Genomic DNA, 224,582 nt, shown 5'->3' on the forward strand with positions numbered 1-224,582 from the left:
GCGGGCGGCGAAGGCGAGGAACCGCGACAGGCGGTCGCGCAGGCCGGCGCGGGCCCGCGGGGCGGGAGCGGCGGGCGGGGCGGGGACGTCGGGCGGGACGGGAGCGGCGGGCGGGGCGGGGACGTCGGGCGGGACGGGGACGTCGGGGGCCGCCGTCATCGTCGTACGGTCGGTGGTCATGGGTCACAGCCCCCAGTAGTCCCGGTCGTTCACCGGCCACCACGGCAGCGTGCGGTAGGCGGTGGTCTGCGTCTGCTTCTCCCTCGTCCAGGACGGGGGGCGCACCAGGTTGGTGCGGCTTGCGAACTGGACGGCGACGACCCGCTCGCCATGCGCGGTGCGGCCCAGGCGCTGGAGCGCGATGCGCTTGAGGTACTCCACCGCGAGGTCGCCCCGGAAGCCGTCCGTGTTCCTCTCCTGCTGGTCGTGGGAGTTCAGGTAGGCGTCGAAGGCGCGGCGCAGCATGTTCTGGTCGGCGTGGCTGGGCAGCGGGTTGTGGCGGATCGCGGCGATGTCCTGGGCCGTCAGGTCGGTCCAGTCCCCGGTGCGGAGGGTGCCGCCGGGGCCCGCGGTCTGGAGCCTGGCGCCGACCGCGACGTTCTGCTGCAGCGGGTTGGGCGCGAAGAGCTTCCAGTCCTGCCCGAACTCCGGGTAGATGTAGGCGTTGATCTGCCGCTGGTACGCGTTGGTCGCCGCGTTGGCCGGGCCGATGCTCAGGAACACCAGCACCAGGTGGGCGAGCACCGCGCCGAGCAGGAGGACGGCCACGCCTGTCAGGACGACGAGGCTCGCCCCCGACCATGCGGGCGGGGCGTCCGCGGCTGCCGGCTGTGCGGACGGGCCGTCGGCGCCCTCGTCCGGTCGGGATGCGCCGTCGCCCGGGCGGGGGGAGGGCGTCTGCGGCGGACCCGCCTCCGGACCGGCTCCGCCCTTGCGCGGGGACTGCGCCCCGACCACGGGGGCGCCCGGCGCCCCGCCGGTGGGGCGGGGGCCGGCCTCCGCTTCGGCGGGACCGGGCAGACCACCGCCCGTCGCGTGCTTCATCAGGTTCCTTCCATTCTGCGGCTCGCACGGCCGAACTCTCGGGGCTGGCCGTGCGAGCCGCATCCCGGCGCGGTCGTTCGTCAAGGCGCCGGATCTACCGTGTTCCTGCGTACGGCGGGGCTCTCTCCTCCGGTGCGGGCGTCTCCGATGCGTCTACCGGAGCCGGAAGGCCCGCACGGGACGGGGCTCAGTTGTTGCCGTTCCCGTTCCCGTTCCCGTTGCCGTTCCCGTTGTTGCCGTTCATGCCGTTGTTGCCGTTGTTCCCGTTGTTTCCATTGTTGCCGTTGTTTCCGTTGTTTCCGTTGTTTCCATTGTTGCCGTTGTTTCCGTTGTTGCCGTTGCCGTTGGTGCCGATCAGACCCGTCGTGGCGCCGATCGGGAGGATCGAGATCGGGGACTGGATCAGGCTCGGACTGAACGACGCGTTCTGGTTGCAGAACCCCGTCGTCCTGCCGATGCAGTTGTGGTCGAGACGGAACGCCTCGTACTGGTTCTTGCGGAAGACGTTCACGTCGTTGCGGAAGTAGCGGCCGCGGAAGCCGCCACCCTCGTGGCCGTACCCCTCGCCCCGGCCTCGGCCGCCACGGTCGCGGCCCTCACCGCGGCCCCAGCCGCCGCGGTCACGGTCGCGGCCCTCACCGCGGCCGAACTCGCCGCGCCCGCGGTCTCCGTCCCGGCCGAAGTCACCTCGGTCGTTGTCGCCGCGGCCGAAGTCACCCCGGCCGTTGTCGCCCCGGCCGAAGTCGCCCTCACCGCGACCCCGCTCCTCACCGCCAGCCGGGCCGGCGTCGCCGGGACCGCCGACCTGGGGCAGAAGGCCGCCGACCATCCCCGAGACCCCGGGGAGCACCTGGTTGAGGGGGTTGGCGACCGCCACACCGCCCAGGACCATCGCACTCGCGAGGGAGACACCAACCGTCACCGCGCGGGAAACCCGCATACCCAACACCTCCGTTGACGAACGAGAAGGGCAGGAACTTGCCCTTCTTCGCTCGAAAACGACCGATCTCCGGCAAGGTTTCGTCGCGCGTCACCCGAATGGACAAACGGATGCACAGATCACTCGACCAGACCAACAGGACCCGATGCGGGCGGTCATTGGCATGCATCGCACGAGAGTTCCCCGAAGGGCCGTCCCGCAACCGGTCTCCGGCGGCGATAGGCAGGTCCCGCCCATCGGCGGCGGACCTGACCACGCGGTTCGGAGAAGGTCGGGCGCAGCAGCGTCCTTCGCAGCCGCGGTCGGCACACGCGCGGGGGTCGGCGTCGCCAGCGCCGGGACGCCGGGGCCGGGCCGCCGGGGTGCCGGTCCGCCGTCCCGGCCCCGGCGGGGAGGAGACTGGTACGGCGGTCCGCACCGGCAGCCGTGCGGGCGCCGGGGAGGACGGGCCGGGAGGCGGAGCGATGAGCGGTTTCACCTACCCCGAGGTCGGCGCGACGCGTGCGGGCGCGCTGCCGTCCGGCTACCACCACCTGCGGTACCGGACGCTGCTCGGGCACGGCCGGGACGTCCTGGAGGCCGCCGGGGAGGCGGTGCTGACGTGGCGGATGCACCGGGCGGCGGGGGTGCGGGTGCACGCCTCGGGGCGGGCGGCACCCGGCGTGGACGTCGAGGTGGTGCTCGGCGCCGGCCCGCTGCGGCTGCGGGCGCCCTGCCGGGTCGTGTGGGCGGCCGTCGAACCGGACCGCGCGGGTTTCGCGTACGGGACGCTGAGGGGCCACCCCGAGCGCGGCGAGGAGTCCTTCGTGGTGGAGAGGGGCGACGACGGGGCGGTGCGGCTCTCGGTGACCGCCTTCAGCCTCCCCGGCCGGTGGTTCACGCGGGCCGCCGGGCCCGTCGTCCCGTACGCCCAGCACCTGTACGCCAGGCGCTGCGGACAGGTGCTCCGGCGTCTCGCCGCAGCCGCCCCGCACTCTCCCGGAAGGCCATGAAGCACCCTTTACCGACAGGTCATCGGCAGTTCGTGATCGCGAAACACCGCCGCGGGACTCTGATGGCATGGAGCACCTGTCGAGAGACCACCACCGGAACCGGACCCACGCGCGGAGCCGCCGCTGGCGCCGGGAGGCCGTGGAGCTGTCCGCGCTCTTCCTCGCCGTGGCGACCGCCGACCTCGTCGCCGACGTGGTCGTCCACGGCCACGACGGGCCCGTGCTGCTCGCCGTCTCCGCGGCGGCGCTGCTGGGCGCGGCGCTCTTCCACGGCTGGTGGACGCACCGTCACACGCACGCCCCGCCCGGGCCCGATCCCACGCCCGGCGAGGCCGGGGAGGCACCGGTGAGCGGGGCCGCGGACGCCGCCGGGGGCGCCGGACCCGCCGCCGACAGCTTCTCGCTGTGGCGGATCCGCACCACCGTGGCCGACTCCCCCGGCAGCCTGGCGTCGCTGTGCGGGGCGCTGGCCCGACTGGGCGTCAACATCATCTCGCTGCAGACGCACCCGCTGGCGGCCGGCACGGTGGACGAGTTCCTGGTGCGCGCCCCCGTCGGGCTGCCGCGCGCCCGGCTGGCCGGGGCGCTGGCCGCCGCGGGCGGCCGGGACACCTGGGTCGACCGGGCCGACGCCCACGACCTGGTGGACGTGCCCACCCGCATCCTGGGCCTGGCCGCCCGCACCGCCCTGGACGCCGCCGAACTGCCCGTGGCGCTGCGGCAGCTCTTCGGGAGCTGCACCCTCCGCTCACTGCCCGCCGGCCCGGCACGGACGGAGGGGCCGCCGCCCCCGCACGCGCTGGACGGCGGGGTGATGCGGCTGCGGGAGCCCTCCGGCGGCGTCATCGAGGTGTCCCGGCCGCACCTGCCCTTCACCCCGACCGAGTTCGCGCGGGCCCGCGCCCTGGTGGAGCTGGACGCGGTGCTCGGCCCGCGCGTGCCCGCCGGACGGGAGTCCGTCATCCTGCCGGCCGGCGGCGAGGTCGCGGTGCGCCGCGCCGGCCCCGACGACCGGCGGGCGGCCGTGGAGCTGCACGGGCGCTGCTCGACGGCGACGCTGCGCCGCCGCTACCACGGCCCGGTCGGGGACGCCGACCGCTACCTGGCGCACCTGCTGGAGCCGCGGCACGGGCAGACCCTCGCCGCGGAGCTGCCGGACGGCAGGATCGTCGCCCTGGCGCACCTGATGTGGGACGGCGACGGGGCGGAGGTCGCGGTGCTGGTGGAGGACGCCTGGCAGCGGCGCGGCCTCGGCACGGGCCTGCTGCGGCGCCTCGCGGCGCTGGCCGGGGAGGCGGGCGTCACGAGCGTCCACGCAGTGACGCAGTCGTCCAACACGGCGATGGTCGCGGCGATGCGGCGGCTGGAGGTGCCGCTGGACTACGAGGCCGAGGACGGCACGCTGGTGGTCACCGCCCACCTGGAGCGCACGGCGGAGCCGGTCCCGGCCCCGTGGGGTCCGCCGCAGGCGGGGTGACGCACCGTCGTGCGGCCTGGAGCCGGAGGGGCCGGCGCCGGGTGCGGCGCCGGCCCCTCCGGACCGGGGGCGGCGGGACGGCGGGCGGGGCGGCCGGGCCCTCCGGGGCGTCCCGCGGGGGCGCCTACTCGACGGTGACGCTCTTCGCCAGGTTGCGGGGCCGGTCGACGTCCCGGCCGAGGGCGACGGCCGCGTGGTACGCGAGCAGCTGGAGCGGGATGCCCAGCAGCAGCGGGTCCAGCTCGGGCTCGCTCCTCGGCACCACGAGGGAGTCGTCGGCGAGGCGGGCGTCCGGCGCGCGGTGCCCGACGGTGAGGACCCGGCCGCCGCGGGCGCGGATCTCGCCGAGGGTGGTGAGGTTCTTGTCCAGCAGCTCGTCGTCGGGGACGACGGCGACGGTGGGCAGGCCGGGGCCGATCAGCGCCAGCGGTCCGTGCTTGAGCTCGCTCGCCGGGTAGGCCTCGGCGTGGACGTAGGAGACCTCCTTGAGCTTCTGGGCGCCTTCGCGGGCGACCGGCCAGCCGCGGACCCGCCCGACGAACATCATGCCGTCGTGCTTCGCGTACGCGGCGGCCAGCTGCGCGATCCGCTCCTCCTGGGCGAGGATCTCGCGGATCCGGTCCGGCAGCGCCTTCAGGCCCGCGCAGATCCGGCGGCCGTCGGCGGGCGACAGGTCGCGGATGCGGCCGAGGTGCAGGGCCAGCAGGGCGAACGCGACGGCGGTGCAGGTGAACGCCTTGGTGGAGGCGACGGAGACCTCCGGTCCGGCGTGCAGGTAGATCCCGCCGTCGCAGGCGCGGGCGATGGCGCTGCCGACGGTGTTGACGACGCCGAGGACCCGGCCGCCCTTGCGCCTGACCTCCTGGACGGCCGCCAGGGTGTCGTAGGTCTCGCCGGACTGGCTGACCGCGACGTAGAGGGTGTCGGCCTCGATCACCGGGTTGCGGTAGCGGAACTCCGAGGCGGGCTCGGCGTGGGCGGGGACGCGGGCCAGCTCCTCGATGAGCTGGGCGCCGGCCTCCCCCGCGTAGTGGGCGGAGCCGCAGCCGAGGATCTTGACCCGGCGGATCGCGCGCAGCTCGCGGGCGTCGAGGTTGAGGCCGCCGAGGTGGGCGGTGTGGAAGCGGTCGTCGAGGCGGCCGCGCAGGGTGCGCTCGACCGCGTCGGGCTGCTCGTGGATCTCCTTGGCGAGGAAGTGCTCGTGGCCGCCGGTGTCGTAGGATCCCACCTCCCAGTCGACGGTGGAGGGCTCCTTGGCGGTGGCGCGGGCGTCCTCGGTGAAGGTGCGGAAGCCGTCGGCGCGCACCACGGCGAGCTCGCCGTCGTCCAGGTGGACGACCTGGCGGGTGTAGCGGACCAGGGCGGCGACGTCGGAGGCGGCGAACATCTCCTTCTCGCCGATGCCGAGCACGATGGGGCTGCCGTTGCGGGCCACCACGACGCGGTCGGGCTGCGCGGAGTCCAGGACGGCGACGCCGTAGGTGCCGACCACGTGGGCGAGGGCCTGCCGGACGGCGTCCTCGAGCGCGACGCCCTCGCCCGCGTGCGCGGCGACGAGGTGGGCCAGCACCTCGCTGTCGGTCTCGGAGGCGAAGGCCGTGCCGTCGGCGGTGAGGCGGGCCCGCAGCTCGTCGGCGTTCTCGATGATGCCGTTGTGGACGACGGCGATGCGCTGCGCGGCGTCCAGGTGGGGGTGGGCGTTGGCGTCGCTGGGCACGCCGTGGGTGGCCCAGCGGGTGTGGCCGATGCCGGCGGTGCCCTTGAAGCGGGCGGGGACCGCCTCGGCGAGGTCGGCGACGCGGCCCTTGACCTTGCGGAGCCTGAGGCCGCCGGTGCGGCCGCAGACGGCGACCCCGGCGGAGTCGTAGCCGCGGTACTCCAGGCGCTGCAGGCCCTCCAGCAGGAGGGGCGCGGCGTCCTTGGGGCCGATGTAGGCGACGATGCCGCACATGGCGGGGTCCTTTCTGCAGGGGACACGGGGTCGGGGCGGGCGAGGTGAGGGGCGGTGCGGGCCGGCGGTCCGGCGGTGCAGTGGGGTCCGGCGGTGCAGTGGGGTCCGGCGGTGCAGTGGGGTCCGGCGGTGCAGTGGGGTCCGGCGGGGCGGTGCGGGCCGGCGGGGCGGTGCGGGCCGGCGGTCCGGCGGTGCAGTGGGGTCCGGCGGTGCAGTGGGGTCCGGCGGTGCGGTGCGGGCCGGCGGTGCGGGCCGGCGGGGCGGGCGGCTCAGCCGTAGACGATGCGGCGGAGCTGCCGGGCGGAGAGGGCCGGCGCGGCCACCCGGCGCGCGGGCAGCTCGGCGGTGACGCGGTCGAAGATCCGCTCGTTGGTCAGGCCGCGCGCCTGCAGCTCGCCGTGGCGGCGGCGCACGTACTCCTCGGTGGTCTCGGAGAAGTACGCGAGCACGTCGGCGACCACGCGCGCCGCCTCGCCGGGGGTCAGCGGGCTGGTGCGGACGAGGTGCACGAGGAGGTCCTCGTGGGGGTGGTGTGGGGTGGGCACGGGCCAGGAGCCTAGGCGCCGACGGACCCGGTCACCAAGATTCCTGCCCGAATTCGGGCAGGAATCCCGCTCTTCCGGCCCTGCGGGAGCCGAGGGGCGGCTCCGGGGAGCCCGGGACGGCCGGCGCCCGTCCCGGGGCCCCGGCGGTCCGGCGGGCTCCCCCGGTGCGGGCGCCGGCCGCGCGGGCCGTGCCCGTACGATCGACAGCGTCCGCAGCGCCGACGACGCCGCCCCGGGACGCACCGCCCCTCCCACCGCTGGAGCCGACGTTGAGCGAGACCCCCCGCGAGGACTTCCGCGCCGCCGCGCACACCGCCGCCGACCTGGTCGCCGACTACCTCGGCGCGGTGGCCGACCGGCCCGTGTGGCAGCCCGTCGACGAGGCCGCGCGGGAGCGGCTGCTCGGCGCGCCGCTGCCCGCCGCCGGACGCCCCCTGGAGGAGCTGCTGGCGGCGGTCGGCGAGCAGGTGATGCCCTACCCGATGGGCAACGGGCACCCCCGCTTCTTCGGGTGGGTGAACTCGGCCCCCGCACCCGCGGGCGTCCTCGCCACGCTCGCGGCGTCCGCCATGAACCCCAGCTCGGCCGGCGGCGACCACGCCGACGTGCACCTGGAGCGGGCCGTCGTGCGGTGGATCGCCGAGCTGGTGGGCTTCCCCCACGGGCCGGGCGCGGGCATCCTCACCTCGGGCACCTCGATGGCGACCGTCCTGTGCCTGGCGGCCGCCCGCGGCCGGGCCGCCCGCCGGGCCGGGTGGGACGTCCGCGAGGACGGCCTCGCCGCGATGCCCCCGCTGGTCGCGTACGCCACCGGCGAGACCCACTCCTGCGTGCGCAAGGCCGTCGAGCTGCTGGGGCTCGGCAGCCGGAACCTGCGCACGGTTCCGGCCGGCCCGGACGGCCGGATGGACGTCGCCGCGCTGCGCCGGGCGGTGGCCGCGGACCGGGCCGCCGGGCTGGTGCCGTTCCTGGTGGCCGCCTCCGCGGGCACGGTCAACACCGGCGCGGTCGACCCCCTCGACGCGGTCGCCGACCTCTGCGCCGAGGAGGAGCTGTGGCTGCACGTCGACGGCGCGTACGGCGCCTTCGGCGTGCTCGACCCGGAGATCGCCCACCGGTACGCGGGGATGGAGCGCGCCGACTCCCTCGCGCTGGACCCGCACAAGTGGCTGGGCGTGCCGGTGGACTGCGGCTGCGCCCTGGTCCGCGACGCGTCGGAGCTGCGCGGCACCTTCAGCCTGGTGCCGCCCTACCTGCGCGACGAGGAGGCGGGCGGCCTCGGCTGGTTCTCCGAGTACGGCATGGAGCAGACCCGCCCGTTCCGCTCGCTCAAGGTGTGGGCGACGATCGCCCACCGGGGGCGGGACGGGATCGCCGCGGACGTCGCCCGCTGCACGGCCCTGGCCCGGCGCCTGGGCGGGCTGGTGGAGAAGGACCCGGAGCTGGAGCTCGCCGCTCCGGTGGAGACCTCCATCGTGGCCTTCCGCCACCGTGTCCCCGGACTGCCGGAGGAGGACGCGGACGCCGTGAACCGGGCGCTGCCGCTCGCCGTGCAGCGGCGCGGCCGGGCGTTCGTCACCGGGACGGTGCTGGGCGGCCGGGAGGCCCTGCGGGCCTGCCTGCTGAACGCGGCCACGACGGAGGAGGACCTGGAGGTCCTGCTGGACGAGGTGCGCGCCGCGACGGCGGAGCTGGCGGCGGGGCTGCGGCGCGGCTGACCCGCGCCCGGTCCGGGCCGGTCCGGCGCGGCCCGCGGCCCGCGGCACCGGCGTCCGGCCGCCGCTTCCCCGGCCGCCTCGGGCCGCCGCCGGGCCGTCCCCGGGCCGCCGGGGCGTCACCCGGCGGGGACGACGGCCTCCCAGGTGTCCACGGCGTGGTCCAGGACCATCCTCCAGCCCTCGTAGAGGCGCAGGGCGCCGGTGGTGTTCTCCGTGTCGACGCCCAGTTCGACGGTGTCCCGGCCGCGCTCGGCGAAGGCGGCGAAGGCCAGCTCCAGCAGGTGGCCCCCGAGGCCCCGGCCCCGGGCCTCCTCCACCACGCCGAGGCGGCTGACCCAGCCCGCCGCCCCGCGGTCGTCGCGGCACTGCAGGACGGCGGCGTCGCCGAGGCCGTCGGCCGCGGCGGTCCAGCAGAGCGACCAGTCCTGCCGGTGGGTGTCGGCGGCCTCCCGCCACTCCTCGTAGCTGCGGGGGCGGTGGCCGTAGTGGGCGGCGAAGGTGCGCTCCAGCAGGGCGTGGGCGGCCCGGCGGCCGTCCTCGTCCTCGCAGGTCCGCAGGGTGACGCCCGGCGGCGGGGCCGGGACCGGGTCCGTGTCGCGGGAGACGGGCCGGGTGAGCACGTGGTGGCGGCGCACGCGCCGCCAGCCGCCGGCGGCGAGCCGGGCGGTGTCGGTGGTCGGCTCGGCGGCCAGGAGCAGGTGGAGCACGGCCCGGTCGGCGCCTGCGGCGGCGGCGCGCGCGGTCATCAGCCCCAGGACGTGGAAGCCGAGGTCCTGGTGGTCGGGGAGGGTGTAGTGGTCGAGATCGAGGCGCCCGCCGCCGGCGTCGCGCAGCAGGCCGTAGCAGACGGCCCGGCCGCCGCGGAGGCCGAGCCAGGAGCCGGTGGGCAGGTCGGTGCCGGGATCGGCCAGGTCGGCCTCGACCTCGTGCAGGTCGGTGCGGGCGGTGCCGGTCTCCAGGACGTCGATCGCGTTGAGGAGGGCCTGGACGGCCTCGGCGCCGTCCGGGGTCACCGGGCGGACGGAGGTGCCGGCGGGAGGGACGGGGGCAGCGGGCGCGGTGGCGCCCGCGGGCGTCGGGGATTCGGGCATGGGCCCCACTGTCGCGGGCGCCGGCCCGGCCGGGCAACGCATGTGCCGGGGACCCGCACGCGCCTCCCCGGCGGACATGGCGGACGTGATCGGGATCCGCCGGTGGCCCCGGCCGGGATGCGCTAGGTTGCTGCGGCCCCCCGACCCGCCGCGACAAAGGATTTCGAGACACCGATGAACGACATAGTCCACGGACTGGGCTCCGCCGCCGTCTTCGGCGCCCTGGGCGTCGTCCTGCTCCTGCTGGGGATCCTCCTGGTCGACCTGCTGACGCCGGGGAGGCTCGGCCACCAGATCTGGGTGGAGCGCAACCGGAACGCGGCGGTGCTGCTCAGCTCGGCCCTGCTGGGCATCGGCGGGATCGTCTTCACCTCGATCTGGACCACCTACGACGACTTCGGCAAGGGCCTCGCCTCGACGGCCTGCTTCGGGCTGCTGGGCCTGGTGCTGATGGCGGTCGCCTTCTGGGCGGTGGACCTGCTGACCCCGGGCCGGCTGGGCGAGATCCTCGTCGACCCGGAGCCGCACCCCGCGGTGTGGGTGACCGCGGCGTGCAACGTGTCGGTCGCGGCCGTCGTGGCCGCCTCCATCGCCTGAGCCCGACGTGCCGGTGCCCCCGGCGGCTCCAGGCGGAGCCGCCGGGGGCACCGGCATGTCGGACGGCGGTCCCCTCAGTCGCGCGCGGGGGCGGCCACCGGCTCGGCGTCGGCGTCGGCGTCCGCGGCGTCGTCCTGCGCCCGCCCGCTCCGCTCGTGCTCGGCGTGGGCGCGGGCCGCCCTGCGGCGCACCAGCAGGAACGACCCGGCACCGAGGCAGACGGCGAGGGCGAGCCCCAGCCAGGAGAACCGCTTGAGCCAGTCCTCCGCCACCACGCCCAGGTAGTACACGGCGGCCGTGGTGCCGCCCGCCCAGACGACGCCGCCGAGCACGTTGGCGGTGAGGAACTTCCAGTACGGCATGCGCAGGGCGCCCGCCAGCGGGCCGGCGAAGATCCGCAGCAGGGCGACGAACCGGCCGAAGAAGACCGCCCACATGCCCCAGCGCTGGAAGGACCGCTCGGCGGTCGCCAGGTGGGCGGGGCCGAAGTGCTTCGGGAAGCGGCGGCCGAGCCGGTCGAAGAGCGGTTTGCCGCCCTTGCGGCCGATGGCGTACCCGGCGGAGTCGCCCAGGACGGCGCCGAGGGTGGCGCAGACGCCCACCAGCAGCGGGTCGACCGTGCCGCGCGAGGCCAGGAGGGCTGAGGTGACCAGGGCGATCTCGCCGGGCAGCGGAATGCCCAGGCTCTCCAGTCCGATGATCAGTCCGACCAGTGCGTAGACCGCCCCCGGCGGAACGCTCTCGATCCACGCGTCGATGTGCAACGCCGCTACCTCCGTGGGCGGTGAAGTGCTGCAGGCGGTGAAGTGCTGCTGCCTGCCCGGGAAGCCTAACCCGGCGGGGCGGCCCCGGGCGGCCCCGCACGTGCACCGCACCGCGCGCACGCCCCCGGGTGCGGGCGGGCGCCGACGCCCCGGGGGAGGCGGCGGGCCGGGGGCTGCGGGTGGGGGCGACGGGAGGGCAGCCCCCCGCACGGCCCCGCGGGGACGGCCGGCGGCCAAATCCGCGGGGCCGGAGGAGGACCGTCCGGGCGCAGCCGGTGCGCCCCGGGGTCCGGGGTCCGGACACCGGGGCGCCGCCGCCCCGGACGGACGTGCTCCGGGTCGGTGTGCTGCGGGTCGGTGTGCTCCGGGTCAGCGTGCTCCGGGTCCGGGGTGGGTGGCCAGGTGCTCCACGACGCAGTCCGGGCCGGGGAAGATCAGCCGCTCGTGACCGTCGTCGAAGCGCACCAGGTACGGCGGGGAGCCGCCGGGCCCGCGGACCTCGACGACCCGGCCGATCCGGTCGTGGGCGCCCACCGTGCGGCCGTGGATGTGGACCATGTCCCCGATGGCGGCGTGCATGGCGATCCCTCCTTTCCCTGCGATGGCTCTTCCTTCGTTGGTATCAGGACCGGGCGGCCCTGTCACCCGCAGGAGCACCCGCTCCGCACGGCCCGGACCGTCCGGCGGCCCGGCCGCCGGCCGCCGCGTCCGCACCGGGGTCCCGCGGACCCGTACGGAGACGCGTTCGAGGCCGCCCCTATGCTGGGGCGCGTCCACAGGGGGCCGCCGGGACGGGCGGGGAAGCGGGGGGAACATGTTCGGCATCATCCGGCCGTGCCGGCACCGGCTCTCGGAGCGGCTGCGGGCGTCGTGGACGGCGCACCTGTGCGGCCTGTGCCTGGCGCTGCGCGACGACCACGGCCAGCTCGCCCGGACCGCCACGAACTACGACGGGCTGATCGTCTCGGTCCTCGTGGAGGCCCAGTCGGAGCGCGCCCCCTCCGCGGGGCGCCGCACCGCCGGTCCGTGCCCGCTGCGCGGCATGCGCACCGCCGAGGTGGCGCGCGGCGAGGGGGCCCGGCTGGCCGCGGCGGTCTCGCTGGCGCTGGCGGCGGTCAAGGTCCGCGACCACGTGGAGGACCGGGACGGCGCGTTCGCCCGCCGCCCGGTCGCGGCCGGGGCACGGGCCGTCGCCGACCGGTGGGGCCGGCAGAGCGCCGACGGCGCGGCCGTGGTCGGCTTCGACACGGGCGTGCTGCTGGACGCCGCCGCGCGGCAGGGGGAGCTGGAGCGGGCGGCGGGGCCGGGCACGCCGGTCCTGCGGGTCACCGAGCCGACGGAGACCGCGACCGCCGCGGCGTTCGCGCACACCGCCGTGCTGGCCGGGCGGCCGGGCAACGCGGCGCCGCTGGCCGAGGCGGGTCGCCTCTTCGGCCGGCTGGCCCACCTGCTGGACGCGGCGGAGGACCTCCGGGAGGACGCCGAGCGCGGGGCGTGGAACCCGCTCGCCGCGACCGGCACCGCGCCGGAGGAGGCGGAGCGGCTGTGCCGGGACGCCGTGCACGGCATCCGGCTGGCCCTGCGGGACGCGGAGTTCACCGACGGGGCGCTGGTGCACCGGCTGCTGGCGCACGAGACCGGACGCGCGGTGGACCGCGTCCTCGGCGGCTCCGCACACGCCTGCGCGAGCGCCTCCCACGGTTCGCCGCAGGCGCCGGGGGCCGCGCACCTGCCGGCGCCGCCCCCGCCGCGGCGGCGCGGGCTGCTCGCGGGCTGCGCCATGGCCGCGTACCTGGCCTGCACCTGCCGGCTGTGCTGCAGCGAGGAGTACGAGGGCCCGTGGAGCCGGCAGAAGCGGCAGGGGTGCTGCCACCAGGCCGACTGCTGCGACTGCAGCAGCTGCGACTGCGAATCCGGCGGCTGCTGCGGGAGCGGCGACGGCTGCTGCGGCTGTGACGGCTGCGGGTGCGACAGCTGCGGGTGCGACGGCTGCTGCGACTGCGACTGCTGCGGCTGCGACTGCTGACCGGCCGCGACCGGCAGGACCCGCGGGCACCGGTCCCGCGGCCACCCGACCTCCGGCGGACCGGCTCAGGACGCCGCCGCCACCCGAGAGAGAGCCCCTCCATGCCCTCCGCCATACCCGTGCCCGGTGCTGCTCCCGTGGCCAGGACGCCCGTGCCCGCGCCCGGGCCGTCCCGCACCGCGCCCGCCGCCCGCCGCCCCGGCCGGGCCCGCGCCCTGGCCGCGGGCGCCGCCCTGCTCGCGGCGGCGCTGCTGGGCGGCTGCGCCTCGTACGTGACCACCGCGCCGCGCGACGCCCGGGAGCAGGCCGCGGACCGGCCGCCGTCCGCCGGGAAGGGCGGCTCCGGGGACGCGGCCGGGCTCCCGCCGGGCGCCGTGGACTGCCGGAAGGCCAAGTGCATCGCGCTGACCTTCGACGCCGGGCCCGGCGAGGACACCCCCCGGCTGCTGGACGTCCTGAAGCGCGAGCACGTCCACGCCACGTTCTTCCTGCTGGGCGCGAACCACGTCATGAAGCACCCCGGCACGGTGCGCCGGATCGCGGCCGAGGGCCACGAGCTGGGCAACCACACCTGGTCGCACCGGATCCTCACCGGCACCGGGGAGGCGCAGGTGCGCGACGAGCTCGCCCGCACGCAGGACGCCGTCGAGCGGATCACCGGCCGCAGGCCGGCCGTGATGCGGCCGCCGCAGGGACGCACGGACGGGAAGGTCGCCCGGGTCAGCCGCGAGCTCGGACTCGCGCAGGTCCTGTGGAGCGTGAGCGCCAAGGACTACGCGACGGACGACCCGGCGGTGATCGAGAAGCGGGTGCTGGACCAGGCCGGACGTGACGGGATCATCCTGCTCCACGACATCTACCCGGGGACGGTGCCCGCCGTGCCGGGGATCCTCGCCGGGCTGAAGCAGCGCGGCTACACCGTCGTCACCTTCTCCCAGCTGCTGGCCCCCGCGGTGCCGGATCCGGGCCGGGTCTACAAGCCCTGAGCCGCCGCGGACGCCGGGAGGGCCCGTGCGGAGCCGCACCGCGCCGGGGTGGTGCGGCACACCAGGTGTGACGGAACACCAGGTGCGACGGCTCGCCAGGTGCGGCGGCTCACCGGCTCCCGCCGGCCAGGCGGCGCAGCTCGGCGAGGATCTGCTCCTGCCCGCGGACCAGGGCGGCGAGGTGGCGGCTGTGGTCGGCCTGGCCGGCGGCCAGGCAGCCGACCGCCTGGACCAGGTTGTCCAGGCCGGGATCGGGCGCGGCGGGGTGGGGCGGCTCGGCGGCCCGCGTCTCGGCGGCCCGCGTCCCGGCGGCCCGCGTCCCGGCCGGGTACGCCCACGGGTCCGGCCCGGCCGTCCGCAGGGCGGTGCGGAGCGGGCCGTGGGCCCGGAGATCGGCGCGGAGGTCGGCGGTGTCCCGGTCCGCCATGGCGGCGAGGGCGCGGGCGCAGGCCACCTCCTCGCGCAGGCGCTCGACCTCGGCCTCCAGGACGGCCAGGCGCCGCCCCAGGCCCTCCGTCACTCCCTCGCCGGTTCCGTCCACGGCCACCACGCCCTCCTCCGGTCCGATCGGGGACCCGGGCGGAGCGGGACGCCGACCTTCCGGCGGCGGCCCGCCGTCCGTTCCCCGCTGAGGATTCGCCCCGGGGCCGCCGTCCGGATGCAGGGAGCGGCGAAGTCGGCGCCCTGCCGGCGCACCGGGGCGCCCGGGGCCGGGGCGTCGGGCTCCGCGGCCGCCGCCCTGGCGTGCCCGCCAGACGGGGCGCGAGGATCACGCGACGTCACCGGACCGGTGGGGGCAGGCATGCCGGGGGTCGAACTGCGCCGGGTCTTCCACGTGGGCGCGTCGCCCGAGCGGGTGTTCGCGCACCTGGCGGAGCCGGAGAACCACGCGGGCCTCTCGCCCCTGGTCGTCGCCGTGCGCGACGTCCGCCGCGAGGGCGGGACCGTGCACTGCACGGCGAAGGCCATCCCGGCGATGGTGCCGGCGTTGTGCATGTGCTCCCGGGCCCCGGCGCCGCAGGTCCGGCCGTGGACGGCCCGCTCCAGGTTGCCGAGGACCAGCCGGATCGCGTGCAGGGCGAGGCCGTCGGTGAAGTCGCTCGCGCACACCGGGACGTAGGCCTCGGTGGCGCGGGTGAGGGCGTCGAAGCCGCTGTCGGCGGCGAGCGCGGGCGGCAGGTCGGCGGTGAACAGGGGGTCGGCGATGGCGACGCTCGGGGTGAGGGCGTAGTCGGCCAGCGGGTGCTTCGTGCCGGTCGCGCTGTCGGTGATCACCGCGAACGGGGTGGCCTCGGCGCCCGTCCCCGAGGTGGCGGGGATGCAGACCAGCCGGGCGCGCCCGGCGGGGGCGGGGACGCGGAACGCCCGCTTGCGGATGTCGGAGACCTTCTGCCGCATGCCGGAGGAGTCCACGTCGGGGTGCGCGTACAGCAGCCACATCACCTCGGCCGCGTCCAGGGGCGAGCCGCCGCCGAGCGCGATGACGGTGGCGGGGCGGGACTCCCGCATCAGGGCGGCGCCGTGCCGCACCGCGTCGATGCCCGGCTCCGGCTCCACGGAGTCGATCACCTGGACGACGACCGGCTCGCGGCGCCGGTCGAGGACCCGGCGCACCCGGTCGACGAGGCCGAGCCGGGCCATGGTGGCGTCGGTGGCCGCGGTGACGCGGTGGACGTCCGGCACGGAGGCCAGGTAGCGGACCGACTGCGGCTCGAAGCAGACCTCCGGCGGCGCCTTGAACCGCTGCAGGTTGTCCTGCCGGTTCGAGACGTGCTTGATGTCGAGCAGGTCGGCCGCCGAGACGTTGTCGGACACGGACGTCGACCCCCACGATCCGCAGCCGAGCGTCAGCGACGGCAGCAGGCTGTTGCAGACGCCGCCGATCGCGCCCTGCGACGACGGCGCGTTGACCAGGATCCGCACCGTCCTGATCCGCCGGCCGTACTCCTCGGCGAGCCCCGGGTCGTCCGCGTGGAGGACCGCGCTGCGGCCCTGGCCGTGGAAGTCCACCATGGCGGCGGCGAGGGCGACGCCCTCCTCGGTGGAGCCGGCCCGCAGGACGGCGAGGAGCGGGCAGAGCTTCTCGCGGGTCAGGGGCTCGCCGGGGCCGGCCCCGGCGACCTCGGCGAGGATGACGGAGGTGTCCGCGGGCACGGCGGAGCCGGCCTGCTCCGCGATCCACGCCGGGCTGCGGCCGACCGCCGCCGGGTTGACGCGGGGCTCGCCGCCCGCGGTGCGGCCGCCGCCCGTCGCGGTCCGGTGCCGAAGGTCCCGCCCCGGGGGACCTGCCGACCCGGCGCCGGCGGCTGTCCGTCCCGGCGCCGGTCGGCCCGACGGTCCCTCAGTACGCCTCGAGTCCGCGAGCGGTGAAGCGGTCGCGGACCCGGGCGACCAGCTCCGGGGCGGGCGCGGGGGTGTGCGCCAGCGGGAAGCGCAGCCCGAGCGCCCGGTACTTGGCCTCGCCCAGGCGGTGGAAGGGCAGCACGTCCACGCGGCGGACGCACTCCAGCCCGGCGGCGAAGTCCGCCAGGCCGTCGACGGCGTCGAGGTCGTCGGTCCAGCCCGGCACCAGGACGTAGCGGATCCAGGTGGGCGTGCCGAGCCGGTCCAGCCGCCGCGCGAAGCGCAGGGTCGGGGCGAGCTCCCCGCCGGTCAGGCGCCGGTGCACCGCCGCGTCGAAGGACTTGACGTCCAGCAGCACCAGGTCGGTGCCGGCGAGGAGCGCGTCCCCGGCCCGCTCCCCCAGGAACCCGGAGGTGTCCAGGGCGGTGTGCAGGCCGAGGCCCTTGCAGCGGCGCAGCACCTCGGCGGTGAACGCGGGCTGCAGCAGCGGTCCGCCGCCGCTGACGGTGACGCCGCCGCCGGCCGCCCGCAGGAAGGCGGCGCACGTCCCGACCTGCGCCAGCACCTCGTCGGCGGTGGCGGTGCGGCTGTCGCGCATGTGCCAGGTGTCGGGGTTGTGGCAGTACAGGCAGCGCAGCGGGCAGCCGCCGGTGAAGAGGACGAACCGGGTCCCGGGACCGTCCGCACCGGTGGAGAGGTCCCAGGAGTGCACCCGGCCCGTGACGGCGGCGCCGCGCCCGGGACCGCCGGCCGCCGGGCGCCCGTCCGCAGGACCGCCGGCCACGGGGCGCACGGTCACAGGGCGCCGTGGAAGGTGCGGCTGACCACGTCGCGCTGCTGCTCCCTGGTGAGCCGCACGAAGTGGACGGCGTACCCGGAGACGGGGACGGTGAGGTCCGGGTACCTCTCCGGGTGCTCCATCGCGTCCTCCAGGGTCGCCCGGTCGAGGACGTTGACGTTGAGGTGGTAGCCGCCGGAGGCGGTGTAGGCGTCCAGCAGGCCCACGAGGTTCACGACCCGCTCCTCGGGGGCGCGGCCCAGGCCCTCCGGCGTGACGGTGGAGGTCAGCGAGATGCCGTCGCGCGCCTCGTCGTACGGGATCTTCGCGACGGAGAGGGCGGAGGCGGCCATGCCGTGGCGGTCGCGGCCGTTCATCGGGTTGGCGGCGGGCGCGAAGGGGGCGCCCGCCGGCCGCCCGTCGGGGGTGGCGCCGGTGTGGCGGCCGTAGACGACGTTGGAGGTGATCGTGAGCACCGACAGGGTGTGCTCCGCGCCCCGGTATGCCGGCCGGCGGCGGATCTTCGCCATGAAGGAGCGCACCAGGTCCACCGCGATCGCGTCGGCCCGGTCGTCGTTGTTGCCGTACGCCGGGTAGTCGCCCCCGACCTCGTAGTCCACCGCGAGGCCGGAGGCGTCGCGGACCACCCGCACCCGGGCGTGCCGCACGGCGGAGAGGCTGTCGGCGGCCACCGACAGTCCGGCGACGCCGCAGGCCAGGGTGCGCCGGACGGGGTGGTCGTGGAGGGCCATCTCCAGCCGCTCGTAGGCGTACCTGTCGTGCATGGCGTGGATGACGTTGAGCGCGTCGACGTAGGTCTCCGCGAGCCAGTCGAGCATCCGGTCGTACGCGGCGGCGAGCTCGTCGTAGGAGAGGTACGCGCCGGTCAGCGGTGGCAGCTCCGGGCCGACCTGCTCGCCGGTCATCTCGTCGCGGCCGCCGTTGACGGCGTACAGCAGGGCCTTGGCGAGGTTGACGCGGGCGCCGAAGAACTGCATCTGGCGGCCCGTCTCCGTCGCGGAGACGCAGCAGGCGATGGAGGTGTCGTCGCCGGTGACCGGGCGGAGCAGCTCGTCCGACTCGTACTGGATGGAGCTGGTGTCGACCGAGACCTGTGCGCAGAACCGCTTGAACGGCTCGGGGAGCCGCGGCGACCACAGCACGGTGAGGTTGGGCTCGGGGGCGGGGCCCAGGTTGTGGAGGGTCTGCAGGAAGCGGAAGGAGGTGCGGGTGACCAGCGGCCGCCCGTCGGTGCCGACGCCGCCGATCGCCTCGGTGACCCAGGTGGGGTCGCCGGAGAACAGCTCGTCGTACTCGGGGGTGCGCAGGAAGCGGACGATCCGCAGCTTGACCACGAAGTCGTCGACCAGCTCCTGGGCGCGCACCTCGTCGATGCGGCCCTCGGCGAGGTCGCGTTCGAGGTAGACGTCGAGGAAGGTGGAGGTGCGGCCGAGCGACATCGCGGCGCCGTTCTGCTCCTTCACCGCCGCCAGGTAGCCGAAGTACAGCCACTGGAAGGCCTGCTGGGCGGTGGCGGCCGGCCCGGAGACGTCGAAGCCGTAGGAGGACGCCATCTCCTTGAGCTCGCCGAGGGCGCGCACCTGCTCGGACAGCTCCTCGCGGTCGCGGATCACGGCCTCGGTGGACGGCTCGCCGTCGAGGGCGGCCTTCTCGGCGCGCTTGGCCTCGACGAGGCGGTCGACGCCGTAGAGGGCGACCCGGCGGTAGTCGCCGATGATGCGGCCGCGGCCGTAGGCGTCCGGAAGGCCGGTGATGACCCCGGCGCGGCGGGCGCGGAGCATGGCGGGCGTGTAGGCGTCGAAGACCGCGGCGTTGTGGGTCTTCCGGTACCTGGTGAAGACCTCCACGACCCTCGGGTCGGGCTCGTGGCCGTAGGCGCGCAGGCCGTTCTCGACCATCCGCAGGCCGCCGTTGGGCATGATGGCGCGCTTCAGCGGCGCGTCGGTCTGCAGCCCGACGACCAGCTCGCGGTCGCGGTCGATCCAGCCGGGGCGGTGCGAGGTGGTGGTGGAGGGGGTGGCGGCGTCCACGTCGAGCACGCCGCGGCGGCGCTCCTCGGGGAAGAGGGCGCTGACCTTCCCCCACACCGTGCGGGTGCGGTCGGTGGGGCCCTGGAGGAAGCCGGGACCGCCCGGGTAGGGGGTGTAGTTGGCCTGGACGAAGTCCCGCACGTCGACGCGGCCGCGCCAGCCGGAGCCGGTGAAGCCCCGCCAGGCGGTCCCCTCCGCCGTCGCCTGAGGTGCCGTCACTGTCATCACTGCCTCCGCACGGTGGCCGGGAACGCCTGCACCGCCATCCTCGGCCCGCGGTCCGCGGCGGGACACGGCCCGCCGGGGCCGGAGTGCGGGGCCGTCCGGGCCGGCCGCCCGGGACGTTCGGGCCCCGGCGGCACGGCGGTGCGGCAGGGCGGCGGTGGACGGCGGGCGGTGCGGCGGCGGGCGGTGCGGCGGAGAGCCGGTACGGCGGAGGGCCCGGGCCCGGGAGGCGCTCAGCCGCGCTGCCGGCCCCGCGCCTCGATCCGCTGCACCAGTTCGGCGGCCATCCCCTTGATGGTCTCCAGGCCCTCGCGTCCCCACGGGTGCGGGTCCTGGTCGACCACGCAGACCGTGCCGAGGACGACGCCGGTGCTGTCGATCAGCGGGGCCCCCAGGTAGGAGAGGACGTTGATGGCGTCGATGACCGGGTTCCCGGCGAAGCGCGGGAAGTCGCGGACGTCCTCCAGCACCAGGGCGCGGCGGCGCCGGACCACGTGCGGGCAGATGCCCATGTCGATGTTGCGCGGCATGATGCGGCCCGGCACCGGGTCGTCGAGCAGCGGCGCCCCCGTGTGCACGGTGGTGTCCTGCGCCTTGCTGTACAGGCCGGCGAAGTACTGGCGGTCCGCGTCCAGGAAGAGGTTGACACCGGAATAGCAGCCGCCGGTGCGGATCGCCAGCTCGCGGGCGAAGGCGTCGAGCTCCGGGTCGGGGCGGGCGTCGATGCCCAGCTCCCGCAGCCGCTCGGTGCGGGCGCGCACCTCCGGGTCATCCGGGGGGAGGAGCAGGTGGCGCAGGGCGATCCCGGGCTCAGGCCCGGAGGAGGGGGTGCTCGGCATCGCTGCCATCGGGACTCCTTGTCGTGATCAGGTACTGGACCAGGGAGAGCAGCACGCGGATGCCGGAGCTCTGGACGCGCGCGTCGCACAGCACCACCGGCACCTCCGGCCGGAGGTCGAGCGCGGCGCGCACCTCGTCCGGCCCGTAGCGGTGCGCCCCGTCGAACTCGTTGACGGCCACCACGAAGCGGATGCCGCGGCGCTCGAAGAAGTCCACCGCGGCGAAGGAGTGGTCCAGCCTGCGGGTGTCGGCGAGCACCACGGCCCCGAGCGCCCCCTGCGAGAGCTCCTCCCACATGAACCAGAAGCGCTCCTGGCCGGGCGTGCCGAAGAGGTAGAGCACGTGGGCGGGGCCGAGGGTGAGGCGGCCGAAGTCCATGGCGACCGTGGTGGTGGCCTTGTCCTCCACCCCGTCCAGCCGGTCGGTGGCCGCGCTGACCGCCGTCAGCATCTCCTCGGTGCTCAGCGGCTCGATCTCGCTGACCGCGTTGACGAACGTGGTCTTGCCCACGCCGAACCCGCCGGCGACCAGCACCTTGACGCCCGCCGGCAGGACGTCGCCGGGCGCCCGGCCGGGGCCGTCCGGGTCACAGTCGTCGGAGAAGGCCATCGAGCACCGCTTCCAGGAGGTGGGGGTCGGGGAGGACGTGGCGGCCCGGCGGCGCCGGGTCGAGGTCGCGGGAGACCAGGGCGCCCCCCTCGGCCAGGTCGGAGAGCAGGACCTTGACCACGGCCGCGGGCACCCGCATGCGGGCGGCCACCTCGGCGACGCTCACCGGCTGCTCGCACAGCTCCAGCACCTGCGCGTGCTCGAGGCCGAAGGTGCCCTGCGCCGGCGCGCCGGTGGCCCGCACCATGGTCATCAGCGTGAAGTGGGACGTGGCCCTGGTCCGCCCCTCGCTGACGGTGTAGGGGCGGACGAGCCGGCCCGCCGCCTCGTCCAGCAGCGGACCGTCCGTGACGTCCGGCATCGCCGGCTACCCCACCGGCTGGCGGGGCGGGGTGGCCAGGTGCGGGCGCACGCTCTTGACCAGCATCGCCATCTCGTAGCCCAGCACCGCCGCGTCCGCCTCCCGGCCGGCCAGCACCGCCAGCACCGCGCCGTGGCCGGCCGCGGAGACGAACAGCATCGAGGTGCTGAGCTCGGTCACGACCTGCCGCACGTCGCCGCCGTCGTCGAAGCGGCGGCCGGCGCTGCGCGCCAGCGAGTAGAGGCCGCCGGCCAGCGCGGCCAGGTGGTCCGCGGCGTCCTTGTCGAGCCCCTGCGCGGCCTTGACCAGGCCGTCCGAGGACAGCAGCAGGGCGCTGCGGGTGTGCGGCACCTTCTGCACGAGGCCCGCCAACAGCCAGGAAAGGTCTTCGCTCGCCACGATCGTGTACTCCTCCTCGACAACCGGAAACGGCTCGGTGGACGGGGCGTCCCGGCCCCGCCGGGCTCCTCCGCCCGGGCTCCCCCGCCGCTCAGGACTCCCCCGCGGGCCCGGACGCGCCGGCCTCCTCGGCCAGGCTGAAGCCGCTGCGGAAGGCGGCCATCAGGCCGGGGTCGTGCTCGACGTCCTCCGGGGCGGCGGAGGCGCGGGGCGGCTGCCGCCACGCGGCGTCGTCGTCCTCCCGGCGGCGCCGGCGGGGCAGCGGGGGGCGGCCGTCCGCCGCGGGGGCGGGCCCGGGCCGGGGCTCGGTGGCGGCCCGCTGCCCGGGTGAGGACGCGGGCACGGCGGCGTGCGCGGGTGCGGGGGCGGCGTCCGGGTCCGGGGTCCGGCCGGGCTCGCGGGGGGCGGGTGCCTGCGCCGGGACGGCGGCGGGCGCGGACGCCGCCCGCGCGGCCGGCTCGGGCCGGTGCTCAGGCTCCCCGGCGGACCCGGCCCCGAGCAGGGCGGGCGGCAGGACCACCACGGCCTGCGTGCCGCCGTAGACGTTGCTCTGCAGCCGCACGGCGATGCCGTGCCGCCGGGCCAGGGCCGCGACCACGTACAGGCCGATCCGGCCGTCCTGGAGCAGGTCGCCCAGGGCGACCGTGTCCGGCGAGGACAGCAGGGCGTTCATCCGGCCGCGCTCGGCCGGGGACATGCCCAGGCCCCGGTCCTCGACCTCGATCGCCACACCCGCGGTGACCGGCTCCACCCGCAGCTGCACGACGGTGTGCGGCGGGGAGTACACCGTCGCGTTCTCCACCAGCTCCGCCAGCAGGTGGACGACGTCGACCACGGCGTGGCCGCCGACCGCGCCCTCGATCGGGGGGACGAGCTTGACCCGGGCGTACTGGTCGATCTCGGCCACGGCGGAGCGCAGCACGTCGGTGAGGCCGACCGGACGGGTCCACTGGCGGTGGGAGCCCGCGCCGCCGAGCACGGCCAGGTTCTCGGCGTACCGGCGGATGCGGGTGGAGAGGTGGTCGACCCGGAACAGGCCCTTGAGCAGGTCGGGGTCCTCGACCTCGTTCTCCAGGTCGTCCAGCAGCCCGATCTCGCGGTGCACCAGGGACTCCAGGCGGCGGGCGAGGTTGGCGAACACCTCGAACCGCTCCAGGCGGGCGCCGTGCTCCTCGCCGCCCGCGCGGGCGGCGGCCTCCAGGACGGCCGTCTCCGCCTCGCGCCGGGCCTCGGCGATCTCGTGGCCCAGCCGCGACAGGGCGTCGGGGCCGGGCAGCGGCGACGGCTCGCGGCGGGGGCGCACGGGGTGGCCGCCCTCCTCCAGGCCGCGGCGCAGCTCGGCGAGCCCGGCCCGGCCGTCGGCCACGGCCCGGACGAGGCCCTCCAGCGCGTCCAGGTCCCGGTCCAGCGCCGCCCGGTCCCGGTCCACGGCCTTCCGGTCGCGCTCCAGCACGGCGCGCTCGTGGTCCAGCGCGGTCCGCTCCTGGCCGGCCGACCGGGACAGCTGCGCCCAGCGCACCGAGACCGTGCGGGCCTCCGCGGAGGCCCGCATGCCGGCGACCCCGGCCGCCACGGCGCCCAGGAGGGCCGCGCCGCCGAACACGGCGCCCTGCTCGGCGGAGTCCAGCCGGCCGCCGGCGGCCAGCGCGGTGGTGGCGGCGCCGGCGAGGGCCACCACCCCGGGCGGCAGCACGGACAGGAGCACCAGACGCCGCCTCAGGGTCCTGGCGTCCGCCGCGGGCGGCACGGGGGCCGGGGCGGTCCAGGCCGGACGGCCGGCCGGCGGCATCGAAGGATCAGGCATCGGGGTCCCTGGGGCGTGGCGGTGATCGATCCGTGAAGGTAGAGGCGCACGTTACCCTCCGCCGCCCCGCGCGTCAGCCCCCGCGGACAGGAGAGATCCAACCGTTGCCTCGGCGGTCCGGGGCGGGGTCACCGCGGCCTTCCGCGGCCTTCCGCGGCCTGCGGACGGCGGCCCCGGGGACGCGCCGGGGAGGGGTGAGCAGGGGGCGGGCGACGGGTGGCGGGCGACCGGCGGGGGACGACCGGCGGGGGACGACCGGCGACGGACGACCGGCGGCGGGGATCGCACGGCCGTGCCGCGCCGCGGGTCCGCCCGGCCCTGTGCCCCGGCCGCGCGGCGCGGCCGGGGCAGGGGGCGCGGCCGGGGCACAGGGGGTGCGCGGGCACGGGCGGCGGGGGGCTGGGGCGGCTCCCGGCGGGACTCGCGCCTCCCGGCGGAGGGGCCCGGCGCGGTCCGGAGAGGGACGGAAACCGGCCTGGGAGGTGAGGTCCGTCACGGGGGCCGCGAGTCCTCCGACGGTCCGTAGTACCCGGCCGGAGGGCGGACCCGGCCCGCAGGCACGGAAAGGGCATTCTCGGCAAATGAGACACGAGCGCCGGACGGAGGCCGTCCGCGCAGCTCAGGAGGGGTGACAGCAGCCGGGGCGACGGGGGCACCGGACCCGCACCCGGTTCCGCGCCGTGTCAAGAGGAGGCGCGCGCCTACGACGGCACGTCGTAACGGCGCTCTTTGCCGCTCTGTCCATACCCCCCACACGATGACGGAAACCTCCGGGGCGAAGAAACCTCGCCGCCCTTCGTGCGGCACCCCGCTCCGGAGGACGGGTCGACGCAGACCGCCCCCGCCCCGCCCCCGAAGCACCAGGAGAGGTACATGCCCTCGATGTTCACCCGCGCCGCCGCCGTCTCCGCCCTCTGCCTCGCCGGCGCCGCCATCCCGGTCAGCGCCTACGCCGCCCCCGCCCAGGGGACCGCCGCGACCAAGGCCGCCGCCCGCTCCTCCGCCATCGCCGATACCGCGCTCGCCCGCGTCGGCACCCACGGCGGCCAGTGCAAGCAGTTCGTGAACGACATGGTCCAGCGGGCCGCGGGCGCCGGCCTGGGCGGCGGCTACTACTCCGACTACGTGCGGGCCGGCGGCAAGCACGTGGGCGCCGCGCAGGCGCACAAGGGCGACGTCATCCAGCTGAACGTCCCCGGCAGCCCCGACTCCTTCCGCAGCGGCATGCACACGGCGATCATCGTGGCCAAGGTCGGCAAGCACACCTTCAAGGTCGTCGACTCCAACTTCGTCGGCCCCGAGACCGTCGGCACCCACGTGTGGAACCCGTACAGCCGCGCCGCCGCCAAGGGCCTCGAGGTCAACATCTGGCACTTCTGACCGCCCCGCCCGCACCGGGGCGCGACAGCGCGGGGCGCCGCAGGGCGGACGCCCGGACCAGGGCGGCGGCACGCCCGCGGCTCAGCGGGCGGGAACCCGCGCCGCACCGGCCCCCTCCCCGGCACCGGCCGACGGCCGCCCCCCGCGGGACCCGCGGCGGGACACCGCCACCCCCGCCAGGCAGAGCACGCCGCCGGCCAGCGTCAGCGGCCCCGGCACCTCACCGAGCAGCAGCCACGACATCAGCACCACCAGGGCCGGCACCGCGTAGGTGGTGGCGCCCATCCGGCCCGCAGCGGTGCGGGCCAGGGCGAACGCCCAGGTGGTGAAGGCCAGGGCGGTCGGGAAGACCCCCAGATAGACCATGTTCAGCGTCGCGGACAGCGGCGCGCGGGCCGCCTCCGACACGAGGACGCCCGCGAAGGGCAGACAGGCCGCGGTCCCCACGAGGCAGCCGAGGACGGTCACCTGCAGCGCCCCCGCGTACCGGAGCGCCGGCTTCTGCGCGACGACCCCGCCCGCGTACGCCGCCGCGGCGAGCAGGCAGAGCAGCACGCCCAGCACGGAGGAGCGCCCCCCGCCCGACATCGAGGCGCCCACGACCACCGCACCGGTGAAGGAGACCGCCATCCCGGCCAGCAGCCGGCGCGGCAGCCCCTCGCCGAGGAACCGGGCGCCGAGCAGCGCGATGAGGACCGGCCCGATGTTGACGACCATGGCTGCCGTGCCCGCGTCGACCTCCCGTTCGCCCCAGTTGAGGACGACCATGTAGGCGCCGAACCACAGGACCCCCGAGCAGAGGATCCCGGGCCAGGCGCGGCGGTCGGGCAGCCCCGTGCGGCGCACCAGGGCGAACGCCCCCAGCACCAGGGACCCGGTGAGGAGCCGCCCCAGCGCCAGGGCGCCCGGCGAGTAGGCCGCGCCCGCGCTGCGGATGGAGACGAAGGCCGAGGCCCAGAGGACGACGGTCACGGCGGCCGCCGCCAGGGCGGGCCACGCCCTGCGGCCGCCGGCGCGCGGGGGTTCTGTCATGCGGCAGACGTTAGGTCGAGGACGTTTCGAGGTTCAACGGCATATCGCGCCTCCCGTCCCGGGCCGGGTGTCCGGGGCGCGGGACCCGGCCGCGGCGTACGGGGGGACGCCGGGGTCGGGCCGGGAGCACGTGAACGCGAGGGAGCGTTACATGTACATGATACATCACCCCTCGCATCCGCGCCCTCACCCCGGGCGACCGGGCCGCCGGGCGGGACGGGCCCGCGGCGCCCCGCCGCCGGGCGGCCGGGTCCGGCGGGTCCGGCCGGGCGGGCGGGTCCGCCCCGGGCGCACCCCCGCGGAGCCGCCGGGGCGCGGCCTCCGCACGTCCGCCGCCCCGCGGGGAGCGGACGGCCGCGCACATGCGCCCGCCGCCGCAGGGTAGGTGCGGCGGGCCGGACCGTTCCGGCGACCTGACGAACCGTCACCGGACCGAGGAGAGCGCGATGCCCCTGACCTTCCGCAAGTCCTTCACGATCCTGCCCGGAGTACGGCTCAACGTGAACCGCAAGTCGCTCTCGCTGACCCTGGGCCGCAACGGCGCCCACCGCACCTGGTCGACCACCGGGCGCACGACGACCTCCGCCGACCTGCCCGGCCCCTTCGGCTACCGCCGGACCACCCGCCGCGGCTGACCGGCCCACGCCGCGTCCCGGCCGCGGCGGACCCCGGCCCGGGGTCCGCCGCGGCCGGGGCGCGTCACGGTGCGGCGGGGACGGACACCCTGCCGGGACGCGCCGCGCCCGGCGCGGACCGGGGCGCACGCGGGGGCGGCGGCGCCGGCCGGGTCCGGCGGATGCCGGGCGGGCCGGGGCCTGCAGAGCCTCCGCGCCCCGGGAATGGATCTCCGGCAGGGCGGGTTGGCCGAGGAAGGACAACGACGTCACGAGAGGACACGGCACGTGGGCAACGACACGACCGGCACCGCACGTCCGGCCGCCGCGAGCGGCTCCTTCCGGATCGGTGGCGACCTGCCGGTCACCCGTCTCGGCTACGGCGCCATGCAGCTCACCGGCCAGGGCGTGTGGGGCGAGCCCCGCGACCGCGCCGAGGCCGTCCGGGTGCTGCGCCGCGCCGTGGAGCTCGGCGTGGACTTCATCGACACCGCCGACTCCTACGGCCCGTTCGTCAGCGAGCAGATCATCCGCGAGGCCCTCCACCCGTACGCGGACGGCCTGGTGATCGCCACCAAGGGCGGCTTCACCCGCCCCGGGCCGGGCGTCTGGGAGCCGGTCGGCCGGCCCGAGTACCTGCGCCAGCAGGTCGAGCTGAGCCTGCGCCACCTGGGCCTGGAGCGCATCGACCTCTACCAGCTCCACCGCATCGACCCGCAGGTCCCGCTCGCCGACCAGCTCGGCGCCCTGGCCGAGCTGCGGGAGGCCGGCAAGATCCGCCACATCGGCCTGTCCGAGGTGACGGTGGCCCAGATCGAGGAGGCCCGCACGGTCACGGAGATCGCCTCCGTGCAGAACCTGTACAACCTCGTCGAGCGCAAGTCCGAGGACGTGCTGGAGTACGCCGAGCGGGAGGGCCTGGCCTTCATCCCGTGGTTCCCCATCGCCACCGGCGAGCTGGCCCGGCCCGGCGGCCCGCTCGACGCGGCGGCCCGGGAGCACGGCGCGACCCCGGCCCAGCTCGCCCTGGCGTGGCTGCTGCGCCGCTCCCCCGCGGTGCTGCCGATCCCGGGCACCTCCTCCGTGGCGCACGTGGAGGAGAACATCGCGGCGGCCGGCATCGAGCTGACGGACGCGGAGTACGAGGCCCTCACCGACGCGGTCTGACGGGCCGGTCCGGGGGGTGTCCGCAGGCGGGGTCCGCGCACGGCGCGGGCCCCGCCTGCGGCGTACCGCGTGCCGCGTGCGCGGTCCCGCGGCGTCAGTCCCGGGGGAGCTTGGCGGCGACGTCGAGGTAGAAGGCGTCGATGCTGCGGACCGCGCGGGTGAAGTCGTCGAGGTTGACCGGCTTGGTGACGTAGGCGTTGGCGTGCTCCCGGTAGGCGCCGGAGACGTCGTCGGGCGCGGCGGAGGTGGTGAGCACGACCACCGGGATGGCCCGCAGGCCGTCGTCGTCCTTCAGGACCGACAGGAACTCGCGGCCGTTCATGCGGGGCATGTTGAGGTCCAGCACGATGAGGTCGGGCCGGGGCCTGGCCGGGTCGCGCAGGTACTCCAGCGCCTCGACGCCGTCCTGGACCTGGGCGAGGCTGCGGGCCGCCCCCCGGTCCAGGAGGGCGTCCTCGATGAGCAGCGCGTCGGCGGGGTCGTCCTCGACGAGCAGGACGTCGTAGGGCAGGACGTCGCGGAAGGAGGTGAGGGCGGCCGTCATCGTGGGCTCCGGGAGGTGCGTGGGGCGGGGCGGTGGGGCGGTGCGGCGACGAGGCCGGGCCAGCGGCGCCGGGCCCCCTGCCGGCTGATGCCGCAGGCCTGTCCGAGCTGGGGGTAGCCGGCGCCGGCCTCGGCGGCCTCGCGGGCCGCCCGGTCGACGAGGCGGTCGGCCGCCCGCTGGAGGTGGACCAGCAGGTGGAGGCGGGCCAGGGCCTCGGCCGGTCCGGTGTCGCCGGTGCACACCTGCCCGTCCCCGCCGCCCGGCACACCGACCGGGTGGAAGGCCCGGCGGGCCAGACGCTGGAGCAGGTCGTCGAGTGCGCCCTCCAGGAGGGCGGCGATCTCCTCCTCGGTGAGGCGCAGGGGGAAGGGGGTGCCGGGCATGGGGAAAGAGTAGACAGTCCGCCCCCGGCCCGACAACAGGTGTTGTCGGCTGCCTGTACTGTGTCCCTGCCCCGGCGAGGACGGCGGGGGTGCGTCGTCCGTGCGCAGGCCCCGGCCCGTCGGCGGCGGGACGGCGGCGCGGGAGGTGGCGGGTGGCGGTCGAGACCGCGGGGGCGCGGTCCGGTGCGGAGGAGGCGGCGCCCGGCGGCGGCGCGGGCCGCCTGCCCGCGTGGACCACCCGGCAGTGGCTGCGGGCCGGCGTGGCCGCGGCGCTGGCGGTGCTGGCCCTGCTCGGGACGCTCGGCGCGTGGACGCTGGCGCGCATGACCACGGCCATCGGGCAGCTGGCGGACACCGGGTCCCCCGCGCTGGTCGCCTCGGTGCGCCTGGAGACGGCGCTGGTCGACCAGGAGACCGGCATCCGGGGCTACGGGCTGTCCGGGCGGCGGGAGTTCCTCCGGCCGTACACCCGGGGCCTGGCCGAGGAGGAGGCGGCCGCTGCGCGCCTGCGCTCCCTGGCGGGCGGGGACGCCCGGGCCCGCGCGGACCTGGACGCGGTGCTGTCCCGGGCCGGGCGGTGGCAGGAGGGGTTCGCCCGGCCGGTCGCCGCCGCCCCCGCCGGCGCGCCGGTGGCCCTGGCCTCCGAGCGCGCGGAGGCCGGCAGGGCCGCGTTCGACGCCGTGCGCCGGGCCTCCGCCGACCTGCAGCGGCACCTCCGGGACGAGCAGGCCCGGGCGAGGGCGGACCTGGACCACGCCCTGGTCGTGCGCGACTGGACCTTCTCCGCGATAGCGGCGGTCGTCCTCCTGCTGGCGGTCCTGGCGTTCGAGGGGCTGCGCCGGGGGGTCACCGGCCCGCTGGAGCGGGTGTCGGCGGACGCCCGGCAGGTGGCGGAGGGCCGCTTCGACCGGCCCATCACCCCCACCGGCCCCGCCGACCTGCGGCTGCTCGCGGCGGACGTGGAGGCGATGCGGCGCCGCCTGGCCGACGAGCTCTCCTCCGCCGAGGAGGCGGGGCGCGCCCTGGACGCGCAGGCCGCCGAGCTGCGGAGGTCCAACACCGAACTGGAGCAGTTCGCCTACGTGGCCTCCCACGACCTGCAGGAGCCGCTGCGGAAGGTCGCCAGCTTCTGCCAGCTCCTGCAGCGCCGCTACGGCGGGCGGCTGGACGAGCGCGCGGACCAGTACATCGGCTTCGCCGTCGACGGCGCCAACCGCATGCAGACCCTGATCAGCGAGCTGCTGGCCTTCTCCCGGGTGGGCCGCGTCCACCAGGAGCGCGCCGCCGTCGACCTCGGCGCCGTCCTCGCGGCGGCGCTCGACGACCTGGGCGTGGCCCTGGAGGAGTCGGGCGCCGAGGTCGGGCGGAGGCGCTGCCCGTGGTCACCGGGGACGCGACCCAGCTGGGCGTGCTCTGGCAGAACCTGCTGTCGAACGCCGTCAAGTTCCGCAGCCCGGAGCGGCCGCCGCGCATCCGCGTCGGCGTGGAGCGGGACGGCGGGATGTGGCGCTTCTCGGTCGCCGACAACGGCATCGGGATCGAGCCCGAGTACGCCGAGAAGGTCTTCGTCATCTTCCAGCGCCTGCACACCAGGGACGCGTATCCCGGCACCGGCATCGGGCTCGCCCTGTGCCGGAAGGTCGTCGAGTTCCACGGCGGCACCATCGGCGTCGACACCGCCCACGCCCCGGGCACCCGCGTCGTCTTCACCCTGCCCGCGGACGGCCCGCCGGACCCGGGGTGACCGGCCGCCCGCGGTCCCCGGCGCCCGCCGGGGCGCCGTGCCGCCTCCGGCGTGCCGCGGCACCGGCGCGGGCGTACCGTCCGGGTATGGGCGATGCACGGCGCGCGCGGGTACGGGGCTCCCCCGTGCCCGGGTGCCCACGCGCACGGGCCACGGCGGGCCGGGGGCGGTGGCGGTGACCGGGGCGGCCGGCCCGGACGGCGAGGAGTCCTGGCCGCTGGACGCGGCGCTGCTCGGGGCGCTCCGCGAGACGGGCGCCGCCGCCGCCTGGCTCTACCTGCTCTCGGCCGACCGGCGGGTGCTGGTGCTGGCGGTGCTGTGCGGCCTGCCGCCGGAGTTCATCGCCCCCTGGACCAGGATCGGGACGACCGCGCCGCTGCCCGTGGCCGAGGCGGTCCGCGACCAGCGCCTGGTGTGGGTGGGCGGCCAGGAGGACCTGGTCCGCTGCTATCCGCGCACCGCCCTCGTCCTGCCGTACGCGTTCTCGCTGGCCGCCGCCCCCGTCACCGGCGCGCGGCGGTGGGGGGCGGTGCTCCTCGTGTGGCCCGGCGAGCGTCCGGCGGCGGAGAGCGACCGCGAGCGCTCGGCCGTCGCCCGCACCTGTGCACGGCTGGCGGCGCTGCTGGACGAGCGGGCCGCGGCGGACGCCCCCCTGGAGCCCCCCGCCGAGCCGCGCGTGCTGCCGACGGCGGCCGGACGGGGCGTGCGGCAGCCGCCGGAGACGGCGGCCGCGTTCGCCGAACGCCTGCCCGGGGGCTCCTGCGCCCTGGACCTCGAGGGCCGGATCACCTTCGTCACCCTCGGCGCCGCCCGCCTGCTCGGCCGTCCCGCCGAGGACCTGCTGGGGGAGCTCCCCTGGCGGGCGCTGCCCTGGCTGGACGACCCACTGTACGAGGACCGCTACCGCTCCGCGGTCATCAGCCGCCGGCCCGCCTCCTTCACGGTCTGCCGGCCCCCGGACCGCTGGCTGCGCTTCCGGCTGTACCCCGACGCCGGCGGCATCAGCGTGCGCGTCACCTCCGCCGGTACCGGCCCCCGGCCCGCGGAGCCCGTCCCCGAGCCCGCACCGGGCGGCGGGCACGCCGGGGCGGGGCGGCTGTACCGGCTCATGCACCTGGCGGCCGCACTGACCGAGGCCACCGGGGTCGAGGACGTGGTGGACCTGGTCGCCGACCAGATCATGCCCGCCTTCGGCGCGCAGTCGCTGGCCATGGCCACCGTCGAGGGGGACCGGCTGCGGATCGTGGGGAGGCGCGGCTACCCGGCCGGGACGGCCGACCACCTCGGCGGGCTGTCCCTGCGGGACACCTCCGACCCGGCGGTGCGCTCCCTGCGCAGGGGGGCGCCCGTCTTCTTCGCCTCGCCCGAGGAGCTGGAGCGCGTCCACCCCGCGGTGAGCCGGGTCAGCGACAGGCAGGCGTGGGCGTTCCTGCCGCTGGTCGCCTCCGGCCGCCCGGTCGGCTGCTGCGTCCTCGCCTACGACCGCCCCCGGCCCTTCGGCGCCGACGAGCGCGCCGTGCTCGCCTCCCTCGCCGGCCTCCTCGGACAGGCCCTGGAGCGCGCCCGTCTGTACGACGCCAAGAACCGGCTCGCCTGCGGCCTGCAGCGGGGGCTGCTGCCCCGCGCCCTGCCCTCCCTGCCCGGACTGGAGGTGGCGGCGCGCTACCTGCCCGCCACCCGCGGCATGGACATCGGCGGCGACTTCTACGACCTGATCCGGCTCGACGCCACGACCGCGGCCGCCGTCATCGGCGACGTCCAGGGGCACAACGTGGCGGCCGCCGCCCTCATGGGCCAGGTCCGCACCGCGGTCCACGCGTACGCGATGGCCGGCGCGCCGCCGGACGAGGTCCTCGTCTGCACCAACCGGCTGCTGACCGACCTCGACCAGGACCTGTTCACCAGCTGCCTCTACGCCCGGATCGACCTCGTCCGCCACCGCGCCTGCCTGGCGAGCGCGGGCCATCCGCCGCCGCTGCTGTGCGGGGCGGGCGGGCCGGCCGGCCCGATCGACATCCCGCCCGGGCTGCTGCTGGGCATCGACCCCGGCGCGGACTACCCCCTCGCCGAGGTGCCGATGCCGCCCGGCAGCCTGCTGGCGCTGTACACCGACGGCCTGGTCGAGGAGCCGGGCACCGACCTCGACCGGGCGACGGCGGACCTCGCCCTGCACCTGGACACGGTGTGCGGCCGGGACCTGGAGGCGCTGGCCGACGACCTGCTCGACCACGCCCTCCCGGGCGGGCGGCGCACGGACGACACCGCCCTCCTGCTGCTGCGGGCCGTGGGCCGGGAGTGACCCCGCCCGGCACCGGCACCGGCACCGGGCACGTCGGGGGGCCGGGGCGGGAGGCGGCGGCACCGCGGGTGCGGACGACGCGCCCGACCCGGCGGTCGGCGGGCCCGCCGTGCGCGGGGCGCGGGTCAGGCGGCCGACCCCGGCGGGTCCTGCGGATCGCGGCGGCCGGGGCGGCCGGAGGAGCCGGGGCTCCCGGGGGCGTCGGGAGCGTCGGGGCCGTCGGGGCCGTCGGGCGGCACGGACCGGTCGTGCGGGTGGGGCCGGTCGTGCGGGTGGGGCCGGTCGTGCGGGCCGCCCTCGGGCGGGCGCTGGCGGAAGTCCACCTCGACGTCCTCGAAGCCCTTGTGCGTCTCGGTGGCCGCGTAGGACGCGTACGCCCGCCGGTCCCCCCAGGTCAGGTGGACGCGGTCGGTGAAGGGCGTGAGGAGGTTGCGGGGCCACAGGTGCCGGATGCGCACCACGCCCGCCTCCGCGCACAGCACGAAGACCAGGGCGGCCAAGTACAGCCAGGCGATGAGGCCGAGCACGATGCCGAAGAGGCCGTAGGTGGCGCTCGTGCCCTGCAGGACGTGGCCGACGTAGTAGGTGCCGACGGTCTGCAGGGCCTGCCAGGCGAGTGCGGCGGCCACCGCCTCCCGCTTCAGCCGGCGCAGCGGGACGTACCGGGCCGTGAGGGTTTTGAGGACCAGCAGCACCAGCAGGGTGTTGAGGGCGACGGAGCAGGCGGTCGCGAGCACGCGCAGGCCCGCCCCCGCCGCGGCGCCGTAGGCGTGGGCGCTGGTGGTGAAGGAGGCAAGCAGGGTGGTCAGCACCAGGCCCGCGCCGAGGATGAGCAGCAGCAGGAGGCTGCGCAGCCGGGAGGTGAGCGGGTTGGGCCGGGCGTACCGCGGGACCGCCCAGATCCGGTTGAGGGCGTTCTGCACCGCCTGGGCGACGCCGAGGCTGCCGTAGAGGCTGCCCGTCAGGCCGATGACCAGCGCCGGGACGCTGCCGTGCAGGAAGTGGATGTTGCTGCCGAGCTGGTCCCCGATCACGGGGAACTGGCTGAGCGCGGAGTGCAGCACCCGCTCCTGGAGGGCGGGGTCGTCGCGGAGCACGAAGCCCAGGACGCTCACCAGCAGGAGGAGCAGCGGGAACAGCGAGAGCAGCCCGTAGTAGGCGATGAGGGCGGCGAGGTAGGTGCCCTGGTCGTCGGCGAACTTGTACACCACCGCGAGCGGCACGGCCGCCCAGGCGTGCCGCCGCTGGAAGCGGTCGAGCCGGGCCGCCGCGCGCATCCGTCCTCCTCGCTGTCCGGACAGCGTCCCCGTACGCCCTCTCCTGCCCCCGCCGCCCCCGGTCATGGGGGCGGCGGGGGCAGGTCCGGCGCACGGGCTGCCGGCGGTGTCCGCGGGGACGGCCCGGCGGGCGGCGCGCCGCCGGGCCGCGGTGCGGGCGCCGGGCCGCGGTGCGGGCGCCGGGCCGCGGTGCGGGCGCCGGGCCGCGGGCTCAGCCGAAGGGGACGGTGAGGACGGAGCCGGAGTCCACCCGGAGGGTGGAGGGCCCGCTGCCGATCGCGTTCCAGACCTCCACCCGGACCGTGCCCCCGTCGAGGTTCCCGAGGGTCCCCGAGGCGGAGAGGAGGCCGCTGCGGGAGGCGGTGTACTCCTCCCAGCCGGGGACGGGGTCGGTGGCGAAGTAGCGGTAGGTCTCGACCCGGTCGAAGGTGCCGTCGCCCGTCAGGTCGTACGACACCCTGGCCTGCGGGGCGAGGGCCACGGTCGTGCCCGCGTCGGCCCCGAGGCGGAAGTCGGTCGCGGATCCCGGCCTGAAGGTGCCCCGGACGTTGCGCACCTCGTACACGAGCGGGTGGTACGGGGTGCCGTCGTGGTTGGCCCCGTCGGCGGACGGGACGGTGTCGGCCGACGCGGAGGCGGCCTCGGTGGCGGCCAGCTGCCCGCCGGAGCGCAGGTGGAGGGTGCCGCCGGTGACCGGGACGGGGGTCGGGGAGGTGGCGGTCGGGGTCGGCGAGGAGGTGGCCGTCGGGGAGGAGGTCGGGGTGGGGGACGCGGTCGGGGTCGGCGACGCGGTCGGCGACGCGCTGTCGGTCGGCGTGGGTGCGGGGCCGTCCGCGAGCGGGTCGAGGGTCATGGACGCCGCCTGCGGGTCGCCGTCGTGCACCAGCGACTCGTGGGCGCCCACGTCGTCGAAGGCGAAGGCGTAGGCCCTGCCGTCCGCCATCCGTGCGTGGACCTCGCGGGCGTAGACGTTGGTCACCGGGTCGGCGTAGAAGGCGGCCGCCGAGGTGTCCGGCTGGTCGGGGTCGGTCAGGAGCGTGGTCCGGTTGAAGCCCGCGCAGAGCGTGCGGGCGATGGGCCCGCGCACCAGGTCGTTGGGGGCGTCGAGCCGCTTGTAGCAGCCGAGGACGCTGTCGGAGTCGGGCTTCTGGAACGAGGTGACGACCGCGCCGGAGCCGTCGGTGAAGTCCATGTGGTCGCCGGAGACCCTCCCGCGGTAGACCAGGTCGGGCCGGTCCGCGAAGGGGGTCACCGTCAGCGTGGCGGTGGAGTACCTGCTCCAGACCCGGTCGATGTAGTCGTCCAGCACGGTGGGCGCCAGGGTGCCGGCCTCGATCGCGTGGCCGGGCCCGAGGGCCCGCAGGACCGTCCCGTCGGCGCGGGTCTGGATCGTGCCGCCCCAGCCGGGCTGCGCCCTGAGCGCGTCGAAGAAGCCCTGGTAGCCGCCGGGCACGAGGTGGCCGGTGGTGGCGGTGGTGCCGTCGGCGCGCCGCACCCCGACCGCGTAGGGGGCGGAGAACATGTCGACCTGCGTGCTGTTGATCCAGAGCCCGCCGTCGTTGAGCGTGTACTCGGACCAGTTGAAGAGGATGTCCCGGTTGGGGTCGGTGGGGTTCTGCACTGCGGGCTGCACCAGGCCGCCGGTGGTGAGCCGGAAGTCGAGCCTGCGGCCGTAGGAGAAGTAGATCCGGCCGGAGAACTTCGGGATGCGGATGGTGGTCGACGCGCCGTCGGCCGGGCCGGGGATGGAGGCGTCGGGGGCCGGCGAGGGCGGGATGGTGCCGGCCGGCCACGGGTGGAAGACGCCGTCGGCGTCGGCCCAGCCCTGCCGCCCGGTCGAGAGCTCGGTGCCCAGGTCGTAGAGGTAGACCGGCTGGTCGAGGCCGGAGCGGTTGGTCAGCGTCAGTGGGATCGTGTCGGGCACCGCCGCGCGGGCGGCGGGCGCCGGGGCGGCGAGGGCGAGGCCGCCGGCCAGGAGCGCCGCGGCGGCGGTCGGGGCGAGGGCCCGGCGCAGCGCCTCCCGGAGGGGTCTGCGGGCGGGTGCCCTGGGGGGTGTCCGTCTCACGGTCATGCGTGTCCTCCTCAGCAGGGTGGGGTGCGTCGGGGCGTGCGGTGAGCGGTGAGCGGTGCGACCGGCGTGGACGGCGCCGCGCCTCCGGGCCGGGACGCGTCTCCGGAGGCACGGCGGCCGGTCGGCGGGCGCCGGCGCGGCCGCGGGCGGTGCGGCCGCGCCGGCGCGCGGGGCGGAGGGCGGCTCAGTCCTCCGGCAGGGCGCCCGAGCGGACGACCTCCGCGTACCAGCGGGCGCTGTCCTTGGGGGTGCGGCGCTGGCTGGCGAAGTCGACGTGGACGATGCCGAAGCGCTTGCCGTAGCCGTACGCCCACTCGAAGTTGTCCAGCAGCGACCAGAGGAAGTACCCGCGGACGTCGGCGCCGTCGGCCGCCGCCCGCGCCACCGCGGCCAGGTGGGCGTGGAGGTAGGCGACGCGCTCCGGGTCGTGGACCTCCCCCGAGGGGTCGGTGTAGTCGTCGTAGGCGGCGCCGTTCTCGGTGACGACGAGCGGCGTGCCGGGCAGCTCGTCGCGCAGGCGGGTCAGGATCTCGTACAGGCCGTCGGCGTCGACCGGCCAGTCCATGGCGGTGCGGGTGCCCGGGGCGGGGAGGAAGCGGACGCCCTCGGAGGCGGGCCAGGGGGTGAGCTCGCCGGCGTGGTTGTCCCCGCGCGGCCCGGTCCGCCGGACCGCGTCGCCGTCCTCCGCCGCGGCGACGAGGGTCGGCGTGTAGTAGTTGATGCCGAGCGCGTCGAGCGGGCGGCTGATCTCGGCGAGGTCGCCGTCGCGGACGAGGGCGTCCCAGTCGAGCAGGTGGGCGGTGTCGGCCAGGACGTCCTCGGGGTACCGGCCGTGGAAGACCGGGTCGAGGAAGATCCGGTTGGCGAGGCCGTCGATGCGGCGGGCGGCGTCGAGGTCGGCCGGGGTGGTGCCCGCGGCGCGCACGGCGGCGAGGTTGAGGACGAGGGAGACCTGGGCGGCGGCGGGCAGTTCGGCGCGGAGCGCGGCGGTGCCGAGGCCGTGGGCGAGCATCAGGTGGTGGTGGGCGCGCAGGGCGTCGCCGTGGTCGGTGCGGCCGGGGGCGTGGACGCCGTTGCCGTAGCCGAGGAAGGCCGAGCACCAGGGCTCGTTGAGGGTGGTCCACATGCCGACGCGGTCGCCGAGGCGGCGGGCGGCGGCGGCCGCGTACTCGGCGAAGCGCTCGGCGGTGGCGCACTCGGTCCAGCCCCCCGCGTCCTCCAGCTCCTGGGGGAGGTCCCAGTGGTAGAGGGTGGCGACGGGGGTGATGTCCTTCTCCAGGAGGGCGTCCACCAGGCGGTCGTAGAAGGCGAGGCCCTCCGGGTTGACCGGGCCGCTGCCGCCGGGGACGACGCGCGGCCAGGCGAGGGAGAAGCGGTACGCGGAGAGGCCGAGGTCGGCCATGAGGGCGACGTCGTCGCGGAAGCGGTGGTAGTGGTCGGCGGCGATGTCGCCGGTGTCGCCGTTGCGGACCTTTCCGGGGGTGCGGCTGAAGGTGTCCCAGATGGAGGGGGTGCGGCCGCCCTCGGCGGCGGCGCCCTCGATCTGGTAGGCGGCGGTGGCGGTGCCCCAGAGGAATCCGGGCGGGAAGACGGGTGCCGACGGGGCGGGGGACGGGAGGGTGTCGAGGGTCATGGGACTTCCTGGGAGGTGGGGAGGGGTCGGCCCTGGGCGGCGTCGGGCCCTGGCGGTGTCGGGCGGCCGCGGTGCCGGGCGCCGGCGATGCCGGGCCCTGGCGGTGCCGGGTGCCGGCGGTGTCGGACGTCGGCGGTGTCGGCCCTTGACGGCGTCAGCCCTTGACGGCGCCCTGCATGATGCCGCCGACGATCTGGCGGCCCAGCAGGCCGAAGACCACCAGGACGGGCAGGGTGCCGAGGAGGGTGCCGGCGAGCACGACCGACTGGTCGGGGACGTAGCCCTGGCCGAGCGACTTGAGGGCGACCTGCACGGTGGGGTTCTGCGAGTTGAGGGCGACGATGGGCCAGAAGAAGTCGTTCCAGGTGGCCATGAAGGTGAGCATGCCGAGGACGGCCATGCCGGGCCGGGCCACCGGGAGCACGATGGAGCGGAAGATCCGCGCGTGGGACGCGCCGTCCACGCGGCCGGCCTCGATGAGCTCGTCGGGCAGGGCCTGGGAGAGGAACTGCCGCATGAAGAAGACGCCGAAGGCGGAGACGAGCGTGGGCAGGATGACGGCGGGCAGCTTGCCCTGCATGTCGAGCCTGGCGATGATCATGAAGAGCGGGATCACGCCCAGCTGCGGGGGGATCATCATCGTGCCGACGGTGAGGGCCAGCAGCGCGCCGCGCCCGCGGAACCGCAGCTTGGCGAAGGCGAAGCCCGCCAGGGTGGAGCAGAGCACCGTGCCGGTGGTGACGGTGGTGGAGACGATCAGCGAGTTGAGCAGCGCCTTGCCGATGGCGGCCTGCTGCAGCGCCTCGCCGATGTTGTGGAAGAGGTTGCCGCCGGGGGTGAGGGCGGGCGGGACGGCGCTGAGCTCGGCGTTGCTGCGGCTGGCCGCCACCACCGTCCAGTAGAACGGGAAGACGAACATCAGCGTGGCGACGCCGAGCACGGCGTAGGCGAGGGGGCCGCCGTCCATGCGCCGGCCGGCCGCCCCCCGGCGGCGGGACTTCGGCGGCGCCGTCACGGCGGGGGCGGGCCGGGGGGCGAGGGCGGTGCCGCTCCCCCGGGTCTGCGGCTGTGCGGTGTCGGTACCCATCACCCCTCCGTCCGGCTGCGCCGCCGCGCGATCGCGGCGTTGACGGCGACCAGGACCACGATCAGCAGGAACATCACCCAGGCGATCGCGGCGGCGCGGCCGAGGTGGAAGAAGCCCCAGCCCTGCTCGTACATGTAGAGGCCGAGGGTCTGGTACTGGTGGGAGACGCCGCCGGCGGCGCTTCCCTCGTAGAGCAGCGGCTCGCCGAAGAGCTGGGTGGCGCCGATGGTGGAGACCACCACCGTGAAGAGGATGGTGGGGCGCAGGCCCGGCACGGTGACGTGCAGGAACTGCTGCCAGCGGGAGGCGCCGTCCATGGCGGCGGACTCGTAGAGCTCGCCGGGGATGGACTGCATGCCCGCCAGGTAGATCAGCGCGTTGTAGCCGGTCCAGCGCCAGGTGACGACGGCGGAGACGCCGATCTGGGACGCGACGGTGTTCGCCTGCCAGTCGACCGGGGAGATCCCGACCGTGCCGAGCAGCCAGTTGATCAGGCCGTAGTCGCGGCCGAAGAGCTGGGCGAAGACGAGCGTGGCGGCGGCCACCGAGGTCGCGTACGGCATCAGCATGGCGACGCGGAAGAAGGTGCGGCCGCGCAGGCGGTAGTTGAGCAGGTGGGCGAGGCCGAGGGCCATCAGCAGCTGCGGGACGGTGGAGAGCACGCCGATGGTGAAGGTGTTGCGCAGGGCGTTCCAGAAGAACGGGTCCTCGATCAGCCGCGTGTAGTTGCGCAGGCCGAGCCACTCCATCTGGTCGGAGGTCTGCAGCTCGACGCGGTGCAGCGAGACGTAGGCGGTGTAGAGGAGGGGGAAGAGCCCGAACGCGGCGAAGAAGGCGAAGAAGGGGGCGACGAAGGCGTACGGTGCGGCCTTCTGGTCCCAGCGGAAGAGGCGGGCCCGCAGGCCGGCGGCGGGCCGGGGGCGGGCGGGGGCCGGCGCCGGGGAGGGCGGCGGGGCCGGGTCGGGGCCCCGGTTCGGGGCGGAGGTGGAGAGAGCCATGGGGGTCCTTCGCTCGGGTGGCGCCGCCCGCCCCTGTCAGGAGGGCGGGCGGCGCCGGTCGTCGAGGCGGCGCCGGCCGGACCGGCGACCTGCTGCCTGGTCAGCCGCCGGTGGCGTTGCGGACGTTGTCCATGGCGTGCTTCCACGCGGCGTCCGGGGCGGTCCGGGTGCGCTCGACCTCGCCGAGGGCGTCGGTGAACGCCTTGGTGACCACCTGGTCGTCCGCGCCGAGGACCTGGGCCGGCATCGCGGCGGCGGCCTCACTGAAGATCTGGCCGATCGGCGCGTCGCTGAAGTACGGGTCCTTGACGTCCTTGATGGCGGCCTGGGCGGCCTTGTTGGACGGGAAGGAGCCGAGCTTCTTGAAGAGGGTGACCTGCTGCTCCTCGGCGGTCAGCCACTTGATGAGGTCCGCGGCCTCCTTGGCGTGCTTGGAGGTCCGCGGGATCGCCAGGTAGGAGCCGCCCCAGTTGCCGGTCTTGCCGGGGCCGGGGGCGACGTCCCACTTGCCCTTGCCCGCGTCGCCCGCCTGGCCCTTGATGTAGCCGCCCATCCAGGCCGGGCAGCTGAGGGTGGCGAACTTGCCGGTGGAGAACGCCTTGTTCCACTCGGGGGTCCACTCGGGCAGCTCGGCGCTGAGGCCGTCCTTGACGAGGGAGACGGAGGTGTTCCAGGCGGCCTTCACGGCCGGGCTGGTCTCGTAGACGGGCTTGCCCTGCTCGTCGAAGTACCGGACCCGCTGCTGCCCGACCTCGGCGGCGAAGACGCTCGCGGCGCTGTCGGTCCAGGTGTTCCCGGCCTTGGCCTTGGCGGTGTACTGCTTGCCGAGCGCGAGGTAGCCGTCCCAGGTGGACCACTTCTGCGCGAGCTGGTCGCGGTCGGTGGGCAGGCCGGCCTGCTTGAACAGGTCGGCGCGGAAGCACATCGCCTCGGGGCCGATGTCGGTGCCCAGGCCCAGCAGCTTCCCGTCGGGGGTGGTGGCGGCGGAGCCCTTCCACGGGACCAGCTCGTCGCTCGCGGGGCCGAGACCGAGGCTCTTGAGGTCGGTGAACTGGTCGGCCTGCTTCTGGACGACGCTCGCGATCCGGCCGACCTCGATGCCCTGGACGTCGGCGAGGCCGCCGCCGCCGGCCAGCTTGGTCTGGAGGGCCTGCCAGTACTGGGCCTCGTCCTGGGTGTCGGTCTGCTTGATCTCGATGTTCGGGTGCAGCTTCTGGTACTCGGCGTAGAGGCCGGCCTCCTTGAAGCCGAAGGTGCCGAACAGGTCGACGTTGAGGGTGACCTTGCCGTCCTTGGCGGTGTCGCCGCCTGCGGACTTGGTGGAGGTCGAGGAGCTGCAGCCGGCCGCGAGGGCGAGGGCGAGGACGGCGGATCCGAGCGTGACCGCTCTGGTGCGTGCGGCTCCGGCGGTGGCCATGGAGGCCTCCTTCGTGTTCATGCGGACGAGGGGCGTGAGGGGGGTGGCCCAGAGAGATGAGAGCGCTCTCAAAACCTGACGAGGAGGAGATTGCCCGGCCCTCCCCCGCGCGTCAAGACGTTGCGCGGGATTGCGATCGGTTCGAGAGCGACAACCCCTCAGAAACCATGGATAGGCTGCATTTCGGGCACAGATCCGGCAGCTGGGGCATCATGCGGAGGCGGGTGGGCGCGACAAAACCATGAGAGCGCTCCCAAATTCTGCTCACCGCTGGCTGCGGAGCCGGGCGCGGCACCGGGTCCGGAGCGGCCTGCGGCCCCCCACGGCTGCGCCGGGCGCGTCGAACGCGTCCGGACACCGTGCCGGGCCCCTCCGGATCCGGGAGGGCCCGCAGGGGCCGGCGGAGGCGTCGTCGGGGGGCGTCGTCGGGGGGCGTCGTCAAAGTGCGTCGGCGGGGGCCGCTCAGGCCGAGTCGCGGACCACCAGCTCGGTCTGCATGACGACCGAGGAGAGCGCGCCGGCGATCCGCGGCGCCCCCTGGTCCGAGGGGAGCCGGGGCAGCAGCAGCCGCGCCATCAGGCGCCCCATGCCCTCGACGTCCTGCCGCACGGTGGTCAGCGGCGGGTCCGTCCAGGCCGCGACCGACTCCAGGTCGTCGAACCCGACCACCGCCACGTCCTCCGGCACCCGGCGGCCGGCCGCCCGCAGCACGTGCAGGGCCGCGGCGGCCATCACGTCGGAGGCGGCGAAGACGCCGTCCAGGTCGGGGCACCGCTCCAGGAGCGCCGCCATGGCCCGGCGGCCGCCCTCGGGGGTGAAGTCGCCCTCGGCGACGAGCGCCGGGTCGGCGCCCGGCAGCAGGTCCCGGTAGCCGTCCAGGCGGTCCGTGGAGGACGTCTGGTCGAGGGGGCCCGTGATGGTGGCGATCCGCCGGCAGCCGCGGTCCAGGAGGCGCTGGACGGCCAGCTGGGCGCCGCCGCGGTTGTCGGTGTCGACGTACAGGACCGAGCGGTCGGCCTCCGCGCCCGCCCAGCCGGGCCGGCCGCCGAAGACGGTGGGCAGGCCCGCGCGGCGCGCCATCGCCGGAAGCGGGTCGTCCACGTGCAGCGAGAAGAGGAGGAGGCCGTCCACGTGGCCGCCGGACAGGTAGCGCCCGACCCGGTCGTAGTCGCTGCTGTCGTCGACGAGCAGCAGGACGAGCTGGGAGTCGGCGGCGGCCAGCTCCTTGCTGATCCCCCGCAGGTGCTGGGCGAAGAACGGGTCGGAGAAGACGCGGCTCTCGGGTTCGGCTATCACGACGGCGACGGCGCCGTTGCGGCGCGTCACGAGGGTGCGGGCGGCCTGGTTGGGGACGTAGCCGAGCTCGCGGACGGCCTGCTCGACCTTGTCGCGCAGCGCCGCCCGGACCCCGGCACCGCCGTTGACCACCCGCGAGACGGTCGCCCGGGAGACGCCCGCGAACTCGGCGACCTCCTCCAGGGTCGGTCTGGTCGGCTTGGGCTGCACCTGGCGTACTGGCGCGTCGGTCACCTGCTGCTCCTTGCCGGTCCTCTCCCCGCGGCGCCTGGTGCTCCACGCGTCCGGCCGGGGCTTCGGGATGAGCGTACCCTGCGGCAGGCGGTTTCGAGAGCGCTCTCACACGCTGGTTCGCAGGCGTCCGGAAGGGTCCCGCCAGGCCGTTCCCACGCTCCCCGGACGCGCTCCCCGGCAGTGCTCCCCGGCGGTGCTCCCCGGCGGTGCTCCCCGGCCGGGCGCCGGGCCGGGCGCCGGGCCGGGGAACGGCGCGGGCCGCGGCCCGGCACGGGCGGCTGCGCCGTGCCGGACCGCGGCGTCCGCGGCCTTCCCGCCCCCGCCGTCGCGCGGGGGCCTCAGGTGTGGGGGTCCCGGGTGCGGGGCCTCAGTTGTAGGGGAGGGTGACGACCGAGCGGTCGCCGGTGCCGAGGGTGGTCGACGCGTTGCCCAGGGCGTTCCACACCTCGACCTTGACCGCGCCGTTCGCCAGGTCGCACATCGTGCCGCTGGAGGAGGCGAGGCCGGCGGCCTGGGTGTAGTGCTCCCAGCCCGCGACCGGGTCGGTGGCGAAGTAGCGGTACGTCTCCGTCCGGTCCCAGCTGCCGTCACCGGTGCAGTCGTAGGAGACCTTCGCCTGGACGGCGTTGCCGACCGCCGTCCCGGCGTCCACGGCCAGGTCGAAGGCGGTCGCCCCGCCCTTGTAGGCCATGGTCAGCCCGGTCGAGGTGTACGTCTGCGCGCCGGTCGGCGTGCCGTCGTGGGTGGCGCCCCCGGCGGAGGCGATCGTCGTGCTGCCCGCCGGGCCGGCGAGGCCCTGCACGCTCCCGTCGGTCTGCGGGTACAGCAGCGGCGAGGAGGTGCCGCCGGCCGGGGTCCCGGTCGCCGTGGGCGAGGAGGTCGGTGTGGCCGTCCCCGCGGTGTACGGCAGGTTCACCACGGAGGTGTCGCCGGTGCCCAGGGTCGTGGCGGCGTTGCCCAGCGCGTTCCAGACCTCGACCCGGACCGTGCCGTTGCTCAGGTCGCACATCGTGCCGTTCGCCGAGGCGAGGCCGGCGGCCTGGGTGTAGTGCTCCCAGCCCGCGACCGGGTCCGTGGCGAAGTAGCGGTACGTCTCGCTCCAGTCCCAGCTGCCGTCACCGGTGCAGTCGTAGGAGACCCGCACCTGCGGGGCGTTGCCGACCGCCGTCCCGGCGTCCACCGCCAGGTCGAACGTGGTCTTCCCGCCGTTGTACGGCATGGTCAGCCCGGTCGAGGTGTAGGTCACCGGGTTCGAGGGCGTGCCGTCGTGGGTGGCGCCGCCGGCCGAGGCGACCGTGACGCTGCCCGCCGTGCCCTTGGTGCCCTGCACGCTGCCGTCGGTCTGCAGGTACATCACCGGGGAGCCGGAGCCCGGCGGGGGCGTGGGGATGGTCTCGCTCGGGCTGGGGGACGCCGTGTCCGTCGCCGTGTCGCTCGGGGAGGGGGACGCGGTGTCCGTGGCCGTGTCCGAGGGGCTCGGGGAGGCGGTGTCCGTCGCCGTGTCGCTGGGGGACGGCGAGGGGGACCCGGCGGGGGGGACGCCGCCGGACGCGGTGCCGCCGGTCCAGTTCACGGCGCCGGAGGCCTTGGTCCGTCCGGCGGGCACGTCGAGCACGGTGCCGTCGGAGAAGTGGACCGTCAGGGGCGCGGCGGTGATGTTGGCGGCCACGTAGGTGCGCTTGCCGGCCTTCTCGAAGACCGAGCTCAGCGGGTGGTCGCCGGTGACGGTGGTGTCCACGTGGCCGAGCGCGGCCAGGTTGCGGACCCAGTGGAAGGTGTGGGCGCGGCTCTCGCCCTCCTCGGGGGTGTAGCCGGCGTCGGCGCGCAGGGCGGCGAGCGCCTTGTCGCCGTCGCCGAGGGCGAGGAACTCGTACCAGATGTCCGCCCAGATCGTCGGCTTGGTGTGGCCGCTCTGGGTGAGCATGTCGTTGTAGTCGGCCAGCACGTAGGCCGGGTCGTAGCCGAGGTACAGGTGGCCGCCGGTGACGGGCAGCAGGTTGATGCCCTGGATCTGCTCGGGAGCGCTGGAGAACCAGGTGGAGTAGGCCCCGCCGTCGCCCCAGACCATGCCCACCTCGCGGTGGCCGAAGTTCGCCGGGTAGTTCTGGTCCGCGGAGTCGAACCAGTAGTCCTGGATGGCCGCGGCCTGCGTGGTGTACATGTAGATGCCCGCGTCGCGGACGGCGGTGTTGCCGGTGGCCTCGCCCCACTGGATGAGGGCGTTGTCGAAGTTCATGCCCTCCGACGAGGACTCCTGGTTGTTGCCGGCGGCGAAGGAGCCGTGGCCGGACGCCCAGTCGTGGCCGTCGTAGATGTCGAAGTCGCGCAGGTACGGGAAGCGTGTGTCGGTGCGGTCGTAGTTGTCGGCGTCACGGATGAGCAGGTCGACCATGCCGCCGTACTGGGAGTCCGAGGCCCAGGCGGGGTCGAACTTGGCGAGGGTGGCGGCCGCCGCGACGAAGTAGCCGTAGTGGAAGTGGTGGTCGTTGAGCTCCTGGTCGGACCCGTAGGAGGCCGGGTAGCCGATGAGGGTGCCCCAGTTCTTGTCGTAGGCGAAGAGGTGGGCGGTCTTGCCGGCGGAGGCCGTGAACCAGTCGGTGAGCTTGGACTTGATCACCGCCAGGGCGGCGTCGCGCACCCCGGCGTTGCCGGTCTGGTCGGCGATCTCGGCGAGCCGCGCGGCGCGGCCGAGACCCTTGCCGGTCCAGTAGGTGTCGTCGCTGACCTGCTTGGCCGGGTCGCCCTTCTCGGCGTTCAGGTAGTTCTGGAGCGTCGCGGCGTCGGCGCCGGAGGCGTCCGCGACGGCGGGCACCTCGGGGAGCACGCCGCGGTAGACCATCGACGTGGTGAAGGACGTGACCCCGGTGAGGATCTTGAGGGCGCCGCGGGCGGAGACGTAGGCCTGCGGCAGCGGGGTGCCCGACGCCAGGTACCGCCACTGGTGCGGGAGCAGGGAGACGACCGTGCCGGTGGCGCTGCCCTCGCGGGCGGCGGTGGTGTAGGCGTAGGTGGTCGTCACCTTGCTGGTCGCCTCGTCGTAGCGGTACGAGACCTTGGTGCCCGTGACGTGGTTGTGGGCGTACCTGGCGTAGGACGCCGCCAGGGCGGCGCGGTCGCCCGCGCTGGTGGAGGAGGTGGTGGGCAGGACGGCGACGGAGAAGTAGTCCTTGCCGGCCAGGGACGAGGAGAGGGCGGCGCCGGAGGCCGTCCAGGTGGCGCCGGTCGGGGCGTAGGCGGCGTAGTCGTGGCCGTTGACGGTGTAGCCCACCCAGGAGCCGGTGTTGGACCAGACCGTCAGGCTCGACCCGGAGGCGGCGGTGATCTGCGCGTTGCCGCCCGTGGCGCGGAAGTAGGCGAAGGGCAGGCCCTCACCGATGGTGGCGCGCAGGGTGTGCGTGCCGTCGGTGAGCAGCGGGCTGACGGTCCAGTCGGTCCAGTCGTCGACCTTGACCTCGGGCGCGTTCAGCCCCGCGACGCCGGCGGTGAAGTCCTCGGCGTAGGGGAAGTGGTACTCCCCCACGCCGGTGGAGCTGCCGCTGATGGCGGGGGTGGTGGTGTACGAGAAGCCGAGGCCGGAGACGCCGGCGCGGAAGCCGAGCGGGTGGGCGAAGAGCGGCTCGCCGTAGGCGCAGTTGGTGCGCTTCCACAGGATGGAGGACCACCAGTCGTTGGTGGGCACGGCGCCGGCCGGCGCGTTGGCGGTGGCCCACTGGCGGGGGTTGCCCGTGATCTGGCCGCAGCCGGACGGCAGGGGGCCGGGGGCCGTGGTGGCGTAGCTGCCCGCGCCGACGGTGGCGGCGTGGGCCGGGTGCGTGGTGAGCAGGGACAGCAGGCCCAGGAGCAGGGAGAGCACCGCTCCGGCGGCGGCCGTCCGGCGCCGTGCGCCCCGGCGGGGCGGGGTGGTGCCGGAGCGGACGGGGCGGGCCGCGACGGCGCGGACGGGTCCGGCGGGGTACGTGGCGCGGCGCGCCGGGGGGCGGTCGGGGTGGGGTCTCATCGTGGTCTCCGCGTGAGGGGTCGTCGCCGTGCACGGGTGCGGCGGCACGGCGGGTTCGGAGTACGGAACGGCACTGCACGGGGGCACAGGTCGCCGGTCCGGCCGGCCTGGGACGGGGGCCTGACCCGGAGGGCACCTCGCCCCAGGAGTGCGGAACAAGGGTTGAGAGCGCTCTCAGGAACGAGAGGCTACGATTACCCTGACGTTGCGTCAATGAAATGAGCACGTAACAGATTGGTCGCGACGGACGCCGCTGGTCGGCGCCCCACAGTCGCGCAAACCACCCGGAATCGCGGCCCCTCCGGTCGGCTGCGGGGGCGGGGAGGGGCGTCCCGGCGGCCGCGCCCTCTCTCGACTTCTTGATGCCGGAACGATCCTGAGAGCGTTTTCAGGCAACAGGTATTGACGCCATGCCGGTGCGGCACGACAGTGACCCCACGGATGCCGAGCCGCCACCACCGCACCCCACCCCCACCCCGCCCGCGCCCCGGAGATCCACCGCGCGTACACCTGCCCTGTTCATGACTTCACTGCTCACCGCAGCCGCGGTGCCGACGGGATCCGCCCCCGGCGCCCTCCGGCTCCACGGTGACCTGGAGCGGCGACCTCAGCGGCGCCGCCGGGTCCGCGCCCTCGTCCGCCGACCGGATCGCCGACACGGGCACCTCCTGCCCCGGCGGGGCGGCCAACCGGGGCACCGGCGAGGTCGAGTCCTGCACCGCCGACCCCGCCGACCTGCAGCAGGACGGCAGCGGCAACCTCAGGATCGCCCCGATCCGCTGCAGCCGCGGCCGCTGGACCTCCGGCCGCATCGAGACCCCCCGCACCGACCTCCGGGCCGCCCCGGGCGGCAAGGCGCTCATCCAGGCCCGCATCCGGATGCCCGCCGTGACGGGCTCCGCCGCCGCCGGCTACGGACCGGCCTTCCGGACGCTCGGCGACGCGTACCGGGGCGACCACCAGGACCGGCCGGGCATCGGCGAGTTCGACGTGACGGAGAACGTCAACGGCGTCACCTCGGTCCGGGGCACCCTGCACTGCGGCACCGACCCGGGCGGCCCCTGCAACGAGACCGGCGGACCCGGTGCCGGCACCCCCTGCCCCGCCACCGCCTGCCAGGGCGCCTTCCGCACCCACGGCTTCGCGTGGGACCGCAGCACGACCCAGGAGGCGCTGCGCCGGTACGTCGACGGCACGCTCCACCACAGCGCGACGTCGGACCAGACGGACACGACCACCTGGACGGACGCCACCCACCACGGCCGCTTCCTCCTGCTGAATGTGGCCATGGGCGGCGCCGTCCCCGAAGCCTTCTCCAACCAGCCCGCCCCGACCCGCTCGACCGCCTCCGGGGTGCCGATGCCCGTCGACCACGTGGCCGTCCTCAACTCCTGACACCACCGGTGCCCGGAGCCGGACCGTCCGGCTCCGGGCACCGGCCCCGTCCCGCAGCGCGCCCCGCCCCGGCCGTCCCCCGCCCGCAGCGGGCGGGGGACGGCCGGGGCGGAGGCAGGCGGCGGGGACCGGTCAGACGCCGGGGATGCCGCGGGCCGCGAACGCCCGGCGGACCGCGTCGGCGGCCCCGGCGCCGTACATGCGCAGGGCGGTGTCGACGGTGGTGGCGGCCGCGGCGGCGAAGTCGGTGTCCGGGGCGAAGCCGAACTGCGCGTCCACGATGATCCGGTCGGCGGTGCGGGCGCCCAGGGCGTTGCGGATGTCGTACAGGGCCCGGGACCAGATCTCGCCGTCGGCGTGCACCTCGCCGACCTTGTCGGCGTAGGTCCTGTCCGTGTCGATGCGGCGCAGGCAGTGGGGGGTCGCGGCGGTGTAGGAGGTGGAGTCCCAGTCGGCGACGCAGGCGTCCGGGGTGCGGCGCGGCCAGCCGTACCGGGCGTCGGCGGCCAGGCCGACCTCGACGGCGAGGTAGTCGCCGAAGGCCTCGCCGATGGCGCCGGCCTCCTCGGAGGCGCCGAAGCCCGGCACCTGGGCGGCGTGCACGGCGTGGCCGTACTCGTGCACGACCACCTCGGCGTCCTCGGCGTCGTCGACGCCGCCCTTGCCGTAGCGGATCTCGGCCTTGCGGTCGGTGAAGAAGGAGTTGTCGGCGCCCCACTGGTCGATGCGCACGGGCTGCGCGCGGTCGTTGGCGCCGGGCAGCTCGCCGCCGAAGCCGAGGCCCTGCAGGTACTCCTGGGCCTCGTTGACCCAGAAGTACGCCATGACCTGCTCGAACTGGTCGGCGCTGCGGGTGTAGCGGAAGTCGCCGGTGGCGGAGGACGCCAGGGCTCCGGTGCTGGAGCTGACGGTGGCCCAGCGGCCGGTGAGGGTGCCGCTGCCGTCCAGGTTGCGCAGCGGGACGGTGGCGTAGGCGTCGGCGGGGACGGCCGTGTCGGCGTCCTTGGCGTCGGTGAGCGCCTCGTCGCCGGAGGACTGGACGGGGTTGACCATGAACACCCGGCCGACGGCGGGGGCGGCCGTCCCGGAGGGGGCGGGCCGGGCGGCGGCGGCGGGGGATGCGGGCAGCGCGGCGAGCGAGGCCGCGGCGGCGGTCACGGCGGCGAGTGCGGCCAGGCGGGAGCGGGTCTGCGGGCCGGGGGCGGGGCGGCGCAAGGGGTCCTCCAGGGCGTGCCGGGTCGGCGGACGCGCGGGGCGGCGGTGGTTCGCCGCACCGCGGCGGAGCTTGGTCCGGCAGCATGCCCTGTCGGCGGGCGGATGACCAGCCCCCGCGGCCCGCCCGCCCGCCCGCGCGGGCGGGCGGGCGGGCGGGCGGGCGGGCCTGAGCGGACGGCGGAACGGGCCGGAAGGCCGCCGCCCCGCCCCCGGCGGGAACCGGGGGCGGGGCGGGGCGGGGAGCGGACGGGAGTGCGGACCGGCGTCCGGACTCAGAGGGCGAGGGCGGACTCGACGGCGCGGCGCCGGTGGAAGTCGGGGAGCATCGACTCCAGGACCTCGGCGGGGACCCGCTCGCCGTTGCGGGGGATGCCGACGCGGGCCAGGTGGTCGGAGAGCTCGGCCGCGGTGAGGGTCTCGCCGTACTCGTCCGCGTGGCGTCGCCAGGCCTCGTAGTAGCGGAACTCGGGCAGGTAGCGGCGGAGGTTGCCGGGGCTGACGGGGTTGCCGTGGCGGCCCATGACGTTGTGCTCGGCGAGCCAGGCCGAGAGCTGGTCGCCGCTGGGCTCCTCGCCGTGGCGGGCGATGTAGCGGCGCCAGGCCGCGTAGTACCGGTCGGGCGCCGTGGTCTGCCCGGCGGCGCCGCTGTCCTCGGCGCGGGGGTCGTCCGACGGCGCGTCCGGGGAGCCGTGCGACGGGACGTTCTGCGGCCGGTCCCAGGGCTGCACGGAGGGGTCGTGCACGGAGGGGTCGTACGCCGCCTGGTCATGCGCGGCGGGGGCGGGCAGCCACAGCGGCCGGCCGGCCGCCGCGCCGGGGTCCGTGCCGGGAGCGCCGGCCTGCGGGCGGCGGGAGGGCGCGGACGGCAGCGCCTCGCCGCCGTGGCGCAGGCCGTGGACCGCCGGGGGCAGGACCGCGGGGTCGATGCCGGCCGCCGCCAGGCCGGCGCCGGCGGTCTCGGCGAGGGGGACGCCGTAGCGGGCGAGCCGCAGCGGCAGCAGCGTCTGCACGGGCGCCTTGCGGCGCCAGTCGGGGCCGAACTGCGCGCTGAGGTGGGCCTGGTAGATCAGCTTGGAGCGTTCGTGGCCGATCGCGGTGTCGTAGGAGCGCAGCTCCCAGAGCTTCATGATCCGCCACAGCTTCGCCGTGGAGTACGGCGCGAGGAGCCACCGCACGAAGCGGACCGAGTCCATGTGGCGGTCGGCGGTGAGGTCGGCGATGCGGCCCACCGCGTGCCGCGCCGCCTCGACGATGACGACGAACAGCAGGGGCGCGATGGCGTGCATCCCCACGCCCACCGGGTCGGGCCAGGCGGTGGAGGCGTTGAAGACGACGGTGGCGGCGGTGAGCGCCCAGGCGGACTGGCGCAGCAGCGGGAAGGGGATGCGCAGCCACGTCAGCAGGAGGTCGAGCGCGAGCAGGACGATGATGCCGGCGTCCACGCCGACGGGGATGACGTTGGAGAAGGCCCCGAAGCCCTTGTGGTACGCCAGGTTGCGGACCGCTCCGTAGGAGCCGGCGAAGCCGATGCCCGCGATGAGCACCGCGCCGGCCAGGACGATGCCGGCCAGGACGCGGTGGGCGCGGGTGATGCGCGGGTGAGCCACAGCTGTTCGTTCCCTGCTTCGGGGTCTGCTGACGGCTCAGCTTTGCACACCCAATTGTCCAACAGTGAGAACCTTCTGACGTTTGGTGACGTGAAAGAGTGATGGGATGCGCTTTGTCGACTCCCGGCGCCTGCCGTCGGCCCCCTCCGGCGCGACCCGGTGGCGGTGCGCACGGACGCGGGGGGCGGACGCAGCGGCCGGGCGGAGACAGAGGCCGGGCGGACGCGGACCGGGCAGACGCGGGCCGGGGCACGGGGCCGGGCGCCCCGGAGGCGGGGCCCCCGGAGGCGGGGCCCCCGGACCGCACCGGCCCTTCCGTGGGATATTTACGCTCTCCGTGCATTTCTGTTGCTTCTTGACATCGGGAGTCCGGGCTTCCGATACTCGCTGGACCGCGGACCGGGCCGCCCCCGGCCGCCGCGCGGCCGCGATCCGGCCGACCCGCCCCGGGAGGAGAGCGCGCCCATGAAGGCCCTGCTGGCCGTGGACCTCGGCAAGACCGGCTGCCGCGCCGCGCTGTGGACCGGCCCCGCCGACGCGCCCGCCGCGGTCCACGAGGCCGCGGGCGCGCCGGGGCTCGCCCAGGCGGGCGGGGTGGCCGCCGCCGAGGCCGCGGTGCTCGCGGCCGCCGCCCCGCTGCTCGCCGCAGCCGACGGCGGGGCCGGGAGCGGCGGCGGACCGCTCGCCGCGGTGTGCGTGGGCGCCGCCGGCGCGGCCGCCGCGCCCGACGCGGCCCGGGAGCTGGCGGAACGCCTGCTGGCGGCGCTCCCCGCCGAGGAGGCCGCGGTCGCCAGCGACGCGGTCACCGCCCACGCCGGGGCCCTCGGCGGCGGCCCCGGGGTGGTGCTCGCCGCCGGGACGGGGGTGGTCGCCGTGGCGGTCGGCGCGGACGGGGCGCTCGCCCTGGTGGACGGCTGGGGCCCCTGGCTGGGCGACGAGGGCGGCGGGGCGTGGATCGGGCTCGCCGCTCTGCGCGCGGCCCTGCGGGCGCACGACGGACGGGGGCCGGACACCGCCCTGCGCGAGGCCGCGGCAGACCGGTTCGGGCCGCTCCCGGGCCTGCCCGCGGTCCTCGGCCGGGAGGCCAACCCGGCGCGCACCGCCGCGTCGTTCGCCCCGGCGGTCGCCCGCGCGGCCGCCGACGGGGACCCGGTCGCCGACGGCATCCTGCGGGAGGCGGCCGAGGCCCTGGCCGGGGCGGTGGCGGCCGCCGCGCGGCGGTCAGGCGGAGCGGGCCCCGTGCCCGTCGCGCTCACCGGCGGCCTCCTGCGCCTCGGGGCACCGCTGACGGAGCCGCTCGGCGCGCTGCTCGACCGCTGCGACCCGCCGCTGCGCCTGCGGGAGGCGCTCGGCGACCCGCTGGCGGGGGCCCGGGTGCTCGCGGCGGCCCGGGACACCCCCCACGAGGCGTCCGTCGTCCGGCTGCGGCGCCCCGCCGGGCCCGTACGGCCGGACGCCTGACCCGTACCGACCGGCACCCGCCCGTACCGTCGGACACCGGGCCCGTACCGCGGTGCCCCGCTCCCGCCCCTGCGCCGCCGCCCGGCCGGACCCCTGCCGTCGGGCCCGCCGCCCCTCCCCCGGCCGTCCGGCCCGCTCCCCCCTCCCCCGTCCGCACCCCCAGGCCATGGAGGCCCCCGTGCGCGTGATCGGCCTGATGTCGGGCACCTCCCACGACGCGATCGAGGCGGCCGCCGCCGACCTCCGTCTGGAGGGCGACGCGCTGGTGATGCGCCCGGTCGGCGCGCTCGGCACCCCGTACACGCCGGACCTCCGGGCGCGGATCGCCGCCGCGCTCCCCCCGGCCGCCACCACCGTCGAGGAGGTGTGCCGCCTGGACACCGGCATCGGCCGGGCCTTCGCGGACGCGGCGGTCCGCGCGCTGGAGGAGCTGTGCGGCGGCGCCGCCGACCTGGTGGTCTCGCACGGCCAGACCGTCCACCACTGGGTCGAGGACGGCCGGGTCCGCGGCACCCTGCAGCTCGGCCGGCCCGCGTGGATCGCCGAGGCCACCGGGCTGCCCGTGGTGTCCGACCTGCGCAGCGCCGACGTGGCCGCGGGCGGCCAGGGCGCGCCGCTGGTCGGCGCGGTCGACGCGCTGCTGCTGCGGGGGCGTCCGGGGACGCCCGTCGCGCTCAACCTGGGCGGCATCGCCAACGTCACCGTGGTACCGCAGGGCGCGGACCCCGTCGCCTTCGACACCGGGCCCGCGAACGCCCTGGTGGACGCGGCCGTGCGGCACTTCAGCGGCGGCGCGGCGGAGTACGACGAGGACGGCCGGGGGGCCGCCGCCGGGCGGGTGGACCCGGGTCTGCTGCACCGGCTGCTCCAGGACCCGTACTACCGCAGGCCCGCGCCGAAGAGCACCGGCAAGGAGCACTTCCACCTGCCGTACCTGCTGGACGCGCTGGCCGCCGGACCGGTCGGCCGCCCGGAGGACGTGCTGGCGACGCTCACCCGCCTCACCGCCGTGACGGCGGCGGAGGCATGCCGCGCCCGCGGCGTCACCGAACTGGTGGTCTCCGGCGGCGGCGTCCGCAACCCCGTGATGCTGCGGATGCTCGGCGAGGAGCTGCCGGGGGTGCCGCTGCGGCCGAGCGACGGGCTGGGGGTGCCGGCGGCGGCGAAGGAGGCCCTGGCCTTCGCGGTGCTGGGGTTCCTGACGGTGCACGGGCTGCCCGGCGCGCTGCCGTCGTGCACGGGGGCGCGGCGCGCCGCGGTCCTCGGCAGCATCACCCCGGGGCGCGGGCCCCTGCGCCTGCCGGAGCCTGCCGCCGCGCCGCCGCGGGTGCTGCGGGTCGAAACGGTCCCGTCGGACTGACGGCACGTCACCCGATGCCCGACGAGGCCCGGCCGCGCGGCCCGGACCGGGTGCTGCTCGTCGCGCGGCCGGCGGCACCGCACCGGTGGCGACGGTCGGGCGCGGCGGCGGAGTCCAGTTGGCCGGCGAGCCGGTCGAGGGTCGGGACCAGTTCGGGCATGGACTCCTCGAACAGCCGGCGGGCACGGGCCGCACCCTCGGGTGTCCGGCCCTCCTAGGTCAGCCGGTCCCCCGCGCCCGCCATGGCCGGCCGGACGTGCTCGGCCCACCGCCCGTCGCCGCCGTCCCCGATCTCGAGGGCGCGGAACGTCTTGACGTACTGGTTCATGAGGCAGGATTCAACCCTGTTTCCGGCCCCGCCTCCACGCCCGCGGGCACGGTGGCCACGCGCACCGACCCGTTCCCACGGCGGTCCACGGTGCCGCGGCCGGGAGGGGCCGCCGGGATGTCCGCGCCCCGGGCGGGGTGGTCCACCGGGGCGTGGCCGACGCCCCGGGAGGCGGACACCGCGCGTGCCGAGTCGACGGAGTGCGCGGGGGCCGTCGCCGCCCACGTCGCATGACCGACGGCCCGACGGCCCGGCCGCCCGCCGCGGCGGCCGCGGTCCCGGTACCGGGACCGGGACCGGGACCGGGACCGGGACCGGTCGGGTTGCGGCGCCGGGCCGGCGGGCGCCGGCGGTGCTCCGTCGCAGGCGGACCGGCGGGGGCCCGGTCCGGACGGACGGGTCGTCCGGGATCACGCGGCGGAAGGGCTGGGCAGGCCGATGACCGGGCCGGTAGCTTTCACGCGACCGAGACGCCGCCCGAGGAGGTGGGACCCGTGAACGCTGTATCGATGCGGGTGCTCCCCCTCCCCGTCACGGTCGGGCGGCTGACCTAGGTGCCGCCGGGAGCGCCCCGCTGACAGGGCACTCCCGAAAGGCACCATCCCATGCACTCTCTGCACGTCACCGCCGAGTCCTCGTCGGACGGCATGGTCGAGCGCGACTTCACCGTGGCCGGCGTCCCCGGTGTCCTCTGGTCGCCGGCCTCCGACCCGGCCGCCCGCGCGCCCCTGGTCCTGATGGCCCACGGCGGCGGCACCCACAGGAAGCACCCGGCGATGTCCGGCCGCGCGCGGCTCCTGGTGGCCGGTTGCGGCTTCCACGCCGCCGTCCTCGACGCGCCCGGCCACGGCGACCGGCCGCGCACCGCACACGACGAGGCGGAGGTCGCCGCCCTGTTCGCGGCACGGGCGGCCGGCGAGCCGGAGGGCCCGATCGTCGTGCGCTACAACGACCACCTGGCGGAACTGGCGGTGCCCGAGTACCGGGCGACGCTGGACGCCCTCCAGGAGCTCCCGGAGATCGGCCCCGACGGGCCGGTCGGCTTCTGGGGCATCACCATGGGCACCGCGATCGGCATCCCGTTCGTGGCGGTCGAGCCCCGGATCACCGCTGCGGTCTTCGGTCAGCACTGGCCCGACGCCCTCGCCGAGAAGGCGAAGCAGATCACCGTCCCGGTCGAGTTCGACCTGCAGCGGGACGACGAGCACATCCCGCGCGAGGCGGGCCTCGCGCTGTTCGACGCCTTCGCCTCGAAGGAGAAGTCCCTGCACGTGAACTCGGGCAGGCACAAGGAGCTGCCCCGGTTCGAGGCCGACAGCGCCGCCCGGTTCCTCGCCCGGCACCTCGGCCGGAGGGTCACCGCGCAGGCCTGACGCGGGCGGTCGCGGCGCCCGGCCGACGGGCCGGACGCCGCGACCGCGGCCCCGGGTCGGGACCGCGCATCCGGCCGGACGGGCTGCCCGCTGCGGTGGGGACCGTCCGGCGGCCGGTGCCTCCTTCGGCTCCGGCGCGGGCAGCGCCTCGGCGGCCCCCCGGCTCACCACCACCACGACCGTGTACCAGAACGGCGACTCGGCGGTCGTCTACCTCTACGCCGACGGCGACTACGCGGGATACGTGAACTGGAACGCCGACCCGACGGGCGACGCCCCCGGGGACGCGCTGCGGGCGTACGACGGCGGGGCCGACGGCTGGGGCGTCAAGGGCACCGTCATGGACGCCTGGACCTTCCGCGAGGCCTCGACGCAGGGGCACTCCTCCCCCTACACGACCCAGTGGCAGACCGGCGACCTCACCGAGGGGACCCGGCTGCTGCTCGACGTGTGCCTGGTGAAGGCCACCGAGAAGGTCTGCAGCGGCTACGACACCTACGTCTACGCGTAGTCGCGCCCGGCCACCCGGGCGGGGGCGGGCGGCGGGGGCAGCACCCCCGCCGGCCGGCACCGGTGCCGCTGGTGGACCGTCCTCCCACTCCCGGACCACTCCGGCAGGTCCCGCCACGGGACGCCGGTCCGCTGCCGGAACGCGATCCCGTCGACCAGCCCGCGATGACCACTCCACGGCCCGCCCCGCCGGCCGCCCTCGGGCAGGTGCGGCTCCGGCCGGGCCCGCTCGCCGTTCGCCGGATCACCCCGCCCCACGGCAGGCACGACGAGCGGAACGGGCGAGGGTCGCACGACCGGCCGGACGGTCCTGGGCAGTCTCGTCGAGGTCACCGAGCCCAGCTGCACCAGGGTCCCACGTCACCGGTCGGGGCGGCTCCTGAGCCGCAAGCCGCTGCTGCGCTGCTGGTGGACGCCGCAGGCGAGGACGCTGACGCCCCTCCACGCCGATTCGGCCGCTGAGATCGCGGAAAAGACCGGGCGCGGACCGATGAATTCCTCCATGGTCATCAGTCATGGGTCATGGATGGTGCGCCGCAGCCGAACGTGGGATGCAGCGTCCACCGATCCGACCCGCCGGCAACCGGACACGAGACACCAGGAACCATAGATGCGCACTCTGATCAGCACTGCCTTCATCTCGCTCGACGGCGTCGTGGAGGCCCCGGGCGGCGAGCCCGGGTACCGCAACTCCGGCTGGACCTTCAAGGACATCGAGTTCCTCCCCGAGGCGTTCGACATCAAGGGCCGCGAGCAGAAGGAAGCCACGGCGATGCTGATGGGCCGGACCAGCTACCAGGCGTTCAGCCCGGTGTGGCCGGACATGGCGGACTTCGCCGACTACAGGGCGATGCCGAAATACGTCGTCTCCGCCACCCTCACCGACGGCGACCTGGTGACGAACTGGGGCGAGACCACGATCCTGCGCTCACTCGACGAGGTCGCCGCCCTGAAGGAGACCGAGGGCGGCCCGATCATCGTCCACGGCAGCGCCGCCCTGAACCAGGGCCTCTCGGACGCCGGCCTGATCGACCGCTACCACCTGCTCGTCTTCCCGCTCCTGCTCGGCGCCGGCAAGCGCCTGTTCAGCGCCACGGACAAGGACACCCAGAAGCTGAAGCTGGTCGAGCACGAGGCGTACGCCAACGGCCTGCAGAAGAACGTGTTCGACGTCGTCCGCTGACACGACTCCCGCACCCGCCCGGCCGACCGCGGCACCGGACACGGCACCGCTCGAAAGGTCTCGCTCCGTGGACGTCGGATCACCGTGCGGGCCACAGGAAGACGCCTGCGACGCGGAGTCCGGCCAGGTGGACGGTGGCGGTCTTCTCGTAGCGGGTGGCGATGCCTCGCCACTCTTCGAGGCGGTCGATGCACCGCTCGACGGTGGTGCGCTGCTTGTGCGCCTCGCGGTCAAAAGCGGGCGGCCGGCCTCCGCGTCGGCCGCGCCGCAGCCTGTCGGCCCGGTGGCCGGCCGGCGTGGGGATCACCGTGCGGATGCCGCGTCTGCGCAGGTGGTCACGGATGGCGCGCGAGGAGTGCGCCTTGTCAGCCGGGACCACGTCCGGCCTGGTGCGAGGCCGTCCACGGAGCCGGGGAACGCGCAGGGGGGCCATCACCGCGGTGAAGGCGGGCGCGTCCCCGGCCTGGCCGGCGGTGGGCAGGGATGCCAGGGGGCGGCACCGGCCGTCGGCGGCACGGTGGATGTTCGTGGTCGGTCCGCCGCAGGAGCGTCCGATGGCGTGGTCGCCCGGTTCTTCGGCCGGAGCCCGTTCTTGCGGGCCCCGGCCGCGTGCCGGTGCGCGCGAACGACGGTGGAGTCCACCGAGAGCGCCCGGCCAAGGTCCTCGTCGGCGTCGGCCCGGACCATCAAGGCGGCGGCCACCCGCTCCCACGTGCCGTCGACGGCCCGCATGCGCGGCCGGTTGCAGACGCCCCGCCAGTTGCCGCACTTCTCGGGCAGGTGCACCCACTGCGAACCGGTCCGGACCTTGAACGCGATCGCATCGATCACCTCCCGGTGATCACGCCGCCGGCCACCACGCTTCGGCGTCCGGTCCGGCAGCAACGGCTCAATCCGCGCCCCCTGCGCGTCAGTCGACGGCACAGCCGGACCAACGAACGGAAGATCCCAACGAAACGACCTGGTCCTGCCAGGGGAACAGCGGGGCGCCGACGGTGAGGGGGACCGCGGCTGCCGAAGTGGCAGACGCAGAGGCCGGGCCGGGCATGGCGGGGGGGGGACCATGTCCGGCGGGGCCCGGACGCGCCGCCGGCCGCCGCCCGTGGGAGGGCGGCGGCCGGCGGCGTGGTGCGGGGTGCGTGGTGCGGGCGGGCGGGGCGTCAGCAGGCCGGGCGCAGGGCGCAGCGGTCCGGGTCGGCGCCCGGACCGCGGGTCTTCGCGGGGTGCGGGGCGGGCAGGGTCCGCGGCGGCGCGGCGGCGGACCGCGCCGCGGCGGCCGGGCCGCCGGCGAGGCGGACGGCGACGGCGTCCTGGAGCGGGCGCGGGCTGGAGCCGAGGTAGCCGTCGAAGTCGGCGACGAGGATCAGCCGGCGGCCGTCGGGTGCGGTGACGTACCCGGCCAGGGCGGTGACGCCGGTCATGGAGCCCGTCTTGGCGTGGAGGTTCCCGGCGGCGGCCGTCCCCCGCATGCGGTTGGCGAGGGTGCCGCCCTCGGGCTCGGGCACACCGGCGACCGGCAGCGCGTCGTACCAGGTGGCGAACCAGGGCTCGGAGCGCACCGCCCGCAGGAGCACGGCGGTCTGGCGGGCCGTCACCTGGTCGTAGCGGGTGAGTCCGGAGCCGTCGGCCTGGCGGATCTGGGAGGTGTCCACGCCCTTGCCGCGGACGTAGTCGGAGACGGCCTTCAAGCCGGCCGCCCAGCTGCCCTCGCCGGAGACCTGGAGGCCGGTCTCCTTGACCAGGTGCTCGGCGATGCCGTTGTTGCTCTCCTTGAGGAAGGGCTTCAGCAGCTCGCCGAGGGGGACCGAGTCGTGGTGGGCGAGCACGCAGGCGCCGGCGGGGGCCGCCTGCTCGGCGGTGCCGTGCAGGACGCGCACGCCGTGGCGGGCGAGGGCGGCGCGGAAGACGGCGGCGGTGTAGCCGGTCGGGTCGTCGACGGTGACGAGGTTGGTGTCGGGTCCGTTGTCGGCGGCGAGGGAGCCGGAGAGGACCACCTCGTTGCCGCCCTCGCGGCGCAGGACGGAGGCGGAGTAGCCGCTGCCGGGCGCTCCGGTGGTGACCTGGCCCGTGAGGTGGATCGGCGCCTCGGCGGGGGTGACGGTGACGGTGGCGGGGTCGCCGGCCCGTGCGGCGGGGGTGAGGGTGACGACGGCGGTGTCCATGGCGTCGCCGTCGGTGGGCGAGAGGGTGAGGGCGGATATCTGGGGGGCGTAGTCGTAGGAGAGGTCGTCCCAGGACCAGCCGGAGCCGAGGCGTTCGGCGTCGTACCGGGTGTCGTCGGCGGTGAGGCGGCCGGTGACGGTCCGCACGCCGGAGGCGGCGACCCGCGCGGCGAGGGCGTCGAGGTCGGCGGGCTGCAGGCTGAAGTCGCCGCCGCCGCGCAGCACCAGGTCGCCGTCGAGGACCGCGCCGTGGCGGGCGCCGGCGGCGAGCACGTCGGTGCCGAAGCGGCGGTCGGTGCCGAGGTGGTGGAGGGCGGCGGCGGAGGTGAAGGTCTTGAGGGTGGAGGCGGGGAGCAGGTGCTCGTCGGCCTGGTGCTCGTAGAGGACCTGGCCGGTGTCGGCGTCCTCGACGACCACGCCGGCACGGGCGCCGGCGGCGCGCGGGTCGGCGAGGATGCGGTCGAGGTCGGCGCGGAGCGTCGGGTCGCCGTCCTGGGCGGCGGCCTGGGCGGCGGCCGCCGGCGCCGCGGCGGGCGCGCCCGCGTGGGCGGTGCCGAGGGCGCCGAGGGTGAGCGCCGCCGTCACGGCGGGGACGAGCAGGCGGTACCTGGTCCGGGGCAAGGCTTCTCCTGGGCGTGTGCGGCGGGGAGGGAGCGGGGCCGTGCGGCGGTGCGGGGCGGTGCCGGTGGTGCGTTGGTGCGGCGGTGCGGGCGGTGCCGGCGGTGCGGGCGGTGCGGCGGGGTCCGCCGTCCCGGGGCGCGCGCTCGGGCTCCGGGACGGCGGACCGGTCAGACGGCGGCCTCGACGGCGACGACGTGCCGGGCCTCGGGGTGCAGGCAGGCGTGGCGGTGGTCCCCGGCGTCGTCGGCACCGGCGGCACCGTCCGCGCCGCCCGGGTCGTCCGCGCCGCCCGCGCCGTCCCCGAGCCGGACGAGGGCGGGCCGCTCCGCGGTGCACGCGTCGGTGGCGAAGGGGCAGCGGGGCGCGAAGAGGCAGCCGGGGGTGTCGGTGCGCTCGTCGAGGGAGGCCAGCGGGACCAGCCGGTCCGGGCCGGGCTCCTCGATGCCCCGCAGCACGGGGATCGCGGAGAGCAGGCACTGCGTGTAGGGGTGGACGGGCGCCTGGATGACCCGGTCGGTGGGGCCGCGCTCGATGACCTGGCCGCGGTAGATGACGTGCAGTTCGCCGCCCTCGCCGACGTACCGGGCGGTGGCGACGTCGTGGGTGATGAAGAGCAGCGAGATGCCGAGGCGTTCGCGCAGGTCGCGCAGGAGGGAGAGGATGCCGAGCCGCATGGAGACGTCGATCATCGAGACGGCCTCGTCGGCGATGAGCACCTCGGGGTCGACGGTGAGGGCGCGGGCGATGACGACGCGCTGGCGCTGGCCGCCGGAGAGCTGGTGCGGGTACTTGCCGAGGACCCCGTCGGGCTGGAGGCCGACCAGCTCCAGCAGCTCGGCGGCGCGGTCCTCCTGCTCGCGCCGGGAGGCGCCGGTCTCCTTGGCCCGCATCCGCAGCGGGTCGCCGAGGATCTGGCCGACGGTCCGGGTGGGGTTGAGCGCGGAGTAGGGGTCCTGGTGGACCATCTGGATGCGGCGGAAGTACGGGGCGCGGCGGCGCGGCGTGAGTCCGGACAGCTCGGTGCCGTCGACCACCAGCTCGCCGCCGTCGAAGGTCTCCAGGCCGGTGAGGATCTTGCCGAGGGTGGTCTTGCCGCAGCCGGACTCGCCGATGAAGGAGACCGCGCCGCCCTTGGGCAGGGTGAAGTCGACGCCGCGCAGGGCGTGGACGGTGCGCGGGCCGGTGAAGGCGCCGTGGGTGCGGTAGGTGCGGGTGATGTTCCTGGCCTCGATCACGGCCGGTCTCCTGTCGGGTCGGCGTGGCACGCCCGGTACCGGCCGGGGGTCCACTCCACCAGGGCGGGGTCCTCCTCCTCGCACACGGCGGAGGCGAGCGGGCAGCGGTCGCGGAAGACGCAGCCCGTCGTGGCGAGGGTGGTGAGGTCCGGGGGCCTGCCGGGCAGCGCGCGGGCCCGGGTGGTGTCGCCGACGATGCGCGCGGTGGCGCCGATGAGGGCGCGGGTGTACGGGTGGGAGGGGCGCTGGAGGACCTCCAGGGCGGGGCCGTGCTCGACGATCCGCCCGCCGTACATGACGGCGAGCCGGTCGGCGACCTCGGAGACGACGCCCATGTCGTGGGTGACGATGAGCGTGGCGAGGTTGTTCTCGCGGTGGACGGCGCGGACGATGTCGAGGACCGCGGCCTGGGAGATCATGTCGAGCGCGGTGGTGGGCTCGTCGAGGATGAGCACGCGGGCGTTGAGGACGAGCGCGAGGACGATGCCGACGCGCTGGCGCATGCCGCCGGAGAGCTCGTGCTGGTAGGAGTCGAGGACGCGGTCGGCGTCCAGCCCCATGCGCTCGGCGAGCTCCCGGGCCCGGCGGACCAGGCCCTGGAGGTCCTCGACCTCGTGGGAGCGGCCGAGGTCGAGCAGCTGCTTGCCGACGGTCTTCAGCGGGTTGAGGGAGTTCTGCGAGGCCTGGAAGACGTAGCCGAGGGCGCCGCCGCGGACCCGGCGCAGGCGCTTGCCCTCCAGCTTGGTCACGTCGCCGACGCCGGCGACCTCGACGCTGCCGGAGGCGATGCGGCCGGGCGCGGGCACGGCGTTGAGCAGGGAGAGGGCGAGGGTGGACTTGCCGGAGCCGGACTCCCCCACCAGGCCGGTGATCTCGCCGGCGCGCAGCTCGATGCCGGCGCGCGAGACGGCGGGAAGCTCGCCGCGGTCGGTGCGGTAGACCACGGTGAGGTCGCGGACGCTGACCTCGGCGCTGCGGTCCTCGGTGACCGCGGGGGTCTGCAGGGTCTCCGTCATGACCGCTCCCTCAGTCGCGGGTTGAACAGCTCGTCGATCGCGTCGAGGAAGAGCACGATCCCCAGGGTGATGAGCAGGATGCACACCAGCGGCGCCAGCAGGTAGGTGAGGGCCTCGGGGCTGTTCATGACGCCGCCGGAGAAGACCGCCTGGTTGAGCATCACGCCCCAGTTGCTGCTGGAGAAGGGCACCACGCCGAGGAAGAACAGGGCGACCTCGGCGCCGATGAACTGGATGACCGCCAGCAGCAGGTTCATCGCCACGAAGGGGGCGATGTTGGGCAGCAGCTCGCGGACGATGACGTGCCGGGTGGGCAGGCCCAGGCCGCGGGCGGCCTCCAGGAAGCCGCGTTCGCGCAGCGAGAGGGTCTGCGAGCGCACGGCGCGGGCGACGCCGCCCCAGCCGGTGACGCCGAGGACCAGGCCCATCTGGAGGGGCTGGCCGAAGCTCCACAGGGTGGAGAGGACGATCAGCAGGGGCAGGCCGGGGATGGTGAGCACGAAGTCGGTGGCGCGCATGAGCGCCGAGTCGGCGAGTCCGCGGTGGTAGCCGGCGACCAGGCCGACGGTGGTGCCGATGACGACGGTGGCGAGGGCGGCCACGGCGGCGGTGAGCAGCACGTACCGGGCGCCGACCACCAGCTCCTGGAGGACGTCGGAACCGGCGAAGTCGGTGCCGAGCCAGTGCTGGGCGCTGGGCGGGGCGTAGATGGCCTCGGGGTCGACGGCGAGGTCGCCGGGGTACAGGTAGGGGCCGAAGACCCCCATCAGGGCGAAGAACACCAGGATGGCGAGGCCGACGATGCGGCCCGGCTTGCGGACCAGGACGCGCAGGGCGGCGGCCCAGGGGCCGCGGCGGCCGGTTCGGGGCCGCGCCGGCACGGCGGCGGCGGGTGTCGTGGCGGTCACGGTCATCGCCTCACACGGGGGTCGATCACGGAGTACAGCGTCTCGGCGAGGATGTTGGCAAGGACGATGGCGACGGTGATGAGCAGGAAGGCGCCGCCCATCAGCGGGTAGTCGCGGCTGCCGATGCTCTGCAGCAGCAGGCTCCCCAGCCCCGGGTAGTCGAAGATGTGCTCGATGATGACCGATCCGCCGAACATGAAGCCGAACGACAGGGCCAGCACCGTGAAGAGCGGCAGCACGGCGTTGCGGCCGATGTAGCGCATGCGGGTGGCCGGGGTGATGCCGCGCAGCTCCGCGGCGAGGATGAAGTCGTCGCCGAGGACGGAGACCACGCTCGACTTCATCGACAGCAGCCAGCCGCCGTAGCTGAGCAGCGCGTAGGTGGCCACGGGCAGCACGGCGTGGGTGGCGACGGACCCGACGTACGCGGCGTTGAGGCCCGGGGTGAGGGTGACGTCGCTGGTGTCGCCGAACGGCAGCAGGCCCCAGAGCGTGTGGAAGAGGAACGCCAGCAGCAGGGCGAGCACGAACGACGGGACGCCGGCCATGAGCGACCCGGAGAGCGACAGCAGGCCGCCCCAGCGGGAGCTGCGCCGCACGGCGGCGACGACGCCCGCGGTCACGCCGACCAGGAAGCTGACGAGCAGGCCGGTGAGGACCGGCAGGATCGTCCAGGGGGCGGCGGAGGCGATGACGTGCGAGACGGGGACGCCGCTGTAGGAGATGGAGACGCCCAGGTTGCCCCGGATCAGCTGCCCCATGTAGCTCGTGTACTGCTGGAACAGCGACTCGTGGGAGGTGAACCCGTAGATGACCGCGACCTTGGCGCGGGCCTGCTCGGGGGCCATGCCCTGCATGACGAACTGCTCGTAGGCGGCGTCGCCCGGGTTGCCGGGGAGGGCGTGGATCAGGAAGAAGGTGAAGGTGGCGACGACGGCGGTCATCACGAGGCCGGCGGCGAGCCTCACCGAGAGTCTGCGGAGGAAGCCCTTCATGTGCTCTCCCTGGGGCGGTCCATGCGCTACTCCTCGTCCGGGGTGCGGTGCTGGGCGGGGGGCGGTGGGGGGGGCGGTGCGTGCGGGGCGGGGCGGGGTGCGGGGACCGCCGGGGCGGTCCCCGCACCGTGCGGTGCGGCGGCGGCGCGGGCCGCCCCTGCTACTTGGCGGACTGCACGTATCCCTGCATCATCCAGACGCCGGGCGGGTTCGCCAGCAGCGCGTTGTCGCCCTGCTGCGGGAACTTCGCGAACCGCTTGCCGCTGACGAACTGTACGTTGGTGTAGTCCCAGATCTGGATCACCGGCAGCTGCTGGTTGGTCGCGGCGGCGAGCTGCTGGACGATCGGCTTCTGCGCGTCGGGCTCCAGGGTGCTCAGCTTCGCGGTGAGGGCGCCCGGGTCGACGGTGGCGCCGTCGACGGTGAAGGAGGTGGCGGTGTTCTGCCAGTTCCCCGAGCCCTTGCCGGTGCTGTGGGTGACCTTGGTGCCGACCGCGGTGTAGCCGTCGTCGGCGCCGTACAGGCGCTGGAAGGCGGCGTCGGTCTGCGGGCCGAGCGCGGTGAGCCAGAAGCCGACGGCGTACTTGCCCTCGGCGATCTCCTTCTTGTACGTGCTGAAGTCGGCGGTGAGCGCCGGCTTCGTGGGGATGCCGAAGGAGGACAGCTCGTTGGCGATGACGGTGGCCGCGGAGATCCAGTCACTGAAGCCGTTGACGGTCTGCAGCGTGATGGTCCAGGGCTTGCCGTCGGGCAGGAGCCACTTGCCGTCGCCGCCCTTCCTGAAGCCGGCGCCCTTGAGCAGCTGCTCGGCCTTGGCGGGGTCGTGCGCGTAGGGGTCGAGCTTCCCCTGCTGGTCGGGGGTGAGCCACTTCTCGACCATCGGCTGGATGAGGCCGGTGGTGGTCTTCGACGCGGTGCCGCCGACGGGCTCGGCGACCTTCGTCACGGCCTCGCGGTCGATGACGTGGGCCAGCGCCTGGCGGACGGCGAGCTTGTCGTACGGGGCGACGCTCTGGTTGAAGGCGATGGCGGCGTCGACGTAGCTGACCGAGTCGATCCGCTTGTTGCCCGCCTTGAGGATGCGGTTGAGCACGTTGGTCGGCATCGAGGTGTAGGGCGCGGCGTCGAGCTCGCCGTTGGTGAGGTAGCCCCAGATCTGCTCGTTGCCGGTGTAGTGGCGGATCACGACCTGCTTGGGGGCGATCCGGTCCGCGGCGTAGAAGTGGGGGTTGCGGTCGAGGACCGCGGAGCCGGGGTTGACCCGGGTGATGACGAAGGGGCCGGCCGAGACGTCCTTGGCCGGGGCGAAGGCGGAGACCTTCTGGCCCACGGCGTTGAGCTTGTCGACGGCGGCCTGGGCCGCCTTCGCGGCCCCCTTGTCGGGGTTCTGGCTGGCGTGGACGGTGTCCCACACGTCGGCCGGCAGCAGCGGGCCGTAGACGCTCCTCGGCACGATCTTCTGGGTCAGCACCAGGCGCGGGAAGTGGATGTTGTGGGCCCCGGCGACCTGCTCCAGGCGGACGGTGTGCGGCCCGACGGCCTTGACGTCGGCGACGTCCAGGCCCTGGGTGAGCACGCCGGCGCCGACGGTGGCGCTGCCCTGGGTGAGGGCGATGGCCATCGAGGCCTTCACGTCCTCGGGGGTGACGGGGGTGCCGTCGGACCACTTGGCGCCCGGCTGCAGCTCCACGGTGAGGCCGGTGTCGTCGGCGGTCCAGCTCTTGGCGAGGCCGGGGAAGAAGTCGTTGGGGTCGGCCGGGTTCTTCTTGCTGAAGCCCAGCTGCATCTGGTCGTAGCCGAGGAAGCTGTTGCCGGAGGCGTTGAAGGGGTTCATCGGCGCGCCGGCCGTGATGGGGTTGTTGCCGTCGATCGTCGTGAAGACCTGGCCCGCCGCCGAGCTGCCGCCCGCAGGGGTGGAGCACGCACCGGCGCCGCAGAGGAGGAGCGCGGCGCCGAGGGGGAGCGCCGCACGTCTGACGAGTTTCATGGGAGTGGGACTCCGATCGACCGTGGTGGGGGCTGTGCTGCAGTGTGCCGACCGTAGGAGCACGGGCGACCCCTAGTCAATGAGTTACACGGAAGTCTTTCTTTTCGTAACTTGACGACCTGAACGGCGCTCCTCCGCCCTGGTGGGCCGGAGGTTGGAAAGCCACCTGCCGATCGGCGGGGATGTTGCAAAATGACTTCCGGCGCAGCACGATGGCAGCGACCGAGAGGACACCCCCTGATGAGTACGAGTCGTTCCGTCCGTGTCACGGCGCCCACCGAGCGGCGCAACCCCCGCACCCTCCGCATCGACCAGGTCACCCCGCTGGAGGCGCTGCGTCTGCTCAACGCCGAGGACGCGACCGTCCCGGGGGCCGTGGCCGCCGTACTCCCCCTCCTCGCCCGGGTCGTCGAGGTCACCGCGGAGCGGCTGCGGGCCGGGGGGCGGCTGCACTACTTCGGCGCCGGCACCTCGGGCCGGACGGCGGTGATGGACGCCGCCGAGCTCATCCCGACCTTCTCGCTGCCCCCGGGCGTCGTCGTCGCCCACCACGCGGGCGGACCGCAGGCCCTCGTCCAGCCGGTCGAGGGCACCGAGGACGACGACGCCCTGGGCGCCGCGGACGCCGCCGGGGTGACCGCGGCCGACGTCGCCGTGGGCATCGCCGCCAGCGGCCGCACCCCGTACGTGGCGGGGGCCCTGACCGCGGCCCGCGCCGCCGGGGCCTTCACCGTGCTGGTCAGCTCCAACCCCGAGGCGCCGCTGGCGCACCTCGCCGACGTCCACCTCGGCGTCGACACCGGGCCCGAGGCCATCGCCGGCTCCACCCGCCTCAAGGCCGCCACCGCGCAGAAGCTGGTCCTCAACGGCCTGTCCACCGCGGTCATGGTCGCGCTCGGCCGCACGTACTCCAACCTGATGGTCGACGTCGCCGCGGGCAACGAGAAGCTGCGCGGGCGGCTGGTCACCATCCTCATGGCGGCGACCGACCAGGAGGAGGGGCCCTGCGCGGCGGCGCTGGCCGCCGCCGACGGCGAGCTGAAGACGGCCCTGGTGTGCCTGCTGGCGGACTGCCCGCCCGAGGAGGGCCGGCAGCGGCTGGCCGCCTCCGGCGGGCGCGTCGGCGTCGCCGTGGCGGGGCAGCCCGCCTGAGCGGTCGGGCGGGGTGGCCGCCCGCCGCCCGCCCGGGCGGCGGGTGCCGGCCCCGCGCGGGCGGGGCGCGGCTCACAGCCCCCGGCTGCGCACCGCCGTGTAGGTGCGCTCCAGCGCCTTGAGGGTGCGGGCGTGGCTGCGCTGGGCGACGCCGACGAAGAGGCAGTCGACGACGGTGAGGGCGGCGATGCGGCTGGCCATCGCCCCGGAGCGGAAGGTGGTCTCCCGCACGGCGGTGGTCAGGACGTGGTCGGCGACCTCGGTGATGCCCGACCGGGGGAAGTTGGTGATGGCCACGGTGGTCGCGCCGTTGCTGCGGGCCTCGGCGAGCGCCTCGATCGTGGCCGTGGTGTCGCCGGTGTGGGAGACGCCCACCGCGACGTCGCCGCCGCGCAGCAGGGCGGCCGAGGTGAGGGCGATGTGCGGGTCGACCCAGGCGTTGACGCGGCGTCCGATGCGGTGCAGCTTCTGCTGGAGGTCGAGGGCGACCAGGCCGCTGGCGCCGACACCGTACAGGTCGATGACGTCGGCGGCGACGAGCGCGTCGACGGCCCGTTTGAGGACGTGCAGGTCCAGCTGGCCGACGGTGTCCTCGACGGCGCGCGCATCGGCGAAGCCGAGCTTGGCGACGACGTCGGCGAGCGAGTCGCGGGGGCCGATGTCGGCGCCGACCGTGCTCCAGCCGGCCGTGCTGTCCTCGACGCTGGCGGCGGAGGCCAGGCCGATCCGCAGGTCCGGGTAGCCCTTGAGGCCGATGGCCCGGCAGAAGCGGACGACGGTCGTCTCGGAGGTGCGGCACTCGGCGGCGAGCTCGCTGATGGTCTTGGCCGCCACGCTCGCGGGGTCGGCGACCGCGGCCTCGCCGACCCGGCGCTCGGCGGGCGGGAGGGAGGGCAGCAGGGCCCGGATGTGGACGAGCACCGTCTGCGGCGGGCCGGTCGGGCCCTCCGGGGCGGCGGACGGCGCACGCGTCCCGGCGCTCCTGCGCGGCGCCGGCCTGCGCTTCGGCCGGGGCCCATCGACTGCAGTCATGTGGAAATCCTACGGAGAGGGGGGATGGATGGTATGCCGAACGCCGCGGCGGCGCCACAGGCCGTCCGGGCGGTCGGGGCGGCCGGCGGCGGACCGGTCCTGACGCACGCCCACGGAGGGTTCCGCGGGCCCGAGCGGGGCCGCGGAACGGGCGGGGTCCGCGGCCCGGGGCGGCCCGCGGACAGGGTGCCCGCAGGCCGGGTGCCCGCAGGCCCGGTGCTCACGGACCGGCTGCTCACGGGCGGGCCCTGCCGGACGGGCCCGGGGCGGAAATGCCCTCGGCAGCGGTGTCCTCGGCCGGGGCGTCCTCGCCGAGGACGGCTCCGGCCAGGGCGTCGGAGACCGCGCGGCGCAGCGCGACGACGGTGGACGCCTCCCTGCCGAGGTGCACGGCGTTGGTGAGCAGGACCGCCCACAGGCCGCTCACCGGGTCGAGGGCGAGGGCGGTCCCGGTGAAGCCGGTGTGCCCGGCGCCGGTGGCGGGCCAGTGCGCCGCCATGTGGTCCCAGCGGTCGCCGCGCAGCGTCCACCCGAGCCCGCGGCGGCCGTCGAGGCCGGCGGTCTGGCAGCGCAGCGCCTCGGCCCGCACCGCCCGCGACAGCACCGGGCCGTCGGGGTCCAGCCAGCAGCGCCGCAGGTAGCGGGCCAGGTCGGGGGCGGTGCCGAAGAGGCCCGCGTGGCCGCAAACGCCGCCGAGCGACTCGGCGTTCTCGTCGTGGACGACGCCCGCCTTCGGCACGCCGTCGGCACAGGGCTCGGTGGCGGCGGTCCGCGGGAGCCACGGCGCGGGGGGCAGGTAGCGGGTGGAGTCCATCCCGAGGGGGTCGAGGACGAGTTCGGCGACGGCGCGGTCCAGCGGGGCGCCCGCAGCGGTGCGGACGACCTCCCCGAGGGCGAGGAAGCCGAGGTCGGAGTAGGCGACCGCGGTGCCGGGCGCGGTGGCGAGCGGTTCGGCCAGCGCGGCGGCGAGGCGGTCGGCGGGCGCGCCGGGGAGTTGGTGCAGGGGGCGGTGCGGGGGCAGCCCGGAGGAGTGGGCGAGGAGGTGGCGGACGGTGACGCGGTCCTTGCCGGGTCCGGTGAAGCCGGGCAGGTGGCGCCGCACCGGGTCGTCGAGGCCGACGGCGCCCTCGTCGACCAGGCGCAGCACGGCGGGGAGGGTGGCGGTGACCTTGGTGAGGGAGGCGAGGTCGTAGACCGTGTCGGGGGTGACGGGGGCGGACGGACCGTGGACGGCGGTGCGGCCGAAGGCGCGGACGACCGGTTCGCCGTCGGCTCCGGAGCCGACGGCGAGGACGGCGCCGGGCAGGCGGCCGGAGGAGACGGCGGCCTCCACCAGGGCGGCCGCGGCGGCGGCACCGCGGGCGAGGCGGCCGTCGGCGGGTGCACCGGGGGCGCCGGGAGCGACGGGAGCGACGGGGCCGGGCGCGCCGCCCGCGGGAGGCCCGTCGGCAGGACGCCCCAGGGCGGGCCGGTCGGAGGCGGGCCGGTCGGAGGCGGGGCGGTCGGAGGCGGGGCGGTCGGAGGCGGGGCGGTCGGAGGCGGGGCGGTCGTGGGCGAGGTGGTCGGCTGGGGGCACGTCGCACCCTTCGGGGGGACGGGTCCCGGCCTGCCGGAATCGTCCGCCGGCGGGCCGGGACCCGGACGGCCGGACTCTGGCAGGCCCGGACGATCGTTGGTAAGTTTCCACCGCTCGAAAGTTTTCCCATGTTAGCAAGCAACGAATGGGGCCGACAGCATGCCGGACGACGGACAGCCCTCCCTGCGCACCGCCCGCCGCGGCGACCTCCCCCTGCTGCACGGGATCGCGGCCGAGGCGCTCCGGTACGACGCCGACGCCGCCGACGTCCTGGACCTGCTCTGGCAGGGGACCGCCGACCGGCCCGACCTGCGGATCGTCGCCGAGGTCGACGGCCGGGTCGCCGGCTTCGCCCTGGGCTCGCTCGGCCCCGGGCCCGCCCCCGCCCCGGACGGCACCGCCCCGCCCCGGGTGGGCCACACCAACCTGCTGGCCGTGGCGGCGGACCACCGCGGCCGCGGGCACGGCCGGGCCCTGCTCGCCGGGATCGAGGAGCGGCTGGCCGCCGCCGGCGCCGGGAAGCTGGTGATCCGCGGCAGCGCCCCCCACTACGCCTGGCCGGGCATCGACATCCGCTACACCCCGGCGGTCTGCCTGGCCGAGTCCGCCGGGTACGAGCGCACCGCCGACGCCTTCAACATGTCCACCGACCTGGGCGCCGCCGACCTGGAGACCGGGGCCGACGAGCGCCGGCTGGCCGCGGCCGGGGTCCGGGTGCGCCGACTGGAGGCCGGGGACGAGCCGCGGTTCAGCGCCTGGATGCGCTCCTGGGGCGGCACCTGGCAGGCGGAGGCGGCCACCGCGCTCACCTACGACCCGCCGCGCTGCCACGTCGCGGTGCAGGGCGAGGGCCCGGAGGAGGAGTTCGTCGGCTTCGCCTGCCACGGCGTCAACCGGCGCACCTGGTTCGGGCCGATGGGGACGGCGGAGTCCCAGCGCGGCCGCGGTGTGGGCGCGGTGCTGCTGCGGCGCTGCCTGCGCGACCAGCGCGACGCGGGGCTCACCGGGGCCGAGATCGGCTGGACCGGCCCGGTCGGCTTCTACGCCCGCACCGTCGGCTCCCGCCTGGACCGCGTCTTCCGCACCTACGCCAAGGAGCCCGCGTGACCGGGCCGGGCGCACCCGCGCCCCGGCCGCGCGTCACGACGGGCCTGGAGGTCCTGGCGGAGGACGGCTTCCGGCTGCTGGAGGGACGCCGGGTGGGCCTGCTCACCCACCCGGCGGCGGTCCTGCCGGACCTGCGCCACGGCCTGGACGCGCTGCTGGGGGCGGGCGTGGAGGTCGCCGCCGTGTTCGGCACCGAGCACGGCTTCCGCGGCACCGCCCAGGCCAGCGCCTCCGAGGACGACCGGACGGACCCGGCGACGGGACTGCGGGTGTACGACACCTACGAGCGCGGCGTGCCGGAGCTGGCCGCGATGCTCGCCGAGTCCGGGGCGGAGGTCCTGGTCGTCGACCTCCAGCACACCGGCGCCCGCTTCTACACCTACGAGTCGGCCCTCCACGACGCCCTCGCGGCCGCGGCGCCCGCCGGGGTGGCCGTGGTGGTGCCGGACCGGCCGAACCCGGTCGGCGGCCTGGCGGTGGCCGGGCCGGTCCTGGACCCCGCGCACGCGTCCTTCGTGGGGCGCGCGGCGGTGCCGGTGCGGCACGGCATGACGATGGGCGAACTGGCGGGGCTCTTCTGCGCCCTGCTGGACGTCCCGCCCGCCGAGGTCGTCCCGATGCGCGGCTGGCGGCGGGCCGACCTCTTCCCCGCCACCGGCCTGCCGTGGGTGCCGCCCTCCCCCAACATGCCGACGCCCGCCACCGCCCTGGCCTACCCGGGCACCTGCCTGCTGGAGGGCACGGAGCTCTCCCTGGGGCGCGGCACCACGACCCCGTTCGAACTGTGCGGCGCGCCCTGGATCGACGGCCGCCTGGCGCGGCGGATGAACGGGCGGGGGCTGCCGGGCGTCCGGTTCCGGGAGGCGTACTTCACCCCCGCCTCCGACACCCTGGCCGGCGAGCGGCTGTGCGGCGTCCAGCTGCACGTCACCGACCCGGCGGTCTTCGAGCCGGTCCGCACCGGGCTGGAGCTGCTCACCGCCGTCCGCGACCTGTGGCCGGACCGGCTCGTCCTGCGGCCGCGCATGCTGGACCTGCTGTCCGGGAGCAGCCGGCTGCGCCTCGCCCTGGAGGCCGGGGCCTCCGCGGAGGAGACCGCCGCCTCCTGGCAGCCGGAGCTGGAGGCCTTCGCCGCCGTCCGCGCCCGGCACCTGCTCTACCCCGCGGAGTGACCCGCACCCCGCATCCTGGACCCGTACCGGCACACCCCGCAGGACAGGCACACCCCGCACCGCGCCCCCGCCCCGCCACCGCACAGACCAGGAGCAGCATGGACGGCACCTCCCGGCGCACCCCCGGCCACCCGGACGCCCCCGGCCGCCCGCAGGCCGCGGACCGCCCGCACGCCCCCGGCACTCCGGCGGGCCCCGGCCGCGCGGCGCGGCGCGACCTGGCGGTCCGCGCCGCCGTCCGGGCCGGGCTGCTGGACCCGGACGACTCGCCGCTGGCCGCCTTCCTCGACCTCGACGGGATCGCGGCGAGCGCCGCGGCGCTGCACGCCGCGTGGCCGGCGTCCGTGTCCGTGCGGCACGCCTTCGCGGCCAAGGCCAACAGCCTCGTCCCCGTCCTGCGCCTGATGCGCCGTCACGGCCTGGGCTGCGAGGTCGCCAGTCCGGGCGAACTGGCCCAGGCGCTGGCCGCCGGGTTCACGCCCGAGGAGCTGGTGCTGGACTCGCCCGCCAAGACCCGGCCGGAGCTGACGGCCGCGCTGGCGGCGGGCATCGCCGTCAACATCGACAACTTCCAGGAGCTGGAGCGGGTCGACGCGGTGATGTCCGGTCCCGGCAGCCGCTCCCGGATCGGGCTGCGGATCAACCCGCAGGTCGGCCTGGGCTCGATCGCGGCGATGTCGACGGCGGGAAGCGAGTCGAAGTTCGGCTTCGCGCTGGACGACCCGGGCAACCGCGAGCGGATCGTCCGGGCGTTCCTGGAGCGGCCCTGGCTGCGCTGGCTGCACGTCCACGTCGGCTCGCAGGGCTGCCCGCCGGAGCTGGCCGCCGCCGGGGTGGCCGCCGTCGTCGGCCTGGCCGAGGAGGTCGACCGGCGGTGCGGGGCCGACCGGGTCGAGGGCATCGACATCGGCGGCGGCCTGCCGGTGGACTTCACGGGCGACCGCGACGACCCGACCTTCGCCGACCAGGTGGCGGCGCTGCGCGCCGGCGCCCCCGGGCTCTTCGGCGGCCGGTACCGGGTGGTCACCGAGCCGGGCCGCTCGCTGCTGGCCAAGAACGGCTTCATGGCCTCCCGCGTGGAGTACACGAAGAGCGCGGGCGGCCGGGCCGTCGCCCTCACCCACGCGGGCGTGCAGGTCGCCGCCCGCACCGTCTTCCTGCCCGACTCCTGGCCGCTGCGGGTGCTGGCGTACGACGCCGACGGCGTCCCGCTGAAGGGCGGCGGTGGCGGCGGCGGCGGCCGGGAGACGGTGGCACAGGACGTCGCCGGCCCGTGCTGCTTCGCGGGCGACCTGGTGGCCCGCGCCCGCGACCTGCCGCTGCTGGAACCCGGGGACCTGGTGGTGCTGCCCGACACCGGCGCCTACTACTTCTCCACCCCGTTCCACTACAACAGCCTGCCCTCCCCCGCCGTCCACGGCTTCGAGGTGGACGACGGCGGCGAGGTCCGCTTCACCCTGCTGCACCGTCAGGAGACGGTCGCCGACGTGGTCGCCCGCACCCTCGGCGAGGACGGGCCCCGCACGGGTCCCTCCTGACGGTCCGCCAGCCCCAGCCCGGCCACCCGACCACGCAAGGACCGCCCATGCCCGACCGCGCCTCCGACCCCGGCCTGCTCCGGCTGGCCGACGCCGTCCTCCAGCCCGGCTTCACCGGCACCACCGCCCCGGACTGGGTGCGCCGCCGGATCGCCGGCGGCCTCGGCTCCGTCCTGCTCTTCGCCCGCAACACCACCGGCCCGGCGCAGACCGCCGCCCTCACCGCCCAGCTGCGGGCCGAGAACCCCGACGTGATCGTCGCGGTGGACGAGGAGGGCGGCGACGTCACCCGGCTGGAGGCGGCCACCGGCTCCTCCTACCCCGGCAACCTGGCGCTGGGCACGGTCGACGACGAGGAGCTGACCCGGGCCGTCGCCCGCGCGGTCGGCCGCGACCTGGCCGCCGCCGGGATCACCCTCGACTACGCCCCCGACGCCGACGTCAACAGCAACCCCCGCAACCCGGTCATCGGGGTGCGCTCCTTCGGCGGCGACACCGCCCTGGTCGCCCGGCACACCGCCGCCTGGGTGCGGGGGCTGCACGAGGGCGGCGCGGCGGCCTGCGCCAAGCACTTCCCCGGCCACGGCGACACCTCCGTCGACTCGCACCACGGCCTGCCCGTCGTCGACGCGGGGTGGGAGGAGCTGGCCGAGGTCGCGCTGCCGCCGTTCCGGGCCGCGGTCGACGCCGGGGCGCGGGCGGTGATGACCGCGCACCTGCTGCTGCCCGCCCTCGACCCGGACCACCCGGCCACGGCCAGCCGGCGCGTCCTCACCGGGCTGCTCCGCGAGGAGCTGGGCTTCGACGGGCTGGTGGTGACCGACGCCGTGGAGATGGCCGCGGTCGCCGACCGGTACGGGGTGTCCGGCGCCGCGGTCCGCGCCCTGGCCGCCGGGGCGGACCTCGTCTGCGTGGGCAACCGGGGCGGGGACCGGGTGGTGGAGGAGCTGCGGTCGGCGGTCGCCGCCGCCGTGGCGGAGGGCGTCCTCGCCGAGGAGCGGCTGGCCGAGGCCGCCGACCGGGTCGCCCGCTTCGCCGCCTGGTCCCGCAAGCTCCAGGCCGACGCGCTCGCGACCGCGGGTCCGGCGGACGGTACGGCGCCGGCGGACACGGCGGGCGGCACGGGCAGGGCGGGGCGGGCGGACCGGGCGGGGCGGGCGGACCGGGCGGTCGGCCTGGAGGCCGCCCGGCGGGCGCTGCGGGTGCGGACCGGCGGCGCCGCCGTGCCCGCGCCGCCCGCCGGGGCTCCGCACGTCGCCGAGTTCAGCCCGGCGGCCACCGTGGCCGTCGACGCCTTCACCCGCTGGGGCGTCGCCGGGCGGCTCGCCGAGGTCCTGCCGGGCACCACCTCCCAGGTGCTCACGGCCGCGGACGCGGACCCCGGACCGGGCCTCGGCACCGGCACAGACACCGGCAGCGGCACCGGCGACCGGGTCGCGGCGGCCGCGGCCGGGCGGCCGCTGGTCCTCGTGGTCCGCGACGCCCACCGCCACGCCTGGATGCGGGACGCCCTGCTCGACCTGGTCGGACGCCGCCCCGACGCCGTGGTGGTGGAGATGGGCCTCCCCGGGCTCCCGCCGTGCGGAGCGGTCCACGTGGCCACCCACGGCGCCGCCCGGGTCTGCGGCGAGGCGGCCGTCGAGGCCGTGCTCGCGCACCTGCGGGGACGCCCCTGACCGACGGCCCGACCGCACAGGCCGCCCGGCTCCCCCGGGATCCGCGGGCCCCCTCCCCCGGCGAGGGCGTCGCCGGGGGAGGATCGCCGGTGGACCACCCACCGGCGGACCACCCGCCGGCGGGCTCCCGTCCCGGCGGCGAGCCCGGCCGCGCGCGGCACCGCCAGGTGGCGCCCGGCCGGGCCGGGCGGGAGCCCGGACCGGGCGGGCGGGAGCCCGGACCGGGCGGGCGGCCCGGCCCGGCCGGGCCGGGCCGGCGTGCGGTGCGCCCGGCGCCGTCACCGGCGCGGGCGCCCCGGCGGGGGGGCGGCAGGCCGGAACGGACCGGGAACCGGGCCTGCGGGCCCGGCCGCAGCGGCGCCGCCCCCCGCCCCAGCCCCCCGGAAAAAGGGTGTACCCGTACCATCGACTCCGGCAGACTGCGGTGCATGCTCCCACCGCTCCTGCGCCACCGGGACTTCCGCCGTTTCCTCACCGCGCAGTCGGTGTCCCTGGCCGGCACCTCGATGGCGCCGGTCGCGCTGGCGTTCGCGGTCCTCGACGCCTCGGGGCGGCCGCGCGACCTCGGCGTGGTCCTCACCGCCCACATGGTGCCGCTGCTCCTGTTCCTCCTGGTGGGCGGGGCGACGGCGGACCGCCTCCCGCGCCGGGCCGTGCTGGTGGCCGCGAACCTGGGCTCCGGGCTCACCCAGGGCGCCACCGCCGCACTGCTGCTCACCGGCCGGTACGCCCTGGCGCCCGTGGCCGCCCTGGGCTTCCTCAACGGCGTCCTCGCCGCGTTCACCACCCCGGCGCTGCGCGGCATCGTGCCCGAACTCGTCCCCGGCGACCGGATCCGCCAGGCGAACGCGCTGCTGGAGTCGGTGCGCAACACCGCGAAGGTCCTGGGCCCGAGCCTGTCGGGCGTGCTGGCCGAGGCCGCCGGGGGCGGTCCGGCCCTCGCCTTCGACGCGCTGACCTACCTCGTCGCGGCGGGCTGCCTCACCCGCCTGTCCCCCCTCGCGGCCGTGCCCGCCCGCCCCCGCGCCTCCGGCCTGCTCGCCGACATCCGCGACGGCTGGGCCGAGTACCGGCGCATCCGCTGGGTGTGGACGGTGTCGCTGGGCTTCTGCGCGGTCAACCTGGTGCAGGTCGGCACCTGGCAGGTCCTGGGTCCCGTGCTGACCCGGCAGGGCGGCGGCGAGGCTGCGTGGGGGTTCGTGCTCAGCGCCCGCGGCGCGGGCCTGCTGGCGGCGAGCGCGCTGGCGTACCGGCTGGTGGTCCGGCGGCTGCTGCGGCTGGGCCAGGCGGCGAGCATTCTGGGCGCGCTGCCGCTCCTGGCGCTCGGCGCGCGGCTGGACGCCCCGTGGCTGGTCGCCGCCGCCCTCGCCGCCGGGCTGGGGTCGGGCGTCGCGGCGGTCGGCTGGGACACCTCGCTGCAGGAGCACGTCCCGCCGCACGCGCTGTCCCGGGTGTCGTCCATCGACGACCTGCTGTCCTTCGCGGCGATCCCCGTCGGGCAGCTGGCGGTGGGGCCGCTCGCGGACCGGTTCGGCGGGCCCGCCGTGGCGGCGGCGGCCGGGGCCGTGTACGCCGCCGCGGCGGCCGCGCCGCTGGCGTCGCGGGCGGTGCGGCACCTGCCGCACGGGCGGCCGGCTCCCGCCGCGGAGGCCCCGGCCGCGGAGTCCCCGGCGCCGGGCACCCCGGCGGGGACGGCGTCCGCGGGGGTGTCCGGGACGGGACCGGGGTGAGACGGGCCCCGCGCCGTGCGTGCGTCAGGACGTGGCGAGGGCGTGGAGCGCGGTGACCGTGCGCCGGTTCCTCGTGGTGGCGGCGACGCCGAGGCGGCGTTCGACGAAGGCGTTGTTCAGCTTCGTGCGGCCGTACCCGTCCGGGCAGTGGAGGTGGACCTCCCGCCCCTGGAGCGAGAACCGGGCGGTCTCGCCGGGCGGCACCTCCAGGCGGGCCGCCCGGTCGGGGGCGGGCTCCTCGGCGAGGAACGTGACGTGCAGCGCGGCGGGGTCCGGCTCCTCGCCGGCGAAGGGGTGGGAGGCGAGGATCCGGGCGAGGTCGCCGCCGGTGCGCAGCAGGACGGCGGTGTCCACCCCGAGCTCCGCGGCGATCCGCTCCTCGGCCTCCGCCGCGAGGGTCCGGGCGTCCCGGTCGGCGGCGGCGGTGAAGACCACGTTGCCGCTCTGCAGGTACGTCCGCACGTCCCCGTGCCCGAGGCCGGTGAACAGCTCGCGCAGGTCGGCCATGCCGACCCTGGTGCGGCCCCCGACGTTGACGCCGCGCAGCAGCGCGATGTGCACCGGCATGCCCGGCCACCTCCTCGGTCGTGTGTCCGCGGCCGTCTCCTCCCGTGCACCGTACCGCGGCCGGGCGGGGGCGGACGGGCCGGCGGCCGGCCCGGTCGCGGGACCGGGCCGGCGGACGGGATGCCGGGTTCAGCTGTAGTGGTAGTAGCCGATCAGGCCGGAGTGGTTGGCGACCGGCTCGGACTTCACGAAGCTGCCCGTGGCGGGGGCGTCGATCATCGTGGGGACCCCGGAGGAGGTGCCCGTGTAGATGCCGACGTGCGCCGGGCTGGTGCGGCTGGTGCCGAAGAAGACGAGGTCGCCGGGGACGGCGGCGGCCTGCGTGACCGCGTGGAAGCGGGGGTTGGCGATCTGGTCGTCGGTGACCTGTCCGATGTCGCCGACGCCGGCCTGCCAGTACGCCCAGCGGGTCAGCCCGGAGCAGTCCAGGCCGACGGTGTGGTCGGCGGGGCACGGCTGGATGACGCCGGTGTAGTCCTGGCAGGTGCCGATCGAGGGGCCGGTGGCCGCGTCGTCGTGGCCGCCGCCCCAGACGTACGGCAGGTAGGCGTTCAGGGCGGCCTGGGCGTACCCGACGACGGCGGCGTAGCGGCCGGTGCCCTGGTCGACGGGGGCGGGCGGCACCGGCTGCCCGTACAGGGCGGCCTTGGTGGCGGCGTCGACGTCGCCGGTGGCGGGCAGCCCGGCGGAGGACTGGTACGCCTTGACCGCGGCGAGGGTGGCGGGTCCGAAGTCGGCGTCGACGGTGAGGGACGCGCCGTGCTGGTTCAGCAGCCGCTGGAGCTCGGTGGTGCAGCCGTCGTGCTCGCCCTGCCGGACGACGACGGCGCAGTGCGGCGAGGTGAGCCGGACGGCGGTGACCGGCGAGGCGTAGAGGGCGCTCTTGGTGGCCGGTCCGACCTGGCCGTCGACGGTGAGGCCGACGGCGGACTGGAAGCTCTTGACGGCGGTGAGGGTCGTGGGGCCGAAGTCGCCGTCCACGGCGATGCTGGAGCCGTGCGTGTCCAGCAGGTTCTGGAGCTCGGTGACGCAGCCGTCGTTCTCGCCCTGGACCATGACGGAGGGGCAGGAGGACGAGGTGAGGGGGACGGGGGCCGGTGCGGCCTCGGCGGTGGCGACGGTACCGGCGAGCAGGCAGCAGGCCGCCGCGGCGACGGCGAGGAGGCGGCCGGGACGCAGGCGTCCGCGGGCGGGGGTGCGGGTGGTGCGGGGAGTGGTGCCGGGGGCGGTGGTGCGGCGGAGCGGGCGCATCGACGGCATCGGCGACCTCCGGTGGGCGTGGGGGCGCCGGGCGTGCGGCCGGCGCCGCCGGCGGCGAGGACGCGGCCGACGGGGCACGAGTGTCGCGATCCGGAGTGTCCCCGGCAAGGCTTCCGTCACAAACTTTCTTCCTTCGCACCCGAAGGGAAAACGGGCGCCGTCGTGCCGCGACGGCCGCTCCCCGGCCGCGCCGGCGGGTCAAAGCCGGGAGCGACGACCTTTCCCACCAGTGCGGACGGCGAACTGACGGACCGTCCGGAGAGGATGACCCGGTGATCGCGCGCCACAGTCCCGCACCAGGGATCCGACGAAACTTTTCGACCGAGCCCTTGCCCTCACGGTCAATTTCCGCACTACTGTTCTCCAGCCCCTCCGGAGGCCATCCCCCTCCGGCACCGCGGCCTTCCCAGGAGGACACCCGATGCCGCACCCCCTGCCGCCGTCGCCGCGCCTGCGGTTCGCGGCCGTGCTCGCCGCCGCCGTCCTGCCGCTCGGCGCCACCGCACTGGGCTGCCCCGCCGCAGCGCTGGGCAGGCCGGCGCCCGCTCCGGTCAGCCACCCGGACGCGGACCACCTCGGCTCGACGCTCCGCGGCCGTGCCCACGACCGCGCCGCCGCCCCCACCGCCCCCTCCGGCACGCCGGCCGCGACGGCCACGCCGGGCCTCGCCGCGGCGGCGCCCCCGGCGGGCGCGCGGCCGCTGGGCGTGGACGTGGCGAGCTACGAGGGCAGCGTGGACTGGGCCGCGGCAGCCGCCAAGGGCGCCTCGTTCGCGTACGTGAAGGCGACCGAGGGCGTCACGTACCAGAGCCCCACCTTCTCCCAGCAGTACAACGGCTCGGCCTCGGCCGGGCTGATCCGCGGCGCCTACCACTTCGCCCTGCCGGACCGCTCCGGCGGCAAGGCGCAGGCGGACTTCTTCGTCGACCACGGCGGCACCTGGACCGCCGACGGGAGGACCCTCCCGCCGCTGCTCGACATCGAGTACAACCCCTACGGGCCGACCTGCTTCGGCCTCAGCCAGGCCGCGATGACCGCCTGGATCGCCGACTTCGGCAACGAGGTGAAGGCCCGGACCGGCCGCACGCCGAGCCTGTACACCACCACCGACTGGTGGACCACCTGCACCGGCAACTCCCCCTCGGCCGCCGCCGACCCGCTCTTCGTCGCCAACTACAACGGCTCCCCCGCGCCGCTGCCGGCCGGCTGGACGGGCCAGCAGATCTGGCAGTACGCGGACTCCGGCGTCCTCCCCGGCGACCAGGACGTCTTCAACGGCACCGCCGCCGACCTCGCCGCCTTCGCCGCCGGGACCGGGGGGACCCCCGCCGCGCCGCCGGCCCTGTCCTGGCCCACCGTGCAGCAGGGGCAGACGGGCTACCGGGTGAGCATGGTGCAGCACCTGCTCAACGCGCACGGCGCGTCGCTGACCGTGGACGGCGACTTCGGGCCGGGCACCCGCTCCGCCGTCGTCTCCTTCCAGAGCGCGCAGGGCCTGTCCGCCGACGGCATGGTGGGCCCGCGCACCTGGCAGGCCCTGGTGTCGACGGTCGGCGAGGGTGCGTCGGGCAGCACCGTGAAGGCCGCCCAGACCGGGCTGGACGCCCACGGCGCGTCGCTGACCGTGGACGGCGGCTTCGGACCGGCGACCCGGGACGCGGTGGTCTCCTACCAGGTCGCGCAGGGGCTGCCCGCCGACGCCACCGTGCAGAAGCCGACGTGGCTGGCGCTGGTCGCCTGACGGCGCCGGCCGCGGCGGGCGTGCGGGTCCGGGAGGACCGGCACGCCCGCCGCGGCGTGCCCGCGGACGGCCGGGCCCGCGGGTGCGGCGGCCGGACCCGCCCCCGCGGGCCCGGCCGCCGGGGCGGGTCAGCCGGCCGCGGCGCCCCCGGCCGCCGCGGGCTCCCGGGGGCCCTCCGCGGCGTGGCCCATGGCGTGCGCGTACAGCTCCAGTTCGGCCTCCAGGGAGGCGGCGACGCTGGACGCCCGCCGGAAGCCGTGCCCCTCGCCCTCGAAGACGAGGTACCGGTGCCACAGCCCGCGCGCGGCCACCGCCGCCACGATCCGCTCGGCCTGGTCGGGGCGGCAGATGAAGTCGTCCGCGCCCTGGAGCATGACCAGCGGCCGGGTGATGCGGCCGGCGTTGCCCAGCGGGGAGACGCGGTCGTACCGCTCCCGGTCGCGCGGCAGCTCGCCGACCAGGCCCTCGACGTAGCGGGACTCGAAGTCGTGGGTCTCGCCGCCGGACCACCGCGCCGGGTCGCTGATCGGGTAGTAGACGGCGCCGCAGCAGAAGGCGTCGGTGGAGGACAGGCAGGCGAGCGCCGTCCAGCCGCCCGCCGAACCGCCGCGGACCGCCGTGCGCGCCGGGTCGGCGAGGCCGAGGCGGGCCAGGTCGGCGGCGGCGGTGACGCTGTCCTGCACGTCCACCGTGCCCCAGGAGTGCCGCAGCCGCTCGCGGTAGGCGCGCCCGTAGCCGGTGGAGCCGCCGTAGTCGACGCTCGCCACGGCGAAGCCGCGGGAGGTGAAGAAGGCCGTCTCGGTGTCGGGGGTGACCGAGGTGGAGCTCGTGGGCCCGCCGTGCACGTGGACCAGCAGCGGCGGCGCCTGGCCCTCCCCGGCGTCCGTGCCGCGCGGGTCGGGGCCGGTGGGCGCCCAGTACACGTAGTGCACCCGCTGCCCGTCGGCGGCCGTCGCCGTGCGCCGCTCGCCGACGGGGCGCACGGCCGCGTAGGGGTCGGGCTCGGCCGGGACGCAGCGCAGCGGCGGCTCGACGGGCCCGCCGGGCGGCGGCAGCGGGACGCGCAGCAGGGCGGTGGAGCGGTCGGCGGCGCCGGCCAGGACCAGGGCGTGCCCGTCGCGGGCCCACAGGTCGGAGCCGAACTCGGTCCAGCCGTCGGCCAGGGCGGTGAGGGTGCCGCTCCCCGGCTCCCACAGGGCGAGCTGCTCGTCGCCGTGGCGGTGGCGCAGCACCACGCCGCGCGGCGTGACGGCGAAGAAGGTGGCGCCGACGCGCCAGAGGGCGTCCGCGCACTCCCGCTCCATCGGCAGGACGCAGGCGGCGGTCGCCGTGCCGTCCGGGTGCAGGTCGACGCGGTGCAGGTTCCACCAGCCGTCGGGGTCGGCCATCGCGTAGAGGGAGCCGGCGTCGCGCCACTCGGCCTGCGGCACGGACACGCCGGGGCCGCCGAGGACCTCCGCCTGCTCCACGGCGGTGCCGTCCTCCAGGCGGGCGACGACGAGCCGGGTCTCGTCCCAGGGCATGCGGGGGTGGTCCCAGCCGATCCAGGCGAGCCGGGTGCCGTCGGGGCTGATCCGCACACCGGAGAGGAAGTGGTGGGAGCGGGCCACCACCCGCACCCGGGCGGGGTCGTGGGCGGCGGAGCCGTCGAGCGGCACCGCGACGATCGCGCGGGCGGTGCGGGGCGCCGGGTCGGCGTCGTCGGGGCCGGTGGCGGCGCGGGTGGTCTCGCGGACGCACCAGACCTCCCCGCCGCCGGGGGCGGCGACCGGGTCGGCGTAGCAGGTCTCGGTGCCGTCCTCGTCGGGCGGGGTGAGGGGGACCGGCTCGCCCGCCGCCTCCGCCGGCCCGCCGGGGCGCAGGGCCGGGACGCGGGTGCGGTACAGGCGCTGGTCGCCGTGGTGGGTGAAGACCAGGAGGTGGCCGGCGTCCGGATCGGGGGCGACGAGGTAGGGGCGGCCGCCGTAGCCGAGGGAGCGGTTGCGCACGGACCAGGTGCCGCCGAGGACGTCCTGCGCGGCGCCGCCGGGCAGGGCGCGGCGCAGGCGGACGGTGGCGGTGCTCGGGTCGGAGGCGCACCACCACGCCTCCTCGCCCGCGCCGGACGGCCAGCTGCTGCTGCCGGAGCCGGCGGCCACGTGCGCGGCGGTGACCGGTGAGGGCCGGGCGCCGCCCCGCGGGGCGGGGTCCTGCGCGGCCGGACCCTGTGCGGCCGGACCCTGTGCGGCGGAACCCCGTGCGCCGCCGTCGTGCTGCTCGCTGCTCATCGTGCCGCCCTCTCCAGGTCGATCTCCGCGCCGCCCGCGTCGCGCCGCGCCAGGTCCTCGGGGGTCTCCCGGCGGACCATCAGGCGGGCCCGACCGTCGCGGACGGAGACCACGGCGGGGCGGGGCTGGAAGTTGTAGTTGCTGGCCATGACGTGGTGGTACGCGCCGGTGGCGGGCACCGCCATCAGGTCGCCGGCGGCGAGGTCGGCGGGGAGGGCGATGTCGGGCACCACCACGTCGCCGCTCTCGCAGTGGCGGCCGACGACGACGCTGTGCACCGGCGGGCCCTGCAGGCTCCGCCCGGCGCTCCAGGCGGTGTACCGGGCCTGGTACAGCGCGGGGCGCAGGGCGTCGCTCATGCCGCCGTCCACGGAGACGAAGCGGCGCCGGACACCGTCCTTGACGGCGCCGACCCGGTACAGGGTGACCCCGGCGGTGCCGATGAGCGACCGGCCCGGCTCGACGGCCAGGGCCGTCCCGGCCGGGTCGAGGACGTCGGCGATCCCGGACCGGAGCGCGGCGGCGAACTCGGCGGCGGGCAGGCGGCGTTCGCCGGGGAGGTAGGCGATGCCCGCGCCGCCGCCGAGGTCCAGCTCCCGCACGCGGACGCCGTGGCGCTCGGCGAGGGTGCGGGCGAACGCGGCGACACGGCGGGCGGACAGGCGCAGTCCGGCGGCGTCGAGGAGCTGCGAGCCGAGGTGGGCGTGGAGGCCGGCCGGCCGCAGCGACCCGGCGGCGGCGACGGCGAGGACGGCCCGCTCGGCGCGGCCGCCGGTGACGGGGAAGCCGAACTTGACGTCGTCGCCGCCGGTGGCCATGTAGGCGTGGGTGGCGGCGGTGACGCCGGGCGCGATGCGGACGTGGACGTCCTGCATGCGGCCGGCGGCCCGGGCGAGGGCGGCGAGCCGGTCGATCTCCTCCAGGCAGTCGACGACGACCGTGCCGACGCCGGCGGCGACCGCGGCCCGGAGCTCCTCGGGCGCCTTGTTGTTGCCGTGCAGCACGATGCGCGCCGGGTCGAAGCCCGCGTCCAGGGCGAGGCGCAGCTCGCCGCCGCTGCACACGTCCAGGTGCAGGCCCTCGGAGTCGACCCAGCGGACCGCCTCGGCGCAGAGGAAGGCCTTGGAGGCGTAGTGCACGCGGTCGGCGCCGCAGGCGCGCCACTCGCGGGCGCGGGCGCGGAAGTCCGCCTCGTCGACGACGTAGAGGGGGGTGCCGCAGGCGGCGGCGAGGTCGGGCAGGGCGACGCCGCCGACGTGGAGGACGCCGTCCACGGTGCGGGCGGTGAGCGGCCAGACCTCGGGGGCGCGGTCGGGGCCGGCGGCCTCGGCGAGGGCGGCGCCGGCGGCGTCCGGGCCGGCGTGGGGGGCCCCGGGGGCGTGGGGGGCCTCGGGGGCGTGGGGGGCCTCGGGGGCGTCGGGGGCCTCGTGGCCCTCGGAGGCGTGGGGTGCGGCGGGGGCCCCGGCTGGGGCGGGGGGCGGCGGGGCGGTGCCCGTCGGGGTCATGGTTCCTGCTTCCCGGTGAGGACGGCCAGCAGCAGCAGGTCGTCGGTGGCGTCGGTGACGCGGTGCTCGGCCCCCGCGTCGAAGTGGCAGGCGTCGCCGGGTCCGAGGGTCCGCGCGGTGTCGCCGACGTGCAGCCGGCAGCGGCCGGCGACCACGACGACCGCCTCCTCCCCCGCGTGCCGGACGGGCTCGCCGTGGTCGCCGGGGTCGGCGTGGACGAGCCGCAGGGACAGGGCCTCGGAGCCGTGCGCGGTGAGGTCCCAGACCGCCCGGTGGCCGGGGGTGCGGGCCAGGGGCGGGACGGCGGCGAAGCGGGGGGCGAAGCCCGGTCCGGGCCGCTCCTCGGCGCCCGGGGCGAACAGGTCGCCCAGGGAGGCGCCGAGGGCCTCGGCGACCTGGGCGAGGGTGCGGACGGTGGGGTTGGCCGTGCCGGACTCGATCTGCGAGATGTACGCGGTGGACAGGCCGGAGGCGGCCGCGACCGCGCTCAGGGTGAGCCCGGCGCCCCGCCGGATCCGGGCGACCGCGCGCCCCGCCTCGGCGGCGGCGCGGTCGGCGGCCGGCACGGGCAGCTCGGCGGCGGGACCGGCGGGGCCGGGCTCGACGGGATCGGGGCCGGGCCCCGGAGCGGTGCGCTCCGGAAGGAGGGGTGACGGCGCGTCGACCGCGTGGGTGCCGCCGGTCGACGGTCCGTCGGAGGACCGCGGTGCGGAGGGTGACGGCCCGTCGTCCTCGGAAGTGGGCGGGAGCTGGTGATCCCTTGACGAGGTCATATGCCGACAGTAATACTCGCCCAACTTTTAGATCAAGCAATCCGCCGGAGCCGTTAACTGACGGTACACGCCACCCCTGCAGCCCCGTGCCGATCCGACCGAAGGGCACCGCCATGCGGCCCCCACTCGCCCCCACCCCCGTCCTGACCCACCTACGGGACGCCGCCGGCGTCTGCGGCCAGGCCGGCGCGCGCCTGTTCGCCGCCATCGCGGCGGACTACCCCGCGTCGCTGGAGGAGCGCCCCGCCCGGCTGCTGCGCAGCGCGTCGGCGACGGCGGCGGACCTGGAGCGGCTGCTGGCCACGGCGGGGTTCACGGACACCGACGACCTGCGGCTGCGCTCCCGGCAGGAGACCGGCCTCCGGCTGGCCGCCCCGGACCTGCGCTTCACCGAACGGGAGGGCGCGGGGACCGGGCGCACCGGACTGCGCCGCGCCGTGGCCAGGGAGCGGGAGAACCTGGGCGCCGTCCTGGACGCGCTGCAGTCGGGCGGCGCGCTGGAGCTGGCCGCGGAGGCGGTCCTGGCGGGCCGGCGGCGCTGGGTCCTGGGCGACCTGGGGTGCTTCGGCCACGCCGTGCTGTTCGCGGACGCCCTGGCCGCGTCGCTGCGGGACGTGACGCTGGTGCAGCCCGGCGCGGGACCGGCCGCCGACGCCCTGTGCGACGCGCACGTCCGCGACGTGCTGGTGGTCTTCGCGCTGCGTCCGCACGGCGACCTGGCGGTGCGGGCGGCCCGGGAGTTCCACGCACTGGGCGCGACCGTGGTCGCGGTGACCGACGACCCGGACGGCCCGCTGGCCGAGTACGCGGCGCACGTGCTGGCGGTGGCGGGCCCCGACGGGGAGCCGCTGCCCTCGCCGGCCGCGGTCACCGCGGTGGGGCACCTGCTGTCGGTGCTCGCCGCTGCCGGGGCCAAGGGCGCGTCCCGCCGCGAGCGCCGCCGGGCCGAGGCGCACCGGGCGCTGGCGGCCCGTCACGGACCGGACGGCCCGCCGCACGGCGGCCCGGCGCACGGCGGCTCCGCGGCAGGTGACGGCGCTGCCGCTGGCGACCGGGCCGGCGACGGGGCTGCCGGCGACGGCGGCAGGGACACGGAGGAGGAGGGCCGATGAGCACCGGCACCGCACCGCAGGAGACGCCCCGGGAGACGCCCCGGGAGGCCGCCGACCTGCTCGGCGAGGACGCGGCGGAGCTCTGCTCGCGCCTCATCCGGTTCGACACCACCAACTTCGGCGGCGGCGACTCGCGCGGGGAGCGCGCGGCGGCCGAGTGGGTGGCGGAGACCCTGGCGGAGGCCGGCCTCGCCCCCGTCGTCCTGGAGTCGGCGCCGGGCCGGGCCAGCACCGTGGTCCGCATCCCCGGCACCGACCCGGCCGCCCCCGCCCTGCTGGTCCACGGCCACCTGGACGTGGTGCCCGCGCAGGCCGCCGACTGGTCCTTCGACCCGTTCGCGGGCGAGGTGCGCGACGGCGCGGTCTGGGGCCGCGGCGCCCTGGACATGAAGGACATGGACGCGATGATGCTGGCCGTCGCCCGGGGCTTCGCCCGTGACGGGTACCGGCCGCCGCGCGACGTCGTCCTCGCGTTCGTCGCCGACGAGGAGGACACCGGCGCGTACGGGGCGGGCTTCCTCGTGGAGGAGCACCCGGAGCTGTTCGAGGGCGTCGCCACCGCGATCGGCGAGTCCGGCGGCTTCACGGTGCACCTGCCGGACGGCGGCCGGCTGTACCCGGTCGCGGCGGGCGAGCGGGGCAGCGCCTGGATGACGCTGACCGCCCGCGGCACGGCCGGGCACGGCTCGCGCGCCAACCCCGACAACGCGGTGGCCCGGCTGGTCCGGGCGGTCCACCGGCTCTCCTCGCTCGACTGGCCCGTGCACCCGACGCCGGTGGTCACCGCGCTCCTGGAGGGCCTGGGCGAGCGGCTGGGCCTCGCGGCCGACCCCGCCGACCCGGCGTTCCTCGGCGCGCTCGGCGAGGCGGCCTCCCTGGTGGAGGCGACCCTGTCCAACACCCTCAACCCGACGATGCTGCAGGCCGGCTACAAGCACAACGTCGTCCCGGGCGAGGCGACGGCGGGCGTGGACGGGCGCATCCTGCCCGGCGCCGAGGACGCCTTCTTCGCCGCGGTCGACGCGGTGCTGCGCGAGGAGGGCGTGGACCGCTCCTTCGCGAGCTTCACCGCGCCCGTCTCGGCCGACCACCGCTCCCCGGAGTTCGCGGCGATGGCGCGGGCGCTGCGCGCCGCCGACCCCGAGGCGCTGGTCCTGCCGTACTGCATGTCGGGCGGCACCGACGCCAAGGCGTTCGCCCGGCTCGGCATCGCCTGCTACGGCTTCGCGCCGGGCAGCACCCCGCCGGGCTTCCCGGTGTGGGACTACGTCCACGGCGTCGACGAGCACGTGCCGCTCGCGAGCCTCTCCTTCGGCGCGGCGGTCCTCGACCGCTACCTGCGGACCGACCCGCGCGACCCCGCCTGACCCCCTCCCCGCCGGCGGGCCCCTCCGCCTGCGGCCCCCCTTCCGCCCCGAGACCCCTTCCCTGCGACAGCCCCTCCCTGCGACACCCCTGCGAGACCCCTTCCCTGCGGCACCCTTCCCCGAGACACGAGGAGCAGCCTCCGTGACGACCGACGCCGACCGCAGCACCCCCTCCGCCAGACCGGGCACCGCCCGGACCCGCAACCGGGCCTCCCGCGCCGCCGCCGCCCTCGCCGCGCTCGCCCTCGCGGGCTCCGCCGGTGTCGCCGGGGCGCCCGCGGCGGCCGCCGCCGACCAGCCGACGACGCTGCGCGCCGCGATGTCCTTCTCCGGGGTGGACACCCTCAACCCGTTCCTCGCCTACTTCAACGGCGCGCTGGACATCTTCGGCTCGGTCTACCCGACGCTGAACTCGCTGCAGCCCGACGGCACCCCGGGCCCGTACCTGGCGACCTCCTGGAAGCCGTCGGACGACAAGCTCACCTGGACGTACACCCTCCGCAGCGGCCTGAAGTGGAGCGACGGCAAGCCGATCACGGCCGAGGACGCCTCCTGGACGCTCAACCTGATCATGACGGACGAGACGGCGGCCACCGCCAACGGCTCGCTCGTCGCCAACTTCGAGAAGGTCACCGCCCCGGACGCCACCACGCTGGTGATCAGGACCAAGAAGCCGCAGTCGAACGTCCCCTACGTCTCCATACCGGTCAGCGGCATCCCGATCGTGCCCAAGCACGTGTGGGAGCAGCACACCGGCGACCTCAAGTCCTTCAAGAACGACACCTTCCCGCTGGTCGGGTACGGGCCGTGGACGCTCACCGACTTCAGGACCGAGCAGTACGCGAAGTTCACCGCCAACAAGGACTTCGTGCTCGGCGCGCCGAAGTTCGACCGGCTGGTCGAGCAGAGCTTCAAGAGCCCGGACGCGGCGGTCGCCGCCCTGCGCAGCGGCCAGCTCGACTACGTCAACAACATCGAGGCCGCCCAGTACAAGGCCCTGAAGGGCGACAAGGACGTCAAGGCCTTCCAGGAGGTCGGCAACCGCTGGTTCGGCGTCGAGCTCAACGCGGGCGCCCGGACGAAGTCCGGGAAGAAGCTCGGCACCGGCAGCCCGGCGCTGGGCGACACGGCCGTGCGCAGCGCCATCGCCCTGGCGGTCGACCGGGACACCCTGGTCGCCAAGGTCATCGACGGCCTCGGCAAGCCGGGCGCCGGCTACCTGCCGCCCGCCTGGCCGCAGTGGGCGTGGAGCCCGGCCGGGGGCAAGGCCGAGCACGACCCGGCGAAGGCGAACAAGCTGCTGGACGACGCCGGGTACAAGCGCGGCGGGGACGGCGTGCGGACCGACCCGAAGACCGGCAGGCCGCTGGTGCTGCGCCTGGGCATCCACTCCGACCGGCCGCGCGACACCCAGGCGAGCGCCTACCTGGCGGGGTGGCTGAAGGACATCGGCGTCAAGGTCGACATCCAGGCGCTGTCGATGAGCAAGCTCAACGACGACCTGGCCAAGGGCGACTGGGACATGCTCATGGACAGCTGGAGCACCGGCCCCGACCCGACGTACCTGCTGGGCATCCAGACCTGCGACGCGCTCCCCGACGACCAGGGCAACGGCGGCAGCACCGACGCCTTCTTCTGCGACCCGGAGTACGACAAGCTGTTCGAGCAGCAGGTCACGACCTTCGACCAGGGCGAGCGGGCGCAGGTCATCGGGAAGATGCAGGACATCCTCTACAAGGCGAACAGCGACATCATGCTGTTCTACGCGAACGGCCTGGACGCCGTGCGCACCGACACCGTGCAGAACCTGGTGACGGGCAAGGCGGACGCGGCGGGGCTGTACCCGTCGCAGACCACCTTCTGGAACTACATCACCGCCGCCCCGCCCGCGAAGGGCGCGAAGGACGGCTCCGGCAGCAACGCGGCGCTGATCGGCGGCGGCCTGGTGGCCGTGCTCGTGGCGGCCGGCGTGGCCGTCCTCGCGATGCGGCGCCGCTCCGCCTCGGACGACCGGGAGTGACCCCGTGAGCGACCTGCTCGACGCGGTCGCCCTCCCGGAGCGGGAGGAGCCGGCCGGCTCCTCCCGCCCGGGGCGGCCCCCCGCACCGTTCCTGCGCTACCTCGCCTCCAAGGTGGCGGCCGCGCTGGTCAGCTTCGCCGTGACCCTGGTCATCGGCTTCGTGCTGTTCAGCCTGATGCCGGCCAACCCGGTGCAGTCGCTGACCCGGGGCCGCCCCACCAGTGCCGCCCAGATGGAGCACCTGCGCCACCAGTTGGGCCTGGACCAGCCGGTGTGGCACCGGTTCCTCTCCTTCGTCGGCGACACCCTCCAGGGGAGGCTCGGCGACTCCTGGCAGTTCCAGCAGCCGGTGGCCTCCCTGATCGGCGAGCGGCTGTGGCCGACCCTGCTGCTGACCGGCACCGCGACGCTGCTCTCCGTCGTGCTCGGCCTGTGGCTGGGCGTGCACAGCGGCTGGCGGCACGGCAGCCGGTTCGACCGGCTGACCTCGGGGATCTCGCTGACGCTCTGGTCGGTCCCCACGTTCTGGCTGGCCATGATCCTGCTGGTCGTCCTCAGCACCGGCCTGGGGCCGATCCCCAGCCTCTTCCCGGCCGGCGGCATGAGCGACGCCTACAGCCCCGGCGGCTTCGGCCACGTCCTGGACGTGGCGCACCACCTGGTGCTGCCCTGCCTGACGATGGTGCTGGTCGTCTTCGCCCAGTACGTGACCGTCATGCGCTCGTCCGTCATCGACGAGCTGGGCAACCCCTACCTGCTGACCGCCCGCGCCAAGGGGCTGATGGACAGCCAGGTCCGCAACCGCCACGCGGCGCCCAACGCGCTGCTGCCGTCGGTCACCGTGATCTTCCTGCAGCTCGGGACGGTCGTGGGCGGCGCCATCACGGTGGAGACCGTCTACTCCTGGCCCGGCCTCGGCTTCCTCACCTACCAGGCCCTGCAGGTCCCGGACCTGCCGCTGCTGCAGGGCACCTTCATCGTCTTCAGTGCCTCGGTGATCCTCATGAACCTGCTGGCGGACGTGGTGTACCGCTTCCTCGACCCCCGGGTGCGTGCCCAGTGACGGCCCCCGGCACCCGGGCCGACGGCGCCCCGGCGGACGGCCTCCCGGCGGACGGCGCCCCGGCGGACGGCCTCCCGGCGGACGGCCTCCGGGCGGACGGCGCCCCGGGCCCCGCCCCCGTGTACCGGCCGCCGCGCGCCGCCGCGCTGCGCCGCTTCGCCCGCGCCTACCTGGCCCGGCGCGCCGGCGCCGCGGGCCTGGGCATCCTGGTGCTGGCCGCCCTCCTGGCGCTGACCGCGCCCCTGTACATCGGCGACGGCCAACTGGACGTCACCCGCGTCGACGGGCCGCTGCTGGCCCCGCCGAGCGGCGCGTACCCGCTGGGCACCGACCACGCGGGGCGGTCCGTGCTGCTGCTCACCGTCTGGGGCGCCCGGTCCTCGCTGGCCGTCGGCTGCGTGGCGACCGTGCTCACCGTGCTGCTGGGCAGCGCGGTCGGCCTGGTCGCCGGGCACTACGGCGGGCGGCTCGGCCGGGCGCTGATGCACGTCACCGACTGGTTCATCGCGCTGCCGAGCCTGCCGCTGGCGATCTCGCTGGCGGCGGTGATCGGGCAGGGCCCGGTGTCGATCACGATCGCGATCGCGGTCACCTCGTGGAGCGCCACCGCCCGCCTGGTGCGGGCCCAGACCATCGCGGTCGGGGCGCGGCCGTTCGTCGAGCGGGCGCGGGCCCTGGGCGCGGGCGAGGCCCAGGTGATGTTCCGTCACATCCTGCCGAACGTCACGCCGATCATCCTGGTCTCAGCGACGCTCACCGTGGCCTCGGCGATCCTGTCCGAGGCGACCCTGACCTTCCTCGGCCTCGGCGACCCCACCGACGTCACCTGGGGCTCCATGCTCAGCGCGGCCCTCTCCCAGGGCGCGGTCACCTACGGCGCGTGGTGGTACCTGATGGCGCCCGGCACGGCCATCCTGCTCGTGGTGCTGGGCTTCACCCTCACCGGGCGCACCGTGGAACACCTGCTCAACCCCCGGACGGGAGGGGCGTCATGACCCTGCTGGAGGTGCGCGGCCTCGGCGTCTCCTACCGCAGCGGCGGCCGCGAGGTGCCCGCCGTGCGCGGCGTGGACCTCACGCTCGACCGCGGCGAGACGCTCGGCCTGGCCGGCGAGTCCGGCTCGGGCAAGTCGACCCTCGCGCTGAGCCTGCTGCGGCTGCTGCCCGCCGGCACCCGCGTGGAGGGGCAGGTGCGGTGGGAGGGCGAGGACCTGCTCACCGCGAAGTGGAGCCGGGTGCGGGCGGTCCGCTGGGCCGGCGCGTCGGTCGTCTTCCAGGGCGCGCTCAGCGCGCTCAACCCGGTCCGCACCGTCGGCGACCAGATCTGCGAGCCGATCGTGCTGCACGAGGGGGCGACCCGGCGCGAGGCCCGCCGCCGGGCCGGGGAGCTCCTGGAGAGCGTCGGCGTGCCCGTGCGGCGGCTCGACGGCTACCCGCACGAGTTCTCCGGCGGCCAGCGGCAGCGGATCATGATCGCGATGGCGCTGGCCTGCCGCCCCGACCTGATCATCGCGGACGAGCCCACCACGGCCCTGGACGTCATGGTCCAGGCGCAGATCCTGCAGCTCCTCGCCGACCTGGTGAAGGAGGAGCGGATCGCCGTCCTGATGATCAGCCACGACCTGTCGGTGCTGGCGCAGATGTGCGACCGGCTCGCGGTGATGTACGCCGGACAGCTCGTCGAGACCGGGCCGTCGGCGCAGCTGCTCACCGACCCCCGGCACCCCTACACCCGGGCGCTGGCCGGGGCGTTCCCCGTGATCGGGGACCCGGCCTCCCGCCGCGCCCCCTCGGGGCTGCCCGGCGACCCGCCCAACCAGGCGCAGCTGGGCGCGGGCTGCGCCTTCGCGCCGCGGTGCCCGGAGGCGGACGCGGACTGCCGCACCGGCGCGGTGGAGCTGTGGCCCGCCGGACCGGGACGGCACGCGGCCTGCCTGCGGGTGCTGCCGGACGGGGCGCTGCGGCCCGCCGGGCCGGAACGGCCCGCGGACGGCGCGGACGCGGTGGCGGCCGAGCCCGGCGGCGCGGACGCGGCCGGGGAGCGGACCGGAGAGCAGGCCGGAGAGCAGGCCGGGGAGCAGGCCGCGCCGCAGCCGGCCGCCGGGACGTCAGCAGGAGGACAGTCATGAGCGCATCGGCACCCGCATCCGCCGCCGGGCCGACGGCCTCCGCCGGCCCGGCGGAGGCCGCACCGGCGGCCCTGGAGGTCCGCGGCCTGACGGTCGTGCACCCGCCGCGCGGCGGCCGCGGCCCCGCCCGGGCGGTGGACGGCGTCGACCTGCGGCTGGAGCAGGGCGAGATCCTGGCCCTGATCGGCGAGTCGGGCTGCGGCAAGAGCACCCTGGCCCGCGCCCTGGTGGGCCTGACCCGGCCCACCTCCGGCGAGGTGCTGTACCGGGGCACGCCCCTGCGGTACACCGGCTCCGCCCTCAAGGCGTACCGCCGCCACACCCAGCTGGTCCTCCAGGACCCGGGCGGCGCCCTCAACCCCCGGCAGACCGTGTTCGACGCGGTCGCCGAGGGCCCCCGCCTGCACGGGCTGAAGGAGGGGCTGGAGGAGCGGGTGCGCTCGGCGCTCTCCCGGGCCGGGCTGCGCCCCCCGGAGGACTTCCTCGCCCGCTACCCGCACCAGCTCTCCGGCGGCCAGCAGCAGCGCGTGGTGATCGCCGGGGCGCTCGCCCTGGACCCGGCCGTCGTCGTCGCCGACGAGCCGGTGGCCTCCCTCGACGCCTCGGTGCGCGGCGAGATCCTGCAGTTGGTCCTGCGGCTCCGCGACGAGCTGGGGCTCTCCGCGCTGGTCGTCAGCCACGACCTCGGCCTGGCCTGGAACATCGCCGACCGGGTGGCGGTGATGTACCTCGGCCGGATCGTCGAGGTCGGCACCGTCGAGGACGTGCTGCTGCGACCGGTGCACCCCTACACCAGGGCGCTGCTCTCCGTGCTGCCCGGGCCGGACCGCGGCCGGCGGCCCACCGTCCTCACCGGCGAGGCGCCCGACCCGACCGCGGTCCCCGCGGGCTGCCGCTTCCACCCCCGCTGCCCCGCGTGGGCGGCGCTGGACGGACCGGGCCGGGAGGCCGCCGGGTGCACGGTGCGGGAGCTGCCGGTGCTCACGGCGGACCCGGGCGCCGGGCGGCAGGCCGCCTGCCACCTGGTGGACGCGGGGGCGGACACGCCGGCGGGCGGGGCGGCGGCGGCCGGCGCGCCGGGGGGCGCGGCGCAGGCACCCGGGGCGGAGGACGGCCGTGGCTGAGTCCCTGCTGCGGCCCCCGGCGCTGCGCCCCGGCGACCGCGTCGCCGTCGCCGCCGCCAGCGGGCCGCCCGACCAGGCCGCCCTCGACCGGGGGCTGGCCGCCCTGCGCGGCCTCGGCCTGGAGCCCGACGTCCTGCCCTCCGCCCGGGCGGGCGGCGCGTACCTCGCGGGCTCCGACGCGCTGCGGGCCGCCGACCTCACCCGGGCGCTGACCGACCCGTCCTACCGGGCCGTCCTGCTCGCCTGCGGCGGGTACGGCGCCCAGCGCACCCTGGAGCTGGTCGACTGGGACCGCGTCGGCGCCCCGGCCCCGCGCGCGGTCATCGGGTACTCCGACGTCACCGCGCTGCTGGAGGCCGTCGCGGTGAGACTCGGCTGGGCGTCGCTGTTCGCGCCCATGCCCGCCTGCGACGGCTTCCACCCGGACAGCCCGGCCTTCGGGCACCTGGCGCGGCTGCTCACCGACCCGGCCTCGGTGCGGGAGCTGGCCTTCCCCCGCGCCCGGGCCCTGGTGCCCGGCACGGCGGAGGGCGTCACCGCGGGCGGCACCGCCACCCTGCTGGCCTCCTCGCTCGGGTCGGCGACCTCCCGGCCCGCGCGGGGCGCGGTCCTCCTGCTGGAGGACGTGGACGAGGAGGTCTACCGGCTGGACCGCATCCTCACCCAGCTGCGCCGCTCGGGGTACCTCGACGGCGTGGCCGGGATCGTCTGCGGGACCTTCACCCGCTGCGGCGCCCCGGAGGAGGTGGAGGAGCTGCTCCGCGACCGCCTCGGGGACCTCGGGGTGCCCGTCCTGGCCGGGGCCGACGTCGGCCACGGGGTGCCGATGCGGACCTTCCCGATCGGGGTGCGGGCCCGCCTGGACGCGGACCGGGGCACCGTGCGGCTGCTCGACCCGCCGCTCACCTGACCCGGCCCGGCGCCCGCTCCCGGCGCCCGCCCCCGGGCCGGGGCGCACCGGGGACGGGCGCCGGGACCCGCGTGCCGTGGACGGGGCTCCGGGCCGCCGGTAGGGTGCAGTGGGGGCAGATATGTCCGACAACGTCCGCATCAGCCTGTTCGGCGGCTTCCGTGCGGTGGTCGGGGACCGCCCCGTCGCCGCCGGGGAGTGGCGGCTGCGCAAGGCCAGGACCCTGCTGAAGCTGCTGGCCCTGGCCCCGGGCCACCGGCTGCACCGGGACCGGGTCTACGACCTGCTCTGGCCCGACCTGGACCCCGCGGCCGCCGCGAACAACCTGCACCAGGTGCTCCACGCCGCCCGGCGCGCCCTGACCGCGGCCGGGGCCCCCGGGGACGTGGTCGTCCTGCGCGACGACACGGTGGTCCTCGGCCCGGAGGGCGGCGTCCGGGTCGACCTCGACGACCTGGAGGAGGCGGCCCGGCGCGCGTCCGCGGGCGGCGGGTCGGCGGAGTACCGCGCCGCGCTCGACCTGGCCGGGGGCGAGCTGCTCCCCGAGGACGCCTACGAGCCGTGGACGCAGGAGGCGCGCGACGCCGCGGACGTGCGGCGCACCCGGCTGCGGGCCGGCCTCGCCGGGGCGCTGGAGCGGGAGGGCCGCCCCGCCGAGGCGGTCGAGGTCCTGGAGGCCCTGGCCGCCGAGGACGGGTTCGACGAGCCGGTCCGCCGGGCCCTGATGCGGACCCTCGCGGCCGCGGGGCGGCGGCGCGAGGCGCTGGCGGTGTACGAGCGGCTGCGCGACGCGCTCCGCAGCGGCACCTGGTCCGACCCGGACCCGCAGACCCGGCGGCTGTACCGCACCCTGCTGGCGGGCTCGGTCGAGGACGGGAGCGGGGAGGGGGACGGGAACGCGATCGGGGACGGGAACCGAAACGGGGACGGGAGCGAGGACGGGGACGGGGGGCGCGGGCCCGGGCCCGGCCCCGCGCCCCGGCACAACCTGCCCGCGCAGACGACCAGCTTCGTCGGCCGGGAGCGCGAGACCGCCGAGGTGGAGGAGCTGCTGGCCCGGAGCCGGCTGGTGACCCTCACCGGGCCGGGCGGCTGCGGCAAGACCCGGCTGGCCCTGGCCGTCGCGGCCCGCCGCACCGGCGCCGTCCGCGACGGGGTGTGGTTCGTCGACCTCGCCGCGTTCACGGAGCCCGGACTCGTCCCGGACGCGGTCGCCGAGGTGCTCGGCGTCCGCCTGCCGCGGTCCGGCGGGACGGCGGCGGCGCTGGCCGCCCGGCTGGCCGGGCGGGAGCTGCTGCTCGTGCTCGACAACTGCGAGCACCTGGTCGACGCGTGCGCCGCCCTCGTCGCGGAGGTCCTGGCCCGCTGCCCGGGGGTCACCGTGCTCGCGACCGGCCGGGAGCCGCTGCGGGCCTACGGCGAGCGCACCTGGCGGGTGCCCTCGCTCGGACTGCCGGACCCGCGCCGGCTGCCGGCCCCGGCCGCGCTCGGCCGCTTCGCGTCGGTGCGGCTGTTCACGGAGCGGGCGGCGGAGGTGGCCCCCGGCTTCCGGCTCGGCCCCGGCAACGCGGCGGCCGTGGCGCAGATCTGCTTCCGGCTGGACGGGATGCCCCTGGCCCTGGAGCTGGCGGCCGCGCAGGTGCGCGTCCTGGAGCCGCGGCAGGTCGCCGACCGGCTCGACGACGCGCTCACCCTCCTCGGGCAGGGCGGCAGGCGTGCGGTGACGCGGCAGCGGACCCTGCTGGCGACCCTGGAGTGGAGCCACCGGCTGCTCGACCCCGGGGAGCGGCGGCTGCTGCGGCGGCTGGCGGTCTTCGCCGGGAGCTTCTCCCTGGCCGCCGTCGAGGAGGTGTGCGGCGAGGGCGGCGACCCGGACGGCGACCCGGACGGCGTGCTGGGCACCCTCGGCCGCCTTGTCGACAAGTCGCTCGTCCTCGTGGAGCGCCACGGCGGCGAGGCGCGCTACCGGCTGCTGGAGACGATCCGCCAGTACGCGCGGGAGCGGCTGCGCGAGGCCGGGGAGCAGGCGGGGACCGAACGGCGGCACCGCCGCTTCTACCTGGTGCTCGCCGAGGCCCACGAGCCCGAGCCGCAGCCCGGGGCCGGGTCGGAACGCGGGCACGGGCACGGGCAGGGGGCCGGGGTCCCCGGCGGCACGCCGGTGCAGCTGGAGGCCGACCACGACAACCTGCGCGCCGCGCTCGGCTCGGCCCTCGGGAGCGACCCGGAGACGGCGCTGCGGCTGGCGGTCGCCCTGCGGCTGTTCTGGACCGAGCGCGGCTACTTCGCCGAGGGCCGGCACCGGCTGGAGTCGGCGCTCGCCGCCGCCCCGGAGCCGACCCCGCTGCGGGCGCGGGCCCTCGCCGCCCTGGCCGTGCTCGCGATCCGGCTCGGCGACTGCTCCCGGCCGGTGTCGGCCGCCGCGGAGGCGGTGGCGGTCCACCGGGCGGGCCGGGACCGGGCCGCGCTGGCCTACGCCCTCCACCGGCAGTCGGTCCTGCTGTGGATGTGCGGCGCCTGGGACGCGGCGGACCGGGCGCTCGACGAGGCGTGCGCGCTCGCCCGCGGCGCGCCCACCGCCCGCGTGCCCGCCGTCCTGGCGGCCGCCGCGTACCAGCGGGGGATCCGCGCCGCCTCCCTCGGCGACGGCGCGGCCGCCCGGGCCGCGTTCGCCGGGAGCCTGGACCTGCTGGCGGACCTCGGCGGCGCCACCGGGCCGTTCCTCCCCGTCATGACGCCCGGCTACGTCGTGGAGGAGGACGCCGGGGGCCGCGTGTCGGTGTACTTCGAGGAGACCGTGCTGGCCGGGCGGCTGGTGGGCGCGGCGCAGGCCCGCGGGTACGCGCTGGCCAACCTGGCGTGGGCCGCCCGGCTCGACGGCGACACGGACGGGGCCGCCGCGGCGGCGGAGCGGAGCGCCGCGTGCTTCCGGGATCTCGGGGACCCCCGCGGGGAGTCGCTGGCCCTCAACGCCCTCGGCAACATCTGCCGTGCCCGCGGGGACCGCGCCGCCGCGCGGCGGCACCTGGAGGCGAGCCTGGCGGTCAGGCGGCGCCTCGGCGACCGCCGCGAGGTCGGGATCACCCTCGGCTGCCTCGGCCTGCTGGCGCTGTCCGCCGGCGACCTCGACGGCGCGCGGGCGGCGGTCGGCCGGGCGCTCGCCGGGTTCGAGGAGGCCGACGACGTCCCGGGGCGGGCGAACAGCCTGCTCCACCTCGGGCTCGTCGCCCGGGCGGCCGGCGACACCGCCGCTGCGCGGGCCCTGCTCGTCCGCGCCCAGGAGCTGGAGCACGTCGCCGGGTCGCGGTGCGCCGCCGGGTGGGTGGCGGTCGTGCTGGCGCGGCTCGCGGAGGAGGCGGGCGACCGCATCGGTGCCGACGCGGCCGCCGCCCGGGCCCGGGCGCTCTTCACCGGTCCCGGCGACGCGCGCGGCCTCGCCCACCTGCGCCGGACCGGCCCGGCGGCGGCCGCACCGGCGGGCCGAGGGGCGGGGGCGGCGTGAGCACGACCGGCGGGAACGGGCCCGGCGCGAACGGGCCCGGCAGGGGTGCACAGCGGGGGTGCACAGCGGCTGCTAAGCCGGTGCTAAGCGCCCCGCCGTAGCGTCCCAGGTGTCGGAACGAGATTCCACCCAGGGAGGCCGGCATGTGGATCGACACGGAGCGGGGTGTCCTCGGGGACGCCACCATCGGCGAGCTGGAGGCGGCGCTGCGCGGCACGGTGGTGCGGCCCGGCGACGCCTCGTACGACGAGGCCCGGACGGTCTGGAACGGCGCCCACGACCGGCGGCCGGCCCTGGTGGTGCGGTGCGCCGGGACGGCGGACGTGGTGCGGGCGGTCGAGTTCGCGCGCAGCCAGGACCTGCTGGTCGCGGTGCGGGGCGGCGGGCACAGCATCGCCGGGTTCTCGACCTGCGACGGCGGCGTCGTCGTCGACCTGTCCGGGATGAAGGGGATGCGGGTCGACCCGGCGCGGCGCCGGGCGTTCGCCCAGCCGGGGCTGACCTGGGCGGAGTTCGACAACGAGACGCAGGCGTTCGGCCTGGCCGTGACCGGGGGCCTGGTCTCGTCGACCGGCATCGCCGGCTTCACGCTCGGCGGCGGGGTGGGCTGGCTGGTCCGCCGGTACGGCCTGACCTGCGACAACCTGGTCGGGGCCGACGTCGTCACCGCGGACGGCCGCCTGGTGCACGCGGACGCGGAGGAGAACCCCGACCTGTTCTGGGCGCTGCGGGGCGGCGGCGGCAACTTCGGCGTCGTCACGTCGTTCGAGTACGCGCTGCACCCGGTGGGGCCCCAGGTGATGGCGGGCCTGGTCTTCTACCCCCTCGACGAGGCGCGGCAGGTCGTCACGCGGTGGCGGGACCTGACGGCCGGGGCGCCGGACGAGCTGACGACCATGGTCGTGATGACCACGGCGCCGCCGGTGCCGTTCCTGCCCGAGGAGGTGCACGGCACCCGGGTGGTGGCCGTCGGCTGCATGTACGCGGGCGCCCTCGCGGACGCCGAGGAGGCGGTCCGCCCTCTGCGGACGCTGGGCACGCCGATCGCCGACCTCGTCGGCCCCCTGCCCTACACGGCCATGCAGACGCTGCTGGACCCGCTGTGGACGCCCGGGGCGCACAACTACTTCACCTCGACGTTCGTCGAGCCGTCCGACGCCGCGCTGGACGCGGTGCTGCGGCTGCACCGCACCACGCCGACGCCCTCCAGCGAGCTGCACCTGCACCAGCTCGGCGGCGCCTGCGGCCGCGTCCCCGCGGACGCGACCCCCTTCAGCCGGCGCGACGCGCAGGTCCTGTGCAACGTGATCGCCCGCGCCCCCGGGCCGGAGGGCTTCGACGGGCACGTGGCGTGGGCGCGCGCGGCCCGGGAGGAGGTCGCCCGGCACGGCGGGGGCGGCATGTACGTCAACTTCACCGGCGACGCGTCGGAGGACAAGGTGCGCGCGTCCTACCCGGAGGCCGTGTACGACCGGCTGGTGCGGGTCAAGGACGCGTACGACCCCACCAACCTCTTCCGGCTCAACCAGAACATCCGCCCGTCCGCGGCGGCCTGACCCGGCGCCGCCACCGGCCCGCCCGGCCCGCCCGGCCCGTCTCGGGGCCGGGCGGACCGCTGCGACCGCCCGGGCGGGCGGCGCGCCGCACGGGCGCGCGGGCCCCGCGCAGGGCCCCGCACCGGGCGAGGGGCGGCCGGACCGGGGAACCGGATGTTCATCCCGATGATCCGTCACAGTCCCGCGAACAGGGCCCGTCGGCGGGGACGGGGCTCTACTGTCCCCCCATGCGACGTACACGTACCTTTGCCGTGCGGCCGCCGGGCGTCCTGCCCGGCGGCCGTCCTCCGCTGCCCGCCGCGGGACTGCGCGCGCCCGCAGCCCTGCTCGCCGCCCTCGCCGTGGTCGGGGCGGCCGCCGCACCGACCGGGCCGCAGCGCGGCGGCGGGGCGGCCGTGCGGACGGTCGCCGCGGTCGCGGACGGACCGGTGCGGGCCGCCCGCCCCGGCGGCGCCGACGGGGCGGGCGGCCCCGTCCCGGCGGGCCCGCGCGTCCCGGTGCCGCCGGACGACGGGGCCGGGGCGGGGACCCGGACCGCACCGGCGGCGCGCGGACGGGCCGCGGAGGCGGCGGCCGGGGACGCCGGGTCCACGGACGCGCTGGAGGTCTCCTCGTCCACCCGGACGGTCGCCCCCGGGGTGACGCTGACCCGCGAGCGGACCGTCGACCCGGCGGGGTTCCTCGACGGGTACGTGCTCCGCGCCGACCTGGACGGACCCACCCGGCCGCGGCTGCTCGCCCCCACCGTGAGCGGCACCTCCGCACCGACCGCCCTCGCCGACGGCGCGGGCGCGGCCGCCGCCGTGAACGGCGACTTCTTCGCCATCGACACCACGAACGCCCCGATCGGCCCCGAGGTGCGGGACGGCGCGCTGCTGAAGGCGGGCGCCGCACCGGCCCCGGTCGCCGGCGTCGGGCAGGACGGCGTGGGCCGCATCGCCGACCTGCTGCTGGAGGGCGCAGCGGCCGTCGGCGGGGTGCGCCGCGACCTGGCGGGGCTCAACCCCGGCTCGGTGCCGGCCGACGCCCTCGCCCTGTACACCCCGGACTGGGGTCCCGGCGACCGGCGGTTCGCCGTCCCGGCGGGCGCGGACGCCGTCGAGCTGGAGGTCCGGGACGGCAGGGTCGCCGCCGTGCACGAGGGCGCCGGGCGCACGCCGGTGCCGGACGGCGCGCAGGTGCTCCTCGCCACCGGGAGCACCGCGGACGCCCTGGCGCGGACCGCCCCCGGCACCCCGGCGTCGGTGGAGTACCACGCCCGGACCTCGGCGCCCTCGCCGTTCTCGCTGGCCCTGGGGGCCCACCTGGTCCTGGTGCGCGGCGGCGCCGTCGCCCCCGTCGACACCTCCGACGCGGGCAACAGCGCCCTCAAGCCCCGGACCGCGATGGGCTGGACGGCGGACCGGCGGCTCGTGCTGTACGTGGCCGACGGCTCCTCCAGCCGCTCCCGCGGCCTCACCGCCCTCCAGCTCGCCGAGCGCATGAGGGCGCTCGGGGCGGTGGACGCGGTGATGCTCGACGGCGGCGGCTCCTCGCAGCTCGTGGCCCGCCGCCCCGGCGGCACCGGCGCCGAGGTGGTGAACGCCCCCTCGGACGGCGCGCAGCGGGTCGTGCCCAACGCGGTGGGCCTGGTCCCGCCGGCCGGCTCCGGGCGGCTGCACGGCATCGACGTGCGGCTGCGCTCGGACCGGCTCTTCCCCGGCCTGTCGCGGGACGTCGCCGCGTCCGGCTACGACGAGGCGCTGGGCGCCGCACAGCTGGGCGCGGCCCGGTGGCGGACCGTGCCCGGCGGCCTGGCCGGGTCCGACGGGGCGGCCGTGCTGCGCGGCGCCCGGCCGGGCAGCGGGACGCTGGAGGCGCGCAGCGGGGCGGTGTCCGCGCACGTGCCGCTGCGGGTGCTCGGCCCGCTGGACCGGCTGGAGGCCGACGTCCCGGCCCTGTCGCTGGAGCCGGGCGACTTCCGGGACGTCACGGTGACCGGCCGGGACGCCGAGGGCTTCGCCGCCCCCGTCGAACCCCGCGACGTGCACCTGGAGTACGACCCCGCCGTCGCCTCGGTGGCGGCCCGGCCCGACGGCACGCTGCGCGTCACCGGCCTGCCGGGCGGCGACGGCCGGGGCACGGTGGTCACCGCGACGGTGCAGGGCCGCGTGCTGCGCCTGCCGGTGACCGTGGGCCTCGCCGACACGCCGCTCGACCCCCTCGCCGACGCCTCCGCGTGGTCGGCCGCGGGCGCGAAGGCGACGGCGTCGGTGTCCTCCGTGGCGACCGGCGACCGGCCCGGGGCCGCGCCCGGGGAGCGCGGACTGCGCCTGGCCTACGACATGACCGGGCAGCCGAACGGCACCTCGGCCGCGTACGCGGTCGCCCGGCAGCCGCTCGCGGTGCCCGCCGGCGCCCAGCGGCTCGCGCTGTGGGTCCGCGGCGACGGCTCGGGGCACTGGCTGCGGGCGCAGCTGCGCTCGCAGGGCACGACCAACGTCCCCTTCACCTTCTCCCTCGCGGTGGACTGGACCGGCTGGCGCCGCGTCGAGGGGCCGGTCCCCACCGGTTTCACCGCGCCGCTGACGCTGGAGCGGCTCTACCTGGTGCAGACCGACCCCACCCGGCGGACCGCCGGAGCGGTCGACCTCGCCCTGCTCGACGCCCGGGTGGGTGTGCGCCTCGACCTGCCGGACCGGCCGGACCAGCCGGACCCGGCCGTCGTCGAGGACGCCGACGGCCTCCCCGCGCCGGGGCGGCGGGCGTGGCGGTTCGCGGTCCTGTCCGACACGCACGTCAACGCCGACGGCGGCACCGGCTCCTACGCCTACCGGCACACGGCGCGGGCGCTGGACGAGATCGCCGCGGCCCGCCCGGACCTCGTGCTGCTGTCCGGGGACGGCGTCGACCGGGACCGGCCGGCCGACTTCGCCCTGTTCCAGCGGCTCCTGACGGAACACCTGCCGGCCGGCGTCCCCCTGTACTGGGCGGTGGGCAACCACGAGTCGGGCGCGGTGGCGGGCGGCACCCTGGAGCAGTTCACCGCCTCCACCGGGCGGCCGACCCGGCAGTCCTTCGACCACGCGGGCACCCGGTTCGTGCTGCTCGACTCGACCCTGGGGTCGCTGCGCCTGTCGGACTGGCCCCAGCTGGGATGGCTGCGGGAGCGGCTGGCGGACGCCGCCGCCGACCCGGCCGTGGACAGCGTGGTCGTCGCCGTCCACCACCCCGTGCTCGACCCCACCGGGACCGGCGCCAGCCAGCTGTCCGACCCCTCCGAGGGCGCGCTGCTGGAGCAGTGGCTGGCGGACTTCCGGCGGCGCACCGGCAAGCAGGTCGCGCTGGTGACCGGGCACGCGCACACCGCGCACGTGCGGCGGGCCGACGGCCTGCTGGAGTTCAACGCTCCGGTGGTCGGCAAGACCCCGTACGGGGACGCGGGCCACGGCGGCTTCGCCGCCTGGTCGCTGGTGACCCTGGACCCGGAGGCCGCCCGGGTCACCCCCGACCGGCCGGACCCGCGCGGCGCCGGGTGGTTCCGGGCGGAGGTGCGTCCGCTGCTGGACCGCATCGGCCTGACGGTCCCCCCGCAGCTCTCCCCGGGGGACGCCGGGCAGGTCTCCGCCACCGGCGTCGACGACGGCATGGGGGGCCGGACCGTCCCGCTGCGCTACCCGGCGACCGCCGCCTGGTCCGGCGCGCACCTGGCCGTCGTCGCCGACGACCGGGCGCTGGCCGCCGCGCTGCGGCGCCCCGGCGTGGTCGCCGTCCTGGACCGGCGCACCCTGCGCCTCACCGCCGTCCGCCCCGGCGGCACCGACGTGACGGTGCGCTCCGGAAGCCTCACCGCGTCCGCCCGCGTAGAAGTGGGGGCCGGTCCCGCCGCCGCGCGGCGGGCGTCCTCCGGCTGACCGGACCGGCCGGCGCCCCGGCACCGGGGCGCCGGCCGGCGGTCAGCCCGCCGCGGAGGCGAGCAGGAGGCGCAGCAGGCGGTCGAGCTCGGCCGCCTCGTCGGGCGCCAGGGCCGCGGCGAGCACCTGCCGCTGGACGGCGAGGCCGGCGCCGACCGCCTCCTCGACCAGCTCCAGTCCGGCGGGGGTGAGGGTCACGCGCAGGCCGCGCCGGTCGCGCGGGTCGGGGGAGCGGGTGACGTACCCGGCGCGCTCCAGCTTGTCGAGGCGGCCGGTCATGCCGCCGGTGGTGAGCATGAGGGTGGCGGTGAGCTCCCGGGGGGAGAGGACGTGCGGCTCGCCCGCCCTGCGCAGCGCGGCGAGGACGTCGAACTCGCCACGGCCGATGCCGAGGCGCCCGTACACGGCCTGCATGCGGGCGCCCATGGCGTCGGCGATCCGGTGAAGGCGGCCGAACACGGCCATCGCGCCGGTCTCCAGATCGGGGCGGACCTGCGCCCACTGCTCGACGACGAGGTCCACGGGGTCGGGGGAGCCGGGGCGGACGGGGGTGGTGCGGTCCATGCGACGAAGTCTCGCACAGGATCGCTCGAAGGAAACACACTTGCCTTCAAGTAGCTTACCGCTAAGCTGCTTTCGCCAGCCCGCCCCGCCGGCCCCTCCCGGGCCGGCACCGCCGCTCCCCGGAGGCCCCCGTGCGCGTCATCGGCTTCGACCACCTCGTCCTGAACGTCGCGGACGTCGAGCGCTCCCTCGCGTTCTACTGCGGCCCGCTCGGCCTCGCCCCCGTCCGCGTCGAGGAGTGGCGGGCGGGCACGGCCCCCTTCCCCTCCGTCCGGGTGAGCCCGGACACGATCATCGACCTCGTGCGGCGGCCCGAGGGCGCGGAGCACGGCTCCAACGTCGACCACCTCTGCCTGGTGGTCGAGCCCCTCGACTGGGAGGAGGTGGCCCGGTCGGGCGTGTTCACGGTCGTCGACGGCCCCGGCCGCCGGTTCGGCGCCCGCGGCACGGCGGTGTCCCTGTACGTCGAGGACCCGGACGGCAACACGGTGGAGCTGCGCTGGTACCCCCAGGACGCCTGACGGGCCGGCCGGCGGGGGGACGCGGACCGCGACGGACCGCGGCGGTGACCGCGAGGGGGACCGTGACGAGGACCACGGACAGTCCGGGGCATCGGCGCCGCGAGGACGGGCAGGGGGCCGTCCGCATCCGGAGGGCGAGCACGGGACGGGGGCCGATCCGCCCACCGCGGACCCGCGTGCCGCGCCGACGGCGGCCGGCCCCCGCGGCAGCCGTCCCGCGCCCTCCATCCCGGCACCACCCACAGGAGAGACCCCGGACATGGCAACCAGCCCCACGACCGTGACCGCCTACGCCGCCCCGGCGCCGAAGGCGCCCCTGGAGCGCACCACCGTCCCCCGCCGTCCGGTGGGCGAGCGCGACGTCGCGATCGAGATCAAGTACGCCGGCATCTGCCACTCCGACATCCACCAGGTCCGCGACGAGTGGTTCGAGGGCATCTTCCCGATGGTGCCCGGCCACGAGATCGCGGGCGTCGTCACCGAGGTCGGCCCCGGCGTGACCAGGTACACGGTCGGCGACCGCGTCGGCGTCGGCTGCATGGTCGGCTCCTGCTGCCGGTGCGTGAACTGCCGCGCCGGCGAGGAGCAGTTCTGCCTCGAGGGCAGCATCCAGACCTACAACGGCCGGCTCCCCGACGGCTCGCCGACGTACGGCGGCTACAGCACGCACATCGTCGTGGACGAGGACTTCGTGCTGCGCATCCCGGACAGCCTGGAGCTGGACGTCGCCGCGCCGCTGCTCTGCGCGGGCATCACCACCTACTCGCCGCTGGCCCACTGGAAGGCCGGCCCGGGCCGGAAGGTCGCCGTGGTCGGCCTCGGCGGGCTCGGGCACATGGGCGTGAAGATCGCCCACGCGATGGGCGCCGAGGTGACCGTCCTCAGCCAGTCGCTGCGCAAGAAGGACGACGGGCTGCGTCTGGACGCCGACCACTACTACGCGACCAGCGACCCGGAGACCTTCACCCGCCTCGCCGGCACCTTCGACCTCATCCTCAACACGGTCTCCGCCAACCTGGACCTGGACGCCTACCTGTCGCTGCTGCGGCTGGACGGCGCCCTGGTGCACGTGGGTGCGCCGGAGCACCCCAGCAGCTTCAACCAGTTCTCGCTGATCGGCATGCGCCGCAGCATGGCGGGCTCCTCCATCGGCGGCATCCGCGAGACCCAGGAGATGCTCGACTTCTGCGCGGAGCACGGCCTGGGCGCGGAGATCGAGGTCATCAGCGCCGACCGCATCAACGAGGCGTACGAGCGCGTCACGGCCGGCGACGTCCGCTACCGCTTCGTCATCGACATCGCGTCGCTGCACGACTGAGCCGCACGGCCGGGCCGCACCGTCCGGCGGCCCGCACGCCCGCGCCCCCGCCCCGGCACGTCCGGGAGCGGGGGTGCGGCCGTCCGGGCCGCCGTGCGCGCCCCGGCAGCGGCCGCCCGGCCCGCCGGACGCCTTCCGGCGCGCTCCCCGGCCGGGCGCGGGGATCCGGCCGGATCCGCGGGCCATGTCCGGCCCGCGGACGGGTACGCGGCGCGGATGGAGGCAGTCAGGGAACGGTGGCGGAAGGGTCGCGCCCGGGTCGGCGAGGCGGCGGGCGGGCTGGTCGAGGCGGTGCGGCACCCCCGCCGCCGGTGCCGCGCCCGCGGGGAGGGCATCGCGCAGGCGGTGAAGGCCGCCGTGGCGTGCGGCCTGGCGTGGCAGGCGGCGATCGTGCTGCTGGGGCGCGGGGAGTGGCCGGTGGTGGCGCCGCTGACGGCGCTGCTGACGGTGCAGTTCACCGTCTACCGGACGGTGCGTCAGGGGCTCAAGCAGTTCGCGGGGGTGCTGGCCGGGGTGAGCGCCGCGGCGGGGTTCTTCCAGCTGGCGGGAACGACGGCCGTGACGATCGGCGTGGCGGTGGGGGTGTGCCTGGGGCTGGGCCGGCTGCTGCGGCTGGGGTCGCAGGCCGGCGAGGTGCCCACCACGGTGCTGCTGGTGCTCTCCTCGGGCAGCGGGTACGGCGTGTCGCGCGTGTGGGACACCCTGATCGGGGTCGGCTGCGGTGTCGCGGTCACCCTCGCGGCCGCTCCACCGACCCACCTGACCCGCGCCGGGGGCCGGGTCGCCGCGGCGATGGAGGGGATGGCCGGCGCCACCCGGGAGGTGTCCGAGGGCCTGCGCGAGGGCTGGGACCACCGCACCACGCGGGCCTGGCTGACCCGGCTGGACGCCCTCGGCGGCCTGCTCGCCCAGGCCCGGCGCTCGGTCGACGAGGCGGACGAGGGCATGCGCCTGAACCCGTGGCGGCTGCGGCGCGGCAGGAGGGCCCACCCGGAGGGGCTGGAGCGCCTCGGCGAGGCGCTGAGGTGCCTGGAGCACTCCCACAGCCAGCTGCACTCGGTGGTGCGGGGTCTGGACGACCTGGCCCACGGGGCCCGCGGCATGCCCGAGGACGAGGAGCTGCGGACGCGGATGTGCGAGCGGCTGCAGCCGGTGGCCGAACTGCTGGAGTCCCTCGGCAGGGGGTTCGAGGCCCAGGCGGGCATCCAGCGGGGGGGTGCGCGGCGTCGACGCGCACGTCGAGGCCCTGGACGAGGCGCTGCGGTCCGGACAGGAGGCCCACCGGGCGGCGGCGCGGGAGCTGGAGCCGCGCGAGGGCGAACCGCTCGCCCTGTGGGCGCTCCAGGGGTCGGTCCTGGACGAGGCCGAGCAGATCCTGCACGAGCTCGACCCGCGGCACGGGCCGCATCCCGGCGCCGTCCCCCCGAGCCTGCGCCGCGCCGCCTGACGGCCGCCCCGCTCCGGCGGGCGGCAGGCGGCCGGTCCGGCGGGCGGCGGTGTCCGGCATTCCGGTGGCTCTCCGGTGATCCGCACGGACGGGGGCCCGGCGGTCTGGGAAGCTCCGGCCATGGCCTCCTCCCTCCGTGCGGGCGTCCTGCACTGGACCGTCGCCGTCCCGCTGCTGGCGGTCGTCCTGACGGTCCTGACCTGGGGTCGCGGTCTGCCCGCGGCCGTGGTGGTGCTGGCGGGGCTCTTCCTGGCGGGCGCGGTCCTGGCGGCGGTGCACCACGCCGAGGTGGTGGCGCACCGGGTCGGGGAGCCGTTCGGGTCGCTGGTGCTGGCCGTCGCGGTGACGGTCATCGAGGTGGCGCTGATCGTCACGCTGATGGCGGACGGGGGCGGGAAGAGCGCCACGCTGGCGCGGGACACGGTGTTCGCCGCAGTCATGATCACCTGCAACGGGATCGTCGGCCTGTGCCTGCTGGTGGGTGCGCTGCGGCGCGGAGTGGCGGTGTTCAACCCGGAGGGGACCGGCGCGGCCCTCGCCACCGTGGCGACGCTCGCCACGCTCAGCCTGGCGCTGCCGACCTTCACCACCAGCGCTCCGGGCCCCCGGTTCTCCACCGCCCAGCTGGTCTTCGCCTCGGTCGCCTCCCTGGTGCTGTACGGGCTGTTCGTGGCGACGCAGACCGTCCGCCACCGGGACTACTTCCTCCCCGTCACCGCGCAGGGCGAGACCGCCGGCGCGGAGGAGCACGCCGGGCCGCCCTCGCGGCGGGCCGCGCTGACGAGCCTGGGGCTGCTGGTCCCCTCCCTGGTCGCGGTGGTGGGCCTGGCCAAGGTGGAGTCGCCGACGATCGAGTCGGGGGTGGCCGCCGCCGGACTGCCGTCGTCCGTGGTCGGGGTGGTGATCGCGCTGCTGGTCCTGCTGCCGGAGTCCATCGCCGCCGTCCGGGCGGCCCGCCGGGACCGGGTGCAGACGAGCCTCAACCTCGGCCTGGGGTCGGCCATGGCGAGCATCGGGCTGACCGTCCCGGCGGTCGCGGCGGCGTCCGTGTGGCTGAAGGGGCCGCTGGTGCTCGGCCTCGGCCCGTCGCACCTGGTGCTGCTCGCGCTCACCGTCGCCGTCGGCACGCTGACGGTGATCCCCGGCCGTGCGACCCCGCTGCAGGGCGGGGTGCACCTCGCGGTGCTGGCCGCGTACCTGGTGCTCGCCGTCAGTCCCTGAACCGCCGTCAGCGGCACGGCCGGTCCGGGCCGGTCCGGGCCGGGGGCGCCCGCGGTCCGTACGCGGAGGGGCACGCGGCCTGCCGGACGGGGGCCCGACACCCGGCCGGACCGGTGCGCCGCGCCGGTCCGCAGCGAGGGCGGAAAGTTTCACCACGGGGAACTTCTGCGGTACTCGTTGACCATCCCGCCGGACGTGTGGAAGAAAGGCCCGGTCGAGCCCTCCCCCGCGGCGCACGCCCCGGGCGACCGGCTCCGCCCGCCGCCCGCCACCCCACCGGGAGCCGCCGTGACCCGCACCAGGAACGGACGTGGACGCGCCGCCGCGCTCGCCCTGACCCTCGCCGCCGCCTCGTCCCTGCTGCTCGCCCCCGGGGCGTCCGCCGCCGGGCCGGAGGGCGGTCCGCCCGCCGCGCAGGCCGCGGGCACCGGGCCCTGCACGCCCGACCCCGCACTGCCGCGCCGCCAGATGCGCGGCGTGTGGATCGCCTCGGTCGTCAACATCGACTGGCCCGCCTCCCCCGGCCTGGGCGTGCAGGAGCAGAAGGACGGTTTCACCGCCCTGCTGGACCAGGCCGTCGCGGGCGGCTTCAACACCGTCTTCGTGCAGATACGCCCCACGGCCGACGCCTTCTGGCCCTCCCCGTACGAGCCGTGGTCGCAGTGGCTGACGGGCGTCCAGGGCAAGGACCCCGGGTACGACCCGCTGGCCTTCATGGTGGCGGCCGCGCACGAGCGGGGGCTGCGCTTCCACGCCTGGTTCAACCCGTACCGGGTGTCCATGCAGGACGACGTGACGAAGCTGGTGCCCACGCACCCGGCGCGCGTCCACCCCGACTGGACGGTCTCCTACGGCGGCAAGCTGTACTACGACCCGGGCGTGCCCGCGGCCCGCCGGTTCGTCGAGGACGCCATGATGGACGCCGTCACGCGCTACGACATCGACGGCGTGCACTTCGACGACTACTTCTACCCCTACCCGGTGGCGGGGAAGGACTTCCCCGACGACGCCTCCTTCGCCGCGTACGGCGCCGGGTCCGCCGACCGGGCCGCCTGGCGCCGGCACAACGTCGACCTGCTCGTCGACGAGATGCGGCAGCGGATCCACGCCGCCAGGCCCCAGGCGGCCTTCGGCATCAGCCCGTTCGGCATCTGGCGCAACGCCTCCACCGACCCGGCCGGTTCGGCGACCGGGGGCTTCCAGGCGTACGACGGCCTCAACGCCGACACCCGCGGCTGGGTGAAGAAGGGCTGGCTGGACTACGTCCTGCCGCAGGTCTACTGGAACATCGGCCTGCCCGTCGCCGACTACGCCGCGCTCGTGCCCTGGTGGTCGGAGCAGGTGCGCGGCACGGGCACGGCGCTGTGGATCGGGCAGGCCGCCTACAAGGCGGGCGACCCGGCGCAGCCCGCCGCCTGGCAGCAGCCCGGCGAGCTCTCCGCCCACCTGGACCTGGACGCGGCGCACCCGGAGGTCTCGGGGGACGTGTTCTTCAGCATGAAGGACGTGGCCGCGGACCGGCTGGGGAGCATGACCCGGGTGCGGCAGGAGCACTGGCGGCGGCCCGCGCTGGCGCCGTCCCTGCCGAAGCTGGACGGCCCGGTGCCCGGCCGGCCGCGGGTCACCGCCCGTCCGCTGCCGGGCGGGGGCGCGGAGCTGCGGATCACGGCGGGCCCGGGCGTCGCGCCCGAGGGCTACACCGTGGCGCGCCTCGACGGGCGCGGGGCGCCGGGGTGCGCCCTGGCCGACGCCTCCTCGCTCCTCGCGGTCACCGGCGGCGGCGCCTCGCGGACCTTCACGGACCCGGACGGCGGCAGGGGCGCGGTGTACGTGGTGACGGCGGTCAACCGCAACCAGCAGGAGGGGCACCCCGCGGTCGCGGTCGCCGCCGGACCGGAGGAGCCGGAGGGGGACGGCTGACCGGCGCGCCCGTCGGGCCGGCCCGCACGGACGGGCCGGGCCGACGGACAGTCAGGTGGTGGGCAGCCAGGTGGACGGACGGTCAGGCGGACGGCCCGGCGGGGGTCAGGGGCGCCGCTCGCTGCGGCCGCACACCCACGCCAGCGCGTCGTGCACCCCGCGGACGTAGTCCCGGGGCACGCTGCGGTGGGCCGGGTCCTCCAGCTGGGAGGCGGCCGCGTCCAGCTCGGCCGCCAGCGCCTCCGCGCCGGGGGCGCCGTCGCCGCGGGCCCCCGTCACCGGGGCGGGGGCCCCGAGGCCCAGCGCCCACAGGTAGGCCGCCATCGATCCCCGCGACAGCTGCGTCTACCGGTCCGGTCCGGCGGCCGCGGCGTCGAGCGCCGCGTGGGCGTGCTCGATCTCGGCGCGGGGCCGGACGCCCGCCTGCCGGGGGTCGTCGTGCCGGGGTCCGGCGTGCCGGGGGTCGGCGCTGCGGGCCGGGTCCTGGGTCTGCTGAGGGTTCATGCCGGTAGACCTATCCCCCGGGAGCCCGCGGGTGTCCGCCGTGGCCCCGGTCTCACCCTCACGGCCCTTGGGCGGTGGTCCGGCAGCCGGAGTCCCGGGGTGGCGGCTGCAGCCCGGGGAGGGCGACGGGGCCCGCCGCGGTGCGCGCCGTGGGGCGCGTCCGGGGGCCTCCGTGCCCGCCCCGGGACGCGGCGGGCACGCACGGCCGGGCCGGCGCGAGCAGGGGCGGGCAGGGGCGCGGCGCGGGCGCGGCCGGTTCAGCCGATCCGGGCGACCGCCCGGACGGGTGCGCCGTCGGCGCCCGGCAGGTGCAGCGGCAGCAGGGACACCTCGACCGGCTCGCCCGCCGCCTGGGCGTCCAGCACCGGTCCGAGGCCGGTGAGGTTCTCGGCGATGACGGCGTGGGCGCCGCACAGCACGCGGTGCGCCGGGAAGTCCTCACCGGGGGTGGGGTCGACGCTCAGCGCGTCGATGCCCACCGTGCGGATCCCGGCGGCGACCAGGAGTTCCGCGGCCTCCCGGGTGAGGTGGGGGTGGTCCCGGTACGCGGCGGTCCCCCAGTGCGCGGACCAGCCGGTGGCGACCAGCACGATCGGCGGCGTCCCGGCCCGGGCCCCGGTCCGAAGCCCGGCGAGGAGTGCCTCGAACCGCTCCGGCCCGATCGGGGCGTGCGGCGGCAGGCCGCGTGCGTCCACGGCCACGGCGGGGCCGGTGAAGCGCTCCAGCGGCAGGGCGTCGAGGGCGGGCAGGGCGTCGTCGATGTGGAAGGGCGCGTCGACGTGCGTACCGGACTGGGAGCCCAGGTCCAGGTGGAGCACGTTCACGCCGTCCGCGGCGGCGGTGAGGGCCGGGCGGACCGCCACCTGCGGGTCGCCCGGGTAGACGGGCATGCCCGTGGCGATCGGCTGCGAGAGGTCGAGGAGGCGCACGGCCGGGTCACACCCCCGCGGTGGCGTCGGCGGGCTCGCCGGCGGCCGGGGTGATGGCGGGCACGGGCGTGTCCGCGACGGGGACGAGGCGCGGGCCGTCGGGTCCGTAGGCGTCGCGCGGCTCGGGGAAGAGCCGCAGCAGGGCCAGGTGGAGGACGGCGGCGGCCGCGAGGCCGACCGGCAGCGAGACGTCGACGCCGCCGGCGAGCCCGCCGAGCGGCCCGACGAACTGGCCGGGCAGGTTGACGAACTGGAGCGCCAGGAGGGCAGCGGCGAGCCAGGCGCCCATGCCGCGCCAGTTCCAGCCGTGGTGGAACCAGTAGCGGCCGCCGCGCTGGCGCCGGTTGAAGACCTGGAGCGAGTCCGGGTCGTACCAGCCGCGGCGGGTGACGTAGCCGATCATCATGATCACCATCCAGGGGGCGGTGCAGGTGATGATCAGTGTCGCGAAGGTGGAGATGCTCTGCGACAGGTTGGCCGCGAACCGGCCCGCGAAGATGAAGCCGATCGACAGCACGCCGACGAGGAGCGTCGCCTGCACGCGGCTGAACCGGGGGAAGACGCTGGAGAAGTCCAGCCCCGTGCCGTACAGGGAGGTCGCGCCGGTGGACATGCCGCCGATCAGGGCCAGCAGGCACAGCGGCAGGAAGTACCAGGAGGGCGCGACCGCCAGCAGGCCGCCCACGTAGTCGGGCGCGGCGGGGTCCATGTGCGAGGACGCCTTCGCCGCGATGACCGACGCCGTGGCCAGGCCGAAGAGGAACGGCAGCAGGGTCGCGACCTGGGAGAGGAACGCCGCGGCGACCACCCGGCGGCGCGGGGTGGCGGCGGGGATGTACCGGGACCAGTCGCCGAGGAACGCCCCGAAGGAGACCGGGTTGGAGAGCACGATCAGCGCCGAGCCGACGAACGCCGGCCAGAAGCCCGCCGCCGACGCGGAGGGGAAGGAGCCCTGGTAGCCGGGGTCGAAGTCGCCCGCGAAGGCGACCGCGCCGAGGACGAAGAGCAGCGACGCCGCCACGACCGCGATGCGGTTGACGAAGAGCATGAAGCGGAAGCCGTAGACGCAGACCGTGAGGACCAGCAGCGCGAAGACGCCGTAGGCCGCCGCGTGCACGCCGTCGTTCTGCGGCAGGCCCGCCAGCCGGTGGGCGCCGCCGACCAGGGCGTCGCCCGAGGACCACACCGAGATCGAGAAGAACGCGACCGCGGTGAGCAGCGACAGGAACGAGCCGACGACCCGGCCGTGGACGCCGAGGTGGGCGGAGGACGACACGGCGTTGTTGGTGCCGTTGAGCGGGCCGAAGACCGCCAGCGGCGCCAGGATCAGCGCGCCCGCCACCAGGCCGCACACGGTCGCGGCGAGGCCCTGGAGGAAGGAGAGGCCGAAGAGGATCGGGAAGGCGCCGAGCACGCAGGTGGCGAAGGTGTTGGCGCCGCCGAAGGCGACCCGGAAGAGGTCGGCGGGGGACGCGGTGCGGTCCGCGTCGGGGATCCGCTCGACCCCGTACTGCTCGATCTCGGTGAGTGCGGGGGAGTCGCTCATCTCTGCTCCTCGGAGGGCTGCCGGGCGGCCTGCTGCTGCGGGGCGGGCTGGTCCCGGCCGGGCTGTTCCCGGGCGGACTGCTGCGGGTCGGACTGCTGCGGGTGGCCGGACTGCTGCGGGTGGCCGGGCCGCCCACCGCCGGACGGCCCGGAGAGGGCCAGCAGGGATACCAGGTCGTAGGCGACGTGCGAGGCGGCGACCGAGGTGATCTCCGCGTGGTCGTAGGCGGGGGCGACCTCGACGACGTCGGCGCCGACCAGGTTCGCCCCGGCCAGGCCGCGCAGGATCTCCAGCAGCTCACGGCTGGTCAGGCCGCCCGCCTCGGGGGTGCCGGTCCCGGGGGCGTGCGCGGGGTCGAGGACGTCGATGTCGATCGAGACGTACAGCGGGCGGCCGCCGATCCGCTGCCGCAGGACGTCCACCACCTCGTCGACGCCGCGGCGCATCACGTCGGCGGAGGTGAGGATGCCGAAGCCGAGGCGGCGGTCCTCCTCCAGGTCGCGGCGGCCGTAGAGCGGGCCGCGGGTGCCGACGTGGCAGAGCGCCTCGGTGTCGACGACGCCCTCCTCGACGGCGCGGCGGAACGGGGTGCCGTGGGTGTACTCGGCGCCGAAGTAGGTGTCCCAGGTGTCGAGGTGCGCGTCGAAGTGCAGGACGGCGACGGGGCCGTGGCGCTTCGCCAGGGAGCGCAGCAGCGGCAGCGCGACGGTGTGGTCGCCGCCGATGGTGACCAGGCGGGTGCCGTCGGCCTGGAGACGGGTCGCGGCGTCCTCGACGGTCTCGACGGCCTCGTCGATGTCGAAGGGGTTCACGGCGATGTCGCCGGCGTCCGCGACCTGCTGGACGGCGAAGGGCGACAGGTCGAGCCCCGGGTGGTACGGGCGCAGGAGGCGGCTGGCCTCGCGGACCGCCGTCGGCCCGAAGCGGGCGCCGGGCCGGTAGGAGACGCCGGAGTCGAAGGGGACGCCCACCACGGCCACGTCGGCCCGGCCGACCTCGTCGAGGCGGGGCAGCCGGGCGAAGGTGGCGGGGCCCGCGAAGCGCGGGACCCGGGAGGAGTCGACGGGACCCCGGGGCTCGGTCATGGAGGGCTTCCTCTCGGTGGGTGCGGGTCGTCCCGCGCCGGACGGCGGCGCGGGAGGGGCGCTGGTCCGGGCGAGTCTGCGCCGTGGGGCTCCCGGCTGGCAATCGTGCAGGGCACGAAGAGTTAGGCTCCGTTTGTGGCGGAACACAAGGAGGACGGGCGGCGGCGGGAGCGGACCCGGAAGGAGGGCCGGGAGCGGGCCCCGGAGGAGGTCCGGCGGGACGGGGCGCGGCGGGGCGGGCGGCAGTGGGTCACCGTCGGCGACCTGCTCTCGTACCCGGCGCTGCAGCTGCGCCTGCTCGCCGGGTCGGCAGGGCTGGGCCGGTCGGTCTCCTGGGCGCACGTCAGCGAGCTGGAGGACCCGACGCCGTGGCTGCTCGGCGCCGAGATGATCATGACGGTGGGAATGGCCGTGCCCCCGGACGCGGCCGGGCAGCGCGCGTACCTGGAGCGGCTGGACGACGCGGGCGTGTCCGCGCTCGCGGTCAGCACGCAGCTGCGCACCCCTCCCCTGCACGACGCGTTCCTCGCCGCCGCCGAGGAGCGCGGGCTGCCGGTGCTGGAGGTGCCCCTCGCGGTCCCGTTCGTCACCATCGCCCAGGAGGTCGCCGCCGCCGTCCACGAGGACACCCGGCAGCGGCTCGGCGCGCAGCTCCAGGTCTTCGGGGCGCTGCGCTGGCTGGCCGAGGAGGACCTCGACACGGCGGCGCTCTTCCGCCGCCTGGAGCAGCTGAGCGGGTACCAGGTGTTCCTCTGCACCCCGCAGGGCCGTCCGCTGCTGCCGGGCGCGCCCGCGCCCCCGGACCTGTCCGTGCTGCCGACGCAGGCCGACGCGCCGCCGAGCGTGCCCGGCGGCTTCGTGCTGCCCGTGCCCGCGCCGGGCGGGCCCGCCGGATACCTGGTCGCCTTCGAGCGGCAGGGCGCACGGCCCGCCGGACTGGCCGTCGTCCAGCACCTGGCCGCCGTCGCGGCGCTGAAGCTGGCCATGGTCCGGCACGAGCGCGAGACGCTGCGCCGCGAGGGCGCCGAGACGCTGGCCGAACTGCTCCAGGACGCCCTGGACGCGGCCACCGCCCGGCGGCGGCTGGCCCGGCTGGGCCTGCCGGAGGACGGGCCGGTGGCGCTGTCGGTCGTCCGGGGCGTGCCGGACGAGGCGCTCGGCCGCGCGCTGGACGAGCACCCGCACCTGGTCCTGCGGCGCGGGGAGGACCGGTACGTGCTCTCCGCCCCCGGGGCCGCCCCGGCCCTCGCCGCGCTGCCCGGCGCGGTCGCGGGCATGAGCCGCCCGTTCACGCCCGGGGAGCCCGTGCGCATCGCGGAGCGGGAGGCGCTGTGGGCGGCCTCCCGCTCCGCGGAGTCGGGCCGGCCGCTGGTCCACTACGGCGACGACGCCACCGGCCGCTGGCTGCCGGGCGACCCGCAGGCGCTGGGCGCGCTGGCCGACCACGTCCTCGGGGCGGCGCTGCGGTACGACGCGGCGCACGGCACCCGCCTGCTGGTGTCGGCGCGGACCTGGCTGGAGCGCGACCGCCGCACGGAGGAGGCGGCGGCGGTCCTGCACGTGCACCCCAACACGCTCGCCTACCGGCTGCGGCGGTTCGCCGAGCTGACCGGCCGCGACCTGTCCTCCACGGCGGCGCTCACCGAGGTCTGGCTCGCGCTGCGCGCCGCGGACCGGCTGGGGATGGTGGACCCGGCCGACGGCGGGTCGGCGGGGTGAGGCCGCGCCGCGGAGGCGCACCGCCGGGGCGGACCGGAGCCATCGGTCCTCCTATGGCTCGGTGCGGGACTTCCCATTGGTCGTCGATGGGCGGGCGGGCCTACGGTGAGGGAGCGCCGGGGGCCGCGGCCCCCGGCCGGGCCCCGCGGCCCCCGACCGGTCCGCGGAGGCCCGCACCCCTCCCCCGCACGACCCACCGGTCCCCCGCGGACCCAGGAGAACGACATGCCCCGCACCCGCAAGGTCCTGCTCGCCCTCACCAGCCACGACCGCCTCGGCGACACCGGCCGCACCACCGGCTTCTACCTCTCCGAGGCCGCCCACCCGTGGAAGGTCCTCACCGAGGCCGGCCACGAGGTCGACCTGGTGTCCGTCCGCGGCGGCCGCCCGCCGATGGACGGCGTGGACACCTCCGACCCGGTCCAGCAGGCCTTCCTCGACGACCCGCGGATCTCCGCGCAGCTGGCCGCCACCCGTCGGCCGGAGGACGTCGACCCCGCCGACTACGACGCGGTCCTCTACGTCGGCGGCCACGGCACCATGTGGGACTTCCCCGGCAGCACGGCCCTCGCGGGCATCGCCCGGGACGTCTGGGAGGCCGGCGGCGCCGTCGCGGCCGTCTGCCACGGCCCGGCCGGCCTGGTCGGCATCACCCTGTCCGACGGCTCCCCCCTGGTCGCCGGCCGCAGGCTGGCCGCCTTCACCAACGCCGAGGAGGCCGCGGTGGGCCTGACCGACGTCGTCCCCTTCCACCTGCAGACCCGCCTGGAGGAGCTGGGCGCCGAGCACAGCGCCGCCGAGAACTTCGCGGCCCACGTCGTCGTCGACGGCCGCCTGGTCACCGGCCAGAACCCGGCCTCCGCCACCGGCGTCGGCGAGGCGCTGGCCGAGGTCCTCGACCGGTCCGCCGAGGCCTGACCCGGACGGCGCCGGGCACCCGCAGGGCGGGGGCCGGATCCGCTCCGGCCCCCGCCGCCCCGCACCCGCACCACCGACCGCACACACCAGCACCCGCACCCGCACGAGCAGGAGACACCCGATGAGCGACAGCACCTCCCCCTGGCCGCTGGCCGGCGCCCGCCCCGGCGAGGTCGTCGTGATCGCCCGCTGGACCCCCTCCCCCGAGGGCCGCGCGCAGGTGGACGCGGCGCTGCCCGGCCTGGTCGGGGCCTCGCTGGCCGAGCCCGGCTGCCTCGGCTACCGGGCGTACCGGCCGGACGGCGACGCGGACGGCGACATCGTCCTCGTGGAGCGGTACGCCGACCGGGACGCCCTGGAGGCGCACCGGACCAGCGCGCACTTCCGCGAGATCGCCGTGGAGCGCATCGTCCCGCTCCTGGCGGACCGCGAGGTCGTCGTCACCACCGTCGGCTGAGCCGCCGACGCCTGCCGCGGGGTCCGGGCCGGGGCCGGTCCGGGCCGGGGCCGGACCCCGGGGCCGGACCACCCGGCGGGGGCCACGGCGCGGCCTGCCCGTTCCCGTACCGGACCGTCCCCGACCGGACCGTCCCCGACCGGGCCGTCCCCGACCGGGCCGTCCCTGCCAGGACCGCGTGACCGGACGGTGTGGCCGGGCCGCGTGGCCGGGACCGGAGGCCGGGATCAGAGGCGGACGGCGAGGAGGGCGATGTCGTCCGCGCCGCCGCCGCCGACCCCGAGACGGGCCAGGAGGGTGTCCGCGAGCTGCTGCGCCCCCATGCGGCCGCAGGACGCGAGCGCGTCGGTCAGGCGGCGCAGCCCCACGTCGATGTCCTCGTCCCGCCGCTCGATGAGCCCGTCGGTGTAGAGGACGAGCGTGTCGCCGGGGCGGTAGGGCCGGCTGGCCTGGGGGCGGGGGACGTGCTCGGGCCTGGCCCCGAGCGGGGGGTCGGTGGCGACGTCGAGCAGCTCGTGGGAGCCGTCGGGGTGCAGGAGCACGGGCGGCGGGTGGCCGGCGCTGCTGTAGATGACGATGCGGGTCTTGGTGTCGATGACGGCCTGCACGGCGGTGGCGGCGAGCGCACCCTCGACGGACCGCGCGTACAGGCCGAGGACCTCCAGCGCCTGGGCCGGTCCGGGGACGGCCCGGATCGCGGCGCTGAGCGCGCTGCGGAGCATGCCCATGACGCTGGCGGCCTCCAGGCCGTGGCCGACGACGTCACCGACGGCGACCGCGGTGCGGTCGCCGGGCAGGTCGGCGAGGTCGTACCAGTCGCCGCACACGTTCAGCGACCCGACGGCCGGCAGGTAGCGCACCGCCACGTCGGGGTGGCGGCCCAGGTCGGGCGCGTGCAGCATCGAGTTCTGCAGGACGAGGGCGACCTCGCGCTCCCGGGCGTGGGCCTTCCGCAGCTGCTCGTTGAGCCGCTGCAGCTCGCGGGCGCGGACGTAGAGCTCGGCCTCCATGACCTGCTCCCACTCCGTGGGGTCGGCCTGCCCGCCGGCGCCGGGGCCGAGGCGCCGGCCGGGTTCGGGGCCGGGTTCCGGAGCGCCGCCGGGCCCGGGCCGCGGCGGCGGCCCGCTCCTCCGGCGGCGGGAGCTCATGAACGCGGTCACGTCCTCGGCGCGGTGGATGACCCGGGCCACCGAGCCGTCGGGGGCCAGGACCGGCGTGTTCACCATGCTCCACCACCGCTCCTCGAAGACCCCCGGGCGGCCGCACGCGGGGATGTCGTAGCGCTGGACGGCCATGGTGTCGCGGCACCGGGAGGAGAGGACCCGGTCCAGGGAGGCCTTGAGGGCCGCCGCGCCGCCGGTGTACGGCTGCACCGGGTTCTCGGGGAGGGCGTCGAAGACGTACCGGCCCAGCAGGTCGGCGCGGCCGTACCCGGTGGCCTCCTCATACGCGTCGTTGACGTCGGTGATGACCAGGTCGGGCCCCAGCACCAGGTACGGGCTCGGCGTGGCGGCGAACAGCGCCGCGTAGTCGGTCTCCGCTGACGTCACACCCTCACCTGCCCGTCCGCTGCCCAGCGGCGAGGTCCGCTCCCCACAATCTAGGCGACCCACCGGCGCTCCGCCCACCCGTGCCGCCCCCCGCCGCCGGCCCCGGGCGGGCCTCCCCGGGGGGCCGGCGGCGGGCGGCCCGCCCGGGGCCGCGGCGCGGCGTCTCAGCCCGCCGTGAGGAGCCGGTCGGCGGCCCGCAGGCGCAGGTCCTCCAGCAGGCCCGCCTGCTGCTCGGCCCGCTCCTGGAGGGTGTCCAGCCGGGCGGCCGGGACGCGCGGGTCCCGCTCCGCCCGGTGGCGCAGGACGCGCCAGCACTGGAGCTTGCCGAGCACGCCCAGGCGCATGGCCTCCAGCTCGGTGACGGTGCTGAGCGGCGAGCGGCGGACGATGCGGCCGTTCGGCTTGAGGCGGCCGGCCCTCTCCCCCGCCAGGCCCAGCAGGATCCGGTGGCGCCGCACCGGGACGCCGAGGGCCCGCATGAGGTCGGTGAGCGCCCCCTGGTCCTCCTCGATCTCGGCCGCGAGCCGCGCCAGGTCCGGGCCGACGGCCGTCCCGGCGTGCACCCGGGCCATCCGGCGGGCCAGCTCCACCCCGGCGGCGGAGCCGGTGAGGTGGTCGTTGAGGTAGACGGCCAGCAGTCCGGTGCCGGGGTTCGCTGTGGTCGCGGTGGTGGCGGTCTCCGCCATGGGGTCCTCCTCCGGGGCGGGGCCCCGTCGGCCCCTCTCCCGTGGCCGCCTGCCCGCTGCGGGCCGTCCGGCACCCGCCGCACGACCGGGAAGGCCAGGGCTTTTACTCCACTTTTGCCCTTTTTTCCGCGCAGGGCCGCATCAACCCCTGTGACCGGGCAGGCGCCGGTTCCACCGGTGTGCAGCGTCCGGAGCACCCCCGCCGTCCGAGGAGCAGCCATGGTGACCCCCCACCGAACACCCCGCACGTCCCCCCTGGGGACCAGGCTGCCGGGCGCCGTGCTCTGCCTGGCGGTGGCCGCGGTCCACGTGGTGGACCAAGGCGGGATCCCCGGGTCCAAGGACCCCTCCTACATCGGCGTCGGGTACCACGCGCTGGAGATCGCCGCGGTGCTGGCGGCGGTGCTGCTCCTGGCGGGGGCCGTCCGCACGGGGTGGCTGCTCGCCGCCGGCGTCGCCCTGGGGCCGATCCTCGGGTACGTGCTCTCCCGCGGGCCCGGGCTGCCGGACTACCACGACGACGTGGGCAACTGGGGCGAGCCGCTGGGCGTGGCGAGCCTGGTGGTCGAGGGCCTGCTGCTGGTGCTGGCGCTGGCCGCCCCGGGCGGCCTGCTGCGGCGTCCGGCGCGTGCGGCCCCCGGGGTGCGGCAGGGCGAGCAGGCCCGGGACGAGCGGGTGTGACCGGGCGCCCGTCGGCCCGCCGGCCGCCCGGCCCCTCCCCGGCCGCACCGCCCCGGGGGGCGGACGCCGGGGAGGCGCCCCCGGACGCACACTGGGCCGTTGGGAGGAGTTGCCCGGCAGTCGGGGCTGGCCCGCACCGGGCAGGGCAGGCGGACGGCGGAGGTAGGGGCCCGGTGGCGGACGACGACGTGCTGATGGTGGTGGACGGCAGGGGCCTGGTGGCGGAGTGGGGCCACCGGGCCGAGGAGCTGTTCGGCCTGGCTGCGGCCGAGGTGGTCGGGCGTCCCGTGAGCTGCCTCGTCCCGGGGGCCGGGGACCCCGGCGGGGACGGACCGCGGCTCCCGCAGGGGCATCCGGTGGGCGAACTGCGCGTGCGGCCGCTGATCCGGGGAGGCTCGGTGCTCTGGGCGGTCCGGCAGGCCGGCCCCGCAGGCCCGGACGCCCTGGGGGCGGCGGTCCTGAAGGCCCTGTTCACCCGGTCGCCGGTGGGGCTGCACGTCCTCGACGACCGGCTCCGCGTGGTGCGGGTGAACAAGGCCACCCGGGCCATGCGGGGCAGGACGGTCGAGGAGTTCGTGGGCCGGCACCTCACCGAGGCGTACGGGCTGGTGGACCCGGCCGGGGAGGAGGCCGCGGCACGCCGCATGCTGGAGACGGGCGTCCCCTCGGTGGACCGCCTGGTCCGGGCCCGCCCCGGCCCGGACCGGGGCGAGCGCGTGTACTCCGTCTCGACCTTCCGGGTCCAGGAGCACCCGGGGGGCGCGCGGGGGCTGGTGGCGGCGGTCGTCGACGTCACCGACCGGGAGGCCGGGCGGGCGCGGATGCGGGTCCTGTCCTCGGTCCGGGAGGGCGTGGGGCGCACGCTGGACGTGGTCGCCACCTGCCGGGAGTTCGTGGACGTCGTGGCGTCCTCCTTCGCCGACATCGCGGTGGTGGAGGTGGTGGACGAGGTGGTGCGCGGCGAGGAGCCCCCGCTCGTCCCGCTGGACCGGGACGTGCCGCTGCGCCGGGCCGCCTTCCGCGGCTTCGTCTCGGCCTATCCGGTGGGCGACGTGCGCCGCCTCCCGTACGGCACGCCCTTCGCCCGGGTCCTCGCCGACCTGCGGCCGCGCCTGGTCCCCCTGTCCCCGGACAGCCCCTGGCTGGGCGCGGACCCCGCCCGGGCGGACGCCATCCGGCGGTCCCGCGCCCACTCGATGATCGCGGCGCCGCTGGCCCTGCGCGGGGCGGGGCTGGGCGTGGTGAGCCTCTACCGCTGCGCGGAGTCCCCGCCCTTCGACGAGGACGACGTGGCGCTGGCCGTGGAGCTGTGCGCGCACACCGCCCTCTGCGTCGACAACGCCCGCCGGTACACCCGCGAGCGGACCATCGCCGCCACGGTCCAGCGGCGCCTGCTGCCGCAGCGGCCCTCCGTGCGGACCGCCGTGGACATCGCCCCGCTGCACCTGTCCGGCCCGGAGGGCGGCGGCGCCTGGTTCGACGCCATCGCGCTGCCCGGCGCCCGTACCGCCCTGGTGGTCGGCGACGTCGCGGGCGGGGGCATCCAGGCCGCCACCACCATGGGCCAGCTGCGCACCGTCATCCACTCCCTCGCGGCGCTCGACCTGGAGCCCGACGAGCTCATGGCCCGGCTGAGCGACGCCGCAGCCCGCCTGGCGGAGGAGCGCGTCGCCCTGCCGCCCGGCGACCCCCTGCACCAGGAGGCGCTGACCGCCGGCTGCGTCATCGCGGTGTACGACCCCCTCACCCTGCGCTGCACGATCGCCCGGGCCGGGCACCCGCCGCCCGCCGTCGTCCGCCCCGACGGGACGGTCGGGCTCCTGGACGTCCCGGAGGGGCCGCCGCTGGCGGGCGGCGACAACGAGCCGTTCCCGGCCGCCGTCGTCGAGCTGGCCGAGGACAGCACCCTGGTGCTGTGCACCCCGTCCCTCGCCGGCGCGCTCTCCGGCTCCGGCGCCCTGCGGCAGGTGCTGGAGCGGTCGGGCCGCCGGCCCCTGCCGGTCCTGTGCGACGAGATCGCCTACGCCCACACCGGCGCCACCCAGTCCGGCACCGTGCACGCGGACGGCACCGCGCACACCGGCGACGACCTCGTGCTGCTCGCCCGCACCCGGGCCTTCCCCGCGGACCGCATCGCCGACTTCGCCCTCCCCGAGGGGCCCGAGGCGGCGGGCGCGGCACGGGCCGAGACCCGCCGCCGCCTCGCCGCCTGGGGGGTCGACGAGGACACCTCCTACTCCACGCAGGTGATCGTGAGCGAGCTCGTCGGCAACGCCGTGCGGTACGGCACCCCGCCGCTGCGCCTGCGCCTCATCCTGGACCAGGCCCTGACCTGCGAGGTCAGCGACGCCGGGTTCAGCGCCCCGCACCTGAAGCACGCCCGCACCGTCGACGAGGGCGGGCGGGGGCTGTTCATCGTCTCCCAGCTCGCCGACCAGTGGGGGGCCCGCTACTCCGCCAGCAGCAAGACCATCTGGTCCGCCCAGGCGCTGCCCCAGGGCTGACGGGGCCTCGGGACAGGCCCCCGTCTCCGGCCCCCTCAGGAGGACGGGAGCAGCAGGCGGACCGCGAGCACGGTGACGAGGGCGCCGGAGGCCAGGGCGGTGGCGAGCCGGCCGCGGGGGCCGGCCAGAACCCGGCCGAGGAGCGCCCCGCCGCCGGCGAGGAGGAGCTGCCAGCTCGCCGACGCGGCGAAGGCGCCGAGGACGAAGGCCGCCTGCTCCGCGCGGTCCGGGGCGGCGGAGGCGGTCCGGCTGCCCAGCACCAGCGCCGTGAAGTAGACGACGGTGGTGGGGTTCAGCAGCGTGAGGCCGAGGAACCCCGCATAGGCGCGGCCGGGGCCGACGGGCGCCTCGCCGGCCGGGTCCCGGCCGCGGCCCGCGCGGTGGGCGCGGACGGCCGCGACGGTGCCGCGGAGCGCGAGTGCGAGGAGCACCGCCGCCGAGGCCAGGCGCAGCGTGCCTGTTATCGGGGCGAGGAGCCCGGCGAGCGCGGAGCCGCCGGCCGCCGCGAGCAGTGCGTAGAGGCCGTCGGCCGTCGCCACGCCCAGGGCCGCGGCGGCCCCGGTGCGCAGGGAGGTGCGGGCGGACAGCGAGAGCAGGTACGTCGCGACGGCGCCCACCGGGACGGCGATGCCGTACCCGGCGAGGGCCCCCGCGACCAGGGCCGCGGTCACCGCCGCGCGGGGTCGGGCCTCCCCGGGACGGCGGCCTGCTGCTGTCGGCCGGCCACCGGTCGGGCGGCGGCGGTCGGCGGCAGGGGGGCGGTGGTCGCGGTCATGGGCGCATCCTGCGGGCGGCGCGGGTGCCGGGGCAACCGGTTTTCGGCGGGACCGGCCGGCGCGGCCGGGTCAGGGGACGAGGTGCGCCAGGGCGCCGCGCCCGACCGGGTAGGGGCGCTCGGCGGGCAGCAGCCGGGCCGCCTCGTCCGTCCGGCCCGCGCGCACCAGCGCACGGACCTCGTGGGCGAGCGGCGTGACGTCGGTGATGCCGACCGTCCAGGCGTCGGCGTACCGGCGGGCGGCCTCGCCCGTCAGCCCCAGCTGCAGCGAGCGGTGGGGCAGCGGCCGCAGGTGCAGGTCGCGTTCGGGGTCCCACTGGACGCGGGCCGGGGCCTGCGCCAGCGCGCGCCGCCACGCCTCGCGGTCGGGGTGCACGTCCGGGTCGTGGTGGGAGAGGCAGGCGCGCTCCAGGGCCCAGGCGAACCCCTCCCGGGTGATCTCGACGGCGAGGACGGTCTGCTGGCCGTCCTTGGCGCCCCAGCCGGAGCGGTGCATCATCCAGAGGAACGACGGCTTGACCCAGGTCATGCGGTCCCGCTTCCAGGCGGGCGGGAAGCGCCCGTCGCGGGCCGCGGGCAGGCCGATGTCCGGCGCGTACGCCTGGTAGACGGTCACCGTGGACGGGGTGTACTGGGCGCGGATGCGGCGCCTCGGCTCCTCCATGGGGCCATCGTCGCCCGGGGCGGTGCGGCCGTGCCACCGGGTTTCCTTCGGCGGAGGACCTGGTGACAGCCCGTCAGGTGTTGGCCCCGCGCGCGGCGACCCGCCAGCGGTCCACCACCGCGCCGCCGCGGGCGACGAGCAGCTCGTCGGCGAGGTTCACCGGCGTGCAGACGTGGTTGGGGACGACGGCGAGCACCTCGCCGAGCCGCGGGCCGGGCGCGCCCTCCGGCAGGCGGACGACCGCGTGGTGCTCCCAGAGCCCGTCGACCACCGCGCCGGGGAAGCGCGGCAGGTGCCCGTGGCCGGGGGCCCACGGGGAGCGGTCCGAGCCGAGGACCTTGCTCCCGGCGTCCAGGACGAAGCGGTCCGGGGCCGGGACGGCGACCACGGTGGCCGCCGCGGCCAGGGCGACCTCGTCCTCGGCACAGGTGCCGATGGCGAGCTGGGTGGCGTCGTTGAAGACGTACACGCCGGGCCGCAGCTCGCCCACCGGGCCGGGCCGCCAGCGCCCCGCGGTGGGCGTCGAGCCGCCGCTGACCGTGCGGACGTCGAACCCGAGGCCGCGCAGCGCCTCCGCGGCCTCGCCCAGGGCGCGCTCCTCGTCGCGGGCGGCCCGCTCGCGCGCGTCGGCGCCGGGGCCGTACCCGTGGCCGGGGAAGGTGAACACCCCGGCGACGTCCAGGCCCGCGTCCGCCGCCGCCCCGGCGACGGCGCCCGCGTCGGCGGGCCGCACGCCGGTGCGGTGGTTGCCGCTGTCGACCTCGACCAGGACCCGGACGGGGCGGTCCGCGCCGCGGACGGCCGCGCCGAGCCGCCGGGCGCCCTCGGCGGACTCGACGCCGACCCGCAGCGCGACCGTGTCGGCGAGCGCGCGGACCCGGCGGGCCCGGTCCCGGTCGACCCACACCGGGTAGGCGACGAACAGGTCGTCCACGCCCGCCCCGGCGAACACCTCGGCCTCGCCGACCGTCGCCACCGACAGCCCGCCTGCTCCGGACGCCAGTTGGAGGCGGGCGATCTCCGCGCACTTGTGGGTCTTGGCGTGCGGGCGCAGGGCGAAGCCGCCGGACCGCGCGGCCGCGGCCATGCGTGCGACGTTCGCCTCCAGCACGTCGGCGTCGACCACGAGGGCGGGCGTGGCCAGGCCCTCCGGCAGGTGCAGCACCGTCTTCCGCCTCCCGTCCGGGCCCCGTCGGACCGCCTCGGGAGGATCATGGCACGGCCCGCCCGGCCGCCGGGCCCGGCCGTGCCCTGCGGGGGGTGCGCCGGGACGGTGGCCGGCCCGGTGCACCTCTGGGGAGCGGCTGCGTCCGTGGGGGACGGCTGCGTCCGCGCGGGACCGGCAAGGGCCCGTGCGGGACGGAGTGGTCCGGTCACCGGCGCCGGGCCGCCCGCGCGGCGCGCCTCGCGTCCGGCCGCCGGCCCCGGCGGCGGGAGGCGCTCAGCCGCGGGTGCGGGCCCACTTCTCCAGGAGCTCCGACTCCTGTCCGGCGGACAGCCGGCCCGGCAGCTCCGGCGCGAGGTGGACGAGCCCGTGGATCTCCCGCACGGACTGCGCGAGGGGCCGCGGTGCGAAGCCGGCCCGGAGGGCGGCGGCGGGGTCGGCGGTGTTGGCCGCGGTCCCGAACGGGCTGCCCCCGCCCCAGAGCGGCAGCGCGGTGTCGTCCACCCCCTCCGCCTCCAGGAACTCCTCCCCCACCCAGGTCAGCACGGTGCCCGCCGGGGCCACCTCGGCCGCGATCACGCCGAGCATGTCCCCGAAGGTGAACGGGGGCGCGGGGTGGACGGCGTGGAAGGTGCCGCCGGACCGCTCCGCCATGGCGACGGTCCAGGCGGCCAGGTCGCGGGCGTCGACGAGCTGGACCGGGTCCTCGGGCCTGCCCGGCGCCAGCACCTCGCCGCCGCGCGCGATCCGCCGCACCCAGTGCGTGAAGCGGTCGGTGTGGTCGTGCGGCCCGATGACGTACGTCGGCCGGACCACCAGGGTCTCCGGTCCGTACAGCTCACGCGCCGCCTCCTCGCACAGGGCCTTGAGCGGGCCGTAGGTGCCGCTGTCGACCGTCTCCCGGGAGGCACCGGGGGCGAGCGCCCGCAGCGGGGAGTCCTCGGTGAAGCCCGGCGCGGCGGGGGCGTCGTAGACGGCGGTGCTGGAGACGAGCACGTACCGGCCCGCGCGGGCGGCGGGCAGCGCCGCCGCCAGGGCGCGCACCTGGGCCGGGCGGTAGGCGGTGACGTCGACGGTGGCGTCCCAGGAGCGGCCGGCCAGGACCGACAGGTCGCCGTCGCGGTCCGCGAGCAGGTGCTCGGCCTCGGGGAACAGGCCGGGGCCGGTACGGCCGCGGTGCAGCAGGGTCACGTCGTGGCCTGCGGCCAGGGCGGCCTCGGTGAGGGCCCGTCCGACGAAGCGGGTGCCGCCGATGATCAGTGTGCGCATGGCCGCCATCCTGCCGGACCGGCGGCGGTCCGCCGCCGGAGGGGCGTGCGGCGCCCGGGGACCCGGGCCGGGGCGGCGGCGTCCCCCCGGAGCGGCGGGCGCGGTCGCGGACCACGCCCGCGGACCACGCACGCGGACATCGACGGGAGCCCTCACGGATGACGGGAACAGCCGCCCGGCACCTCTGCCCGACCCGGCACGGCGAGGCGGCGCCCGACGGCTCCCTGACCGCCGCGGGCCGCCGCCGGGCCGTGCTGCTCGGGGAACGGCTCCGGCACGCCTCACCGACCGCCGTCCACCACGGGCCGCTCCCCTGCGCCGAGCGGACCGCGCGGCTGGTCGCCGGGCGGCTCGGCGGCGGCGGGTGGGGGCGGGGGCGTCACGGGCGGGGCGGGACGGGTACGGGTCGGGCGGCTCCGGAAGCGCCGTCGGCGGACGCGGCGGACCAGGGGGAGGCGGCGGAGGCGGTGGACCCGGCGGGCGGGGCGGAGGCGGTGGACGCGGCCGGCCCGGCCGGTGCGGGGGTGCGCGGGCTCATCCGCAGGGCGAGGAGCACGGCGGCGAGGGAGACGGCCGCCACGGTCCACCAGGCGTGGACGAAGGCGGCGTGCACCGCCGCGTACCCGCGCGGGCCGCCGACGAGGGCCACCAGGACGCTCACGCCGAGGACGGCCCCCCCTGGCGGCTCATGTTCACGACGGCGCTGCCGGTGGCCGCCCGGTCCGCGGGCAGCGCGGCCGTCGCGGAGGACAGGATGGTCGGCAGGGCGAGGCCGACCCCCGCACCGGTCAGGAGCCAGCCGGGGAGCGCGTCGGCGGCGTAGTGAGGACGGGCCCCGAGGCTGAGGAGGAGGACGACGGTGCCGGCGGCGAAGAGGGCCGATCCGGCCGCGGCGATCCGGCCGGCCGGGATCCGGTGGGCCACGCGCTGGGCGAGTGCGGCGAGCAGGGGCACCATGAGCGGACCGGGGGCGACGGCCAGCCCGGTGCGCAGCGCGGAGTAGTGCCACACCTGCTGCATCCAGAGGATGGTGGCGAGCAGGCCGGCCGCGAACGCGGCGGTGAAGGCGAGCGCGGTGGCATTGGACCAGGCGAAGGCCGGCACCCGCAGCAGGTCGGTCTCGATCACCGGTACCGGATGGCGCAGGCAGCGGCGGCGGAACACCGCCAGACCGGCGGCGGCCGCCGCCCAGCAGGCCAGGACGGCGGGGCTGCCCCAGCCCCAGTCGGGGGCCTTGACCAGTCCGAGGGAGAGCGCGCCCACGGCGGCCAGGAGGAGGCCGGCGCCGGCGAGGTCGGGCAGCGGGGCGACCCGGTCGTGCCGGGTGCCGGGGACGGTGAGGGCCGCGGCGGCGAGGGCGGCGAGGCCGATCGGCACGTTGACGAGGAAGACCCAGCGCCAGGACGCCTCGACCAGCAGGCCGCCGGCGACCGGTCCCGCGGCGGCGGCGAGGCCGCCGGCGGCCGCCCAGATGCGGACCGCGCGGCTGCGGCGCTCGACCGGGACCGCGACGAGCAGCAGGCCCAGGCTGGTCGGGGTGAGCGCCGCGGCGCCCACGGCCTGCACCCCGCGGAAGGCGACCAGGGTCCACAGTCCGCCCGCGGCGGCGCAGGCCGCGCTGCCGAGGGTGAACAGCGCGAGCCCGGCGAGGAACCCGGCCTTCTGGCCGAAGCGGTCGGCGAGGCGGCCGAGGGGCACCAGCAGGGCCGCGTAGAGGATCGCGTAGGCGTTGAGGACCCAGCTGAGGTCGGAGAGGGACCCGCTGCCGAACTCGCGGCCGATGTCGTCGAAGGCCACGTTGACGATGAACAGGTCGAGGCCGGCCATGAAGGCGGCCGTGGAGAGCACCGGGAGGATCCAGCGGGTGAGCCCTGCCTGGCTATGGATTCTCATAGCCAGAAGGCTAGATGCTGGCCATGCCTGCCACAAGCCAGAAAGGGCCGGAGATACCGTGGGGCCATGGAGACCGATGCCATGCGCCTGAAGGGCGCCCTCGCCGACCGGGACGCGTGGACCGCGGACCGCTGCTCCCTCGACCGGGCCGTCCAGGCGGTCGGCAGCCGCTCCGCCCTCCTGCTGATGCGTGAGGCCTTCTACGGCACGCGCCGGTTCGACGACTTCGCCCGGCGCGTCGGCATCACCGAGGCCGTGACCGCGTCCCGCCTGCGGGAGCTGGTCGCCGCGGGCCTCCTCGAACGGCACCCGTACCGGGAGCCGGGGCGGCGCACCCGCCAGGAGTACGTCCTGACCGAGCGGGGCCGGGACCTCCTCCCGGTGGCGCTGGCCTTCATGCGGTGGGGCGACCGCCACCTCTCGGGGCCCGAGGGGCCCCCGGTCCGCCTCACCCATCACGGCTGCGGGGCGCCCGTGCAGGTCCACGTGTGCTGCGACGCGGGGCACGAGGTGGCCGTGGACGAGGTGTCCGCCGCCCCGGGCCGGCGCGACCGCCCCGAGGGCGGGGACGACGGGGACGGCCGGGGCGGCGGTGCGGGCGGGGACGCCGGCACGGGCGGGAAGGGCGGCGCGGGCGGGGACGGCGGCGGGGAGCGGCCGGCCCGGTGACGCGGGGCGGGCCCGGACCGGGGGCGCACCCCGGCGGAGGAGCCGCCAGGCCCACCGGGCGGGGGCAGGCCCACCGGGCGGGGGCCGGCGGGCCGGGCGCCGGAGACCGCCGGACCGCCGCCCCGCGCGGGTGGTCCGCCCGCCGGGGTGCGGCGGGCGGACGGGGGCGGCCTACTGCTCGCGCATGCCCCACGGGGAGCCGTAGGCGGTGAGCAGGTCCAGGAAGGGCCGGGCCGGGAAGGACTCGGGGCCGAGCACGCCGGCGCCGCTCCACGCGCCGGTCGCCAGCAGCTCCAAGGCGACGACGGGGTTGACGGCGGTCTGCCACACCACGGCCTGGCAGCCGTACTCCTTCATCGACCACTGGTTGTCGACCACGTGGTAGAGGTAGACCTCGCGCGGCCGGCCGTCGCGGGTGCCCTTCACCCAGGTCCCGGCGCAGGTCTTCCCGTGCATGCGCTCGCCGAGCGCCGCCGGGTCGGGCAGGCAGGCGGCGACCACGTCGCGCGGGGAGACGCGGACCGGGCCGTCCGGGCCGGGGACGGTGACGGGCTCGGTGCGGTCCAGGCCGAGGCGGTGGAGGACCTTGAGGGTGGCGATGAAGTCCTCGCCGAGCCCGTACTTGAAGGTGACCCGCCGCGCGTCGACCGCGCGGGGCACGAGCAGCACCTCCTCGTGCTCGACGTTGACGCACTCGACCGGGCCGATGCCCTCGGGGAAGTCGAAGACCTCCGGCTCGCTGAAGGGCTCGGTGGTGAAGAAGCCCCGGCCGGCCTCGTAGACCACGGGCGGGTTGAGGCACTCCTCGATGGTGGTCCAGATGCTGAAGGACGGGGCGAAGTCGTGGCCCTCGACGGTGAGGTCCGCCCCGTCGCGGACGCCGACCTCCTCGATCTCGTCGAAGAGCTCGTCCGCGGCGTGGCGGGCGAAGACGTCGGACAGGCCGGGCTCCACGCCCATGCCGACCAGGGCGAGCCGGCCGGCCGCCTCCCACTCGGCGGCCCGCGCGAACTGGTCGTCGCCGAGCTTGACGCCGCACTCCTCGTACGGGCGCTCGGGGTGCGGGTGCGAGAGCGACATCGCCATGTCGAGGTAGTGCGCCCCGGTCCCCAGGGCGGCGTCGAAGAGCGGCATGACGAACCGGGGATCGGCGGCGTTCAGCAGCACGTCGCAGCGGTGCTCCGCGAGGAGGGCGGCGACCGCCGCCCGGTCCGAGGCGTCGACGGCCGCGGCGGTGAACCGCCTCCCCTCGTCGCCGAGGGCGGCGACGGCGGCCTCGGCGCGGGCGGGGTCGCGGTCGGCGACGACCATGTGGCCGAGGAAGGGGCGGCGGGCCGCGATCCGGGTGATCGCGGTCCCGACGCCCCCGGCTCCGACGAGCAGTACACGCATGGGGCATCTCCGTTCCGGGGTCTTCCGACGAGGCGCGGCGGCCTCCGACGGAGAGGGAACGCCACACCGTCCTCGAACGTCAATGGCGTTGGCATAAGGTGGGCGCGGGCCCGCCGCGGGTGCGGGCCGGTCCGGGGACCGGGAGCGGAGGGGGCGACCGTGGCCAAGCAGGTGGTGCCGGAGTCGGACCGGCGGCGGCGCCGCCCGACGAAGCAGGGCGGGGTGCTCTCGCACGCGCTCATCGTGGAGACGGCCCTGCGGATGCTGCGCGAGCACGGCAGCGGCGGCCTGACCGTGCGGCGGCTGGGCACGGCGCTGGGCGCCGACCCGAGCACGCTGTACCGGTACTTCCGCGGCATCGACGAGCTGACCCTGGCGATCGGCGACGAGCTGGTGGGGCGGGCGCTGCGGGGCTGGGAGCCCTCGGGCGCCTGGCGCGCCGACCTGCGGGAGCTGGGGCTGCGCATCCACTCCGCCTACCTGGCCCACCCGCAGGCGGCGGTGCTGACGGCGAGCCGCGTCACCGGCCGGAGCCACGAGGTCGCCGCGGACGAGGCGGTCCTCGGGCTGCTGCGCACGGCGGGCTTCCCGGACGCCTCCGCCGTGCGGATCTACCAGGCGTTCATCGACCAGAGCCTCGCCTTCGCGGCCCTGGACGCGGCGTCGCTGGCACTGCCCGACGCCGCGCGGCGGGCCGACGAGGAGGTGTGGCGGGCGACGTACGCGCGGCTGCCCGCCGAGTCCCACCCGCACATCGCCGCCACCGCCCACCTGCTGGTCGAGCGGATGAACCGCAGCGCCTACCCGGCGGCGCTGGAGATGCTGCTGGACAGCGCCGAGGCGCAGCTCGCGGCGGTCCCCGGGCGCGCCCCCGGGGCGGGTGGCCGCACGCCGGGGCGGTCCGCACCCCGGCGCGGCGGCGGGACCGCGCCGCGGGCCGGCCCGCGCGGCGGCCGGCCGGGCCGGCTCGGCGGGGACGGGTGAGCAGGGGTCCGGCGTCGCGGCCGCGGTGCGGGTCCCCCGGGAGGTGGGGGGAGGCGGAGGGGCCGCCCGGGGGCCGCCGCCCGCCGCGGCGATTGGCTAGGGTCGAGGGCATGGCTACGGACGAGGGGCCCGTGCGGGTCGACAGCTGGATCTGGTCCGTGCGGCTGGTCAAGACGCGCGCGCTGGCCGCCGCGGCGTGCCGGGCCGGGCACGTCCAGGTCAACGGCGACCGGGTGAAGCCGGCCCACGCGGTGCGGCCGGGGGACGTCGTGCGGCTGCGCCAGGAGGGCCGGGAGCGGGTCGTGGTGGTCTCGCGGCTGGTGCGCAAGCGGGTGGGGGCGCCGGTCGCCGCCGAGTGCTACGTCGACAACAGCCCGCCGCCGCCCGCCCGCGAGGAGACCGCGGCGGCCGGCGTCCGCGACCGCGGCGCGGGGCGGCCCACCAAGCGCGAGCGGCGCGACCTGGAGCGCCTGCGGGGCGGCCGCTGAGGCCGCGGCGCAGGGCGCGCCGGACGCGGAGGGCGGAGCCGCAGGGCGGGCCGCACGGGGGGCCGGGGAGAGGGCTGCGGGCCGGGTCGGATCCGGCTGCCAGGGTCCGCGCATGACGAAGGGGAGGCCGCTGACCGGCGGCGAGAAGGAGATCCTGCACCGGGCGCTCGACCGGCACCGCGACGCGGTGCTGTGGACGATCGAGGGCCTGGACGACGAGCGGCTGCGGCGGCCGATGACCCCGTCGGGGACGAACCTGCTGGGCCTGGTCAAGCACCTGGCGGGCGCCGAGCTCGGCTGGTTCTGCGAGGCCTTCGGCCGGGAGACCGGGCCGCTGCCCTTCGACCTGGACGCCGACGAGGAGTCCGACCTGCGCGTGGAGCCGCACGAGTCGACGGCGGACGTCGTGGCGTTCTACGCCCGCGCCCGGGCCGCGGCGGACCGGACGATCGCGGAGCTGGACCTCGACGCCGTCGGCACGGCCTGGTTCGGCGACGCGGTGTCGCTGCGCTTCGTCCTCGTCCACATGGCGACGGAGACCGCGCGGCACGCGGGCCACATGGACGTCCTGCGCGAGCTGGCGGACGGCGCGACCGGCGACCACCCCCGGGGCTGAGGCCGGCGCCGGGGTCCGGCCGCGGCGGCGGGCCCGCGGGCAGGGGACGTCCCGCCCCGGGTTATATTTGCTTGTTCATTCCAGAACGGCTACGGTGAGGCCATGGCACGCACCCGGGAGTTCGACACCGACCAGGCGGTCGAGCGCGCGATGGACCTGTTCTGGCGCCGCGGCTACGCGGCGACCTCGATGCAGGACCTGATCGCGGAGCTGGGCATCGGCAGCGGCAGCCTGTACGCGGCGTTCGGCTCCAAGGAGAAGCTGTACGCGCTGGCGCTGGAGCGCTACTGCTCCCGCAACGCCGGCGCGCTCATCGCCCACCTGGAGTCGGCCGAGGAGGTCCGCCCCGCCCTGCGGGCGGCGCTCACCGCCATGGCCGAGGCCGACCTGTGCGACCCCGAACGCGGCTGCCTGATGGTCAACGCCGCCACCGAACGGGCCTCCGACCCGGCCACCGCCGACCGCGTCGCCGCCACCATGCGCCTGGTGGAGTCCACCCTCGCCGGCGCCCTGGAGCGCGCCCGCGCCCGCGGCGAGCTCGCCCCGGACAAGGACCCCGTCGCCCTCGCCCGCTTCCTCACCACCTTCATCCAGGGCATGCGCGTCATGGGCAAGGCCCGCGCCGACCGCGCCTTCTTCGACGGCGCCGTCGAGGCCGCCCTGACCACCCTGGACTGAGACGGCCCGCGGGTCCGGGACCCAACCGGACCGGCCCGGGACCCGTGCGCCCCGGTGGCCGTTCGGACCGACTGCGCCTATCCTTATTGTGTATCAATCAATCCAGAAAGAAGCGGCCATGGACCTGCACCTCAAGGGCAAGACCGTCGTCGTCACGGGCGCCAGCCGCGGCATCGGCCTCGCCGTCGCCCGCGCCTTCGCCGCCGAGGGCGCCCACGTGGTCGCCGGCGCCCGCAGCCCCGGCCCCGGTCTGGAGGAGCTCGCCGCCTCCCACGGGCTGGTCCCGGTGGCGGGCGACCTGGCCACCGCCGAGGGCGTGGAGCGGCTCGTCGCCACCGCCGTCGAGCGCTTCGGCGGCGTCGACGTCCTCGTCAACAACATGGGCGTCCTCCATCCCCGCCTGGGCGGCTTCCTCTCGGTCACCGACGAGGACTGGCTGACCACCCTCAACGCCAACCTGATGAGCGCGGTGCGCGCCTGCCGCGCCGCGCTGCCCTCCCTGCTGGCCTCGCGCGGCGCGATCGTCACCGTCAGCTCGGTCAACGCCTTCCTGCCCGACCCGGGGATCATCGACTACACCGCGTCCAAGGCCGCCCTGACCAACTTCTCCAAGGCCCTGTCCAAGGAGGTCGGACCGCGGGGCGTCCGCGTCAACACCGTCGCCCCCGGCCCGGTCTCCACCGACATGTGGGTGGGCGAGGGCGGCCTCGCCCAGCAGGTCGCGGCCGCCACGGGCGTGGACCCCGACACCGCGCGGGAGCAGATCATCGAGGGCGCGGGCGGCTTCGCGACCGGCCGCTTCACCCGCCCCGACGAGGTCGCCGACCTCGTCCTCATGCTCGCCAGCGACCGCACCGCCAACATCACCGGCACCGACGTCACCATCGACGGCGGCCTCGTCAAGACCCTCTGAGAGCCTCTCCGCGAGGCGCTCCGACCCCGCCGGACCGCCGGGCGGCCCGGCCGCGCCCGGCGGTCCGGCGCCATTGGACCGCGGTCCGCCCGGCGCCCCGGGCGGGCCGCGGTTCAGCGACGCGTGACGAACAGGCTCTGCACGCTGCGCCCGATCGGTCCCCGCTCGTCGTGGAGCGCGGCCTCGGCCATGCCGAGCCCGGCGTCGTCGACGCCCGTGCGCGCGTCGAGGCAGACCCACTCGCCGACCGGGTGGCGGTGCAGGTGGACCGTCAGGTCGGGGTTGACGAAGACGTGGGAGGCGAAGTCAAGCACGTTGCTGACGCCGTTGCCGGAGTCCGCCGCCACCAGCACCCGCTCCAGCGGGGAGGTCTTCTCCCCCGCGACCAGGGGCACCCTCATCCGCATCCAGCAGGTCGCGGGCCCGCGGCCGAGGAAGGAGCCCGCGGCGAACCGGCACTCCACGGCCGTGTGGTAGCCGGTCTCCCACGGGACCGGGTAGAAGGGCTCCGGCTCGGCCTCCCCGGGCCCGGGGAGGGCGGGGCCGGGCGCCACCGCCGGATGGGCCCCCGGCTCGGTGCGGATGCGCAGGGCCGTCGCCCGCATCACCTCCGCCTCCCCGTCGGGACGCAGGGACGCCTCCACCAGTTCGGTGCCGCGGCCCTGGCGCAGCAGCCGGGTCTCCACCGTGAGGGGGCGGATCGACACCGGGCGCAGGATGTCGAAGGTGACGCGCGCCAGCCGCATGTCCTCCCGGGCGCCGGGGCGGTCCTGGACGGCGCGGCCGAGGAGCGCCGCGGGCGGTCCCGCGTGCTGGGTGTGCGGACTCCAGGGGCCCCGGGTGAGGAGGGTGGGCCGGAAGCGGTCCTCGGCCACCCGCTCGAAGAACGCCTCGGCGTCGCTGTCCGGTTCGCTCACGGTTCGGCTCCTCCACGGGTCCGGCGGGGCGCCCGCCGGCCGTCGGCCGCCGGACGGCACGGGAGACGCTACCCGCCGGTAGCCGTTCTGTCACCGCCCGGCCGGAGCGGGGCCGCGGCAGGCCGCGAACCGATCCGGTCGGAGAGCGACACCGCGAGGTCGATACTCATCGGCAAGAGCCAGAAAATGCGCACTGGAAAGGCTTTTCGTAATCTTTTCCAGGCAGGGCCGCCGTCTTTCACGGATAACGGATAAGAACCTCCGTCCCGCCCTAGAATCTGCGCGCAGGACGTGTGTGCACGGGGCGAGTGGATACGCGATGAGAAGGCAGTCGCACAGATGACCGCAGGAATCCCGGTCCGCTCCGCGGGCGCAGCAGCCCTCGACGGACTGCATCAGCTGCTGCTCCGGGCCGACGGGCCGCATGACGTCCTCGAGGCGCTGCTGGCCGTGTCCGGCCCCCTCGGGCGGGTCGGCTGGTCCCTGATGCTCCTCGACGAACCGGGCGGACGACGGCTCCTGCCGGACGCGGCCGCGGGCCTGCCCCCGGAGTGGTCCCCGGAGCCCGGACCGCTGCCGGAGTCCCGGTGGCCGGCCTTCCGTGCCGCGGCGGAGGGAGCCGCGCTGTTCGGGTCCGGGCTGCGGAGGCCCTTCCCGCTGCCGGCCGCCTCCGGCTCAGCGGCCTGGGCGGCGCTCCCGGCGGGTGGCGGGGTGCTGGTCTGCCTGCGCCCCGGCCCCCACCGCTGGAACGGCCGCGAGCAGCGCTTCCTGGCCCGGGCGGCCGCCCTGGTGGGCACGTGCGGACGGCGGGCCGCCCGCACGCGGCCCCACGGGCCCGGCCGGAGCCGGGGGCCGGTCGCGGCCCCGGGCTCCGCACCGGTCCCCCGGTCCTGGCCGGTGCCCCGGTCGTGGCGGGCGCCCGAGGGGTGGGACCCGCTGCGGCTGCGCGCCGTGGAGTGCGGGGAGTTCACCCTCGACCTCGCCACAGGGACCGTCCGCTGCGACGACGGCTTCGCCCGCCTGCACGGGCTGGACGGGCTGGACCGGCGGTCCCGTGTCCCCCTGGGGCTGCTGCTGCGGCTGCTGCCGCCCGGGGAGGAGCGGCGGATGGCCCTGGCGCTCGACCGGGTACGGGGGAGGCCGGGCAGCTGGGAGCTGGTCTACCGCGTCCGGCGGGAGGGCGGTTTCGGCCAGCTGCGGGCGGAGGCCTCCTGCGTCGCCGGGGCCGACGGCTCCCCCGGGGTGGTGCGCGGCCGCGTCACGGACGTGACCGCCGAGTTCGAGGCGGCCGGGCGGCAGGCGGCCCGGCTGCGGCAGCAGCTGCGGCGTCAGGAGCACATCCTCGCCCTGGCCGCCGAGGCGGCCTCGGCCGCGGGCACGGAGGAGCTGGCCGCGGCGGCGTGCCGGTCGCTCCAACTGCTGGGTGCGGACGCGATCGTCCTGGCCGAGGACGACGGCGGCAGCCTTCAGGTGATCACCTCGGTCGGCCACACCGCCGAGGACATGGCGGCCACCGCGGGCCTGCCGCTGGAGTCGCGCCTCCCGCTGTGCGACGCGCTGCGCCTGCGGCTCCCCGTCTTCGTCCCGTCCCCGCAGGACCTGGCGGAGCGGTACCCGCACCTCACGGCGGTCCTCCCGGGGCTCCGGCGCCGGTCGTGGGCCGCGCTTCCGCTGCCGGTGCCGGCGGCCAGCCGGGCGGCCGCCTGCCTGCTCTCGTTCGAGCGGCCGCACGCCTTCGGCCCGCAGGACGAACCGCTGCTGGTCGCCACGGCCGAGCTGCTGGGGATCGCCCTGGACCGCTGCCGGGCCTACGACACGGCACGGGCGCGCGCGGTGGACCTGCTCGGCCTCTTCCCACCGGACCCCGGCCCGGGCCGCTCCCCCGCCCCGTGAGCGGGGCGCCGGCGGCCCGCACTCCCGGATGCACCGCCCGGCCTCCACGCCCGGCACCGGCATCGGCATCGGGCCCGGATGTCCGGATGGCCGGCGGGTGCGCGGCGGGTGCAGGGCGCATGCACGGCGGGTGCGCGGCGGGTGCGCGGCGGGTGCGCGGCGGGGCCGGAACCGGCTCAGTGGTCGGGCACGTCCCGCAGCGCCCGGCCGAGCTGGCGGAGGAGCCGCGTGTCGGCGTACAGGGAGAGGCAGCGCAGGAGGTCCCTGATGTGCGGGTCGTCGCCCGCGCTCACGGCCGCGACGAGGGCGGCGACGCCGGGGTCGGCCTCTTCGGGCGCCCTCGGGCAAAGTGATTCAGTGTTCAACATGATTTCGGCAGAATAACGTCCGCCCCCGCGCGCGGCCTGTGCCGTGGCGCCCCGAAACCAGGGACCATCGGCCCTGGCTTTCCGGCGGACGTGCTCCGCCGGAAAGCCCCGGCCGGCGCCGCGGCGCGGTGTTGTCGGCACCGGCCGGACGGTTCGGACCGGCTCCCGCCGCACAACGGCGGCGGGGCGGGGCCCGGAGGACGACCTCCGGGCCCCGCACACCGGTCACTCAGGGTCCGGGCCGGTCATCCGTTCAGAGGATGACGACCCCGCGGCCGTACCCGCGGCCGTACCCGTAGTCGTCGCAGTCACGGTGGTGACGGCGGTGGCCCCAGCGGTCGCAGTCGCGGTGGTGGCGGTGGTGGCGGCGGCCCCAGCGGTCGCAGTCGCGGTCCCGGTCCCAGCGGCGGCCCCAGCGGTCGCAGTCGCGGTCCCGGCCCCAGCCGCGGTCGCAGCGGTCGTCGCAGTCGCGGCCCCAGCGGTCGCCGTAGCCGTGGCCGTAGTCGCCACGGCCGTAGCCGTGGTCGCCGCCGCGGCCGTAGTCTCCGCCCCGGCCGTAGTCGCCGCCGTGGCCGTAGCCACCGGCGACGACGGAGGCCGGCGCAGCGGCCGACGCGGTGCCCGCGAGCCCGCCGATGGAGGCGGCAGCCGCCAGTGACGCGACTGCAGCAGCCTTGGCAATACGTGCGTACATCTCTGTTTCACCTCGGGTCGGTGTGTACCTCCCCTCGCCCGGCTCGATCGTACGGTCCGCGGGGCCGCCGGGCGGCCGAGCCGCAGCGCCGCAGTTGTCGCCCCGTGAGCCGAACGGACCATCACGGAACAGCCGCCGCAGGCACGTCGGCGCAGGTGGTGCACTTCCGGCGCCGGGCCGGCCGAAGCACTCGTCCAGGTGAAGGCACCGGGGGTGTCGCACCGCGCCGGTCCCGCCCCGGCGGTCCGGGCGGCACCCGGGGCGGGCGTGCGACGCCCCCCGGGAGGTCTCCGGGAGCGGCTCCGGACGCCCCGCGGCGGGCGTCCGGAGCCTCCTCCGCCCCCTCCGCCGGAGGCGGGCGGCTCTGGTACGTTCGCTGCAGCGCACCGACGGGCCGCCCTCAGCGGCGGCCGCAAGGCCCGGGACCGCGCGGCGCACCTCCGCCGCGACCGCCCCGCACCCCGTCGGGCGGCGCGCCACCGCGGCGCTCTCCTGACCTCTCCCAGGAGGCGTCCTGTCCTCGGCGCGGCCGCGGTCCCCCGGGGCCGTCCTGCCGCCGTTCATTCCCAGGAGAGTCATGCCACGCCTTCGCCGTCCCCACGCCGTGCTCGCGGCTGCCGCCGTGCCGGCCGCCGTCCTGTCGGCGCTGCTCCCGTCGGCGCCCGCCGCCGCGGCGCCGGAGCCGGCCTCCCGTCCCGCCGCCGACGCCCGCCTCGAGGAGCCCATGGCCGACGCGGGCCTCGTGACCGTCGAGGGCCACGAGGTCCCCGCCGGACTGCTGCTGCTCAGGACCCCCGGCGGGGAGGAGCTGCGCGCGTACTGCGTGGACGTGGACCACGACGCACAGCCGGGCACCCGCTACCGGGAGACGGCCTGGGGCGACCCGAGGGCCTCGGCCGTCCGCAACCTTGACCGCGTCGGGTGGGTCCTGCGCCACTCCTACCCATTTCTGACGCTTCGTCAGACAGCTCGTGAGGCGGGAGTCCCCGAGGCGTCGCTGACCGCGGACGACGCGGCCGCCGGCACGCAGGCCGCCCTGTGGCACTTCTCCGACGGGCTCGACGCGCCGCCCGTCGACGCGGACGCCCGCGGCCTGGCCGCCTGGCTCGTCCGCAACGCCGGGCGCGGGGCGGAGCCCGCCGCGGGCCTCTCGCTCCTGCCGCCGCGCGGGGCGGGCCGGGCCGGCGGGACGCTGGGCCCCTTCCGCGTCCGGGGCGCGTCGGACGGACTGGAGACCGGGCTGGACCCGGCCGCACGCCGGGCCGGCGTGGTGCCCGTCGACCGCCGCGGCGCCCCGCTCCCCGCCCGGGTACGGCCCGGAACCGGCCTCTACCTGCGGATCCCCGAGGGTGCGGGGGCGGGCAGCGCCGAGTTCACGGTCTCCGCCCGGCAGTCCCTGCCGGTGGGCCGCATCCTCACCAGCGAGCCCTGGGGCGCACGGGAGCACAGCCAGACCATGGTCCTGGCGGCGTCCGAGCCGACCGTGGTCCGCGCCTCGGCCCGCGCCCGCTGGACCGCAGCCCCCGCCGCCCGCGCCGCCCGGTCGGCGAGGCACCGCGCGGCTCCGGGGCGGGGCCCCGGCCTCGCCGCGACGGGCGGCCCGTCGCTGCCGGTCTCGGCCGGGTACGCGGCGGCCGGCGCCGTCCTGCTGCTCGCCGGCCTCGCGCTGCGGCGGCGCTCGGTGACGCGCCGTCGGTGACACGCCGCCGGTGACGGGGCGCCCGCGCTGACGTGCGCAACCCTGAGGCCCCGCCGGGCGGCGGGCCGCAGCGGCGGCGGTGCGGGCGGCGGGCCGGTGCGGGCGGGGCAACCTCGTCCGCACCGGCCGGAAATGCGCCGCAGGGCCGGTCCCATGGAGGGCCGGGCCACCTCGACGGTGGCCCGGCCCTTCCGTGTGTCCGGCCCTCCCGTGTGTCCGGCCCTCCCGTGTGTCCGGCCCTCCCGTGTGTCCGGGCCGCCCCTCCCGACGGGCCTGCCGGGCGGAACGTCCGCAGCAGGCCCGCAGAGCTCCCGTACCGGACGGCGGCGGGGAGCGGCGGGGAGCGGCGGAGCCGGACGTCACGGCGGCCCGGTCCGGGGCCGTGTCCCGCCACCGCCTCCGGGCGTTCCGCAGGAGGGCGGCGGCAGTCAAGGGAAACCATTTCCCCCGGGAATTCCCCGCCGGCGCCGCAGGCAAGGGGCCGAAGGTCCCTGATATCCGGACCCTGCGGCCCTCGCATCCACCACTCGGCGGAATTTTCTTGCTTCCGTCCGCAAGTTTTCCTGCACGCGTCTGCAAGTCCTACGCTTTCCGGGGGGTTCCGGTTCGGTGATCCGCTTCTGCTCGATCTTCCGGGAAGCAGCAAGTTCTCCCTCACCCGGCCGGCGGAATGATCCCGTTCCGGACGCCATGGACGCCGCGGTTCCCATTGCCCGTTGCCCCGAAGAGGACTTCCGGGCGCCTTCGGTGCGGTTAAGGTCTCTGCTTGCCCGGACTCCGACGGGAGGTCTCATGCAGACACACACAGCCCCTCCTCCGCACCGCCGCCAGGCGGGGCGCCACCGCCGGGCCGGACCGGACGACGGTCCGGCCCCTCCCGGCATGCTCGACCGGATCACCCCCCGCCCGGCCGGTACCGGCGGGGGGCGGCCCGACCCGGGGCCCGGGCGCGCCGTGGAGGTCACACCGGCCGGCGTGCTCGGCCTGATCCCCCGGCTGGGACTCACCCCCTCGGCCGTCGCCGTGCTGGGGATCATGTCGGACCTCCAGGCGCCGGGGGGCCGCGTCCACCGCACGCAGTACGAGATGGCCCGGGAGCTCGGCGTCCCGGAGTCGGCGGTCAGCCGGGGCATGAAAGTGCTGGTGGACCGCCATCTGGTGATCCGGGGCGGCGACGGCCGCGGCAACAGCTACCGGCTGCACCCGTTCGTCGCCAAGTACGCCTCGCAGGAGGAGATGGAGAGCGCCCTGCGGGCCGCGGCGGGCGAGGTCCGGGCAGGACGCCTGCCCGACATCTCGGCGCCGCCCCACCGGCGCAGGCAGGCGCGGCCGGGCGGCACGGACCTGGTGGCGGTCTGAGCAGGCCCGAGGCGGGATGTGCACGTGCGGAGGGGCCCCCGGCGGTCGGCCGGGGGCCCCTCCGCACGTGCGCGCCCGGGGCCCCGCGGCACAGCACCGGCATTCCTTGTCCGGTGCATTTCATTACTTGGCGAGGAGAACCGGACCGTCCCGGACCGGACGGGCAGAACGGGCGGAACGGGCAGGACCGGCCGGCCGCGCGACCCCTCCGCGACGCCGCGCCCGATTTCCGGTCCACCCCGTCCGCCACGGGCGACAGAACCCGCAATGACAGGGCGGGAAGCACCCGAATAGCGCAGCGGAGAACCTTGCGGATTTCCGGGGGACCCCTTCGGCACGCCGCACAACGGGGCTGTGAATGAAAATCCTACTTTGTTGGGTACCGGACATCCCGACGCCCCTGTTACAAAGCGGTGACACAGATTCCCCGGTTTTCGCTTGCACCGGATGTTTGCGAGGCAATAACGTCCAATGTCATCGGACGGAGCGTCCGACGAGGAAGGACAGCCGGCCCCGGCCGGCGGTCCCCTCCCCTTCCGCAACACGCAAGGAGACCACCATGATCGACGCCAACGAGCTGGAGAACGAGGCCGGCGAGCTGCTCCCCGGGCGCGAGGCCCTGGGCCGGTTCAGCCTCAACCTCACCAAGCTGACGAGTATCACCAAGCACGTGGCCAACGTCCACGCCGACAACAGCTCGTACGCGGTGAACAACTACTCGGACGACGCCGTCGCCCAGGCCAACTCCGGCCAGTGGATCAGCGTCCACCAGTGACGCACTGATCCGGCGCGCAGGGCCGTCCCAGGTCCGGGCGCACCAGGAGAGGCACCTCCCCGAACCGCCCCGCCAGGCCCGGATCTCTCGGGGTCCGCCGCCCGACAGCGGCGGACGCGCCGGGCCCGGTACACCGGGCGGATCCCGGAGGTGAGCGTGCCCCCCGGTCCAGCGGGACGGATCCGCAGGGCCGTCCGGCAACCAGTCGGACGGTGACCACGGAGCGCCTGTCGGACAGCACAACCTCGCGGCGTTCTCGGCGGCGCGGCACTCGCCGCCGAGAACGCCGCCCGGTCCAACGAACAAGGGATGACGAGGTAGCGTGGCCGGCCACCACTCCAGACACGCGGCGGACGCGGGACGCGGCACCGCCGACGGGCCCCCGCCGGCACCGGCCTGGCACCAGCCCGGCCCCCCGGCTCCGATCGCGGTGCTCCCGGATGCGGCCCCCCCGCCGCCCCCGGACCCCGCACCGGCGGCACACCCCGGACCACCGGCGGACGACACCGCCGTCCGCACCCGGGTCCCGCTCCTCGCGCCCGGCACCGAGCTCCACGGCCAGTACGAGGGCTCGGGCTTCACCGAGGCCCGCTACCTGGCGAACCGGGGCGACGGGCAGCCGGTCATGCTCAGCAGGCTGCTGTACCTGGTCGCCTCCGCCCTGGACGGCGTCCGCGACTACGAGCGCGTCTCCCACCACGTCAGCGGCCGCTACGGCCGTGAGGTGAGCACCTCGAACATCGCTTTCCTCGTCGAGCGCAAGCTCGTCCCGCTCGGTGTCGCCTACCTGCCCGAGCACGGGGAGGCGCCGCCGCCGGTCCCCAAGACCGACCTGCTCCTGGCCCTCAAGGGCCACAAGGTGCTCCTCCCCCCGCGGGCGGTGCTCGCGGTCGCCGACGCCCTGTCCTGGCTCCACCGGCCGGCCGCCGTCACCGCCGCCCTGCTGAGCGTCGCCGTGCTCGACGCCTGGCTCTTCCTCGTCCACGGCGCGATGACCCCGGTGCTCCACACCATGGAGCAGCCGGTCCTCCTGCTCGCGGTCTTCGCGCTGACCGTCGGCTCGCTGCTCTTCCACGAGTTCGGCCACGCCTCCGCCTGCCGCTACGGGGGCGCCAGACCGGGCTGCATCGGCTGCGGCGTCTACCTGATCTGGCCGGCCCTGTACACGGACGTCACCGACATCTACCGGCGCGGCCGAGGCGCGCGGCTGCGCACCGACACCGGCGGCATCTACTTCAACGCCGTCTTCGTGCTGGGCCTGTTCGCCGGCTACTTCGCCACCGGCCAGGAGTTCCTGCTGGCCGCGGTCTACCTCGTCCACTTCGAGGCGCTGGAGCAGCTCATGCCCGCCGTCCGGCTCGACGGCTACTACATCCTGGGCGACCTCGCCGGCATCCCCGACCTGTTCGGCAAGGTGCGGCCCATCCTCTCCAGCATGGTCCCCGGCCGCCCGCTGCCGCGTGAGGTCCGCGAGCTCAAGAAGTCCGCGCGGGTGATCGTGACCGCCTGGGTCGTGACGATGGTCCCCCTCATCGTCGCCGAGCTCTCCTACGCCCTGTGGAACCTGCCGCGCCTGGTCTCCACCGCCGTCCGCTCGCTCACCGAGCAGGTCCGGGGCACCGCCGAGGCCCTGCGGGAGGGCGCCCTCGCCCAGGCCGCACTGGGCACGGTGGGCAGCCTGCTCCTCGTCCTGCCGATGGGCGGCGTCGTCTACCTCACGTTCCGCATCGGCGGCCGGCTGTACCGGGCCGGCGTCCAGGCCACGGCCGGGCGGCCCGCCGCGCGCCTCGCCGTCGTGGGCTGCGTCGCCGCCGTCGCCGCCGCCCTGGCCGGCGCGTGGACGTACGGCATGACCCCGAAGACGCTGCCGCCCAAACCGCCCCTCGCACCCGCCCTGCAGCCGAACGTGCCCCGCCCCCAGGTCCACGCCACGGCCCCCGCCCGCCACCGGCACCGCCACCACGGCCCGGCCGCCTCCCCGACGGCCGTCCCCGGCCGCCCCTCGGGCTCCCCCTCCGCGCGTGTGCCGCTGCCCGTCCCCTCCTCCCCCTCCCCCCGCGCGTCGACCGGCTCCCCCCGGCCCTCCGCCGACGCCTCCTCCGCGGTCCCCTCCGCCCGCACCTCGCCGTCGTCGACCCCCTCCTTCCCCGGCGGGTCGGCGACCCCGAGTCCCAGCGCCTCCCCGAGCGAGCCCGTACCGACGACCTCTCCACGCCCCACACCCCCGAGCGGCACCCCGTCCCCGCCCACCCCCGGACCCTCGCCGACCGGACTCCCGACGGCGACGGCGACGGCACCGACGGCGGCCGGCGGCTGACCGCCCCACCCCTAAGGATTCCCATGCAGCACACACGACACGGGCAGAAGCGCCCCCGCACACTCCTCAACCTGGGCGTCTACGCCACCGCGGGACTGGCCGCCATCGCCGTCGGCGTGCCCGCGATGGCCTCCACGGACGCGCCGTCCCCGGCCGGCCGCATCGGGACCGAGGTCCACGTCGACACGGACCTGGCCATCAGCACCGCGAGCCCGCTGCGCACCCGCGACATCGCCACCAACCTGACGATCCGCGAGTACGGCGACACCGTGGGCGCCGGAGCCATCAACAAGGCCCTGGCCTCCTCCCGGGCGTGCGTGGAGGACGAGCACTGCGCCTCCCTCGCCGTCTCCTTCCAGATCATCACCATGGGCGGCAGCCACCTGCACCTCCTGGCCCGCAACGTCAGCCGCGCCACCAACAGCCACTGCGACGGCTGCCAGTCCGCGGCGGGCGCCTACCAGTTCATCGTCGACACCCCCGACGTCTTCCGCATGGGGGCCGGCACCCGGCGTGAACTGGCCCGCATCCAGGACGCGCTGCGCCTCCTGGAGGACAGCGGCGCGAGCCCGGCCACCCTCCACCGCCGGGCCGACCAGCTGGCCGCCCGCGTGGTGGCGATCCTCCAGGACGCCGTGGCGCACGTTCCGCAGCACCGGGCCCGCACCCGCCCCGGCTACGCGCCGGCCCCGCACAAGCCGTTGGTGACCCTGCACCGCCTCACCGACGGCTGGCGGCCCGCCGGCCGCTGACCCGCGGCCCCACCCCGGCGGACGGCCCGTCAGGAGACCGTCCGCCCCACGACCCCCGGCCCGGCGCAGCACCCATCCCACCCTCGCCCCCTGCGCCGGGCCGGGCCTTCCCCTGCTCCGCCGCCCGCCGCGGCGGCCTCCGGAACCGCGTCGCCGCGGGGAGGCCCGGCCGGCGGGCGCGCGGCCCGGGGAGGACGACAAGGAGAGCCCCATGCCGGCTCCTGGAGACGCACCGCGGGACGGCCGGTCGGCGCCGCCGGACCGTGCCCCCCGCGCGGCGGGCGCTCCCGGCGCCGCGGACGCCGGAGGGAGCGGGGACGCCGCAGCGGACCGTCCCGGCGCACCGGCCGCCGCCCTGCTGCCGGGCGGCGCGGCGGACCTCCCCCGGCTGCTGCAGTGGATCACCCTGCACGCGGACACCGCGATGCTGCTGCGGCTGCGCGAGGCGCTGCGCCGGATCGACGCCGAGTCCGATTGAGCGGCCCGGCGGTCCGTCGGCCCGACATCCGGGCTGCCGGGCCGTCGGGTTGCCGGGCCGCCGGGCCGTCGGGCCGCCGGGCCGTCGGGCCGCTCGGCCCGGTCAGCGGCCCGCCGGGGGTCCGGCCTGGCCGTCGGCGAGCCGCTTGTAGAAGAAGCTGCAGTCCCGCAGGACCCCGGCCGGGTCCGCCGCGTAGGCGGGGACCACCCCGTACCGCGTCCAGCCCGCGGCGAGGTAGAGGTGCTCCGCGGGACTGCCGGTCTCGGTGTCGAGCAGCAGCAGGCCGGCCCCGGCCCGGGCGGCGGCCCGCTCGGCGGTGGCGAGGAGGGCGCGGCCGAGGCCCAGGCCTCGGGCGTCGCTGCGGACCATGAGCTTGACGACCTCGGCCCGGTGGCGGCCGTTGGGCTTCTCCTCCAGCGCGAGGCCGACGGTGCCCAGGACGCCGCCGGTCCCCCGGGCGGCCCAGACGGCGAGGCTGCCGTCGGCGACCGCGTCCAGGCGGGTGCGCCACCAGGCCGCCGCGGCGTCGGGGCCGAAGGGGGCGAGGAACCCGAGGGAGGAGCCGGACGCCACGGCATCGGCCAGGAGGACGGCGAGGTCGGGGACGCTGCTGCGGAACCCGTCGGCGGACAGGCGGTCGATGGCGTGCACGGTCGGGCTCCTCCGGCGGCGCGACGGGACGGCAGGGGGCGCACGGGACGGCAGGGGCCGCGCGGCCGTCCCGGCGGGAGCGATTCTGCCGGTCCTCCGGAGGGCGGCTGCGCCCGGGCCTGTTATCGGGATATTTCCGATCCGTGGATCCGGACAGCCGGTGCACGCCGCGCACGGCCGTGCCCGCATGGCGGGGCTGAGCACCCCCGCCGGCCTGCTGTGCTCCTCCAGGCCGGCAGCCCGGGACGGGTGGCCGGCCGGTGCGGACCAGGACGGGTCCGGTCCGCGCCCGGCCCCCGGCACCGGGCTCGGCAGTCCCGGGGGCGGCTCCGAGGGGGTCGGACGGCTGCGGCTGCCGGCGGACGCGGACGCGTCCCCGCCGGCCCCCGCCGGGCGCACCCCTCCGGGCGTACGGGCCCGGCCGGTCCCGGCTCAGGCCGGTGGCGGGGGGCCGGGGGGCGGTGCGGTCACCACCGGCCGGAGGAGAACACCGCTCGGGCCGCCCGGGCGCGCAGGGGTGCCAGCTCGGCCTCGACGGCGGCCGTCTCCGCCGCGTCGGCGGTGAGGGCGGCCTCCCGGGGCCCGCGGGCCTCGCAGAGCCGGATCCTCAGGTGGGTGGGCGGGTGGGTGCTGTCCACGGACCCCATCCGCAGGGCGGAGACGCGGATTCGGCGGGTGCGCTCGGTGCCGGGGACGGAGGCGATGTACTCCCGCAGCTCGTCCCAGAGCCCGGAGTCGTCCGCTGCGCCCGGCAGCGTCCGGGAGGCGGCGCCCGTGCGGCGCACCGCCGCCTGACGCCGGAAGAGGGCCTCGACGCTGTCGTGGAGCACCAGCGCCTCCAGCATCGACCGGGTCGCCGTCGACGAGCCGACCCGTGCGGCCAGGTCGTCCGCCAGGTACTCGGCGTGCTGGCCGGTGCGCAGGGTCAGCCGGTCGAGCAGGCGGAGCAGCAGCCCGGCGAGGGTGTGCGGGACCAGCATCAGCAGGCCCGCGATCCCCTCCCCGAGCTGGAGGAGCGCGTCGGACCGGCCCGCCGGCGTGCGCACGGGACGGGTGGTCTCGTACCAGTGGCCGAGGGTCACCACGGCCGAGTGAAGCCAGAGGCCGCGGCGTGCGTCGCCGTTGACGGCGTGGCCGAACTCGTGGCCGAGCAGCGCGATGCGCTCCTGCGGGGTGAGCACCTCCCAGAGGGCCAGGCCGATCGTGAGGACGCCGCGGCGGCGCAGCCCGACCCTGCCGTAGGAGGCGTTGAACTCCGGGGTGACGCGCACCAGGTGGACCGGGGGCTCCTGCAGTGCGGCGGCGACCCGGTCCGCGAGGGCGTGGAGCCGTGGCGCCTCCGCACGGCTCAAGGACCACTCGTCCCGGCGGAGTCGGCCCAGGCGGGGGCGGAGCATGAAGGCGAGGAAGAGCCCGGCCGCACCGAACGCGCGGGCGACGGTGTTCCCGGTGACCAGCAGCCACAGGGAGCCCCGGCCAGGACGGCGGTCACCAGGTGCACCGCTCCGGCGAGGGCCGAGGCGGAGAGCAGCGCCCGGTCGCGGCCGGGACGCCGGTCCGGCTCGGCGGACACGTCCGCGTACAGGCGCTCGACCGCCAGGTGTCCGGCCCGGCGCCGTGCCTCCTCCCGGCGGGCGGAGCGACCGGCCGGGACGTCCTGCGCGGCGGCGGATCCCCCGGGGTCGACGTCCCAGTCGCACGAGGGGCACCAGGCGACGAAGCGGGTGTCCGTCGGGAGCGGGGCGCCGCAGGACGGGCAGGACAGGTCGGCCCGGGCGGGGGGCGGCGTGATCATGGCGGAGATCATGCCCTGGCGGGCGGCGGGAGTCGAGGGCGTTTCCGCCGCGGCGCGGACCGCCCCGGCCGGACCGTCCGCGGGAGGTGGCGGACGGTCGGGCGGGCGCGCACGGCGGCGCACCCGCTCCCGCCGGACCGCGCGGGGCGGCGGGCGTGGGCGGGCGCGCGGGGGGTGCCGGGCGGGTCAGCGGGAGGAGAGCACCTGGGAGAAGCGCAGGTGGTTGCCCGAGGGGTCGCGGAAGGCGCAGTCCCGGACGCCGTAGGGCTGGTCCACCGGCTCCTGGATCACCTCGGCGCCCGCGGCCCGGATCTTCCCGAAGGTGGCGTCGAGGTCGTCGGTGGTGAAGATGACCCCGCTGAGCGAGCCCTTGGCCAGCAGCTCCCGGAGGGTCTGCTCGTCGCCGGGACGGCCCATGCCGGGCACCTCGAGGACGATCTCGACACCGGGCTGGGAGGCGGGGCCGACGGTGAGCCAGCGGAACCCCTGGAAGTCGACGTCGGCACGGACCTCGAGGCCGAGGACGTCGCGGTAGAAGGCGAGGGCCTCGTCCTGGTCGTGCACCTGGAGGAACGTGTGGGAGAGCTTGAGATCCATGGGGGGAACGCTACGCGGGGGGCAGGGCGGATGCTTCTCGAATCCTGCTCGGGACGCCCGTCCTGCCCGTCCTGCCCGTCCTGCCCGCACCGCCAGGCCCGCCCGCCCCACCCGTCCTGCTCGGCCGCGTGGCGGCCCGGGCCCAGCAGGCGGGCACGGCCGCGGCGGCGCCGTGGTCGCGGGCACGGTACGCGCTCGGCGACTCTCCGACGATCTCGGTGAACCGCGAGCTGAAGGAGCCCAGCGAGGTGCAGCCGACGGCCATGCAGACCTCGGTCACCGTCATGTCGCCGCGGCGCAGCAGGGCCATGGCCCGCTCGATCCGACGGGTCATCAGGTAGGTGTAGGGGGTCTCGCCGTAGGCGGCGCGGAACTGCCGGGAGAAGTGGGAGGGCGACATGAGCGCGGCGCGGGCGAGGGCGGGGACGTCGAGCGGCCGCGCGTACTCGCGGTCGATGAGGTCCCGGGCCCGGCGCAGGTGGGCGAGGTCGTCGAGGGTCACGTGCCGAGCGTCCCACGGGGCACCGACAGCGGCCGGGGACGGCGGGCCAGCCGGGCGGGCGCCCCGCCGGGCAGGGGGCGGACGGCCCGGCGGGAGTGCGGGCAGGGGCGGGGCCCGGCGAGGGCGGGGTCCCGCGGCGGGGACCGGCGGTACGGGGCCGCCGGGGCCGGGGCCGTACCGCGCGGGACCCGTACGGCGGGCGCGCCCGTCCTTGGCGCGGGACCGGGTGCCCGGGCAGACTCGGCCGGATGGAGCGTGCGGCGGGGACGGCGGAACGGCTGGCGGGGATCGCGGAGCGGCTCGCCCGCGTCGACGGGGTGGTCGGGGTCTGCCTGGGCGGCAGCCGGGCCCGGGGCGCGCACGGACCGGCGTCCGACTGGGACCTGGGCGTCTACTACCGGACGCCGCTGGACACCGCCGCGCTGCGGCGGCTGGCCGCGGAGGTGGCGGACGGGACGGCGGAGGTGACCGAGCCGGGCGGCTGGGGTCCCTGGGTCGACGGCGGCGGCTGGCTGACCGTGGACGGGACGGCCGTCGACTGGATCTACCGGGACCTGGACCGGGTGCGGCGGATCCTCGGCGAGTGCCGGGAGGGCCGCTACGAGGTGGGCGTCCAGGCGGGCCATCCGCTGGGGGTGTACTCGCACAGCTACGTGGGCGAGCTGGCGCTGGGCAGGGTGCTGGCCGATCCGGGCGGCGAGCTGGGCGCCGTCCGGGACGGCATCGGCGGCTACCCGCCGGCGCTGCGCCGCGCGCTGGTCGGCGGGGCCCGCTGGGAGGTGCCCTTCACGCTCTCGGTCGCCCGCAAGGGCGCGGCCCGCGGGGACGCCGCCCACGTCGCCGGGTGCCTGTTCAGGGCCGTCGGGATGCTGGTGCAGGCGATGCACGCCGAGGCGGGGCGGTGGCTGCTCAACGAGAAGGGCGCGGTGCGCGAGGCCGCGGCGCTCCCGGGCGCCCCGGAGGACTTCGAGGGGCGGGCGCAGGGCCTCTTCGGCGGGCTCGGCGCGGACCCGGGGCCCCTGTCCGCCGCGGTGGACCGGGCGGAGCGGCTGGCCGCGGAGGTGCTGGGGGCCTGACGGGCGGGCGGCGGGGCCCGCGCACCCGGCGGGAGGGGGCAGCCGCCGCGGGGCCGCCGCCGCGGCGGGCCGGGTACTCCGCAGGGCCGTACGGCGGCGCGCCCGGATGCGGGGGCGGTCCGGCGGCGGGGAGACTGGGGGCATTCCGATCCCCACCCCCCGGAGGCACCGTGGACACCTGGGCGACCTGGACCACTCAGGGCATCATCGCCGGAGCCGGCGGCGCGATGACGGCCGAGGTCGGCGTCATCACCGGCGACCTGACCGTGCACACCATGTGGGCGGACGACGAGGCCCGGGTCACCGTGCAGTACACGGGCGCCAGCGAGTGGTACACCCTGCAGGGCAGCCCGGTGCCCGCCGCCGACGAGGCCACCGGGCGGGCCGTCCACCAGCGGGCGGTACGGGCCGTGCAGGCCGGGGGCGGGGCGACCGTGGGGCCGGTTCCGGCCTGAGGGCCCGCGGGCCGGGGCGGTCGCCCCGGCCCGCGGGCCGGGTGGCCGGCCCCGGGCACGGGGCCGGGGCGCTTCGGGGGTCAGGAGTTGCGGGGGTCAGGAGCTGCGGGACGTCACCGGGGAGACCTGGAAGACCCCGGAGCAGACCCTGTACCGCGTGGGGACGAGGACGGACCGGTAGGAGCCCGGCGGGTAGACCCGCAGGTAGGAGCCGGTGGGCCGGCAGGGACCGCCGATCGGCCCGTTGGTGGTGTGGAGGACGGCGGTCACGGTGCGGCCGGGCCGGACCGTCACGGTGCCGTAGCCGGCGCCGCTGCGGGTGGCGAGGGCGCCGATCGGCCGGCGGGCGGCGTCCAGCACGCTCACCCCGGGGTAGCCGCGCAGCGCGCAGCTGCGGGTACCGGTGTTGGTGAAGCGGATCGGCTGGTACAGCTGGCCCGCTCCCGGGTCCTGCCGGCCCATCGACAGGTGGAGGCTCCCCGTCGTGCACGTCGGCACGGCGGCGGGTGCGGCCTGGGCCGGTCCGGCCGCCGTGAGGAGGCCGGTGAGACCGAGGGCGGCCGCCGACGCCGCGGCGGCGAGGCGGCGGGGGGCGGAGAGGGTGTTGCGCATGGCACGCGCCTCCGTGGTCGGGGATGTGCGGCGGGCACTCGGGAGGACGCGTACCCGCTCCGGTGCGGTCGTGTGCGGCCTGCGGGGGCGGGGCGCCCGGCCCGGCCCCGCTCCGGGGCAGGGGCGGGGGCGGGGCCGGGTCGGGCGGCACGGGGCCGGTCCGGCGGGCCGCGGAGGCATGCGGCCCGCCGGGGTCTGCGGGAGGCGTCGGCCCGTGCGGGCCGCGGGGGTGCGGGAGCCGCGGGGTGCGGGAGCGGCTCAGCCGACCACGTGGGGGTTGGCGGTCAGCGCGGGGACGGCCCGTGCGGCGAGGCCGTGGGCCTGGTCCGGCCACCACACGCCGGCGGCGGGGTCGACGGCGCCGTACTCGGGGTCGGCCGGTCCGGCGGTGCCGCGGGTGCAGCTGCCGTCGGACTCGCCCGGCACCTTGATCCACAGGTAGGCGTCGAGCAGCGGGACGCCGGTGTCGGCGGTGGGCCGGGTCCCCAGGCCGCGCCCGGGAGGGTTGCACCAGGTCTGCGGGTCCGGGTAGGTCCCGGCCGGCGCCTCCCAGGGGCCCTGCCCGTTGCGGCTGGTGTCGACCACGAAGTGCGGCAGGTCGGCGCCGGCGGGGACGTGGGCGGCGTACCAGGCGTCGGCGTCGGCCGCGGGCCAGTACTGGTTCGCGCAGTCGTCCGCGGTGGCGCCGGGGGTGGTGCGCAGGTACCAGACGCACCCGGCGACCTGGGTGCCGTAGCGGACGAGCTCCGCGTCGGTGCGGTAGTTGGAGACGTCGAGGAAGAAGCCGCGGGCGTGGGCGATGCCGCCGTCGACGAGCAGCTGCGCCATGGTGCCGACGGCCTGCCAGCCGCTGTGGCCCGCGTCCAGGTAGACGACGGCGCCGGGCCGCTGCTCCAGGCGCTGCGCGGCGCCGCGGATCTCGGCGAGCCGGTCGGCCTGCTGGGCGGCGGTGCCGCCGCAGTAGGCGGGGCTGAGGGCGAGGCCGTCGGGCTCCAGGACGACGACGGTGCGGCGGGTGCCGATGCCGCGCGCGAGGGCGTCGACCCAGGCGGCGTACTGGCCGGAGTCGGCGGCGCCGCCCGCCGAGTACTGGGAGCAGTCGCGGCCCGGCACGTTGTAGGCGACGGCGACGGGGGTCTGGTGCTGCAGGGCCGCCCTCCGCTGCAGGCGGGCCATCGCGGCGGTGGTGTCGGCGGGGTCGTCGGTGCCGTTGAACCACTGGGCGACGGGCCAGGAGGCGAGCCGGGCCATGGCGGCGGCGTTCCTCGGGTCGCCGGCCCTGGCGTCGGCGACGGCCTGCGCCGCGGCCTTGCTGCCGAGGTCGACGTAGAAGTGGCTGCCGGAGGGCAGGGCGCGGCCGGGGGCGGGGACCGGGGCCGCGGGAGCCGCCGGGGCGGCCGCCGCGGGGAGGGACGGGGAGAGGCAGAGGGCGGCCGCGGCAGCGGCTGCGGCCAGGCCTCGGGTGACACGGGTGCTGCGCACGGCGGGCGACTCCTCGGCCGGGTGGGCGTGGGAGCGCTTCCACGAAGGGGGACGGGCACCGGCGTTCCGGGGTTCGGGGGATGCGGGTCGGAGGACCGCGCGATGCCGGTTCACCATGAAGCCAGCGGGATGTGGACGCGTCAAGAGCGGGCGCAGGATTCCCTTCGGGAATGAGCGGGAGGAGAGGGTTATCCATGGGAGCGCTCCCGCAGCGAGGGGAGGACCTACCCTCGGGTCATGAAGCGACGACATTGACCCTCACCGGTGCGGCGGCTCGCCCGCCGTCTCTACGCCCACGCGTTCGCTGAGGACTTCGTCCCGCTGTACCCCCTGTACGCGCTCCTCTTCACCGGGAACGGCCTCTCGGACGCACAGGTCTCCTCCCTCTTCGCCCTCTGGTCGGCCACCTCGGTCCTCCTGGAGGTGCCGACCGGCCTGTGGGCGGACTCCTCCTCCCGCAGGCGGCTGCTGACGGTCGCCCCGCTGCCGGTCGCGGCGGCCTGGGCGCTGTGGACCTTCATCCCCTGCTACGCCTCCTTCGCCGCGGGGTTCGTGCTGTGGGGCGTCGGCGGCGCTCTGCGCTCCGGTGCCCTGCAGGCGCTCGTGTACGAGGAACTGGTGCGGCTCGGCGAGGCCGGCGCCTACGCCCGCCTGACCGGCCGCTCCCAGGCCGTGGGCACCACCGCCGTGGTCGCCGCGACGGCGCTGGCGGGGCCCCTCCTGTCGGCCGGGGGCTACCCGGCGGTGGGGGCGGTGAGCATCGTCGCGACCCTGCTGGCGGTACCGGTGGCCCGGTCGCTGCCCGAGCCGCGCGACCGGCCCGGACCGGGCGGCCGGGCCGGGGCGGGGGACGGCGCGGAGCCGGACGGCCGGGCCGGGGCGGCGGAGGCGGGACGGGCGTCCGGGGTGCTGCGGGCCGGGCTCGCGGAGGTGCGGCGCGCCCCCGTCGTGAGGCGGCGGCTGCTCCTGCTGGCGGGGCTGCTCGGGCTGGGCGCGCTGGACGAGTACGTCCCGCTGGTCGCCGGCGCCACCGGCGCCGGACCGTCCACCGTGCCGCTGCTGGTGCTGCTGGTCACCGCCGGCACGGCGGCGGGCGGCTGGCTCGCGGACCGGGGCGGCGGCCGGGCCGCGGGCGTCCTGGCGGTCGCGGCGGTCTGTCTGGCCGTGGGCGCGGCAGGCGGCCGGCCGGCCGGCACGGCCCTGGTCGCGGTGGCGTTCGGCGCCCTGCAGTGGGCGCAGGCCACCGCCGAGGCGCGGCTGCAGGAGGCCGTCGGGGACGGCTCCCGGGCCACGGTCTCCTCCCTGGCGGGGGTGGGCTCGGAGGCGGCGTCGGTGCTGCTGTACGGCGCCTGGGCGCTGGGCTCGGCCTGGGCGCCTCCCGGGGTGCTGCTGGCGCTGGCCGCGGGCCCCTTCCTGGCGGCGGCCCTGGCCCTGCGGCGGGGCCGGTGACGTCCGGGTCGGCCGGGCTGCCGGGCCACGGGGCCGCGGGGCGGCCGCCGGCCGGTCCGCCCTGCAGCGGCGGGCGCCCGCGCCCGGCGGCCCCTCGACGGGACGTCAGCGGCCGGGGCGGTTGGCCGTGCGGACCCAGCGCAGCACGGCGGCGCAGGTCTCCTCGTCGAGTTTGGCGACGGCGCGCATCGCGGCGGCGTCGCCGGGCGCGGTGGGGACGCTCGCGTCGGAGAGGGCCAGCAGGAGCTGCCCCCAGCGGTCGGCGGCCGTCGGGATCGCCAGGGTGTCGGCGGGGCGCAGGAGGACCGTTCCGGTGTCGGGGCGCGGCTGGCTCATGTGCGGACCAACGAGCAGGACGGCCCGCGGGGTGTGCCCCGAACGGGTCATGACGGCGGGCCGGGGCGCGCGGCGGCGCGGCGAACGGGGCCGGGCCGGGCGGGGCCGGGGGGCGTACCGTCCGCGGGCGCGGCCGTGCGCGGGGACCGCGCGGGACCGGGCACGGCGGCGGCCGTGCCGTGCCTCCGGGGGCCCCGGGTCACGCACCCCTCCCGGGAGGCGGTCGCCGCGGAAGGGGACGCCCCGGGAGGGGGTGCGCGTCCGACGGGGCCTCAGAGGTGCAGGCCGTGGCGGTGCAGCCAGGCGACGGGGTCGATGTCGGAGCCGTAGCCGGGGGCGTTGCGGACCTCGAAGTGCAGATGGGGGCCGGTGACGTTGCCGGTCGCGCCCGAACGGCCCAGGAGCTGGCCCGCGGCGACGGCCTGGCCGCGGTGGACGGCGACGGAGGAGAGGTGCCCGTACAGGGTGTAGGTGCCGTCGCGGTGGCGCAGGACGACCTCGTTGCCGTAGGCGCCGCCCCATCCGGCGGTCACGACGGTGCCCGCGAGGGCCGCGCCCACCCGGGTGCCGGTCGGCACGGCGAAGTCCTGCCCGGTGTGCCGGTGGGCCCAGTGGCTGCCGGACGCCCGGTACCCGGCGGTGAGGGTGTAGCCCCGGACCGGGAGGGCGGCGCGGACGGCGGGCGCGTGGTGCGACGGCGTGGAGTGCGACGGCGTGTGCCGTGGGGGCGCGGGGTGGGCCGGCTCGTGGTGGGCGGGCGCCGGGCGGGAGGGGGCGGGACGGGCGGGCGCGGGGTGGGCGGGGGCGGAGCGGCCGGGGGCCGCGGCGGGGAGGGTGAGGCGCTGTCCGGGCAGGATGAGGTCCGGGTCGCCGCCGACGACGCTGCGGTTCTCGCGGTAGACGCTCTGCCAGCCGCCGTCGACGTCCTCCTCGTCCGCGATCGAGGCGAGTGTCTCGCCGCGGCGCACGACGTGCGCGGCGTGCCCCGCGTGCCGGGGCGCCGGGGGCGCCGGGGGCGCGGTGGACGGCCGGTCGAGGCGGAGCCGCTGGCCGGGGAGGATGCGGTCGGGGTCGGGGCCCACGCGTTCGCGGTTCTCCAGGTAGACGCTGCGCCACCCGCCGGGTACGCGGTGGCTGCGGGCGATGCCGGAGAGGGTCTCGCCGGGCGCGACGACGTGGACGCCCGGCCCGGCGGCGGGGGCGCCGCCGGCCGTGGGCGCCGAGGCCGGGGCGGGCAGCCGCACGGTGCCGGTGAAGGCGGCGTTCTGGAGCAGGTCGCCGTTGACGGCCGTGGCGTCCGGGTCGGCGTGGGCGGGCGCCACGCCGTGCATGCCGGCCGCGGCGAGGGGGAGGCCCAGCCCCGCCCCGGTGGCGCCGGCGGCGAGCGCGAGGCGGTGGGAGGACGTGCTGCTGCGCGGACGGCGGTGGCGTCCCTCTGATGCCATCGTGCCCCTCCATCGGGTCGCGGCGGGCGGACGGTGGGTGAGCACATGACACAGTACGCATCCGCTGACCGGCCGTCACCGGTACGGGTGAATCCCCTGCGGTGACCCGCCCGGCGGCTCTCCGCAGGGGCGGGGGGAGGGGCCCCGCCGGCCGCGGGACGGGGCGGCCGGCGGGGGTGGGGGCCGCCTGTCGGGCCCCGGGCCGTCAGGGCCTGGGCAGGCGGCAGTCGGGGAGGGTGAGGTCGAGGGTGGTGCCGGGGGCGAAGCACCGGGTGAGGAGGTAGGTCTCCTCGGCGTAGTTGATGCCCTTGCGGACCGTCACGCCGCCGTTCTCGTCGACCTCGCACGGGTTGTCCACCGTGCAGCTCCCGCCGTCCTCGTTGCCGGTGTTGTTGACCGCGACCAGCAGGCCGGTCGAGGTGTCGACCACCGGGGAGCCGGAGGTGCCGCCGATGGTGTTGCAGGCGGGGGTGTAGCGGACGGAGTCCTTCCAGACCCAGCCGCCCTCGTGCAGCTCGTGGACGAAGCCGTCGACCGCGCAGGTGTAGGTGCGCTTCCAGTACCCGGAGACGACCTTGACCGGCTCGCCCTGGACCGGGTGGTCGGCGGAGACGGTCAGCGGGTCGACGCCGTACCGGCTGCGGATGGCGGCGTAGGTGGTGGTGAGCTCGTACAGGGAGACGTCGGTGTCCGTCATGGTCGCGTAGACGAGCTTGGCGGCACGGAGCGTGCCGAGTCTTCCGGCGGAGGCGTCGAGCAGGGTGAAGGACCGGCTGGAGGGCCGGTCGACGAGGACCTCGCCGGGGTCGGGCATGCCGCCGGAGAGGCAGTGGCCGTTGGAGAGGACGAGGGCGCGGTCCTGGGGCGCGGAGTCCGGCATGCGCACCAGCGAGCCGGAGCAGTTGCTGAGGGCGACGGTCCCGGCGTAGGTGACGGTCACGGCGGGGGCGGCGGCGGAGGCCGGGGCCGCTCCGGACAGGGCGGTGGCCCCGGTGAGCGCCGCGGCCGCCAGCGCACCGGCGAAGGATCTCTTCAGGGAGGTGCCAGGCAAGGTGGGCATGGCTCAAAATTGTCGTGAGCATGACTTAATGTCAAGAGTGCCGTCCGGCCGGGCACGGCGGCACGGACCGGACAGGCCCCGCACCGCGCGGCGGCACGGCGGGTCACGGCGGGCCACGGCGCCCGTCGGCCGGCGGGGCGCCTGCGGGCGTCGGCCGGCGCCGCCGCGTGCGGCTGAGGGCGGGCGGCGCGGCCGCCGGCGCCGGACCCCGGGTGCACGGCGAGGACGCGCCGGACACACCGACGGAGGCGGGAGGCGGGGTTCACTCGTTCGAGGAGCGTCCGGCAGCCGCCGCCCCCGTACCGCCGCGGCCGCGCGGATTCTGAGGCTCCGTCCGCCGTCGTCCGGTTGGACTCGCGGCCGCTACCCGGACGGCCGTCTGCGGATGCGGCCCGCCGAGGGCCCGGCCTAGCGTCATGGGTGTCGGGGGAAATTCCGAACAACACATGAGGTGACTTGAAGTGTCCAAGCGCATCGCGCGGGCTGCCGCAATCGTGACCCTGGCCGCCGCTTCGTCGATCGTCCCGCTCGCGAGCTCGGCGTCGGCCGCCACCGACTCCGCCTACTCCTACCGTGGCGGCGGCGGCCACGGCGGCGGCCACGGCGACGACTGCGGCCGCGGCGGGCACGGCCGCGGCGGCTACGGCGGCGAGCACGGCCGCGGTGGGTACGGCGGCGAGCACGGCCGCGGCGGGTACGGCCGCGGCGGCTACGGCGGCTACGGCGGCTACGGCTACGGCAACGGCTTCGGCTACGGCTTCGGCGGCTGGGGCTTCGGCGGCTTCGGCAACAACGTCGTGATCGTCTTCTGACGTTCCGCCCGTACGGGAGCCCGGAGGCCTGCGCCTCCGGGCTTCCGGCCGTCCGGAGCCGGGCGGAGCCGGACGGGCTCCGGGGGGCACGGCCAGGGGTGGGCGGGCGGCAACCGGGGACGGGCCGGACCCCGCGGACCGGCGGCCGGCCCGCCGGAGACCCGCCTCCCGGCGCACCGGCTCGTCGGCTCGTCGGCTCGTCGGCTCGTCGGCACGTCGGCACGTCGGCACGTCGGCACGTCGGCACATCGGCACATCGGCACATCGGCACGTCGGTACATCGGTATGGCGACGCGCCGTTCACGCCGCTTCGCGGACGGGACCGCAGGAGCGGCCGCAGCGGGCCCCTCCCCGGGAGCGCGCCGTTCGCCCTCCGCTCCCCGGGCCTGCATCACGCGAACGGGTGACCCCGGGCCCGAACAGAGCCGGTCGGTACGACCGCGTGTGCCAGCCTGGGTCCTTCTCCCGGCCTCTCCCGGGCCGGCCGCTCCCGTCGAGGTGGGCCGCCATGCAGATCCTGCTCGTCGCCAGCGCCTTCAACAGCCTCACCCAGCGCGTCTTCGCCGAACTGCGCGACCACGGACACCGGGTGGCCGTGGAGCTCGTCCGGGAGGACGACGGCTTCCGCCGCGCCCTGGCGCACCACTCCCCCGACCTGGTGGTGGCGCCCATGCTCACCACAGCCATCCCCAAGGACGTCTGGTCCGCCGTCACCTGCCTGGTCGTCCACCCGGGCCCGGTGGGCGACCGCGGGCCCTCCTCCCTGGACTGGGCGGTCGCCGAGGGCGCGGAGCGCTGGGGCGTCACCGTCCTGCAGGCCGAGGAGGTGATGGACGCCGGCGACGTGTGGGCGGCGGCGGGCTGCGCGGTGCCGCCGGTGGGCAAGAGCGACCTGTACCGGGGCGAGGTGGCGGACGCCGCGACGGCCGCCGTGCTGCGGGCGGTGGAGCGGTTCGCCTCCGGCACCCACAGCCCGCAGCGGCAGACGGCGGACGACCAGGTCCGCACCCGGCCCTGGTGCACCCAGGACCTCCGCCGGATCGACTGGTCGTCGGACCCGACCGGCCTGGTGCTGCGCAAGCTGCGGGCGGCCGACTCCCAGCCGGGCGTGCGGGACGTGCTGCTCGGCGCCGAGTGGTTCCTGCACGGCGGCCACCCCGAGGACGTCCTGCGGGGCGAGCCCGGCCGGATCGTCGCCACCCGCGACGGAGCGGTCTGCCGGGCCACGGTCGACGGCGCGGTGTGGATCCCGCAGCTGCGGCGGCCGCGCACCCCCGGCGGTCCGGCCGGCTTCAAGCTGCCCGCGGTGACCGCGCTCGGCGGCAGCCTCCCGGACGTGCCGGAGGTGCCCGCCCCGCTGACGCCTCCCCCGGGCCGGCGCACCTGGACGGAGGTCGAGTACCACGAGCACGGGCCGGTCGGCCTGCTCCGCTTCTCCTTCCCCGGCGGCGCCATGAGCACCGGGCAGTGCCACCGCCTGCTGGCCGCGTACCGGCACGCGCTCACCCGGCCGACCTCCGTGCTGGTGCTGGGCGGCGCGCGGGACTTCTTCTCCAACGGCATCCACCTGAACGTCATCGAGGCCGCCCCCGACCCCGCCGCGGAGTCCTGGGAGAACATCAACGCCATGGACGACCTGGTGGAGGCGGTCCTCACCACCGGCGACCGGCTGACCGTGGCGGCCGTGGGCGGCAACGCCTCGGCGGGCGGGGTGATGCTGGCGCTGGCCGCGGACGAGGTGTGGTGCAGGGCGGGCTCCGTCCTCAACCCGCACTACCGACTGATGGGCCTGTACGGGTCGGAGTACTGGACGGACTCGCTGCCGCGCCGGGTCGGCCCGGTCCGGGCGGACCGGCTGATGCGCCAGGCGCTGCCGGTGAGCTCGGCCGCCGCCCACCGCATCGGCCTGGTCGACCGGGTGGTGTGCGCCTCCCCGGAGGGGTTCGGGGCGGAGGCGATCCGGCTGGCGGCGGAGCTGGCCGCCTCTCCCGACCTGCCGCTGCGCACCGCGGCGAAGGCGGCGGCGCTGGGGCCGGAGCGGCTGGCGGAGCTGGCGGAGTGCCGACGGGCGGAGCTGGAGCGGATGCGGCACGACTTCTGGGGGCCCGGCGGGGACTACCACCGGCTGCGGTCCGCGTTCGTCCGCAAGGAGCGCACGACGGGCACCCCGGAGCACCTGGCGGCCGTCGCGGACACGGCCCCGCCGCGTCCGGAGCGCGGCTGAGCGCCTCCGCCGCCCCTGTCGCGGCCCGGCCTGCGGGACTATCGTTAGTTGCCATCAGCTAACGCCCCGAGGGGGACGGCCGATGGCGGCCCAGGGCGAGCAGCACGGGACAGGCGGGCCGGCGGGTGGGAACGGGCCGGCGGGCCCGGGCGGCCCGGGCGTGGTCCGCGCCCCGGGGGAGCCGGGCGGCCGGTACGGGTGGACGGCGCTGTCCAACACGACCCTCGGCACGCTGATCGCCACGATCAACAGCTCGATCGTGCTGATCTCGCTGCCGGCGATCTTCAACGGGATCGGGCTCGACCCGCTGCTGCCCGGCAACGTCGGCTACCTGCTGTGGATGCTCATGGGCTACCTGCTGGTGACCGCCGTGCTGGTGGTGACCCTGGGGGGGCTGGGCGACATCCACGGCCGGGTGCGGATCTACAACGCCGGGTTCCTGGTCTTCACCGTGCCGTCGGTGGCGCTCTCCCTGGACCCGTTCCGCGGCGGAGCGGGCGCGCTGTGGCTGATCGGCTGGCGGGTCGCGCAGGCGGTGGGCGGGTCGATGCTGATGGCCAACTCGGCGGCGATCATCACCGACGCGTTCCCCGTCTCGCGCCGCGGGACGGCGCTGGGCGTCAACATCGTCGCCGGCATCGCGGGCTCGTTCGTCGGACTGGTGCTGGGCGGCCTGCTGGCCGAGTGGTACTGGCGGTCGATCTTCTGGGTCAACGTGCCGATCGGCGTGGTCGGCACCGTGTGGGCGTACCGGTCGCTGCGCGACACCGGCGTGCGGCGGCCGGCCCGGATCGACCGGTGGGGCAACGTCACCTTCGCCGTCGGCCTGACCGCGCTGCTGGCGGCCATCACGTACGGCATCCAGCCCTACGGCGGGCACACCATGGGCTGGACCAACCCGTGGGTGCTGGCCGGACTGGTGGGCGGGACGGCGGTCCTGGCCCTGTTCTGCCTGGTCGAGACGCGGGTGGCGGAGCCGATGTTCCCGCTGGCGCTCTTCCGCGACGCGGTGTTCGCGGGCGGCAACGCGGCGACGCTGCTCGGCTCGGTGGCCCGCGGCGGCCTGCAGTTCATGCTGATCATCTGGCTGCAGGGCATCTGGCTGCCGCTGCACGGCTACGACTACGCGGACACCCCCCTGTGGGCGGGCATCTACCTGGTGCCGCTGACCGTCGGGTTCCTGGCGGCCGGGCCGGTCGCGGGACACCTGTCGGACCGGTTCGGGGCGCGGCTCTTCGCGGCGGGCGGCCTGATGGTGATGGCGGCCTCCTTCGCGGGCCTCCTGCTGCTGCCGACGGACTTCGGCTACCCCGCCTTCGCCTTCCTGGTCCTCCTCAACGGCCTGGGCGGCGGGCTCTTCGCGGCGCCCAACACCTCGCTGATCATGTCCGCGGTGCCGCCGGAGGCGCGGGGCGCGGCCTCGGGAATGCGGGCCACGTTCCAGAACGCCGGGATGGTGCTCTCCATCGGGCTGTTCTTCTCCCTGATGGTGGCGGGCCTGTCCGGGTCGCTGCCGGGCGCGCTGGACTCGGGGCTCACCGCCCAGGGCGTGCCCGCACCGGCCGCGCACACCATCGCCGGGCTGCCGCCCGTGGGCACCCTGTTCGCCGCGTTCCTCGGCTGCAACCCGGTGGGGCGGCTGCTGGGACCGGACGTGCTGGGGCACCTCCCGGCCGGGAACGCGCACACGCTCACCGGCCGCGAGTTCTTCCCGCACCTGATCTCCGGGCCGTTCCACGACGGCCTGGTGGTGGTCTTCTGGCTGGCGATCGCCATGTCGCTGGTGGCGGCCGCGGCCTCGCTGGTGCACGACAGGGGCCGGGGCGGGCGGAGGGCCGGTACGGTGGACGCCCCGGACGCAGCCGGGGCAGCCGTCCGCTGACGCCGCCCGGCGCGGGACGCCCCGCCCCGGGCGGCGGGGCCGGGTGTCCGGGGCGCCGGACCGCTGCGAGGAGGCCCCGCCGACCATGACCGAGCCGAGCACCGTGCCGCCGCGGGAGCCCGCCCCCGCGGCGGCACAGGCCGCCCCCGATCCGGCCGCCCCCGATCCGGCCGGGCTCGATCCGGTCGCCCTCGATCCGGCCGGGCTCACCCGGCTGCGACTGGCGGTCGCCCGGCTCAACCGGCAGCTGACGCAGGCTGCCGGCGGCCAGGACCTGACGTCGGCCCAGCTGTCCGCCCTGGCCAGGATCGAGCAGCACGGGCCGCTCCGGCTCGTCGAACTGGCGGGGCGGGAGGGGGTGGCGGCGCCGTCGATGGTGCGCACGCTGGCGCAGCTGACGGCGGGCGGGCTGGTGGACCGGGAGCCGGACCCGCAGGACAGGCGGTCGTGGCTGATCACCCTGACCGCGGCGGGCACGGAGATGATCGCGCGGCTGCGGCGGGAGCGGTCGGCGCTGCTGTCGCGGCGGGTGGCACTGCTGAGCGCGGAGGAGGGCGCGGCCCTGGCCGCGGCGATCCCGGTGCTGGAGCGGCTGGCCGGCGGGTCGGGCGGGTCCGGCGGGTCGGGCGGGTCCGGCGGGTCCGGCGGGTCCGGCGGGTCCGGCGGGTCCGGCGGGTCCGGCGGCGAGGACCGTCCGCAGGGGCCGGGGGCCTGACGCGGGCCGGGGTCCGGCCCGGCGGCGGTGCCGGTCACCCGGCGCTGGTCGGGACGGCCCGATCCGGTCGGTCCGGTCGGTGCCGTCCGGGCGGACCGGGCGGACCGGGCGGACCGGGCGGACCGGGCGGACCGGTTCGAAGGGTCCGGAGGCCGTGCTCGGCGAGCGGCCCGAGACGCCAGCCGCGGTCACGGCAGTGCGCGGCGAGCAGCGGCAGGGCTCCCAGGGCGGACCGCCAGCAGCCCGGCGCGGCGGCCCGGTCGGAGTCGTGGAGCAGGACCGTGCCGCCGCCGCGCAGGTCGCGGACGAGGGTGGCCAGGACGGACGCGGGGGTGGCGTCGGCGGTCCAGTCGCGGCCCCAGGCCGACCAGAGGACCGGCTGCAGCCCCGCGTGCCGGGCGGCCGCCCAGCGGCCGCCGGTGAGGATCCCGTACGGCGGCCGGTACCAGCGGCACCGGACGCCGGCCGCCTCCCGGACGGCGCGGACGGCGCGCGCGGTCTCGCGGCGGTCCCGCAGCGGGTCGGGCAGCCAGGGGCGGGTGTGGGTCCAGCCGTGGACGGCCAGTTCGTGGCCCTGCCGGGCGACGGCGGCGCACAGGCCGGGGTGGCGGCGCACGGCGTCGCCGAGGACGAAGAAGGTGGCCCGCAGGCCCAGGCGGTCCAGTTCGGCGAGGACGTGCGGGGTGGAGGCGGGGTCCGGCCCGTCGTCGAAGGTGAGCGCGACGTGGTCGGGGCGGCCCCGGCCGTCCAGGGCCGGGAGGAGCAGGCGGCGCACGGGGGGCAGCCAGGTGGCGGCGGGCCCGACGTGGGCGGCGGCCGGCAGCAGGAGGGCGGCGGGGGCGAGGAGGCGGCCGGCCGGCCGTGCGGCGGGGCGGCCGGCGGCGGGAGGGCCGGGGGTCACCCGAACCGTGCCGCGAGCCGACGGTACAGGACGGGTGCGGCGCCCCTGAGCCGGACGGGGAGGCGCAGCCAGCCGGGGACGAACACCTCGCCGCGTCCGTGCGCGACCGCGTCGCAGACGGCCTCGGCGACGCGCTCCGGCGGGATCGGGCGAGGGTGAGCCCGGCGGTAGGGGGCGCCGCGTCGGACGAAGAAGGGCGTGTCCACCACCCCGGGCACCACGAGGGTCACCCGGACGCCGCTGCCCGCCAGCTCGTAGCGCAGGCTCTCGGCGAACGCCCCCACCGCGGCCTTGGCGGCGGAGTACACGGCCTCGTCCCGGACCGACACGGCCCCGGCGATCGACCCGATGAGGACGACGTGCCCGCTGCCGCGCCGGACCATCTGCGGCAGCACGAGCCGGACGAGGTGCACGACGGACGCCAGGTCCACGGCGAGCACCCGGTGGAGCGCGGCGACGGGCATGGCCGTGAAGGGGCCCGCCCAGCCGACGCCGGCCCCGGCGACCAGCAGGTCGATCCGGCCGGCGGCGTCCAGCGCCCGGTCGGCGAGGAGGGCGCAGGCCCCGGGGTCCTCCAGGTCGGCGGACAGGGGGGTGCCCCGGGTCTCGGCGGACACCCGGGCGAGCCGCTCGTGGTCGCGGCCGCTCAGCAGCAGCCGCCAGCCGCCGGATGCGGCCAGCCGGACGGCGACGGCGGCGCCGATGCCCGAGGAGGCGCCGGTGACGAGGGCGGTCCGGAGGTCCGGCGGGGACCCGCGGCCGTCCCGCGGCGGGGCGCCGTGCCGGTCGGGCCGGCGGGCGGACGGGTCCGGCGGGGCCGGCCGGCCGGTGGGGGCGGGGTGTGCTCCGGGCACCACTGCGGACTCCTCGGGTGAGCGGTGTGCCGTGCTCTGTCCGGGTATCCGGCACAGGATGCCGTAAACCAGAAAAGTGGCGATATCGTCACCGACAGGTGGTGGCTCCCTGCGCAGGGTCACCCACGGGGGCCCGCGCAGGGCCGCGCACGGGGTCGCATGCGGGATCGCATGCGGCGGCGGCCCGGGCCGTTCCGGAAGGAGGGCGCATCCGGTGGTGCGGCGGTTCCTGGTCCTGAGCGCCCGGATGGGCGCCGGTCACAACGCGGTCGCGGCGGAGCTCGGCCGCCGGCTGTCGGCGGCGGGCCACCACGTGGCACGGGCCGACGTGCTCGACCTGCTGCCGGCAGGCCTCGGCCCCGCCGTGCACGCCGGGTACCGGGGCGCGGTGCGGCACCTGCCGTGGGCCTACGGGGCGGTGTACGCGGCGTTCTTCCGGCCGGGCGCCGGCCCGCGGCCCGGCAGCGCGCCCCTGGCCCGGCTCGCGGAGCGGCGGCTGCTCTCCCTGGTGCGGGCGGAGCGGACGGACGCGGTGGTGCCGGTCTTCCACCTGGCCGCCCAGCTGACCGGCGGCCTGCGCGCGCAGGGGCGGCTCGCCGTGCCCGCCGTGGTGGTGGTGACGGACTTCGCGGTCCACCGGCAGTGGCTGCACCCGGGGAACGACCTGCACCTGTGCGTCTCCCCCGGGGCCGCGGAGGAGGTGCGGCGGTCCGGGGCCGGCGCGGCGTCGGCGCCGGGGCCGGTGGTGCCGCCGCGGTTCGGGGCCCCGGCGCCGGGCACGGCGGACTGGCGGCGGCTCCTGTCCCGGGCCGGGGGCGGACGGGAGCCCGTCCTGGTGTCGGCCGGGGCCTGGGGTGCGGGCTCGGGCCTGGACGCCACGGCCGGCCTGGTGGCGGGGTCGGGCCGCCTGGCGGTGGTGCTGTGCGGTCGCGACGAGCGGCTGCGGCGGCGGCTGGGGCGGCTGCCGGGGGTCCTGGCGCTCGGCTGGGTGGCGGACCTGGCCGGGCTGATGGGCACCTGCGGGGCGCTGGTGGACAACGCGGCGGGGCAGACGGCGGTCCAGGCCCTGGCTGCGGGCCTGCCCGTGGTCGGCCACCGCCCGATCCCCGGTCACGGCGCGGCGGGGGTGCGCCGGATGGCGGAGCTGGGGGTCTCGGGGTACGCGCGGACGCCCGGGGAGCTGCTCGGGGCCCTCGACGCCCTGTCCTCCGGCGCGGAGCCCCGCGGCGGGGGCGTGCGCGAGCGCCAGGTCGCGGCGGGGCGGGCGCTGTTCGCCGGCGACGCGGCCGCCCTGGTGGCGGCCGCGGTGCGGGAGCGGTGCACCGGGCCGGGGCGCGCCCCGGCCCGGTGGTCGCCGGACGGGAGGGCGCCGGACGGGGCGGAGCGGGGGTGACGGCGTCCCGGGCGGGCGTGCGGCAGCCGGGGTCCCAGGGCCGGTCAGGTCGGCGCGGTGCCGTGGGGTGCGGTGCCGTGGGGCGCGGTGCCGTGGGGCGCGGTGCCGTGGGGCGCGGTGCCGTGGGGCGCGGTGCGGACGAGGCGGCCGACGATCTGCAGCAGGGCGCCCCGCTGGTCGTCCCGCAGGTCGCGGACCTGCTGGTCCTCGCGGATACGGGCGACGCCGAGCAGGTCGTGGGCGGTGAGGGGGCCCATGCCCGGCAGGGCGCGGAGCAGTGCCGCGACCGGCATACGGGCTGCGGTGTCGTCGCCGAGGTCGGCGCGGCGGAGCACGGCGGTCAGGGCGAGCGGGCCGCCGGTGGAGACCTCGCTGAGCAGTCCGGCGCGGCTGCGGGGGCGGCCGGGTGCGGCGTCGCCCGCCGGGGGCCGCGGGGGGTCGGGTGGGGCCATGGTCCGCCTCCTCGCCGTCCGCCTCCATGCTACGCGCGCCCGGCGGGGTGCCGGGGGCGCGGGCAAGGGCGGACGGCCGAGGACGGCGGTCCGGCGGCAGGAAGGGGGACGGGGGACGGGGTCAGGCGAGCCCGGCGTCCGTCCGCGGGTGGGGCGCGGCGGGGGCGGCGCCCGCCAGGACGTCCTCCTCCAGCCCCCGGGCGGCGACCAGCCGGGCGCTGCCGTCGGCGAGGCGGTAGGAGAGGCCGACGACGGCGGCGCGGCCCGCCGCCACCTCGTCGGCGAGCACCCGGGAGCGGTCGAGCAGGAGGTCGACGGTGTTGCGGATGTGCTCGTCCACGATGCCGTCGGGGTCGTCGATGCCGGCGGCGCGGGCGGCCAGCACGCTCGGGGTGACGCGCTCGACGACGTCGCGCACGTACCCGGGCGCCGGGGGTCCGTCCTCCAGGGCGGCGCGGGCGGCCGCGACGGCCCCGCACGAGTCGTGGCCGAGGACCACGACGAGGCGGCAGTCGAGCACGCTGACGCCGTACTCGATACTGCCGAGCACCTCCGGGCCGGCCACGTGGCCTGCGGTACGGACCACGAAGAGGTCGCCGAGGCCGCGGTCGAAGATGATCTCCGCCGCGAGTCTGGAGTCGGAGCACCCGAAGAGCACAGCGAAGGGGTGCTGGACCGGGGCGAGGGCGGCGCGGCGCTCGGCATCCTGGTTGGGGTGCTCGGGCACGCCGGAGACAAAGCGCTGGTTGCCCGCCAGCAGCGTCCGCAGTGCGTCTCGGGGCACGGGCGTTCGAGTATTCGCCATGGCGGAAGGATAAGGGGGCGGGCTGCGCGACGCACGCGGCGTCCACCCTGTGTCCCCGGTCACCGGGGGTGGAAAGGGGGGCGGGACGCGCGCTGCGCGCTCCGGGGAGGGGCTCCGGACGGCGGCCCTCCGGATCCGCAGCCCCCCTGCGGGACCGGGGTGTCGGCGGCGCGGGGTGCGGCCTCCGGCGCGGCGGAGGCCCTGGCCGCAGGGGCCGGGACGGTACGGGCGGCGGCGGTGCCGGTGGTGCGGCGGGGCGTGGGGCGCCCGTCGTGCGGCGGCACCGGTCCTACGGCGGTACCGGTCGTGCGGCGGCACCGGTCGTGCGGCGGCACCGGTCGTGCGGCGGTGCGGGGCGGGGCGCGGACGCGGCCGGGGGTGGACGGCCGGTCGGCGCGGCGGGGCCCGGGTCAGAAGTCGAAGACCGTGCCCCGAGAGGTGAGCACCGCGCAGTAGTTGCCGAACGTCTCGCGGTAGGAGACGCGCTTGCCCCGCCACACGCCGTCGGCGGTCACCGTCACCCGAGCGGCGACGGCCGGGCAGGGCCGGCCGTCGCCGCGCAGCCCGGCGAAGGACCCGTCGCTCGCCGCGAGGCCCGCGCAGGCGTCCGCCGCGGCGGGGTGGGTGCCGCTCGGCGCGGGGGCGCAGCTGAGGGTCACGGCGCGGGCCACGGAGGCGTCGGGGTCGGTGCCGTCCCCGGGGGCCATGGTCAGCACCAGGGCGCTCGGCGCGTAGAGGCCGGTCGGGGCGGCGGACGCCCGGCCGGCGCCGGTCAGGGCCGCGGTGGCGGCCAGCAGGGCGGCGGCGGCAGCGGCGGTACGCGTACGGTTGCGCATATCGGTCACTCCTCGGGAATGTCGTGCCGGATTTCGGACGGCGCCAGTGTTTCCGTTCCGTGTCGCGAGGGACAGTCGGGCGTACCGGAACCGGCCGCGGCGGCAGGACGCCGATGTGGCCGACAATCGCCGGGAACGCCCATCCGGCGACTCTCGGTGATCGAATGTGCACGCAGGATGACCGGGTGCGGGTCGGGCCGGTGGGCGACCTGGCCTTCCCGGGGGCCGGATCGCGCCACCCCGCTTCGTCCGGATGGCCCCGCCCCCGGCTCACCCGTCCGCGGCCCACCCGTCCGCGGCGCGGACCGCCGGCTCCGGAGCCGGTCGGCCCCGGGGGCGCGCGACGGGCGGCGGGGCGCTCAGTGGCACTCCCGCGCCGGCGGCTGCAGCGGCGGGGCGCCGACCGCGCAGTGGCACCGGCACGGCGGGGGTTCGGCCGGGGCCTGCGGGCCGCGCAGCACGTCCGAACGGATGGTGCACCAGGCCAGGACCGCACCGGCCGCCAGCAGGCCGGCGCAGACCAGCAGGGCGGCATCGAAGGACGTGCCGAAGGCGGCCGGGTCGTGGTAGTCGTCCCCGGAGAGGCCCACGACCAGGGGCAGGGCCGCCACCGCGATGAGGCCCGCCGCCCGGGCCACCGCGTTGTTCACCCCGGAGGCGATGCCCGCGTACCGCTCCTCGGCCGCCCCGAGCACGGTCGCGGTCAGCGGCGCCACCGTGGCGGCGAGGCCGAGGCCGAAGACGCAGACGGCGGGGACGACGTCGGTGAGGTAGTCGGCGGCGGGGTCGATCCGGGTCATCAGCAGCAGGCCGGCCGCACAGACGGCTGGCCCGACGGTCATCGGGATGCGCGGTCCGATGCGCTCCGCCAGCCGCCCCGACCGCTCGGAGAGCAGCAGCATGATCACGGTCACCGGCAGCAGGGCGGCGCCCGCCGCGAGCGCCGAGAACCCCGCCTCGACCTGGAGGTCGACCACGAGGAGGAAGAAGACGCCGCCGAGCGCGGCGTAGACCGCGAAGGTGACCGCGTTGGCGGCGGTGAACTGCCGCTCGGCGAAGATCGAGGGCGGCAGCATGGGGGTGCGGCTGTGCCGCTCGACCACGACGAAGGCCGCCAGCGCGGCGGCGCCCGCCACGCCGGTGACGGTGAGCGCCGCGGGGTCCGCGCCCGGCTCGGCGGCGCCGATGAGGGCGTAGGTGATCCCGGCGAGCCCGGCGGCGGCGCAGAGCGCCCCGGGCCAGTCGAAGCGGCCGGAGGCGGTCTCGTCCCGGCTCTCCGGGACGTGGCGCAGGGCGACCGCGACGACGGCGGCGGCGGGCACGATGTTGATGAGGAAGACCCAGCGCCAGCTGGCCGCGTCGACCAGCCAGCCGCCGAGCAGCGGCCCCAGCGCGCCGGCCACGCCGCCCATGCCGGACCAGACGCCGATCGCCCGGGCCCGGTCCTCCCGGGCGAAGGACGCCTGGATGAGGGCGAGCGACCCCGGGGTGAGCAGCGCCCCGCCGACGCCCTGGAGGGCGCGGGCCGCGACCAGCAGTCCGGTGCTCGGGGCCAGTCCGCACAGCAGGGAGGCGAGCGCGAACCAGACGGTGCCCGCGACGAAGACCCGGCGGCGGCCGAACCGGTCGCCGAGCGACCCGCCGAGGAGGATCAGCGCGGCGAGGGTGAGGGTGTAGCCGTTGACGGTCCACTGGAGTCCGGCGAGGGAGGCGTGCAGGTCGTCGCCGAGGGCGGGCAGGGCGACGTTGACGACCGTGGAGTCGAGGAGCGTCATCCCCGAGCCGAGGACGGCGGCGGCGAGCACCCACCGCCCGTCGGCCCGCCCCATGCGGACGCTGCCGGCAGGGGGCCGGGCCGGGGAACGCGTGGGAACCGTCATGGCAGCCTCCGCCCCGCGCGTCGGGCGCCTCCGCGGCGGGGGCGCCTCGTGGCGGGCGGCGGGGCTCCGCCCGCGTACGGGTGGCGTACCCGCCACGGCGGCGGGGATGCGGGACGGCGCCGAACGGACGGCGGGGCCGGGCGGCGGGGCCGGACGTGCGGCCGGGTCGGGCGGCGGGGCCGGACGGGTCGGGCGGCGGGGCCGGACGGCGGGTGCGGCCGGGTCAGGCGGCGCCGAGGGGGACGGTGGTGCGGGTGTCGGTGTCGTAGCTGCGGCCCGCGTCCAGGTCGCCCGGGTGGTCGGGGAGCCGGCCGAGCACCTCCAGGGCGGTGACCAGCTGCTCGGGCTCCAGGCGGCGGGTGAGGCTCATGTGGGGCATCCAGCGGCCGGGCGTGTACAGGGGGTGCGGCTCGTCCGCGCCGTCCAGCGCCGCCCACACCGCACCGTGGACCGCCAGCAGCTCCGGCGTGGGCACGACGCCCCAGGCCAGGACGCGGCGGCGGCTGCGGGCGCTGAAGGAGAGCAGGCCGGCGAGCCGCACGCGGAGCGGCAGGGCGGGGGCGAGGAGGTCGTCGATCCGCTCCAGGGCCCCCGGGGGGAAAGAGCCGGCCGCCGCAAGGGTGAGGTGGGGGCGGTGCGTGGGGTGGGTGTTGCGGGTGAGGCTCGGCAGTCCGGCGGCGTCGAGCCGGCCCCAGACCGCGCGCACGGCGTCGTCGAAGTCGGGGTCGCAGGTCAGCTCCACGGTGCGCACCGTTCCACGGTATCGGGCGGGCCGGGCGGTCAGGAGTGCTTCGCGGGGAGCCACGCCTTCGAGACGTCCGGGTGGCGGTCGACCCACTCCCGGGCGGCCTTCTCCGGCGTGAGCCTGCGGTCGGCGACGGCCAGGGCGACCTCGTTCTGGTCCTTCTCGGTCCAGTGGAACTTCCGCAGCAGCTCGGCGGCCGGTCCGCCCTTCGCGGCGAAGTCCGCGTTGAGGTACTTCTGCAGCCGGGTGGTCGGGTAGGCGCAGTCGACGTCCTCGGGCGCCTTCGCGTCGCAGGCGGCGGTGCGGGCGGGGAGCCTCACCTCCGTCATGGGCAGCTCGCTGAAGAACCACTGCGGCCGGTACCAGGAGGTGAGGAACGGCCTGTGCTCGCGGGCGAGCTGCCGCATCTGGGTGATCTGGGCGGCCTCGGAGCCGGCGAAGACGACCTTGTAGTCGAGCTTCAGGTTCCTCACCAGCGCCTGGTCGTTGGTGACGTACGACGGGGAGCCGTCCATCAGCTGCCCCCGGCCGCCGCTCCCCGGGGCGGGGGCGGCCGTGCCGTCCGGCTTGCCCTTCCAGCCCTACCCGACACCACCGCCCGGACCCGCCCCCGGGCGCCCCTTCGTGAGATCACCCACAGAACAGAAACGGACATACCTCGCATTCGCGACGGATGTCCGGGAACTTCCCCGGCGCGCCGCCCGCGGGCCTGCGCCGCACCCCCCGCGGGCGCCCGGGGCTCGGCCGCCGGGGCGACCGCCATTCGGGTCGTCCCCGCCGCGGCCCGGCCGCGCCGCCCGGGCCGCCCCGCCCCTGTCGGCGACCGTGGGAGGCGGCGGTCACCCGCCTTCCCCCGCCGTCCCACCTGCAGAAAGGGGTTCCCATGGAGAGCACCGCCGCCGTGGCGCCCGCAGCTCCGAGCGCGGCCATGCGCCTGCGCGAACTCGCCTTCAGCGCCGCCTCCGCGGCCGCCGTCCGCGCCGCCGTCCGGCTCGGCCTGCCCGACGCCCTCGGCGACAACCCCGTCACGGCCGGCGAGCTGGCCGCCGCGGTGGACGCGGACCCCCAGGCACTGCGCCGCCTGATGCGGGCGCTGACCTGCCAGGGGGTCTTCGCCGAGGACGGCGAGGGCCGCTTCGTCCACACCGCGATGTCGCGGATGCTGCGCGAGGACACCCCCCGCTCCATGCGGTACGTCTCACTGTGGACCACCGAGCCGTGGACCTGGGACGCCTGGCAGCACCTGGACGAGGCGGTCCGGCGCGGCGGCCACGTCTTCCACGAGCTGTACGGCAAGGAGTTCTTCACGTACCTGCACGAGGACGCGCCCGAGTCGGCGGAGGTCTTCAACAAGGCGATGACGCACTCCAGCCGCCAGTCCGCACAGGACATCGCGGAGATGCTGGACCTGCGGGGCGTCTCCCTGGTCGCCGACATCGGCGGCGGCCAGGGCCACGTGCTGGCCGGCCTGCTGGAGCGCAACCCCGACCTGCGCGGCGCCCTGCTCGACCTGCCGGGCGTGGTGGCGAACGCGGACCCGCGGCTGCGGGACGGCGGCGCGCTGGCGGACCGGGTGGAGCTCGTGCCGGGCGACTGCCGGCAGGCGATCCCCGTGCAGGCGGACCTCTACATCATCAAGAACATCCTGGAGTGGGACGACCGGAGCACCCGCGCGACCCTGCGCAACACGGTCGCCGCGGCCCGGCCGGGCGCGCGGGTCCTGGTGATCGAGAACCTGGTGGACGAGACGGCCTCCATGCCGTTCACGGCCGCCATGGACCTGCTGCTGCTCCTCAACGTGGGCGGGCGCAAGCACACCCAGGACGGCCTGGTCGCGCTGATGGAGGAGGCGGGGCTGAAGGTCGGCGACGTCCGGCCCGTCAACCCCTACCTGCACGCCTTCGACGCCGTGGTGCCCGAGTAGGGGCACCCGGCGGGCGGCGCCGGGCACCCGGCGCCCGCCCGCCGCCCGGTCAGGCGTCCCGCTCCCAGCGGTAGAACTCGTACGCCATGGCGTCCTTGGGCTCCCGCCAGGTCGCGGGGTCGTACGCGGAGACGAACGGCAGCAGCCGCTCGCTGACCTCCCGGAACTCGGGGTGGCGGACCTGCTTCGCCACCTCGGGGCCCGGGGGGCGGTCGGCCTCGATGAGGTGCATGTAGAGCTCACCGAACTGGAAGAGGCTGCGGCCGCGCACCCCGATCAGGTGCGGCAGCTCGCCCCGGTCGGAGGCGGCGAAGACCTCGGCGATGTCGGGGGCGGAGTCGGGCTTCATGCGGGCGACGATGAGGGAGCGGTACACGGAGGGTTCCTCCTCGGGGACGGGGCGTGCCGGGACGGGCCCGGCCGACGGCGCGGTGGTCCGCCGTCGGCCGGGCCCGGCGCGTGGTGCGGGGCTGCGGCGGGGGCGCCGCAGGGTTCAGCGGGGCTCAGCGGCTGGCGGCGGGGGCCGGGTCGACGCCCCGCTCGCGGGCCTCCTTCTCGACCTTGTCCCGGATGAGCTCCATCTGGATCCGCGAGTTGCGGTTGATGTTGTCGGTCATCCAGGCGTCGTCGACGGGCGCCTCGGGCTTCATGGCGAAGTCCTGGATCCACCGCATCCGGGTGCCGTCGGCCACCTGGTGGTACTCCCAGCGGATGTCCATGTGGCGGAACGGCCCGGTCTCGACGCGGCGGGCGGTGACGGTGTGCGTGGCGGGGTCGGGCTCGCGCTCGCTGACCCAGCTCCACACCTTGCCGTTCTCGTCGGGGTGCATGGTGAGGCGGAAGGTGGTCTTCGCGCCCCTGCGCTCCATCACCTCGACGGAGGCGTACTCGCTGAAGAGCTGCGGCCAGCGCTCCAGGTCGTTGGTGACCTCCCAGACGAGGTCGAGGGGGGCGGCGATGACGATCTCGTTGTCGGTGTGGCCGACGGTTGCGGACATGTGCGCTGCTCCAGGGTCGGGTGCTGCGGGCCGGCCCCACGGGGCCGGCCCCCCGGTACCGGGCGGGGTGCACCGGTACCGGACGGGTCGGACGGGACTTCGGACGGGACTGACGGGACCGGCGGGCCGGCCGGCCGGGCCGGTCAGGCCGCCAGGCGGTCGTTGGCCAGGGCCAGGAACTCGTGGGGCGTCCTGCAGGACTCGGCGCCGGGACCGATCGGGGCGCCGCGGCGGTTCTCCAGCGCCGCGACGACGCCGAGCAGGCCGAGCGAGTCCAGGCCGAACTCCTCGAAGGTCGCGGCGGGACGGCTCTCCATCTCCGCGGGGTCGACGGAGACGCCCGCGCAGGACTTCATCAGCGTGGCCAGGTCGCCGAAGGTCAGGGAATCGTTCATCAGGGGGTTCTCCTTCGCAGGTGGCGGCCGTGGGGGCGGGGCGCTGCGGCCCCGGTCACGGCCGGTCGGTGCCGCTGCCGCGGCGCAGGACGAGCGCGGCGTTGCAGCCCATCAGTCCCCGCGCGAGCACGAGCGCGGTGCGCAGCTCGGCGGGACGGGCGGTGCGGGTCACCAGGTCGAGGTCGTGGGCGACGTCCACGACGTTCGGCGTGGGGGGCACCACCCCGCTCTCCATGGCCAGCACGGCGGCGGCCGTGTCGAGCACCGGTCCGCCGCAGTAGGCGCGGCCGGTGCCGGTCTTGGGCGCGGTGACCGGAACCCGGGAGGCCCGCGGGCCGAGGACGTCGGCCAGGGCCAGGGCCTCGGCGCGGTCGGCCTCCGGGACGCCGAGGGCGTCGGCGAAGACCACGTCGACCTCCTCCGGCGCGCAGCCCGCCTCCGCCAGGGCGGCGCGGGCGGCGTGCGCGAGCCCCTCGCGGGAGCGCTGCCAGCCGTCGGTGCCGGTGAAGGTGGCGGCGTGCCCGGCGACGACGGCGCGGACGGCCGCGCCGCGCCCGCGGGCGGCCCCCTCCTCCTCCAGCACGAGCATCGCGCCGCCCTCCGCGGGGGCGAACCCGCAGGCGTCGCCGGTGAACGGCAGGTAGGCGCGGGCCGGCTCCCCGGAGCGGCTCAGCTCCGCGTAGCCGAGCTGGCAGACCGCCGAGTACGGGGCCAGCGGCGCCTCGGCGGAGCCGACGACGACCGCCCGGGCGCCGCGCCGGATGCCGCGGCGGGCGTGGGCGAGGGCGTCCAGGCCGCCGGCCTCGTCGTTCGTGAGCACGCCGCAGGGGCCCTTGAAGCCGCCGCGGATCGAGATCTGGCCGGTGCTGGCCGCGTAGAACCAGGCGATCGACTGGTAGGGGCCGACGAACCGGGGCCCCTTGCCCCACAGCTGCTGGAGCTCGCGCTGGCCGAACTCGCCGCCGCCGGAGCCGGCCGCGGTGACCACCCCGACGTCGAACGGCGAGCCGGAGCCGGTCTCCAGCCGGGCGTCGGCCAGCGCGAGGTCGGCCGCCGCCATCGCGAAGTGGGTGAACCGGTCGGTCTGCACGGTGAAGCGGGACTCCACCGCCTCCTGCGGGTCGAAGCCGCGGACCTCGCCCGCGACCCGCAGCGGCAGCTCCTCGCAGCCCTCGCGGGAGACCCGGTCCAGGACGCAGACGCCCTCCCGGGTCGCCTTCCAGAAGGCGTCGGCGCCGATGCCGTTGGGGGCGACCACGCCGATGCCGGTCACCACCGCCCGCCGCTCGCTGCTCATGCCGTCCTCCCGTCGGCCCGCACGGCGCTGCGCCGCCGGCCCTCGTCGCGCTGCAGGACCACCGCGGACTGGAACCCGCCGAACCCGCTGCCGACCGAGAGGACCGTGCGCAGCGGCGCCTCGCGGGCCGTGCGGGGCACGTAGTCCAGGTCGCACTCGGGGTCGGGGGTCTCGTAGTTGGCGGTGGGGGGCACCACGCCCCGGGAGAGCGCCAGGGTGCAGGCGGCGAGCTCGATCGCGCCGATCGCGCCCAGCGAGTGGCCCACCATGGACTTGATGGAGCTCATGGGGGTCGCGTAGGCGTGCGCGCCGAGCGACCGCTTGACCGCGGCGGTCTCGTGGCGGTCGTTCTGCTGGGTGCCCGAGCCGTGGGCGTTGACGTAGTCGACCTCGCCGGGGTCGATCCGCGCGTGGTCGAGCGCGGTGTCGATGGCGTGCGACATCTCCAGGCCCTCCCGGGTGAGCCCGGTCATGTGGTAGGCGTTGCCGAAGGTGGCGAAGCCGCGGATCTCGCACAGGACGCGGGCGCCGCGGCGCCGCGCGTGCTCCAGCTCCTCCAGCACCAGCACCGCCGCGCCCTCGCCGAGCACGAAGCCGTCCCGGTCCGCGTCGAACGGGCGCGAGGCGTGCGCCGGGTCGTCATTGCGGGTGGAGGTGGCCTTGATGGCGTCGAAGCACGCCACCGTGATCGGCGAGATGGGCGAGTCGGAGGCGCCGGCCACCACCACGTCGGCCTTGCCCTCCTCGATGGCGTGGAAGGCGTAGCCGACGGCGTCCAGACCGGAGGTGCAGCCGGTGGAGACGGTCTGGACCGGCCCGTGGGCGCCGACGTCCTCGGCGACCTCGGAGGCCAGCGCGCTGGGCGAGAACGCCCGGTGCAGGTGGGGGCCGGCCCGCAGGTGGTCCACCGCCCAGCGCTGGCCCGACCCGGAGACGGCGACGTAGTCGTGCTCCAGGCGGGTGGTGCCGCCGACGGCCGTGCCCAGCGAGACGCCGATCCGCCAGGGGTCCTCGCGGGAGGTGTCCAGGCCGGAGTCGCGCAGGGCCTCGCCCGAGGCGGCCAGCGCGAACTGCACGTACCGGTCGGCGCGCCCGGCCCGGCGCGGGTCCACCCCGCACGCCGCCGCGTCGAAGTCGCACTCGGCGGCGATGCGGGAGCGGAACCCCTCCGGGTCGAAGAGCGTGATACCGCGGGTCGCGGTACGGCCGGCGGTGAGCAGGTCCCAGAACGCCGGCACCCCCACGCCCCCGGGTGCGACGACGCCCAATCCGGTGACCGCAACCCGCCGGTTCACGCGCGGGCCTCGACGGACTGCGCCCGGTCGGCCTGCTGCCGGTCCTGCCCGGCCTCGTCCTCGGTGTCGACGTGCCCGAGCTCGGGGCGCGGCGCCAGCGGGCCGAGGTGGAAGACCATGCGGGCCTCCACGCGGCCGACGTTGCGGAACCGGTGGCGCATGTTGCGGGGGATCATCAGGCCCTGGTCCGGGGCGAGGGCGTAGGTGACGCCGTCCAGGTCGACCTCCAGGGCGCCGCAGACGACGTGGACGAACTCCTCGGAGTAGGGGTGGTAGTGCTCGCCGATGCGGTCACCGGGCTGCACCAGGGCGACGCCCATGAAGCCGCTGGTCGCTCCGACGGTGGTGGGGGTGAGCATGGCGCGCAGGTCGCCGCCGCGCCGGGTGTTGGGCTCGATCTCGTGCAGGTCGACGATCCGAGGGGGGGTGGCGGTCATGGCCGTTGCCTCCGTGAGGGGATCCGCAGCGGGATCCGTGGGGGGAAGGAAGAGGAGGGGGAAGGGAGGGGGGAGGGAGGGGGGAGGGGCACCCGCACGGGGTCAGGAGCCCTGCGAGGCGCGGTCGGTGACGAGGGCGAGGTCGTAGGCGGCGAGGAAGCGCCGCAGGCCCTCGGCGGTGGACAGCAGCAGGTCCTCGCCGGGCTCCAGCAGGTGGGTGAGCTCGGCGGCGGCCGGGCCGCGGCCCACGCCGGCGACGGCGGCCGGGTCCTCCGGGGCGTTCGCCCGGACGTCGACCACCCGGACGACGAGGTCGTCGCGCTGGAAGACCGTGGAGCGGACCAGCGGCCCGTCCGGGTTCCGCACGGCCTGCTCGTCGTGGCCGGCCAGCAGCTTCGCCGCGACCTGGGCGCAGCCGCGGCGCACCGGGTAGAGCAGGGCGCGGCGGCGGACCTCGGCGCGGTCGGCGTCGGGGGCCTCGGCGTGGTGGGCGGCGGGCAGGGCGGCGCGGGCGAAGAAGGACCGGACGGACGCCGGGTCGGCGAAGTCGCGGGGCTGCTCCAGGTGGGGGTTGATCGCCTCCTCGACGGCGCGCACCTCGGGCTGCTGGGAGACGTGGCGCAGCGCGGCGGCGAGGTCGCCCTCGACCTCGACGGCGCGCACGACCCGGTTGCCGTGCATGAAGAGGGAGGTGCGCAGCAGGCGGGTGTCCTCGTCGACGCGGGCCTGCGGCGAGCGGTAGCCGGCGAGGATGCCTGCGACGGCCTGCTCGGTGCCGGGCTTCACGGTGAAGGTCAGCGCGTGGCGCACCACACCGCCGTGGCGGGCCGCTCCGCCGTGCTGGGGGCCGCCGTGCTGGGGGCCGCCCTGCGGCCGGCCGGCGCCGGCGGGGCGCTCCTGCAGGCCGGTGCCCGCACCCGCGGCGCCCCCGGCCTGCCCGCCCCGGTCGGAGAGGGCCGCCGCCGCCCGGCCGCCGAGCCGGCAGCCGGACTCCGCGGTGCAGGGCGAGCCGGTCTGGTGGGCGACGGTGAAGCGCAGCGACCGGGTGTCGCGGACGCAGCCGTGCAGCGGCTTGACCATCTCGATGTGGTCGGGGCTGTCGACCCAGTCGAGAAAGCTGGCGGCGTTCTCCCACTCGCTGGTGATGAGCCACTTGGTGGGCTCGTCGATCGACTGGCAGAGCTGGTCGCTGATGTGGCCGGGGACGGCGGCGACCTCGTGGCGCATGTGCTCGTACGCGTCGAGGAAGCGCTGCTGCTGACCCTCGTTGATGTCGCAGAAGAGGACGACCCGCAGCCGGGCGGAGTCGCGGTCCGCGGGTGCGGGCGGGGCGGAGGATTCGGACAGGGCGGTCATGTGGGCATTCCCTTCGGGGAGGCCGGTCGCGCAGCGGTTCGTGGCGCGGCCCGAGTTCGATGGTCACCCCGCGTCGCGGATGCGGCACGTCCACGGTCCATATGGGCGAACACCGTGACCGACCGTCGGGAAACGGGCATGGAGAAGGCCAGGCGCCGCCGACGGCGGCGGTGCGTTCCGGGCCCGGCGGCGCCGCGGTTCCCCGGACATCCGCACGCGCGCTGGAGAGATGATGAAGGCAAAGGTCGACGAAGAGGTTCCCGTCCTGGTCGTGGGGGGCTCCCTGGTGGGGCTGTCCGCGTCCCTCTTCCTGGGGCGGCTGGGGGTGCGGCACCTGCTGGTGGAGCGGCACGCCGGCACCTCGGTGCACCCCCGCGGACGCGGCAACAACGTCCGCACGATGGAGCTGCTCCGCACGGCGGGGGTCGAGCCGGCGGTCCGCGAGGCGGCCTCCGTCCTGGAGGAGAACCACGGCATCCTCCAGGCGGGCACGCTGACCGGCGGTCCGGAGGAGTGGCTGTTCCGGGAGATCGACCCGGGCGGCGGCCTGGCCCGCTTCTCCCCCAGCCGCTGGTGCCTGTGCAGCCAGAACGACGTGGAGCCGGTGCTGCTGCGCCGAGCCCGCGAGCTCGGCGGCGACCTGCGCTTCTCCACCGAGCTGACCGGCTTCGAGCAGGACCCCGAAGGGGTGACGGCGGAGCTGCTCGACCGGGCGACCGGGGAGCGCCGCACGGTGCGGGCCCGGTACCTGGTGGCGGCGGACGGCCCGCGCAGCCCCGTGCGCGAGCGGCTCGGCATCGGGCACGAGGGGCCCGGCGACCTCTTCCACAACGTGTCGGTGACCTTCCGCGCCAAGCGGATGGCGGACGCGGTCGCCGGACGGCACTTCATCGTCTGCTACCTGACGGACCCGGAGGGCGAGGGGGCGCTGCTGCCGGTCGACAACGAGGCCGAGTGGGTGTTCCACCTCCCCTGGCACCCGGAGCGGGGCGAGACGCTGGAGGCCTTCACCGACGAGCGGGTCGTGCGGCACATCCGGGCGGCGGCGGGCATCCCCGACATGGAGGTGGAGATCACCGGCCGGGCGCCGTGGCACGCGGCCGAGCGGGTGGCCGAGCGGTACTCCGAGGGGCGGGTCTTCCTGGCCGGCGACTCGGCCCACGAGATGTCACCGACGGGCGCGTTCGGCTCCAACACGGGCATCCAGGACGCCCACAACCTGGCGTGGAAGCTGGCCGCCGTGCTGGACGGCTGGGCCGGTCCGGGACTGCTGGACAGCTACGGGGCCGAGCGGCGGCCGGTGGCGCGGGCCACCGCCGCCCGGGCCTCGGCGCGGTCGGCCGAGCACCAGCACCCGGGGTACGACGTGAACCCGAGCGCCGGGGGCCGGCGCGCCAACGTGCTGAGCGTGGTGCTGGGCTACCGGTACACCGAGGGCGCGCTCGCGGGCGCGGACCCTGCGGCGCCGGTGCTGCCGGAGCGGTTCGCGCCGACCGGCGAGCCGGGCACCCGGGCACCGCACCTGTGGTGCCACCGGTACGGGACCCGGGTGTCCCTGCTGGACCTGTTCGAGCGGTCGATGGTGCTGCTCAGCGGGCCGCAGGGGCAGGCGTGGCACGAGGCCGGGGCGCGGGCGGCCGAGGCCGCCGGGGTGCCGCTCGACCGGTACCGGGTGGGCGGCGGCGCCGAGCACGACCTGGCGCCGGAGCCGGGCGCGGACTGGGCGGAGCTGTACGGGACGGGGCCGGACGGGGCGGTGCTGGTGCGGCCGGACGGGTTCGTGGCCTGGCGGGCGCCGTCGGCGGCGGCCGATCCCGGGCGGGAGCTGGGGGCGGCGCTCCGCTCGGTGCTCGCGCTGGGCTGAGCGGGTGGCGGCGGGCCGCCGTCCGGGCCTGGGGTCCGGACGGCGGCCCGCCGCACGTGCGGGCGGGGCCGGACGCGTCCGGGCGGACGGGCGGGCGCGGGTGCGGACGGCGGCCGTGGCGGCGGTGGGGGCGAAGCGGCGGGAGACGGGGGGTGAGGGACCGTCAGGCCTCCAGCCAGTGGCGGCGGCCGAGGCCGATCAGCCGCAGGCGGCGGCGGGCGGTGTCGGCGACGCGCTCCTCGGCGGCGCGGTCGCCCGGCGGAACCTCCAGCAGGGCGGCGGCGGTGGCCACCATGAGGTCGACGAAGAGGTCGGCGAGCATCCGGACGTCGGCCTCGGCCCAGCCGGCGGACTCCGGCTGGGCGGCGAGGTCGGCGGCGAGCTCGTCGGAGAAGAGGCGGAAGCCGGCGGCGACGGCCTCCCGGACGGCGCGCACCCCGCCGTACCGCTCCCGCGCCAGGAAGCGGAAGTGGGCGCGGTGCAGGCCCACGTAGCGGACGGTGACCTCCACGGACCGCCGGATGACCTCGTCCGTCCCGGCCTGCTCGGCGCGGGTGGCGCGCAGCATGGCGTGGAGGCTGCCGAACGCCTCCTCCACCAGGGCGGCGCCGAGCTCCTCGACGCTGGGGAAGTGCCGGTAGAAGGCGGCCGGCGACATGCCCGCCTCGCGGGTGACCTCGCGCAGGCCGAGGCCGCTGAGGCCCTGGTGCTCCAGCAGCCGCAGCGCGGCGCCCATCAGGGCGCGGCGGGTCTGCTCCTTGCGGGCCTGTCTGACCCCCGGGGTGTGGCCCATCTCATGCGGTGAACGACTGTTTGCCCATGGGGCCGAGTGTACGCTGGAAACTCGGTGAACAAGTGTTGTCCGAATCCCCCACCGGACCGTCAGGCCGTCTCACGGGAAAGGCCTCCCATGACCCTCCTCGCCGTCCTCGTCGTCCTCACCGGCCTGCTGATCGGCGCCGCCGGCTACGCCACCACCCCCGTCGTCCTGATCGCGGGGGCCCTGATCGGGGCGTGGCTCGCCGTCTTCGCGGCACGGGAGCGCGCCGCCCGCAGGCGCCACCGGTGAACCGCCTCCAGGTCCAGGAAGGCCGAACGATGGAAGACCTCGCCCACCGCCCCTCCCCCTCCCCCGCGGACGCCCCGCCTGCGGCCCCCTCCCCTGCGGACCCCTCCCCCGGCGCCCGGCGCCGCGACGCGGACGGCGCCGCCGTCGCCTCCTTCGTCCTGGGGCTGCTCGGGCTCTTCTTCTTCAACCTGGTGCTCGGCCCCTTCGCCGTGGCCCTGGCGGCCGCGGCCCTGCTGCGCGGAACCGCCCGGCGCGGCCGGGCCCTGCTCGGCCTGGCGCTCGGCGTGGCCGACCTGGCGGTCCTGGCCGTCCTGGTGGCCGCGCACGGCGGCGTCTCCTGGGGTTTCGGCGCCTGAACGCCCTCCCGGGGGAGCCGGATCCCGGCCCGCGGAAAGCGGTGCGGGTCCGCGGCGCAATGCAGGGTATGAGCACTTCGTCCGATTCTGTCCCGACAGTCCCGAGGAGGAGGCGCCGTGGAGACCGAACGCTATGAGTTGATCTTCCAGCACGCCGGACCGGGCGAGGACCCGTCGGAGGACGACATCGTGGTGGTCCACCGCACGAGCTCCACCGGACCGGGCGGCCATCCGGTGTACTCCGACGACACGGGGATCGTCCTGGCCGAGATCAGCGGCGGCGGCGAGGTGCGGATGCTCGCGTCCGGCGGCCACCAGGCGCTGCGGCGGCCCACGGCGACCCGCCAGCTGAGCTGACCGCCCCGGGCCGGGCCCCTCGGCGGGGCCCGGCCCGACGCGCGCCCGGCCGGGCGCGCCGGTCAGGCGCGCACGGGCCCCTGTTCGCCCGTCGGCGGGCGGGGAGGGGGCCCGGTGCGGTCCACTGCGGGGCGGAGGACCGGCCCCGTCCCGGGCCGCAGCCCGCCGGCTCCGGCGCGGCACGGCGCGGCGCGGCGCCGCGACCGGGGACACCTTCCGGACGGGGCCCGGGGGCGCGCCGCGCGCCGGGCGGGGACGGCAAGGCCCGGCCCGGGGCCCGGCGGGACCGCGCGTACGCCCCCTCGCGCGAACAGGCGGGCGGCACGGTCGAACCGCAGGGGCGCACGAACCGTCTACCCGTGCACACCGAACTTCGGCACCGCCGTCCCCCCGGCCCCCACCGGCCGACGGGACGGCGGCCGCTTCCCCACCGAAGGAGGGAGGCGCCGCCCGGACCGGGGGCGGCGCCGTGCACCCGATGACCTGCCCCAACTGCGGTTCGATGATGCGCCAGGGCCCCACGGGCGGATGGGCCTGCGGCAACTGCGGGACCGTCCGCCTCTGCCCCGCGGACCCGCCCGCCGCGACCCCGGCCGCCGCCCCGTCGCGGCGGCCCCCGACCTGGAGCGGGGGAGCCGCCGCCCACCCGGCGCACTGACGCGCCCGGCCTCCCCGGCCGGGGACGCGGCCCCCCTTGACAGGGGCCGCCGATGCTGGATTACTCGACCGCATCAACCGACCTACCATTCGGTCGGTGCGGAATCCGGCCCGGCGGACGGCGGCGGAGCCGCCCGGACCGGGAAGGACCCACGGTGAGCGGTGCCCCCACGGCCGCGTCCCCCCGCCGGCTCGGCCGGGCCCCCGAACGGGCGCTGCTGGACGCGGGCGAACGGCTGTCCCCGGAGGAGCTGGCCGCCCTCCAGCTGGACCGCCTCCGGTGGACGCTGCGGCACGCCTACGCGAACGTGCCGCACTACCGGCGCGCCTTCGACGCGGCGGGCGTGCACCCCGAGGACTGCCGCAGTACGGCCGACCTCGCCCGCTTCCCCTTCACCACCAAGGCCGACCTGCGCGACTCGTACCCCTTCGGCATGTTCGCCGTGCCGATGGCCGACGTGCGCCGCGTCCACGCCTCCAGCGGCACCACCGGCCGCCCCACCGTCGTCGGCTACACCGAGCGCGACCTCTCCACCTGGGCCGACGTCGTCGCCCGCTCGCTGCGGGCGGCCGGCGTCCGCCCGGGGCACAAGGTGCACGTCGCCTACGGGTACGGCCTGTTCACCGGCGGCCTGGGCGCCCACTACGGCGCCGAGCGCCTGGGCTGCACCGTCATCCCCGCCTCCGGCGGGATGACCGCCCGCCAGGTGCAGATCATCCGGGACTTCGGGCCCGAGGTCGTCATGGTGACCCCCTCGTACATGCTGACCCTGCTCGACGAGTTCGAGCGGCAGGGCGTGGACCCCCGCTCCACCTCGCTGCGGATCGGCGTCTTCGGGGCGGAGCCGTGGACCGAGGAGATGCGCCGCGAGATCGAGGAGCGCATGGACCTCCACGCCGTCGACATCTACGGCCTCTCCGAGGTCATGGGGCCGGGCGTGGCGAGCGAGTGCGTGGAGACCAAGGACGGGCTCCACGTCTGGGAGGACCACTTCTACCCGGAGGTCGTGGACCCCGTCACCGACGAGGTGCTGCCCGAGGGGAGCAGCGGCGAACTGGTGTTCACCTCCCTCACCAAGGAGGCGATGCCGGTCGTCCGGTACCGCACCCGCGACCTCACCCGGCTGCTGCCCGGCACCGCCCGCTCCTTCCGCCGGATCGAGCGGGTGACCGGCCGCTGCGACGACATGGTCATCCTGCGCGGGGTGAACCTCTTCCCCACCCAGATCGAGGAGATCGTGCTGCGCACCCCCGGCGTGGCGCCGCACTTCCAGCTTCACCTGACCCGCGAGGGCAGGATGGACCGGCTGACCGTGCGGGCCGAGGCCCGGCCCGGCGCCGGGCCGGAGCAGCGCGCGGCCGCCGCCGCGGCCATCGCCCGGCAGGTCAAGGACGGGGTGGGGGTGACCGTGGAGGTGGCCGTGGTGGAGCCGGAGTCGCTGGAGCGGTCGGTCGGCAAGATCCGCCGGATCGTGGACGACCGCGGCCGCTGACCCGGCGGGCGGCCAGTGCGGGGCGGGCGAGGGCGGGCGGGCGGAGGGGACGGGCGGGTGGGCGCGGGGTGGACACCGGGCCGGGACCTATGGCCCACCCGGCCGGACCGATCGCCGCCCAATCGAGACCAAAGCCTTATTAATCCGCAAAACGGACAGGCATAGGCTTTCACCATGACGGGGGCGCAGCCGCGCGGCTCCGGGGGCTCCCGGGACGGCGGCACGCCCGCACGGCCCTTTGTCTTCCCCCTCAGGAGGTGGTCGTGGTGTCCTCCCCGTCGAGCATGGAGCACCACCCGGACATCATGGAGATGCGCGCCCGGTACGAGCAGGCGGCGAGTACGCCGCGCGCCCAGGGGCTCGAGGCCCTGGGCCTGGTCACGGGCCTGTACCTGGCGCTCTCGCCGTGGATCACCGGCTTCAACGGCCTCACCACGCTGACCGTCTGCAACCTGGTCACCGGCATCGCCTACGCCCTGCTGATGTGCGGCTTCGGCCACGCCTACGAGCGCACGCACGGCATGGCGTGGGGCGCCGCGCTGATCGGCGTCTGGACGATCATCTCCCCGTGGGTGGTGTCGGGCAACGTCGACATCACCAAGACGATCGTGAACAACGTCGTCACGGGCGCGGTGGCCCTGCTGCTCGCCCTGGCCTCGGGTGTCCTGGCCGGCGGGCGCCGGAGCTCCGGCCGCGCCGGGTCGATGCGCCACCGGCCCGCCCACCCGGAGACCCGGGTCTGAGAGAGGGGGCGGATGCGCACCGGGTGCCCCGGCCGCGGAAGCGGCGGCCGGGGCACCGGGCTGCCGGAGGGCCGGCCGTCCGGGGGCGTGCGGCCGTTCCCGGGGGGCGCGCCCGCAGGCCGGGCGCGCCTTGCGGCCGGGCCGCGCGGGGCGCGCCCGGCCGCGGCGGTTCGCCCGGGCCGTCCCGCGCCGGATAGCCTGCGGCGGTGACCGTCGTCTCCACCGTCAACGTCAACGGCCTGCGCGCCGCCGCGGGCAAGGGTTTCACCGAGTGGCTGGCCGCCACCGAGGCGGACGTCGTCTGCCTCCAGGAGGTCCGCGCCGAACCCGGCCAGCTGCCGACCGCCGTCCGCGAGCCCGAGGGCTGGCACACCCTGTGGGCGCCCTCCTCCGCCAAGGGGCGGGCGGGCGTCGCGCTGCTCTCCCGGCAGGAGCCGGCGCGGCGGCGAACCGGCTTCGGCTCCGCCGAGTTCGACGCCTCGGGCCGCTACGCCGAGATCGACCTGCCCGGGCTGACCGTCGCCAGCCTCTACCTGCCCTCGGGCGAGGTCGGCACCGAGCGCCAGGAGGAGAAGGAGCGCTTCATGGCGGAGTTCCTGGTCCACCTGGTCGACCTGCGGGCGAAGGCGGAGGCGGACGGCCGCGAGGTCCTGGTGGCCGGCGACTGGAACATCGCCCACCGGGAGGCCGACCTGAAGAACTGGCGGGCCAACCGGAAGTCCTCCGGCTTCCTCCCCGAGGAGCGCGCCTGGCTGACCCGGGTGTTCGACGAGGCCGGGTACGTGGACACGGTCCGCCGCCTGCACCCCGACACGCCCGGGCCGTACTCGTGGTGGTCCTACCGGGGCAGGGCCTTCGACAACGACGCGGGCTGGCGCATCGACTACCAGGTCGCCACCCCGGGACTGGCGGCGCGGGCGCTCTCCGCACGGGTCGAGCGCGCCGCCGTGCACGGCGAGCGCTGGTCGGACCACGCCCCGGTGACCGTCGTCTACGCGGACTGACCTGCTGCCGGGGTGCGCCCGTGCACCCCTGCGCCCGTGCACCGGCGGGCGTGCAGCGGGGCGCGGGGCGTGTACCGGGGGGCGCGGCGGGAATGAGTACCGCCGACGCCGGCAGGCCGCGTCCCCCCGAACCCCCCGGAACCGACGGAGACAGGTCCAGGTGCCCGAAGTCCCCGAGCGCATGACGCACGTCCTGCGGCGGCGCAACGACCCGGTGGTCGTGCAGACCTTCCGCTCCACGGTGGCGGCGGTGCTGGCCTACGTGGCGGCGCTGCGCCTGACCAGCGACCCGGCCCCGCTGCTGGCCCCGCTCACCGCCCTGCTGGTCGTCCAGGTCACCCTGTACGCGACGCTGACCAACGGCATGCGCCGGGTGGTCAGCGTGGTCGCGGGCGTGCTGATCGCGGTGGCGTTCAGCGAGCTGGTGGGCCTGACCTGGTGGAGCCTGGGGCTGCTGATCCTGGCGTCGCTGGTGCTGGGGCGCGTGCTGCGGGTCGAGGAGTACGTGCCCGAGGTCGCGATCAGCGGCATGCTCGTGCTGGGCGTGACGCACGTGACCGAGACCGCCTACGTCCGGGTGGCGGAGACCGTGATCGGCGCGGTGGTCGGCACCGTGCTGAACCTCGTCCTCGCGCCGCCCGTCTTCGTGCAGCCCGCGAGCGCCGCCATCGAGGACCTGGCCGGGCGCATGCACGGGCTCCTCACCGACATCAGCTGCCGGACCGCGCAGGTGAACCGGCAGGAGGCGGTGGGGTGGCTGCACGAGGCCCGGCGGCTGGACCAGGACATCGTCCGGATCGACGGGGAGCTGTCCCGGGCCGAGGAGAGCACCCGCCTCAACCCGCGGGTCCGGCAGGGCGAACTGGCCCGGCTGGTCCTGCGCAGCGGGCTGGACACCCTGGAGATCTGCGCGGTGGTGCTGCGGACCCTGTGCCGGTCGCTGGCCGACCTGGCGATCGAGCGGGAGGGCGAGGAGGGCGGCGTCTACCCGGTCGAGGTGGCCGCCCCGCTCTGCGAGCTGCTGAACGACGTGGCCCGGGCCGTCGACGGCTTCGGGCGGCTGATCACGGCCCAGGTGTCGGCCAGCGCCGAGCGGGCCGAGGAGGAGCTGGCGCAGGCCCTGCTGGACGGGCGGGCCGCCCGGGAGCGGATCGCCCGGCTGCTGGTGGAGGAGATGCGGCGGCGGCCGGACCGGTGGCAGCTGCAGGGCGCGCTGCTGGCCAACATCGACCGGCTGCTGGACGAGCTGGACGTCGAGCGGCGGTCGCAGATGCTGGCGGAGTCGCTCGACCGGCACCAGGAGCGGCGCCGGGAGCGGCGGCAGCAGCCGCAGGCGCTCTGGCACCGCATCCGCGGGGCCTGACCCGGGCGGCCCGGGGTTCCCGGCCCGGGGCGCCCGGGGCGGGGGCATGGTGCTCCCCGGAGCGGCGGCCGCCGGGGTCCGGGGTCCGCGCCTGCCGGGGGCTCCGGCCTCTGCGGCGCCGGTGCGGAGGCCGCCCGGACGGCCTCCGCACCCCCCGCGTCACTCCGCGCGGCGGAGGGCCTCCGTGGCACGGGTGCCGGAGTCGGCCGCCGCGCCGGACCACCGCGGGCCGATCGCCGAGGATCCGGTCGTGGAGGAGCCGATCGTGGAGGAGCCGCCCGCGGACCCGGCCGGGGAGCCGGCCGGCGCACCGGACGACGGACCGGACGTCGCACCGATCGCCGTGGCGGCGGCGGAGGCGTGCCGGGCCGTGGAGGAGGCGGCCTGTGCCGCCGGACCGGACGCCGCCGGGGCGGGGGCCGCCGCACCGGCCTGCTCGATGGCCTGGCGCGCCTGCTCCACGGGCGAGCGCACGGGGAGCGCGGCGGGGGCGGACGCCATGCGCTCCTTCGGGGAGGGCGGGCCGGGGCGGGCGCTCAGGAGGCGGCCTGCCGCCTCGTCCAGGGTGACCGGGCGCTGGAGCTGGACGGCGAGCCGCCCCGCCTCCTCGCCCAGGGCGGCGACGTCCTCCCAGCGGAGGTGGACCACGAGCCTGACTTCGGCGCCGCCCTCGGGGAGGGCCAGCAGGGACACGCTGCTCTGGTCGGTCATGGGCGGTCCTCACGGTCGTGGGGGCACACCGCCTCCGGCGGGGAGGCGGTGCCGGGCACGACGGGTCATACGGGCGGCGGCCCCGGGCGGTTCACCGCGGAACGGCGTACGGGCCGCGGGCCGCGGGCGGCGCGCATCGGGCCCGGCCTGGCCTGCGGGCGGCGGGCGGCGGGCGGCAAGCGCCGGCCTCAGCCGACCGGGACGACCGCCACCGGGCAGTGCGCGTGGTGCAGGACGGCGTGGACCACGCTGCCCAGGTGCTGCCCCAGGCGGCCGACGCGCGCCCGGCGGGGGGCTCCGACGACGAGCAGGGAGGCGTGGGCGGACGCCTCGACGAGGGCGGCGGCGGCCGTCCCGCTCACCACGTCGGCGGCGACCCTGCCTCCCGGGAGGTCCGCCGGGAGCCCCTCGCGGGCGGCCGCGACGGTGCGGTGCAGCAGCCGGGCGTGCTCCCGCTCCTCCTCGTCGAGGCTGTCGACCATGGGCACCATGTGACCGGCGTCGGACACCGCCGACCAGGCGTGCAGCGCGCGGACGGGCGCACCGCGGCGCACCGCGGCCTCCAGGGCGAACCGGACGACGGGGACGTCCTCCTCGCCCAGCACACCCACCAGGACGCCCAGCCCCTCACCGGGCTGCGACGGGGCGTGCACCACGACGACCGGGCACTCGGCGTGGGCGGCCACCCGCAGGCTGACCGAGCCGAGCAGCAGCGAGGCGAAGCCGCCCCGGCCGCGGGAGCCGACCACGGCCAGGGTGTGCGGGCCGGAGGCGTCCAGGACCGCCGCGGCGGGGTCGGCGGCGGTGACGGCGGCGGCGGCGGCGAGCCCCGGGTGGGCGGAGGCCACCTGCGCCGCCGCCTCGGCCAGCAGGTCGCGGCCGGCCTGCATGATCAGCTCGGTGGCGCCGGCCGAGGCCCGGCGGGAGAGGGTGGCCGTCCCGGTGTCGACGGCGTGCACCATGCGCAGCGGGCAGCCGAGGCGCTCCGCCTCGGTCGCGGCCCACTCCAGGGCCGGACCCGACTCCGGCAGTGCGTCGACGCCGACCACGACCTCGTGGATCTGCTGGCTGCTGTCCATCTCGGACTCCTCGCCGGTGGCGGCCGCCCTTCGGCGCCCCGGCCTCCAGGATGGCCCGGCCGGGGCGGGGCTGCGGCCGGGCCCGGCCGCCCGGGTGACGCGTGACGGGCGCGCCGGGCCCGCGGCGGGAGCGGTCGGACGGGGCGAGGCGGGGCGGGGCCCGGGTCGGACAAGGCGGGGCGGGGCGAGGCGGGGCCGGGCCCGGGTCGGAGGGGGCAGGGGTCAGACGGGGCTGGCGTCCCGCTCCCCCGGCCGCGGCGCGGCGGCCGGTCCGGGGACGGCGGCGGGGCCGGCCGGGTCCAGGTGCTTGCCCATGCAGATGCTGCTCGGCTCGTCGCGGTACAGGCCGAACTTGGTGATCGGCGCGTAGCCCTCGGTGGTGTAGAGGGCGACCGCCTCGGGCTGCTCGGTGCCCGTCTCCAGGACCATCCGGGAGCGGCCCGCCGCGACGGCGGCCGCCTCCAGGTGGCGCAGCAGGGCCCGGGCCAGCCCGCGGCCGCGGGCGCCGGGGACGACGTACATGCGCTTGAGCTCCGCGTCGCCGTCGCACAGGCCGTACGGGTCGGCGTCCCTGGCCCGCCAGCCTCCGCAGGCCACGGGGGCGCCGTCGAGGTAGGCGACGGCGAAGAGGCCGCCGGGCAGGTCGAACTGGCGGGGGTCGACGGGTGTGTCGTCCGCGCCTCCGTACCGGGCGACGTACTCCTGCTGGACCTCGGCGACCAGCCGGACGGCGTCCGGGTGGTCGTAGCCGACCGTGCGTATCTCCACGGCGGGCAAGCCTACCCGGCTGCCGGACGGGCCTCAGGGGCGGTCGAGCAGCGCCACCAGGGCGTCCTTGCCGAACATGCGGGCGGTGTCCAGGGCGGAGGGCCGCCCGGCGCGGGGGTCGGCGCCCGCGCCGGCCAGGGTGCGGACGACCTCGTCCTCGCCCTTGAAGACAGCGCCGGCGAGGGGGGTCTGGCCGCGGTCGTTGGGGCGGTCGGGGTCGGCGCCGCGCTCCAGGAGGGCGCGGACGACGGGGGCGTGGCCGTGGTAGGCGGCGAGCATCAGCAGGGTGTCGCCGCGGTCGTTGCAGAGGTCGGCGGGCACGCCGGCGTCGACGTAGGCGGCGAGGGCCGCGGCGTCGCCGGTCCTGGCCATCATGAAGATCCTCCCGGCCAGGGCGACGACCTCCGGGTCGGGCTCCGGGTCGGGCTCCCGGGCGGGATCCGGCTCGGGGGCGGGTCCGGGAGGGGTGGTCGGCTCGGTCATCGGGGTCCCTTCCGGCGGCGGGGCGGCACGGGCGGCGGGGTCCGGGACACGGTTCCCGTGCGGCGGCGGTCACTCTCCGCACAACCACCCGTTTGCCGCTTTCCTCATCTATTACTTTTTGTCACGATGAGGGCACATTCCGTAGCTCCCTCGCGGAATGCTGTCCCCCTCTCGAGGAGCACCCCCATGATCCTCTCGTTTTCCGGCGTCGTCTTCCTCGGCGTGATCGTCTTCCTCCTCTCCCGGAAATGCGGACTGAAGCTCGCCCACGCCCTGGTCTGCGCCCTGTTCGGGTTCTACCTGGCGAGTACCGCCATCGCACCCAGCATCCACGCCGGAAGCCAGAGCGTGGCCGGCCTGCTCGGCGGCCTCAAATTCTGACCCGGAGCTCCGGCTCCACCCTTCGAGAAGGCCCGGGCGCGGCCCCCACCGCCCCGGGCCTCCTTCCGTCCGCCGTCCGCCGCACGCCCCCGCCCCGCCCGTCCCCCGACCTCCGCGTCCGCACCTCCGCCCCTCAACCCCTCCGCCTTCCGTCCGCAACCGCCGCTGCACCGCTCGGGGAGAGCCGATGTCCCTCAACCGCACCCTCGTCCGCGGCCGCGACCTGGCGCGCACCGCCGGGGACCACGCCGCCGACGTGCTCGGACCGCTGATGCTGGTCGTCCGCGGACTCCGCCACCACGCCGCCTGGGCGCGCGCCTGGTGGCAGCGCACCCCCGGGGACCGCCGCGGTCCCGCGCTGCTGCTCGTCGCCGCGGTGGCCGCGTCCCTGGCCGTCCTCCCCTACGGGCTGGTGCTGGCCGGGGCCTGCCTCCTCGCGAGCGCCGCGTGGGCGGGCCGCGACCGGGCCCCGGCCGCGGCTCCGGCGCCCGACCCGGTCCAGCTCAAGCTGCAGGCCGTGTACGCGGCGCTCACGCCCTACCTGGCGCGGCCCGAGGACCCGAAGCCGCTCTACGTGCACGACGGCGACCACAGGGCCGTCTTCCCCGCGTGGGAGTTCGACGCCGACGGGCGCCTCGCCCTGCTGGACCTCGTCTACCCGGCGTACTTCCCGGACAGCGAGGCCGCCGCGCGGACCCGCGTCGAGCAGGTGCTGCAGGGGAAGGCGGGCCGCACCCGCGAGTACCGCTTCCACTGGGACGAGGAGGGCAACCGGCTGCGCATGGAGGCGCTCCCGGAGCTGCCCGACGACATCGCGGTGCAGCGCTTCGTGGCCGGGCCGGGCGAGCTGGTCCTCGGCGTCACCGACCCCGGGGACAGCGACCGCACCATCCCCCTGGACCGCAGCGGCGGCCGGGACCACCAGCCCCCCGTGGTGTGGCGCACCGCGGCGCGGTCGGCCGACGCGCACCTGCTGGCCCTCGGCACCCCCCGCTCCGGCACCTCCACGCTGCTCCGCGGCCTCGCCCTGCAGGCGCTGCCGCACGGCGACGTCGTGCTCGTCGACGGTGCGGGCACCGGCGAGTACGGCTGCCTGGCGGGACGGCCCGGGGTGCGGCGCGTGGAGACCGGCGTGCAGGGCGCGGTCGCCGCGCTCCAGTGGGCGGCGGGCGAGACCACCCGGCGGCTCGCGGCGCTCGACCGCGCGCGGCTGGTCGGCTCGGCCCCGCCGCGGCACGCCACCCGGCCGCTGTGGATCCTGGTGGACCACCCCGTCGAGCTGAGCGAACTGGCGCACGCCGAGGGCCGTCCCGACCCGCAGGACCTGCTGGAGGTGCCGCTGCGGCAGGGCCGCGCGGCGCGGGTGTCCGTGGTGGTGGCCGAGCACCTCGCCGCGCTGGAGCGGATCCGGCCCGTGGTCCGGGCCTCCGCGCGGGCGCGGGTGGTGCTGGGCGCGCCGACGCCGGAGCAGGCGGAGGCCGCCCTGGGCGCGCCGCTGGACATCGCCCCGGCGGCCCGGATGCCCGCCGGGCGCGGCTACGCGCGGCTCGGCGGCGCGGCCCCGGTGCGGCTGCAGGTGCCCGCCGCGCCCGACCCGCTGGACGAGGACGTGCCCGCCGACCGGCGGGACGCGGTGACCGCCCTGCTGCCCCGCGTGGAGCCCCGCGGCGAGGCGCCCGCCCCGACGGCCAGCCTGGTCAAGTCCCCGATCCGGCCCGGCCCGGCGTCCTGAGCGGGCCTCCCCCGCCCCGGACACGGCCTCCCGCGGGGGCCCGGCCGCGGGGGCCGGGCCCCCGCGGCGCGCCGCGGGCCCGCGGGCCGGGGCGGCGGCAGCAGCAGGGCGGCAGGAGGACCGGGCGGGCGCCGGCTGCCGTGTGCCGGTCCGCCGGGCGGGGACAGCGGCCGCGGCACCCCGGACCCGCGCCGCCCGGACCCGGTCACTCGGGGGGGCGCTCCGGCGCCGGGCCGCCGGGCCGCTCTCCGGCGGCGCTCGGGCCCGGGCCCGGGGGCGGGTGGACCGGCGGCCGTCCCGTACCGGTCTCCGTCGGGGCGGAGGCCGGCGTGCGCCGCGCGCCGCGCGGATCAGGCGACGAAGACCTCCCCGGCCCGGTCGGTCCCGGCCCCCGCCGCCACCGCGTCGGCGGCGCGGGAGAGGCGGCGGACGGCCTCGCGGGCCGTGTCCCCGCCGACGGTGAGCGGCAGGCGGAGGTAGTGCTCGAAGGCGCCGTCGAGGCCGAAGCGCGGACCGGCGGCCACCCGGACGCCGTGCCGGTCGCCCTCGGCCGCCAGCGCCGCCCCGGAGAGGCCCGCCGTGCGGACCCAGAGGGTGAGGCCGCCCGGCGGCAGGTCGAAGGACCACTCGGGCCGCTCGTCCCGCAGGGCGGCGGCGAAGGCGTCGCAGTGGGCGCGCAGGCGCAGGCGGCGCTCGGCGAGGGCCGCGTCCCAGCCGCCGTCGCGGAGCAGCCGGGCCACGGCCAGCTGCTCCAGGACGGGCGAGCCCAGGTCGGCGTAGGCGCGGTCCGCCACCAGGCGGCGGACGACAGCGGGGGCCGCCCGCACCCAGCCGATGCGCAGCCCGGCCCACACCGCCTTGCTGGCCGAGCCGACGGTCACCACCGTGCCGCCGGGGTCGTGGGCGGCCAGCGGCCGCGGCCCGGGGGCCGCGCCGCCGACCCTGGCGCCGCCCCTGCCCCTGCCACCGTCGCCGTCGCCGTCGTCGTCGCCGTCGCCGTCGTCGTCGGGGAAGGAGAGCTCGGCCATGGTCTCGTCCGCGACCAGGACGGTGCCCGCCGCGCGCGCCGCGGCGGCGAGGGCGGCGCGCTGGTCGTCGGGGACGAGCGTCCCGGTGGGGTTGTGGAAGTCGGGGATGACGTATGCGGCGCGCGGGGCCGCGTCGCGCAGCACCCGCCGCCACTCCCCCGGGTCCCACCCGGAGAGGGCCTCCCCCAGGGCGACCGGGACGAGCCGCAGGCCGTCGCGGCGCAGCATCTGCAGCACGTTCGCGTAGCTGGGCGCCTCCACGGCGACCCGGTCGCCGGGGCGGGCCAGCAGCCGCCGGACGGCGGCGAGGGCTCCCATCGCGCCGGTGGTCACCATGACCTGCTCGGGCGTGGTGGGCAGGCCGCGCGCGGTGAACCGGTCGGCGAGGGCCTCCCGGAGGACCGGCAGGCCGGCCGGGTGGTCGCCGTGGGTGCGGGTGTGCGCGGGGAGGTCCTGGAGGGCCGCGGTGAAGGCGGCGGTGAGCCAGGGCTCGGGGGCGGGCAGGGCGGCGCACCCCAGGTCGAGGACGGCTCCGGCGCGGTCCGGGGGCAGGGGCGCCAGGGCTCCGGTGGGCACCGGGTGGCCGTCGGGGAGGACCGTCCAGCTGCCCGAGCCGCGGCGGCTCGCCAGGTAGCCCCAGTCGCGCAGCTGCTGGTAGCCGGCGGCCACGGTGGTGCGGCTGACGCCGAGGGCGGCGGCGAGCTCCCGCTCGGCGGGCAGCCGCACCCCGACGCCGAGGCGCCCCTCCAGGAGGAGCAGCCGGACGGAGGCGGCGAGGCCGCGGTAGGCCGGGGTGCGGTCCGCCGGGGGGAAGCCCGCGCCGCCGAGGAGCCGGGCGAGCCGGGCCGCGCCCAGGGCGGTCGTCCACGTGTGCATGCGGATCGGTCCACTTCCTTCGGATTGGCCGTGGATGTGCAGGCCGGTTGCGGGCCAGAGTGGCACGGGCGGGTCCACCGGCGCCACCGGCGCCGACCGCGTCCGCGCAAGGGAGCAGAGGGGCCATGCACGCACGACGTCTCACGCAGCTGTACACCGGACTGGTGCTGTACGGGGCCAGCTCCGGCCTGCTGGTGCGGACCGGCCTGGGGCTGGACCCCTGGGACGTCTTCCACCAGGGGGTCGCGCTCCGCACGGGCTGGACGATCGGCGCGGTCTCCTGCGTGGTCGGGGCGGCCGTGCTGCTGCTCTGGATCCCGCTGCGGCAGCGGCCGGGCCTCGGCACGGTGAGCAACGTGGTCGTGGTGGGCACCTCGATGGACGCCACGCTGTGGGCGGTGCCCGCCCCCGGCCCGCTGCCGCTGCGGGTGCTGCTCCTGGCGGCGGCCGTCCTGCTCAACGGGGCCGCGACCGGCCTGTACATCGGGGCCGGGTACGGGCCGGGCCCGCGCGACGGGCTGATGACGGGGCTGCACCGGCGGACCGGGCGCTCGGTCCGGCTGGTGCGGACCGGCATCGAGGTGGCGGTGCTGGCGGCGGGCTGGCTGCTGGGCGGAACGGTGGGCGTGGGGACGGTGGTGTACGCCCTGGCGATCGGGCCGGCGGCGCAGGTCTTCCTGCGGTGGTTCTCGCGGCCCGCGGCAGGGGCCGTGCGGACCGGCGGGGCGCCTGCGGCGGCGGACCCGGCCGCACCGGCGGCGGACCCGGCGGCCGTGGCCCCGGCGACGGCGGCCCCGGCCGCGGAGGGCGCGTACTGAGCGGGGCCGCGGACGGGCCGGCGGCACGGACCGGGGCACGGACCGGGGCACGGACCGGGGCACGGACCGGGGGCATGGGCGGGGCCGGGGCGGGCAGGCGCGAAGTGTACGCCGATGGCGGCTGTCGGGATCGGTCACTGCGTGCAAAATCGTGAAAACCCAGGGTGACATCGCACGCCAGATGTGACAAAAGGGGCGCGGATGGGTACAACGGGGGCGGCACGACGGACGACGCGCGTCTGGGGACGGGAATCTTCGACAGCGGCCGAGCGTTGACCGGAACGACGAAGACAGCGACCACATAGACAGCGACCACCAGTCCTGTGGGCCACAAGCCCGGGAGGCACGATTCATGAGTGAGCGAGCTCTCCGCGGCACGCGACTCGGGGCCACCAGCTACGAGACCGACCGCGGCATCGATCTGGCCCCGCGCCAGACCGTGGAGTACGCATGTCAGAACGGACACCGCTTCGAGGTCCCGTTCTCCGTGGAGGCCGAGATCCCGCCCGTGTGGGAGTGCCGCTTCTGCGGTACGGAGGCCCTCCTTCTCGACGGGGACGAGCCGGAGGAGAAGAAGGTGAAGCCGGCGCGCACCCATTGGGACATGCTGATGGAGCGCCGCACCAGGGAGGAGCTGGAGGAGGTGCTGGCCGAGCGCCTGGCCGTGCTCCGCTCCGGCGGGATGAACCTGGCCGTCCACCCGCGGGACAACCGCAAGAGCGCCTGAGACGACCGTCTCCCCCGGTGAGCGGCGGGGAGGCGAAGGCCCTGGCGTCGGCAGAGCGATCTGCCGGCGCCAGGGCCTTCGTCCTACCGGGCCCCCCGCGGCCCGCCCCGCCATGGCGCACTCTGTCCGGGACGTACCGGGGGCGGACCGGGGAGGCTCCGGCCCGCCCCGCCTCCCGCACCCGCGCGTCAGGCGCCAGGCGTCAGGCGTCAGCGCGGCGGCTGCTCCGGCGGCAGGATCCGGACGGTGCGCGGCGGACGGGCGTCGTCCCGGGACGCGCCGCCGGGGCCGCCGTCGCGGTCCACGACCTCGCCCGGGACGACCCTACCCCCGGGCCGGTGGACCCGCAGCTGCTCCTGCAGCCGCAGCGCCTCGGCGAGCGGGTCGCCCGCCCGGCCGCGGCGGACCGCCGCACGGGCCAGACGGCCCGGGACGCGGCGCAGCAGCGCCCTGGTCGGCGGGAAGAGGCAGGCGAGGCCGAGCAGGCCGGAGAGGAAGCCGGGCAGGATCAGCAGCACGCCGCCGGTGATCGTGAGGGCGGTGTGGGACTCCCCCGCCTCGGGCTCGCGGCCCTGCTCCGCGGAGCGGGCCGCGGAGCGCAGGGCGCGCAGGCCGGCGCGTTTGACGGTCCAGCCCCCGACGAGGGCGCCCGCCAGGAACAGCGCCGCCACCGCGAGGCCGCCGAGGACCGAGGCGACCTCCAGGGCCAGCCAGATCTCCAGGACCAGCCAGGCCGCGACGGCGAGCGGCAGCAGGGTGCGCAGCCGTCCGCCGCGCCCCGCCGGGGCGGCGGAGGCGCGGGCGGTCGGACGGGGGTCGGTCACGGCGGGTTCCACTCCTCGCTCCGCGGGCGCCCCCGGGCGGGACGCCGGCCTGCCGGGCCGCCCCGCCTCCCGGGTGCCGGGGGCGGGGCGCTCGGCCCTGCGGGGGGTGCGGACCGGGCCGGTCGGCCGTGTCCGGCGGCGGTGCCGCCGCGGTCGCCGTGCCGGGCGTCAGCGGACGGCGCCGCCCGCCCCCGCCTTCGACTCAACGTCCGGGGCGACGGGGGTGTTCCGGTCGGCCGGACGCGGGGCGGGCAGCCTGCCGAGGCGGTTCTGGACGCCCCAGGCGGTGACGCGCATCAGCGCCTCGACGACGATGCCGCGGCTCATCTTGCTGGCACCGAGCTCCCGCTCGACGAAGGTGATCGGGACCTCGACCACCCGGAAGCCGGCGCGGACGGCGCGCCAGGCGAGGTCGACCTGGAAGCAGTAGCCCTGCGAGGCGACCTCGTCCATGCCGAGGCCGAGGAGCGTCCCCTTGCGGAAGGCGCGGTAGCCGCCGGTGATGTCGCGGAGCTGCGCGCCGAGCATGAGGCGCGAGTAGAGGCTGCCGCCGCGGGAGAGGAACTCGCGGTGCCTGGGCCAGTTGACGACGCTGCCGCCGGGCACCCAGCGGGAGCCCAGCACCAGGTCGGCGCCGCGCAGCGCGGTCAGCAGCCGGGGCAGCTGCTCCGGCTGGTGGGAGCCGTCGGCGTCCATCTCGACCAGCACGTCGTAGCCGTTGTCGAGACCCCAGCGGAACCCGGCCAGGTAGGCGGCGCCCAGGCCCTCCTTGCCCTTGCGGTGCATCACGTGGACGTGGTCGTCGTCGGCGGCGAGCCCGTCGGCGATCCCCCCGGTGCCGTCGGGGCTGTTGTCGTCCGCGACGAGGATGTGCGCCTCGGGCACCGCGGCGCGGACGCGGGCGGTGATGCGGGTGACGTTCTCGGCCTCGTTGTAGGTCGGAATGATGACCAGGATTTTGCCGAGGTCGGCGAAGTCATGGGGCTCTTCGACGTGCTTGTCGGTCACGGACCGGCCTTTCTCTCCCTTGCGGCGGGCGGTGTGGTGCGGCGGAGGCGTCCCCGCGGCGGTGCGGGGACGGGGCGTACGAGGCAGGCGCGGACGCGCCGCGTCCCCACCGGCCTGTCGGCCCCCCGGTGCCGTCCCCCCTGTTCGGCTGCACTCCCGCGCGGTGCACCCGTCAGTCGCCGACGGTCCCGACGGTCGGCGGGACAGGCCCGGTACCGCGGCGGGACCTGGTCCGCAGGACGGCCGCCGCGCAGGAGGACAGCCCAACAATAGCGACCGCCCACTCGGGCCAGGCACCGAGACGGTCGGCGGGTGTCGTTCCGTCGCGCAGGGGGACCGCCGCCGTCAGCCGGGCCGCGGTCAGCTCGGCCGTGCGCTGCCGGACCGTGCCGTCCGGCCCGACCACCGCGCTGATCCCGCTGGTCGCGGCGATCAGCACGGCGCGGCCGTGCTCGACCGCGCGCAGCCGCGACATGGCCAGCTGCTGCTCGGGCTGGCCGCTGCGGGCGTAGGTGGCGTTGTTGGTCTGGACGACCAGCACCCGGCCGCCGGCGTCGACGGCGTCGCGGACGATCCCGTCGTAGGCGATCTCGAAGCAGATCACGTCGCCGACGCGGACCTTCCCCACCTGGAGGACGCCCGTGGTGGTGCCGGGGTAGAAGTCGCGGGCCACCCGGTCGAGCCGGGTGACGACCTTGGACAGCAGGGAGCGGAACGGCACGTACTCGCCGAACGGCACCGGGTGCTGCTTGGTGTACGAGGCGCCGGGGCCGGTGGCCGGGTCCCAGACGATGCCCTCGTTGCGGACGTGCTGCCGGTCCGGGCCGTCGACCAGGGTGCCGACCAGCACGGGCACGCCGACCGCCTTCACCGCGCGGTCGACGGCGGCGTACGCCTCGGGGTTGCGGAAGGGGTCGAGGTCGGAGGAGTTCTCCGGCCAGATCACGGCGTCGGGGCGGGGGCTGCGGCCGGCGGCGACGTCCGCGGCGAGGCGCTCGGTGGCGCTCACGTGGTTGTTGAGCACCGCCATCGGGCGGCCCAGGAAGTCCATGCCGGGGTGGGGCACGTTGCCCTGGACGACGGCGACCTCCGCGGTGTCGTCCGGCGCGGTGGGGACGGGGACGGCCTGGCCGGCGAGGGCCGCGGCGACGGCGGCGACGGCCGGTACGGCGGCGAGCCGCAGCGTCCGCCGGGGGGCGGGCGGGGCGTCGGGGGCCGCGAGGGCGTCGGGGAGGGGCGGGACCGGAAGGCGGCGGCGCAGCGGCGCCGGTGCGTGCCGCAGCAGGGGCAGGGCGGCCGCGGCCAGCAGGGCGCCGGTCAGCGCGACGGCGAAGGTGACCAGGGGCGCGCCCCCCAGCGCGGCGAGCGGCGTGTACGGGGTCGCCGTGTTGGCGAACGCCAGCCTGCCCCAGGGGAAGCCGCCGAGCGGCAGGCGGTCGCGGGCCCACTCCTGGGCGACCCAGAGGCAGGCCGCCCACAGCGGCCACGCCCGCAGCCGGGAGGTGACGGCCAGGCCGGCGCCCATGGCGGCCAGGAAGAGCGCCTCGACCAGCGAGAGCGCGATCCAGGCGTCGGAGCCGATCACCCGCAGCCAGTCGAGCAGCCAGAGCAGGAAGGGCACGCCGAAGGCGAAGCCCGTCCAGGCGCCCTGCCGGGCCGTGCGGCCGCGGGTGAGCAGCGAGAGGCCGGCGACGGCGGCCACCGACAGCGGCCACAGGTCGTACGGCGGGAAGGCGGCGGCCAGCATCAGGCCGAAGAGCGCCGCGGCGGCGGCGCGGGGCAGTCCGCGCCGCAGCCGCTCGCGGCGTGGCGGGCGGCCTTCGGCCCGGGCCGGTGCGGGGGCGGCCGGCGTGCCGGCGGGGCCGGCCGGCGGCTCGGGGGCGGCGGCACCGGCCTGCGGCGCGGCCGTCGGTTCGGCGGGGGCCGGGCGGCCGTCGGGCGGGCCGGGGACGGGGTCCGCCGCGTCGGTCCGCCCGCGGAGCACGGGGTCTACGGGCACTGCCACGCGCGCCGCCTCTCTGGTCGGTGGTTCCGTGCGCGCGCCGTCCGGACGGGTGACGCGACGTGCGACGACGGTACAACGCGCGGCGGGGAGGGCCGGATCAGGGGACCGGGTCGGGAGGGGCGGGAGCGGCCGGGTCCGGGGCGCGGGCGGCAGGACGAGCCGGGGCGGGGGGAGCGCCAAGGCGGGGGGAGTGCCGGGGCACGGTCCGGGCATCCCGGCGGGGGCCGGGCGCGGGAGGGGTGGCCGAGGGGAGGGGCGCGGGTGCGGCGGACCGGGGACCGGACGCCCTTCGGTCCGACCCGGGACCCGCCGGCTGCGGATCGGCCGAGAGCCGTTGTCTACTGAGCGTCCGGTCCCCGCCCGGGTCGCACCTGCCCGGCGGGCCCCGGTTGGCCTGCCGGCTGCCACGCGCCCCGTGCCGCGGCGGCTGGACCTGGCTGCCTGTCGGCGGCGCCGCTGGGGCGCCGTCCGTCGGCCCAGTGCCTGCCACGGGTTTGGCGTGGAGGTTCCCGGTCGGGCGGCCTGCGGGGGGAGTTCCCCCCGGAGGTGGACGGCGTCGAACCTACTGGTAGCCGACCGCCGTCTGTCAACTGCGGCCCGACCTGCGCGGACGGAGCAGAACCCCAGGTCGGAGCGGTCTTCCGGCGTGAGGAGTCCGCCGCGGCGCGTCCCGGAGGGGGGACCGGGCTCCACCCGATCGGCCGCAGGCGATCTTCGCGGCGCCCGGCGCGCACTCCGCCGGGCGGCCGCCGCCGCGGCGTGCGACGCGCCGGGCGCGCCGGAAACGCAGCCGGGCGCCCTCCGACGCCACCGGGCGCCCCTCCCGAGACCCCTCCGACCGCCGCCCCGACCGCCGACGCCCCGACCGCCGACGCCCCGCTCGGAGGACGCCGCCCTCGGAGGGCGGCGCCCGTCGGACGCCGTCCCCCGTCAGAGGGACCCGTGCACCACCCGGCCGCGCACCGCGGTCGCCAGGCAGACCGGCAGCGGCGCGCCCGGCGTCAGGTCGGGCAGGCCGGGGGTGCCGGAGCGGGGGTCGGTGGACCAGCCCGCCACCCGCGAGTCCGGGGCCTGCACCACCAGCTCCCCCGCCTGCCAGACCGCGAAGTCCGCCGGGGCGCCCGGCACCAGCACGCCCGCGTCGTCACGGCCGAGCGCCCGCCAGCCGCCCCGGGTGTGGGCGGTGAAGGCGGCGCGCACGGAGACGCGGTGCGCGGGGTTCCGGTGGAACGCCGCGGCCCGCACGGTGCCCCACGGGTCCAGCGGGGTCACCGGCGCGTCGGAGCCGAAGGCCAGCGGGACCCCGGCCCGCAGCAGCTGCGCGAACGGGTTGAGCGCCCGGGCCCGCTCGGCGCCCAGCCGGCGGGCGTACATGCCGTCCTCGCCTCCCCAGGCGGCGTCGAAGGCGGGCTGGACGGAGGCGACCAGGCCGAACTCGGCGAAGGCGGCCACCGCCGCGTCGTCCAGCAGCTCCGCGTGCTCCACCCGGTGGCGCAGCGCCCGCACCCGCCCGGCGCCCAGCCGTCCGGCGGCGGCCCGCACGCCGTCCAGGACGGCGGCCAGGGCGGCGTCCCCGATGGCGTGGAAGCCCGCCTGGAGGCCCGCCTCCGTGCAGGCGGCGACGTGGTCGGCGACCTCGGCGGCGGTGAGGTAGGCGGCGCCGGTGGAGCCGGGGGCCCCGGCGTCGTCGGCGTCCGCGTAGGGGGCGTGCAGACACGCGGTCCGGGAGCCGATCGCGCCGTCCACGAAGAGGTCGCCGCCCGCGCCGACCGCGCCCAGGCGCCGGGCGGTCCCGACGGCGCCGAGCTCCCCCCAGTAGCCGAACACCCGCGGCCCGCCGCCCTCGGCGGCCAGGGCGAGCAGGCCGGTGAAGTCCTCCTCGGAGGAGATGTCGGGGCCGCCGCACTCGTGGACGGAGCCGATGCCGAGGGAGGCGGCACGGCTCAGGGCCGCCTGCTGGGCGTCGCGCCGCTGGCCGGCGGAGATGCCGTCGAGGGCGGTGCGGCGCACGGCGTGGTGGGCGTCGCGGGTGAGCGGGCCGTCGGGGTGGTGCCCGGCGAGGCCGGAGAGGGCGCCGGACCGGTCGGCGCGGGCGCGCAGCGCGGTGGAGGCGACGGCGGAGTGCACGTCGGTGCGGGAGAGGTAGACGGCGGCGCCGTCCGCGGCGGCGTCCAGCTCCTCGCGGGTGGGCGCACGGTTCTCGGGCCAGCCCGTCTCGTCCCAGCCGTGGCCGACCACGACGCCGTCGCCGCCCCCGCCGGCGGCGAGGCGGCCGCAGGACCGCTCCTGCCGGACGTGGCGCTCCAGCCGGGCCAGGGCCTCGGCGAGGGAGGGGCAGCCGGTGAGGTCGAGGCCGGTGAGGGCCAGGCCGGTCGCGGTGGCGTGCACGTGGGCGTCGACGAAGGCCGGGGTGACCAGCGCCCCGGCGAGGTCGACCACCCGGTCGGCCCCGTCGACGTACGCGTCCGCCGCGCCCTCCGAGCCGATCCAGGCGACGGTGCCGTCCTGGACCACCATGGCGGTGGCGAAGGGGTCGGCGGGGCTGTAGACGGCGCCGCCGCGCAGGAGCACGGTGCCGGTGGTGCGATCGGTCATGGGGCCAGTCTGCCGGGCACCCCCGGACGCGGCGCAGCGGGGTGGCACCGGGGCCGGGGCCGCGGGCCGGGGCGGACCGGGGCCGCGGGCCGGGGCGGACCGGGGCCGCGGGCCGGGACACGGGGTCAGATCCTGGGCGGGCGGGCCTCGTACGGGGTGCTGAGCACGACGGTGGTGCGGGTGGAGACGCCGGCGGCGGAGCGGATGCGCGCCAGCAGGTGCTCCAGGTCGCCGGGACCGGCCACCCGGACCTTGAGGATGTAGTTCTCGTCGCCCGCGACGCTGTGGCACGCCTCGATCTCGTCGATCCCGGCGAGGCGCTCGGGCACATCGTCGGGCGCGCTGGGGTCGAACGGCTTGACCGAGATGAACGCGGTGAGCGGCAGGCCCGCCGCGTCGGGGTCGACGACCGCGGCGTAGCCGCGGATCACGCCGCGCTGCTCCAGGCGGCGCACCCGCTGGTGCACCGCCGAGGTGGAGAGGCCGGTGGCCTTCCCCAGGTCGGTGTAACTCATCCGCCCGTCCTGGACGAGCAGCTGCACGATCTGACGGTCGAGATCCTCCACAAGGGGCCAACCTACTGGGCGCGGCCCGTCCCTGCCGACCCGGCCGGACCCCCGGCGCGCCCGAAGGCGCCGCGGACGGGCGGCAGCGGCGGCGGGGACGGCAGCGGCGGGGCGCCGCCGGGGCGCTGCCGGGGCGCTGTCGGTGGCGGCTCCTAGGGTGGCCGCATGTCCGAGTCGCAGGGGAGAACGCCGGCGCCGGGAGTGGCCGCGCTGGAGCGGGTGGTCGAGGAGCTGGCCGCGGAGCCCGGCGTGAGCGGCGCCCGGGTTCGGCAGCTGCGCTGGGTCGCCGGCGAGCTGGCCCGGGCGGTCGAGCGCGGCGGGCTGCCGCCGGGGGCCGGCGCGTCGCTGGGCGGCCTGCTGGAGTCCGCCGCCGTGGAGTCGTACCTGGAGCTGGCGGCCCGCGGCGAGCTGCGGCGCCGCGCGGTGCCCGACCCGGGCCGGTCGTCGGACGCCAGCATGCGGGTGCGCGCCGACTGCCTGGTGATCGTGGCCCGGCGCGCCGGGGTGGCGCTGGAGGTGCCGGAGCGCCCGCTGGTGCCCGAGCCGAAGCCGGTGGTGGATCCGCGCCGCCGCGGCCTGCTGCTGCGGTACCTGGCGGACGGGGCCGAGCGGTACGCGCGGGCGGACCCGGGGCGGGTCCGGCTGCTGGCGCTCGTGGGCGTGGTCCTGGACACGGGGGCGCGGGCCGGGGAGCTGTGCGCCCTGCGGACGGGCGACCTGGGCGGGGGCAGCGGCGGCGGCCCGGGCGGGGACCTCGGCGAGGTGCGGCTGGTCCGGCGGCCGCAGGCCAGGTCGGTGAGCCCGCCGCACACCGAGGTGCTGCCGCTGTCCGGGCCGACGCGGGCGGCCCTGCGGCGGTGGCTGCCGGTCCGGGAGGAGCTGGTCGCGGCCGCGCAGGGTCCGGTGCACGCGCTGTGGGTGTCGGTGCGCGGCAACCACGCGGGCCTGCCGGACGCGGACGGCCGGGTGCGGCGGCGGCCGCCGGGGATGCCGCTGATGCCCCGGGGGCTGGCGCGCGCCTACACCCGGACCGTGGCCGAGCTGAACGTGGAGCTGGCCGGCACCCCCGGGTGGGAGCCGCTGCCCCGGCGGCTGGAGCAGCTGCGCCGGGCGGTGGCGGCGGAGCTGGAGGCGGCCGGCGGCTGACCCGGCGCGGGGGCGGCGGCCGGCAGGCCCCGGACCGGCGGACCCCGGCCGGAGGGCCCCGCCGGGGAGGCGCTGCCGGGACGTGCCGGGGGCGCGTGCCGGAGCGCGGAGGGCGCTCCGCGGGGCCCCGTGTGACCAAGGACACACCGGGCGCATGACGGTGCGTCGGTCCGCAGGATTATGTGGGGCAGGTGGAGGGAATTGCTGCTTGTGGTCACGGCCGTGGCGGCCTGGCCCACCCGAGGGGGATGAACATGCCTGTACTTGACCGGCGCACCCGCGACACCGAGGCGGAGCTGCGCGCCGACGAGCCCGAGCCCTGCGAAACCCGGGCGCCCTTCCCGGGCGCCGACCCCGGCGACGGCGAGACCTGGGAGATCCTCCGGCTCCGCTGCCCCGAGTGCGACCGCCCCATCGCCCTGCTCGGGGACGAGGAGCGCCTCCCCCAGCACGCGGTCCTGCGCAGCGCGTGGAACCCGTTCGCCTCGGTGGTCTGCCCCGGCTCCGGCCAGCCGGTGGACGACGCCGCCGACTTCGACGAGGACCCCGCCCTCGACGCCGGACCGGCCCTGGAGGCCCTGCTGACGCTGCCGCCGGAGCTGGACTGGCGGACCCAGCCGTTCTCGCACGTCGGCGGCCCCGGCTCCCAGCCGGTGCGCGTCCCGCGTCAGGAGATGCGCCCCGCCCGGAGCTGACCCGCCGCCGGCCGGGCGCACGGGCGGGGCCGCCCCGCCCGGCGCCGGTCGCCGACCGCACCGGCCGCACGGAACAGCACGGACCCCGCCGGGCACTGCCCGGCGGGGTCGTCGTACGGGTCGGGCGCGCGGCGGCCGCCGCGCGTCTCAGCGGCCGGCGCCGCCCGTGAGGCGGCGGCCGATCACCATGCGCTGGATCTGGTTGGTGCCCTCGACGATCTGGAGCACCTTGGCCTCCCGCATGTAGCGCTCGACCGGGTAGTCCTGGGTGTAGCCGTAGCCGCCGAGGACCTGGACGGCGTCGGTGGTCACCCGCATGGCCGCGTCGGTGCAGAACAGCTTCGCCATGGCCGCCTCCTTGGTGAAGGAGAGGCCCGCGTCGCGGCGGCGGGCCGCGGACAGGTACAGGGCGCGGCCGGCCTCGACCTGGGTGGCCATGTCGGCGAGCATGAACGACAGGCCCTGGAAGTCGGCGATCGGCCGGCCGAACTGGCGGCGGTCCCGGGCGTACTCCACGGCGTGGTCCAGGGCGGCCTGGGCGACGCCGACCGCGCAGGCCGCGATGCCGAGGCGGCCGGAGTCGAGGGCGGACAGCGCTATGGAGAAGCCCTGGCCCTCCTCCCCGATCAGGCGGTCGGCGGGCACCCGCGCGCCGTCGAAGTGGATCTGGGCGGTGGGCGAGCTCCTCAGGCCCATCTTGCGCTCCGGCGGGGCGGCGCTCAGGCCGGGGGTGTCGGCCGCGACCAGCAGGGCGCTGATGCCGCCGGGGCCCTCGCCGCCGGTGCGGACCAGGGCGCTGTAGAAGTCGGCGGCGCCGCCGTGGGTGATCCACGCCTTGGTCCCGTTGACCGTGTAGGTCCCGCCGTCGCGGACGGCGGAGGTGCGCAGCGCGGCGGCGTCGGAGCCGGACTGGGGCTCCGAGAGGCAGTACGCGCCCAGCAGGGAGCCGCCCAGCATGTCCGGCAGGAACCGGCGCCGCTGCTCGTCGCTGCCGAAGGTGGCGAGGGCGTGGCAGGAGAGGGTGTGGACGCTGACGCCGAGGCCGACGGCGAGCCAGCCGGCCGACAGCTCCTCCAGGACCTGCAGGTAGACCTCGTACGGCTGGCCGCCGCCGCCGTACTCCTCGGGGTAGGGCAGGCCCAGCAGCCCGGACTCGCCGAGGGTGCGGAGGACCTCCCGCGGGAAGCGCCCCTCGGCCTCGTCGTCGGCGGCCCGGGGCAGCAGCTCGTGGTCGACCAGCTCGCGGGTGAGGGCCAGCAGGTCGCGGGCCTCCTCGGTGGGCAGCTGGCGTTCCACCGGCTTGCTCGGGGAGATGCTCATGGCGGGGTCGCCTCCTCGGTCGCACCCCGGGCCCGTGGTGGGGGCCCGGCGGGGTCGTCGTGCCTCGTCGGAAGCGGTCCCACCGGTTCGCAGTGAACGGCCATTAACCGACGCGGCGAAGTGAGTATGCCCGATCCCGGGGCGTCCGTCACCGCGAGGGCCCGGCGGGCGGCGGCGAGGGGCCGCGCGGGGGGCGGCCGGGACGGGTGCGGGCCGGGCGCGGCGGCCGGGCGGCACCCGGACGGCCGGGGCTGCGCGGTGGCGGCGGTCCGGCCGGGGCGGGGCCGCCCGGCCGGGCCGGCGGCCGGTCCGGCCGCGGGCATGCGGAGGGCCGGCCGCACCCGGCGCAGCAGCCCCCCGTGCTGCTGTGCCGGCGCGACCGGCCCTCTCCCCTGTCCCCCCGTCCCCGGCTCCCCTCCGGGGACCGCCTCCGCCCAGGGCGCGGAGGCGGTGTCCGCCGTCCCCCCGGACGGCGGAAGCTCAGGCGCTGCGGGCGCTACTTGCGGGTGGCGCCGTTGCCGGTGGGCGACTCGGTGCCGGTGCCCGTCCCGGTGTCCGTCCCGGTGTCCGGCGTGTCGGGGGTGGGCTCCTCCGGCGGCGTGCTCATGTCGTTGCTCCTCGGTGGTGGTCTGGCGGCCCGTCCGGCGGGCCCCGGGGTCCGGCCGACCCCCCCGGCGGGCCTCCGCGCGGGGAGGCCTGGGGAGAACGACCGGAGCAAGCATGGCGAAGGCCGATAAACATCTGATAAACAGCACCTGCGGTGCCGTGGGACGCAGCGCACCGCAGGGGGAGAGCCGCTCCGAGCCGGTCGGGGCGGGCATCGGGGAAGCCGGGGGGCGCGCAGCCTTGCAGACCGACGCGGACGCCGCACAGCCGAATCTGCACTTCGAGGTCCTGGGCCCGCTGCAGGCGTGGCGCTCCTCCCGGGAGGTCGAGCTGGGACCGCCGCAGCAGCGCGCGCTGCTGGCCGTGCTGCTCCGGCGGGCGGGCCGGCCCACCGGCCTCCGGGAGGCGGTCGAGGGGGTCTGGGGCGAGGACCCGCCGCCGAACGCCGTGGCCGCCGTCCGCACGTACGTCTCCCGGCTGCGCCGCTCCCTGGAGCCCGACCGCAGGTCGAGGACGGCCGCGGAGACCCTCGTCTCGGTCGCGGACGGCTACGCCCTGCGCCTGCCGCCGGGGGCCGTCGACGCCGACCGGTTCGAGCAGGACGTCAGCCGGGCGGGCCGGGCGCTGGCCGCCGGGGACGCCGAGGGCTGCCACGCGGCGGCGGCCGCGGCGCTCGCCCTCTGGCGGGCCGCCCCGCTCCCGGGCCTGCCGGGCCCCTCGGCCGACGCCTGGCGCAGGCGGCTGGAGGAGCTGCGCTGCACCGCGCTGGAGCTGCGCCTCGGCGCCGGGATCGACCTCGGCCGGGCCCAGGAGGCCGTCGCGGAGCTGGCGGACCTGGTCGTGGAGCACCCGCTGCGGGAGCGGTTCCGGGCCCTGCTGATGCTGGCGCTGTACCGCGGGGGCCGGCAGGCCGAGGCCCTCGCCGCCTACGCCGACGCCCGCCGCCTGCTGGTCGCCGAGCTCGGCGTGGAGCCGGGGCCCGAACTCGGCGAGCTGCACGCGCGCATCCTGGCCTCGGACGCCTCCCTGCTGCGGCCCGCGCCCCCGGCCGCGGTGTCCCGCGGCCCCGGGGAGCGGCCGGCCGCGGCGGTCCCCGCCCAGCTCCCCGCGGACCCGGCCGACTTCACCGGCCGGGAGGCGATGACCCGGGAGCTGGAGGCGGTGCTCCGCGGCAGGGGCGGCGGCCAGGGCGGTCAGGGCGGTCAGGGCGGTCAGGGCGGGGACGGCGGCGTCCGCCTCTGCGCGGTGTCGGGCATCGGCGGGGTCGGCAAGACGACGCTGGCCGTGCACGCCGGGCACCGGGTCCGCGCGGAGTTCCCGGACGGCCAGCTCCACGTGGACCTGCGCGGCGCCGGGGACGGCCCCGCCGACCCGGAGGCCGTGCTCGGCGACTTCCTCACCGCCCTGGGCCAGGACCCGGACGGCGTCCCGGAGGGCCTGGAGCAGCGGGCGCGGCTCTACCGCTCCCTGCTGGCGGACCGCCGGGTCCTGGTCGTGCTGGACAACGCCCTGGACACCGCCCAGGTCCTGCCGCTGCTGCCCGGCGGCCCCGGGTGCGCCGTGGTGGTCACCAGCCGGGCCCGGCTCACCGACCTGGCCGGGGCCCGCCACGTCGACCTGGACGTCCTGGACCCGCAGGAGGCCGTGCGGCTGTTCGCCGCGATCGCCGGGACCGAGCGGGTGGAGGCCGAGCGGGAGGCGGCCCTGGACGTCGTGTCCGCCTGCAGCTTCCTGCCGCTCGCGGTGCGGATCACGGCGTCCCGGCTGGCGGCGCGCCGCTCCTGGACGGTGTCGGTGCTGGCCGAGCGCCTCGCCGACGAGCAGCGCCGCCTGGACGAGCTGCAGACCGGGCGGCTCGGCGTGGAGGCCACGTTCGAGCTGGGCTACCGGCAGCTCTCCCCCGCCCTGGCCCGGGCGTTCCGGCTGCTGGCGCTCCCGGACAGCCCCGACCTCTCGCTGGCCTCCGCCGCGGCCGTGCTGGGGCTGCCGGTGCAGGACGCGGAGGACCTGGCGGAGGCGCTGGTCGACGCCGGGATGCTGGAGTCCCCCGCCCCCGGCCGCTACCGCCACCACGACCTGCTGCGGCTCTTCGCGCGACGGCGGAGCGGGCGGGCCGACACGGCCGGGGAGCGGGACCTGGCCTCCGGCCGGCTGCTGGACTTCCTCTTCGCCAGCGTCTCGGCGGCGTCCCGGCTGCTGGAGCCGGGCGACGTCCTGACGGACCACCTGCGGCCGCCGCAGGCGCAGGCGGCGCCCCTGCGGGACACCGAGGCCGCCCGCACCTGGCTCCGCTCCGAGCAGGCGACGCTCTTCGCGGTCGTCTCGCAGCGGGCCGGCGAGGACCGCGAGGGCGCCCTGCGGACGCTGGTCGACCTGCTGATGGCCTGGGTGTGGCTGATCGACGGCGTGGTCCACCAGCGGCAGATCGAGCGGGTCCTGCGGCCGGTGGTGGCCACCGCCCACCGCGCCGGCGACCGGGTCGCGGAGTCGCGCGCCCGCTGCGTCCGGGCGTTCCTGCTGTACTCCTGCGACCGGTACGAGGCGGCCGAGGAGGAGCTGCGGACCGCCCTGGAGCTCGCCCGGGCCTGCGGGGACGGCGTGGCGCACTTCACCGCGGCGAACCTGCTGGGCGTCGTCACGGGCGGCACCGGCCGCTCGGTGGAGGCGCTCCCGTACCTGCACGAGGCCCTGGAGCAGTGCGAGCTGCTGGGCAACACCAGCGTCTCGGCGCTGATCATGGGCAACACGGCCCGGTCGCTGATGGACCTCGGCCGCGCGGCGGAGGCCCGGGCCACGGCGGAGGCGGCGCTGGCGGCCGCCGAGTCCTCCGGCAACGACTCCACGGTGGCCGAGACGCGGTACGCCGCGAGCGTGGTGATGCGCCAGTCCGGCGAGCCGGAGCCCGCCGCCGTCCACCTGCACCACGCCCTGCGGCTCTTCCGCGAGCAGGGGCGCCGGAGCTGGGAGGGCCTGGTCCTGGCGCGGCTGGCGGAGTGCCTGCTCGCCCTGGACCGGGACGCGGACGCGGCGCTGACGGCGGAGCAGGCGCTGGCGGTGGCGGTGGAGATCGACGACGCGTACTGCGAGGGGCTGGCCCACGCGGCGCGCGGGCGCGCCCTGGTCCGGCTGGGGCACGCCGAGCGGGGCCGGGCGGCCCTGGAGGGCGCGGCCGCGGTGTTCGACCGGCTGGGGGTGCCGGAGGCCGAGGAGGTCGGGGACCTCCTGCGGCAGGCGGGCGACCGGACGGCGGCGGCAGTGCAGGCCTCCCCCTGAGCCCCGGACCGGTGACGGTGCGTGCCGCCGCCGGCGCGCTCCGCTTCACGCCGGACGGCGGCTTGACCTGGGCCGGGACCAGGTCCTACCTTGTCCCCGTCGCGAGATTGGTTGATCCCGCAACAACAGACGCGAAGCCCCTCGGCCGTTCCCCCGTGGCCGAGGGGCTTCGTCCTGTCCCGGGCCGGACCGGTCCCGCCCCGGCCGGGGGATCGGCCGCGCCCGGGGCCGCGGCGGCGCGGCGCCCTTCCGGATCTGCGGGGCGCCGGTACGATGCCGGGAGGAGCGGCGCACGGGGTGGTGCGGGCCGGGGGCGGCGAAGGGCTCTCCGCCACTCCCCCGGGCCCCGCGGAGTCTGCGGGGACGGCCGCGTTCCGCGTCGGCCCCCGCAGGGTCATCATGGTGGCCGGACGGCCTGGCCCGCGGTGCGGCGGGCGGCACGAGGGGGCGGTGCTCATGGGTGCGGGAGCGGCGGCAGGCACGCGGCGGGACCCACGGCGGGGGGCCTGAGTGGGCAGGGCCGAGGACCCGGGCGGCGCCGGGACGGCGGGGCTCGCCGACCGGGCGTGGCTGCGGGCCATGGACGCGTACACGGCGGGGGCCTACTCCCGGGCCGAGGAGGAGTTCCGCACGGCGGTGCGGCTGGACCCCGGCATGGCGGACGCCTGGCTGGGGCTGCACGCCCTGCGGTCCGACACCTCCGGGGCGCTGCTGGCCATGCACCGCCACCGCGACCGGTTCGGCGAGCAGCGGGGCCGCCACCGCAGGCCGCTGAGCTCCTGGTACTGGCTGGGCTGGTGGGTGCAGCCGGTGCTGGAGGACCGGCGCGACCTGGCGCTGGCGCACGCCTCGCACTGGCTCGACGGCCGCCACCTGCCCGAGCTGGACCGGGCCCTGGACCTCTGCCCGCCCGCCGGGGAGGATCCCTCGGTGCGGTTCCTGCACGCCTGCCGCTCCTACCTGGTCAAGGACTGGGAGCAGCTGATCCGCGACACCGACGGCCTGCTGGACGACCCTCTGCTGGGCATCGAGGCCGGCCTCTTCAGCGGGATGGCCCGGGTCCGGCTCGACATGTGCCCGCAGGCGGAGGCCCCGCTGGCGGCCTCGCTCGCGCGCTGCCGCTCCGAGCAGCCGCAGCGCAAGGAGCTGCGCTACTGGCTGGCGCGGGCGTACGAGGGCGCGGGCCGCAGCGCCGCGGCGTTGCCGCTGTACCGGGCGGTGCACCGGGCCGACCCGGCGTTCATGGACACCGCCGCCCGGCTCGCGGCGATCATGTCGGAGGACGGGGTCGACCCGGAGCTGCTGGAGGCCGAGCTGGACGGCGCGGTCGGGACCGCGGGCACCGGGGCGGCGCAGTCCGCCGCCGGGGGCGAGGACGGCGGCTTCGGGGCGGCCGGGGCCGCGGGCGGCGGCGGGACGGCGGGGGGCGCCGGGCCCGCGGCCGAGGCGGCGGACCCGGTGGCGGCGACCGCGGCCGACCGGGCCGAGTCCGCCGGGGGCGCCGCCGGGGCGGGCGGTCCCGGCGGCACGGCGAGCCCCGACGCGGGAGGCGCGGACGGCGGGGGCTCCGACGCCTCCCTGCGCGACCGGGTGGTGCTGCCGGTCCAGCCGCGGCCGGCGTCCGGCGCGGCCGCCGGGGCGGGCGGACCGGACCGCGGGCAGCTGGACGCGGCCCTGGCCGAGCTGGACCGGATGGTCGGCATGGGACCGGTGAAGCGGCAGGTGCTGGCGCTGTCGGCGCAGCTGCGGATGGCGCGGCTGCGGGCCGGCCAGGGTCTGCCCGTGCAGCCGCCCAAGCGGCACTTCGTCTTCTCCGGGCCGTCCGGGACGGGCAAGACCACGGTGGCGCGGATCCTGGGCCGGGTGTTCTACGCCCTGGGGCTGCTCTCCGGCGACCACCTGGTGGAGGCGCAGCGCGCCGACCTGGTGGGCGAGTTCCTGGGGCAGACGGCGGTGAAGGCCAACGAGCTGATCGACTCGGCGCTGGACGGCGTGCTCTTCATCGACGAGGCGTACTCGCTGGCCAACTCCGGCTACAGCAAGGGCGACGCGTACGGCGACGAGGCGCTGCAGGTGCTGCTGAAGCGCGCGGAGGACAACCGGGACCGGCTGGTCGTGATACTCGCCGGCTACCCGGAGGGCATGAACCGGCTGCTGGCCGCCAACCCCGGGCTCGCCTCGCGCTTCACCACCCGGGTCGACTTCCCCAGCTACCGCCCGTCCGAGCTCACCGCGATCGGGCAGGCGCTGGCCGCCCGCGACGGCGACGGGTGGGACGCGGACGCCCTGGAGGAGCTGCACAGCATCTGCGCCCACGTGGTGGGCGAGGGCTGGATCGACGAACTGGGGAACGGGCGCTTCATGCGCACCCTGTACGAGAAGTCGTGCGCCTACCGGGACCTGCGGCTGTCGGTGCTGGCCGCGGCGCCCGGCCGGGAGGACCTGGCGACGCTGCGGCTGCCGGACCTGATGCAGGCGTACGGCGAGCTGATCGACGGGCGCGGCTGACCGGACGGGCGGGACCGGCGGGACGGACGGGCGGGACCGGCGGGACGGACGGGCGGGACCGGCGGGACGGACGGGCGGGAGCAGGAGCGGGGACGGCGGGCGGGCCCGGGGCGCACCGCCCCGGGCCCGCCCGCCGCGGCTCAGACCCGGCCGCGGACGGCGGCGGCCCGCCGGTGGTCCGGGTCGTGGACCTCCCCCACCAGCTCCTCCAGCACGTCCTCCAGGGTGACCAGGCCCAGCGTGCGGCCCTCCCGGTCGACGACGGCCGCCAGGTGGGCGGCGGCGCGGCGCATCGCGCCGAGGGCGTCGTCCAGCGCGGTGCGGTCGCGCACGGAGGTCATCCGCCGCCACGTCTGGCGGGGCACCGGCGCGGTGCGGTCGTCCAGGTCGAGGACGTCCTTGACGTGCAGGTACCCGAGGAAGCCGCCGTCCGGGCCGGTGACCGGGAAGCGGGAGAAGCCGGTGGAGACGGCGAGCTCCTCCAGCCGCGCCGGGGTGACGGAGGCGTCCACGGTGACGAGCTTCGCGGTCGGCAGCAGCACGTCGGTGACGGGGCGGCGGCCGAGCTCCAGGGCGTCCTCCAGCCGCTCCTGCTCGCGCGGGGCCAGCAGGCCGGCCTCACGGGAGTCCTCCACCAGGTGGGCCAGCTGCTCGCTGGTGAAGACGGACTCCACCTCGTCCTTGGGCTCCACGCGGAAGGCGCGCAGCACCAGGTTGGCGAAGGCGTTGAGGAAGCGGATGAACGGGCCCAGCAGCCGGGCCAGGGTGTCCAGCGGCGGTCCGAGCCACAGGACGGCCCGCTCCGGGCTCGCCAGGGCGATGTTCTTGGGGACCATCTCGCCGACGACCATGTGGAGGAAGACCACCACGGCCAGCGCGATGACGTACGAGGCCAGGTGCGTGGCCGCGTCCGGCACGCCGAGGGCCTGGAACGGGCCGTGCAGCAGGTGCGCGATGGTGGGCTCGGCGAGGGCGCCGAGGAGGAGCGAGCAGACGGTGATGCCGAGCTGCGCCGCGGCGAGCATGGAGGAGACGTTCTCCAGCGCGTGCAGCACGGTGCGGGCGCGGCGGTTGCCGGCCGCGGCGAGCGGCTCGACCTGGCTGCGCCGGACCGAGATGACCGCGAACTCGGCGCCGACGAAGAAGGCGTTGCCGAGGAGGAGCAGGAGCGAGGCGAGGATCTGCAGGACGGTCATCGGGCCCGCCCCCCGTTGCCGCCGGCGCCCCTGCCGCCGTCCCTGCCGTCGTCCCCGGGGTCGTCCGCCGCGGCGGGACCGCCGGGCAGCCGGCCGGTGCGCTCCAGGCGCACCCGGGAGGTGCGGTGCCGGTCGGTGTCCAGGACGGTCAGCCGCCAGCCGGGCAGCCGGGCCGTGTCACCGGGTGCGGGGATCCGGCCCAGGAGGTGGGCGACCAGGCCGCCCAGGGTCTCGTAGGGGCCCTCGGGCGCGTGGAGGCCGACGGCCTCCAGCTGGTCGACGCGGGTGCGCCCGTCGGCGTCCCAGGCCGGCATGCCGCCGACGGGGGCGAGGGCGACCAGGTCGGGGAGGTCCTCGGGGTCGTGCTCGTCGACGACCTCGCCGACCATCTCCTCGATGATGTCCTCCAGGGTGACGACGCCCGCGGTGCCGCCGTACTCGTCGACGACCACGGCCATCTGCTGGCTGCGGCGCAGCACCTCCAGGAGGCGGCCCGCCGGGAGGGTCTCGGGGACCAGCAGCGGGGCGACCTTGATCTGCGAGACCGGTACGACGGAGCGGCGGCCGGCGGGCACGGCGAGGGCCTCCTTGAGGGAGACGAAGCCGGTGACGTCGTCCAGGGTGTCGGTGTAGACGGGGAAGCGGGACAGGCCGGTGGCCCGGGTCAGGTTGAGCACGTCGGCGGCGGTGGCGGCGCCGTGGAGGGCGGAGACGTCGACCCGGGGGGTCATCACGCTCTGGGCGGTGAGCCCGGTGAGGCCGAGGGTGCGGACGAAGAGGTCCGCGGTCTCCTCCTCGATGGCTCCCGCCTTGGCCGAGTGCTGGGCGAGCGCCACCAGTTCGGAGGGGGTGCGGGCGTGGGCGAGCTCCTCGGCGGGCTCCATGCCGAGCGCGCGCACGGCGCGGTTGGCGGAGCCGTTGAGGAAGGCGATGACCGGGCGGCAGGCGGCCGAGAAGGCGCGGTGCGGTCCGACCACGGCGCGGGCGACGCGCAGGGGCTGGGCGATGGCCCAGTTCTTGGGCACCAGCTCGCCGATGACCATCTGGAGGACGGTCGCCAGCACCATGCCGACGGCGACGGCCAGGCCCCGGGAGACGGAGTCGGGGACGCCGACGGCGGCGAGGAGCGGGCCGAGGAGCTCGGAGAGGGCCGGCTCGGCGAGCATGCCGACCACCAGGGAGGTGACGGTGATGCCGAGCTGGGCGCCGGAGAGCTCGAAGGAGAGGCGGCGCAGGGCCTGGGCGACGCCCTCGGAGCGGCGGTCGCCGGCGGCGGCCGCACGCTCCACCGCGCCGCGTTCGACGGTGACGAGGGAGAACTCGGCGGCCACGAAGAGGCCGTTGGCGAGGATGAGGGCGAACGCCGCGATCAGCAGGATCCAGGCGGTGGTCACCGTACCGCCTCCCCGCGGGCCGCACGCGCGGCCGGGCGGTGCGGAGGCTCAGGGGACGGGACGGCGTTCGTACTGCCGGACGGATCGTCCATCGAGGGGAGGTGTCACTCCTCTGGTCGGGGGTGGGGGCGCGTGCTCACCGGTGGAGCGGCCCCCGAGGGACCGGACGCGCCGTGGCCTGCGGGGTGTTTGCCCCGCCTTTACCAGCGTAAACGACAGGCGGGCGGGGGCGGGGCGGGGCTCCCGGGGACGCCGGTGCGGGCCGGTCCGGGGGCCTGGTGCGGGCCGGCCGGGGGGCCGGGCGGCGGCCGGTGCTGGAGCGGGCCCGGCCCAGGGGCCGGGGCCGGACCCGGGGCGCCGGGCTCATCGGCCGGGGGCGGCGGCTCCGTGCGCGTCGACGAGGTCGCGCAGCGCGCGGGCGGCGGCGACGGCCTGCTCCCGGCCGGCGGCGGGCTGGATGCCGACGGTGGCCAGGGTGGTGCCGTCGGCCAGGTCCAGGACGGCCCAGGGGTCGCCCTGACGGAGGTTGACGCGGACGATCTCGGCCCAGGCCAGCCGGCGGCTGCGGACGAAGTTGACCACGGTGACCCCGGCGGGGTCGGCGGTGACCCGGGGCCGGGAGAGCATCACCAGGGCCGCCGCGAAGAGCAGGCCGGTGACGACCAGGGCGCCGCGGTCGTAGGCGTGCCAGTTGGACGGCAGCGCCGCCGCCATGGCGGCGAACATCACCACCAGCAGGACGGCGACCGGCAGCAGGACGGCGCGGGTGCGGGAGGCCCGCCAGGTCACCGGCAGCGCGGGGAGCCCCGCGGTCCGGTCGTGGCCGGTCCCCCGGTCGTGGTCGGCGGGCGGCGGGGTGGCGGGCATGGCGGCGGGCTCCACGGGAGGGTGCGGGGCGGGGACGGCCGGTGCCGTCCCCGCCCCGTCGGGGTCAGAGGCGGCAGGCGTGGATGTTGGTGACCAGGATGGCGCGGGCGCCGATGGCCCACAGGTCGTCCATGATCCGCTGGGCCTCCTTGCGGAGCACCATGGAGCGGACGGCCACCCAGCCCTCGCTGTGCAGCGGCGAGACGGTCGGCGACTCCAGGCCGGGGGTGAGGGCGACGGCGTCGCCGACCCGCTCGGCGCGGATGTCGTAGTCCATCATCACGTAGCGGCGGGCCACCAGGACGCCCTGGAGGCGGCGCAGGAACTGCTCGACCCGCGGGTCCTCGCCCGCGCCACGGGGCCGGACGACGACGGCGTCCGACTCCAGGATCGGGTCGCCGAAGACCTCCAGGCCCGCGTTGCGCAGCGTGGTGCCGGTCTCCACGACGTCGGCGATCACGTCGGCGACGCCGAGCTGGATGGCGGTCTCGACGGCGCCGTCGAGGCGGGTGACGGAGGCCTCGACGCCGTGCTCGGCGAGGTGGCGGCGGACCAGGCCCGGGTAGGAGGTCGCGATCCGCAGGCCCTGGAGGCCCTGGACGTCCTTGGCGGTGCCGACCGGCCCGGCGAAGCGGAAGGTGGAGCCGGCGAAGCCGAGCGCGAGCACCTCCTCGGCCTCGGCGCCGGAGTCCAGCAGCAGGTCGCGGCCGGTGACGCCGATGTCCAGGCGGCCGGAGCCGACGTAGATCGCGATGTCCCGCGGCCGCAGGAAGAAGAACTCGACGCTGTTGTCGGCGTCGACGAGGACGAGCTCCTTCGAGTCCTTGCGCTGGCGGTAGCCGGCCTCATGGAGCATCTCCGCCGCGGGACCCGAGAGAGAACCCTTGTTGGGTACGGCGATGCGCAGCATGGGAGGCAGGTCCTTCACTTGTTCGCGGATGTGCGGTTGCGGACGTGGTCGCGCGGGGGGCGGTACGCGCCCCCCGCGGCGGGTCACAGATGAGCGTATACGTCCTCGAGGGACAGGCCGCGGGCGACCATCATCACCTGGAGGTGGTAGAGCAGCTGGGAGATCTCCTCGGCCGTCCGCTCGTCCGACTCGTGCTCGGCGGCCATCCAGACCTCGGCGGCCTCCTCCACCACCTTCTTGCCGATGGCGTGCACGCCCTGCTGGACGAGCTGCGCGGTGCGGGAGGAACCGGGGTCGCCGGAGGCGGCCTTCTGCTGGAGCTCGGTGAAGAGCTCCTCGAATGTCTTCAGCGCCATGATGGGGACACCCTACGGCCTGAGGGCGGGACGCCGGGGGACGGTCCGCGGCGCGGACACCCGTGTCCGCGCCGCGGGACGGCCCCCCGGGCCCCCGGGCCGGCCCGGCGGGGCGGGGGTGAGCGCCCGGGCACAACCCCCGGGGTAATCCCCCGGGGACGGTGGAGGCGCGCCGCGCGGCGACGGTGGCGACGGCGGCGGTGACCGCCTCGTGGCCCTTGTCCTCGTGGGAGCCGGGCAGCCCCGCGCGGTCCAGTGCCTGGGCCTCGTCGTCGCAGGTCAGGACGCCGAAGCCGACCGGGACCCCGGTGGAGGCCGCCACCTGGGTCAGGCCCATGGCGGCCGCCTGGCAGACGTACTCGAAGTGCGGCGTGCCGCCCCGGATGACCACGCCCAGCGCCACCACCGCGTCGTAGCCGCGGTCGGCGAGCTGCTTGGCCGCCACCGGGAGCTCGAAGGCCCCCGGCACCCGCAGCACGGTCGGCTCGTCGATGCCGAGCTCGTGCAGGGCGCGCACGGCGCCGTCGAGCAGCCCCTGCATGATCTGCTCGTGCCACTGGGCGGCCACGACCGCGACCCGCAGGTCGCGGCAGTTCCTGGCGGTCAGCGTCAGCTCGGGGGCTCCCTTGCCGCTCACGGGCGTTCCTCTCCGTCGTACCGGTCCGTCGTACCGGTCGGTCTCGTCCCCGCCCGGGTCGTGCCCGGGCCGGGGGGTGGGGCGGGGGTGGGTGGGGCGTGCGGGGCGGGCTCAGCGCGTGCCGTCGGCGGCGCGCGGCTCGACCACGGGCGCGGCGAGCGAGGCGGGCGCCTCGGCCGCGTCGAGCCACGGCAGGTCGTGGCCCATCCGGTCCCGCTTGGTGAGCAGGTACCGCAGGTTGTGCTCGCCGGCCTGGACGGGCAGCGGCTCGCGGCCGGCCACCTCGATCCCGAGGGCGGTCAGCGCGGTGATCTTCTCGGGGTTGTTGGTGAGCAGCCGCACCGAGCGCACGCCCAGGTCGGCGAGCATCCGCGCCGCGGTGCCGTAGTCGCGGGCGTCGGCGGGCAGGCCGAGGTCGAGGTTGGCGTCGACGGTGTCGCGCCCGGCCTCCTGGAGCTGGTACGCGCGCAGCTTGTGCACCAGGCCGATCCCGCGGCCCTCGTGGCCGCGCAGGTACAGCAGCACGCCGCGCCCGGCGGCGGCGATCCGGTCCAGGGAGGCGTGCAGCTGGGGGCCGCAGTCGCAGCGCAGCGAGGCGAGGATGTCGCCGGTGAGGCACTCGGAGTGCACCCGGACCAGCACGTCCTCGCCGCCGGGGACGCGGCCGTCGGCGTCCAGGCCGCCGGCGACCAGGGCGATGTGCTCGGTGCCGTCCGCGGTGCGGTAGCCGACGGCGGTGAACATGCCGTGCTCGGTCGGCAGGCCGGTGACGGCGGCCCGCTCGACCATGCTCTCGGTGCGGCGCAGGTATGCGATCAGGTCGGCGATGGAGATGATCGCCAGGCCGTGGCGGCGGGCGAAGGGCACCAGGTCGGGGAGGCGGGCCATGGTGCCGTCGTCGTTGACGACCTCGGCGATGGCGCCGGCCGGCGGCAGGCCCGCGAGCCGGGCCAGGTCGACGGCGGCCTCGGTGTGACCGGGGCGGGCCAGGACGCCGCCCTCGACCGCGCGCAGCGGGAAGACGTGGCCGGGCCGGGTCAGGTCGGCGGCGGTGGTGGAGGACCCGGCGAGCAGCCGCACGGTCCGGGCGCGGTCGGCGGCGGAGATGCCGGTGGAGACCCCGTCGCGGGCGTCGACGGAGACCGCGTAGGCGGTGCCCTTGCGGTCCTCGTTGACCTGCGTCATGGGCGGCAGCGCGAGGCGGTCCAGCTCGGCCCCGGTCATGGGGACGCAGACGACGCCGGAGGTGTGCCGGACGGTGAAGGCCATCAGCTCCGGCGTGGCGGCGGAGGCGGCGAAGACCAGGTCGCCCTCGTTCTCGCGGTCCTCGTCGTCCACGACGACGACGGCGCGGCCGGCCGCGATCTCGGCGATCGCGCGCTCGACGGTGTCGAGGGCGAGGTCCTCGCGGGCGTCCGGGGCCTCGGGGGCGGGCGCGTGGTCGTGCGGGACGGGGGCGGCGAGCTCGTGCAGGGCGGTCATGCCACTGCTCCTTCCAGTGCGGACTGCTGCCGGGGACGGACGGTGCGGGTGCGCAGCCACCAGGCGCGCAGGCCGAGCAGGACGAGGACGAAGTAGACGACGTAGACGAGGCCGGAGAAGGCCAGCCCGCCGGAGAAGGCGAGCGGCACGCCGACCAGGTCGACGGCGAGCCAGGCGAACCAGAACTCCACCCAGCCGCGGGCCTGGGCGACCATCGCGGCGAGGGTGCCGGTGAAGATGTAGGCGTCCGGCCAGGGGTTCCAGGAGAGCGCGGGGACGGCGGTGAACAGGCCGCCGACGGCGAGGGTGCCCAGGGCGGTGCCGGCCGCCAGCAGGCCTCGCTCGCGCCAGGTGGCGAAGCGGACCTGCAGCTCGCCGTCGTCGCCGCGGCCGCGCCGCCACCGGTCCCAGCCCCAGAGGGCGACCCCGATCACCAGGAGCTGCTTGCCGACGCCGCCGCTGAGGTGGGCGGACCAGTAGGCGGAGACGAGGACGGCGCCGGAGAGGAGCTGGACCGGCCAGGCGGCCAGGGAGCGGCGCCAGCCGAGGGCGAGGGCGGCCAGGCCGAGCAGGTTGCCGACCATGTCGGACCAGATGACGGTCTGCCCGAAGGCGGTGAAGGCGGTGCTGTTGAGCCAGCTCATCGGAGGTCTCCGGCGGTCGCGGCGGGGGCGCCGGACCCGGCGGTCGCGGTGCCGGCGGGGAGGAGCGGCGCGGCGCGGTCGGCGAGCAGCCGCTCGACGTACTTGGCGAGGACGTCGACCTCCAGGTTGACCGGCTCGCCGGGCCGCCGGAGGCCGAGGGTGGTGAGGGCGAGGGTGGCCGGGATGAGGCTGACGGTGAAGAAGTCCGCCCCTGCCTCGACCACGGTGAGGCTGACGCCGTCGACGGTGATCGAGCCCTTCTCGACCAGGTACCGGGAGACGCCGGCCGGCAGCGAGAAGCGCAGCACCTCCCACTGCGGCCTGCCGTCGGCGCCCGCCTCGCCGGGCGTGCGGGAGAGCAGGGTGGCGGTGGCGTCGACGTGGCCCTGGACGAGGTGGCCGCCGAGCCGGTCGCCGAGCGCCATCGCCCGCTCCAGGTTGACGCGCGAGCCGGGCGCGAGGACGCCGAGGCTGGAGCGCCTCAGCGTCTCGGCCATGACGTCGGCGGAGAACGCGCCGGTGCCGGCGGCCAGTTCCTCGGCGGTGTCCACGACGGTGAGGCAGACGCCGTTCACGGCGATGGAGTCGCCGTGGCGGGCGCCCTGCGTGACGAGGGGTCCGCGCAGGCGGATGCGGGAGGAGTCCCCGAGGTCCTCGACGGAGACGACCTCGCCCAGCTCTTCGACGATTCCGGTGAACACAGCTCAGCTCTCCTCGGTGGCGGGCACGGTGACGGGCCGTTCGGTGGTGCTGTTCCCGGGGGCGGCGCTCCGGGCGGAGGCGCGTCCGGCGGCGGCCGGGCGCCGGGGGTAGGCGGTGAGGCGGAGGTCCGCCCCGACGCGGACGACGTCGTCGACGTCGAGCCGCAACGCGTCGCCGACCGTGTCGATTCCCGCGTCCAGCAGCGCCGCGGGTCCGGCGCCGAGCAGGGCGGGGGCCAGGTAGCCGACGGCCTTGTCGACGAGTCCGGCGGCCCAGAAGGCGCCGGCCAGCGTGGGGCCGCCCTCCAGCAGGACCGAACGCACGCCGCGGGCGTGCAGTTCGGCGAGCAGGGCCCGGGGGTCCAGGCCGCGGCCGTCCGCGGCGCGCGGCACCTCGGCGACCTCCGCCCGTCCGGCGCGGACGGCGTCGGCGAGGCGGGAGGTGTCGGCGCCGGGTGCGACGGCCAGCAGGGTGGGGGCGGCGCCGTCGAGGACCCGGGCCCCGGGCGGGGTGGCGGCGGCGGTGTCGGCGACGACCCGCAGCGGCTGCCGGACGTCCCCGTCCGCGCCGTGGCGGACCGCCAGGTGGGGGTCGTCGGCGCGCAGGGTGCCGGAGCCGACGAGGACGGCGTCCGCCTCGGCGCGCAGCCGGTGCACGTCGGCGCGGGCCTCGGGGCCGGTGATCCAGCGGCTGGTGCCGTCGGCGGCGGCGGAGCGGCCGTCGAGGGTGGCCGCGTACTTCCAGAGCACGAACGGGCGTCCGAGGCGCACGGAGGCCAGCCACGCCTCGTTGCCGCGCTCCGCCTCCGCGGCGAGGAGCCCGGCCTCGACGGCGACCCCGGCGGCACGCAGCACCCCGGCTCCGCCGGCGGCCTGGTCGGTGGGGTCCGCCACGGCGTACACGACGCGGGCCACCCCGGCGTCGACCAGCGCCTGCGCGCAGGGGCCGGTGCGGCCGGTGTGGCTGCAGGGTTCGAGGGTGACGACGGCGGTGCCGCCGCGGGCGCGGTCGCCGGCGGCACGCAGGGCGTGGACCTCGGCGTGGGGGCCGCCGGCCTGCCGGTGGTACCCCTCCCCCGCCACTTCGCCGTCGGCGTCGAGGACGACGCACCCGACGACGGGGTTGGGGCTGGTACGGCCGAGGCCGAGGGCCGCGAGGGCGACGGCGCGGCGCATCGCCTCGGCGGTGCGGCTTTCCGTCAGGGGGGCCACCGGAGTCCTCCTCGCGCTTGGTGCGCGGGCTCCGGGGCGTGGGGAGAGGACGCGGACGAGGAGAAGCCGGGCACGGCCGTGAGCGGACGCCCCGCAGGGGGCGCGCCGACGGCGCGGGTACGGCCGGACGTCCGCCGCGCACTGCCTCCCATCCGGACTTTCACCGTCGGTCCAGGAATTTCACCTGGTCAACCGGCCGCTGGCTGCGGACGGGTCGCGGACTGTAACCGCCGGTTCGGAATTACACCGACCCCGGAGTGCGCAAACGTCACTGGTACTGGATCAGAGTGTGCCATGCCCGGCCGCCCCGCGGGGAGGCGGGGGCACTGTGGAATCGCTCACTTTCCCGACCGGGGCCGGCGCGCGGCGCGTACGGACACCCGCAGGCGTCCGCCGACGGCCGCCGACGGCCGGGGGCGTGCACAGGAGCGCGGGCGCCGCCCGCTCGGCCGTACCCGCGGGGCGCACCCCTGGGTACCATCGGTCGCCCCACCCCCGGCGCCGCCCTGCGGGACGGTCCCGCACCGGCCGGCGCGGGGGCCCGGACGGCCGCCGGAGACGGGACGGCCGCCGGAGGGGACATCTCCCGGAGAGGGGACAGCGCACGTGGAGGACGCCGTCGCGGTGGTGCTGCGCCAGTGGCAGCAGCTGTTCCCCGGACTGGACCTGGCGCCGGTCGCCCTGGTCGGGCGCCTGGGGCGCTGTGCGGCCCTGCTGCAGCAGGCGGCCGACGCGCCGCTGGCCGGGGCGGGGATCAGCCGCCCGGAGTACGAGGTGCTCGCCGCGCTGCGCCGGGTCGGCGGGGAGCTGACCCCGGGCCGGCTGGCCCGGGAGACGTTCGCCTCCGGGGCTGCGGTCACCAAGCGGGTCCGGCAGCTGGAGGAGCGGGGGCTGGTGGTGCGCCGCGCCGACGGGCGCGACCGCCGGGTGGCGCACCTGTCGCTCACCGTCCGGGGCCGGGAGCTGGTGGACCGGCTGCTGCCCGCCCAGGTCGGCCACGAGGGCGCGCTGCTGGAGGGGCTGCCGGAGGAGCGCAGGCGGCAGCTCGCCGAGGGCCTCGGCGAGCTGCTGGTCCTGCTGGAAGGGCGGCTGGGCGGCATCCCGGGCTGACCGGCCGGCAGGCCGGCCGGTGGGCCGGCCGGTGGGCCGGCCGGTGGGCCGGCCGGTGAGCAGGCCGGCCGCGGGCGGCCTCCCGGGCGGGACGGGCCCGGACGGCGCCCGCCGGGGCCGCGGGACTACAGGAAGCGCCGGATCGGCAGCACGGACAGCTCGCGCAGCCGCTGGCCGGTCCCGCGGCGCCGCCAGCGGTGCGGGTCGACCGGGTCGCTGCGCCGCAGGTCGGTGTCGAAGTCCTCGTCGAGCCGGGCCGTCAGCTCCTCGTCGAGGACGGCGAGCATGACCTCCTCGTCGTGCTCCAGCGAGCGCCGGTTGAAGTTGGTGGAGCCGACGAGCGAGAGCACGCCGTCGACGGTGAGCACCTTGGCGTGCATCATCGTCGGCGCGTACTCCCACAGCTTCACGCCGCACTCCATCAGCTGCGCGTAGTGGTGCTGCCCCGCGAGCCGGCAGACCCGCTTGTCGGTGTGGCTGCCCGGGAGCAGGATCTCCACCTCGACGCCGCGGGCGGCCGCCTCGCACAGCAGGCCGACGAAGTAGGCGTCCGGGGCGAAGTAGGCGGAGGCGACCCGGATGCGGCGCTCGGCGCCGGTGATGGCGACGCGCAGCAGGGTCTGCATGTCCTGCCAGCCGATGCTGGCGGAGCCGCGCACCACCTGGACGACGGCGTCGCCGGCCGGCTCGTGCTCGGTGAAGCGGTCGCAGGCGTCGTAGAGCTCGTCGTCGCAGCACTCGGCCCAGTTCTGGGCGAAGGCGGCGGCGATGCCGTCGACGGAGGGGCCGCGGACCTCGACGTGGGTGTCCCGCCACTCGTTCTCGTTGCGGGCGTCGCCGCACCACTCCTCGGCGATGCCGACCCCGCCGGTGAAGGCGACCCGCTCGTCGACGACCAGGACCTTGCGGTGGCAGCGGTGGTTCTGCTTGAACGGGGAGAGCCACAGCGGCTTGCGGAACCAGGCGACCCGCACGCCGGACCCCTCCATCAGCTCCAGCAGGTCGCGCTCGATGAGGCGGCCGCCGAAGCCGTCGAGGAGCAGCCGCACGCGCAGGCCCTCGCGGGCCTTGGCGGCGAGCTCCCGGGCGAACTGCCGGGCGATGTCGCCGCGCCAGTAGACGAAGGTCATCATGTCGACGGTGCGCCGGGCGCCGCGGACGGCGTCGAGCATGGCGGGGAAGATCTGG

General features: G+C 77.1%; 189 protein-coding genes, 10 pseudogenes and 1 riboswitch (2 of these 200 only partly in view). Of the genes and pseudogenes, 87 read left to right on the forward strand and 112 right to left on the reverse strand.

What is annotated here, in order from left to right; all coding sequences use genetic code 11:
• The 3 genes from ACFY07_RS00785 to ACFY07_RS00795 all read right to left on the reverse strand — a co-directional run.
• Positions 1-180 carry the 5' portion of an HTTM domain-containing protein gene (locus ACFY07_RS00785; protein ID WP_390866732.1) on the reverse strand. 1,110 nt of this gene lie to the left of the window's left edge, so 180 of the gene's 1,290 nt are visible here — the first part of the coding sequence; its start codon is at positions 178-180; its stop codon lies beyond the left edge, outside the window.
• A gap of 3 nt (positions 181-183) precedes the next feature.
• A complete protein-coding gene (locus tag ACFY07_RS00790; protein ID WP_390866733.1) occupies positions 184-1,044 on the reverse strand; it encodes a DUF5819 family protein in 861 nt (286 codons plus the stop codon).
• 187 nt (positions 1,045-1,231) lie between these two features.
• Positions 1,232-1,984 carry a hypothetical protein gene (locus tag ACFY07_RS00795; protein ID WP_390866734.1) on the reverse strand — a complete coding sequence of 251 codons (753 nt, stop codon included), beginning with the start codon at positions 1,982-1,984 and terminating at the stop codon, positions 1,232-1,234.
• A gap of 464 nt (positions 1,985-2,448) precedes the next feature.
• Between ACFY07_RS00795 and ACFY07_RS00800 the strand changes: the two genes are divergently transcribed.
• Together ACFY07_RS00800 and ACFY07_RS00805 are read left to right on the forward strand one after the other, a co-directional pair.
• Complete coding sequence (locus ACFY07_RS00800) at positions 2,449-2,976, forward strand: DUF1990 family protein (protein ID WP_390866735.1); 528 nt, start codon at positions 2,449-2,451, stop codon at positions 2,974-2,976.
• Between the two features lie 67 nt (positions 2,977-3,043).
• A complete protein-coding gene (locus ACFY07_RS00805; RefSeq protein ID WP_390866736.1) occupies positions 3,044-4,453 on the forward strand; it encodes a GNAT family N-acetyltransferase in 1,410 nt (469 codons plus the stop codon).
• 124 nt (positions 4,454-4,577) lie between these two features.
• Here ACFY07_RS00805 and glmS read toward each other — a convergent pair whose 3' ends face one another.
• Positions 4,578-6,404: a glutamine--fructose-6-phosphate transaminase (isomerizing) gene (glmS, locus tag ACFY07_RS00810; RefSeq protein WP_390866737.1), complete on the reverse strand. Its 1,827-nt coding sequence runs from the start codon at positions 6,402-6,404 to the stop codon at positions 4,578-4,580.
• Between the two features lie 269 nt (positions 6,405-6,673).
• A complete protein-coding gene (locus tag ACFY07_RS00815; RefSeq protein WP_390866738.1) occupies positions 6,674-6,949 on the reverse strand; it encodes a hypothetical protein in 276 nt (91 codons plus the stop codon).
• 269 nt (positions 6,950-7,218) lie between these two features.
• On the opposite strand from ACFY07_RS00815, the gene ACFY07_RS00820 reads away from it, so the two are divergent.
• Positions 7,219-8,667, forward strand: a complete 1,449-nt coding sequence (locus ACFY07_RS00820) for a pyridoxal phosphate-dependent decarboxylase family protein (RefSeq protein WP_390866739.1) — start codon at positions 7,219-7,221, stop codon at positions 8,665-8,667.
• 116 nt (positions 8,668-8,783) lie between these two features.
• Here the strand turns inward: ACFY07_RS00820 and ACFY07_RS00825 are convergent, their stop codons facing one another.
• Entirely contained in the window at positions 8,784-9,758 is a 975-nt protein-coding gene (locus ACFY07_RS00825; RefSeq protein ID WP_390866740.1) for a GNAT family N-acetyltransferase, read from the reverse strand.
• A gap of 174 nt (positions 9,759-9,932) precedes the next feature.
• On the opposite strand from ACFY07_RS00825, the gene ACFY07_RS00830 reads away from it, so the two are divergent.
• Complete coding sequence (locus ACFY07_RS00830; protein WP_230647279.1) at positions 9,933-10,355, forward strand: DUF350 domain-containing protein; 423 nt, start codon at positions 9,933-9,935, stop codon at positions 10,353-10,355.
• 74 nt (positions 10,356-10,429) lie between these two features.
• On the opposite strand, the gene ACFY07_RS00835 is transcribed toward ACFY07_RS00830, so the two are convergent.
• Together ACFY07_RS00835 and ACFY07_RS00840 are read right to left on the reverse strand one after the other, a co-directional pair.
• Positions 10,430-11,119, reverse strand: a complete 690-nt coding sequence (locus tag ACFY07_RS00835) for a DedA family protein (RefSeq protein ID WP_390866741.1) — start codon at positions 11,117-11,119, stop codon at positions 10,430-10,432.
• A 369-nt stretch (positions 11,120-11,488) separates the two neighbouring features.
• Positions 11,489-11,698 (reverse strand): DUF1918 domain-containing protein, encoded by a 210-nt coding sequence (locus ACFY07_RS00840; RefSeq protein WP_230647283.1) that lies wholly within the window; start codon positions 11,696-11,698, stop codon positions 11,489-11,491.
• 235 nt (positions 11,699-11,933) lie between these two features.
• Between ACFY07_RS00840 and ACFY07_RS00845 the strand changes: the two genes are divergently transcribed.
• Together ACFY07_RS00845 and ACFY07_RS00850 are read left to right on the forward strand one after the other, a co-directional pair.
• The gene (locus ACFY07_RS00845) at positions 11,934-13,145 is read left to right on the forward strand and encodes a DUF5685 family protein (RefSeq protein WP_390866742.1); all 1,212 of its coding nucleotides are present in this window, start codon (positions 11,934-11,936) and stop codon (positions 13,143-13,145) included.
• A gap of 101 nt (positions 13,146-13,246) precedes the next feature.
• Positions 13,247-14,131 (forward strand): polysaccharide deacetylase family protein, encoded by an 885-nt coding sequence (locus ACFY07_RS00850; RefSeq protein ID WP_390866743.1) that lies wholly within the window; start codon positions 13,247-13,249, stop codon positions 14,129-14,131.
• A 109-nt stretch (positions 14,132-14,240) separates the two neighbouring features.
• On the opposite strand, the gene ACFY07_RS00855 is transcribed toward ACFY07_RS00850, so the two are convergent.
• The 9 genes and pseudogenes from ACFY07_RS00855 to ACFY07_RS00895 form a co-directional block, all read right to left on the reverse strand.
• Positions 14,241-14,678 (reverse strand): hypothetical protein, encoded by a 438-nt coding sequence (locus tag ACFY07_RS00855; RefSeq protein WP_390866744.1) that lies wholly within the window; start codon positions 14,676-14,678, stop codon positions 14,241-14,243.
• A gap of 413 nt (positions 14,679-15,091) precedes the next feature.
• Positions 15,092-16,375: pseudogene (locus ACFY07_RS00860) on the reverse strand (iron-containing alcohol dehydrogenase); the annotation flags it as partial.
• A 97-nt stretch (positions 16,376-16,472) separates the two neighbouring features.
• Positions 16,473-17,258 carry a pyruvate formate-lyase-activating protein gene (pflA, locus tag ACFY07_RS00865; protein WP_390866745.1) on the reverse strand — a complete coding sequence of 262 codons (786 nt, stop codon included), beginning with the start codon at positions 17,256-17,258 and terminating at the stop codon, positions 16,473-16,475.
• An 11-nt stretch (positions 17,259-17,269) separates the two neighbouring features.
• Positions 17,270-19,528, reverse strand: coding sequence for a formate C-acetyltransferase (gene pflB / locus ACFY07_RS00870; protein ID WP_390866746.1), 2,259 nt, complete (start codon positions 19,526-19,528; stop codon positions 17,270-17,272).
• A gap of 233 nt (positions 19,529-19,761) precedes the next feature.
• Complete coding sequence (locus ACFY07_RS00875) at positions 19,762-20,376, reverse strand: GAF domain-containing protein (protein ID WP_390866747.1); 615 nt, start codon at positions 20,374-20,376, stop codon at positions 19,762-19,764.
• Positions 20,339-20,977: an ATP/GTP-binding protein gene (locus ACFY07_RS00880; RefSeq protein ID WP_390866748.1), complete on the reverse strand. Its 639-nt coding sequence runs from the start codon at positions 20,975-20,977 to the stop codon at positions 20,339-20,341. The genes ACFY07_RS00875 and ACFY07_RS00880 overlap by 38 nt, the downstream gene beginning before the upstream one ends.
• Complete coding sequence (locus tag ACFY07_RS00885; RefSeq protein WP_390866750.1) at positions 20,955-21,338, reverse strand: DUF742 domain-containing protein; 384 nt, start codon at positions 21,336-21,338, stop codon at positions 20,955-20,957. The genes ACFY07_RS00880 and ACFY07_RS00885 overlap by 23 nt, the downstream gene beginning before the upstream one ends.
• 6 nt (positions 21,339-21,344) lie before the next feature.
• Positions 21,345-21,737, reverse strand: a complete 393-nt coding sequence (locus tag ACFY07_RS00890) for a roadblock/LC7 domain-containing protein (protein ID WP_230647304.1) — start codon at positions 21,735-21,737, stop codon at positions 21,345-21,347.
• Between the two features lie 91 nt (positions 21,738-21,828).
• On the reverse strand, positions 21,829-23,442 hold the full coding sequence (locus tag ACFY07_RS00895; protein ID WP_390866751.1) for a sensor histidine kinase: 1,614 nt from the start codon (positions 23,440-23,442) through the stop codon (positions 21,829-21,831).
• A 972-nt stretch (positions 23,443-24,414) separates the two neighbouring features.
• On the opposite strand from ACFY07_RS00895, the gene ACFY07_RS00900 reads away from it, so the two are divergent.
• Positions 24,415-24,921: a hypothetical protein gene (locus tag ACFY07_RS00900; RefSeq protein ID WP_390866752.1), complete on the forward strand. Its 507-nt coding sequence runs from the start codon at positions 24,415-24,417 to the stop codon at positions 24,919-24,921.
• 81 nt (positions 24,922-25,002) lie between these two features.
• On the opposite strand, the gene ACFY07_RS00905 is transcribed toward ACFY07_RS00900, so the two are convergent.
• On the reverse strand, positions 25,003-25,953 hold the full coding sequence (locus ACFY07_RS00905; RefSeq protein ID WP_390866753.1) for a DMT family transporter: 951 nt from the start codon (positions 25,951-25,953) through the stop codon (positions 25,003-25,005).
• Positions 25,954-26,399: 446 nt separating this feature from the next.
• On the opposite strand from ACFY07_RS00905, the gene ACFY07_RS00910 reads away from it, so the two are divergent.
• Positions 26,400-26,588, forward strand: coding sequence for a DUF4236 domain-containing protein (locus ACFY07_RS00910; RefSeq protein WP_230647312.1), 189 nt, complete (start codon positions 26,400-26,402; stop codon positions 26,586-26,588).
• Between the two features lie 267 nt (positions 26,589-26,855).
• Positions 26,856-27,734 carry an aldo/keto reductase gene (locus ACFY07_RS00915; protein WP_390866754.1) on the forward strand — a complete coding sequence of 293 codons (879 nt, stop codon included), beginning with the start codon at positions 26,856-26,858 and terminating at the stop codon, positions 27,732-27,734.
• Between the two features lie 94 nt (positions 27,735-27,828).
• On the opposite strand, the gene ACFY07_RS00920 is transcribed toward ACFY07_RS00915, so the two are convergent.
• The gene (locus tag ACFY07_RS00920; protein WP_390866755.1) at positions 27,829-28,278 is read right to left on the reverse strand and encodes a response regulator; all 450 of its coding nucleotides are present in this window, start codon (positions 28,276-28,278) and stop codon (positions 27,829-27,831) included.
• Complete coding sequence (locus ACFY07_RS00925; RefSeq protein WP_390866756.1) at positions 28,275-28,661, reverse strand: hypothetical protein; 387 nt, start codon at positions 28,659-28,661, stop codon at positions 28,275-28,277. Before ACFY07_RS00925 ends, ACFY07_RS00920 begins: the two co-directional genes overlap by 4 nt.
• A gap of 323 nt (positions 28,662-28,984) precedes the next feature.
• Here ACFY07_RS00925 and ACFY07_RS00930 point away from each other — a divergent pair.
• From ACFY07_RS00930 to ACFY07_RS00940, 3 genes and pseudogenes are all read left to right on the forward strand, one after another.
• Positions 28,985-29,860, forward strand: a pseudogene (locus ACFY07_RS00930) (CHASE3 domain-containing protein); the annotation flags it as partial.
• Positions 29,861-30,069: 209 nt separating this feature from the next.
• Positions 30,070-30,324 (forward strand): annotated as a pseudogene (locus ACFY07_RS00935) (ATP-binding protein); the annotation flags it as partial.
• Positions 30,263-32,704: a SpoIIE family protein phosphatase gene (locus ACFY07_RS00940; RefSeq protein ID WP_390867045.1), complete on the forward strand. Its 2,442-nt coding sequence runs from the start codon at positions 30,263-30,265 to the stop codon at positions 32,702-32,704. The pseudogene ACFY07_RS00935 and the gene ACFY07_RS00940, both read left to right, overlap by 62 nt.
• Before the next feature lie 125 nt (positions 32,705-32,829).
• Here the strand turns inward: ACFY07_RS00940 and ACFY07_RS00945 are convergent, their stop codons facing one another.
• From ACFY07_RS00945 to ACFY07_RS00980, 8 genes and pseudogenes are all read right to left on the reverse strand, one after another.
• The gene (locus ACFY07_RS00945) at positions 32,830-33,981 is read right to left on the reverse strand and encodes a YhjD/YihY/BrkB family envelope integrity protein (RefSeq protein ID WP_390866757.1); all 1,152 of its coding nucleotides are present in this window, start codon (positions 33,979-33,981) and stop codon (positions 32,830-32,832) included.
• 832 nt (positions 33,982-34,813) lie between these two features.
• A pseudogene (locus ACFY07_RS00950) lies at positions 34,814-36,052 on the reverse strand (glycoside hydrolase family 64 protein); the annotation flags it as partial.
• A gap of 184 nt (positions 36,053-36,236) precedes the next feature.
• Positions 36,237-37,685, reverse strand: coding sequence for a glycoside hydrolase family 1 protein (locus ACFY07_RS00955; RefSeq protein WP_390866758.1), 1,449 nt, complete (start codon positions 37,683-37,685; stop codon positions 36,237-36,239).
• Between the two features lie 154 nt (positions 37,686-37,839).
• Positions 37,840-38,772: a carbohydrate ABC transporter permease gene (locus ACFY07_RS00960; protein ID WP_374228021.1), complete on the reverse strand. Its 933-nt coding sequence runs from the start codon at positions 38,770-38,772 to the stop codon at positions 37,840-37,842.
• Entirely contained in the window at positions 38,772-39,770 is a 999-nt protein-coding gene (locus ACFY07_RS00965) for a carbohydrate ABC transporter permease (RefSeq protein ID WP_390866759.1), read from the reverse strand. The genes ACFY07_RS00960 and ACFY07_RS00965 overlap by 1 nt, the downstream gene beginning before the upstream one ends.
• 100 nt (positions 39,771-39,870) lie before the next feature.
• Positions 39,871-41,187, reverse strand: a complete 1,317-nt coding sequence (locus ACFY07_RS00970; protein WP_390867046.1) for an ABC transporter substrate-binding protein — start codon at positions 41,185-41,187, stop codon at positions 39,871-39,873.
• A gap of 462 nt (positions 41,188-41,649) precedes the next feature.
• Positions 41,650-42,693 (reverse strand): LacI family DNA-binding transcriptional regulator, encoded by a 1,044-nt coding sequence (locus tag ACFY07_RS00975; protein WP_374228043.1) that lies wholly within the window; start codon positions 42,691-42,693, stop codon positions 41,650-41,652.
• A gap of 391 nt (positions 42,694-43,084) precedes the next feature.
• Positions 43,085-46,714: a glycosyl hydrolase gene (locus ACFY07_RS00980; protein ID WP_390866760.1), complete on the reverse strand. Its 3,630-nt coding sequence runs from the start codon at positions 46,712-46,714 to the stop codon at positions 43,085-43,087.
• 588 nt (positions 46,715-47,302) lie between these two features.
• Between ACFY07_RS00980 and ACFY07_RS00985 the strand changes: the two genes are divergently transcribed.
• Positions 47,303-48,109 (forward strand): 1,3-beta-glucanase, encoded by an 807-nt coding sequence (locus ACFY07_RS00985; protein ID WP_390866761.1) that lies wholly within the window; start codon positions 47,303-47,305, stop codon positions 48,107-48,109.
• A gap of 132 nt (positions 48,110-48,241) precedes the next feature.
• Here the strand turns inward: ACFY07_RS00985 and ACFY07_RS00990 are convergent, their stop codons facing one another.
• Positions 48,242-49,324: a M4 family metallopeptidase gene (locus ACFY07_RS00990; protein WP_390866762.1), complete on the reverse strand. Its 1,083-nt coding sequence runs from the start codon at positions 49,322-49,324 to the stop codon at positions 48,242-48,244.
• Between the two features lie 272 nt (positions 49,325-49,596).
• Complete coding sequence (locus ACFY07_RS00995) at positions 49,597-50,931, reverse strand: DUF2637 domain-containing protein (RefSeq protein ID WP_390866763.1); 1,335 nt, start codon at positions 50,929-50,931, stop codon at positions 49,597-49,599.
• A gap of 465 nt (positions 50,932-51,396) precedes the next feature.
• On the opposite strand from ACFY07_RS00995, the gene ACFY07_RS01000 reads away from it, so the two are divergent.
• Positions 51,397-52,392, forward strand: coding sequence for a BadF/BadG/BcrA/BcrD ATPase family protein (locus ACFY07_RS01000; protein ID WP_390866764.1), 996 nt, complete (start codon positions 51,397-51,399; stop codon positions 52,390-52,392).
• 178 nt (positions 52,393-52,570) lie between these two features.
• The gene (locus ACFY07_RS01005; RefSeq protein ID WP_390866765.1) at positions 52,571-53,752 is read left to right on the forward strand and encodes an anhydro-N-acetylmuramic acid kinase; all 1,182 of its coding nucleotides are present in this window, start codon (positions 52,571-52,573) and stop codon (positions 53,750-53,752) included.
• A gap of 7 nt (positions 53,753-53,759) precedes the next feature.
• On the opposite strand, the gene ACFY07_RS01010 is transcribed toward ACFY07_RS01005, so the two are convergent.
• Entirely contained in the window at positions 53,760-53,912 is a 153-nt protein-coding gene (locus ACFY07_RS01010) for a hypothetical protein (protein WP_390866766.1), read from the reverse strand.
• A 773-nt stretch (positions 53,913-54,685) separates the two neighbouring features.
• On the opposite strand from ACFY07_RS01010, the gene ACFY07_RS01015 reads away from it, so the two are divergent.
• Both ACFY07_RS01015 and ACFY07_RS01020 read left to right on the forward strand, forming a co-directional pair.
• Positions 54,686-55,453, forward strand: coding sequence for an alpha/beta hydrolase (locus tag ACFY07_RS01015; RefSeq protein WP_390866767.1), 768 nt, complete (start codon positions 54,686-54,688; stop codon positions 55,451-55,453).
• 181 nt (positions 55,454-55,634) lie between these two features.
• Positions 55,635-55,964, forward strand: a complete 330-nt coding sequence (locus ACFY07_RS01020) for a hypothetical protein (RefSeq protein ID WP_390866768.1) — start codon at positions 55,635-55,637, stop codon at positions 55,962-55,964.
• A gap of 59 nt (positions 55,965-56,023) precedes the next feature.
• Here the strand turns inward: ACFY07_RS01020 and ACFY07_RS01025 are convergent.
• Positions 56,024-56,221: pseudogene (locus ACFY07_RS01025) on the reverse strand (transposase); the annotation flags it as partial.
• Positions 56,222-56,573: 352 nt separating this feature from the next.
• On the opposite strand from ACFY07_RS01025, the gene ACFY07_RS01030 reads away from it, so the two are divergent.
• Positions 56,574-57,146, forward strand: a complete 573-nt coding sequence (locus ACFY07_RS01030) for a dihydrofolate reductase family protein (RefSeq protein ID WP_390866769.1) — start codon at positions 56,574-56,576, stop codon at positions 57,144-57,146.
• A 79-nt stretch (positions 57,147-57,225) separates the two neighbouring features.
• Here ACFY07_RS01030 and ACFY07_RS01035 read toward each other — a convergent pair.
• From ACFY07_RS01035 to ACFY07_RS01065, 7 genes and pseudogenes are all read right to left on the reverse strand, one after another.
• Positions 57,226-58,070 (reverse strand): annotated as a pseudogene (locus ACFY07_RS01035) (IS5 family transposase).
• Positions 58,071-58,306: 236 nt separating this feature from the next.
• The gene (dacB, locus tag ACFY07_RS01040) at positions 58,307-59,929 is read right to left on the reverse strand and encodes a D-alanyl-D-alanine carboxypeptidase/D-alanyl-D-alanine-endopeptidase (RefSeq protein ID WP_390866770.1); all 1,623 of its coding nucleotides are present in this window, start codon (positions 59,927-59,929) and stop codon (positions 58,307-58,309) included.
• A gap of 167 nt (positions 59,930-60,096) precedes the next feature.
• On the reverse strand, positions 60,097-61,164 hold the full coding sequence (locus ACFY07_RS01045; protein ID WP_390866771.1) for an ABC transporter ATP-binding protein: 1,068 nt from the start codon (positions 61,162-61,164) through the stop codon (positions 60,097-60,099).
• On the reverse strand, positions 61,161-62,180 hold the full coding sequence (locus tag ACFY07_RS01050) for an ABC transporter ATP-binding protein (RefSeq protein WP_390866772.1): 1,020 nt from the start codon (positions 62,178-62,180) through the stop codon (positions 61,161-61,163). Before ACFY07_RS01050 ends, ACFY07_RS01045 begins: the two co-directional genes overlap by 4 nt.
• On the reverse strand, positions 62,177-63,088 hold the full coding sequence (locus tag ACFY07_RS01055) for an ABC transporter permease (RefSeq protein WP_390866773.1): 912 nt from the start codon (positions 63,086-63,088) through the stop codon (positions 62,177-62,179). Before ACFY07_RS01055 ends, ACFY07_RS01050 begins: the two co-directional genes overlap by 4 nt.
• Before the next feature lie 2 nt (positions 63,089-63,090).
• Positions 63,091-64,083, reverse strand: coding sequence for an ABC transporter permease (locus tag ACFY07_RS01060; RefSeq protein WP_390866774.1), 993 nt, complete (start codon positions 64,081-64,083; stop codon positions 63,091-63,093).
• Positions 64,084-64,243: 160 nt separating this feature from the next.
• Complete coding sequence (locus ACFY07_RS01065) at positions 64,244-66,070, reverse strand: ABC transporter substrate-binding protein (RefSeq protein ID WP_390866775.1); 1,827 nt, start codon at positions 66,068-66,070, stop codon at positions 64,244-64,246.
• A gap of 240 nt (positions 66,071-66,310) precedes the next feature.
• Between ACFY07_RS01065 and ACFY07_RS01070 the strand changes: the two genes are divergently transcribed.
• The gene (locus ACFY07_RS01070; RefSeq protein WP_390866776.1) at positions 66,311-67,222 is read left to right on the forward strand and encodes an N-acetylmuramic acid 6-phosphate etherase; all 912 of its coding nucleotides are present in this window, start codon (positions 66,311-66,313) and stop codon (positions 67,220-67,222) included.
• A gap of 72 nt (positions 67,223-67,294) precedes the next feature.
• Here the strand turns inward: ACFY07_RS01070 and ACFY07_RS01075 are convergent, their stop codons facing one another.
• Positions 67,295-68,254, reverse strand: coding sequence for a MurR/RpiR family transcriptional regulator (locus ACFY07_RS01075; protein ID WP_390866778.1), 960 nt, complete (start codon positions 68,252-68,254; stop codon positions 67,295-67,297).
• A gap of 235 nt (positions 68,255-68,489) precedes the next feature.
• A complete protein-coding gene (locus tag ACFY07_RS01080) occupies positions 68,490-69,830 on the reverse strand; it encodes a serine hydrolase (protein WP_390866779.1) in 1,341 nt (446 codons plus the stop codon).
• Positions 69,831-69,989: 159 nt separating this feature from the next.
• Here ACFY07_RS01080 and ACFY07_RS01085 point away from each other — a divergent pair, with 159 nt between their 5' ends.
• The 5 genes from ACFY07_RS01085 to ACFY07_RS01105 all read left to right on the forward strand — a co-directional run bounded on the left by ACFY07_RS01085 (position 69,990) and on the right by ACFY07_RS01105 (position 77,053).
• Positions 69,990-70,937 (forward strand): GNAT family N-acetyltransferase, encoded by a 948-nt coding sequence (locus ACFY07_RS01085; protein WP_390866780.1) that lies wholly within the window; start codon positions 69,990-69,992, stop codon positions 70,935-70,937.
• Positions 70,934-72,109 carry an exo-beta-N-acetylmuramidase NamZ domain-containing protein gene (locus tag ACFY07_RS01090; RefSeq protein ID WP_390866781.1) on the forward strand — a complete coding sequence of 392 codons (1,176 nt, stop codon included), beginning with the start codon at positions 70,934-70,936 and terminating at the stop codon, positions 72,107-72,109. Before ACFY07_RS01085 ends, ACFY07_RS01090 begins: the two co-directional genes overlap by 4 nt.
• A 98-nt stretch (positions 72,110-72,207) precedes the next feature.
• Positions 72,208-73,647, forward strand: coding sequence for a diaminopimelate decarboxylase (locus ACFY07_RS01095; RefSeq protein WP_390866782.1), 1,440 nt, complete (start codon positions 72,208-72,210; stop codon positions 73,645-73,647).
• 47 nt (positions 73,648-73,694) lie between these two features.
• Positions 73,695-75,323 carry a glycoside hydrolase family 3 protein gene (locus ACFY07_RS01100; protein ID WP_390866783.1) on the forward strand — a complete coding sequence of 543 codons (1,629 nt, stop codon included), beginning with the start codon at positions 73,695-73,697 and terminating at the stop codon, positions 75,321-75,323.
• A gap of 428 nt (positions 75,324-75,751) precedes the next feature.
• Complete coding sequence (locus ACFY07_RS01105) at positions 75,752-77,053, forward strand: MFS transporter (protein WP_390866784.1); 1,302 nt, start codon at positions 75,752-75,754, stop codon at positions 77,051-77,053.
• Between the two features lie 24 nt (positions 77,054-77,077).
• On the opposite strand, the gene ACFY07_RS01110 is transcribed toward ACFY07_RS01105, so the two are convergent.
• Both ACFY07_RS01110 and ACFY07_RS01115 read right to left on the reverse strand, forming a co-directional pair.
• Positions 77,078-77,620: a DUF1697 domain-containing protein gene (locus ACFY07_RS01110; RefSeq protein WP_390866785.1), complete on the reverse strand. Its 543-nt coding sequence runs from the start codon at positions 77,618-77,620 to the stop codon at positions 77,078-77,080.
• Positions 77,621-77,749: 129 nt separating this feature from the next.
• A complete protein-coding gene (locus tag ACFY07_RS01115; RefSeq protein ID WP_390866786.1) occupies positions 77,750-78,880 on the reverse strand; it encodes a peptidoglycan-binding protein in 1,131 nt (376 codons plus the stop codon).
• Between the two features lie 421 nt (positions 78,881-79,301).
• Between ACFY07_RS01115 and ACFY07_RS01120 the strand changes: the two genes are divergently transcribed.
• On the forward strand, positions 79,302-80,621 hold the full coding sequence (locus ACFY07_RS01120) for a GH25 family lysozyme (RefSeq protein ID WP_390866787.1): 1,320 nt from the start codon (positions 79,302-79,304) through the stop codon (positions 80,619-80,621).
• A 128-nt stretch (positions 80,622-80,749) separates the two neighbouring features.
• Here the strand turns inward: ACFY07_RS01120 and ACFY07_RS01125 are convergent, their stop codons facing one another.
• From ACFY07_RS01125 to ACFY07_RS01135, 3 genes are read right to left on the reverse strand one after another with little or no spacing between them, the layout of a single operon-like run.
• Positions 80,750-82,888 (reverse strand): prolyl oligopeptidase family serine peptidase, encoded by a 2,139-nt coding sequence (locus ACFY07_RS01125; protein WP_390866789.1) that lies wholly within the window; start codon positions 82,886-82,888, stop codon positions 80,750-80,752.
• Complete coding sequence (lysA, locus tag ACFY07_RS01130; RefSeq protein WP_390866790.1) at positions 82,885-84,393, reverse strand: diaminopimelate decarboxylase; 1,509 nt, start codon at positions 84,391-84,393, stop codon at positions 82,885-82,887. Before lysA ends, ACFY07_RS01125 begins: the two co-directional genes overlap by 4 nt.
• Positions 84,390-85,166, reverse strand: a complete 777-nt coding sequence (locus tag ACFY07_RS01135) for a helix-turn-helix domain-containing protein (protein ID WP_390866791.1) — start codon at positions 85,164-85,166, stop codon at positions 84,390-84,392. Before ACFY07_RS01135 ends, lysA begins: the two co-directional genes overlap by 4 nt.
• 113 nt (positions 85,167-85,279) lie before the next feature.
• On the opposite strand from ACFY07_RS01135, the gene ACFY07_RS01140 reads away from it, so the two are divergent.
• From ACFY07_RS01140 to ACFY07_RS01190, 11 genes are all read left to right on the forward strand, one after another.
• Positions 85,280-86,278 carry a MurR/RpiR family transcriptional regulator gene (locus ACFY07_RS01140; protein WP_390866792.1) on the forward strand — a complete coding sequence of 333 codons (999 nt, stop codon included), beginning with the start codon at positions 85,280-85,282 and terminating at the stop codon, positions 86,276-86,278.
• On the forward strand, positions 86,275-87,645 hold the full coding sequence (locus ACFY07_RS01145; RefSeq protein WP_390866793.1) for a M20/M25/M40 family metallo-hydrolase: 1,371 nt from the start codon (positions 86,275-86,277) through the stop codon (positions 87,643-87,645). The genes ACFY07_RS01140 and ACFY07_RS01145 overlap by 4 nt, the downstream gene beginning before the upstream one ends.
• Before the next feature lie 142 nt (positions 87,646-87,787).
• On the forward strand, positions 87,788-89,665 hold the full coding sequence (locus ACFY07_RS01150; RefSeq protein WP_390866794.1) for an ABC transporter substrate-binding protein: 1,878 nt from the start codon (positions 87,788-87,790) through the stop codon (positions 89,663-89,665).
• A 4-nt stretch (positions 89,666-89,669) separates the two neighbouring features.
• A complete protein-coding gene (locus ACFY07_RS01155; protein ID WP_390866795.1) occupies positions 89,670-90,728 on the forward strand; it encodes an ABC transporter permease in 1,059 nt (352 codons plus the stop codon).
• Positions 90,725-91,723, forward strand: a complete 999-nt coding sequence (locus ACFY07_RS01160; protein ID WP_390866796.1) for an ABC transporter permease — start codon at positions 90,725-90,727, stop codon at positions 91,721-91,723. Before ACFY07_RS01155 ends, ACFY07_RS01160 begins: the two co-directional genes overlap by 4 nt.
• On the forward strand, positions 91,720-92,856 hold the full coding sequence (locus tag ACFY07_RS01165; RefSeq protein ID WP_390866797.1) for an ABC transporter ATP-binding protein: 1,137 nt from the start codon (positions 91,720-91,722) through the stop codon (positions 92,854-92,856). The genes ACFY07_RS01160 and ACFY07_RS01165 overlap by 4 nt, the downstream gene beginning before the upstream one ends.
• Positions 92,853-93,980, forward strand: coding sequence for an ABC transporter ATP-binding protein (locus tag ACFY07_RS01170; RefSeq protein ID WP_390866799.1), 1,128 nt, complete (start codon positions 92,853-92,855; stop codon positions 93,978-93,980). Before ACFY07_RS01165 ends, ACFY07_RS01170 begins: the two co-directional genes overlap by 4 nt.
• Positions 93,973-94,890 (forward strand): LD-carboxypeptidase, encoded by a 918-nt coding sequence (locus ACFY07_RS01175; RefSeq protein WP_390866800.1) that lies wholly within the window; start codon positions 93,973-93,975, stop codon positions 94,888-94,890. The genes ACFY07_RS01170 and ACFY07_RS01175 overlap by 8 nt, the downstream gene beginning before the upstream one ends.
• A gap of 121 nt (positions 94,891-95,011) precedes the next feature.
• Entirely contained in the window at positions 95,012-98,392 is a 3,381-nt protein-coding gene (locus ACFY07_RS01180) for a BTAD domain-containing putative transcriptional regulator (RefSeq protein ID WP_390866801.1), read from the forward strand.
• Between the two features lie 143 nt (positions 98,393-98,535).
• A complete protein-coding gene (locus ACFY07_RS01185) occupies positions 98,536-99,948 on the forward strand; it encodes an FAD-binding oxidoreductase (RefSeq protein WP_390866802.1) in 1,413 nt (470 codons plus the stop codon).
• A gap of 227 nt (positions 99,949-100,175) precedes the next feature.
• Positions 100,176-103,841, forward strand: coding sequence for a phosphodiester glycosidase family protein (locus ACFY07_RS01190; protein WP_390866803.1), 3,666 nt, complete (start codon positions 100,176-100,178; stop codon positions 103,839-103,841).
• Positions 103,842-103,883: 42 nt separating this feature from the next.
• On the opposite strand, the gene ACFY07_RS01195 is transcribed toward ACFY07_RS01190, so the two are convergent.
• On the reverse strand, positions 103,884-104,405 hold the full coding sequence (locus ACFY07_RS01195) for a MarR family winged helix-turn-helix transcriptional regulator (protein ID WP_390866804.1): 522 nt from the start codon (positions 104,403-104,405) through the stop codon (positions 103,884-103,886).
• 131 nt (positions 104,406-104,536) lie between these two features.
• On the opposite strand from ACFY07_RS01195, the gene ACFY07_RS01200 reads away from it, so the two are divergent.
• From ACFY07_RS01200 to ACFY07_RS01225, 6 genes and pseudogenes are all read left to right on the forward strand, one after another.
• Positions 104,537-104,926 (forward strand): VOC family protein, encoded by a 390-nt coding sequence (locus tag ACFY07_RS01200; RefSeq protein WP_230647404.1) that lies wholly within the window; start codon positions 104,537-104,539, stop codon positions 104,924-104,926.
• Positions 104,927-105,185: 259 nt separating this feature from the next.
• The gene (locus ACFY07_RS01205; RefSeq protein ID WP_390866805.1) at positions 105,186-106,244 is read left to right on the forward strand and encodes an NAD(P)-dependent alcohol dehydrogenase; all 1,059 of its coding nucleotides are present in this window, start codon (positions 105,186-105,188) and stop codon (positions 106,242-106,244) included.
• Between the two features lie 216 nt (positions 106,245-106,460).
• Positions 106,461-106,853 (forward strand): annotated as a pseudogene (locus ACFY07_RS01210) (aromatic acid exporter family protein); the annotation flags it as partial.
• 607 nt (positions 106,854-107,460) lie between these two features.
• Complete coding sequence (locus tag ACFY07_RS01215; protein WP_390866806.1) at positions 107,461-107,691, forward strand: hypothetical protein; 231 nt, start codon at positions 107,461-107,463, stop codon at positions 107,689-107,691.
• 120 nt (positions 107,692-107,811) lie between these two features.
• Positions 107,812-108,912, forward strand: coding sequence for a calcium:proton antiporter (locus ACFY07_RS01220; protein ID WP_390866807.1), 1,101 nt, complete (start codon positions 107,812-107,814; stop codon positions 108,910-108,912).
• Between the two features lie 288 nt (positions 108,913-109,200).
• Positions 109,201-110,832, forward strand: coding sequence for a glycoside hydrolase family 10 protein (locus tag ACFY07_RS01225; RefSeq protein ID WP_390866808.1), 1,632 nt, complete (start codon positions 109,201-109,203; stop codon positions 110,830-110,832).
• A gap of 105 nt (positions 110,833-110,937) precedes the next feature.
• On the opposite strand, the gene ACFY07_RS01230 is transcribed toward ACFY07_RS01225, so the two are convergent.
• The 5 genes from ACFY07_RS01230 to speB form a co-directional block, all read right to left on the reverse strand.
• The gene (locus ACFY07_RS01230) at positions 110,938-111,156 is read right to left on the reverse strand and encodes a hypothetical protein (RefSeq protein ID WP_390866809.1); all 219 of its coding nucleotides are present in this window, start codon (positions 111,154-111,156) and stop codon (positions 110,938-110,940) included.
• A 21-nt stretch (positions 111,157-111,177) separates the two neighbouring features.
• Positions 111,178-111,336: a hypothetical protein gene (locus ACFY07_RS01235; RefSeq protein ID WP_390866810.1), complete on the reverse strand. Its 159-nt coding sequence runs from the start codon at positions 111,334-111,336 to the stop codon at positions 111,178-111,180.
• 257 nt (positions 111,337-111,593) lie between these two features.
• Positions 111,594-112,265, reverse strand: a complete 672-nt coding sequence (locus ACFY07_RS01240; RefSeq protein WP_390866811.1) for a cyclase family protein — start codon at positions 112,263-112,265, stop codon at positions 111,594-111,596.
• A 7-nt stretch (positions 112,266-112,272) separates the two neighbouring features.
• Complete coding sequence (locus ACFY07_RS01245; RefSeq protein WP_390866812.1) at positions 112,273-113,811, reverse strand: purine-cytosine permease family protein; 1,539 nt, start codon at positions 113,809-113,811, stop codon at positions 112,273-112,275.
• Positions 113,808-114,896, reverse strand: a complete 1,089-nt coding sequence (gene speB, locus ACFY07_RS01250; protein ID WP_390866813.1) for an agmatinase — start codon at positions 114,894-114,896, stop codon at positions 113,808-113,810. Before speB ends, ACFY07_RS01245 begins: the two co-directional genes overlap by 4 nt.
• A 135-nt stretch (positions 114,897-115,031) precedes the next feature.
• On the opposite strand from speB, the gene ACFY07_RS01255 reads away from it, so the two are divergent.
• The 3 genes from ACFY07_RS01255 (at position 115,032) to ACFY07_RS01265 (ending at position 117,990) form a co-directional block, all read left to right on the forward strand.
• Positions 115,032-116,615, forward strand: coding sequence for a PucR family transcriptional regulator (locus tag ACFY07_RS01255; protein ID WP_390866815.1), 1,584 nt, complete (start codon positions 115,032-115,034; stop codon positions 116,613-116,615).
• A gap of 225 nt (positions 116,616-116,840) precedes the next feature.
• A complete protein-coding gene (locus ACFY07_RS01260) occupies positions 116,841-117,533 on the forward strand; it encodes a type 1 glutamine amidotransferase domain-containing protein (protein ID WP_390866816.1) in 693 nt (230 codons plus the stop codon).
• Positions 117,534-117,654: 121 nt separating this feature from the next.
• Positions 117,655-117,990: a putative quinol monooxygenase gene (locus ACFY07_RS01265; protein ID WP_390866817.1), complete on the forward strand. Its 336-nt coding sequence runs from the start codon at positions 117,655-117,657 to the stop codon at positions 117,988-117,990.
• 227 nt (positions 117,991-118,217) lie between these two features.
• Here the strand turns inward: ACFY07_RS01265 and ACFY07_RS01270 are convergent, their stop codons facing one another.
• Positions 118,218-119,540, reverse strand: a complete 1,323-nt coding sequence (locus ACFY07_RS01270; protein WP_390866818.1) for a SpoIIE family protein phosphatase — start codon at positions 119,538-119,540, stop codon at positions 118,218-118,220.
• Positions 119,541-119,704: 164 nt separating this feature from the next.
• Positions 119,705-120,226: a hypothetical protein gene (locus ACFY07_RS01275; RefSeq protein ID WP_390866819.1), complete on the reverse strand. Its 522-nt coding sequence runs from the start codon at positions 120,224-120,226 to the stop codon at positions 119,705-119,707.
• Positions 120,227-120,445: 219 nt separating this feature from the next.
• Between ACFY07_RS01275 and ACFY07_RS01280 the strand changes: the two genes are divergently transcribed.
• On the forward strand, positions 120,446-120,907 hold the full coding sequence (locus ACFY07_RS01280) for a hypothetical protein (protein ID WP_390866820.1): 462 nt from the start codon (positions 120,446-120,448) through the stop codon (positions 120,905-120,907).
• 173 nt (positions 120,908-121,080) lie between these two features.
• Complete coding sequence (locus ACFY07_RS01285) at positions 121,081-123,411, forward strand: SpoIIE family protein phosphatase (RefSeq protein ID WP_390866821.1); 2,331 nt, start codon at positions 121,081-121,083, stop codon at positions 123,409-123,411.
• A gap of 35 nt (positions 123,412-123,446) precedes the next feature.
• Here ACFY07_RS01285 and ACFY07_RS01290 read toward each other — a convergent pair whose 3' ends face one another.
• The 4 genes from ACFY07_RS01290 to ACFY07_RS01305 all read right to left on the reverse strand — a co-directional run bounded on the left by ACFY07_RS01290 (position 123,447) and on the right by ACFY07_RS01305 (position 127,284).
• Positions 123,447-124,082: a LysE family transporter gene (locus tag ACFY07_RS01290; protein WP_390866822.1), complete on the reverse strand. Its 636-nt coding sequence runs from the start codon at positions 124,080-124,082 to the stop codon at positions 123,447-123,449.
• A 174-nt stretch (positions 124,083-124,256) separates the two neighbouring features.
• Positions 124,257-124,850 carry a DUF4291 domain-containing protein gene (locus ACFY07_RS01295; RefSeq protein WP_390866823.1) on the reverse strand — a complete coding sequence of 198 codons (594 nt, stop codon included), beginning with the start codon at positions 124,848-124,850 and terminating at the stop codon, positions 124,257-124,259.
• Between the two features lie 73 nt (positions 124,851-124,923).
• A complete protein-coding gene (locus ACFY07_RS01300; protein WP_390866824.1) occupies positions 124,924-126,015 on the reverse strand; it encodes an alanine racemase in 1,092 nt (363 codons plus the stop codon).
• Positions 126,016-126,291: 276 nt separating this feature from the next.
• Complete coding sequence (locus tag ACFY07_RS01305) at positions 126,292-127,284, reverse strand: NAD-dependent epimerase/dehydratase family protein (RefSeq protein WP_390866826.1); 993 nt, start codon at positions 127,282-127,284, stop codon at positions 126,292-126,294.
• 158 nt (positions 127,285-127,442) lie between these two features.
• On the opposite strand from ACFY07_RS01305, the pseudogene ACFY07_RS01310 reads away from it, so the two are divergent.
• Positions 127,443-127,628, forward strand: a pseudogene (locus tag ACFY07_RS01310) (histidine phosphatase family protein); the annotation flags it as partial.
• Positions 127,629-127,663: 35 nt separating this feature from the next.
• On the opposite strand, the gene ACFY07_RS01315 reads toward ACFY07_RS01310, so the two are convergent.
• Both ACFY07_RS01315 and ACFY07_RS01320 read right to left on the reverse strand, forming a co-directional pair.
• The gene (locus tag ACFY07_RS01315) at positions 127,664-127,945 is read right to left on the reverse strand and encodes a hypothetical protein (protein ID WP_390867068.1); all 282 of its coding nucleotides are present in this window, start codon (positions 127,943-127,945) and stop codon (positions 127,664-127,666) included.
• Positions 127,942-129,177, reverse strand: a complete 1,236-nt coding sequence (locus ACFY07_RS01320) for an MFS transporter (protein WP_390866827.1) — start codon at positions 129,175-129,177, stop codon at positions 127,942-127,944. Before ACFY07_RS01320 ends, ACFY07_RS01315 begins: the two co-directional genes overlap by 4 nt.
• A gap of 66 nt (positions 129,178-129,243) precedes the next feature.
• Here ACFY07_RS01320 and ACFY07_RS01325 point away from each other — a divergent pair, with 66 nt between their 5' ends.
• Positions 129,244-129,846, forward strand: coding sequence for a winged helix-turn-helix transcriptional regulator (locus ACFY07_RS01325; protein WP_390866829.1), 603 nt, complete (start codon positions 129,244-129,246; stop codon positions 129,844-129,846).
• Between the two features lie 171 nt (positions 129,847-130,017).
• On the opposite strand, the gene ACFY07_RS01330 is transcribed toward ACFY07_RS01325, so the two are convergent.
• Positions 130,018-131,238, reverse strand: a complete 1,221-nt coding sequence (locus ACFY07_RS01330; RefSeq protein ID WP_390866830.1) for a saccharopine dehydrogenase family protein — start codon at positions 131,236-131,238, stop codon at positions 130,018-130,020.
• Between the two features lie 159 nt (positions 131,239-131,397).
• Between ACFY07_RS01330 and ACFY07_RS01335 the strand changes: the two genes are divergently transcribed.
• From ACFY07_RS01335 to ACFY07_RS01355, 5 genes are all read left to right on the forward strand, one after another.
• Entirely contained in the window at positions 131,398-132,222 is an 825-nt protein-coding gene (locus ACFY07_RS01335) for a TetR/AcrR family transcriptional regulator (RefSeq protein ID WP_390866831.1), read from the forward strand.
• Between the two features lie 110 nt (positions 132,223-132,332).
• Complete coding sequence (locus ACFY07_RS01340) at positions 132,333-132,710, forward strand: RNA-binding S4 domain-containing protein (protein WP_390866832.1); 378 nt, start codon at positions 132,333-132,335, stop codon at positions 132,708-132,710.
• 112 nt (positions 132,711-132,822) lie between these two features.
• Entirely contained in the window at positions 132,823-133,326 is a 504-nt protein-coding gene (locus tag ACFY07_RS01345; protein WP_390866833.1) for a DinB family protein, read from the forward strand.
• Positions 133,327-133,428: 102 nt separating this feature from the next.
• The gene (locus ACFY07_RS01350; protein ID WP_390866834.1) at positions 133,429-134,004 is read left to right on the forward strand and encodes a TetR/AcrR family transcriptional regulator; all 576 of its coding nucleotides are present in this window, start codon (positions 133,429-133,431) and stop codon (positions 134,002-134,004) included.
• Positions 134,005-134,122: 118 nt separating this feature from the next.
• Positions 134,123-134,917 (forward strand): oxidoreductase, encoded by a 795-nt coding sequence (locus ACFY07_RS01355; RefSeq protein ID WP_390866835.1) that lies wholly within the window; start codon positions 134,123-134,125, stop codon positions 134,915-134,917.
• 113 nt (positions 134,918-135,030) lie between these two features.
• On the opposite strand, the gene ACFY07_RS01360 is transcribed toward ACFY07_RS01355, so the two are convergent.
• Positions 135,031-135,834, reverse strand: a complete 804-nt coding sequence (locus ACFY07_RS01360) for a thioesterase family protein (protein WP_390866836.1) — start codon at positions 135,832-135,834, stop codon at positions 135,031-135,033.
• A gap of 339 nt (positions 135,835-136,173) precedes the next feature.
• Here ACFY07_RS01360 and ACFY07_RS01365 point away from each other — a divergent pair, with 339 nt between their 5' ends.
• Positions 136,174-137,727: a GAF domain-containing protein gene (locus ACFY07_RS01365; protein WP_390866837.1), complete on the forward strand. Its 1,554-nt coding sequence runs from the start codon at positions 136,174-136,176 to the stop codon at positions 137,725-137,727.
• A 176-nt stretch (positions 137,728-137,903) separates the two neighbouring features.
• Here the strand turns inward: ACFY07_RS01365 and ACFY07_RS01370 are convergent, their stop codons facing one another.
• Both ACFY07_RS01370 and ACFY07_RS01375 read right to left on the reverse strand, forming a co-directional pair.
• Positions 137,904-138,095, reverse strand: a complete 192-nt coding sequence (locus ACFY07_RS01370) for a hypothetical protein (RefSeq protein ID WP_230647461.1) — start codon at positions 138,093-138,095, stop codon at positions 137,904-137,906.
• 253 nt (positions 138,096-138,348) lie between these two features.
• Positions 138,349-138,789 (reverse strand): hypothetical protein, encoded by a 441-nt coding sequence (locus tag ACFY07_RS01375; protein ID WP_390866838.1) that lies wholly within the window; start codon positions 138,787-138,789, stop codon positions 138,349-138,351.
• Between the two features lie 577 nt (positions 138,790-139,366).
• Here ACFY07_RS01375 and ACFY07_RS01380 point away from each other — a divergent pair.
• The 6 genes from ACFY07_RS01380 (at position 139,367) to ACFY07_RS01405 (ending at position 146,169) form a co-directional block, all read left to right on the forward strand.
• The gene (locus ACFY07_RS01380; RefSeq protein ID WP_390866839.1) at positions 139,367-140,488 is read left to right on the forward strand and encodes a thioester domain-containing protein; all 1,122 of its coding nucleotides are present in this window, start codon (positions 139,367-139,369) and stop codon (positions 140,486-140,488) included.
• An 882-nt stretch (positions 140,489-141,370) separates the two neighbouring features.
• Positions 141,371-141,847, forward strand: a complete 477-nt coding sequence (locus ACFY07_RS01385; RefSeq protein ID WP_390866840.1) for a MarR family transcriptional regulator — start codon at positions 141,371-141,373, stop codon at positions 141,845-141,847.
• 559 nt (positions 141,848-142,406) lie between these two features.
• Positions 142,407-142,622 (forward strand): hypothetical protein, encoded by a 216-nt coding sequence (locus ACFY07_RS01390; protein WP_230647469.1) that lies wholly within the window; start codon positions 142,407-142,409, stop codon positions 142,620-142,622.
• Positions 142,623-143,052: 430 nt separating this feature from the next.
• Positions 143,053-144,939, forward strand: coding sequence for a hypothetical protein (locus ACFY07_RS01395; protein WP_390866841.1), 1,887 nt, complete (start codon positions 143,053-143,055; stop codon positions 144,937-144,939).
• Positions 144,940-144,962: 23 nt separating this feature from the next.
• Positions 144,963-145,691 carry a hypothetical protein gene (locus ACFY07_RS01400; RefSeq protein WP_390866842.1) on the forward strand — a complete coding sequence of 243 codons (729 nt, stop codon included), beginning with the start codon at positions 144,963-144,965 and terminating at the stop codon, positions 145,689-145,691.
• Positions 145,692-145,902: 211 nt separating this feature from the next.
• The gene (locus tag ACFY07_RS01405; RefSeq protein ID WP_390866843.1) at positions 145,903-146,169 is read left to right on the forward strand and encodes a hypothetical protein; all 267 of its coding nucleotides are present in this window, start codon (positions 145,903-145,905) and stop codon (positions 146,167-146,169) included.
• Positions 146,170-146,271: 102 nt separating this feature from the next.
• On the opposite strand, the gene ACFY07_RS01410 is transcribed toward ACFY07_RS01405, so the two are convergent.
• The 5 genes from ACFY07_RS01410 to ACFY07_RS01430 all read right to left on the reverse strand — a co-directional run bounded on the left by ACFY07_RS01410 (position 146,272) and on the right by ACFY07_RS01430 (position 149,714).
• Positions 146,272-146,820: a GNAT family N-acetyltransferase gene (locus ACFY07_RS01410; protein WP_390866844.1), complete on the reverse strand. Its 549-nt coding sequence runs from the start codon at positions 146,818-146,820 to the stop codon at positions 146,272-146,274.
• 467 nt (positions 146,821-147,287) lie between these two features.
• On the reverse strand, positions 147,288-148,172 hold the full coding sequence (locus tag ACFY07_RS01415; protein WP_390866845.1) for a M48 family metalloprotease: 885 nt from the start codon (positions 148,170-148,172) through the stop codon (positions 147,288-147,290).
• The gene (locus ACFY07_RS01420) at positions 148,169-148,615 is read right to left on the reverse strand and encodes a hypothetical protein (RefSeq protein ID WP_390866846.1); all 447 of its coding nucleotides are present in this window, start codon (positions 148,613-148,615) and stop codon (positions 148,169-148,171) included. Before ACFY07_RS01420 ends, ACFY07_RS01415 begins: the two co-directional genes overlap by 4 nt.
• A gap of 186 nt (positions 148,616-148,801) precedes the next feature.
• Complete coding sequence (locus ACFY07_RS01425; RefSeq protein WP_390866847.1) at positions 148,802-149,212, reverse strand: VOC family protein; 411 nt, start codon at positions 149,210-149,212, stop codon at positions 148,802-148,804.
• Between the two features lie 10 nt (positions 149,213-149,222).
• Complete coding sequence (locus tag ACFY07_RS01430; RefSeq protein ID WP_390866848.1) at positions 149,223-149,714, reverse strand: helix-turn-helix transcriptional regulator; 492 nt, start codon at positions 149,712-149,714, stop codon at positions 149,223-149,225.
• Positions 149,715-149,962: 248 nt separating this feature from the next.
• On the opposite strand from ACFY07_RS01430, the gene ACFY07_RS01435 reads away from it, so the two are divergent.
• Both ACFY07_RS01435 and ACFY07_RS01440 read left to right on the forward strand, forming a co-directional pair.
• The gene (locus ACFY07_RS01435; RefSeq protein ID WP_390866849.1) at positions 149,963-150,790 is read left to right on the forward strand and encodes a nucleotidyltransferase domain-containing protein; all 828 of its coding nucleotides are present in this window, start codon (positions 149,963-149,965) and stop codon (positions 150,788-150,790) included.
• A gap of 170 nt (positions 150,791-150,960) precedes the next feature.
• Positions 150,961-151,245 carry a hypothetical protein gene (locus ACFY07_RS01440; protein WP_230647483.1) on the forward strand — a complete coding sequence of 95 codons (285 nt, stop codon included), beginning with the start codon at positions 150,961-150,963 and terminating at the stop codon, positions 151,243-151,245.
• 96 nt (positions 151,246-151,341) lie between these two features.
• On the opposite strand, the gene ACFY07_RS01445 is transcribed toward ACFY07_RS01440, so the two are convergent.
• Both ACFY07_RS01445 and ACFY07_RS01450 read right to left on the reverse strand, forming a co-directional pair.
• On the reverse strand, positions 151,342-151,857 hold the full coding sequence (locus ACFY07_RS01445; protein ID WP_390866850.1) for a DUF4232 domain-containing protein: 516 nt from the start codon (positions 151,855-151,857) through the stop codon (positions 151,342-151,344).
• 258 nt (positions 151,858-152,115) lie between these two features.
• Positions 152,116-153,339 (reverse strand): glycoside hydrolase family 6 protein, encoded by a 1,224-nt coding sequence (locus ACFY07_RS01450; protein ID WP_390866851.1) that lies wholly within the window; start codon positions 153,337-153,339, stop codon positions 152,116-152,118.
• Positions 153,340-153,603: 264 nt separating this feature from the next.
• On the opposite strand from ACFY07_RS01450, the gene ACFY07_RS01455 reads away from it, so the two are divergent.
• Entirely contained in the window at positions 153,604-154,788 is a 1,185-nt protein-coding gene (locus ACFY07_RS01455; RefSeq protein ID WP_390866852.1) for an MFS transporter, read from the forward strand.
• Positions 154,789-154,893: 105 nt separating this feature from the next.
• Here the strand turns inward: ACFY07_RS01455 and ACFY07_RS01460 are convergent, their stop codons facing one another.
• From ACFY07_RS01460 to ACFY07_RS01470, 3 genes are all read right to left on the reverse strand, one after another.
• Positions 154,894-155,124, reverse strand: a complete 231-nt coding sequence (locus tag ACFY07_RS01460; RefSeq protein WP_230647491.1) for a hypothetical protein — start codon at positions 155,122-155,124, stop codon at positions 154,894-154,896.
• 272 nt (positions 155,125-155,396) lie between these two features.
• Positions 155,397-156,569: a peptidoglycan DD-metalloendopeptidase family protein gene (locus ACFY07_RS01465; RefSeq protein WP_390866853.1), complete on the reverse strand. Its 1,173-nt coding sequence runs from the start codon at positions 156,567-156,569 to the stop codon at positions 155,397-155,399.
• 205 nt (positions 156,570-156,774) lie between these two features.
• A complete protein-coding gene (locus ACFY07_RS01470; RefSeq protein WP_390867047.1) occupies positions 156,775-157,605 on the reverse strand; it encodes a serine protease in 831 nt (276 codons plus the stop codon).
• Positions 157,606-158,090: 485 nt separating this feature from the next.
• On the opposite strand from ACFY07_RS01470, the gene ACFY07_RS01475 reads away from it, so the two are divergent.
• The 4 genes from ACFY07_RS01475 to ACFY07_RS01490 all read left to right on the forward strand — a co-directional run bounded on the left by ACFY07_RS01475 (position 158,091) and on the right by ACFY07_RS01490 (position 163,262).
• The gene (locus ACFY07_RS01475) at positions 158,091-158,441 is read left to right on the forward strand and encodes a hypothetical protein (protein ID WP_390866854.1); all 351 of its coding nucleotides are present in this window, start codon (positions 158,091-158,093) and stop codon (positions 158,439-158,441) included.
• A gap of 508 nt (positions 158,442-158,949) precedes the next feature.
• Positions 158,950-160,665 carry a hydrogenase maturation protein gene (locus ACFY07_RS01480; protein WP_390866855.1) on the forward strand — a complete coding sequence of 572 codons (1,716 nt, stop codon included), beginning with the start codon at positions 158,950-158,952 and terminating at the stop codon, positions 160,663-160,665.
• A gap of 82 nt (positions 160,666-160,747) precedes the next feature.
• Positions 160,748-162,547, forward strand: coding sequence for an MFS transporter (locus ACFY07_RS01485; protein WP_390866856.1), 1,800 nt, complete (start codon positions 160,748-160,750; stop codon positions 162,545-162,547).
• Positions 162,548-162,632: 85 nt separating this feature from the next.
• On the forward strand, positions 162,633-163,262 hold the full coding sequence (locus tag ACFY07_RS01490; protein ID WP_390866857.1) for a MarR family winged helix-turn-helix transcriptional regulator: 630 nt from the start codon (positions 162,633-162,635) through the stop codon (positions 163,260-163,262).
• A gap of 34 nt (positions 163,263-163,296) precedes the next feature.
• Here the strand turns inward: ACFY07_RS01490 and ACFY07_RS01495 are convergent, their stop codons facing one another.
• Together ACFY07_RS01495 and ACFY07_RS01500 are read right to left on the reverse strand one after the other, a co-directional pair.
• A complete protein-coding gene (locus ACFY07_RS01495) occupies positions 163,297-164,163 on the reverse strand; it encodes a polysaccharide deacetylase family protein (protein WP_390866858.1) in 867 nt (288 codons plus the stop codon).
• Positions 164,160-165,017 (reverse strand): SDR family NAD(P)-dependent oxidoreductase, encoded by an 858-nt coding sequence (locus tag ACFY07_RS01500; protein WP_390866859.1) that lies wholly within the window; start codon positions 165,015-165,017, stop codon positions 164,160-164,162. Before ACFY07_RS01500 ends, ACFY07_RS01495 begins: the two co-directional genes overlap by 4 nt.
• A 214-nt stretch (positions 165,018-165,231) precedes the next feature.
• Between ACFY07_RS01500 and ACFY07_RS01505 the strand changes: the two genes are divergently transcribed.
• Positions 165,232-166,410 carry a galactosyldiacylglycerol synthase gene (locus tag ACFY07_RS01505; RefSeq protein WP_390866860.1) on the forward strand — a complete coding sequence of 393 codons (1,179 nt, stop codon included), beginning with the start codon at positions 165,232-165,234 and terminating at the stop codon, positions 166,408-166,410.
• 44 nt (positions 166,411-166,454) lie between these two features.
• On the opposite strand, the gene ACFY07_RS01510 is transcribed toward ACFY07_RS01505, so the two are convergent.
• The 6 genes and pseudogenes from ACFY07_RS01510 to ACFY07_RS01535 all read right to left on the reverse strand — a co-directional run.
• Positions 166,455-166,862, reverse strand: coding sequence for a hypothetical protein (locus ACFY07_RS01510; RefSeq protein ID WP_390866861.1), 408 nt, complete (start codon positions 166,860-166,862; stop codon positions 166,455-166,457).
• Between the two features lie 121 nt (positions 166,863-166,983).
• A complete protein-coding gene (locus ACFY07_RS01515; RefSeq protein WP_390866862.1) occupies positions 166,984-167,667 on the reverse strand; it encodes a carbonic anhydrase in 684 nt (227 codons plus the stop codon).
• A gap of 410 nt (positions 167,668-168,077) precedes the next feature.
• Entirely contained in the window at positions 168,078-168,503 is a 426-nt protein-coding gene (locus ACFY07_RS01520) for an SSI family serine proteinase inhibitor (protein ID WP_390866863.1), read from the reverse strand.
• A gap of 359 nt (positions 168,504-168,862) precedes the next feature.
• Positions 168,863-170,383 carry an MFS transporter gene (locus ACFY07_RS01525; protein WP_390866865.1) on the reverse strand — a complete coding sequence of 507 codons (1,521 nt, stop codon included), beginning with the start codon at positions 170,381-170,383 and terminating at the stop codon, positions 168,863-168,865.
• Between the two features lie 223 nt (positions 170,384-170,606).
• On the reverse strand, positions 170,607-171,134 hold the full coding sequence (locus ACFY07_RS01530) for a 2'-5' RNA ligase family protein (RefSeq protein ID WP_390866866.1): 528 nt from the start codon (positions 171,132-171,134) through the stop codon (positions 170,607-170,609).
• A gap of 29 nt (positions 171,135-171,163) precedes the next feature.
• Positions 171,164-171,664, reverse strand: a pseudogene (locus ACFY07_RS01535) (glycine betaine ABC transporter substrate-binding protein); the annotation flags it as partial.
• A gap of 347 nt (positions 171,665-172,011) precedes the next feature.
• Between ACFY07_RS01535 and ACFY07_RS01540 the strand changes: the two are divergent.
• Positions 172,012-173,052, forward strand: a complete 1,041-nt coding sequence (locus tag ACFY07_RS01540) for a methyltransferase (RefSeq protein WP_390866867.1) — start codon at positions 172,012-172,014, stop codon at positions 173,050-173,052.
• A gap of 49 nt (positions 173,053-173,101) precedes the next feature.
• Here ACFY07_RS01540 and ACFY07_RS01545 read toward each other — a convergent pair whose 3' ends face one another.
• The 7 genes from ACFY07_RS01545 to ACFY07_RS01575 form a co-directional block, all read right to left on the reverse strand.
• A complete protein-coding gene (locus tag ACFY07_RS01545; RefSeq protein WP_230647519.1) occupies positions 173,102-173,428 on the reverse strand; it encodes a TcmI family type II polyketide cyclase in 327 nt (108 codons plus the stop codon).
• 127 nt (positions 173,429-173,555) lie between these two features.
• Positions 173,556-174,050: an SRPBCC family protein gene (locus ACFY07_RS01550; protein ID WP_230647521.1), complete on the reverse strand. Its 495-nt coding sequence runs from the start codon at positions 174,048-174,050 to the stop codon at positions 173,556-173,558.
• A gap of 143 nt (positions 174,051-174,193) precedes the next feature.
• Positions 174,194-174,445 (reverse strand): acyl carrier protein, encoded by a 252-nt coding sequence (locus ACFY07_RS01555; protein WP_230647522.1) that lies wholly within the window; start codon positions 174,443-174,445, stop codon positions 174,194-174,196.
• Positions 174,446-174,500: 55 nt separating this feature from the next.
• The gene (locus ACFY07_RS01560) at positions 174,501-175,742 is read right to left on the reverse strand and encodes a beta-ketoacyl synthase N-terminal-like domain-containing protein (protein WP_390866868.1); all 1,242 of its coding nucleotides are present in this window, start codon (positions 175,740-175,742) and stop codon (positions 174,501-174,503) included.
• Entirely contained in the window at positions 175,739-177,037 is a 1,299-nt protein-coding gene (locus tag ACFY07_RS01565) for a beta-ketoacyl-[acyl-carrier-protein] synthase family protein (protein ID WP_390866869.1), read from the reverse strand. The genes ACFY07_RS01560 and ACFY07_RS01565 overlap by 4 nt, the downstream gene beginning before the upstream one ends.
• Complete coding sequence (locus ACFY07_RS01570) at positions 177,034-177,474, reverse strand: cupin domain-containing protein (protein WP_230647528.1); 441 nt, start codon at positions 177,472-177,474, stop codon at positions 177,034-177,036. The genes ACFY07_RS01565 and ACFY07_RS01570 overlap by 4 nt, the downstream gene beginning before the upstream one ends.
• A gap of 102 nt (positions 177,475-177,576) precedes the next feature.
• Positions 177,577-178,830 (reverse strand): SchA/CurD-like domain-containing protein, encoded by a 1,254-nt coding sequence (locus tag ACFY07_RS01575; RefSeq protein WP_390866870.1) that lies wholly within the window; start codon positions 178,828-178,830, stop codon positions 177,577-177,579.
• Positions 178,831-179,062: 232 nt separating this feature from the next.
• On the opposite strand from ACFY07_RS01575, the gene ACFY07_RS01580 reads away from it, so the two are divergent.
• A complete protein-coding gene (locus ACFY07_RS01580; RefSeq protein WP_390867048.1) occupies positions 179,063-180,694 on the forward strand; it encodes an FAD-dependent oxidoreductase in 1,632 nt (543 codons plus the stop codon).
• 163 nt (positions 180,695-180,857) lie between these two features.
• On the opposite strand, the gene ACFY07_RS01585 is transcribed toward ACFY07_RS01580, so the two are convergent.
• Positions 180,858-181,487, reverse strand: coding sequence for a TetR family transcriptional regulator (locus ACFY07_RS01585; protein WP_390866871.1), 630 nt, complete (start codon positions 181,485-181,487; stop codon positions 180,858-180,860).
• A gap of 117 nt (positions 181,488-181,604) precedes the next feature.
• Here ACFY07_RS01585 and ACFY07_RS01590 point away from each other — a divergent pair, with 117 nt between their 5' ends.
• The 7 genes from ACFY07_RS01590 to ACFY07_RS01620 all read left to right on the forward strand — a co-directional run bounded on the left by ACFY07_RS01590 (position 181,605) and on the right by ACFY07_RS01620 (position 187,736).
• A complete protein-coding gene (locus ACFY07_RS01590) occupies positions 181,605-181,763 on the forward strand; it encodes a hypothetical protein (protein ID WP_390866872.1) in 159 nt (52 codons plus the stop codon).
• A 29-nt stretch (positions 181,764-181,792) separates the two neighbouring features.
• Positions 181,793-182,119 (forward strand): DUF4190 domain-containing protein, encoded by a 327-nt coding sequence (locus tag ACFY07_RS01595; RefSeq protein ID WP_390866873.1) that lies wholly within the window; start codon positions 181,793-181,795, stop codon positions 182,117-182,119.
• 117 nt (positions 182,120-182,236) lie between these two features.
• Positions 182,237-182,476, forward strand: a complete 240-nt coding sequence (locus ACFY07_RS01600; RefSeq protein ID WP_230647538.1) for a DUF6296 family protein — start codon at positions 182,237-182,239, stop codon at positions 182,474-182,476.
• Between the two features lie 812 nt (positions 182,477-183,288).
• Complete coding sequence (gene paaK, locus ACFY07_RS01605) at positions 183,289-184,626, forward strand: phenylacetate--CoA ligase PaaK (protein ID WP_390866874.1); 1,338 nt, start codon at positions 183,289-183,291, stop codon at positions 184,624-184,626.
• Between the two features lie 284 nt (positions 184,627-184,910).
• On the forward strand, positions 184,911-185,369 hold the full coding sequence (locus ACFY07_RS01610) for an SPW repeat protein (RefSeq protein WP_390867049.1): 459 nt from the start codon (positions 184,911-184,913) through the stop codon (positions 185,367-185,369).
• A 206-nt stretch (positions 185,370-185,575) separates the two neighbouring features.
• On the forward strand, positions 185,576-186,373 hold the full coding sequence (locus tag ACFY07_RS01615; protein WP_390866875.1) for an exodeoxyribonuclease III: 798 nt from the start codon (positions 185,576-185,578) through the stop codon (positions 186,371-186,373).
• A 160-nt stretch (positions 186,374-186,533) separates the two neighbouring features.
• Positions 186,534-187,736, forward strand: coding sequence for an aromatic acid exporter family protein (locus tag ACFY07_RS01620; RefSeq protein ID WP_390866876.1), 1,203 nt, complete (start codon positions 186,534-186,536; stop codon positions 187,734-187,736).
• Positions 187,737-187,895: 159 nt separating this feature from the next.
• Here the strand turns inward: ACFY07_RS01620 and ACFY07_RS01625 are convergent, their stop codons facing one another.
• From ACFY07_RS01625 to ACFY07_RS01640, 4 genes are all read right to left on the reverse strand, one after another.
• Positions 187,896-188,447 carry a hypothetical protein gene (locus tag ACFY07_RS01625; protein ID WP_390866877.1) on the reverse strand — a complete coding sequence of 184 codons (552 nt, stop codon included), beginning with the start codon at positions 188,445-188,447 and terminating at the stop codon, positions 187,896-187,898.
• A 188-nt stretch (positions 188,448-188,635) separates the two neighbouring features.
• On the reverse strand, positions 188,636-189,526 hold the full coding sequence (locus tag ACFY07_RS01630; RefSeq protein WP_390866878.1) for a universal stress protein: 891 nt from the start codon (positions 189,524-189,526) through the stop codon (positions 188,636-188,638).
• A 222-nt stretch (positions 189,527-189,748) separates the two neighbouring features.
• Entirely contained in the window at positions 189,749-190,294 is a 546-nt protein-coding gene (locus tag ACFY07_RS01635; protein WP_390866879.1) for a GNAT family N-acetyltransferase, read from the reverse strand.
• 33 nt (positions 190,295-190,327) lie between these two features.
• Positions 190,328-190,669 (reverse strand): ankyrin repeat domain-containing protein, encoded by a 342-nt coding sequence (locus tag ACFY07_RS01640; protein ID WP_390867050.1) that lies wholly within the window; start codon positions 190,667-190,669, stop codon positions 190,328-190,330.
• A 294-nt stretch (positions 190,670-190,963) separates the two neighbouring features.
• On the opposite strand from ACFY07_RS01640, the gene ACFY07_RS01645 reads away from it, so the two are divergent.
• Positions 190,964-191,158, forward strand: coding sequence for a hypothetical protein (locus tag ACFY07_RS01645; protein ID WP_230647550.1), 195 nt, complete (start codon positions 190,964-190,966; stop codon positions 191,156-191,158).
• 187 nt (positions 191,159-191,345) lie between these two features.
• Positions 191,346-192,890 (forward strand): hypothetical protein, encoded by a 1,545-nt coding sequence (locus ACFY07_RS01650; protein ID WP_390866880.1) that lies wholly within the window; start codon positions 191,346-191,348, stop codon positions 192,888-192,890.
• 350 nt (positions 192,891-193,240) lie between these two features.
• On the opposite strand, the gene ACFY07_RS01655 is transcribed toward ACFY07_RS01650, so the two are convergent.
• Entirely contained in the window at positions 193,241-194,794 is a 1,554-nt protein-coding gene (locus ACFY07_RS01655) for a PLP-dependent aminotransferase family protein (RefSeq protein WP_390866881.1), read from the reverse strand.
• Between the two features lie 125 nt (positions 194,795-194,919).
• On the opposite strand from ACFY07_RS01655, the gene ACFY07_RS01660 reads away from it, so the two are divergent.
• Together ACFY07_RS01660 and ACFY07_RS01665 are read left to right on the forward strand one after the other, a co-directional pair.
• The gene (locus tag ACFY07_RS01660) at positions 194,920-195,612 is read left to right on the forward strand and encodes a YitT family protein (RefSeq protein ID WP_390866882.1); all 693 of its coding nucleotides are present in this window, start codon (positions 194,920-194,922) and stop codon (positions 195,610-195,612) included.
• A gap of 352 nt (positions 195,613-195,964) precedes the next feature.
• A complete protein-coding gene (locus ACFY07_RS01665) occupies positions 195,965-196,339 on the forward strand; it encodes an RNA polymerase-binding protein RbpA (RefSeq protein WP_055585521.1) in 375 nt (124 codons plus the stop codon).
• Positions 196,340-196,548: 209 nt separating this feature from the next.
• Here the strand turns inward: ACFY07_RS01665 and ACFY07_RS01670 are convergent, their stop codons facing one another.
• The 5 genes from ACFY07_RS01670 to ACFY07_RS01690 form a co-directional block, all read right to left on the reverse strand.
• Positions 196,549-197,163 carry an FxsA family protein gene (locus tag ACFY07_RS01670; RefSeq protein WP_390866883.1) on the reverse strand — a complete coding sequence of 205 codons (615 nt, stop codon included), beginning with the start codon at positions 197,161-197,163 and terminating at the stop codon, positions 196,549-196,551.
• Positions 197,164-197,331: 168 nt separating this feature from the next.
• The gene (locus tag ACFY07_RS01675) at positions 197,332-198,171 is read right to left on the reverse strand and encodes a polyprenol monophosphomannose synthase (protein ID WP_390866884.1); all 840 of its coding nucleotides are present in this window, start codon (positions 198,169-198,171) and stop codon (positions 197,332-197,334) included.
• A 172-nt stretch (positions 198,172-198,343) separates the two neighbouring features.
• Entirely contained in the window at positions 198,344-200,170 is a 1,827-nt protein-coding gene (gene lnt, locus ACFY07_RS01680) for an apolipoprotein N-acyltransferase (RefSeq protein ID WP_390867052.1), read from the reverse strand.
• A 936-nt stretch (positions 200,171-201,106) separates the two neighbouring features.
• The gene (locus ACFY07_RS01685; protein WP_390866885.1) at positions 201,107-202,771 is read right to left on the reverse strand and encodes an amidohydrolase; all 1,665 of its coding nucleotides are present in this window, start codon (positions 202,769-202,771) and stop codon (positions 201,107-201,109) included.
• A gap of 125 nt (positions 202,772-202,896) precedes the next feature.
• Positions 202,897-203,337 (reverse strand): Lrp/AsnC family transcriptional regulator, encoded by a 441-nt coding sequence (locus tag ACFY07_RS01690; RefSeq protein ID WP_390866886.1) that lies wholly within the window; start codon positions 203,335-203,337, stop codon positions 202,897-202,899.
• 165 nt (positions 203,338-203,502) lie between these two features.
• On the opposite strand from ACFY07_RS01690, the gene ACFY07_RS01695 reads away from it, so the two are divergent.
• Both ACFY07_RS01695 and ACFY07_RS01700 read left to right on the forward strand, forming a co-directional pair.
• Complete coding sequence (locus ACFY07_RS01695) at positions 203,503-204,483, forward strand: hypothetical protein (protein ID WP_390866887.1); 981 nt, start codon at positions 203,503-203,505, stop codon at positions 204,481-204,483.
• Positions 204,484-204,737: 254 nt separating this feature from the next.
• Positions 204,738-205,178: a hypothetical protein gene (locus ACFY07_RS01700; RefSeq protein WP_390866888.1), complete on the forward strand. Its 441-nt coding sequence runs from the start codon at positions 204,738-204,740 to the stop codon at positions 205,176-205,178.
• A gap of 147 nt (positions 205,179-205,325) precedes the next feature.
• Here the strand turns inward: ACFY07_RS01700 and ACFY07_RS01705 are convergent, their stop codons facing one another.
• Positions 205,326-206,498 carry an acyl-CoA dehydrogenase family protein gene (locus ACFY07_RS01705; RefSeq protein WP_390866889.1) on the reverse strand — a complete coding sequence of 391 codons (1,173 nt, stop codon included), beginning with the start codon at positions 206,496-206,498 and terminating at the stop codon, positions 205,326-205,328.
• An 846-nt stretch (positions 206,499-207,344) separates the two neighbouring features.
• On the opposite strand from ACFY07_RS01705, the gene ACFY07_RS01710 reads away from it, so the two are divergent.
• Both ACFY07_RS01710 and ACFY07_RS01715 read left to right on the forward strand, forming a co-directional pair.
• Positions 207,345-210,377, forward strand: coding sequence for a BTAD domain-containing putative transcriptional regulator (locus tag ACFY07_RS01710; RefSeq protein WP_390866890.1), 3,033 nt, complete (start codon positions 207,345-207,347; stop codon positions 210,375-210,377).
• A 579-nt stretch (positions 210,378-210,956) separates the two neighbouring features.
• Positions 210,957-212,885, forward strand: coding sequence for an AAA family ATPase (locus tag ACFY07_RS01715; protein ID WP_390867053.1), 1,929 nt, complete (start codon positions 210,957-210,959; stop codon positions 212,883-212,885).
• A 140-nt stretch (positions 212,886-213,025) separates the two neighbouring features.
• On the opposite strand, the gene ACFY07_RS01720 is transcribed toward ACFY07_RS01715, so the two are convergent.
• From ACFY07_RS01720 to ribD, 10 genes and pseudogenes are all read right to left on the reverse strand, one after another.
• Positions 213,026-214,081: a hemolysin family protein gene (locus ACFY07_RS01720; protein WP_390866891.1), complete on the reverse strand. Its 1,056-nt coding sequence runs from the start codon at positions 214,079-214,081 to the stop codon at positions 213,026-213,028.
• On the reverse strand, positions 214,078-215,475 hold the full coding sequence (locus ACFY07_RS01725; RefSeq protein WP_390866892.1) for a hemolysin family protein: 1,398 nt from the start codon (positions 215,473-215,475) through the stop codon (positions 214,078-214,080). Before ACFY07_RS01725 ends, ACFY07_RS01720 begins: the two co-directional genes overlap by 4 nt.
• A gap of 363 nt (positions 215,476-215,838) precedes the next feature.
• Positions 215,839-216,342 (reverse strand): PH domain-containing protein, encoded by a 504-nt coding sequence (locus ACFY07_RS01730; protein ID WP_390866893.1) that lies wholly within the window; start codon positions 216,340-216,342, stop codon positions 215,839-215,841.
• A 64-nt stretch (positions 216,343-216,406) separates the two neighbouring features.
• Entirely contained in the window at positions 216,407-217,252 is an 846-nt protein-coding gene (gene hisG, locus ACFY07_RS01735; protein ID WP_390867054.1) for an ATP phosphoribosyltransferase, read from the reverse strand.
• Between the two features lie 83 nt (positions 217,253-217,335).
• Entirely contained in the window at positions 217,336-217,608 is a 273-nt protein-coding gene (locus ACFY07_RS01740) for a phosphoribosyl-ATP diphosphatase (RefSeq protein ID WP_230647579.1), read from the reverse strand.
• A gap of 154 nt (positions 217,609-217,762) precedes the next feature.
• Positions 217,763-218,245, reverse strand: a pseudogene (gene ribH / locus ACFY07_RS01745) (6,7-dimethyl-8-ribityllumazine synthase); the annotation flags it as partial.
• Positions 218,246-218,356: 111 nt separating this feature from the next.
• A complete protein-coding gene (locus ACFY07_RS01750) occupies positions 218,357-219,727 on the reverse strand; it encodes a bifunctional 3,4-dihydroxy-2-butanone-4-phosphate synthase/GTP cyclohydrolase II (protein WP_390866894.1) in 1,371 nt (456 codons plus the stop codon).
• Positions 219,724-220,371, reverse strand: a complete 648-nt coding sequence (locus ACFY07_RS01755) for a nicotinamide mononucleotide transporter family protein (protein WP_230647585.1) — start codon at positions 220,369-220,371, stop codon at positions 219,724-219,726. The genes ACFY07_RS01750 and ACFY07_RS01755 overlap by 4 nt, the downstream gene beginning before the upstream one ends.
• Positions 220,368-221,072 carry a riboflavin synthase gene (locus tag ACFY07_RS01760; protein WP_390866895.1) on the reverse strand — a complete coding sequence of 235 codons (705 nt, stop codon included), beginning with the start codon at positions 221,070-221,072 and terminating at the stop codon, positions 220,368-220,370. The genes ACFY07_RS01755 and ACFY07_RS01760 overlap by 4 nt, the downstream gene beginning before the upstream one ends.
• Before the next feature lie 3 nt (positions 221,073-221,075).
• Positions 221,076-222,248 carry a bifunctional diaminohydroxyphosphoribosylaminopyrimidine deaminase/5-amino-6-(5-phosphoribosylamino)uracil reductase RibD gene (gene ribD / locus ACFY07_RS01765; RefSeq protein ID WP_390867055.1) on the reverse strand — a complete coding sequence of 391 codons (1,173 nt, stop codon included), beginning with the start codon at positions 222,246-222,248 and terminating at the stop codon, positions 221,076-221,078.
• A 170-nt stretch (positions 222,249-222,418) separates the two neighbouring features.
• A riboswitch (FMN riboswitch) is annotated at positions 222,419-222,549 on the reverse strand.
• Positions 222,550-222,890: 341 nt separating this feature from the next.
• On the opposite strand from ribD, the gene ACFY07_RS01770 reads away from it, so the two are divergent.
• Entirely contained in the window at positions 222,891-223,394 is a 504-nt protein-coding gene (locus ACFY07_RS01770) for a MarR family winged helix-turn-helix transcriptional regulator (RefSeq protein WP_390866896.1), read from the forward strand.
• Between the two features lie 125 nt (positions 223,395-223,519).
• Here ACFY07_RS01770 and ACFY07_RS01775 read toward each other — a convergent pair whose 3' ends face one another.
• Positions 223,520-224,582, reverse strand: the 3' portion of a protein-coding gene (locus ACFY07_RS01775; RefSeq protein WP_390867056.1) for a phosphatidylserine/phosphatidylglycerophosphate/cardiolipin synthase family protein. The gene runs 146 nt beyond the window's last position; the window shows 1,063 of its 1,209 coding nt (coding positions 147-1,209); its start codon lies off the right edge, out of view — the gene reads right to left on this strand; the stop codon is at positions 223,520-223,522.

This window comes from Streptomyces sp. NPDC001380 (assembly GCF_042895785.1).
Lineage (GTDB): Bacteria > Actinomycetota > Actinomycetes > Streptomycetales > Streptomycetaceae > Peterkaempfera.

Excerpts from the sequence above, each read along its gene's own strand:
- ACFY07_RS00790 (WP_390866733.1), bottom strand. The coding sequence starts at position 1,044 with ATGAAGCACGCGACGGGCGGTGGTCTGCCCGGTCCCGCCGAAGCGGAG.
- ACFY07_RS00795 (WP_390866734.1), bottom strand. The coding sequence starts at position 1,984 with ATGCGGGTTTCCCGCGCGGTGACGGTTGGTGTCTCCCTCGCGAGTGCG.
- ACFY07_RS00800 (WP_390866735.1), top strand. The coding sequence starts at position 2,449 with ATGAGCGGTTTCACCTACCCCGAGGTCGGCGCGACGCGTGCGGGCGCG.
- ACFY07_RS00805 (WP_390866736.1), top strand. The coding sequence starts at position 3,044 with ATGGAGCACCTGTCGAGAGACCACCACCGGAACCGGACCCACGCGCGG.
- glmS (WP_390866737.1), bottom strand. The coding sequence starts at position 6,404 with ATGTGCGGCATCGTCGCCTACATCGGCCCCAAGGACGCCGCGCCCCTC.
- ACFY07_RS00825 (WP_390866740.1), bottom strand. The coding sequence starts at position 9,758 with ATGCCCGAATCCCCGACGCCCGCGGGCGCCACCGCGCCCGCTGCCCCC.
- ACFY07_RS00830 (WP_230647279.1), top strand. The coding sequence starts at position 9,933 with ATGAACGACATAGTCCACGGACTGGGCTCCGCCGCCGTCTTCGGCGCC.
- ACFY07_RS00840 (WP_230647283.1), bottom strand. The coding sequence starts at position 11,698 with ATGCACGCCGCCATCGGGGACATGGTCCACATCCACGGCCGCACGGTG.
- ACFY07_RS00845 (WP_390866742.1), top strand. The coding sequence starts at position 11,934 with ATGTTCGGCATCATCCGGCCGTGCCGGCACCGGCTCTCGGAGCGGCTG.
- ACFY07_RS00850 (WP_390866743.1), top strand. The coding sequence starts at position 13,247 with ATGCCCTCCGCCATACCCGTGCCCGGTGCTGCTCCCGTGGCCAGGACG.
- pflB (WP_390866746.1), bottom strand. The coding sequence starts at position 19,528 with ATGACAGTGACGGCACCTCAGGCGACGGCGGAGGGGACCGCCTGGCGG.
- ACFY07_RS00875 (WP_390866747.1), bottom strand. The coding sequence starts at position 20,376 with ATGGCAGCGATGCCGAGCACCCCCTCCTCCGGGCCTGAGCCCGGGATC.
- ACFY07_RS00880 (WP_390866748.1), bottom strand. The coding sequence starts at position 20,977 with ATGGCCTTCTCCGACGACTGTGACCCGGACGGCCCCGGCCGGGCGCCC.
- ACFY07_RS00885 (WP_390866750.1), bottom strand. The coding sequence starts at position 21,338 with ATGCCGGACGTCACGGACGGTCCGCTGCTGGACGAGGCGGCGGGCCGG.
- ACFY07_RS00900 (WP_390866752.1), top strand. The coding sequence starts at position 24,415 with ATGCCCTCGATGTTCACCCGCGCCGCCGCCGTCTCCGCCCTCTGCCTC.
- ACFY07_RS00905 (WP_390866753.1), bottom strand. The coding sequence starts at position 25,953 with ATGACAGAACCCCCGCGCGCCGGCGGCCGCAGGGCGTGGCCCGCCCTG.
- ACFY07_RS00910 (WP_230647312.1), top strand. The coding sequence starts at position 26,400 with ATGCCCCTGACCTTCCGCAAGTCCTTCACGATCCTGCCCGGAGTACGG.
- ACFY07_RS00920 (WP_390866755.1), bottom strand. The coding sequence starts at position 28,278 with ATGACGGCCGCCCTCACCTCCTTCCGCGACGTCCTGCCCTACGACGTC.
- ACFY07_RS00925 (WP_390866756.1), bottom strand. The coding sequence starts at position 28,661 with ATGCCCGGCACCCCCTTCCCCCTGCGCCTCACCGAGGAGGAGATCGCC.
- ACFY07_RS00945 (WP_390866757.1), bottom strand. The coding sequence starts at position 33,981 with ATGCGCGCGGCGGCCCGGCTCGACCGCTTCCAGCGGCGGCACGCCTGG.
- ACFY07_RS00955 (WP_390866758.1), bottom strand. The coding sequence starts at position 37,685 with ATGACCCTCGACACCCTCCCGTCCCCCGCCCCGTCGGCACCCGTCTTC.
- ACFY07_RS00960 (WP_374228021.1), bottom strand. The coding sequence starts at position 38,772 with ATGGGTACCGACACCGCACAGCCGCAGACCCGGGGGAGCGGCACCGCC.
- ACFY07_RS00965 (WP_390866759.1), bottom strand. The coding sequence starts at position 39,770 with ATGGCTCTCTCCACCTCCGCCCCGAACCGGGGCCCCGACCCGGCCCCG.
- ACFY07_RS00970 (WP_390867046.1), bottom strand. The coding sequence starts at position 41,187 with ATGGCCACCGCCGGAGCCGCACGCACCAGAGCGGTCACGCTCGGATCC.
- ACFY07_RS00980 (WP_390866760.1), bottom strand. The coding sequence starts at position 46,714 with ATGAGACCCCACCCCGACCGCCCCCCGGCGCGCCGCGCCACGTACCCC.
- ACFY07_RS01000 (WP_390866764.1), top strand. The coding sequence starts at position 51,397 with ATGAAGGCCCTGCTGGCCGTGGACCTCGGCAAGACCGGCTGCCGCGCC.
- ACFY07_RS01010 (WP_390866766.1), bottom strand. The coding sequence starts at position 53,912 with ATGCCCGAACTGGTCCCGACCCTCGACCGGCTCGCCGGCCAACTGGAC.
- ACFY07_RS01015 (WP_390866767.1), top strand. The coding sequence starts at position 54,686 with ATGCACTCTCTGCACGTCACCGCCGAGTCCTCGTCGGACGGCATGGTC.
- ACFY07_RS01030 (WP_390866769.1), top strand. The coding sequence starts at position 56,574 with ATGCGCACTCTGATCAGCACTGCCTTCATCTCGCTCGACGGCGTCGTG.
- ACFY07_RS01050 (WP_390866772.1), bottom strand. The coding sequence starts at position 62,180 with ATGACGGAGACCCTGCAGACCCCCGCGGTCACCGAGGACCGCAGCGCC.
- ACFY07_RS01060 (WP_390866774.1), bottom strand. The coding sequence starts at position 64,083 with ATGAAGGGCTTCCTCCGCAGACTCTCGGTGAGGCTCGCCGCCGGCCTC.
- ACFY07_RS01065 (WP_390866775.1), bottom strand. The coding sequence starts at position 66,070 with ATGAAACTCGTCAGACGTGCGGCGCTCCCCCTCGGCGCCGCGCTCCTC.
- ACFY07_RS01070 (WP_390866776.1), top strand. The coding sequence starts at position 66,311 with ATGAGTACGAGTCGTTCCGTCCGTGTCACGGCGCCCACCGAGCGGCGC.
- ACFY07_RS01075 (WP_390866778.1), bottom strand. The coding sequence starts at position 68,254 with ATGACTGCAGTCGATGGGCCCCGGCCGAAGCGCAGGCCGGCGCCGCGC.
- ACFY07_RS01085 (WP_390866780.1), top strand. The coding sequence starts at position 69,990 with ATGCCGGACGACGGACAGCCCTCCCTGCGCACCGCCCGCCGCGGCGAC.
- ACFY07_RS01095 (WP_390866782.1), top strand. The coding sequence starts at position 72,208 with ATGGACGGCACCTCCCGGCGCACCCCCGGCCACCCGGACGCCCCCGGC.
- ACFY07_RS01100 (WP_390866783.1), top strand. The coding sequence starts at position 73,695 with ATGCCCGACCGCGCCTCCGACCCCGGCCTGCTCCGGCTGGCCGACGCC.
- ACFY07_RS01105 (WP_390866784.1), top strand. The coding sequence starts at position 75,752 with ATGCTCCCACCGCTCCTGCGCCACCGGGACTTCCGCCGTTTCCTCACC.
- ACFY07_RS01110 (WP_390866785.1), bottom strand. The coding sequence starts at position 77,620 with ATGCCGGTGCACATCGCGCTGCTGCGCGGCGTCAACGTCGGGGGCCGC.
- ACFY07_RS01115 (WP_390866786.1), bottom strand. The coding sequence starts at position 78,880 with ATGCCGTCGATGCGCCCGCTCCGCCGCACCACCGCCCCCGGCACCACT.
- ACFY07_RS01120 (WP_390866787.1), top strand. The coding sequence starts at position 79,302 with ATGCCGCACCCCCTGCCGCCGTCGCCGCGCCTGCGGTTCGCGGCCGTG.
- ACFY07_RS01125 (WP_390866789.1), bottom strand. The coding sequence starts at position 82,888 with ATGAGCAGCGAGCAGCACGACGGCGGCGCACGGGGTTCCGCCGCACAG.
- lysA (WP_390866790.1), bottom strand. The coding sequence starts at position 84,393 with ATGACCCCGACGGGCACCGCCCCGCCGCCCCCCGCCCCAGCCGGGGCC.
- ACFY07_RS01135 (WP_390866791.1), bottom strand. The coding sequence starts at position 85,166 with ATGACCTCGTCAAGGGATCACCAGCTCCCGCCCACTTCCGAGGACGAC.
- ACFY07_RS01140 (WP_390866792.1), top strand. The coding sequence starts at position 85,280 with ATGCGGCCCCCACTCGCCCCCACCCCCGTCCTGACCCACCTACGGGAC.
- ACFY07_RS01145 (WP_390866793.1), top strand. The coding sequence starts at position 86,275 with ATGAGCACCGGCACCGCACCGCAGGAGACGCCCCGGGAGACGCCCCGG.
- ACFY07_RS01165 (WP_390866797.1), top strand. The coding sequence starts at position 91,720 with ATGACCCTGCTGGAGGTGCGCGGCCTCGGCGTCTCCTACCGCAGCGGC.
- ACFY07_RS01170 (WP_390866799.1), top strand. The coding sequence starts at position 92,853 with ATGAGCGCATCGGCACCCGCATCCGCCGCCGGGCCGACGGCCTCCGCC.
- ACFY07_RS01180 (WP_390866801.1), top strand. The coding sequence starts at position 95,012 with ATGTCCGACAACGTCCGCATCAGCCTGTTCGGCGGCTTCCGTGCGGTG.
- ACFY07_RS01185 (WP_390866802.1), top strand. The coding sequence starts at position 98,536 with ATGTGGATCGACACGGAGCGGGGTGTCCTCGGGGACGCCACCATCGGC.
- ACFY07_RS01190 (WP_390866803.1), top strand. The coding sequence starts at position 100,176 with ATGCGACGTACACGTACCTTTGCCGTGCGGCCGCCGGGCGTCCTGCCC.
- ACFY07_RS01195 (WP_390866804.1), bottom strand. The coding sequence starts at position 104,405 with ATGGACCGCACCACCCCCGTCCGCCCCGGCTCCCCCGACCCCGTGGAC.
- ACFY07_RS01205 (WP_390866805.1), top strand. The coding sequence starts at position 105,186 with ATGGCAACCAGCCCCACGACCGTGACCGCCTACGCCGCCCCGGCGCCG.
- ACFY07_RS01220 (WP_390866807.1), top strand. The coding sequence starts at position 107,812 with ATGGCCTCCTCCCTCCGTGCGGGCGTCCTGCACTGGACCGTCGCCGTC.
- ACFY07_RS01230 (WP_390866809.1), bottom strand. The coding sequence starts at position 111,156 with ATGGCGGCCTACCTGTGGGCGCTGGGCCTCGGGGCCCCCGCCCCGGTG.
- ACFY07_RS01235 (WP_390866810.1), bottom strand. The coding sequence starts at position 111,336 with ATGAACCCTCAGCAGACCCAGGACCCGGCCCGCAGCGCCGACCCCCGG.
- ACFY07_RS01245 (WP_390866812.1), bottom strand. The coding sequence starts at position 113,811 with ATGAGCGACTCCCCCGCACTCACCGAGATCGAGCAGTACGGGGTCGAG.
- speB (WP_390866813.1), bottom strand. The coding sequence starts at position 114,896 with ATGACCGAGCCCCGGGGTCCCGTCGACTCCTCCCGGGTCCCGCGCTTC.
- ACFY07_RS01260 (WP_390866816.1), top strand. The coding sequence starts at position 116,841 with ATGCCCCGCACCCGCAAGGTCCTGCTCGCCCTCACCAGCCACGACCGC.
- ACFY07_RS01265 (WP_390866817.1), top strand. The coding sequence starts at position 117,655 with ATGAGCGACAGCACCTCCCCCTGGCCGCTGGCCGGCGCCCGCCCCGGC.
- ACFY07_RS01275 (WP_390866819.1), bottom strand. The coding sequence starts at position 120,226 with ATGGCGGAGACCGCCACCACCGCGACCACAGCGAACCCCGGCACCGGA.
- ACFY07_RS01280 (WP_390866820.1), top strand. The coding sequence starts at position 120,446 with ATGGTGACCCCCCACCGAACACCCCGCACGTCCCCCCTGGGGACCAGG.
- ACFY07_RS01295 (WP_390866823.1), bottom strand. The coding sequence starts at position 124,850 with ATGGAGGAGCCGAGGCGCCGCATCCGCGCCCAGTACACCCCGTCCACG.
- ACFY07_RS01305 (WP_390866826.1), bottom strand. The coding sequence starts at position 127,284 with ATGCGCACACTGATCATCGGCGGCACCCGCTTCGTCGGACGGGCCCTC.
- ACFY07_RS01320 (WP_390866827.1), bottom strand. The coding sequence starts at position 129,177 with ATGAGAATCCATAGCCAGGCAGGGCTCACCCGCTGGATCCTCCCGGTG.
- ACFY07_RS01325 (WP_390866829.1), top strand. The coding sequence starts at position 129,244 with ATGGAGACCGATGCCATGCGCCTGAAGGGCGCCCTCGCCGACCGGGAC.
- ACFY07_RS01330 (WP_390866830.1), bottom strand. The coding sequence starts at position 131,238 with ATGCGTGTACTGCTCGTCGGAGCCGGGGGCGTCGGGACCGCGATCACC.
- ACFY07_RS01340 (WP_390866832.1), top strand. The coding sequence starts at position 132,333 with ATGGCTACGGACGAGGGGCCCGTGCGGGTCGACAGCTGGATCTGGTCC.
- ACFY07_RS01345 (WP_390866833.1), top strand. The coding sequence starts at position 132,823 with ATGACGAAGGGGAGGCCGCTGACCGGCGGCGAGAAGGAGATCCTGCAC.
- ACFY07_RS01350 (WP_390866834.1), top strand. The coding sequence starts at position 133,429 with ATGGCACGCACCCGGGAGTTCGACACCGACCAGGCGGTCGAGCGCGCG.
- ACFY07_RS01355 (WP_390866835.1), top strand. The coding sequence starts at position 134,123 with ATGGACCTGCACCTCAAGGGCAAGACCGTCGTCGTCACGGGCGCCAGC.
- ACFY07_RS01365 (WP_390866837.1), top strand. The coding sequence starts at position 136,174 with ATGACCGCAGGAATCCCGGTCCGCTCCGCGGGCGCAGCAGCCCTCGAC.
- ACFY07_RS01370 (WP_230647461.1), bottom strand. The coding sequence starts at position 138,095 with ATGTTGAACACTGAATCACTTTGCCCGAGGGCGCCCGAAGAGGCCGAC.
- ACFY07_RS01375 (WP_390866838.1), bottom strand. The coding sequence starts at position 138,789 with ATGTACGCACGTATTGCCAAGGCTGCTGCAGTCGCGTCACTGGCGGCT.
- ACFY07_RS01380 (WP_390866839.1), top strand. The coding sequence starts at position 139,367 with ATGCCACGCCTTCGCCGTCCCCACGCCGTGCTCGCGGCTGCCGCCGTG.
- ACFY07_RS01385 (WP_390866840.1), top strand. The coding sequence starts at position 141,371 with ATGCTCGACCGGATCACCCCCCGCCCGGCCGGTACCGGCGGGGGGCGG.
- ACFY07_RS01390 (WP_230647469.1), top strand. The coding sequence starts at position 142,407 with ATGATCGACGCCAACGAGCTGGAGAACGAGGCCGGCGAGCTGCTCCCC.
- ACFY07_RS01400 (WP_390866842.1), top strand. The coding sequence starts at position 144,963 with ATGCAGCACACACGACACGGGCAGAAGCGCCCCCGCACACTCCTCAAC.
- ACFY07_RS01405 (WP_390866843.1), top strand. The coding sequence starts at position 145,903 with ATGCCGGCTCCTGGAGACGCACCGCGGGACGGCCGGTCGGCGCCGCCG.
- ACFY07_RS01420 (WP_390866846.1), bottom strand. The coding sequence starts at position 148,615 with ATGATCACGCCGCCCCCCGCCCGGGCCGACCTGTCCTGCCCGTCCTGC.
- ACFY07_RS01425 (WP_390866847.1), bottom strand. The coding sequence starts at position 149,212 with ATGGATCTCAAGCTCTCCCACACGTTCCTCCAGGTGCACGACCAGGAC.
- ACFY07_RS01435 (WP_390866849.1), top strand. The coding sequence starts at position 149,963 with ATGGAGCGTGCGGCGGGGACGGCGGAACGGCTGGCGGGGATCGCGGAG.
- ACFY07_RS01445 (WP_390866850.1), bottom strand. The coding sequence starts at position 151,857 with ATGCGCAACACCCTCTCCGCCCCCCGCCGCCTCGCCGCCGCGGCGTCG.
- ACFY07_RS01460 (WP_230647491.1), bottom strand. The coding sequence starts at position 155,124 with ATGAGCCAGCCGCGCCCCGACACCGGAACGGTCCTCCTGCGCCCCGCC.
- ACFY07_RS01465 (WP_390866853.1), bottom strand. The coding sequence starts at position 156,569 with ATGGCATCAGAGGGACGCCACCGCCGTCCGCGCAGCAGCACGTCCTCC.
- ACFY07_RS01480 (WP_390866855.1), top strand. The coding sequence starts at position 158,950 with ATGCAGATCCTGCTCGTCGCCAGCGCCTTCAACAGCCTCACCCAGCGC.
- ACFY07_RS01485 (WP_390866856.1), top strand. The coding sequence starts at position 160,748 with ATGGCGGCCCAGGGCGAGCAGCACGGGACAGGCGGGCCGGCGGGTGGG.
- ACFY07_RS01490 (WP_390866857.1), top strand. The coding sequence starts at position 162,633 with ATGACCGAGCCGAGCACCGTGCCGCCGCGGGAGCCCGCCCCCGCGGCG.
- ACFY07_RS01510 (WP_390866861.1), bottom strand. The coding sequence starts at position 166,862 with ATGGCCCCACCCGACCCCCCGCGGCCCCCGGCGGGCGACGCCGCACCC.
- ACFY07_RS01515 (WP_390866862.1), bottom strand. The coding sequence starts at position 167,667 with ATGGCGAATACTCGAACGCCCGTGCCCCGAGACGCACTGCGGACGCTG.
- ACFY07_RS01520 (WP_390866863.1), bottom strand. The coding sequence starts at position 168,503 with ATGCGCAACCGTACGCGTACCGCCGCTGCCGCCGCCGCCCTGCTGGCC.
- ACFY07_RS01525 (WP_390866865.1), bottom strand. The coding sequence starts at position 170,383 with ATGACGGTTCCCACGCGTTCCCCGGCCCGGCCCCCTGCCGGCAGCGTC.
- ACFY07_RS01540 (WP_390866867.1), top strand. The coding sequence starts at position 172,012 with ATGGAGAGCACCGCCGCCGTGGCGCCCGCAGCTCCGAGCGCGGCCATG.
- ACFY07_RS01550 (WP_230647521.1), bottom strand. The coding sequence starts at position 174,050 with ATGTCCGCAACCGTCGGCCACACCGACAACGAGATCGTCATCGCCGCC.
- ACFY07_RS01555 (WP_230647522.1), bottom strand. The coding sequence starts at position 174,445 with ATGAACGATTCCCTGACCTTCGGCGACCTGGCCACGCTGATGAAGTCC.
- ACFY07_RS01560 (WP_390866868.1), bottom strand. The coding sequence starts at position 175,742 with ATGAGCAGCGAGCGGCGGGCGGTGGTGACCGGCATCGGCGTGGTCGCC.
- ACFY07_RS01570 (WP_230647528.1), bottom strand. The coding sequence starts at position 177,474 with ATGACCGCCACCCCCCCTCGGATCGTCGACCTGCACGAGATCGAGCCC.
- ACFY07_RS01575 (WP_390866870.1), bottom strand. The coding sequence starts at position 178,830 with ATGACCGCCCTGTCCGAATCCTCCGCCCCGCCCGCACCCGCGGACCGC.
- ACFY07_RS01580 (WP_390867048.1), top strand. The coding sequence starts at position 179,063 with ATGAAGGCAAAGGTCGACGAAGAGGTTCCCGTCCTGGTCGTGGGGGGC.
- ACFY07_RS01585 (WP_390866871.1), bottom strand. The coding sequence starts at position 181,487 with ATGGGCCACACCCCGGGGGTCAGACAGGCCCGCAAGGAGCAGACCCGC.
- ACFY07_RS01590 (WP_390866872.1), top strand. The coding sequence starts at position 181,605 with ATGACCCTCCTCGCCGTCCTCGTCGTCCTCACCGGCCTGCTGATCGGC.
- ACFY07_RS01595 (WP_390866873.1), top strand. The coding sequence starts at position 181,793 with ATGGAAGACCTCGCCCACCGCCCCTCCCCCTCCCCCGCGGACGCCCCG.
- ACFY07_RS01610 (WP_390867049.1), top strand. The coding sequence starts at position 184,911 with ATGGAGCACCACCCGGACATCATGGAGATGCGCGCCCGGTACGAGCAG.
- ACFY07_RS01625 (WP_390866877.1), bottom strand. The coding sequence starts at position 188,447 with ATGACCGACCAGAGCAGCGTGTCCCTGCTGGCCCTCCCCGAGGGCGGC.
- ACFY07_RS01630 (WP_390866878.1), bottom strand. The coding sequence starts at position 189,526 with ATGGACAGCAGCCAGCAGATCCACGAGGTCGTGGTCGGCGTCGACGCA.
- ACFY07_RS01640 (WP_390867050.1), bottom strand. The coding sequence starts at position 190,669 with ATGATGGCCAGGACCGGCGACGCCGCGGCCCTCGCCGCCTACGTCGAC.
- ACFY07_RS01645 (WP_230647550.1), top strand. The coding sequence starts at position 190,964 with ATGATCCTCTCGTTTTCCGGCGTCGTCTTCCTCGGCGTGATCGTCTTC.
- ACFY07_RS01650 (WP_390866880.1), top strand. The coding sequence starts at position 191,346 with ATGTCCCTCAACCGCACCCTCGTCCGCGGCCGCGACCTGGCGCGCACC.
- ACFY07_RS01655 (WP_390866881.1), bottom strand. The coding sequence starts at position 194,794 with ATGCACACGTGGACGACCGCCCTGGGCGCGGCCCGGCTCGCCCGGCTC.
- ACFY07_RS01660 (WP_390866882.1), top strand. The coding sequence starts at position 194,920 with ATGCACGCACGACGTCTCACGCAGCTGTACACCGGACTGGTGCTGTAC.
- ACFY07_RS01665 (WP_055585521.1), top strand. The coding sequence starts at position 195,965 with ATGAGTGAGCGAGCTCTCCGCGGCACGCGACTCGGGGCCACCAGCTAC.
- ACFY07_RS01685 (WP_390866885.1), bottom strand. The coding sequence starts at position 202,771 with ATGACCGATCGCACCACCGGCACCGTGCTCCTGCGCGGCGGCGCCGTC.
- ACFY07_RS01695 (WP_390866887.1), top strand. The coding sequence starts at position 203,503 with ATGTCCGAGTCGCAGGGGAGAACGCCGGCGCCGGGAGTGGCCGCGCTG.
- ACFY07_RS01700 (WP_390866888.1), top strand. The coding sequence starts at position 204,738 with ATGCCTGTACTTGACCGGCGCACCCGCGACACCGAGGCGGAGCTGCGC.
- ACFY07_RS01705 (WP_390866889.1), bottom strand. The coding sequence starts at position 206,498 with ATGAGCATCTCCCCGAGCAAGCCGGTGGAACGCCAGCTGCCCACCGAG.
- ACFY07_RS01715 (WP_390867053.1), top strand. The coding sequence starts at position 210,957 with ATGGACGCGTACACGGCGGGGGCCTACTCCCGGGCCGAGGAGGAGTTC.
- ACFY07_RS01720 (WP_390866891.1), bottom strand. The coding sequence starts at position 214,081 with ATGACCGTCCTGCAGATCCTCGCCTCGCTCCTGCTCCTCCTCGGCAAC.
- ACFY07_RS01730 (WP_390866893.1), bottom strand. The coding sequence starts at position 216,342 with ATGCCCGCCACCCCGCCGCCCGCCGACCACGACCGGGGGACCGGCCAC.
- hisG (WP_390867054.1), bottom strand. The coding sequence starts at position 217,252 with ATGCTGCGCATCGCCGTACCCAACAAGGGTTCTCTCTCGGGTCCCGCG.
- ACFY07_RS01740 (WP_230647579.1), bottom strand. The coding sequence starts at position 217,608 with ATGGCGCTGAAGACATTCGAGGAGCTCTTCACCGAGCTCCAGCAGAAG.
- ACFY07_RS01750 (WP_390866894.1), bottom strand. The coding sequence starts at position 219,727 with ATGACCGCCCTGCACGAGCTCGCCGCCCCCGTCCCGCACGACCACGCG.
- ACFY07_RS01755 (WP_230647585.1), bottom strand. The coding sequence starts at position 220,371 with ATGAGCTGGCTCAACAGCACCGCCTTCACCGCCTTCGGGCAGACCGTC.
- ribD (WP_390867055.1), bottom strand. The coding sequence starts at position 222,248 with ATGCGCCGCGCCGTCGCCCTCGCGGCCCTCGGCCTCGGCCGTACCAGC.